212 protein-coding genes, 3 pseudogenes and 3 riboswitches (2 of these 218 running past the window's edge) are annotated in these 230,686 nt (G+C 37.8%); of the genes and pseudogenes, 43 read left to right on the top strand and 172 right to left on the bottom strand.

The window, feature by feature from the left end; all coding sequences use genetic code 11:
- Positions 1-333 carry the 5' end (the start) of a PAS domain-containing protein gene (locus tag ACAN52_RS08910; RefSeq protein WP_378954333.1) on the bottom strand. It extends 1,677 nt beyond the left edge of the window, so the window shows 333 of its 2,010 coding nt (coding positions 1-333); it begins with the start codon at positions 331-333; the stop codon falls past the left edge of the window.
- 313 nt (positions 334-646) lie between these two features.
- Positions 647-734, bottom strand: a riboswitch (cyclic di-GMP riboswitch).
- A gap of 321 nt (positions 735-1,055) precedes the next feature.
- Between ACAN52_RS08910 and ACAN52_RS08905 the strand changes: the two genes are divergently transcribed.
- Entirely contained in the window at positions 1,056-1,529 is a 474-nt protein-coding gene (locus ACAN52_RS08905) for a hypothetical protein (RefSeq protein ID WP_378954332.1), read from the top strand.
- 104 nt (positions 1,530-1,633) lie between these two features.
- On the opposite strand, the gene ACAN52_RS08900 is transcribed toward ACAN52_RS08905, so the two are convergent.
- The 5 genes from ACAN52_RS08900 to ACAN52_RS08880 all read right to left on the bottom strand — a co-directional run bounded on the left by ACAN52_RS08900 (position 1,634) and on the right by ACAN52_RS08880 (position 9,239).
- Positions 1,634-3,403 carry an ATP-binding protein gene (locus tag ACAN52_RS08900; protein WP_378954331.1) on the bottom strand — a complete coding sequence of 590 codons (1,770 nt, stop codon included), beginning with the start codon at positions 3,401-3,403 and terminating at the stop codon, positions 1,634-1,636.
- A 348-nt stretch (positions 3,404-3,751) separates the two neighbouring features.
- A complete protein-coding gene (locus ACAN52_RS08895) occupies positions 3,752-4,429 on the bottom strand; it encodes a Crp/Fnr family transcriptional regulator (RefSeq protein ID WP_378954330.1) in 678 nt (225 codons plus the stop codon).
- Between the two features lie 368 nt (positions 4,430-4,797).
- Positions 4,798-5,694, bottom strand: a complete 897-nt coding sequence (locus tag ACAN52_RS08890) for a dihydrodipicolinate synthase family protein (protein ID WP_378954329.1) — start codon at positions 5,692-5,694, stop codon at positions 4,798-4,800.
- A 90-nt stretch (positions 5,695-5,784) separates the two neighbouring features.
- Positions 5,785-7,134 (bottom strand): GntP family permease, encoded by a 1,350-nt coding sequence (locus tag ACAN52_RS08885; protein WP_378954328.1) that lies wholly within the window; start codon positions 7,132-7,134, stop codon positions 5,785-5,787.
- Between the two features lie 119 nt (positions 7,135-7,253).
- The gene (locus tag ACAN52_RS08880; protein WP_378954327.1) at positions 7,254-9,239 is read right to left on the bottom strand and encodes a YjhG/YagF family D-xylonate dehydratase; all 1,986 of its coding nucleotides are present in this window, start codon (positions 9,237-9,239) and stop codon (positions 7,254-7,256) included.
- A gap of 352 nt (positions 9,240-9,591) precedes the next feature.
- On the opposite strand from ACAN52_RS08880, the gene ACAN52_RS08875 reads away from it, so the two are divergent.
- On the top strand, positions 9,592-10,341 hold the full coding sequence (locus tag ACAN52_RS08875) for an IclR family transcriptional regulator (protein ID WP_378954326.1): 750 nt from the start codon (positions 9,592-9,594) through the stop codon (positions 10,339-10,341).
- Positions 10,342-10,688: 347 nt separating this feature from the next.
- On the opposite strand, the gene ACAN52_RS08870 is transcribed toward ACAN52_RS08875, so the two are convergent.
- Positions 10,689-11,162: an Hsp20/alpha crystallin family protein gene (locus tag ACAN52_RS08870; protein WP_378954325.1), complete on the bottom strand. Its 474-nt coding sequence runs from the start codon at positions 11,160-11,162 to the stop codon at positions 10,689-10,691.
- Between the two features lie 489 nt (positions 11,163-11,651).
- Complete coding sequence (locus ACAN52_RS08865) at positions 11,652-12,776, bottom strand: radical SAM protein (RefSeq protein ID WP_378954324.1); 1,125 nt, start codon at positions 12,774-12,776, stop codon at positions 11,652-11,654.
- A gap of 345 nt (positions 12,777-13,121) precedes the next feature.
- Between ACAN52_RS08865 and ACAN52_RS08860 the strand changes: the two genes are divergently transcribed.
- Both ACAN52_RS08860 and ACAN52_RS08855 read left to right on the top strand, forming a co-directional pair.
- The gene (locus ACAN52_RS08860) at positions 13,122-13,304 is read left to right on the top strand and encodes an AraC family transcriptional regulator (RefSeq protein WP_378954322.1); all 183 of its coding nucleotides are present in this window, start codon (positions 13,122-13,124) and stop codon (positions 13,302-13,304) included.
- A 120-nt stretch (positions 13,305-13,424) separates the two neighbouring features.
- Positions 13,425-13,820 carry a GyrI-like domain-containing protein gene (locus ACAN52_RS08855; RefSeq protein WP_378954321.1) on the top strand — a complete coding sequence of 132 codons (396 nt, stop codon included), beginning with the start codon at positions 13,425-13,427 and terminating at the stop codon, positions 13,818-13,820.
- 193 nt (positions 13,821-14,013) lie between these two features.
- Here the strand turns inward: ACAN52_RS08855 and ACAN52_RS08850 are convergent, their stop codons facing one another.
- The 7 genes from ACAN52_RS08850 to ACAN52_RS08820 form a co-directional block, all read right to left on the bottom strand.
- Positions 14,014-14,283, bottom strand: coding sequence for a thioredoxin family protein (locus ACAN52_RS08850; RefSeq protein WP_378954320.1), 270 nt, complete (start codon positions 14,281-14,283; stop codon positions 14,014-14,016).
- 266 nt (positions 14,284-14,549) lie between these two features.
- A complete protein-coding gene (locus ACAN52_RS08845; protein ID WP_378954319.1) occupies positions 14,550-15,413 on the bottom strand; it encodes an arginase family protein in 864 nt (287 codons plus the stop codon).
- Between the two features lie 184 nt (positions 15,414-15,597).
- Complete coding sequence (locus ACAN52_RS08840; protein WP_378954318.1) at positions 15,598-16,407, bottom strand: acetoacetate decarboxylase family protein; 810 nt, start codon at positions 16,405-16,407, stop codon at positions 15,598-15,600.
- Between the two features lie 44 nt (positions 16,408-16,451).
- The gene (locus tag ACAN52_RS08835; protein WP_378954317.1) at positions 16,452-16,862 is read right to left on the bottom strand and encodes a DUF2000 domain-containing protein; all 411 of its coding nucleotides are present in this window, start codon (positions 16,860-16,862) and stop codon (positions 16,452-16,454) included.
- Between the two features lie 140 nt (positions 16,863-17,002).
- Entirely contained in the window at positions 17,003-17,803 is an 801-nt protein-coding gene (locus ACAN52_RS08830; protein WP_378954316.1) for an AraC family transcriptional regulator, read from the bottom strand.
- A 542-nt stretch (positions 17,804-18,345) separates the two neighbouring features.
- Positions 18,346-18,981 carry a hypothetical protein gene (locus ACAN52_RS08825; RefSeq protein WP_378954315.1) on the bottom strand — a complete coding sequence of 212 codons (636 nt, stop codon included), beginning with the start codon at positions 18,979-18,981 and terminating at the stop codon, positions 18,346-18,348.
- Positions 18,982-19,177: 196 nt separating this feature from the next.
- On the bottom strand, positions 19,178-20,002 hold the full coding sequence (locus tag ACAN52_RS08820) for a TIM barrel protein (RefSeq protein ID WP_378954314.1): 825 nt from the start codon (positions 20,000-20,002) through the stop codon (positions 19,178-19,180).
- On the opposite strand from ACAN52_RS08820, the gene ACAN52_RS08815 reads away from it, so the two are divergent.
- Positions 19,992-20,147 carry a hypothetical protein gene (locus tag ACAN52_RS08815; RefSeq protein ID WP_378954312.1) on the top strand — a complete coding sequence of 52 codons (156 nt, stop codon included), beginning with the start codon at positions 19,992-19,994 and terminating at the stop codon, positions 20,145-20,147. The genes ACAN52_RS08820 and ACAN52_RS08815 overlap by 11 nt on opposite strands.
- Before the next feature lie 51 nt (positions 20,148-20,198).
- On the top strand, positions 20,199-20,378 hold the full coding sequence (locus ACAN52_RS08810; RefSeq protein WP_378954371.1) for a winged helix-turn-helix transcriptional regulator: 180 nt from the start codon (positions 20,199-20,201) through the stop codon (positions 20,376-20,378).
- Between the two features lie 17 nt (positions 20,379-20,395).
- Here the strand turns inward: ACAN52_RS08810 and ACAN52_RS08805 are convergent, their stop codons facing one another.
- The 6 genes from ACAN52_RS08805 to ACAN52_RS08780 form a co-directional block, all read right to left on the bottom strand.
- Positions 20,396-21,046 (bottom strand): hypothetical protein, encoded by a 651-nt coding sequence (locus tag ACAN52_RS08805; RefSeq protein WP_378954311.1) that lies wholly within the window; start codon positions 21,044-21,046, stop codon positions 20,396-20,398.
- A gap of 495 nt (positions 21,047-21,541) precedes the next feature.
- A complete protein-coding gene (locus ACAN52_RS08800; RefSeq protein WP_378954310.1) occupies positions 21,542-21,850 on the bottom strand; it encodes a hypothetical protein in 309 nt (102 codons plus the stop codon).
- A gap of 126 nt (positions 21,851-21,976) precedes the next feature.
- Positions 21,977-22,126 carry a hypothetical protein gene (locus ACAN52_RS08795; protein ID WP_378954309.1) on the bottom strand — a complete coding sequence of 50 codons (150 nt, stop codon included), beginning with the start codon at positions 22,124-22,126 and terminating at the stop codon, positions 21,977-21,979.
- Positions 22,127-22,613: 487 nt separating this feature from the next.
- Positions 22,614-23,489: a methionyl aminopeptidase gene (locus ACAN52_RS08790; protein ID WP_378954308.1), complete on the bottom strand. Its 876-nt coding sequence runs from the start codon at positions 23,487-23,489 to the stop codon at positions 22,614-22,616.
- 30 nt (positions 23,490-23,519) lie between these two features.
- Positions 23,520-23,903, bottom strand: coding sequence for a helix-turn-helix transcriptional regulator (locus ACAN52_RS08785; protein WP_378954307.1), 384 nt, complete (start codon positions 23,901-23,903; stop codon positions 23,520-23,522).
- A gap of 224 nt (positions 23,904-24,127) precedes the next feature.
- The gene (locus tag ACAN52_RS08780; protein WP_378954306.1) at positions 24,128-26,623 is read right to left on the bottom strand and encodes an ATP-binding protein; all 2,496 of its coding nucleotides are present in this window, start codon (positions 26,621-26,623) and stop codon (positions 24,128-24,130) included.
- A 612-nt stretch (positions 26,624-27,235) separates the two neighbouring features.
- Between ACAN52_RS08780 and ACAN52_RS08775 the strand changes: the two are divergent.
- Positions 27,236-27,313, top strand: a pseudogene (locus ACAN52_RS08775) (helix-turn-helix domain-containing protein); the annotation flags it as partial.
- Positions 27,314-27,504: 191 nt separating this feature from the next.
- Here the strand turns inward: ACAN52_RS08775 and ACAN52_RS08770 are convergent.
- Entirely contained in the window at positions 27,505-30,015 is a 2,511-nt protein-coding gene (locus ACAN52_RS08770; RefSeq protein ID WP_378954305.1) for an ATP-binding protein, read from the bottom strand.
- Between the two features lie 540 nt (positions 30,016-30,555).
- Between ACAN52_RS08770 and ACAN52_RS08765 the strand changes: the two genes are divergently transcribed.
- Complete coding sequence (locus ACAN52_RS08765; RefSeq protein WP_378954304.1) at positions 30,556-33,495, top strand: DUF3427 domain-containing protein; 2,940 nt, start codon at positions 30,556-30,558, stop codon at positions 33,493-33,495.
- Between the two features lie 60 nt (positions 33,496-33,555).
- On the opposite strand, the gene ACAN52_RS08760 is transcribed toward ACAN52_RS08765, so the two are convergent.
- Complete coding sequence (locus ACAN52_RS08760; protein ID WP_378954303.1) at positions 33,556-33,954, bottom strand: (deoxy)nucleoside triphosphate pyrophosphohydrolase; 399 nt, start codon at positions 33,952-33,954, stop codon at positions 33,556-33,558.
- Between the two features lie 502 nt (positions 33,955-34,456).
- On the opposite strand from ACAN52_RS08760, the gene ACAN52_RS08755 reads away from it, so the two are divergent.
- Positions 34,457-34,825 carry an AbrB/MazE/SpoVT family DNA-binding domain-containing protein gene (locus ACAN52_RS08755; protein WP_378954302.1) on the top strand — a complete coding sequence of 123 codons (369 nt, stop codon included), beginning with the start codon at positions 34,457-34,459 and terminating at the stop codon, positions 34,823-34,825.
- 2 nt (positions 34,826-34,827) lie between these two features.
- Positions 34,828-35,118: a type II toxin-antitoxin system RelE/ParE family toxin gene (locus tag ACAN52_RS08750; RefSeq protein ID WP_378954301.1), complete on the top strand. Its 291-nt coding sequence runs from the start codon at positions 34,828-34,830 to the stop codon at positions 35,116-35,118.
- A 404-nt stretch (positions 35,119-35,522) separates the two neighbouring features.
- Here ACAN52_RS08750 and ACAN52_RS08745 read toward each other — a convergent pair whose 3' ends face one another.
- The 11 genes from ACAN52_RS08745 to ACAN52_RS08695 all read right to left on the bottom strand — a co-directional run bounded on the left by ACAN52_RS08745 (position 35,523) and on the right by ACAN52_RS08695 (position 49,750).
- Positions 35,523-35,864: a hypothetical protein gene (locus tag ACAN52_RS08745; RefSeq protein ID WP_378954299.1), complete on the bottom strand. Its 342-nt coding sequence runs from the start codon at positions 35,862-35,864 to the stop codon at positions 35,523-35,525.
- A 400-nt stretch (positions 35,865-36,264) separates the two neighbouring features.
- Positions 36,265-37,983 carry a methyl-accepting chemotaxis protein gene (locus tag ACAN52_RS08740; RefSeq protein ID WP_378954298.1) on the bottom strand — a complete coding sequence of 573 codons (1,719 nt, stop codon included), beginning with the start codon at positions 37,981-37,983 and terminating at the stop codon, positions 36,265-36,267.
- A gap of 491 nt (positions 37,984-38,474) precedes the next feature.
- Positions 38,475-39,782: an amidohydrolase gene (locus tag ACAN52_RS08735; RefSeq protein ID WP_378954297.1), complete on the bottom strand. Its 1,308-nt coding sequence runs from the start codon at positions 39,780-39,782 to the stop codon at positions 38,475-38,477.
- Positions 39,752-41,248 (bottom strand): sodium:solute symporter, encoded by a 1,497-nt coding sequence (locus tag ACAN52_RS08730; protein WP_378954296.1) that lies wholly within the window; start codon positions 41,246-41,248, stop codon positions 39,752-39,754. Before ACAN52_RS08730 ends, ACAN52_RS08735 begins: the two co-directional genes overlap by 31 nt.
- Positions 41,241-41,420 (bottom strand): DUF3311 domain-containing protein, encoded by a 180-nt coding sequence (locus ACAN52_RS08725; protein WP_378954370.1) that lies wholly within the window; start codon positions 41,418-41,420, stop codon positions 41,241-41,243. Before ACAN52_RS08725 ends, ACAN52_RS08730 begins: the two co-directional genes overlap by 8 nt.
- Before the next feature lie 692 nt (positions 41,421-42,112).
- Entirely contained in the window at positions 42,113-43,924 is a 1,812-nt protein-coding gene (locus ACAN52_RS08720; protein ID WP_378954295.1) for an ABC transporter ATP-binding protein, read from the bottom strand.
- Entirely contained in the window at positions 43,921-45,642 is a 1,722-nt protein-coding gene (locus tag ACAN52_RS08715; protein ID WP_378954293.1) for an ABC transporter ATP-binding protein, read from the bottom strand. Before ACAN52_RS08715 ends, ACAN52_RS08720 begins: the two co-directional genes overlap by 4 nt.
- Before the next feature lie 39 nt (positions 45,643-45,681).
- Positions 45,682-48,231 carry a PEP/pyruvate-binding domain-containing protein gene (locus tag ACAN52_RS08710; RefSeq protein ID WP_378954292.1) on the bottom strand — a complete coding sequence of 850 codons (2,550 nt, stop codon included), beginning with the start codon at positions 48,229-48,231 and terminating at the stop codon, positions 45,682-45,684.
- A gap of 111 nt (positions 48,232-48,342) precedes the next feature.
- Positions 48,343-48,777, bottom strand: coding sequence for a MarR family winged helix-turn-helix transcriptional regulator (locus ACAN52_RS08705; protein WP_378954291.1), 435 nt, complete (start codon positions 48,775-48,777; stop codon positions 48,343-48,345).
- A gap of 179 nt (positions 48,778-48,956) precedes the next feature.
- Positions 48,957-49,220: a restriction endonuclease gene (locus tag ACAN52_RS08700; RefSeq protein ID WP_378954290.1), complete on the bottom strand. Its 264-nt coding sequence runs from the start codon at positions 49,218-49,220 to the stop codon at positions 48,957-48,959.
- 95 nt (positions 49,221-49,315) lie between these two features.
- Positions 49,316-49,750, bottom strand: coding sequence for a MerR family transcriptional regulator (locus ACAN52_RS08695; protein WP_378954289.1), 435 nt, complete (start codon positions 49,748-49,750; stop codon positions 49,316-49,318).
- 129 nt (positions 49,751-49,879) lie between these two features.
- On the opposite strand from ACAN52_RS08695, the gene ACAN52_RS08690 reads away from it, so the two are divergent.
- From ACAN52_RS08690 to ACAN52_RS08670, 5 genes are all read left to right on the top strand, one after another.
- Positions 49,880-50,911, top strand: a complete 1,032-nt coding sequence (locus ACAN52_RS08690) for an SDR family oxidoreductase (RefSeq protein WP_378954287.1) — start codon at positions 49,880-49,882, stop codon at positions 50,909-50,911.
- Between the two features lie 53 nt (positions 50,912-50,964).
- Positions 50,965-51,726: an SDR family oxidoreductase gene (locus ACAN52_RS08685; RefSeq protein WP_378954286.1), complete on the top strand. Its 762-nt coding sequence runs from the start codon at positions 50,965-50,967 to the stop codon at positions 51,724-51,726.
- Positions 51,727-51,747: 21 nt separating this feature from the next.
- Entirely contained in the window at positions 51,748-52,566 is an 819-nt protein-coding gene (locus tag ACAN52_RS08680) for a polysaccharide deacetylase family protein (RefSeq protein WP_378954285.1), read from the top strand.
- A gap of 150 nt (positions 52,567-52,716) precedes the next feature.
- Positions 52,717-53,190 (top strand): SDR family NAD(P)-dependent oxidoreductase, encoded by a 474-nt coding sequence (locus tag ACAN52_RS08675; protein WP_378954283.1) that lies wholly within the window; start codon positions 52,717-52,719, stop codon positions 53,188-53,190.
- Positions 53,191-53,316: 126 nt separating this feature from the next.
- Complete coding sequence (locus ACAN52_RS08670) at positions 53,317-53,676, top strand: hypothetical protein (RefSeq protein ID WP_378954282.1); 360 nt, start codon at positions 53,317-53,319, stop codon at positions 53,674-53,676.
- 258 nt (positions 53,677-53,934) lie between these two features.
- Here ACAN52_RS08670 and ACAN52_RS08665 read toward each other — a convergent pair whose 3' ends face one another.
- Together ACAN52_RS08665 and ACAN52_RS08660 are read right to left on the bottom strand one after the other, a co-directional pair.
- A complete protein-coding gene (locus ACAN52_RS08665; RefSeq protein WP_378954280.1) occupies positions 53,935-54,597 on the bottom strand; it encodes a GyrI-like domain-containing protein in 663 nt (220 codons plus the stop codon).
- Between the two features lie 11 nt (positions 54,598-54,608).
- Complete coding sequence (locus ACAN52_RS08660; RefSeq protein ID WP_378954279.1) at positions 54,609-55,403, bottom strand: GyrI-like domain-containing protein; 795 nt, start codon at positions 55,401-55,403, stop codon at positions 54,609-54,611.
- Between the two features lie 481 nt (positions 55,404-55,884).
- Here ACAN52_RS08660 and murI point away from each other — a divergent pair, with 481 nt between their 5' ends.
- Positions 55,885-56,658, top strand: a complete 774-nt coding sequence (gene murI, locus ACAN52_RS08655) for a glutamate racemase (RefSeq protein WP_378954277.1) — start codon at positions 55,885-55,887, stop codon at positions 56,656-56,658.
- Positions 56,659-57,218: 560 nt separating this feature from the next.
- On the opposite strand, the gene ACAN52_RS08650 is transcribed toward murI, so the two are convergent.
- Both ACAN52_RS08650 and ACAN52_RS08645 read right to left on the bottom strand, forming a co-directional pair.
- A complete protein-coding gene (locus tag ACAN52_RS08650) occupies positions 57,219-57,893 on the bottom strand; it encodes an HAD family hydrolase (RefSeq protein ID WP_378954276.1) in 675 nt (224 codons plus the stop codon).
- Positions 57,894-57,932: 39 nt separating this feature from the next.
- Positions 57,933-58,529 carry a YitT family protein gene (locus tag ACAN52_RS08645; RefSeq protein ID WP_378954274.1) on the bottom strand — a complete coding sequence of 199 codons (597 nt, stop codon included), beginning with the start codon at positions 58,527-58,529 and terminating at the stop codon, positions 57,933-57,935.
- Between the two features lie 195 nt (positions 58,530-58,724).
- Here ACAN52_RS08645 and ACAN52_RS08640 point away from each other — a divergent pair, with 195 nt between their 5' ends.
- Positions 58,725-59,642, top strand: a complete 918-nt coding sequence (locus ACAN52_RS08640) for a helix-turn-helix domain-containing protein (protein WP_378954273.1) — start codon at positions 58,725-58,727, stop codon at positions 59,640-59,642.
- Positions 59,643-59,861: 219 nt separating this feature from the next.
- Here the strand turns inward: ACAN52_RS08640 and ACAN52_RS08635 are convergent, their stop codons facing one another.
- The 6 genes from ACAN52_RS08635 to ACAN52_RS08610 all read right to left on the bottom strand — a co-directional run bounded on the left by ACAN52_RS08635 (position 59,862) and on the right by ACAN52_RS08610 (position 65,943).
- Entirely contained in the window at positions 59,862-60,533 is a 672-nt protein-coding gene (locus tag ACAN52_RS08635) for a flavodoxin family protein (RefSeq protein ID WP_378954271.1), read from the bottom strand.
- Positions 60,534-60,549: 16 nt separating this feature from the next.
- The gene (locus ACAN52_RS08630; RefSeq protein ID WP_378954270.1) at positions 60,550-61,134 is read right to left on the bottom strand and encodes a helix-turn-helix domain-containing protein; all 585 of its coding nucleotides are present in this window, start codon (positions 61,132-61,134) and stop codon (positions 60,550-60,552) included.
- Positions 61,135-61,297: 163 nt separating this feature from the next.
- On the bottom strand, positions 61,298-61,999 hold the full coding sequence (locus tag ACAN52_RS08625) for an IS6 family transposase (RefSeq protein ID WP_378954269.1): 702 nt from the start codon (positions 61,997-61,999) through the stop codon (positions 61,298-61,300).
- A 230-nt stretch (positions 62,000-62,229) separates the two neighbouring features.
- Positions 62,230-62,784, bottom strand: a complete 555-nt coding sequence (locus ACAN52_RS08620) for a flavodoxin family protein (RefSeq protein ID WP_378954268.1) — start codon at positions 62,782-62,784, stop codon at positions 62,230-62,232.
- A 75-nt stretch (positions 62,785-62,859) separates the two neighbouring features.
- Positions 62,860-63,909: an NADP-dependent oxidoreductase gene (locus ACAN52_RS08615; RefSeq protein ID WP_378954267.1), complete on the bottom strand. Its 1,050-nt coding sequence runs from the start codon at positions 63,907-63,909 to the stop codon at positions 62,860-62,862.
- Positions 63,910-64,773: 864 nt separating this feature from the next.
- Positions 64,774-65,943: a YbfB/YjiJ family MFS transporter gene (locus ACAN52_RS08610; RefSeq protein WP_378954265.1), complete on the bottom strand. Its 1,170-nt coding sequence runs from the start codon at positions 65,941-65,943 to the stop codon at positions 64,774-64,776.
- Between the two features lie 106 nt (positions 65,944-66,049).
- On the opposite strand from ACAN52_RS08610, the gene ACAN52_RS08605 reads away from it, so the two are divergent.
- Complete coding sequence (locus ACAN52_RS08605) at positions 66,050-66,910, top strand: LysR family transcriptional regulator (protein WP_378954264.1); 861 nt, start codon at positions 66,050-66,052, stop codon at positions 66,908-66,910.
- 226 nt (positions 66,911-67,136) lie between these two features.
- Here ACAN52_RS08605 and ACAN52_RS08600 read toward each other — a convergent pair whose 3' ends face one another.
- The 3 genes from ACAN52_RS08600 to ACAN52_RS08590 all read right to left on the bottom strand — a co-directional run bounded on the left by ACAN52_RS08600 (position 67,137) and on the right by ACAN52_RS08590 (position 70,627).
- Positions 67,137-68,825 carry a methyl-accepting chemotaxis protein gene (locus ACAN52_RS08600; protein WP_378954263.1) on the bottom strand — a complete coding sequence of 563 codons (1,689 nt, stop codon included), beginning with the start codon at positions 68,823-68,825 and terminating at the stop codon, positions 67,137-67,139.
- Between the two features lie 754 nt (positions 68,826-69,579).
- The gene (locus ACAN52_RS08595) at positions 69,580-70,359 is read right to left on the bottom strand and encodes a class I SAM-dependent methyltransferase (protein ID WP_378954261.1); all 780 of its coding nucleotides are present in this window, start codon (positions 70,357-70,359) and stop codon (positions 69,580-69,582) included.
- Between the two features lie 118 nt (positions 70,360-70,477).
- Positions 70,478-70,627, bottom strand: a complete 150-nt coding sequence (locus ACAN52_RS08590; protein WP_378954260.1) for a hypothetical protein — start codon at positions 70,625-70,627, stop codon at positions 70,478-70,480.
- Between the two features lie 350 nt (positions 70,628-70,977).
- On the opposite strand from ACAN52_RS08590, the gene ACAN52_RS08585 reads away from it, so the two are divergent.
- Positions 70,978-71,679: an IS6 family transposase gene (locus ACAN52_RS08585; RefSeq protein ID WP_378954258.1), complete on the top strand. Its 702-nt coding sequence runs from the start codon at positions 70,978-70,980 to the stop codon at positions 71,677-71,679.
- Here the strand turns inward: ACAN52_RS08585 and ACAN52_RS08580 are convergent.
- The 5 genes and pseudogenes from ACAN52_RS08580 to ACAN52_RS08560 form a co-directional block, all read right to left on the bottom strand.
- Positions 71,632-71,931 carry a Dabb family protein gene (locus ACAN52_RS08580; RefSeq protein ID WP_378954256.1) on the bottom strand — a complete coding sequence of 100 codons (300 nt, stop codon included), beginning with the start codon at positions 71,929-71,931 and terminating at the stop codon, positions 71,632-71,634. The genes ACAN52_RS08585 and ACAN52_RS08580 overlap by 48 nt on opposite strands.
- Before the next feature lie 50 nt (positions 71,932-71,981).
- Complete coding sequence (locus ACAN52_RS08575) at positions 71,982-72,323, bottom strand: nuclear transport factor 2 family protein (RefSeq protein WP_378954255.1); 342 nt, start codon at positions 72,321-72,323, stop codon at positions 71,982-71,984.
- 63 nt (positions 72,324-72,386) lie between these two features.
- On the bottom strand, positions 72,387-73,175 hold the full coding sequence (locus ACAN52_RS08570; RefSeq protein ID WP_378954254.1) for an SDR family oxidoreductase: 789 nt from the start codon (positions 73,173-73,175) through the stop codon (positions 72,387-72,389).
- A 144-nt stretch (positions 73,176-73,319) separates the two neighbouring features.
- Entirely contained in the window at positions 73,320-74,228 is a 909-nt protein-coding gene (locus ACAN52_RS08565) for a helix-turn-helix transcriptional regulator (RefSeq protein WP_378954253.1), read from the bottom strand.
- Between the two features lie 759 nt (positions 74,229-74,987).
- A pseudogene (locus ACAN52_RS08560) lies at positions 74,988-75,119 on the bottom strand (IS6 family transposase); the annotation flags it as partial.
- 169 nt (positions 75,120-75,288) lie between these two features.
- Between ACAN52_RS08560 and ACAN52_RS08555 the strand changes: the two are divergent.
- The 4 genes from ACAN52_RS08555 (at position 75,289) to ACAN52_RS08540 (ending at position 80,197) form a co-directional block, all read left to right on the top strand.
- Positions 75,289-76,395: a hypothetical protein gene (locus ACAN52_RS08555; RefSeq protein ID WP_378954252.1), complete on the top strand. Its 1,107-nt coding sequence runs from the start codon at positions 75,289-75,291 to the stop codon at positions 76,393-76,395.
- A gap of 648 nt (positions 76,396-77,043) precedes the next feature.
- A complete protein-coding gene (locus ACAN52_RS08550) occupies positions 77,044-77,619 on the top strand; it encodes a cupin domain-containing protein (protein WP_378954250.1) in 576 nt (191 codons plus the stop codon).
- A gap of 210 nt (positions 77,620-77,829) precedes the next feature.
- Positions 77,830-78,822 (top strand): hydrogenase small subunit, encoded by a 993-nt coding sequence (locus tag ACAN52_RS08545; protein ID WP_378954249.1) that lies wholly within the window; start codon positions 77,830-77,832, stop codon positions 78,820-78,822.
- Positions 78,797-80,197, top strand: a complete 1,401-nt coding sequence (locus tag ACAN52_RS08540; protein ID WP_378954248.1) for a nickel-dependent hydrogenase large subunit — start codon at positions 78,797-78,799, stop codon at positions 80,195-80,197. Before ACAN52_RS08545 ends, ACAN52_RS08540 begins: the two co-directional genes overlap by 26 nt.
- A 295-nt stretch (positions 80,198-80,492) precedes the next feature.
- Here ACAN52_RS08540 and ACAN52_RS08535 read toward each other — a convergent pair whose 3' ends face one another.
- From ACAN52_RS08535 to ACAN52_RS08470, 14 genes and pseudogenes are all read right to left on the bottom strand, one after another.
- Positions 80,493-81,041 (bottom strand): IS6 family transposase, encoded by a 549-nt coding sequence (locus ACAN52_RS08535; protein ID WP_378954246.1) that lies wholly within the window; start codon positions 81,039-81,041, stop codon positions 80,493-80,495.
- A gap of 1,103 nt (positions 81,042-82,144) precedes the next feature.
- On the bottom strand, positions 82,145-83,779 hold the full coding sequence (locus ACAN52_RS08530) for an ATP-binding protein (RefSeq protein ID WP_378954245.1): 1,635 nt from the start codon (positions 83,777-83,779) through the stop codon (positions 82,145-82,147).
- Positions 83,780-84,262: 483 nt separating this feature from the next.
- Positions 84,263-84,790 (bottom strand): recombinase zinc beta ribbon domain-containing protein, encoded by a 528-nt coding sequence (locus tag ACAN52_RS08525; RefSeq protein ID WP_378954369.1) that lies wholly within the window; start codon positions 84,788-84,790, stop codon positions 84,263-84,265.
- Positions 84,767-84,853 (bottom strand): annotated as a pseudogene (locus ACAN52_RS08520) (recombinase family protein); the annotation flags it as partial. The gene ACAN52_RS08525 and the pseudogene ACAN52_RS08520, both read right to left, overlap by 24 nt.
- Positions 84,854-84,974: 121 nt before the next feature.
- A complete protein-coding gene (ltrA, locus tag ACAN52_RS08515) occupies positions 84,975-86,789 on the bottom strand; it encodes a group II intron reverse transcriptase/maturase (RefSeq protein WP_378954244.1) in 1,815 nt (604 codons plus the stop codon).
- Positions 86,790-87,284: 495 nt separating this feature from the next.
- Entirely contained in the window at positions 87,285-88,091 is an 807-nt protein-coding gene (locus ACAN52_RS08510; RefSeq protein ID WP_378954242.1) for a recombinase family protein, read from the bottom strand.
- Complete coding sequence (locus ACAN52_RS08505; RefSeq protein ID WP_378954241.1) at positions 88,054-89,226, bottom strand: recombinase family protein; 1,173 nt, start codon at positions 89,224-89,226, stop codon at positions 88,054-88,056. The genes ACAN52_RS08510 and ACAN52_RS08505 overlap by 38 nt, the downstream gene beginning before the upstream one ends.
- A gap of 203 nt (positions 89,227-89,429) precedes the next feature.
- On the bottom strand, positions 89,430-90,431 hold the full coding sequence (locus tag ACAN52_RS08500; RefSeq protein WP_378954240.1) for a hypothetical protein: 1,002 nt from the start codon (positions 90,429-90,431) through the stop codon (positions 89,430-89,432).
- 64 nt (positions 90,432-90,495) lie between these two features.
- On the bottom strand, positions 90,496-90,885 hold the full coding sequence (locus ACAN52_RS08495) for a hypothetical protein (RefSeq protein ID WP_378954239.1): 390 nt from the start codon (positions 90,883-90,885) through the stop codon (positions 90,496-90,498).
- Between the two features lie 260 nt (positions 90,886-91,145).
- Positions 91,146-91,595, bottom strand: coding sequence for a gamma-glutamylcyclotransferase family protein (locus ACAN52_RS08490; protein ID WP_378954237.1), 450 nt, complete (start codon positions 91,593-91,595; stop codon positions 91,146-91,148).
- Positions 91,596-91,664: 69 nt separating this feature from the next.
- Positions 91,665-92,567: an amidoligase family protein gene (locus tag ACAN52_RS08485; protein ID WP_378954236.1), complete on the bottom strand. Its 903-nt coding sequence runs from the start codon at positions 92,565-92,567 to the stop codon at positions 91,665-91,667.
- Positions 92,568-93,315: 748 nt separating this feature from the next.
- Positions 93,316-93,708: a hypothetical protein gene (locus ACAN52_RS08480; RefSeq protein ID WP_378954234.1), complete on the bottom strand. Its 393-nt coding sequence runs from the start codon at positions 93,706-93,708 to the stop codon at positions 93,316-93,318.
- A gap of 362 nt (positions 93,709-94,070) precedes the next feature.
- A complete protein-coding gene (locus tag ACAN52_RS08475; RefSeq protein ID WP_378954232.1) occupies positions 94,071-96,731 on the bottom strand; it encodes a DUF927 domain-containing protein in 2,661 nt (886 codons plus the stop codon).
- 222 nt (positions 96,732-96,953) lie between these two features.
- Positions 96,954-97,142, bottom strand: a complete 189-nt coding sequence (locus tag ACAN52_RS08470; RefSeq protein WP_378954230.1) for a hypothetical protein — start codon at positions 97,140-97,142, stop codon at positions 96,954-96,956.
- A gap of 102 nt (positions 97,143-97,244) precedes the next feature.
- On the opposite strand from ACAN52_RS08470, the gene ACAN52_RS08465 reads away from it, so the two are divergent.
- Positions 97,245-98,201, top strand: coding sequence for a hypothetical protein (locus ACAN52_RS08465; protein ID WP_378954229.1), 957 nt, complete (start codon positions 97,245-97,247; stop codon positions 98,199-98,201).
- A gap of 400 nt (positions 98,202-98,601) precedes the next feature.
- Here ACAN52_RS08465 and ACAN52_RS08460 read toward each other — a convergent pair whose 3' ends face one another.
- The 28 genes from ACAN52_RS08460 to ACAN52_RS08325 form a co-directional block, all read right to left on the bottom strand.
- Positions 98,602-99,624, bottom strand: coding sequence for a DNA cytosine methyltransferase (locus ACAN52_RS08460; RefSeq protein WP_378954228.1), 1,023 nt, complete (start codon positions 99,622-99,624; stop codon positions 98,602-98,604).
- A gap of 27 nt (positions 99,625-99,651) precedes the next feature.
- Complete coding sequence (gene drmB, locus ACAN52_RS08455; protein ID WP_378954227.1) at positions 99,652-101,556, bottom strand: DrmB family protein; 1,905 nt, start codon at positions 101,554-101,556, stop codon at positions 99,652-99,654.
- On the bottom strand, positions 101,549-105,208 hold the full coding sequence (locus tag ACAN52_RS08450; protein WP_378954225.1) for a helicase-related protein: 3,660 nt from the start codon (positions 105,206-105,208) through the stop codon (positions 101,549-101,551). Before ACAN52_RS08450 ends, drmB begins: the two co-directional genes overlap by 8 nt.
- An 11-nt stretch (positions 105,209-105,219) precedes the next feature.
- Entirely contained in the window at positions 105,220-107,889 is a 2,670-nt protein-coding gene (locus ACAN52_RS08445) for a DrmE family protein (protein ID WP_378954223.1), read from the bottom strand.
- 471 nt (positions 107,890-108,360) lie between these two features.
- The gene (locus ACAN52_RS08440; protein WP_378954222.1) at positions 108,361-108,606 is read right to left on the bottom strand and encodes a hypothetical protein; all 246 of its coding nucleotides are present in this window, start codon (positions 108,604-108,606) and stop codon (positions 108,361-108,363) included.
- Between the two features lie 28 nt (positions 108,607-108,634).
- Entirely contained in the window at positions 108,635-109,021 is a 387-nt protein-coding gene (locus ACAN52_RS08435; RefSeq protein WP_378954220.1) for a secondary thiamine-phosphate synthase enzyme YjbQ, read from the bottom strand.
- Positions 109,022-109,220: 199 nt separating this feature from the next.
- On the bottom strand, positions 109,221-110,600 hold the full coding sequence (rlmD, locus tag ACAN52_RS08430) for a 23S rRNA (uracil(1939)-C(5))-methyltransferase RlmD (RefSeq protein ID WP_378954219.1): 1,380 nt from the start codon (positions 110,598-110,600) through the stop codon (positions 109,221-109,223).
- A gap of 125 nt (positions 110,601-110,725) precedes the next feature.
- Positions 110,726-113,152, bottom strand: a complete 2,427-nt coding sequence (locus ACAN52_RS08425) for a Lon protease family protein (RefSeq protein ID WP_378954218.1) — start codon at positions 113,150-113,152, stop codon at positions 110,726-110,728.
- 112 nt (positions 113,153-113,264) lie between these two features.
- Positions 113,265-113,942 (bottom strand): CPBP family intramembrane glutamic endopeptidase, encoded by a 678-nt coding sequence (locus ACAN52_RS08420; RefSeq protein WP_378954215.1) that lies wholly within the window; start codon positions 113,940-113,942, stop codon positions 113,265-113,267.
- Positions 113,943-114,171: 229 nt separating this feature from the next.
- The gene (gene gatB / locus ACAN52_RS08415) at positions 114,172-115,617 is read right to left on the bottom strand and encodes an Asp-tRNA(Asn)/Glu-tRNA(Gln) amidotransferase subunit GatB (RefSeq protein WP_378954214.1); all 1,446 of its coding nucleotides are present in this window, start codon (positions 115,615-115,617) and stop codon (positions 114,172-114,174) included.
- Positions 115,618-117,081 (bottom strand): Asp-tRNA(Asn)/Glu-tRNA(Gln) amidotransferase subunit GatA, encoded by a 1,464-nt coding sequence (gatA, locus tag ACAN52_RS08410; RefSeq protein WP_378954212.1) that lies wholly within the window; start codon positions 117,079-117,081, stop codon positions 115,618-115,620. It abuts the gene before it with no gap.
- Between the two features lie 11 nt (positions 117,082-117,092).
- Complete coding sequence (gatC, locus tag ACAN52_RS08405) at positions 117,093-117,383, bottom strand: Asp-tRNA(Asn)/Glu-tRNA(Gln) amidotransferase subunit GatC (protein WP_378954211.1); 291 nt, start codon at positions 117,381-117,383, stop codon at positions 117,093-117,095.
- A 227-nt stretch (positions 117,384-117,610) separates the two neighbouring features.
- Positions 117,611-118,996: an L-cystine transporter gene (locus ACAN52_RS08400; RefSeq protein WP_378954208.1), complete on the bottom strand. Its 1,386-nt coding sequence runs from the start codon at positions 118,994-118,996 to the stop codon at positions 117,611-117,613.
- Between the two features lie 166 nt (positions 118,997-119,162).
- Positions 119,163-119,696: an N-acetylmuramoyl-L-alanine amidase gene (locus ACAN52_RS08395; RefSeq protein ID WP_378954207.1), complete on the bottom strand. Its 534-nt coding sequence runs from the start codon at positions 119,694-119,696 to the stop codon at positions 119,163-119,165.
- Between the two features lie 26 nt (positions 119,697-119,722).
- Positions 119,723-119,863, bottom strand: a complete 141-nt coding sequence (locus ACAN52_RS08390) for a hypothetical protein (RefSeq protein WP_378954205.1) — start codon at positions 119,861-119,863, stop codon at positions 119,723-119,725.
- Positions 119,864-120,005: 142 nt separating this feature from the next.
- Entirely contained in the window at positions 120,006-120,122 is a 117-nt protein-coding gene (locus ACAN52_RS08385) for a hypothetical protein (RefSeq protein WP_378954204.1), read from the bottom strand.
- Positions 120,123-120,226: 104 nt separating this feature from the next.
- A complete protein-coding gene (locus tag ACAN52_RS08380) occupies positions 120,227-120,865 on the bottom strand; it encodes an RNA polymerase sigma factor (RefSeq protein WP_378954203.1) in 639 nt (212 codons plus the stop codon).
- A 197-nt stretch (positions 120,866-121,062) separates the two neighbouring features.
- Positions 121,063-121,713, bottom strand: a complete 651-nt coding sequence (locus tag ACAN52_RS08375) for an amino acid ABC transporter permease (protein WP_378954201.1) — start codon at positions 121,711-121,713, stop codon at positions 121,063-121,065.
- Positions 121,710-122,381 carry an amino acid ABC transporter permease gene (locus tag ACAN52_RS08370; RefSeq protein ID WP_378954200.1) on the bottom strand — a complete coding sequence of 224 codons (672 nt, stop codon included), beginning with the start codon at positions 122,379-122,381 and terminating at the stop codon, positions 121,710-121,712. Before ACAN52_RS08370 ends, ACAN52_RS08375 begins: the two co-directional genes overlap by 4 nt.
- A complete protein-coding gene (locus ACAN52_RS08365; protein WP_378954197.1) occupies positions 122,381-123,196 on the bottom strand; it encodes a transporter substrate-binding domain-containing protein in 816 nt (271 codons plus the stop codon). The genes ACAN52_RS08370 and ACAN52_RS08365 overlap by 1 nt, the downstream gene beginning before the upstream one ends.
- Positions 123,197-123,226: 30 nt before the next feature.
- Positions 123,227-123,952, bottom strand: coding sequence for an amino acid ABC transporter ATP-binding protein (locus tag ACAN52_RS08360; RefSeq protein ID WP_378954196.1), 726 nt, complete (start codon positions 123,950-123,952; stop codon positions 123,227-123,229).
- A 177-nt stretch (positions 123,953-124,129) separates the two neighbouring features.
- Positions 124,130-126,139, bottom strand: a complete 2,010-nt coding sequence (gene ligA / locus ACAN52_RS08355) for an NAD-dependent DNA ligase LigA (RefSeq protein WP_378954368.1) — start codon at positions 126,137-126,139, stop codon at positions 124,130-124,132.
- 197 nt (positions 126,140-126,336) lie between these two features.
- Entirely contained in the window at positions 126,337-128,562 is a 2,226-nt protein-coding gene (pcrA, locus tag ACAN52_RS08350) for a DNA helicase PcrA (RefSeq protein WP_378954195.1), read from the bottom strand.
- 135 nt (positions 128,563-128,697) lie between these two features.
- Positions 128,698-130,335 carry a putative manganese-dependent inorganic diphosphatase gene (locus ACAN52_RS08345; protein ID WP_378954193.1) on the bottom strand — a complete coding sequence of 546 codons (1,638 nt, stop codon included), beginning with the start codon at positions 130,333-130,335 and terminating at the stop codon, positions 128,698-128,700.
- A gap of 143 nt (positions 130,336-130,478) precedes the next feature.
- Positions 130,479-130,793: a PTS fructose transporter subunit IIB gene (locus tag ACAN52_RS08340; protein WP_378954192.1), complete on the bottom strand. Its 315-nt coding sequence runs from the start codon at positions 130,791-130,793 to the stop codon at positions 130,479-130,481.
- A 38-nt stretch (positions 130,794-130,831) separates the two neighbouring features.
- On the bottom strand, positions 130,832-131,881 hold the full coding sequence (locus tag ACAN52_RS08335; RefSeq protein ID WP_378954190.1) for a PTS fructose transporter subunit IIC: 1,050 nt from the start codon (positions 131,879-131,881) through the stop codon (positions 130,832-130,834).
- 27 nt (positions 131,882-131,908) lie between these two features.
- Entirely contained in the window at positions 131,909-133,909 is a 2,001-nt protein-coding gene (locus tag ACAN52_RS08330) for a BglG family transcription antiterminator (protein WP_378954189.1), read from the bottom strand.
- 190 nt (positions 133,910-134,099) lie between these two features.
- The gene (locus ACAN52_RS08325) at positions 134,100-135,020 is read right to left on the bottom strand and encodes a type I phosphomannose isomerase catalytic subunit (protein WP_378954188.1); all 921 of its coding nucleotides are present in this window, start codon (positions 135,018-135,020) and stop codon (positions 134,100-134,102) included.
- 277 nt (positions 135,021-135,297) lie between these two features.
- Here ACAN52_RS08325 and ACAN52_RS08320 point away from each other — a divergent pair, with 277 nt between their 5' ends.
- The gene (locus ACAN52_RS08320) at positions 135,298-136,089 is read left to right on the top strand and encodes a tRNA 2-thiocytidine biosynthesis TtcA family protein (protein WP_378954187.1); all 792 of its coding nucleotides are present in this window, start codon (positions 135,298-135,300) and stop codon (positions 136,087-136,089) included.
- 46 nt (positions 136,090-136,135) lie between these two features.
- On the opposite strand, the gene ACAN52_RS08315 is transcribed toward ACAN52_RS08320, so the two are convergent.
- The 10 genes from ACAN52_RS08315 to dcuS form a co-directional block, all read right to left on the bottom strand.
- Positions 136,136-136,792 carry a TVP38/TMEM64 family protein gene (locus ACAN52_RS08315; RefSeq protein WP_378954185.1) on the bottom strand — a complete coding sequence of 219 codons (657 nt, stop codon included), beginning with the start codon at positions 136,790-136,792 and terminating at the stop codon, positions 136,136-136,138.
- A gap of 229 nt (positions 136,793-137,021) precedes the next feature.
- A complete protein-coding gene (locus tag ACAN52_RS08310; protein WP_378954184.1) occupies positions 137,022-137,630 on the bottom strand; it encodes a DUF3793 family protein in 609 nt (202 codons plus the stop codon).
- A 41-nt stretch (positions 137,631-137,671) separates the two neighbouring features.
- On the bottom strand, positions 137,672-137,962 hold the full coding sequence (locus ACAN52_RS08305) for a DUF2325 domain-containing protein (RefSeq protein WP_378954183.1): 291 nt from the start codon (positions 137,960-137,962) through the stop codon (positions 137,672-137,674).
- 88 nt (positions 137,963-138,050) lie between these two features.
- Positions 138,051-138,194 (bottom strand): FeoB-associated Cys-rich membrane protein, encoded by a 144-nt coding sequence (locus ACAN52_RS08300; RefSeq protein ID WP_378954181.1) that lies wholly within the window; start codon positions 138,192-138,194, stop codon positions 138,051-138,053.
- 161 nt (positions 138,195-138,355) lie between these two features.
- The gene (feoB, locus tag ACAN52_RS08295) at positions 138,356-140,740 is read right to left on the bottom strand and encodes a ferrous iron transport protein B (RefSeq protein WP_378954180.1); all 2,385 of its coding nucleotides are present in this window, start codon (positions 140,738-140,740) and stop codon (positions 138,356-138,358) included.
- Between the two features lie 68 nt (positions 140,741-140,808).
- A complete protein-coding gene (locus ACAN52_RS08290) occupies positions 140,809-141,021 on the bottom strand; it encodes a ferrous iron transport protein A (protein ID WP_378954179.1) in 213 nt (70 codons plus the stop codon).
- Positions 141,022-141,039: 18 nt separating this feature from the next.
- A complete protein-coding gene (locus ACAN52_RS08285) occupies positions 141,040-141,270 on the bottom strand; it encodes a ferrous iron transport protein A (protein WP_378954178.1) in 231 nt (76 codons plus the stop codon).
- A gap of 659 nt (positions 141,271-141,929) precedes the next feature.
- Positions 141,930-143,138, bottom strand: coding sequence for a divergent polysaccharide deacetylase family protein (locus ACAN52_RS08280; protein WP_378954177.1), 1,209 nt, complete (start codon positions 143,136-143,138; stop codon positions 141,930-141,932).
- Positions 143,139-143,151: 13 nt separating this feature from the next.
- Positions 143,152-143,832, bottom strand: coding sequence for a response regulator (locus tag ACAN52_RS08275; protein WP_378954174.1), 681 nt, complete (start codon positions 143,830-143,832; stop codon positions 143,152-143,154).
- Positions 143,825-145,432 (bottom strand): DcuS/MalK family sensor histidine kinase, encoded by a 1,608-nt coding sequence (gene dcuS / locus ACAN52_RS08270; RefSeq protein ID WP_378954173.1) that lies wholly within the window; start codon positions 145,430-145,432, stop codon positions 143,825-143,827. The genes ACAN52_RS08275 and dcuS overlap by 8 nt, the downstream gene beginning before the upstream one ends.
- Before the next feature lie 402 nt (positions 145,433-145,834).
- Here dcuS and ACAN52_RS08265 point away from each other — a divergent pair, with 402 nt between their 5' ends.
- Both ACAN52_RS08265 and ACAN52_RS08260 read left to right on the top strand, forming a co-directional pair.
- The gene (locus ACAN52_RS08265; RefSeq protein WP_378954172.1) at positions 145,835-146,554 is read left to right on the top strand and encodes an AEC family transporter; all 720 of its coding nucleotides are present in this window, start codon (positions 145,835-145,837) and stop codon (positions 146,552-146,554) included.
- A 233-nt stretch (positions 146,555-146,787) separates the two neighbouring features.
- Entirely contained in the window at positions 146,788-147,885 is a 1,098-nt protein-coding gene (locus ACAN52_RS08260; RefSeq protein ID WP_378954170.1) for a glycerol dehydrogenase, read from the top strand.
- Between the two features lie 61 nt (positions 147,886-147,946).
- Here ACAN52_RS08260 and ACAN52_RS08255 read toward each other — a convergent pair whose 3' ends face one another.
- The 6 genes from ACAN52_RS08255 to ACAN52_RS08230 form a co-directional block, all read right to left on the bottom strand.
- On the bottom strand, positions 147,947-149,176 hold the full coding sequence (locus ACAN52_RS08255) for a (Fe-S)-binding protein (RefSeq protein WP_378954169.1): 1,230 nt from the start codon (positions 149,174-149,176) through the stop codon (positions 147,947-147,949).
- Between the two features lie 14 nt (positions 149,177-149,190).
- Positions 149,191-150,579 (bottom strand): FAD-binding oxidoreductase, encoded by a 1,389-nt coding sequence (locus tag ACAN52_RS08250; RefSeq protein WP_378954168.1) that lies wholly within the window; start codon positions 150,577-150,579, stop codon positions 149,191-149,193.
- Between the two features lie 261 nt (positions 150,580-150,840).
- A complete protein-coding gene (locus ACAN52_RS08245) occupies positions 150,841-151,755 on the bottom strand; it encodes a LysR family transcriptional regulator (protein WP_378954167.1) in 915 nt (304 codons plus the stop codon).
- A gap of 354 nt (positions 151,756-152,109) precedes the next feature.
- Positions 152,110-152,853, bottom strand: coding sequence for a TerC family protein (locus ACAN52_RS08240; protein ID WP_378954165.1), 744 nt, complete (start codon positions 152,851-152,853; stop codon positions 152,110-152,112).
- A 148-nt stretch (positions 152,854-153,001) separates the two neighbouring features.
- Positions 153,002-153,583 (bottom strand): TerD family protein, encoded by a 582-nt coding sequence (locus ACAN52_RS08235; protein WP_378954162.1) that lies wholly within the window; start codon positions 153,581-153,583, stop codon positions 153,002-153,004.
- A 34-nt stretch (positions 153,584-153,617) separates the two neighbouring features.
- The gene (locus tag ACAN52_RS08230; protein WP_378954161.1) at positions 153,618-154,229 is read right to left on the bottom strand and encodes a TerD family protein; all 612 of its coding nucleotides are present in this window, start codon (positions 154,227-154,229) and stop codon (positions 153,618-153,620) included.
- A 306-nt stretch (positions 154,230-154,535) separates the two neighbouring features.
- On the opposite strand from ACAN52_RS08230, the gene ACAN52_RS08225 reads away from it, so the two are divergent.
- The 6 genes from ACAN52_RS08225 (at position 154,536) to ACAN52_RS08200 (ending at position 160,010) form a co-directional block, all read left to right on the top strand.
- On the top strand, positions 154,536-155,150 hold the full coding sequence (locus ACAN52_RS08225) for a DUF1836 domain-containing protein (RefSeq protein WP_378954159.1): 615 nt from the start codon (positions 154,536-154,538) through the stop codon (positions 155,148-155,150).
- 117 nt (positions 155,151-155,267) lie between these two features.
- Complete coding sequence (locus ACAN52_RS08220; protein ID WP_378954158.1) at positions 155,268-156,275, top strand: zinc-dependent alcohol dehydrogenase family protein; 1,008 nt, start codon at positions 155,268-155,270, stop codon at positions 156,273-156,275.
- A 241-nt stretch (positions 156,276-156,516) separates the two neighbouring features.
- On the top strand, positions 156,517-157,686 hold the full coding sequence (locus ACAN52_RS08215) for a glycosyltransferase (protein ID WP_378954157.1): 1,170 nt from the start codon (positions 156,517-156,519) through the stop codon (positions 157,684-157,686).
- 43 nt (positions 157,687-157,729) lie between these two features.
- Positions 157,730-158,512 (top strand): zinc dependent phospholipase C family protein, encoded by a 783-nt coding sequence (locus tag ACAN52_RS08210; protein WP_378954155.1) that lies wholly within the window; start codon positions 157,730-157,732, stop codon positions 158,510-158,512.
- 152 nt (positions 158,513-158,664) lie between these two features.
- Complete coding sequence (locus tag ACAN52_RS08205) at positions 158,665-159,138, top strand: hypothetical protein (protein ID WP_378954154.1); 474 nt, start codon at positions 158,665-158,667, stop codon at positions 159,136-159,138.
- A 194-nt stretch (positions 159,139-159,332) separates the two neighbouring features.
- Positions 159,333-160,010, top strand: a complete 678-nt coding sequence (locus ACAN52_RS08200; protein WP_378954153.1) for a 3D domain-containing protein — start codon at positions 159,333-159,335, stop codon at positions 160,008-160,010.
- 140 nt (positions 160,011-160,150) lie between these two features.
- Here ACAN52_RS08200 and ACAN52_RS08195 read toward each other — a convergent pair whose 3' ends face one another.
- Positions 160,151-160,711 (bottom strand): hypothetical protein, encoded by a 561-nt coding sequence (locus ACAN52_RS08195; protein ID WP_378954151.1) that lies wholly within the window; start codon positions 160,709-160,711, stop codon positions 160,151-160,153.
- Positions 160,712-161,010: 299 nt separating this feature from the next.
- Between ACAN52_RS08195 and ACAN52_RS08190 the strand changes: the two genes are divergently transcribed.
- The gene (locus ACAN52_RS08190) at positions 161,011-162,075 is read left to right on the top strand and encodes an HD-GYP domain-containing protein (RefSeq protein WP_378954149.1); all 1,065 of its coding nucleotides are present in this window, start codon (positions 161,011-161,013) and stop codon (positions 162,073-162,075) included.
- A 141-nt stretch (positions 162,076-162,216) separates the two neighbouring features.
- On the opposite strand, the gene ACAN52_RS08185 is transcribed toward ACAN52_RS08190, so the two are convergent.
- From ACAN52_RS08185 to ACAN52_RS08155, 7 genes are all read right to left on the bottom strand, one after another.
- The gene (locus tag ACAN52_RS08185; RefSeq protein WP_378954147.1) at positions 162,217-164,328 is read right to left on the bottom strand and encodes a methyl-accepting chemotaxis protein; all 2,112 of its coding nucleotides are present in this window, start codon (positions 164,326-164,328) and stop codon (positions 162,217-162,219) included.
- Positions 164,329-164,588: 260 nt separating this feature from the next.
- Positions 164,589-165,629: a chemotaxis response regulator protein-glutamate methylesterase gene (locus ACAN52_RS08180; RefSeq protein WP_378954146.1), complete on the bottom strand. Its 1,041-nt coding sequence runs from the start codon at positions 165,627-165,629 to the stop codon at positions 164,589-164,591.
- 50 nt (positions 165,630-165,679) lie between these two features.
- Positions 165,680-167,401, bottom strand: coding sequence for a methyl-accepting chemotaxis protein (locus tag ACAN52_RS08175; protein WP_378954144.1), 1,722 nt, complete (start codon positions 167,399-167,401; stop codon positions 165,680-165,682).
- Between the two features lie 38 nt (positions 167,402-167,439).
- Complete coding sequence (locus tag ACAN52_RS08170) at positions 167,440-167,937, bottom strand: chemotaxis protein CheW (protein WP_378954143.1); 498 nt, start codon at positions 167,935-167,937, stop codon at positions 167,440-167,442.
- 50 nt (positions 167,938-167,987) lie between these two features.
- Positions 167,988-170,024 (bottom strand): chemotaxis protein CheA, encoded by a 2,037-nt coding sequence (locus tag ACAN52_RS08165; protein ID WP_378954142.1) that lies wholly within the window; start codon positions 170,022-170,024, stop codon positions 167,988-167,990.
- Between the two features lie 48 nt (positions 170,025-170,072).
- Positions 170,073-170,426: a response regulator gene (locus tag ACAN52_RS08160; RefSeq protein ID WP_378954140.1), complete on the bottom strand. Its 354-nt coding sequence runs from the start codon at positions 170,424-170,426 to the stop codon at positions 170,073-170,075.
- Between the two features lie 115 nt (positions 170,427-170,541).
- A riboswitch (cyclic di-GMP riboswitch) is annotated at positions 170,542-170,629 on the bottom strand.
- A gap of 94 nt (positions 170,630-170,723) precedes the next feature.
- A complete protein-coding gene (locus ACAN52_RS08155) occupies positions 170,724-172,451 on the bottom strand; it encodes an amidohydrolase (RefSeq protein ID WP_378954139.1) in 1,728 nt (575 codons plus the stop codon).
- Positions 172,452-172,677: 226 nt separating this feature from the next.
- Here ACAN52_RS08155 and ACAN52_RS08150 point away from each other — a divergent pair, with 226 nt between their 5' ends.
- Positions 172,678-173,352: a hypothetical protein gene (locus ACAN52_RS08150; RefSeq protein ID WP_378954137.1), complete on the top strand. Its 675-nt coding sequence runs from the start codon at positions 172,678-172,680 to the stop codon at positions 173,350-173,352.
- Positions 173,353-173,441: 89 nt separating this feature from the next.
- On the opposite strand, the gene ACAN52_RS08145 is transcribed toward ACAN52_RS08150, so the two are convergent.
- The 4 genes from ACAN52_RS08145 to ACAN52_RS08130 all read right to left on the bottom strand — a co-directional run bounded on the left by ACAN52_RS08145 (position 173,442) and on the right by ACAN52_RS08130 (position 176,665).
- A complete protein-coding gene (locus ACAN52_RS08145; RefSeq protein ID WP_378954136.1) occupies positions 173,442-174,698 on the bottom strand; it encodes a S41 family peptidase in 1,257 nt (418 codons plus the stop codon).
- The gene (mutT, locus tag ACAN52_RS08140; RefSeq protein WP_378954134.1) at positions 174,679-175,119 is read right to left on the bottom strand and encodes an 8-oxo-dGTP diphosphatase MutT; all 441 of its coding nucleotides are present in this window, start codon (positions 175,117-175,119) and stop codon (positions 174,679-174,681) included. The genes ACAN52_RS08145 and mutT overlap by 20 nt, the downstream gene beginning before the upstream one ends.
- A 209-nt stretch (positions 175,120-175,328) precedes the next feature.
- Entirely contained in the window at positions 175,329-175,718 is a 390-nt protein-coding gene (locus ACAN52_RS08135; RefSeq protein WP_378954133.1) for a hypothetical protein, read from the bottom strand.
- 650 nt (positions 175,719-176,368) lie between these two features.
- A complete protein-coding gene (locus ACAN52_RS08130; protein ID WP_378954131.1) occupies positions 176,369-176,665 on the bottom strand; it encodes a hypothetical protein in 297 nt (98 codons plus the stop codon).
- A 280-nt stretch (positions 176,666-176,945) separates the two neighbouring features.
- On the opposite strand from ACAN52_RS08130, the gene ACAN52_RS08125 reads away from it, so the two are divergent.
- Positions 176,946-177,542: a hypothetical protein gene (locus ACAN52_RS08125; protein ID WP_378954130.1), complete on the top strand. Its 597-nt coding sequence runs from the start codon at positions 176,946-176,948 to the stop codon at positions 177,540-177,542.
- A gap of 126 nt (positions 177,543-177,668) precedes the next feature.
- Here the strand turns inward: ACAN52_RS08125 and ACAN52_RS08120 are convergent, their stop codons facing one another.
- The 7 genes from ACAN52_RS08120 to ACAN52_RS08090 all read right to left on the bottom strand — a co-directional run bounded on the left by ACAN52_RS08120 (position 177,669) and on the right by ACAN52_RS08090 (position 181,553).
- Entirely contained in the window at positions 177,669-178,097 is a 429-nt protein-coding gene (locus tag ACAN52_RS08120; RefSeq protein ID WP_378954129.1) for a flavodoxin, read from the bottom strand.
- A gap of 272 nt (positions 178,098-178,369) precedes the next feature.
- The gene (locus ACAN52_RS08115; protein ID WP_378954127.1) at positions 178,370-178,576 is read right to left on the bottom strand and encodes a DUF1657 domain-containing protein; all 207 of its coding nucleotides are present in this window, start codon (positions 178,574-178,576) and stop codon (positions 178,370-178,372) included.
- A 28-nt stretch (positions 178,577-178,604) separates the two neighbouring features.
- Positions 178,605-178,958, bottom strand: a complete 354-nt coding sequence (spoVAE, locus tag ACAN52_RS08110; RefSeq protein ID WP_378954124.1) for a stage V sporulation protein AE — start codon at positions 178,956-178,958, stop codon at positions 178,605-178,607.
- Positions 178,959-178,975: 17 nt separating this feature from the next.
- Positions 178,976-179,977 carry a stage V sporulation protein AD gene (gene spoVAD, locus ACAN52_RS08105; RefSeq protein ID WP_378954122.1) on the bottom strand — a complete coding sequence of 334 codons (1,002 nt, stop codon included), beginning with the start codon at positions 179,975-179,977 and terminating at the stop codon, positions 178,976-178,978.
- Entirely contained in the window at positions 179,978-180,457 is a 480-nt protein-coding gene (gene spoVAC, locus ACAN52_RS08100; protein ID WP_378954121.1) for a stage V sporulation protein AC, read from the bottom strand.
- 13 nt (positions 180,458-180,470) lie between these two features.
- Complete coding sequence (locus tag ACAN52_RS08095) at positions 180,471-181,331, bottom strand: DUF421 domain-containing protein (protein ID WP_378954119.1); 861 nt, start codon at positions 181,329-181,331, stop codon at positions 180,471-180,473.
- Between the two features lie 15 nt (positions 181,332-181,346).
- Positions 181,347-181,553 carry a DUF1657 domain-containing protein gene (locus tag ACAN52_RS08090; RefSeq protein ID WP_378954117.1) on the bottom strand — a complete coding sequence of 69 codons (207 nt, stop codon included), beginning with the start codon at positions 181,551-181,553 and terminating at the stop codon, positions 181,347-181,349.
- 375 nt (positions 181,554-181,928) lie between these two features.
- On the opposite strand from ACAN52_RS08090, the gene ACAN52_RS08085 reads away from it, so the two are divergent.
- Positions 181,929-184,124, top strand: coding sequence for an EAL domain-containing protein (locus ACAN52_RS08085; protein ID WP_378954116.1), 2,196 nt, complete (start codon positions 181,929-181,931; stop codon positions 184,122-184,124).
- An 88-nt stretch (positions 184,125-184,212) separates the two neighbouring features.
- Here the strand turns inward: ACAN52_RS08085 and ACAN52_RS08080 are convergent, their stop codons facing one another.
- The 6 genes from ACAN52_RS08080 to ACAN52_RS08055 all read right to left on the bottom strand — a co-directional run bounded on the left by ACAN52_RS08080 (position 184,213) and on the right by ACAN52_RS08055 (position 191,465).
- Positions 184,213-184,554: a GIY-YIG nuclease family protein gene (locus ACAN52_RS08080; protein ID WP_378954114.1), complete on the bottom strand. Its 342-nt coding sequence runs from the start codon at positions 184,552-184,554 to the stop codon at positions 184,213-184,215.
- Between the two features lie 24 nt (positions 184,555-184,578).
- Positions 184,579-185,334, bottom strand: coding sequence for a DUF2087 domain-containing protein (locus tag ACAN52_RS08075; protein WP_378954113.1), 756 nt, complete (start codon positions 185,332-185,334; stop codon positions 184,579-184,581).
- A gap of 191 nt (positions 185,335-185,525) precedes the next feature.
- Positions 185,526-187,595, bottom strand: coding sequence for a substrate-binding domain-containing protein (locus tag ACAN52_RS08070; protein WP_378954111.1), 2,070 nt, complete (start codon positions 187,593-187,595; stop codon positions 185,526-185,528).
- Positions 187,596-187,726: 131 nt separating this feature from the next.
- Complete coding sequence (locus ACAN52_RS08065; RefSeq protein ID WP_378954109.1) at positions 187,727-189,568, bottom strand: TRAP transporter large permease subunit; 1,842 nt, start codon at positions 189,566-189,568, stop codon at positions 187,727-187,729.
- 75 nt (positions 189,569-189,643) lie between these two features.
- Entirely contained in the window at positions 189,644-190,666 is a 1,023-nt protein-coding gene (locus ACAN52_RS08060; protein WP_378954108.1) for a TRAP transporter substrate-binding protein, read from the bottom strand.
- Between the two features lie 319 nt (positions 190,667-190,985).
- Positions 190,986-191,465: a YhcH/YjgK/YiaL family protein gene (locus tag ACAN52_RS08055; RefSeq protein ID WP_378954107.1), complete on the bottom strand. Its 480-nt coding sequence runs from the start codon at positions 191,463-191,465 to the stop codon at positions 190,986-190,988.
- A gap of 339 nt (positions 191,466-191,804) precedes the next feature.
- Between ACAN52_RS08055 and ACAN52_RS08050 the strand changes: the two genes are divergently transcribed.
- On the top strand, positions 191,805-192,197 hold the full coding sequence (locus ACAN52_RS08050; protein WP_378954106.1) for a DUF6173 family protein: 393 nt from the start codon (positions 191,805-191,807) through the stop codon (positions 192,195-192,197).
- 11 nt (positions 192,198-192,208) lie between these two features.
- On the opposite strand, the gene ACAN52_RS08045 is transcribed toward ACAN52_RS08050, so the two are convergent.
- The 10 genes from ACAN52_RS08045 to hisG form a co-directional block, all read right to left on the bottom strand.
- Positions 192,209-192,526: a hypothetical protein gene (locus tag ACAN52_RS08045; RefSeq protein ID WP_378954105.1), complete on the bottom strand. Its 318-nt coding sequence runs from the start codon at positions 192,524-192,526 to the stop codon at positions 192,209-192,211.
- A 20-nt stretch (positions 192,527-192,546) separates the two neighbouring features.
- A complete protein-coding gene (locus ACAN52_RS08040) occupies positions 192,547-193,284 on the bottom strand; it encodes a SagB/ThcOx family dehydrogenase (RefSeq protein WP_378954104.1) in 738 nt (245 codons plus the stop codon).
- Between the two features lie 106 nt (positions 193,285-193,390).
- Positions 193,391-194,044 (bottom strand): bifunctional phosphoribosyl-AMP cyclohydrolase/phosphoribosyl-ATP diphosphatase HisIE, encoded by a 654-nt coding sequence (gene hisIE / locus ACAN52_RS08035; protein WP_378954102.1) that lies wholly within the window; start codon positions 194,042-194,044, stop codon positions 193,391-193,393.
- A complete protein-coding gene (gene hisF, locus ACAN52_RS08030; protein WP_378954101.1) occupies positions 194,044-194,802 on the bottom strand; it encodes an imidazole glycerol phosphate synthase subunit HisF in 759 nt (252 codons plus the stop codon). Before hisF ends, hisIE begins: the two co-directional genes overlap by 1 nt.
- Before the next feature lie 4 nt (positions 194,803-194,806).
- Positions 194,807-195,535: a 1-(5-phosphoribosyl)-5-[(5-phosphoribosylamino)methylideneamino]imidazole-4-carboxamide isomerase gene (gene hisA, locus ACAN52_RS08025; protein ID WP_378954099.1), complete on the bottom strand. Its 729-nt coding sequence runs from the start codon at positions 195,533-195,535 to the stop codon at positions 194,807-194,809.
- Positions 195,532-196,140, bottom strand: a complete 609-nt coding sequence (gene hisH / locus ACAN52_RS08020; protein ID WP_378954098.1) for an imidazole glycerol phosphate synthase subunit HisH — start codon at positions 196,138-196,140, stop codon at positions 195,532-195,534. Before hisH ends, hisA begins: the two co-directional genes overlap by 4 nt.
- A 15-nt stretch (positions 196,141-196,155) precedes the next feature.
- Entirely contained in the window at positions 196,156-196,743 is a 588-nt protein-coding gene (gene hisB / locus ACAN52_RS08015; protein WP_378954367.1) for an imidazoleglycerol-phosphate dehydratase HisB, read from the bottom strand.
- Positions 196,743-197,807 (bottom strand): histidinol-phosphate transaminase, encoded by a 1,065-nt coding sequence (gene hisC, locus ACAN52_RS08010; protein WP_378954097.1) that lies wholly within the window; start codon positions 197,805-197,807, stop codon positions 196,743-196,745. Before hisC ends, hisB begins: the two co-directional genes overlap by 1 nt.
- The gene (hisD, locus tag ACAN52_RS08005) at positions 197,807-199,147 is read right to left on the bottom strand and encodes a histidinol dehydrogenase (protein WP_378954096.1); all 1,341 of its coding nucleotides are present in this window, start codon (positions 199,145-199,147) and stop codon (positions 197,807-197,809) included. Before hisD ends, hisC begins: the two co-directional genes overlap by 1 nt.
- 2 nt (positions 199,148-199,149) lie before the next feature.
- Positions 199,150-199,809: an ATP phosphoribosyltransferase gene (gene hisG / locus ACAN52_RS08000; protein ID WP_378954095.1), complete on the bottom strand. Its 660-nt coding sequence runs from the start codon at positions 199,807-199,809 to the stop codon at positions 199,150-199,152.
- A gap of 265 nt (positions 199,810-200,074) precedes the next feature.
- On the opposite strand from hisG, the gene ACAN52_RS07995 reads away from it, so the two are divergent.
- Positions 200,075-201,025 (top strand): D-2-hydroxyacid dehydrogenase, encoded by a 951-nt coding sequence (locus ACAN52_RS07995; RefSeq protein WP_378954093.1) that lies wholly within the window; start codon positions 200,075-200,077, stop codon positions 201,023-201,025.
- A gap of 8 nt (positions 201,026-201,033) precedes the next feature.
- Here ACAN52_RS07995 and ACAN52_RS07990 read toward each other — a convergent pair whose 3' ends face one another.
- Genes ACAN52_RS07990 through ACAN52_RS07980 form a run of 3 tightly spaced genes read right to left on the bottom strand, consistent with a single transcriptional unit; the run spans position 201,034 to position 203,131 of the window.
- Complete coding sequence (locus ACAN52_RS07990) at positions 201,034-201,561, bottom strand: HD domain-containing protein (protein ID WP_378954092.1); 528 nt, start codon at positions 201,559-201,561, stop codon at positions 201,034-201,036.
- Between the two features lie 22 nt (positions 201,562-201,583).
- Positions 201,584-202,768, bottom strand: a complete 1,185-nt coding sequence (gene hisZ / locus ACAN52_RS07985) for an ATP phosphoribosyltransferase regulatory subunit (protein ID WP_378954091.1) — start codon at positions 202,766-202,768, stop codon at positions 201,584-201,586.
- A 15-nt stretch (positions 202,769-202,783) separates the two neighbouring features.
- Entirely contained in the window at positions 202,784-203,131 is a 348-nt protein-coding gene (locus tag ACAN52_RS07980) for a YerC/YecD family TrpR-related protein (RefSeq protein WP_378954090.1), read from the bottom strand.
- A gap of 157 nt (positions 203,132-203,288) precedes the next feature.
- Positions 203,289-203,395, top strand: a riboswitch (SAM riboswitch).
- Positions 203,396-203,476: 81 nt separating this feature from the next.
- Here ACAN52_RS07980 and ACAN52_RS07975 point away from each other — a divergent pair.
- Genes ACAN52_RS07975 through ACAN52_RS07965 form a run of 3 tightly spaced genes read left to right on the top strand, consistent with a single transcriptional unit; the run spans position 203,477 to position 206,005 of the window.
- Complete coding sequence (locus ACAN52_RS07975) at positions 203,477-204,535, top strand: methionine ABC transporter ATP-binding protein (protein WP_378954089.1); 1,059 nt, start codon at positions 203,477-203,479, stop codon at positions 204,533-204,535.
- The gene (locus ACAN52_RS07970) at positions 204,504-205,157 is read left to right on the top strand and encodes a methionine ABC transporter permease (protein ID WP_378954087.1); all 654 of its coding nucleotides are present in this window, start codon (positions 204,504-204,506) and stop codon (positions 205,155-205,157) included. The genes ACAN52_RS07975 and ACAN52_RS07970 overlap by 32 nt, the downstream gene beginning before the upstream one ends.
- A 20-nt stretch (positions 205,158-205,177) precedes the next feature.
- Positions 205,178-206,005 (top strand): MetQ/NlpA family ABC transporter substrate-binding protein, encoded by an 828-nt coding sequence (locus ACAN52_RS07965; RefSeq protein WP_378954086.1) that lies wholly within the window; start codon positions 205,178-205,180, stop codon positions 206,003-206,005.
- A 45-nt stretch (positions 206,006-206,050) separates the two neighbouring features.
- Here ACAN52_RS07965 and ACAN52_RS07960 read toward each other — a convergent pair whose 3' ends face one another.
- The 17 genes from ACAN52_RS07960 to ACAN52_RS07880 form a co-directional block, all read right to left on the bottom strand.
- The gene (locus ACAN52_RS07960; RefSeq protein WP_378954084.1) at positions 206,051-206,824 is read right to left on the bottom strand and encodes a histidinol phosphate phosphatase; all 774 of its coding nucleotides are present in this window, start codon (positions 206,822-206,824) and stop codon (positions 206,051-206,053) included.
- A 1,094-nt stretch (positions 206,825-207,918) separates the two neighbouring features.
- Entirely contained in the window at positions 207,919-209,481 is a 1,563-nt protein-coding gene (locus ACAN52_RS07955; protein ID WP_378954082.1) for a DHA2 family efflux MFS transporter permease subunit, read from the bottom strand.
- A gap of 11 nt (positions 209,482-209,492) precedes the next feature.
- Positions 209,493-210,566: an HlyD family secretion protein gene (locus ACAN52_RS07950; protein WP_378954081.1), complete on the bottom strand. Its 1,074-nt coding sequence runs from the start codon at positions 210,564-210,566 to the stop codon at positions 209,493-209,495.
- Between the two features lie 56 nt (positions 210,567-210,622).
- Positions 210,623-211,249: a TetR/AcrR family transcriptional regulator gene (locus tag ACAN52_RS07945; RefSeq protein ID WP_378954079.1), complete on the bottom strand. Its 627-nt coding sequence runs from the start codon at positions 211,247-211,249 to the stop codon at positions 210,623-210,625.
- Positions 211,250-211,299: 50 nt separating this feature from the next.
- Positions 211,300-212,238, bottom strand: a complete 939-nt coding sequence (locus ACAN52_RS07940; protein WP_378954078.1) for a dipeptidase — start codon at positions 212,236-212,238, stop codon at positions 211,300-211,302.
- Between the two features lie 152 nt (positions 212,239-212,390).
- Complete coding sequence (gene crcB / locus ACAN52_RS07935; RefSeq protein WP_378954076.1) at positions 212,391-212,765, bottom strand: fluoride efflux transporter CrcB; 375 nt, start codon at positions 212,763-212,765, stop codon at positions 212,391-212,393.
- Positions 212,766-212,822: 57 nt separating this feature from the next.
- On the bottom strand, positions 212,823-213,173 hold the full coding sequence (locus tag ACAN52_RS07930; RefSeq protein WP_378954075.1) for a DUF190 domain-containing protein: 351 nt from the start codon (positions 213,171-213,173) through the stop codon (positions 212,823-212,825).
- A gap of 138 nt (positions 213,174-213,311) precedes the next feature.
- A complete protein-coding gene (locus ACAN52_RS07925) occupies positions 213,312-213,524 on the bottom strand; it encodes a hypothetical protein (protein WP_378954074.1) in 213 nt (70 codons plus the stop codon).
- Positions 213,525-213,972: 448 nt separating this feature from the next.
- A complete protein-coding gene (locus ACAN52_RS07920; RefSeq protein ID WP_378954073.1) occupies positions 213,973-214,470 on the bottom strand; it encodes a DUF134 domain-containing protein in 498 nt (165 codons plus the stop codon).
- Positions 214,471-214,704: 234 nt separating this feature from the next.
- A complete protein-coding gene (gene cysK / locus ACAN52_RS07915) occupies positions 214,705-215,640 on the bottom strand; it encodes a cysteine synthase A (RefSeq protein ID WP_378954071.1) in 936 nt (311 codons plus the stop codon).
- 247 nt (positions 215,641-215,887) lie between these two features.
- Positions 215,888-216,343: a DVU_1555 family C-GCAxxG-C-C protein gene (locus ACAN52_RS07910; RefSeq protein WP_378954069.1), complete on the bottom strand. Its 456-nt coding sequence runs from the start codon at positions 216,341-216,343 to the stop codon at positions 215,888-215,890.
- A 36-nt stretch (positions 216,344-216,379) separates the two neighbouring features.
- A complete protein-coding gene (cobC, locus tag ACAN52_RS07905; RefSeq protein WP_378954067.1) occupies positions 216,380-216,982 on the bottom strand; it encodes an alpha-ribazole phosphatase in 603 nt (200 codons plus the stop codon).
- Positions 216,972-218,318 carry a DVU_1553 family AMP-dependent CoA ligase gene (locus ACAN52_RS07900; protein ID WP_378954366.1) on the bottom strand — a complete coding sequence of 449 codons (1,347 nt, stop codon included), beginning with the start codon at positions 218,316-218,318 and terminating at the stop codon, positions 216,972-216,974. The genes cobC and ACAN52_RS07900 overlap by 11 nt, the downstream gene beginning before the upstream one ends.
- A gap of 10 nt (positions 218,319-218,328) precedes the next feature.
- Positions 218,329-219,693: a radical SAM (seleno)protein TrsS gene (trsS, locus tag ACAN52_RS07895; RefSeq protein ID WP_378954066.1), complete on the bottom strand. Its 1,365-nt coding sequence runs from the start codon at positions 219,691-219,693 to the stop codon at positions 218,329-218,331.
- A 27-nt stretch (positions 219,694-219,720) separates the two neighbouring features.
- Positions 219,721-220,854: a DVU_1551 family NTP transferase gene (locus ACAN52_RS07890; protein WP_378954064.1), complete on the bottom strand. Its 1,134-nt coding sequence runs from the start codon at positions 220,852-220,854 to the stop codon at positions 219,721-219,723.
- Positions 220,855-220,885: 31 nt separating this feature from the next.
- Positions 220,886-221,197 (bottom strand): XdhC family protein, encoded by a 312-nt coding sequence (locus ACAN52_RS07885; protein WP_378954062.1) that lies wholly within the window; start codon positions 221,195-221,197, stop codon positions 220,886-220,888.
- The gene (locus ACAN52_RS07880) at positions 221,197-221,958 is read right to left on the bottom strand and encodes an XdhC family protein (RefSeq protein WP_378954060.1); all 762 of its coding nucleotides are present in this window, start codon (positions 221,956-221,958) and stop codon (positions 221,197-221,199) included. The genes ACAN52_RS07885 and ACAN52_RS07880 overlap by 1 nt, the downstream gene beginning before the upstream one ends.
- 185 nt (positions 221,959-222,143) lie before the next feature.
- Between ACAN52_RS07880 and ACAN52_RS07875 the strand changes: the two genes are divergently transcribed.
- Positions 222,144-222,410, top strand: a complete 267-nt coding sequence (locus ACAN52_RS07875; RefSeq protein WP_378954059.1) for a hypothetical protein — start codon at positions 222,144-222,146, stop codon at positions 222,408-222,410.
- Between the two features lie 38 nt (positions 222,411-222,448).
- Here ACAN52_RS07875 and ACAN52_RS07870 read toward each other — a convergent pair whose 3' ends face one another.
- The 7 genes from ACAN52_RS07870 to ACAN52_RS07840 all read right to left on the bottom strand — a co-directional run.
- Positions 222,449-222,625, bottom strand: coding sequence for a hypothetical protein (locus ACAN52_RS07870; protein ID WP_378954058.1), 177 nt, complete (start codon positions 222,623-222,625; stop codon positions 222,449-222,451).
- A gap of 15 nt (positions 222,626-222,640) precedes the next feature.
- On the bottom strand, positions 222,641-223,330 hold the full coding sequence (gene trsM, locus ACAN52_RS07865) for a DVU_1556 family methyltransferase (RefSeq protein WP_378954056.1): 690 nt from the start codon (positions 223,328-223,330) through the stop codon (positions 222,641-222,643).
- On the bottom strand, positions 223,327-223,536 hold the full coding sequence (locus tag ACAN52_RS07860) for a DVU_1557 family redox protein (protein WP_378954055.1): 210 nt from the start codon (positions 223,534-223,536) through the stop codon (positions 223,327-223,329). Before ACAN52_RS07860 ends, trsM begins: the two co-directional genes overlap by 4 nt.
- Before the next feature lie 4 nt (positions 223,537-223,540).
- Positions 223,541-225,871 carry a pyridine nucleotide-disulfide oxidoreductase/dicluster-binding protein gene (locus ACAN52_RS07855; protein WP_378954052.1) on the bottom strand — a complete coding sequence of 777 codons (2,331 nt, stop codon included), beginning with the start codon at positions 225,869-225,871 and terminating at the stop codon, positions 223,541-223,543.
- Positions 225,872-225,983: 112 nt separating this feature from the next.
- Positions 225,984-228,725 (bottom strand): molybdopterin-dependent aldehyde oxidoreductase, encoded by a 2,742-nt coding sequence (locus ACAN52_RS07850; RefSeq protein WP_378954051.1) that lies wholly within the window; start codon positions 228,723-228,725, stop codon positions 225,984-225,986.
- Positions 228,726-228,781: 56 nt separating this feature from the next.
- Complete coding sequence (locus ACAN52_RS07845) at positions 228,782-229,807, bottom strand: molybdopterin-binding protein (protein WP_378954049.1); 1,026 nt, start codon at positions 229,805-229,807, stop codon at positions 228,782-228,784.
- A 517-nt stretch (positions 229,808-230,324) separates the two neighbouring features.
- Positions 230,325-230,686, bottom strand: partial view of a sigma-54-dependent Fis family transcriptional regulator gene (locus tag ACAN52_RS07840; protein ID WP_378954047.1) — the end only. Its footprint extends 1,648 nt past the window's final position; only the last 362 of its 2,010 coding nucleotides appear in the window; its start codon lies beyond the right edge, outside the window — the gene reads right to left on this strand; its stop codon occupies positions 230,325-230,327.

Here is a 230,686-nt window from a genome sequence, read left to right as displayed (position 1 = left end):
CTCTTTGGTTATATCTCGCACTATAGTTAATACATTTTCTACTTGCTCTCTGCCGTTCCACTCTGGCAGATAAGAAATTTGATAATATCGGTTTCCAATATGAACTTGAAAAATTTCTTTTTTCAAGTTTACAAAGACCTTCTTTAAATGATCTTCACATTGTTTATAGATTGTTTGTTCTAAGCCAACGTTTTGGAGCTTCTTGCCGATTATTTTTTTCACCAATCTATCATTTTGTTCAGCATAGTATAAGACCTGTACGATAGTACTTTGATGATCAATTCGTATCACTAATAGCTCTTCAACGTTATCTATTGCACCTACACTTGACATTATACATCCCTCCAACTCAAACAACTTCTTATGCATTATTTATCCGATATCCACTATAAATCCACCTAAAACCTTTGGGATGATTATTCATTGTATATTCATCTCTCAATTACAACGATACTCCCATTCGTAGTTTTACTTTTCTACAAATAGGAGCATTTTTTATTGTAATTTTTATATGATCAGTTCACTTTTCATTACCTCATTTTTGGTAACAGAACCATAAATCCTACTTGTCCTGTAACAGTAATATCCCCATCCAAAATAAAAAAGTAGTACCTCATACGAAAGGTGCTACTTACAACTTATAATTGAAAGCAACCTGGCAATCGTAGGATATTATACCCCTTAGACCCATAGCTTTGCGTCCCTGACTTTCGACAGGTTTGCCAAAATTCACTAATATTTTACTTTATTTTACACCAGATTTTGTATATCGTCAATTAAAAATCGCGCCTTAAGTCCCATATTAATAAGCACAAAGTCCTAAATACTCATCTTTCTACAAAAGAAAGATGAGTCTATTATTGTCATACGCAAACCTACCAATCTGAGTAACATTCATTTCGCATAAAATTTCTACATACCTCGCGAACAACGTTTTTTTTGCTTTTGCGTGTCCCCCCAGCTACTGCAATCTGGTGCTATATACCAGTAGGCTGGCAACCAAAGTAATGCTAGAATGAAACTTGATACTGAGACATACTTTAGGGAGGATTAACATGAGGGTTTTTCTGTTACTTGTAATATTCATTTCTTTGAGCTGTGGCGTCGTTCAAGCTACGGATAATTCCATGTCGATTACTATACCTGTGTTTACAAGGCACTTTCCCCATTCAAATCTTGGTTTGAATGAACACAATCGTGGTTTTGGGTTGGAATACATATTACGAAAAGATGTTGCCCTAACGACTGGATTGTTTAATAACAGCTTACGAAATGATACCTTTTATGTAGGTGTTCAATATACGCCATTTCGTGTATTAGGGCTGCATGCGGGCGTTGTCGTAGGTCTTGATTTAAATGGTGGATATAATTCTGCCAATCCGTTCAAGCCTGTAATTGGAGCCTTGCATTTTGCTACTGGCAATGAGTCTCCGATTGGTTTCAATATCGATATTTTACCAAGCGGTGGCTACACGAATGGTGATGGCGTATATGGAGCCGCAGCCGTCTCCATGAAGTATTCGTTTTGATAATTGTCACAAGTCAGTATTGGATTTGCTAAATAGCAACATTCCTTACGAACAGAGCATAAATAAAAAAGAAGTCAAACGCTATAGTCGCGAAGACTCCTTTTCTAGTCTTTCGAAGCAGGAAGCCACAGATCAATCAGTGCACTTAATTGATTGATGTCAACTGGTTTCGAAAGATAGTCATCCATTCCAATCGCCAAACATTTTTCTTTATCTTCTTTAAGTGCATATGCAGTCAATGCAATAATAACTGTATGCCGATTCATAATTTTTTCTTTTTCTCTTATTAAGCGAACAGCTTCATACCCATCCATATACGGCATATTAATATCCATTATTATTAAATCAAATTTTTCTTTTTCAAATTTTTCAATTGATTCAATTCCATTCTGTGCTATTTCAATTTCTAATCCTTTTTTACGCAAAACAATACAGACAATATCCCTACTAATTTTATCATCCTCTACAATTAGTACTTTCTTCTTTTCTACCACTTTCAGCAACGCATCCGTCTTTTTATCACAGATCCTTACCACACTCTCATCTGGCACTTGAAATAATCCTGTAAAGTAGAATTTACTTCCTTGACCTTCTTTACTTTCAACCCATATTTTCCCGCCCATTAATTCCGTTAGCTTTTTACTAATTGCCAGACCGAGTCCAGTACCGCCAAACTGTCTCGTATTTGAACCATCGACCTGACTAAAACTCTCAAACAAGATGTGAAGCTTATCTTCCGCAATTCCAATCCCCGTATCGGATACTACAAAATTTAATCTTATTACACCAGCACGCAATGCTTTACAAGTAATGTCAACATCAATATTCCCTCTAGTTGTAAATTTTACTGCATTGCCGATTAAATTAGAAAGCACCTGCCTAAGCCTAAATGAATCACCAATTAGAATCGCAGGAATCTCTTCACTCACGCTAGTCCTAATTTTTATTCCACTTTGCTTGGCTGTTATCAGAAATAACGCAACAACATCTTCTAGTACCTCACTTAATATAAAAGGTATATATTCCAAGCTCAGTTTACCTGCTTCTATTTTCGAGTAATCCAATATATCATTTACAACTCGCAGCAGTGACTTTGTTGACATCTTTATAGTTTCAAGGTACATTCTTTGCTCATCAGCCAAATCCGTCATAAGTGTTAAATCTGTCATCCCTATAATACCATTCATAGGTGTCCTAATTTCATGACTCATATTGGCAAGAAATTGACCTTTAGATAAACTTGCTTTCTCAGCTTCTTCTTTGGCCTTTATCAATTCTAATTCATTTCTTTTTCTTTTTGAAATGTCTCGGAGTATGGCCAATGCGCATTCCTGTTTGCCGACCATTGCCATTTTGAGGTTTACTTCTGTCCAGCGATATGTACCATCTTTTTTCTTAACCAACCACTCAAAAATCTGCGGTTCTCCTGCCATTGCCAGCTTAATCCACTCTTTGGAGCCTTTATAATTATAAGGAGCCTCTCCATTTTTAATATTTTTTGCGTTTTCTATAATCAATTCTTCGCGAGAGCAACCGTAGAGGGCAGGCAATTTATCATTAAAATCAATAATACATCCATCTTCAGCATTATGGAGTACGATTGCATCATTTGCGACATTAAAAATGTCTTGATACCGTGCTTCTGACTCTTTCTGAGTTTGAAATATTTTTTCAAGCAAATTACTTATTAAACTATAAAGGATTCCCCCTGATAGCAAAATAAAGATCCATCCTTTAGCAATAGATAACATGGTAAGGATTTGTCTATCGGCCGCTAGAAGAGATACAAAATAATCTGAAAAAAGAATCCATAAACCTCCCACTAAAACATAAATGGCTGTTATTTTTAAGGCATCGAAATTTAATTTAATCATGAATCGAATCCCTCTATGCTACGAACCTCCATTAGAAACACTAATTATATAAACGCTAAGTCACCCGCTAAGTCACCACATCAATAATTTCCTATTATAAATAACTCAATCTTGCAATAATCCCATCATAGCACTACATATATTAGTCTGTATTTTTCTACAAATAAAGACTAATTCCTGCATATTTCCACAAAAACAATACCACCATTCCCTTTTTTATACCTAAAACACACTATTACACAAAATTCTCCCCATAAAAAAACGCTCAAACCGAAGTCTGAGCGAACGTATTTACGGTACCTTGTAAATTAGCACTTAGAGAGACCCCACCAAGCAACGAGTGTGATACTACTCATAATACCGACGTAATCCATTTACATCAAGGATAATAATCCTTCGTTCATCCTCTTCTAATATCTTTTCTTTTTTTATAACGCTTAATACCCGACTTACAGTTTCTCTGGTAGTTCCCGCTAAATTAGCAATATCCAATCTTGTAATCGCGGCATCAATTTCTAAGCCACGGCAAGTTTCCTTGCCATGACGACGAGATAAAAGTTCTATCGTCTGAGCTATTTTAGCATAGCTATCGGAAAATGCCAGTGAATTCACTTTTTGCTGAATAAATAGCAATTTTTTGCTCATAACTTGGATAATATTCATCGCAACATGTGGATGATTGATAATTATTTTCTCTAGTTCACTATTGCGTATAATGCCTACACAAGATTCTTTTAAAGCAACGGCTGTAGCCGGATAGGGCCCTTTATTAAACAGCAGGACTTCAGCAAAAACCTCACTTGGCCCCAAAATATTAATAATATGTTCCCGTCCGTCTGCTGATAATTTTATAATCTTAACCTTTCCTGTTTTAACATAATAAAATCCTACACCAGTTTCTCCCTCACTAAAGATAGTCTCATTCTTTTTATATTTGTACTCAGCCGTCACCTGACTGATAATCGTTAAATCTTCCTGTGGCAAATCTTCAAACACAGGGACGTTTCTCAAATATTCAAAATCCACTAAACCGCCCTCCTCTATCCTTTTATGGTAACAAATTGAATGAAAAACTTCTATTACCAAATGCGCGTGCTATTTGTCACTGCAGTTTACTTCTAATTATATTTCATAACGACTACTCCAGTAATAAAAAGACGGTATACAATTCGGGGAAGCACTTCAATGTATTCTTCCATACTTTTATATGAAACTCCTTCCATTTTCGTATATTTATATATGAATCCTGTTGAAGCTGAGGCACATGAAAATGGCGGGAATCTCCAAAGATTCCCGCCTAAGGTTCGAATAGTAAACGATCTCCTAGCATCTAATATAAAGCTATTCTCTTTACATTAAATTTCGCTTTATATAATTTAAAATACATTGATATCCTATTTATTACGCCATAACTGATCTGCAAAACTAGACAAAGAAACTTTTGTAGCTTCAGTCAACGCAGTCAATGGTGCTTTGCAGTTTTCCTGCATACCCGTGCCGAGCTCCGCCAGAGCCCACTTCATCACAGGATTAAATGGTGTATATACTTCGTAAAAGCGCATTCTTTCATCAATCAAGCGTTGCGCCTTTGTAATTCGGCTCAAATCTTCTGTGCGAAGAGATTCTATGACCTCAGAACATAGAGATGGATACACATTAGATAAGGCACCAATACAACCATCACCACCAGAAATAACCGTTGGAATGCAATTATTATCGTATCCAGTATAAACTATGAAATTTGGATACTTAGATTTTACGAGTTGAATATACTTTTGTGTATGCCGAAGTACAGCATGGGTATCTTTCATGCCCTCTAGATGATCATGTTTAGCTAATAGGCGTAAAAAGGTATCCACTGTTACATCATAACCAGTACGATCTTCGTAATTATAGATATAAAATGGTCCTTTTACCTCTGTTAAGAGATTATCATAATAGTTAAATACATCTTCCTGGTTGCAGGCACTATAATATGGACCTACTACAAGTACTGACGTTGCCCCTGCCTTCAAAGCCAAATTTGATAAATCTACAGTTTCTTGGTATACCATACGTCCAGTACCCGCCATTACGATTGCGCGATCACCAATATATGAAATGGCATCCAATATAAATTCTTTAATCTCTTCATAGGAAAAGGCATAGAACTCGCCAGAACTACCTCCAACCAAAATTCCATCAATTCCTGCATCGATCAATGTATCGTATAGCTTATGCATCGTTTCATAATCTACCGTACCATCTGCATTGATAGATGTTAAAATCGGACTAATATATTTACAATTCATTTTAAATACCCCCTATATTTTACACTTTAAAATTTACCTTGTTGGTTACAAAATAAAACCCTTAAAATACATTATTTATTCGACTAATCACTATTTAAGTATTGTATCAAGTAGCAAAATAAATATCAGCCCTACAACAGAAGTAATTGTCGATAACAATGTCCAGGTAGCAAAGGTTTCTTTCAGAGTCAAGCCAAAATATTCCTTAACCATCCAAAATCCAGCATCATTAACATGTGATGCAATAGCGCTGCCACAACCTGTTGCTAGAGTGACTAATGCCAAATTAACATTATATTGAGCCAACATAGGAATAACTAAACCAGCTGTGGATATTGCCGCAACAGTTGCTGACCCTAAAGAAATACGCAATATCGCTGCAACAATCCATGCTAAAAGAATTGGAGACATCGATGTTCCAGCAAATATAGTTGCTATATACTTGCCGACTCCACCGTTAATAAGCACTTGCTTAAAGGCTCCACCACCTCCAATAATCAATAACATCATACCGATAGAAGCTGCTGCCGACGAACAAGATCTAGTAATATCTTTTACAGGAATATTTCTATTAATTCCCATAGTATACACTGCAATCACTAAGGAAATTAACATTGCTATGGATGGATCTCCAACAAATGCAATCACTTGAAATACAATACTTGTATCAGCGCCAGTGTTACCGGCTAGCATTTTTACACCAGTAGCGATCAGCATCAGAATCACTGGAAACATGGCCGTTAACAAACTAATCGTAAAACTTGGCGTGTCATTGAGATTAAATTCTTTTTGTTCACCCAAAGAATCAATGCTTCCTCTTTTCTCAAATGCCGAAGGAACGATCCTTTTTGCCAGTCGAGTAAAGATAGGGCCCGCTAAAAAAACTGTGGGGATAGCTACAATAATACCATATAACAAGACTTTCCCGATATCAGCTCCATATTCCCCAGCAATTACCGTAGGACCTGGATGTGGCGGAAGAAAACTATGCGTAGCCAATAATGCCGCCAGCATTGGAATCCCCAAAGATAATAGTGATACCTTCATTTCTTTTGCAATCGAGAAAACAATAGGAATCAACAATACTAATCCCACTTCAAAAAACATTGCAATTCCAACAATAAATGAAGAGATTACAACAGCCCACTCTATTTTTGTCTCTCCAAATTTATTAATTAAAGTCATTGCAATTCGTTGAGCGCCACCAGCATCAGCCACTAGTCGACCTAACATGGCACCTAAACCAAATATGAGCGCAATATGTCCCAACGTTCCACCAATACCGGTTTCGATAGTGGAAACGACTTTCCCCATAGGAATCCCTAGTGTAAGTGCTACACAAAATGATACGATCAAGAGTGCAACAAATGTATTTAATTTTAGTTTAGAAATTAAAACAATTAATAGAATTACGCCTATTGCTACAATTAATAAGGGCATAGATTTACCTCCAACTGCTACCAGTTCTATTATTTACTTTTTTTATGGAATCAGAAAATATAACATTTTTTAATGCCAAGTAAGAATGACTACGACTTCTGCCGGCGTCTGAGGACTTGTCAGAAACCAAGCCCTTTCTTATCTGCTAAAACCTTTTTTCCAGCTTCAATCACTTCGATGATTTTATCCACATCATAGACACAGCCTCTCCATATTCCACCACTAATCGACTGAAGTTCTGCCCATAATCTAGTATCATCAGGTAAATCTGGATTGGGTTGCAATCCTAGATGTATCTCTCGTTGTTTCAATACTTCGGCGGCCTCATCATAGGAAAGTTGATTTTCTTCCGTTCCGATGAAATTGATTGAGCCTTCAAACTGATTTCCATCAACAATAATCTCTATTAAATCCCCATCGCGCAATTTACCCAGTGGTCCGCCAGCTAATGCTTCAGGTCCTACATGTCCAAAGCAAGCTCCTGTAGAAACACCAGAAAATCTAGCATCCGTAATCAAAGAAACATGTTTGCCAAAAGGTAGTTTTTTCAATGCTGAAGTCAACTGATAGGTTTCCTCCATACCCGTTCCCTTCGGACCGCCACCCATAACAATCATAATATCGCCAGATTGTATTTTTCTATCTTTTATTGCTTTAATTGCTGACTTTTCGGATGTAAATACTTTAGCCTTCCCAGTGTGCCTAAATACACCATCTTTATCAATGACCGTTGGATCAATGGCTGTAGATTTAACAACCGATCCCTCCGGCGCAATGTTTCCAACAGGAAATGTTACAGTAGACGTTAATCCTCTTTCTTTAGCTGTGGCAGGATTCATAATTACATCGTCAGGATTTACTCCATCTAATGCTTCTAAGCGCTCTCTACATTTTTTACGTCTTTCCGATTTTTCCCACCAATCTAGGTTAGCTCCTAAGGTATCACCTGTAACTGTCATAACATCTTCATGCAGCAAACCAAGTTCCCGTAAACGAAGCATAACCTCTGGAACTCCACCAGCTAAAAAAACGCTTACCGTTGGATAGTTAACCGGACCAATTGGCATAACACTGACCAAACGAGGAACTTTTTTATTAATAGCGGCCCAGTCATTTACTGTAGGTACTTTGCAATTTGCTGCAAAAGCAATCGCTGGCAAATGAAGAAGTAAATTTGTCGAACCGCCAAATGCCGCATGGAGAACCATTGCATTTTCAATTGCCTTATCAGTAATGATATGGCTTGTTGTAATACCTTTTTCCTTTAGTTCCATCACAGCTCTAGCAGACTGTCTTGCAATATCTTCCCAAATGGGCTGCCCCGAAGGCGCTAAAGCAGAATGTGTAATTGCAAGCCCTAGTGCTTCCGCGATTACTTGAGAAGTCCCTGCTGTTCCAAAAAATTGACACCCACCACCAGCAGATGCACAAGCTCTGCAACCTACTTCTGCCGCCTCATCAAAAGAAATTTCATCACTAGCAAATCGAACACCAATTGTCTGAACCGTTCCTGCATCTTCACCTTTTACTGGTTGAAGCGTTGCACCCCCTGGCACAAGAACCGTCGGAAAATCATGCATTGATGCCAACGCCATCATCATCGCCGGCAATCCCTTATCACAAGTAGCAATACCCATTACTGCTTTTCTTGTTGGAAGAGATCGCGCCAATCGTCTCAGCACGATTGCAGCATCATTACGGTAAGGTAATGAGTCAAACATACCAGTAGTTCCTTGGCTTCTCCCATCACAGGGATCCGTAACATATGCTGCATAAGGTAAAGCACCATGCTGTGCCAATTCCTCTGCGGCCGCACGCATCTGCAAGCCTAATTCGAAGTGACCTGTATGTAACCCCACAGCTATAGTGCTGCCGTCTTCACCACGAATTCCCCCTTGCGTACTTAAAATAAGCACATCATCATCATTAAGCCGCTGCGGATTCCACCCCATACCAGCGTTTAGAGTCATTCCAAAAAGATGCCCACTTGGGGATTCTCTTAAAAACTCTTCACTAAAAGGTAACTTTCCCTTTGGCCCCTCAGCATGAGTGTAGGTGTTATATAAAGATCCATCTTTTACATCATAAATTGATTCCATTGACATAAACAATTCCCTCCTTACAATTTTTATATTCAAAAAATATGACCTACATGATGGGATTTCTTATCTCTTAATCACTCCTTTTATACATAAATTTCAAATCGAATTACAACAATTATATGCACATAAATAATTCTTATATACGAACCTAATTCTTTTATAAGAATTATTAACTAGATAATAACACAACATTGCAACAATTTGCAATAATTTTTTAACTTTTCATCTTTTTTTCATTTATCGTCACCCTGATTATACTTAGGGAATAAATCACAATTTATATTTAAGTGGACATTTTTTTTAAAAATCAATACAATGGTAGAGATACACGAATTTATTTATATAAGGAGTATTTATGTCCCACAAACCTACAGAGCGAGTATTAAATATATTAAATCTTTTATCTGTTAATACAGATGGATTAACTCTTACAGAAATATCTAAAGCAATCTCCGTTCCCAAGAGCACGCTTTACCCTATCTTGCAAACAATGACTGATAGGAATTACATCCAACTCGGTAAGGATTCTTTTCGCTACAAACTAGGAATTTCCACTTTTTGTATTGGATCTTCTTATTCTCAAGATGAATACATGCTTGAATTTGTTAAGTCCCTCATGAAAGATATCGTTACTGAAATTAAAGAAATTTGCCAAATGGGGATTCTCGAAGGAAACAATGTTCTATACGTCTTAAAAGAAGAACCTGAAATAGGACTAGATATTCGCATTATCTCTCGTGTCGGAAAACGAATTCCCGCATATTGTACCGCATTAGGAAAAGCTTTATTAAGCAACTATGATATTGAAGAAGTCAAAAATTTATATCCAAAGGGCTTAATGCCTTATACAGAGAATACAATTACGGATTTTGATACTTTAAATCATCAATTATCAACAATTAGAGAAGAGCATATTGCCAAAGAATATGAAGAAATTTCCAAGGGTTTATGTTGCTATGCTGTGCCTTTGGAATCCAACGGCAATGTAATTGCCGCTCTAAGCGTTAGTATTCCTAAATTCCGAGCGACTAAAGAAAAGCTTGATTCAGTAACTGAATTGTTATTATATGCACGCAGACAATTCAATAATGTTAATTTCAAGTAAAAAAGAATCTGTGCAATGATTTAACAAAGCTAAAGGTTTTGCATTTACCTGAACATCAAACGAAAATCCCCATAAATTTATTAAAGAACCCAACCTCAAAGAGGGCAGACTGAATTTCTTCAACCTGCCCTTTTCTAAACAAATTTCTCCCTAGTTTTCTGTATTCGTGGCTCCCCTTAACGAAAAAAAACCTAAACTAACGTCTAGATGAATAGTACAGACATGCTTAACTTTCTAGCCAGATAATCAAAATAAAAGCACCCGCCAATTACCATTTGGGCAGGTGCTTAGTTGATTTTATCAACACACATCACAATATTTTCTTACATAATGTAAAACTTACAACCTTAATCACCTATGTTGATCTTAATAGATTCTGGCTGTTGAACTTCTGCCTTTGGAATGTTAATTTCTAAAATTCCATCTTTAAAACCTGCAACGATCTTATCAGGTACTAATTTTTCATTAAAAGCAATAGAACGGGAGAAAGTACCCATGCGTCGCTCTTGCAGTAGATATCGTTCACCTTTGTCTTCATTATTTTGAGAGTAGGAACCTTTTATTGTCAATACGTTTTCAGTTAATTGAATATCGATGTCCTTTTTATTAATGCCAGGCAGATTAGCTTTTACCACATACTCTTTTCCTTGGTCTATCACATCAATGGGCATAGATGATGACAAAAGGTTCATACTGTGGTTAGCAAAGTCGCTAATAGGTGACAATATACCGGTTCCTGAAAAGTGGTCAAACATGTCATTGATACTCTTGCGAAACAATGATGGTGTGTTGTAAGTATCCCTTCTCATAATATTTGACATAATAAATGCCTCCTCTTTTTTTATTAATTTATTTTTTTGTTAGCACTCTCGATTGATGAGTGCTAATTTATATTTATATAATAATCAAAGTTATAAATATAATCAACTTTTTCTAAATCTCAAATTTCATAATTATAGCTTTTAATAAGTAGTTGAATTAAAATACCTCCTTTAAACATTTTTTTTCTTTGATTTTCTAGCATTTGTACCTTTTCGCAAAATACCCCTTTAATTTCGTATAAAAGTATGAGTCTCGCGTATTTATTCACGATACCCCTATATAGAAAAATCGCGCAAACCGAAGTCTACGCGAACATAAAAATACTTATAAAATTAACAAAAACCTACGAGATCTTATATCTCTGTTTATCAATCATTTTATAACATCGATTAATTCCTTTGATAGTTATTCACGGTGTTTCTCGAAATGTCTCCGCCAACTACCTCAGTCTCAAGCAGCAATACAACACTCATAATTGACAAGACTCTCTAAAAAATCATCTCTCCTGGTTTATAACCGTCAGGCAATTCTTCTTCACTTAAAAATTTGAAACTTTCATCACGCAGTATTGGTAAAAATACTTCGTATGGCATCCTAGAAAACTCACCAGCATAATTACTGGCTCCGAACCACTTACCCTCTTTGCTGCTCAAATTTAAATCTCTAGCAAATTTTGTATCGTTTGAGCAATCGTGTACTACTAAATCCCACTTATCTTCATCGGCTATTTTCATGAATTTCAGAGTTAGTTCCCTACTCCAAATTGGAGATATATAGCCATGTCTGGAAATATACATATTTTCCCCATGATAATTGTCTATGTTATTCTCATTTAAATGTAATTCTGCACAATTGATAAAATCGGGTTTTGTCTCTAAGATTGCTTGCTTTTTCTTAAAAAAAGCTTCGAAAAACTCAGGAGTCATTGGAGTTTCAATACCTACATTTTTAATATATTTTTTTGCTATTCTAATGTTTTCAATCACTTTATCTGAACATTTGGCAGCACCCAAGTTGAAACGTATCTCGTCAAGACCGGCTTCACCTAATGCTTTCAATGTCTCTTCCGTAGCTAAAGTACCATTTGTATATAGATGTTGATAAATTTGAGCATCACTAAATTTCTTTATTATCGAATAGTATTTTTCAATTTCCATGAATGGCTCCAAATAAACGTAGGAAATGCCAGTAGGTTTCTGATGGATAGAAAGAAGTAAATCAATATCCTTCTCATAAAATTTTGTGCCTCCAATTTCCCACATACCTTCGCCAACCGGAGGAATATCTTCTAGTTCTCCATAATTATAACAGAACTTACACTCTATGTTACATTTGTTCGTTTTCCTAATTGCACTGAGTCCAGTGCCTAGCAGACAAGAACGACAGCCTTTTGAGAATTTACTTTCATTTCCTACAAAAAAAGTTCTCTTCTCCAAAGTTTTTAAACTTCTAATTTCCGACTTTAACGTATCATTTCTATGATCGATCGCTGCCTCAATTTGCGCAAAGGTGGCGTAAATGATTTCTTGTTGTTTGATCATAAGTTCCTCTTCTTCAGGCAACATTGAAAAAAATTCAAACCATATCAATGCATCTTTCTTTGAAATTTTCATAATGTATCCTCCTCTAATTAATCTGTTAGTATAATTTTTTTATACTGTTTTTTAGATTTTCTCTTTATATATCAAGGCTTGCAGAGCTTTTTATACAAAAAAAAATAATGATCCCTTTTTTAGTATAATTGAGTTCACTTACAACACAAAACTATCTAATCTAAAAGGAGAGTGTCATTGTGAAATCCAATTATATCATTTTTATTCTTATATAATCAATATTTATTGAAACAGATCTTCCACAGTTATATCTATATTGATCACTTACGCATTTTAAATGTGCACGATTTGACAAACCAGTATTTTAACTCTATTGATACATTATTCTTGATTGGTGGTGAGATTTTGCTGTTATATCATAAAGCGCTAGAACAAGCTGTGGAATACATTGAAAAACATTTAAAACAATCTATAAAAGTGGAAGATGTGGCAAATCACGTAAATATTTCTTACTTTCATTTCCACAGAATTTTTTTTGCTGCCACTGGTGAAGTATTAGGGGATTATATCATAGAATCTATCAAGTAAGCATTCAGCCTAAGATTGTTTATCTGGATAAACCTGTTCTTATTGGCGGAATACAAGGAAAGACTTCTATAAGAAATAATCAAATTCCAAAGCTGTGGTCGGAGTTGGCTAGCAAATTGAATGAAATTAAAAATCCTTACAATCCTAAAGTGTTTTATGGTGTTTTATGGTGTTTCAATCGTAGACGAGAGTGATAGACTATATGGTTTTACTGAAGATGCAGAATATATTGAGGTTGTGGGAACAGAGGTTAGGAATTGTGATGATGTATCTATAGGAATGGTAACCTATGAAATCCTCGCTGGGTACTACGCAGTTTTTGAACATAAGGGCAAGGCAGAAGACATGCTTGATACCTATAAATATATTATAGGAACTTGGGCGTACAATACCGATTATGAAATTAACGGAGGATATAGTTTTGAAAGGTATGGGGAAGATTATTATGGATCGGAGGATGCTATGTCTATAGCTAGAATATATATTCCCATCAAAAATCCAAAGACTGAGATATGATTTTATAGCAAACTCTATAATGGCAGTTGCTAATATACTGATAAAAAGCAGCAATCTCTGACTGTGCCAGAGATTGCTGCTTTTTATAAGTATATTATAGGAATTAAGGTAATATTCGATAACCAGACTGAAAAACTGGGCAAGAAATATCCACGTCCTATACCGAGTGCCATAACAATGAAAGTCCATAAAATTAACGATCTGTTTTACTGGCTTCTTCAAACACTTTATGTACAATGTCTTTAGTAGTGCCACCTTCAAACACTTTACGATTTCCTACATAGTAAGTTGGAACATAATAGTAATCGTATTGTTTTGCAATTGCAGGCGTCTTCTCTTCATCAATGATTTCTACTTTTATGTCTTTATATTTCGGATTCTCTTGCTTTACTTCATCAATCCAATTAATTGCTCTTTTACAATGAGGGCACCAATCTGTTATAAGCACAGTAATATCTTTCATAAGTCTACCACCTTTCTTATAATTACATTATTAATACTGTTGTCAATTATATTAGAGTCTGCACAAAATGAATGGAAGGGATACAGGAATAGGTTTACTGCCTTCAATTACTACATTGACACATTGCAATTATCTCATGGTTAATTTCGCCATCTTTTTGTTTTTTATTTCAAGACAATCCACTGTCCCCGTCTTTCAAGTGTCCGGCAAGTCTGGCCTAGGTCATATTTTGAAACAATGCACCTATCCCTTGTTTTTGTCCTACTTCATCTTATGCATCCTTGAGTATCAACCAGACTATGCTTATTAAAGACGAGTTTATTTAGAATCAACTGCAATTGACCCATTCCTAATTCATCACAGGGAAAAAATTCTACTAAACTTGCTCCAACTACTCTTAATTTCCTATTAATACCCTCTAGTATGCTTATCAATGTTTCTAGACTAATGCCTGTTTTACTGGGCCATGCGCTGAAATGAAATGCAGTCTCTGATAATACATCTGTATCTATATGAACATAGACATATTTAAAGCCTTTGGATGAAATATAATGAGCAATTGTCTCCGGGGATGAATCCAATGTTTCCGGCGGGATAATTTTTATTCCTGCCTTTTGGATATACTCTGATTCTGCCGCGTCTAGACTCCTAGTTCCCGCCAGAATAATCTGCTCTGGTTTTAGTGTAGAGGACAGCAAGCAGCCAATCTCAGCATCGCCTTCTCCCAGTAAATGACGAATGGGCATTCCCGTAAAATATTTACTTAAAGAACTTTCTGGTGTATTGATATCTCCATGTGCGTCAAGCCAAACTACCGCCAAATCGCCACTAAAACGCCGATTGAGGTAATCAATAGGAGCTATGCCTACACTACAATTTCCTCCCACGGTAAAAATTGAGTCAGGCTGGTACTTGTTAATCGTTTCGATAGCTTCCATCTGTTGACTAAGTATTGTCTTGTAGCCGATGATGTTGTTTTCCGTCACTAGTTTTTCATTCAAGTCTACAAAAATCTTCTGAAACAAGAGCCTTTTTTCGAGTGTTTCTACTAGTTGCTTTGCTCCATCATAAACCTGACGATAAGGTCCTCCCTGCCACTCAGGGAAGAATAAATTGAGTTGTTTGCACATCTAGCTCACTTCCTTTTATAATATTTAACTATTCCTGTTAAATATTATAAAATCCTTGTAAAAAAAAAATTTTATGCTTTTAATGGAATTATTTCCTTCTTATACGTATTAGATTACACGGAGAAACTTATTTTACGGCAAATAAGACCATTTAACGAACAAGTCACGCAATACCTTACATACCTTAATATGCTAAATCATTTGTACGTAAATCGCGAAGATGAGTCAAATCATCAACAGTAAGTGCAAAAGAAAAACGATATCCAGCACCAACTGATGTCGGCCGCAAATCTGGAAGTTCCATATATGGATGATCAAAAAATTCCATTGTAGCTTCCCCTTTCCAGATCGGAGCCACCACAACATCACGTGATTTAAGCTGAACGAGTTCGTGTACTGCCGGTTTCCCATGTTTGCCTGCAGCAAGCTCTGGAAAGTATCGTACATTAACGGCGCTTGCAAAATTAGGCGCAGGAAGAGAATCAGTTAATTCCCCTAGAGTGATTTGTGCTTCGATCAAACGACGGTCTTTAACGGATAAAGTAGCGCCAAACTTTCCACCTGCTCCTATAATAGGATTTGCTTTTGATGGCAAATCATAAGCACGCGTAATCCATGTTGATCCCATTTGTTTAGGCCACCCCTGCACAAGACCTCGCATTAAGGCAACATCTTGGTCAACCCATATAAACGGGCAGTAGGCTACGGGCATCCCCGCAAATTGAGCCGATAATAAAATAATCGTTTCACGATATTGACTACAAACAGGATCTAAAAAATCTTCTTTAGTCTCGCTAGAGTACTGCCATTCAATAAAATATGCAACGCAGCGGCTTGAAACTAAATCCAGACCATCAGGCAAAAATGTTGCGGCAACTACTTCATTTACCTCATACTCAACTGCAAGTGCATTACCCACGTAATGCCATGGCGGTTTCGGTGCAAGACTTGATGTTCCGCGTGGCGTTCTTGGAAGTGTATATCCTTTAAGCATTATGTCATTCTCCTCATTTCATATATTTATACTCTTTATGCTTGCTATCGTAATAAGCCCAAATTTCCTGTTAGTTTATTTACTTTTTTCTTCGGACCATACAAGCAAATACCTAAATAATAAAGATCCGAACTTTGCAAACTGGAAAGTAGTCTGATATAGTCTTGATAATCCAAACATTTTTGAGCAACCTCGCTGAAATCTATAACCGTTATTTCAGAATAAGTACTGCCAAACATCAAATCCCGCATATCTTTAATCTGTTCTCTACTACCACTTAAAATAGGAATTGTTTGAGCAGTAATTCCTATATGTACATTGCCATTAGCATCTTCTATATCGCATCCTACAATGTCCTGTTGAAATATGTTACTCAGACTGATTCCCAGCACTGCAGCCGTATTGGCTACTAGTCCAAGCGGAAGTTCTTTATTGATAACCATGACAATCTTCATTATATATTCGCCCTCCCTTGTTTTATTCATTTTAGCAAAGCAAATCAGCTATGTATTGTAAAAAATTGACGACACTAAACTAGTGTCGTCAATTGCTATTAGGCCTTAAGAAGCCACTCACCGCGTTGGTCAATACTAAATTACATAAATTTTTGATACTTATCAGGCGTTATTCCAGTATAGCCCTTAAATACTTTAATAAAATGACTTTGATCATAAAATCCAGCTTCATTAGCTACTTCTGCCATCTGTCGATGTTTACACAACTCTTTTTTAGCATAATTTACTCTTAGCAATGTCTGATAGGTATGAGGCGGTACCTTAAACGTTTCTTTAAATGATCGGATAATATGGAACTTGTTTAACCCTGAAGCTTGTTCTAACTGATCCAATGTAACTTTTTCTAAGAAATAGCTATGTAAATATTCCCTAATCATTTTTAACTTAGGATGCTCTTTCTTGTATTTGATGTCACCTATTCTTTTTTCACCACTCAAAGATTGTTCGAATACAGCTAATATACTTGCTTCCTTCTTTAATGGACTCACATTACTTTTTAGACTTTTCATCATGTTGTTTATCGTCTGAAAAGTTTTATATACCGAAACATCTTTAATTATTGGATTATTCAACGCAAAGCTACCCTTACTTTTCATAAAGCCTTGCACCCAATCCTGATTTATAAAAAGCATTTTATATTTCCAAAGGTCCTGATTTACTGGATTACAGGCATGTATTAAATCAGGCGGAAGGAACACCATGGTTTTAGGATATATCTCATCAACCTTCCCTTCGTACCAAAAATAACTTCTCCCTTGATCGACAATACCAATCGAATATTCCTCGTGAGCATGTTTTTTATAGGACATCTCACTTGTATTACAAATTTTCAGCTCAAAAAAGGGCAAATTTTTATCACGATAAAATTGTATTCCACTCATACTATTTCCCCTCCCCTTACTGCATAATTTATCAAGTATAAGAATTAAATATCTTTGCCTCATTGTACTATCTTTGCACTTAAAAAGTAAAGAAACAGCTATTTAAAAAAATCAAGAAATGTCTACCACATTGTTGAATTCTATTTATAACTACAGTGTATGTTTATGTATTTTGTGGACATAGAAGAACCTCCTGTTATAGTTGTTCTATAACAGGAGGTTCTTTTTTCCCAATGACCTATGGCGTTTAGTAAGGATGATGTCTATTTTAGCTATTAGCAATGGTAATTTTTTCATATCATGTTAAATTATATCTTTAAAACGCAGAACAAGTTCAGCAATGATAGTAGCAAATGTTAATTTTGTCCTTTTTTATTCCAAGATGCTCCACCATTCCCTGTCTCGTTCGTTAGCGCGACTGGATCGAGCTCGAAATTTGAAAAATCAAAGCATTTTTACCAAATTTTCCTCCTATTTCCAGTCCATTTATCCTCAAAATATCGCCTTTTCCCTAACACCTGGGACAATGATAAACTTGACTTTTAAAGCTTAATGCATGATCCATGACCAGTGGCTACAAACGCAGGGTTTAATTGAGATAAAGTTTGCTGCAGCTTTGCCCTTCGCTCGGGGTCTGATACCTGTTCTTGAGTTATTCCGTTTACTTCTGACTGCCAATTCCCCTCTATTACTGTGCCAGCGGTTTTTCCAAAGCGAAACACTAAGTCACTGCTAAAGAATATTCTTCGTTTGGTTTCTACAAGCAATAAACCTTCCCACAGATGCATCTCAGATGGGTAACTAATGAATTCAAGTTCATAGCCGCCTGTCGTCAGTTTCTCTCCTGTTTTTTTACTTATAACATCATCTGTAATTCCAAAGCCACTCAACTGTCGTGCAGTAATTTCAGAACAAATGGGCTTAGCCTCGGGAAAATTCTTCAATAACAGTGACAGGCCTCCGCATTCGTCCGATTCAAAATGTGAAATAAATATATATTTCAACTGCCTTCCATCGAGAACACTTTTCAGTTGTGGTATCAAGTTCTCCGCCTGCTTAATGCTTCCAGTATGAACCAATAGAGGTTCATCAGTTAATAATAGATACTGGTGAAATGTAAGATCAATAGGTGGAACATAAGAACTGAATTGATGTAAATCCTCATAAATATTTGACATTTGATCACCCCTTATACGTATAGAATTTGCATTAGAATTTATTTTATTTGGTACAAGTAATAAATATTTCGCATAAATCACTTGTGGCAATTTGTGATCTATTTTTCTGTATTCCGCCAAGTCAACTAATCCGCTTTTACTTACGCGCTAAACCATACCATTTCCAAATGGTATCTTCTCCACCTCCAACTCCGATCTATAAATTCTCATATACTCTTTTCAACAATAAAGCATCATTTTCAACTCTGGGTCCTTCGCATATGACGCAGCCTTTCACATCAAAATCCTTTAATGCTTTCAAACAGGCGTTAAAGTTAAAGTCGCTTTCCTCTAGTGGAAGGTGATTTTGCTCGCCTTTCTTGCTATACTTGACTCCACCCATATGAATATGAAGATCATCTAAAGCAACTTGACCTAATTCGTCTATTATATATTGCAGTATTTTCGCAAAGTCGTCATAATCTTTTAAGCTGCCGTTATTTCTTGCATGTATATGAGCAAAATCAACACATAGTTTACATGAACTGATTTCTTTACACAGAGACACCAATTCTTGAAGTGTTCCAAATTGAGTTCCCTTCCCGGTAGTCTCCAATCTATAATCAATTCCATTGTATGGCATCCTAGACAAGTTTTTTCTTATAGTATCATACGTCGTCTCTTTCGAATCTTTCAAATAATAACCAGGGTGAAAAATAAGACTTCGACCTTGGACTTTAGCTAGACCCTCTACCGCATCTAAGATTCTTCGAATCGATTCTTCTTGTTTCTCCAACTCATCAGCGTTTAGATTTATATAATGTGATCCATGGGCCGATAAATAAAAGTCATTTGCTAGTTTGTTTTTCAATATTGCATCTTTGTTCTTATCCGATACGTTGACAGACCTAACAAACAAAAGTTCCATAGCATCAAGCCCGAGTTCCTTCAGATAGTTTATTCCTGAAGCGTAGTTGAACTTCTGTCCATTACCAATGGGAAGCCCGGATATCCCAAATAGAAGTCGATTAATGGCACTCATCCTTTCTTTAAGGGCTGCAACACAAGTTCAAATTGATTTAATCTTATCCTTACTCAAGAAGCAACTTAATAACAGCGTACCAATCAGAGCAAGTACTAATTATAAAGATTTAGTACTTGAAGTTTTATTGCAACTTGAAATGTAACGTTACAAATATCATAATAAAGATTATTCAAACTTATCGCAAGTAGGCACTATAAAGTCATATACTTACCTTTCTGTAAGTAATGAGTATCTAAGGAGTGACACGATTGAAGTAACAGTTAATCTCTTAGGAGATAAGTGGAAGGCACTAATCATGAGAATTTTATTGTTAAAAGGTACCCAGAGATTTGGCGAACTCGGTCGAGGAATTAATGGCACAGCACTTGTTTAAATATTATTTACAATCTTTCAGTCAATCCCTATCAAATCCAACAGATGTATTCCTTTCACACCACCCAACTTTACCCCTTGAACACACGCTGTACAATAGCAGATTACCTTGTCAGTGGTAAATTGTGCGCAGTATTCTTTCATAAGTTTTTCTTGCTCATCTTTTGAGTGTGGAATAAACTTATCTTTTGCTTTTTCAATAAAACGATTCGGAGCAAATTCTCCATTTTGCGGCGGTAATACTTCCAATAAAGAAGTGCCGCAAAAATCTGTTTTTTTAAAGTTGTTCTCGATTTCTACTATCTCGATATTCATGCGTTTCAATATTTTACGAATTGCATCCTGCTGAGTTCGGTTATCATATACTCTCCAACAATCTTGTACTGTCATCTTTTCGCCATGATAATCTGTCCACGGAAATTCGTTATCTTCCGCTAAAAGTTCCCATACACTAATTGCTTTTGCTTGTAGCGCATCTTCTTGAATAAAGGCTGCACAAGTATTGCATATGTATACTGCTGTATCCTGCTCCGTTAACTTTTTATGATTTGGGCGACAGCACCCCGTAATATTGACTTCGTACTTTTTGCTCAAATACTGTTGAATTTTTTTGCTACTCTCAGATGAATAAGCTGTAAACTTACAGCTTGGAAAATAAATATATGACATTTTGTTCCTCCTTACAAGATACTCTAAAAGGATAATACTATATTGCAAGATTTTTTACTATCTCCTAGACTTAAATTAGATTGAGAATAAATTGCATTTTAAGAAATTTATTCTCAATTATATATTTTTTAAAGAAATTCGTGATTTGAATGGTGGAGACGATCCATGGCCTAGCACTAGCAAACCCACCTTTTTCCCTATGAAAGAATGAATACCCGCTATTCGCCGTTATATGTAATAGTAAGTCCGTTCCTTTTTTGATAACTCTATGCCAAAAAGGACTGTCCCCAACTAAACTGGACCAACAAAAACGGACATTGCAAAAGAACCCTCAATCATAGGATAATAAAACTACGATTGGGGGTTCTTTGGCAATGTCCGAGGAAAAAAGGAACCGAAATTTTGGATCAGCCATCATGATAGCGGTTGATTCCCTAAACCTTAGGCATTAACCACTTTTTAGAGTGGGGTTTTAATGAATTGTTAGCTTACGTTTCAGTATAAAGTTTGAAATCGATAGAGAGAATTTCTCAATTCAAAAATATTGTTTAGACTAGGTTCCTCGGTACGAGTAGCCCAAAAATTCTTGAATTCTGTAACTAATTCTATTGGCGGTTTTCCTGGCAGACACAGGTTTTCTGCAAACATGCCATTGTAAGTCTCGGATTTTTCACCGTGGGATAGGTCTTCAATCCAGGAAATGATATCAATCGTTGCATTGATATCCATAGCTGATTTTAGATAGAGATCCTTATATAGCTGGTTTAAATAATTATCTTCTACTGCATCAGTTTGTTCACTCATCCTAATCTCCTCCTTGGCTACTATTTTTGAGCTGGCCGTGGTTGACTTATTCCCCTTATTCCCCGTAGTATACAAGTCTCGGTCATTATCATAAGTCCTATTTATCGATTAAAATACAATATAGACTTAAATGAAATTCCCATTAATGGGAATTAGTCTACTATTCGGCATGAAAATTACAAATTCTTGAACATATAGTGGATCAACAAAATAACATCCCATAATCTCTGTCCACTTCATTTGGCCATTCCAATCATAGACCAAATAATTTGTCACAGATATCACCCCCCTCTTTTTTTTAAAATAGGTGAGGATAGGGACTAAGCCATTTTTAGTCAGCACGCTAATTTCAGTTTATTCCCTCCATGATGAAAACACAAACAAGTGATTGACAGGTATAACCGCAAATAAAACCCTGTCATCCCTTCACTCGTTAAATATGAAGCAACGCCTTAGAATTAAGACGCTTCAGAGGGAAATACTAGCAAATTCAGGAAACCGATAATAGGGCTATCGCATTAGCGATATAAATTTATCACTGGCGACAGTTCTGTTCTTTCTTTTACAAATTTCTAAATTCCGCATAATGTAATTAGAAATAAAAAGGGCCCACAAAAACAGAGGAATCTTTCCCTCAAAATTTTGTGTGCCCTTATACTGTTTTTATGCTATTTAAAACGGATGTAAATAAGATCTGCATCTGACTTCTTGTATTTTATTATACAGTCTATTCACAGGTTCCGGCGCAATCTAAACAATCAAGTCAATATGCCAATACTTCATGACCCTCATCTGTTACCAGCACCATAATCTCCCATTGCGCCGACGGCTTGCCGTCTTTGGTATAAGTAGTCCAACCATTTTGTTTATCTAATAATATTTCGTCTGTACCCATATTAACCATCGGCTCTATGGTAAATATCATGCCTGGCACCATCAACATTTCAGTTTTTTTCTTTGAAACAAAGCTTACCCATGGGTCTTCATGAAAATCCAAACCAATTCCATGCCCACCAATATTTTTTACAACAGAATATCCATTTTTTATAGCATGCTCATGCACTGCTTGCCCCATATCTCCAAGAAAACCCCAAGGTTTTACTTGTTTTAACCCATACTCGATGCATTCCTTAGCAACACGAACCAGTTTCTTCTTTCCTTCGCCTATATCTCCAATAGAGAACATTCTTGAAGAATCCGAGAAGTATCCCTTGTAAATCGTTGAAACATCCACATTGATAATATCCCCGTTACGTAATACCACATTTTCCGAGGGTATTCCATGACACACCTGTTCGTTAACAGAAGTGCATACACTTTTGGGAAATCCATTATATCCAAGCTGTGCCGGTATACCGCCTAATTCTATTGTTTTTTGATAAACAAGCTGATTTATATCCTCTGTTGTCAATCCTGCTCGAATATATTTTGCAATACAGTCTAAAACTACAATATTTATTTTTCCGCTTTCACGTATTCCTACTATTTGTTCCGGCATTTTAATAATATTTCTAGGCGGAACTGTATGCCCTTGCATTTTATAAAATTCGATTTTACCATCGAATTCTGCATGGCACTTTTTATATTTTATTTGACTACCACACCAACACAGATCATTTCTTCCCAATTTATTGAGCATCTTACTATCCCTCCATTGTTAAAGTATATTTTAGGGAGTGAAAGATTCATCCGGCACTGGGAGTATCTCAGGCTTCATATATAATTGAATCGTAGTTAACCGTTTTCGATATTGATAAGGAGTACATCCATATGCATCCACAAAAGCTCTCGTAAATGCTTCTTGAGATGAAAATCCATATTTTATTGCTATATCCAAAAACCTCATTTGCGTATTTTTAACTTCTATCGAAGCAAGACTTAATTTACGTTTTGATATATATTGTTTAAAAGTAATTCCAATATTTTCATGGAACTTAGTCGAACAATAGAATGGAGAATACCCAACATAATTGGACATTTCAGCAAGTGTTGGGTTAACAGTTATATTATCTTCAATCCACTTAATCATATTTTCTATCGTTTCTACTGACAATTATTATCCCTCCCTGCCTACATAAAATATTATATCATCCTCTATCATCAAAAACTTGATATAACTTGCAATATTAATCCTCATAACCTTTAATAAAATTAGTTCAATAGAATTTCTTCATAATCATCACCCTTACAAATCCCATAAGCATGATAAAATAAATCTATTATACATTGAATGTCAAATTGAACGGAGAATTTCATGGAACTAAAAGAAAAGATTATTTAACTATCCATTTTTTTCTGGTTAAAAATAAAATGAAATTCCGTCCCATCCGGACCGGTTTCCACTTCAATGGTCGCATCATGTCGCTGAGCAATTTGAAAACATACAGGCAAGCCTAACCCCGTGCCATGCTCCTTCGTCGTAAAAAATGGAGTCCACAAATTAGCTTTGACCTCAGGTGTCATTCCCTGGCCTTGATCTCTCACCGTCATTACAACCTGGTTTCCTATACGTGCGGTACTGATAGTCACCTGACCACCATCCGACATGGAGTCTAGTCCGTTTCCTACCAGATTCAGAATACATTGTCGCATCTCTTTTTCGTCCGCAAATATTTCAAGAGTGTCTTGTAGTTCTAGTTCAATATTGTTCCCCCGCCTAAAGGCATCGGCCTGCAATAAAGGAAAAACATTTAGGATTATCTTATTCAGATCGGTTAAGACCAGATCAACTTTCTTATCTTTAGCTAGCGACAAAAAATCGGTGATGATTGAATTTGCTCGGTCCAATTCGTCAATCATAATCGCAAAAGATTCTCGATATTCTACGAAAGCATCTTTTTGATTAAACCACTGCAAATACCCCCGCACCGTGGTCATGGGATTACGGACCTCGTGTCCGATGCTAGCTGCCATTTCTCCAATCAAATTGAGTCGATCAAAACGTGCCAACTCCGATTCTAACTGTTTCTTGTCAGTAATGTCTGTTATTATATGTAAATTGCACGGCCTATTATTTAACATGATGACTTCACTAGAAAGTAGCCCTGAACGCATTATATTATTATCACGATACTTAATTTCATAATTACTTATGCTACCGTGATTAAGCAACTCTTTTTCAACTGTTTTTCGTTCACTCGGGTCATCCCAAATATTTATGAGATCAACCGACTGACCAACAACTTCCTCTCGTGTGAGTCCAAAAGCTTTTAGAAAAGAATTATTAATATCGATGTAAGTATCATCCTGTAGCGATATGATCATCATAAGATGAGGATTTATATTGAATGCTTGCATAAAACGTTCTTGTGCTTGTTTTTGTTCTGTATTATCGCGAGAAATTCCCAAAACTGTTTTGACCTGACCTTTTTCATCTAATTCTGGGACCCAGATAATTCTAACATATTTAGTATTTGTTTTATCTTCTCCATACTCCATTTCCATGTCCAGTTTTTTACCTGTATTATAAACATAATTTATTGACGATTCCCATTCCTGCCAGACATTCTGCGGCAGGCCCCAGTCTCTTATATTCTTACCTACAAAGAAAGCCATTGGCCTCTCAATGCGTCTTTCTGATTCTGGATTCATATATAAAGACTCACAGTTTCTATTAAATCGAGTAATAGAGTCAGGACAGTTTTCTATTAACGTTTGATAGTCAGACATGCGTCTTTTTATTGCTTTTCCCTGCTCATTCAGCTTTATACCTGCCATCTGCAATTCATGCACTTTATCTTCCAAATTTTGATTCATTGCACGTTGCTTAGCCACCCGGTCAACTAGCAAACCAAAAATGACCAAGATAAATAAGCTGGTCAGTAAAGCTCCAAGAATGTATCCTTGCTTACGCTCTGAAAAATTGCCTAAGGCCATTTGGGTAGATACTCCTACCGTGACTATAAGGGGATAATCTTGCATGACGCGGTAACTGGCTAAACGAGCGCTCTTATCCAAGTAATTATTTCCTAATATTGTCCCATAGGGACTAGATACGGCGTATTTCCAAAGGTTACTCTCTCTTATATCCTGATTGAAACTTACTTCGCCGTTACTCTGACGGGCTCGAACGATTCCATCCTTGCCAATCAGTGAAATCGTACTGTCCGAGCCAAGGTCGATCATGTTGTAATAATCACCAAAATACTTTATTCGTAGCCCTAGGACAACAACGCCTCCAAAAGATCCATCCGGCTTGTTGATGCGACGACTCACGGGAATTGTATATCCCCCGAGATTCCTGCCAAACATCGGCTTGCCGATATATATTTCTTGGGTGTCAAGATCTTTGTGGACTTGGTAATATTCACGGTCCGCAACGTTCGACCCAATGCCTTTTTCAATGAAGGATATTACCGCGATTCCGTGTTCATTGATGACTGCAACTTGCTGATATCGTACTGGATCGGTTGCCGCATCCGCTACATATTCCGCAAGAAGAGGACTAGCGATCCCGTATCGTTCATAAGTCTTTTTGATACTGAGCAAATCTTTATCCGCTTCTACAACAATTCGACGTACGTATTCCTCGAAAGCTTTGGTTAAATTCATTGTATCTCGTGAAGCTTTTTCAATTGACCTAGTGTACTCATTATTGATCTGATACCAAACAAAAAACCAGAGGCCGCTAATTAGGCAGACCACAAGTAAAACAATAGGCCACCAATGAGATATAGGTGGCACCAGTGCAAATCTGCTATTCCCTGTTGACTGTTGCTCTGCAGATAAATCTGCTGCAATGTTTTTTCTAAAAATTCCACGTAAGATTTCCATATCGTTTCCTCCAAATGACCTTCATTGGCCCGCAGCGCGACAACAAGATACTATTTCTCATCAAAATGACAGTCTGGTATATCACGAATATCCATATTCAATTTATGGCCTTTATGAAATGCGTCAGCTTGGAGCAGCGGAAACAGATAAGCGACGACTTTATTTAAATTGCCCGGTTTCATTTCTACAGTCTTTTCTTTGGCAAGGGACAGGAATTCCGTAATAATGGAAGAAAAAGCAGGATTAGCGAGACCGTCACGTTCATAGGAATTTTTTAAGTTTAGTAAATCCTCATCTGCCTCGATTTCAATGTTCTATCTTTATTCTGGCGAAAAAAATAGTATACATAAGTGTTCTCTATTCTCTTTATACATTGGAAATCCTTTCAATAATTGACAGCATCTACACAACATTTACCTGCAATAAGAATCAGCAATCGACAAACCGCCCTTCAGAATACAAAAAAGGAGGGCTCAATCTCACATTCTGCAAGGATCGATCCTATTTTTTTGAATGTTGCAGGGACATCTCGCTATAAAGACGATAACAATGCTTGAAAACGCGGTTCAACGCTACTTGAAGTGACCCAAAAATGTTAGACAATATAATGAAGCTGCAAAACTACTTGGCATAAGTCGTTCTACTCTTTGGCGCAAGCTCAAACGTTTAGGTCTGAAAAAGACTGTGTGACACCACCAATGAAAAATCGCTCAAACCGAAGGGGCTGTTGACAAAAGGGTAGCCGAGATCTTTCTCGACTACCCTTTTGTCAACAGCCCCCGAAGTCTGAGCGAACATATTGTGCGTCACGTTCCTAAGTGAAAAGCTTAGGCAATGGCAGTAATGCCAAGAGAACAATACCAAAATGATGCTATACTGATCTACTTTATTATCCATTTATTAATTAATTGAATAAGATTCTCTAGCTCAATTGGTTTTGAAATATAATCATCCATACCTGCAGTTAAACATTTTTCTTTGTCACCCTTTAATGCGTATGCAGTCATTGCTAAAATTGGCGTGCGGAAATCTCTATTTTTCTCTTTTTCCCTGATAATAGCCGTCGTAGAGTAACCATCCCAATAAGGCATGTTAATATCCATTAATATCATATCAAATCTTTGTTTTTCAAAGGCAGCAATCACGTCTTTACCATTCTCTACGGCAATAACCTGAAAACCATTCTTCTCTAAAATGATTTCCACCATATTCCTACTTACAACATCATCTTCAGCAAGTAACACTGTCTTATTTCGCGAATTTTCATACTGGACAAGTTCACGATGAGCACTCTTGTTCTCACTTTTTTTCATATTATTGCAAAGTCCAAATTCAGCTGTAAAAAAGAAACGACTTCCTACCCCTTCTTTACTTTCTACGCCAATTTCTCCATTCATGAGTTCAATTAGTTTTTGGGAAATCGCAAGTCCAAGTCCCGTTCCACCGAATTGTTTCGTATAAGAATCATCGATTTGACTGAATCTTTTAAATAACCTATCAAGATTATCATTCGCAATTCCAATTCCAGTATCTGTTACCACAAACTTTAATCTCACTTTATCATTATAGCTTTTCTCAAAGTCAATACCAATCACGATTTCGCCGTGGGATGTAAATTTAACTCCGTTACCTACTAAATTAGAAAGTACTTGACGTAATCGAACGGAATCACCAATGATACGATGTGGTATTTCCTTGCTAATGCTTAATTTAATACATAAGCCCTTTTGTTTGGCTGCAATATTAAATAACTCTACAACCTCACTCGTTGTTTCCCAGACATCAAACATCGCTTGTTCCAACTCAACTTTACCCGCTTCAATTTTTGAGTAGTCTAGAATGTCATTTAACACGCGTAGTAGCGCCATGGTTGATGATTTTACAACATTCAGGTATTCTCGTTGTTTTTCTTGCAAATCGGTCATTAATGTTATGTCTGTCATCCCAATAATTCCATTCATAGGTGTCCTGATCTCATGTGACATATTAGCAAGAAAATTGCTTTTTGCAACAGTAGCCCGTTCAGCCTCTTCTTTAGCTTTTAGTAGAGATTGCTCCGCCAACTGCCTCTCCATAACTTCCTCTTCTAGTGCCGCATTCATATCCGTCAGTTCGCAATTCAAGTTGCTAAGTGTCTCTTGGGACGCATGCCGTTCCATGATCTCCTCTTCTAAGGTTGCATTGAGTTCTTCCTGCTGGCATAAGCTGATGGACAGCTCGGAGTTAAGATGGAGTATTTCCTTTTCCGCTTTCCGGCGTCTGCGTCGATTAACGAGGAGCTGAAGAATGAAGATACCCTGTAATACAATCAGCACAATACCACCGATGATCTGCCATCGGTGAGTTTCCCAAATACCCGCCAACCTGTATTCAATCCTGCTATTAACTGGCAGGCTCGCTTCGTCAATCCCCCACCGCTTTACTTCTCGCCAGTCAAAGATGTAATTTGTTGCCTGAAAATGCTCCACTTTAGGATGGATAGTAAGATTCCCGCCTAGAATATCAATTCCCGTTTCGGCCGTTTTTTTTCCCAACTCTTTCGAGCTTGACATATAACCTCCTACCGTTCCGCGGCCCATATAGGTCGAAAGAGCCCCATAAACAGGAACACGGGCCGCCTGGCACACCTGCTGGATGACTTCGGCTGGTATAAACGTTTTTCCATCAACATCTTGGAAAAACGTGATGAAAAAAACTACTGAATCCTTATCGATATTTCTGATACTCTCTAGCATCTGAGCATATGGCAACTTATTTAAATAGATAAACTCAATCCGATTAGAGAAAGGTTTTGACGCTTCAACGAACAATTCAGTTTCATACCGATCGACGAAAAAATCACCTGTCACAACATAGATTTTCTTACTATTCGTTCTTGTCTGCAGGATGGTATCAATTGCCTTTCCCATGTCATAGGTACCCACCATTGCAAAATAATTCTCAGGTAAATCGCCTACTGTCCCTCCTTCGGAAGCATCCATGGCTAATACTGCGGGAACACTGGGGAAGACCTGATTTTTGTGGTTCAGTAAAAATTTGATCGCTGGATTGCTGTGGGCCAATATCAAATCCGGCTGGTTACCCTGGTATTTTTCCTTCAACCACTTTGCTAGCTCATCGGTATATTGTATCTTGGTAGCATACTTGGCCATTTCCATATATTCATACGAATACTCAATTTTGTAGCCTGCATGCTCCACCATTGCTTCTTCTAATCCTTGCATAAACAAATCTTGTGTTGGATAGTTTTGACCCTGGGAATACAAGATAAGCACCTTTTTTGTCGGCACTGGTTCCGCCGCATATGTGTACGAAAACCATGCCGTGGTCAGCAGCACTGCCGCAATAATCAGCCTCGCTATTCTCTTCGCCAAGCATCTTAGTAAATCCATAGTGCAACTCACCATCCCACGATTATATTAATACGACTAATTGATTGAAGGGCTTTTTATAATAGACAGCATCAAACATAACTTTCAGATAATTTTGCAAATTGAACATGCTGAATCATTCTTTAATGATATATTCTACGCCACTTCTATACAGCAACAAAAAGACTATTCTATTTTAATATTCCTTAAACTAATTCTGCCAGAACTAAATAATCCCTTCTTGTTTACTTAATTTGTCCAAATTACTTCGTTAATGTAAAATCTTATTCAAATTATTAGAAGCCACCTAAATTGGCATTACTATTTACCTTTCCGCATAATCAGAAAAACTTACAGCTAATCTTTTGAAATATACTACCTGTTCCCTTTTTTTACATCAATAGAACTACTCCCTTAGTCTCGCTTAAGGACAAAAATTCCTAAAATACCTGATAAAGTACCACGCTTTGATAAAATAGTGATATTTATGAAGGAATCTTTCTTATAATAGCCAATTTAAGGTATATATTCTAAAATCACCAATACTAAGGAGGACTTTCTTTGCACGGTGCTGGGTTCAAAACCGATTTATTTTACGCCGAACTACCACAAAGCTTGATAACGGGCTTTGTTGACAGCTTACATCCCTCCAAACAAGAATATATACCTCAACTACTAGTAAATGATAAGAAAAATGGAAAAACCATTTTGACAACCATAGATAAAGAATTAAGAAGCTGTGATGAGTTTTGGTTTTCCGTTGCCTTTGTAACCAAAAGTGGTGTTGCTGTATTCATCAACTTATTAAAAGAATTACAAACTAAAAACATAAAAGGTAAAATATTAGTCTCACAATATCAAAATTTCACTCAGCCAGAAGCCCTCAGAGCTTTATTGAAATTTGAAAATATTGAATTACGAATAGTAACAAAAGAAAACTTTCACGCCAAAGGTTATTTATTTAAAAAAGGCCCAGGTTATGATCTCATAATTGGAAGTAGTAATCTTACCGCCAATGCTTTATGTATCAATAAAGAATGGAATCTCCTGGTATCATCTACGAATAAAGGAACATTAATTAATAACACACTAAAGGAGTTTCATCACGAATTCCAACAAGCCTATCCAGTGACACCTTTTTTTATAGCGCAGTATGAAAAAGTCTATACAGCACAACTTAGTTATGCCTATAAAAAAAGCCAATTCGAAGATGCTCTTGCAATATTAGAACCTAATAAAATGCAAGTCGAAGCATTAAAAAATTTAAAAAGATTGCGTTTTGAAGGCAAAAATAAAGCTTTATTAATTTCTGCTACTGGTACGGGTAAGACCTATTTATCTGCTTTTGATGTACAAAAAGTAAATCCACAAAAATTTTTGTTTATTGTTCACCGAGAGACCATAGCAAAAGCAGCCCTAAAAAGCTACCGCAGAGTATTTGGAAACAATAAAACGATGGGCCTTTATACTGGAAATACAAAAGAAATGAATGCTGATTTTCTATTTTGCACTATACAAACCCTATCTCTTGATTATAATCTTCACCAGTTTAATGAACATCATTTTGATTATATTGTCATTGATGAAACACATCGTGCTGGAGCGGCTACCTATCAAAAAATATTAAATTATTTTAAACCTACTTTTTTATTAGGCATGACTGCTACACCGGAGCGTATGGATGACTTTGATATTTTTAAAGAATTTGACTATAATATTGCCTATGAAATTCGCTTGCATAGAGCGTTAGAAGAACAAATGCTGTGCAACTTTCACTATTTTGGCGTAACAGACATAACAGTTGACGGAAAATTATTAGATGACCAAACCTCATTTCAATCATTGGTGTCTTATGAACGGATAGATAATATCATTGAAAAGGCTAGATTCTACGGTTGCGATAACGGTCAAGTTCGCGGGCTAGTTTTTTGTAGTTCTGTCGAAGAAAGCAATGCACTCGCTACAGCCTTTACTCATAGAGGCTATAAAGCTGTCTCTCTTTGCAGTAAAAGCAGCGAAACCGAACGAGCAGATGCTTTTGCCCGTTTAGAAAGCAATCATATAGAGAGTAAATTAGATTATATTTTTTCCGTTAATATTTTAAACGAAGGTATCGATATGCCTAAAGTGAATCAAATCATCATGCTGAGACCAACCCAATCAGCAATTGTTTTTGTTCAGCAACTAGGGCGAGGCCTACGTAAAGCAGATTATAAAGAATATGTAACTGTCATTGATTTTATTGGCAATTATAACAATAACTATCTTATTCCCGTCGCATTATATGGTAATCATTCTTATAATAAAGATACCTTGCGAAAACTTTTAGTAAGCGGTAGTCACTTAATTCCTGGTGCTTCGACAATAAACTTTGACGAAATTGCCCAAGAGAGAATTTTTAAAGCCATTGACAGCGCAAACATGCAATTAAAGAAAGATCTAGTCAGAGATTATGATTTACTAAAATGTAAGCTTGGAAAAATTCCCATGATGATGGATTTTTTGACCCATGGCTCACGCGATCCACAGCTTTATTCTAATTATGCTAAGTCTTACTTTAATTTTGTAGCGGATCAAGAAACTAGCTTGCAAAATTGCCTCTCTATAAAAGCAATCAAATTACTAGAGCTATTGTCAAACGACATCGCCAATACCAAACGAGTAGAAGAAATCCTTATCCTGCGTGAATTGATAAAGCATACCCAATTGACCAAAGTCGCTTGCACAACTATGGTGCGCGAAAAATATGACACTCATGTTTCAGAAGAGACCATACAGTCCTGTATCCGTAATATCAACTTTGAATTTATTACTCAAACGGAAAATAAGAAACTGATTAGTGTAAAAGAGAAATATAACTTGGACATACTTTCTTATGAAAATGATACCTTTTCCTTATCAAAGGATGTCAAAAACCTCTTAAAAAGCGAGATTTTTACCCATTTTTTAACGGATATGCTTCAATATGCAGAAACCATGTATGACAGTTTTTTTAACCGAGAGCAATATATACAAGGTTTTATATTATACCAAAAGTATTCTCGCAAAGACGTATTCAGAATCTTAAACTGGAAACAAAATCCTGTTGCTCAAAATGTCGGAGGCTATATTATAAGCAGTGATAAAACAAACTGTCCTATTTTTGTTAACTATCACAAAGATGATACTATATCAGAAACGACAAAATACCATGACGGCTTCATTGATCGATATGAGTTTGAATGGATGTCAAAATCTAAGCGAACCTTAAATAGCCCTGATGTTATGGCGATTCGTAATTATAAAGAGGGGCTAAGACTACCATTATTTATTAAAAAGAGTAATGGGGAAAGTAATGATTTTTATTATATGGGAGATGTAACCCCTATTGACGAAAGTTTTGAACAAACTGCACTGCCTGATGGCAATGGCAAAACCGTTTCTGTCGTTAAAATTAGATTACGAATGAATCAGCCTGTAGAAGATTCCATCTATGAATATCTAACCACTCGCAACCTGTAGTCCATACTGGAACCAAAATCCATATAAAAAGAAAAGTATAGTCATCTCATTGAGAGAAAACTATACTTTTTCGTTTATAAGCTGTTCTACTGCAGGTATATCAGCAGGTGCCCATTGTAATGATCTTAAATTTTCTTTGCTAAGCCAAATTAATTTTGCATGTTCTGTTGCTATAGGGGTACCAGCAATAAGCTTGCACTTTATAGTAATCAGGTTTACCTTTATATTTTCATATTCATGGGTATGATCATGAAATACCTCATTAGCTTGAATTGTACATTTCAATTCTTCATCGATCTCACGTACGATGGCAGTTGCTAACTCTTCATTCTCTTCTACTTTCCCCCCTGGAAACTCCCATAAATTAGGCAGCAACATCTGGGAAGATCGAAGTGCACAGAGAATTTCATTATTTTCATTTTCAATGATTGCACCCACTACTTTTATTAACTTCTTCATAAAAACCACCTCTAAGCTAGCATAGCACATTCCAAATTAGATGTCACGGGGACGGGACTTTTTGAGCACTTGAAAAGCGATAATTTCATCCCCATGACATATTATATCAATATAACCTTCATCGTTTTCATAGCAATAGAGAAATAACCAACAATTTTTAATTTTCCTGTTTCCTGAAGTTATTCTTCATCAAAATATATGTAAGTACGGCATTTATCTCTTTTTTCATATTCAACAGCCTTACTTCTAATAAAATCAGTCATGTCATCATCTTGGCTATTTGGGCTGAAGACGATCCACCGCCCCCTGTCATTCCCTCATCTTTGGATTTAGCCGATAAATATAGTATATCATTCTTTATAGAAACAAGGAAACTGTAAGGAAGAAAGACGGAATATTACCCTCAACTATAAACCATTTGAGTTTTCTTTGTTTCTTTGTTATAATTATTTCAAGGATATTTCGTTCTTTATTTGCATATATTACAAAGGAGATGCTTATTATGCTCGCTAAAATTATGGAGCGTGGTCATATGGATAGAAAAATTATTAGTGTTTCTCAAAAACGTCAAATTACTATCCCACTTAAGTTTTTTAAGCAACTTGGTCTTGAAACAGAAGTCGAATGCTTTGTTAAGGATAATACCATCGTTATTCGCCCATTTCATAATACTTATGATGATTTCTCTGTCGAAATTCTAAAAGATCTTGTCGCCAAGGGAGTCTCTGGCGATGAGCTTGTACGTCAGTTTGAGGCCGAGACCAAGAACATACGAACTGCCATCGGTAACATGACTGCAGAAGCTGAGCGTATTGCTGCTGGTGAAAGTCCAGCCGCCACTTTTGATGATGTATTTGGCGAGGATCAATAAAAATGTATGAAATCTTATTCAGCCCCGCTAGTGAACGTTATTTAAAAAAACTTAAAAATAAGCAATTACGCTTAAAATTCAAGGATGCTATCCTCTCTATACAGATTGATCCATATATTGGTCAGGCCAAACGTGGTGACCTCTCTGGTATTTATGGCTATGATATTTACTACAATAAAACCAATTATGAAATTGCCTATTCCATTTTCGAGATTGACGGTAAAAAAGTCGTGGTTTTACTTGCTGGTACTCGCGAGAATTTTTATGAAGAATTGAAACGACTAATAAAATAAAGACTGTCAACGTCATGAACCTGCTTTTGTGGTTATTACCACAAAGGCAGGTTTTTAATTATTGTTCCTAGTACATTATCAGCATTAAAGAAACGACAGAATACTAATCCATCAGCCCGCCCAACATATATCTTACAAGGGACGGGGTTGCTGACACACAAGAATGTCAATATCCCCGTCCCCTTGTAAGATATATACGGTTATTCGTAAAGTAGGCACCTTTTTATTATATAGTAACCTTTTAGTAACTATTTAACAATTCCTCTATTGGTGTACTATGACACCAATTACAGAAAACACATTTCGGAGCTTTTAAGCATATAGTATTGCTCAATTAGGAAAATAAAAATCGCCCGATATACGGACGATTTTTCTAATATTCACTTATGAGCAAAAAATACACATCAAAGTTCGGTATCGAGTTTGTCCATGAATGATGTGAATTCCTCCGTGATGTTGATGCCGAGGCGGTCAGATAGTACCAGTAACCACCATTGACACTCCGCAATCTTACTCCCAAGTTCGGCATGAACATCTCCTCCGTGTACCCATCGGCCTTCAGAAGCCATGACAAGACGGGCGAGGATGCCAACATCGGAAACGAAAGCGAGCATGTCTTCTTCGGTAGTCCATATAGTCTTGTGATTCTTTACTTCGAGTTGTTGGTAAAGTCTACGCACACGCATAGCACGTTTGGTGGCTGTGTTGAAATCAGCATCAGTAGATTGTGGCAGTTTTGGATTCATGTTATCCATCCTTTATATCAAATTTATGCCAAGAACATATGTACGTCTATTATATTATACTATTATGCCTATGAAAATAGGGATCAATACATCATGCGAACACAGCCTAATGAAAAGAGTATGTCATTGCTTCATTTTTTGCACCAGAATCTCGATATAAGCTGGCCAAGAAGAAGTAAGGTTCTACTCGACTTTCGGGGTAGACATGGGACGATGGATCGTCTTGATTATTTTAGCTGAAGACGCTCCACCGTCCCATGTCATTTTCTACAGCGCAGTTCGCGATCTCCCCTAACTGCTTTTTTTCACATATTGCTTATTTTCAATATACAAAAATACAGGGCAATGAGTTTACCTTCATTGCCCTGCAAGGTGAAGCCTGTAGCATTGCTGCTAAATATTAAACTTTAAAAAATTCCACTGCATCCTGTAGCTCTTTTGCTGTGCCAGCCAATGACTGGCTAGCGGCAAGAATTTCTTGGATTGATGCCGAATGTTCTTCCGTAGCCGCAGAAACCGTTTGCGTCTTTCCTGCCGCTCGCCTACCGACTTGATCGATATTTTTAACCGCAGTTGAAATTTGCTCACTGGTTGCTGACATTTCTTCGATAGCAGTTGAAATTTCCATACTCTGAGATGAAACATTATTTACCAAAGAAGTAATTTCTTTAAAATTATCACCCGCACTTGCTACCACTTGCGCACCTAATTTCACTTCCTGGCTTCCCTTATTCATTGCTGCCACTGCTTTGCTCGTTTCAGACTGTACATCGCTGATCATTTCCCCGATCTGCGCGGCAGCCTCCTTCGATTGTTCTGCCAATTTACGAACTTCTTCAGCTACGACGGCAAATCCTCTGCCATTTTCACCAGCCCGTGCTGCTTCAATCGCTGCATTTAGTGCTAGCAGATTAGTCTGGCTGGCAATACCAGAAATAGTATCAATAATTTGTCCAATTTCTTGGGAGCGATCTCCTAGTTTTTTAACAGCTTGTGCCGATGATTCCACAGTCTCTTGGATACTGTTCATCTGCACTGTTACAGACTCTGCCGATTTGGCACCTGTTATCGCAGCATCAACAGTCTTAGAAACAGCTGCCGATACGGTACTTGAATTATCAGCAATATGCGTAATGGCCGCAACCATATGCTGTACACTACCTACCGTTTCATCAATAACCAACGACTGACTTTGTGCTCCTTGTGCCACCTCTTCAATGGCCATTGTCACCTGCTCAGTAACCTTAGCTGCCTCTTCAGCGCTGACATTCAGTTCCTCAGAGGACAGCGCCAATTGCTTTGAGGCATCTGAAATATTCTTCACCAACTTATGTAAACGATTAGCCATGTCATCAAATTCTTGGGTCAATTGCCCCACTTCATCTTTATAATAAAATTCATGTATTTTTCTATTTTTTAAATCACCAGCTGCCAAACGATGAACCTCAGTAAGTAACTCTGACAGCGGCGTCACAATCAGTCTTGAGATCATCCATCCTAGCGCACTGGCCAGAATCACTGCAATGGCCGTTACACCCATACTAATCCGATCATTATATAGAGCAATCTCGTCACTTTTCCGTTTTTCTTGCTCGGCAATTTTCTTATTGTATTCCGCCAACTCATCCAATAATTTATTGATAGTCTCTAAATGATTAGCTGCATTTTGGTAAAAATAAGCATGCCCCTCTAGTTGCTTGCCTGACATCGCTAAATTTAATGACTTTTGCCATTCATCGCGATATATTTTAGTCTCGATCATAATTTTTTCTAATGTTTGCTGCTCAAATGAGTCTAAATGAGTTTTCTGATATTTTTCTAATAAATCAATATAAACCTTTTTATGCTCCTCAATCTTCTTTAGATTTTTTTGTTGTTCCGCTGGGTCCTGACTAAGAAAAATCGCTAACGTCAAGGCTTCATTACCCCGACTTTCTGCCCGACCAGCATTCAGCCACTGAATGGACTGTAAGCGATTATTATACATGTCATCCATTTTTTCAGCCAAAGTTCCCGCTGCATAATGACCAACATACCCAACCGCAAGAAGAAAAACAGCCATAAATAAAACGAGTATCATAATTTTTGAAGAAGTTCTTATATTACGTAATTGTACCATATGTGATTCCTCCATTCTAAAAATTATTGTCAATGTAAACTCCGCAATTTGAGCAATAGATTTTTGTCCGCTAAAATTTATTATAATACTCTTTGGGAATTAAGACAATGCTCTTATGGAAATCGATTCTCTTTTATTAATGATAATTAATTTCATTGCAAATATCTGGCTTTCCTAATCACTGAATATCTCTATCGAACATCACTTTAGTCTTTGCCCTAGTAGTTTGCTATCCATTAATTGAATAGTAAACCTCAAGACGCTTACTGCGAAGATTATCACTAGGCAAAAAATAAAGTAATGTTATATCAAGTTCAGAACGGACACATTGAATTTCTCCAACCTGTTCCTTTCTAATCATATGTATTGTTTCGATTCTCAAAATTTGGTAGACAAGGGACGGTGGAGCGTCTTGGCTATTTTAGCTGAAGATGATCCACCGTCCCCTGTCATTTCTTTTGCACCATAACCAATACAACCCGCTACCGTAATTATCTGGCTACTAACTCTTGAACTGCCACCAGAAATTTAACGGCATTACCAATTACCGATTCGTCTACATCAAAAGCTGCATTATGGTGGCCACCGCCCACGGGGGTACCAAATAAGGCAAACATCGCCTTACCGCCTTGGCTTTGCACCCGCCGCATCATCAGAGAAATGTCCTCCGAAGCGTTAAGACCAGCGGATGGTATTATCTCTTTCACCGAAGGCAATTGTCGAGCCAAATCGGTTCCCATGACGATAAGTTCTGGCGTATTCACGCCGCCGGGAGCCGCTGCCCCTAGTTCGATCTCCATTTCAAGACCATACATGGTAGCAGCACCTTTCAGTACTTCATTTGCCTTTTCGATCATGTACTGATTGATTTCCGTGCTGATGCCCCGGGTCTCAAGGCGAAAACGGGCCTGATCAGGAATAACGTTCCAGGCCGTACCGGCCTCCAAAGTACCCACGTTGATTCGAGAAGCCCCATCACCATGGCGAGCGATAGCGTAAAGATTTGTCACAGCGGAGCAAGCGCCCAACAGAGCATTCTTGCCTTCGTCAGGACATAGAGCGGCATGGGAAGGTCGGCCACGGTAAGTAACTTTAAAGCGAGACATCGCATAAAAGTCGGTGACGTTTAGCGCAATTTGTCCAATTTCCTGTAAGGTGATGCCCACATGTCCGGAAAACAGATAGTCGAGATCATCGACTATACCAGTCGGAACCATGGCGGCAGCTCCGGCAAGTCCCTCCTCGCTGGGCTGGAATATGAATTTCAACGTACCATTTAGATAACTACGGTTTTCAGAAAAATAACGGGCCAGAAGCAAACCGATAGAAGTATGTACATCGTGGCCACACATATGGGCATAGCCCCGTTGCTCAGACATAAACCCTTCTCGGGCAGGTCGATGATCCTTATCGTTGGCCTCGATTACCTCGTTACAATCAATGTCGAAACGAAATCCCACCGTAGGGCCTGGTTGGTTTCCCTTTAGTACAGCCACTACGCCAGTGAGTCCGTTTTTAGCAGGAGCAATAAACTCTTCCTTGATACCCGCTGCGAGCGCCCATTGATACTGTTCCTCCAGTTTCTCCGAGGAAGGCGGCATAAGAATGTTATCTGCATCCACCACATCTTTACCCAATGAAACCGTATAACCCCACTCGGTGAGCTTTTCGGCTATCAGCCCTGTGGCATAAAACTCTAACCAAGACGGTTGGGCATTCCGATGCAATTGCCGCCGCCAATTCACCGCTTCAGGGAATAGCCGATCAATTATTGCTGCTTGCTCCTCATAGTTGGCCAAGTTGTCACACTTCCTTCTTTAATAGAATTATCATCAAACCCATTGGTCTGCCCTACTGTTATTAAACTGATGATTACGGTAATGACCGTATTTACGCATAGAGCAAAGAAACCCGCATTAATACCCATAACTGGATCAAGTTTATTAAGTACAAGATACGCCACAATTGAGATACCGGTGACAATACCAGCTAACACCCCGGTCATATTTGCCCTTGGCCAGTAGAGGCCAAACACCATACCAGGAAAGAACTGCGTGATGCCCGCGTATCCTAATAATAAGAGCGACACCAGCGTACTGGAACTAAAGATGGCAAAATAGAGAGAAATTAAAGTAATAACAATTACCATTTTTTTTGCTAAACTGGCTACCTGATCATCACTCATGTCAGGTTTAATCATTGGTCGGTAAAAGTTCTTAGCAAAGAGAGTAGCGGATGCCAAAATCAAGATAGCGGCAGGTACCATCGCCGTAAGAGCACCGGCTGCGCCAATCAGACCGAGCATCCAGGCTGGATAAGATTTCTGGACGATGGTAAGAAGTGCTAGATCACCGTTTTGCAAACCGGGGATTACCAAAATCGCCGTAAAGCCGACAAAGAAAATCAGGGGCATGGTAATGGTATAAATCGGCATAATCACCGCGTTACGTCGTAAAGTATCAGCACTTTTCGCCGTGAAGGAGGCACCTACGATGTGCGGCCACATATAAAAACCCAGTGAAGTAAGGAGAACTGTAGAAATATACCAGGAATGCCCCATCACCTTGGTAGATCCCGGCATAATGAGATGTTCTGGTTTGGCCTGGACCACAGCGGTGAACATTTCACCCAAACCGCCGAAATACATATATGGTAGGCCAATGCCAAGGAACACCGCGGCAAATAACATTAAGATGTCTTTAATAACGCTGATCGATGCAACGGCGCGGATGCCGCTAGTGTAAACGAATCCAGCCACCAGGGCAAAAGAGATAAGCATGGCTATCGTACGGCTAATACCACCAAAACTAGCAACTTCCATAATAATTCCCAGACCAGTAAGTTGAAGCTGCAGATAAGGGATGATGAAAATTACTCCGATTAGAGAGACAATGGCGGCTAAACGCTTGCTGCCATAACGTTTCTCAAAAAAGTCGGACTGGGTCTGCATGCCATATTTTCTTCCGACTTCCCAAAGTTGCGGCAAAATATAAAATGAGACTACGTAGGCCAGAACCATATAGCCAATTATATATAACGTCGGTCCTCCTCGCGAATAAGCCCAGCCACTGGCACCTAAAAAGGCAAAAGTCGTATAGATCTCTCCAGCCATCAACAGCCACATCAGAATAACGCCGAAATTACGGTTTCCTACCGTCCATTGCTCCAAACTCATCTTTTGCTTGGAGCCGGAGTAAAAGCCGAAAAATGAACTGACTAGAACAATTGAAAATATGACAGTGAGTGCAATTGCGCTATTACTCATGCTTCATTCCCTCCTGTGCCTTATTCTCTGCCAACTTTGCCATCTCAAGCTTGTACGCCCCCCACATGATCAATGGGGTCAGGAGCACCCATCCTATCAGCCAAAACATGTTGAATGGCATACCGAAAACGAATGGATAAATTTGATCCCACAGCGAAACTGAAAAACACATTCCAATAAATGGAACCAGTCCGCATAGAATCGCTCCTCGTGACGGTTTGTGCATAAATTCCCCTCCTTTTTTCTGTGTGCTTTTTTGTGCACGGTCTAGATGTTGTTACTTTTTTTACAATAAGATATTAGTAATACTTTATTTATTAGATAGATAATAAATACCTTTAATTTTTACATAATTTGTAAAAATATTTATCATTAGCAATCATAATTTTAGTACCTCTTAAAATCAACGTAAAAAAGATGTCCAGAATTTATTTTAATGGAAATATTCCGATTCTGAGATTTAATATTATGCATTCAGTCTAGCAGTTGGTCCCAGCTTAATTCACTAGAGCGAGTCTTTTCCCCATACCTTTACACGAAACCTCTTTCTTCCGCGACACCCCTACATGAAAAAAACGCGCAGACCGAAGTCTACGCGAACATAGTTATGCACCTATAGAACCACCAATAAAGCCACGAACCCAGTGAAATCAGGCTATTTCTTTGCAATCAGCGCGACACACTCCACATGTGTTGTGGTAGTTTTATGATACTGATACGCAGAATAGGCGTTTTACGTAGAGGTTTTCGACAGCCCTAAATAGGGGGGTGTCGGTTTTGATTATGGGACTGAACTTTTTCGCAATAATTACTGATAAAATTTTCACACCAGAACCACAGTGAGGACGATACCTGATGCTGCCTTTATGCGATATTTCGTGCAAATTGGCTATTATAAATATCCGCGTAGGTTCCGTTCTTACTCAGTAGTTCCTTGTGATTCCCACTTTCCACAATGTCACCTTTATCCATGACTAAAATACGGTCAGCATCGTAAATAGTTGACAACCGGTGAGCAACCACAAAACTCGTGCGTCCTTCGAGCAGCCGCTTCATTGCATTCTGGATAACCAATTCTGTGCGGCTATCCACATTGGACGTAGCTTCATCTAAAATCAATATTTCCGGATTGCTGACAAAGGCCCTCGCTATCGTGATAAGCTGACGTTGCCCCTGCGAAATATTGCTAGCCTCTTCATTCAAAACGGTGTTGTAACCATCAGGCAACTTTTGAATAAAATCATCGGCGTAGGCTGCTTTCGCTGCAACGTATATTTGTTCTTTGGTTGCATTCTCATTCCCATACTTAATGTTATCGTAGAGCGTGCCAGAAAAGAGCCATGTATCCTGCAATACCATACCAATTCTTTGCCGCACCATCTGCCTTGCTGTATTGCGAATATCCACACCATCAATGCGAATGCATCCACCCTGAATTTCATAGAAGCGCTCCAACAGGTTGATCAGTGTAGTCTTTCCTGCACCTGTGTGTCCGACGATCGCTACCATCTGCCCTTCTTGAACATCCATGCAGAAATCTTTCATCAGCAGTTCATCCGTATAACCAAACTTTACATGATCAAAAACGATCTTTGCGGTTTCGTGACAGTTGTTCGGAAACTCCTCCTTATACTCAATCGTTTCTTCCGCATCCAACATTTCAAACACACGTTCAGCGGACGCAATTGCGGATAGGATACTGCCCCAAATCTGTGAGAGTTTCACCAGTGGCATTGAAAACTGCGTGGAATACTGCAAAAATGCTTGCATATCCCCAATTGTGATAGAGCCACCCACTACCTTAACTGCACCTATTACGGTGATGAGGACATAAATAATATTTTGCACAAGGTTCATACTTGGCATCATGCTGCCGCCAAAGAATCTCGCCCTCCATCCTGATTGAATCATTCCTTCATTTACAACGTCAAATTTCTTAAGCATATCCTTTTCGCTGCCAAAACTCTTAACCACCGCAAACCCCTGATATGTTTCTTCTATTTGCCCGTTTAGCTCGCCTTGCAATTTCAAATATTGCCTGTTATTTTTTTGCGTGTTAGGCGTTAAGGTTTTCATAATTATAAGAGTACCAGGAAGCATGACACAAGCAAGTAATGTAAGTAACGGGCTAATGTAAATCATAATCACTAAAACACCCACCGCAAGAATTATACTGGAGATAAGTTCTGTCAAACTCTGCTGTAAACTTGTTACTATATTGTCAATATCGTTCGTTGCCACCGACATCAGGATACCATTTGAATTTTTGTCAAAATAAGAAATAGGAACTTTATTCATTTTTGACTTTAGCTCATTGCGTAAGGAATAGGCCGTCTTCTGAGCAACAATGACCATAATCCTCTGCTGTAAAAAGGTTGCTATGAATACTCCGCCATACATAGCGGCAACCGTTAACAGTATGCCCCGAAGCCCTCTAAAGTCTATTCCACTACCCTGTTTTATACCTTCAGAAATGACTGTTGTTGCATTTCCCAGCATTTTAGGGCTAATGACCTGCATTACGGTACCTACAATCGCAATGATAACTGTCAAGGCAATTAATAGATTGTTTCCTTTCATGCACCCCATGAACCTCTTAATTGTATTCCACGTATTTTGTGGCTTCTTGCCAGTGATGGCGCCGTCTCTTCCCCTCATACCACCGTTCATGTTCATGCCACTACCTCCTTGTAAAATTGAGACTCGACAATTTCCCGATAAACAGCATTTGATGTGCTTAATTGTTTATGAGTACCAAGCCCTGCGAGCTTGCCATTGTCAAGGACCGCAATCAAGTCGGCGTCGATAATGGTGCTGACTCTTTGTGCAACAACGATAGTAACGGCGCTCGTTAGTTTTTCTTTCATTGCCATGCGCACTGCAGCATCTGTTTTGAAATCAAGCGCCGAGAAAGAGTCATCAAATATATAGATGCTCGCGTCCTTTAAGAGTGCCCGTGCAATGCAAAGCCGTTGCTTTTGTCCGCCTGAGAAATTGCCGCCGCTTTTGTCCACGACACTGTCTAAGCCTTTAGGAAGTATGCTGACAAACTCCGTAGCCTTTGCCATCTCCAGCGCCGCCCATATTTCATTATCCGTAGCATCCGACTTGCCCATCAACATATTGGAGCGTATTGTTCCCCAAAATAATGCGGATTTTTGCGGTGAAAGGCTAACTAGGTCATGAAGCGTTTCTTGCTCCATATCACGAATATCGGTATCGTTAATGCGAACAGAGCCTTTTTCTACATCGTATAGCCTTGATATTAGGTTTACAAGCGATGTCTTGCCACCACCTGTATTGCCAATAACAGCAAGCGTTTGGCCTTGTTTTACTGTTAAGTTTATGCTTTCTAATGTTTTTTTCTCGGCACCATGATAACGAAAATCAACATTTTCAAAATTAAGCGTCGTTTTCATGTTTCCCACATTGATTGCATGTTTAGGATCGTTAATGGTCATGGGCATATTGAGCACCTCATGAATTCGAGCTGCTGAGATTTGTCCGCGGGGGACAGCTAAAATTACACTAGTAAGCATTCCAAACCCCATCACAATTTGCACTGAATAGCTAATGGCACCCATAATAGTGCCGATTTCCATTGCTCCCACCTCCACAGAATTGCCACCAATCCATACAATGAGTATTGTAGAAAGGCTTATAATCATTGTGATTATGGGACTGAAGACACCCATTATGGTAGCGGCTGTGATCGATGTTCTGGTATATTCTTGATTAGCACTCTTATACTTCTCATACTCTTTCTGCTCTTTGCTGAAGGCGCGTATAACCTTTACACCAGTAAGACCTTCTCTAAAAAAGAGGTTGAGACTATCTAACTTTTTTTGCATCTTTGCGTATAGGGGGCTTGCAAAATAGTAAATAACAAGAGCCGCGACAACCAGAAATGGGACGGTGCCTAAAAAGACCAATGAAAGTTTAGGACTCAGTAAATAGGTCATTGCAATGCCGCCAAATAGTAACAATGGTGAAAGAATCAGGAATTTCATAGCCATTTCCACTAAATTCTGTACCTGCATTACATCATTGGTATTGCGCGTCATAAGGGACGAAGCCCCGAATTTGTCAAACTCATGCTTGGAAAAACTCATTGCCTTTCGATAAATATCGCCCCGAAGTTGGCCCCCCAGCTTATAGGATACATTGGAAAAGATAAGAGTGTTGAGCAGAGCGCCCACCAAGCCGCAAACAGATAACGCAATCATCAGAAAGCCCTTTGCCCAGATGTGCGAAATATCGCCTGTCATCAAGCCTTTGTTAACAATATCCGCCGTCACATATGGCAGGTATAACAAACAAGCTACCTGCACAAGCAAAAAAACGATTGCTGCGGACACTGCAACAGGAGATAGTCGTTTGATCATTTTAAGCATATAAATGGCCTCCATCACAAATTTCTTTAAACAACTAAATTATGCTAACAAAGTTATTATGCCATTTGTTCCATCTACACGTATTATCTGTCCATCTTTTAATATATTTGTGATGTTAGGCATATCTACTACACACGGTATACCATATTCCCTTGAGACAATTGCAGCATGGGAACCCGCACTTCCTATTTCGGTTACTACTCCGGATGCTATTCTAAAAAGTGGAGTCCAAACGGGGGCAGTATATGGTGATACCAGTATATCTCCTTTTTTTAGCTTACTGAATTCAGAAGGTCCTCTCACAATGCATACCGGACCTTCGTACACTCCACGGCTTGCGGAAATTCCCTTAATTGTGTTTGGGTCATCCATATTTTTATCTTGCTTTTGTTTTTTATTTGTTTTAAATACAGGAAATGATCCTGTAGATATCATCCAATGAATGCCTTTTTCATGGGCGGCATAAACTTTTTTATAAGCGTCTTTCCGTTTTTCGATCCGTTCTTTCCTATCTAATTGTCCAGCCGCAACTGGACCAAGTTCTTCCAAAAAAATAAAGAATATATCAGATGCCTCATTTATGATATTTTTTTCTGCAAGTATAGTTCCAAGCTTTAAAATTAATCTGCGTACACATGCTGTAATCTTTTCTACATAAAACAGGCCTTCCTCCCTAATGATTACTCCTTCTCTGGCTTTATCAAGTATTTTAAGGAAGTTTTCATATTTGCCTGCCTTTAGATTTTTCCTAATTTGATTCTTTGCCTCTTCAAGGTCAAGTTCTTGTTTTTTGAAGCTTGCCTCGGAGTCAAGCAAGGTGTCATCACGGAGTAATGAATTAATCAGTGTATAAATTACCTCCGGTTTTTCTCTCCATGTATAGGCCCCTAGGGTAGGGGCCATACTTGCTGAAGGTCTGTCGCCGTATTCTGCTAAAAATGTATCAAATTCATTTTTAAATTCATTACTGTCTTTTCCATATACAACTGCCGTCTGTGCAACTTTTATTAATGCCTTATTTTGCAAAGCGGTTCTAAATGGTAATGCTCGGAGAAGTCTTTCTTTAATCTCTTCTTGATGATCCTTTCCTACCGCTTTTTTGATTAAATAGTTAAATTTTAGATCAATAACTATACTAGGTACGAAATCCGACATCCTTTTTTGAAAAAGGACTCCATGTTCGGCTATTGCCTGTTCAATCAGCGCTGCAAATTGTATTTCATCCTTTGTATTCGCTCCTGCTTTATCCATTCTACTAATCCATGAATCCATTTCTTTAGATAAGGATTGCCAAAATTCATGGAGATCCATAGCGTATTCCTTAATTAATAATTTTGGTACTTTCCATAGCATCATAGGGGCGAAGCCCGCCTGTTTTAAGTCAATGGCTACACAACCGTTTTCTCTTTCTACTGGTCGGGTCGGCTCTTTTGGTAAACTGAATCCAACCTCATTGTGTAAATAACGATCTAGTCCTTGATAACAGGCACAAACATACGCAAAATCCAAGGGAGTCAGAGGCTCTGAACAATGTTCCATAGCACTTTGCAATCCCTGAGGCGCTTTTTTACCCTGAAAAATTATTTCATCATCAGATCCCAGAATATCCAGATCTTCGATTTCAGATAGCTCAGTCGTGATAGGTCTAGCCTGAAGCATATATATTTTCCCCTGTGAAAGAGCCCACTCTGTGTCCATCGGACATCCATAATGCTTTTCAACAACTGTTGCAAGGTCTGTCAATTGTTTAAGTTCATTTTTCCCCAGACAGCAGGTTTTCCGCTTTGCCATTGGAACGTCTTCTGTAACAGTGCCGTTTTTGCTTAACATAATCTTTTTTTCTTTAGAACCTAAAATTTGTTCTCTAACAGTTCCTGTTTTTGACAAAATAAATGTATCTGGAGTTATAAGCCCGCTGACAACAGCTTCGCCAAGTCCATATCCGGCACTAATTAGTAATTCATCGCGTCTGCCATTTACAGGATTTGCAGTAAACATTACTCCAGCAGCTTCAGCATTTATCATAGCCTGGACAACAACAGCCAAGTCTACCTTAAGATGTTCAAAACCCATGCTGATTCGGTAGGAGATTGCTTGAGAAGACCAAAGACTGGCCCAGCATTTTTTTACATGTCTAAGTATTTCATCTATCCCGTAAACCCCAAGATAGGTTTCATGCTGTCCAGCAAAAGATGCTGATGGCAAATCTTCTGCGGTAGCACTTGAACGGACGGCAACAGATAAATTTGGGTTATTGCCCATATCCTTAGAGAAATTTTCAAAAGCCTTTTTCACTTCTTCCTGTACCTGAAAAGGCATGGGAGACTCTTCAATCCATGACACGATACATTCACTGGCCTCTGATATCGCAGCAATATCATTGTCAGCAATATTTTTAAGTTTATCCTTTATAAGTTCCTTTAGATTTGCAGCTTCTAAGTGTGCACGGTAGCCATCCACTGTCACTACGAATCCAGGAGGAACGGGCATTCCCGCATTAATTAATACACCCAGATTAGCCCCTTTGCCTCCTGCTATAGATAAAGAATCTTTATGCAACTCGTTTAGCTTATTTGTAAATTTTGACATACAATTCACTCCTTCTTATACTTTTACTATTTTTTCTACCATCATTTAGGGGTAGTCATCAAAACATATATATCTAACAATTAGAACTCTAAGTATTAAACTAAAAATTATTCACTCAAAATTTTTATTAATTTTCGTTAATAGTTGAAGTAATGTTTGAATTTCATCATCAGTGAGACATTTTGTAAGATCATCTTCAATTTTCTGAAATTCTTTATCAAAGCTTTGAACCAATTCTTTTCCCTTCGGTAAAATATATACTCTTTTTTCTCTTTCATTATTTTCAGGGATTCTTCTTTCAATAAAACCTTTTTTTTCAAGACCTTGAAGCATGCTTGTTATACTCGCTTCCCGTTTGTTAAAAAAAGTTGCTAAATCTTTTTGCATAATTCCTTCATTTGAACTAATATAACCAATAGTATGCCCTTGTTGAGAATTCAAACTAAACTCTGAAAGACGTTTGTCTGCTTTATTTTTCATTTTAATGCCTATAGATCTAATTAGATAAGAAAAAGGCTGATCAATCCAAGAATTCTTTTTTGTCATTTTTATCTCCCTTTCAAACGCAGGATAAACTGAATAAGCTTATGACATTACAATATCACTTAGAATTCTAATTGTCAACAATCTAATTATTATTTTACAGGCAACTTACGTACTTCTAAACCTACCCTATCACGGTCCCAGAGTCAACTTCAGTAGCCGTTGCAAGTTCTTAGGCTGCTTTAGTAAAATATCGTGGTAATAGCCATCGCCTTTTGGCACCTGTAGTATGCCTTTGAAGCCACGACCTCTTGAATAGCGCTATTCCCCACTGAGCCACTATATTTCTTCGCTTGAATGGCAGTCCTAATTCCATCTTTCTCAATAATGACATCACCACCCTGCCTGGTCATCAGTTTGACAGAAAATATAATAGATATGAATGCATACATTGCTTTGGAATTCGTAAGAAATCGAAACGGATCTCGGTATCTTCTGCGACTCATAACACTACCTCCTGTCCGTGTCCTAAAAGTAACTGTAATTTTATATAGCTCTTTACTGTTATCTGTGGCTCAATGGCGCAGGGTAGAAAAATCGCTCAAACTGTAGTCTGAAGTAAGTTATTCTCACGTCTTTCATCATAAGCTTTTCTTCTTTGTGCATTAATAATTTCTACTGCGTTTGGAGATTCATACATTTCAATCTTAAAATCAATAACATCAAGCATTTCAGTGAGCTGATCTATTTGTTTTACAACTTCTTCTCGATGCTCAACAAGTAATTTCTGTCGTGAATCTATAGTTCCAGTACCTTCTATACATAAATCAATGTATTTTTTAATATCTTTAATTTGCATTCCCGAATGCTTTAGGCAACAAATTACCTTAAAAAAATTTAAATCTGATTCAGTAAACTCTCTATTTCCTGATTTATTTCTTGAGATAAATGGTAACAGTCCTTCCTTGTCATAAAAACGAATTGTATATATGGAAAGCCCCAATATTTTCGCTACATCTTTTATAGTATAAGTCAAATTTAAAATCTCCTTTAAAAAATTTTTAAAAAAATATTGACCTCGACATAACTCTAGGTATTAACATGAGAATAAACCAGAAGTGATTAATTTTCAAGTGGTTAATAATATTTAGAGGCGGTATAAGATATGTCAGATACTGTTTTAGTAACAGGAGGCACAGGTTTTGTTGGTGTGCAAATAATTCTTCAATTATTACAAAAAGGGTACAACGTAAAAACCACACTTCGCTCGGTAAGCAGTAAAAACAAAGTAATCGATACACTAAAATCTAACGGTATCACGACCTTTGACAATCTTGCATTTGTTGAAGCAGATTTATCAAAAGATGATAATTGGGAGGTCGCCATGAGAGGTTGTGACTACGTATTAAGTGTAGCATCACCTGTCTTTTTTACGATGCCAAAAGATGAAAATGAAGTGATGCGCCCTGCTGTGGACGGCATAGTTCGTGTACTAAAAGCTGCTCGAAATGCAAGTATAAAACGTGTTGTAATGACTTCCAATTTTGGTGCAGTTGGATTTAGTAATAAAAACCAAAATACTGCTACAACAGAGGCAGATTGGACGGACCTAAATGAAAAAGGTTTATCGCCTTATGAAAAATCAAAATTATTGGCAGAACGCGCCGCTTGGGATTTCATTAAGAAAGAAGGTGGTAATTTAGAATTTGCTACCATCAATCCTGTTGCTATTTTAGGGCCCTCTTTAAGTGCCCACATTTCAGGTAGTTTTAGAATTCTAGAACATTTATTAGACGGCTCGATGAAAGCTATTCCCAATATTCCTTTAAATATTGTTGATGTTCGGGACGTGGCTGATTTGCATATTCGTGCAATGACAAATCCTAACGCAAATGGACAACGTTTTATAGCATCAGCAGACGGTCAAATATCTATGCCCGAAATTGCCGCATTGTTAAAAAATAAAACCCCCAACGTTGCGAAAAGAGTTTCTACAAAAACATTACCTAATTGGGTTATTTATTTAGCAGCCTTATTTAATAAGCAAGCAAAAGAGGGCGCTTTACTTTTAAGGATGAGTCGCAATGTGAGTAATACAAAGGCCAAGAAAATTTTGGGTTGGAAGCCGATTTCAACTAATGAAGAAGCTATTCTTGCTTCTATAAATAGCATGATTAAATTTGAGATTATAAAATAAGAGCAATCAACTAGTTAGTATTTTATCTGATTAAAATGAAAGGTGGAAGTTATATGAATCTTTCGGGAAACACAATACTCATTACTGGAGGAGGTTCAGGAATCGGGCTAGCTTTTACAGAACGCTTTATAAAGAATAGGAATCAAGTAATTATTTGCGGACGACGTGAACACGTACTTCAAAAAGCCAAAGAAAATTTTCCAGGCATCATTACCCGAATATGCGATTTGTCGATAGAATCCGAGCGTATAGCATTATTTGATTGGGTAATCACGAATTATCCGGAGATAAATGTATTGGTCAACAATGCAGGAATTCAACAGCGTTTCAATGTCTTAAAAGCAGATGTGAGACACAATTGGAACTACTTCAATAGAGAAATTATATCAAATCTTGAAACGCCTGCCCATCTATCCATGCTGTTCGCGCCATTTTTTACAAAAAAAAGAGAGGCGACTATTATTAACGTGACGTCTGGGCTGGCTTTTACACCACTTGCGATTGCCCCGATTTATTCCGCCTCAAAATCGGCACTTCATTCTTTTACTATGAGCCTACGACACCAGCTTTCAGCTACATCCATAGAAGTGATTGAAGTAGCTCCACCAGCAGTAAATACGGATTTAGGCGGAACAGGGCTACATACACATGGAGAACCGTTAAATGCTTTTGCAGACGGTATTTTCAAAGGATTGGAAGAAGGTAAAACAGAAATTGGATACGGCACTTCCGTTGACCGCTTGCGTATGTCCCGAGATGAAATTGACAAGTATACGGAAAAGATGTACAACGCAATGAAAGATTCAATTGAATAAAAATCAAGGAGGCATTTCTCTGTGAAAAAACATCTGGGAGTAAGGGTCGGTATCCTGCTGTTGTTGTCTCTCATTCTGCTAATTCTTTGCGCATGTGCAAAAACGCCAGAAACCTTGATCGAGCCGGCCAATGAATCTTCTAAAACAAACCTTCAAAGAGAGTTACAGCAGAACCAGAAGCCGGTAAAAAGCATCTCACCGGGAACAGCGGAGGCTGGCCATGTTAAATCTAATAAGATAAAAATAGCACTTACCTTTGATGATGGGCCAGTTGAAAATACAAACCGTTTGCTGGATTGTTTCGAAAAATATAATGTTAAAACTACCTTTTTTGTTCTCGGCTCAAAAGCGGAAAAGAATCCCGATACCATCAAGCGTATGGACGCATTAGGAATGGAAGTCGCAAATCATACTTATAACCACACCTCTCTCAATTTCTATAATTATCAGGAGTTTATGTCAGAAGCCAAAAGAGCAGGTGATTTACTTGAAAAACTTACAGGCAAGCGAACAACGATCCTCCGATTTCCCGGAGGAGCCCTGAACTATCGTCAAGATGTCATTGCCCGAATTCCATATTCAATTATTAACTGGACAATCAATACCGAAGACTGGAAGGCCAGTAGTAAACAGGTCATTATTGACAGAATCCGTAATAGTAAAGATGGTGCAATACTTTTCTTGCATGATTCCCCCGTTTTGACAGCGGAGGCATTGGAAGAGTGCCTTCCGCAGCTATTGGAGGAAGGCTACGAATTCTTAACTATTTCAGAGCTGGCCAAAGCAAATGGCATTATGCTGCTTCCAGGTACAATTTATGACAGGCTGGAAAGTAACTGATAAGGGATTAAGGCCCAGGCGTTTTTCCGCCAACAGGGTATTAAAGTCCTATGCAGCGGTGCTCCGTATGGAGCAGTATTAAAGATTAGGGGATATTTTATTATGAAAAACAATTCCGAAAAATAGTTGCTAATAGGTAAAAATAGCAGCTTGGGTTGGAGTACTTCAAATATTCCCCCACAATATGGCCGTTCCTATGTCGTGTCCGGCACCGGCGGGCTAGGCTATCAAGACGCTTTGGCTTTGGCTCGCGCTGGAGCAGAAGTTATCATTGCAGGCAGAAATCCAGTCAAGGGCGATGAAGCTGTCGGTAAAATCCAACAGGCTGTTCCTGCAGCCAATGTCTGTTTTGAGTTGCTGGATCTCGCCGATCTTGCTTCTGTCGAGTCATTCGGCAAGAGGCTTCAGGCCAAGCGTCAAAGCCTTGACGTTCTTATCAACAATGCCGCCGTGATGGCACTGCCAGAACGCAAGGTTACTGCTGATGGCTTTGAGATGCAATTCGGCACGAATTTCCTTGGGCCTTTTGCATTGACAGCGAGGTTGCAGGCGCATTACCGACGCTGTTCGCGGCGACTTCGCCGGACGCTAAGGGCGGAGCCTATTATGGGCCGAATAAGATGAATGAGCTGCGCGGTTTCCCTGCCGTTGCGAAAGTCCACCTCAGGCAGAAGATATAGAAGTTGCAACACAACTATGGGACATAGCCACGCAATTAACAGGTGTAACTTTTAAATAGGAGGTATTATCATGCACAAAATTCTTATTTACGCAGCCTATAGTTGGCTGGCTTTCATCGGCACGATGCATATAATCGTTGATGTTGTGTCGCAATATTTACGCGGCACCCGCCTACCTAGTCCCGAAACAACACTCTATTGGGGGCTGAATATCGCTTACGGATTGGGACAGATTGTATTTGGATTACTTGCACTTTTGGTTGCTCGGCATGCTTTCGAAGTCCTAGACCGGTGGCCCGCAATTGCACTCAGTTTTGCCGCTGCGGTGACTTGGTTGGTATTTGGATTTACCTTCATTGAGTATAGCGAACCCAAAATCGTTATCCTAATATTTATTGCACTTCTTATTGCGGCTGTCATGACAAAGTAATCCGTGGCAAAGGCCGATTCTTATTACGGCTCGGACAAGATGAACGAAACACGTGACTTTCCGGCTTTGTCAAAGGTTCCGCCGCAGGCCGCAGATACCGACGTGGTCTCGCGCCTTTGAGATTTATCTGAAAAACCGACCAAATACGCAAAATTATATACAAATACACGAAATTCGTGTAAAAGTGTGCCCCCCTACAAACGTTCGCCCCCAAAAACAACGTCTACACTACCTGTCCCCTTGACAATGTTCGCTTCATCAATCTATCTTAGCAACAGGATGTCTTAAGACAGTTTTCAACCTTTGTGGAGCTGTTTTTCTTGGATCTGATAAATAAATCTCATGATGTCTACGTATTCTTCCATCAGGTTCAATTGATGAAATTGCATTTTTTAAGTTATTCTCACTTATATAAGTTTCAATCAATTTAACTGTTTCCGGTTCATCATCAAATGGTCCAATGTGCATGCTTTGCACACATAGGCCTTCTGTAAATGTTTCAAGATATGCCTTTGTAGTATCGATTTGTGGTTTTTTTCTTTTAAGTTCATTACAGGACCATTGGAATACTTCTTTCGTCACAAATTCAGGTTGTCGAATCATTGAAGTCCAACAAAATTTGTTCTTTTGCGTGAAATCCATATTGTCTTCTTCTAACCACCATAATCCTTCTAGCGGTGGTACAACATAATCAAAATAGTCTTCTGGCTGGTAACCATTCTTATTGCTCATTTTTATTGTATAAGACAATCCATATAGCAATTCTATTGCCTGCTGATATTCTCCACCTTCAATATTGGGATTGCCACTTCCATTTACCATAATAAATGTCATAGTAGGTACATTTACCACAGTTGGCTTTTGCTTTGGTAGATATAGATCCTTATATTCTTTTTTATAATCTATTTTTTCGGTAGTCATGTGTTAACCTCCTACTCAATTGGAATAATAACTTCCGTAATATAGTTATTGGGATTTCCTCTAAATATCATGCCAGGTGCTTTTATATATATTTCTCTAGATGGCGTTAAGCAGTTAACTCTTTTTTCCTGAGTATAGTCAAAAATAGCTTTATATGCCATATTAATGCTCTCATAAGTTCCAGTATGTATTGTAGAAATTGCTCTAATTGGTGGTAGTTCTTTTGTCGTTACGGCCGAGTCACAAACCTGTTTTAATGTAGGAACACACGATTCAATATCTGCATCTTCCTTATAGTCATCATCATAATAACAATTAAGCGGTGCGCCAGTTGCATCGCCTTTTATTACTTTATAGATTCTGTCGAAATACTTACCACAATCACTGTATTTACCGCTGTATCGGATCGATGCTACTTTAACAGCTGGAATATCCTTGAATGCTATTTTGTAATTGATATTATTATCCTCCATTAATTTTGGTTTAATATATAACTTGATTTTTTTCAGCAATGATTTTTCCTCGATAATTTTCTTCTTAACCATATCTTTCTTTTCTTCTAAAATATAGGATAAGTCAGCTTGACCTTCATAGATCTTCATAACATCTTTAATTTCAGAAATCGAAAAATTAAGTTCTCGTAAGAGAATAATTAGCTCCGCCTTCTTGAAATCATTATCGTCGTAAAACCTATAAAAATTTTCTTCATTTCGAAAAGAAGGTTTAAGAATATTCTCTTCATCATAGTATCGTAAAGCCTTCACACTTAAATTTGTTATTTTTGAAAAATCTCCTATTTTATACAATGTATCACCTCTATATTGATAGTATAAACTGTCCTGTGCACAGGATAGTCAAGCACTAATTTAGGTTCTGGTGCAAAAATTAAAGTAACGTTATAATCTTACCATAAACTTGAAAAGCAAGTTAAAAAAATCTCACAAAATTTATTTAACTGGAAAAATTTCCAATCTGAAATTATATTGTTATGCGTTCGCTCTAGGATTTGATCCCAACTTAATTCACTAGGGAGTGCCATATTCCTTATCCAACCATACAAATACACGAATCTCATCAACTCCGCAACACCCTTAACGAAAAAAAGACACAAAAAAAGACCATAGCATATGCTATAGTCAAGTTAGAATTTCCAACTTCCATACAAAATTCCTACTGCCGCTAGTGTGTGGTATAATGTAAGTAGTGCTTTTTAATTGGAGTTCTCTATTTTGGCGGAATTATTCATGATAATATTAATACAATAATTGAAACTAGGAAGGGATGAGTATGAAGATCGGCTTTTTTGACTCTGGTATTGGCGGCTTAACGGTTCTGGGGCACGCTTTAAAAATGTTACCATTTGCTAATTACATTTACTATGCTGATATTGAGCATGTGCCTTATGGTGAAAAGACAATAAGCGAAGTAAGACAATACGTCAAAACCGCTATGGATTATATGGCTGAGATCAAAGTAGATGCTGTGGTGATTGCGTGTAATACGGCAACGAGTGCTGCTGACGCGAAATTGCGGAGGAATTACAGTTTCCCAATCATTGGAATGGAGCCTGCTGTAAAACCAGCAATTGCTTATTGTCAAGCAAGAGGCAAAAAAACATTGGTGTTGGCAACTAGTCTTACTTTACGAGAGGAAAAATTCCAGCAATTAATTCATAAGCTTAATGCGACAACAATGGTTGATACGCTGGCGTTAGGCGGCTTGGTGAAATTTGCCGAAAAGTTTGAGTTTAACACTTTAGACGTAGATCAGTATTTGAAAAATGAATTTGCATCATTAGAGCTATCTGATTATGGTGCTGTTGTTCTAGGCTGTACTCATTTCCCACTATTCAGTAAGGTTTTGCAAGGATCGTTTGCAGAGGAAACTGTCTTTTTCGACGGAAGTGTTGGAGCCATCAATCATTTGGCAAATATATTAGAGCAAAAAGGTATCGCTCCTAGCCTGGATGATAAAATTAAAATTGTCATTACAAATGGTAAACTCCCGCCAAGTGACATAGATTATAAAAAACTATTACAAGCCTATGTGCACAGCATATAAAACACTGAAATCATAACGCTGGGGGCTAGTTGAGATTAACTCATCAATGGTTCTATCGTCCCCGCCCTCGGCTGTTTATGCTAATAATTTTCATAGTATAATATAGCAAAAACACCTTCCACAGATCTGGAAGGTGTTTTTCGCTATGAATAGCCCATATTGGCATAGATATGAACCGATCCTTCCAAATAGTTGGGATCGTTGTTCCACGATCCAAGGAGGTCCATAATTCTTTACTAAGTTTAGGTCTTGCCCACGTTCCGACTTTCCATGTAAAAAGAAAATTAAAGGCCACTGATTTGCAGTTTGAGAGTAGCCAACAGAGAAAATAAGCATATATTGCAATTCCTTATCGTGATATGAGAACGTATTTCTCTTTTCGCTAAAAGTATCATTCGCCTCTATTTATTTTGGTTCCTTTGACTCAAACCTGCCCCTAAATCCCCTTGCATATCTGCGTATTACTTGACTAGCAAAATTTTCAGGGCAATAAGGACTTTCCTGTTTTTGAGATTTTACCTTTGGTGTTACAGCAGACGAGGACAGATACAGGGACACCCTCAAAAATTAATCAAGTTTTTTACGTCTTTGTAATCTTCTATTACGACAGAGATATCAGGTATTTGCTGAAGCTGTTTCTTGGACAACGTTGAAGCAACTCCTATAATTTTATTTACTCCTGCCTGGCGGGCAGACTCAATACCTGACCTAGCATCTTCAAATACAATGCACTGTTGGGGCAAAACACCGATATTTTGGGCTGCCTTGTTGTAAATTGTCGGATCAGGCTTACTTGGGATAAGGCCGTTATCATAAACGACTTGTTCTCTTTTAAACCAATTGCCCAATTCTAAATATTGAAAAAAGAAATTAAGGTTATTTAGACCAGAGGCCGTTGCGATCGTAAACGGTATCTTTGTCGTTTGCAAATAATCCAAGAACTCCACTAAACCATCAGCCAATCGATAGTGCTGGCGATCTGCAAGACATAATTGCCGATAAATACGTTCTTTTTCTTCGATTAGCTGGTCAACTTCTTCTCGGCTTAGTTGCTTTTTTAAGAAATAAGTAAATGAAACCTCGGCATGGCAGCCATGCACATAGTTTTGAAATTCTTCATCGGCTATTTCCCTGCCAATTTTTTCACATAAAAATATCTTCCACGATTCTTCTTGTATTTTGCCGTCATAGAACATCGTCCCATTAAAATCAAAAATAATCCCTTGTTTTTTCATATAATCCCCCTATACTCTTTCATCTATTTATTCATATGGTTATTTTTCACCGTGGCCCTTTCCATAGAGAAAAGGTTTTGCTAACCGTTTATTAAAGAAGTCAATTGCCGGACCAAGAAAAAAGGCCGTGATGATCGTTCCAATGCCAATGGTGGCATTAAAAGTAAAACCTAATATTACGCAGGTAACATCCGAAATAATTCTGCATACACGAAAGGGAAGCGGTGATTTATCTGCTGCGATCAACGATGTTGCATCGTATGCCGAAACTCCCATACCTGCAGTAAAATAGAGAGAAGATGCCACGCTAATGAGCAGTAATCCGAATACCAATGTGATGATTCGAAGAAACATATCTGCACTAGGGAAAAGTATATTTAGCAGTACTAACGTATACTGAACCACATATCCGACTAAGAACAGGCCGAGAATCGTTGCAATACCGATGTAGTTTTTATCAAAAATCAATGTAAAAATCAGAAATACCGCCGTCACTAAGATAAATACCATTCCATACTGTATACCGCTCAGATTTGCGATTCCAGTTACCATCGCATTAAAAGGATCAATTCCTAAGTCTGCGAATTTTAATAATCCACATCCGATAGCCGTCCCGATCGTCCCCCATATAGTCATACTTAATCTTTTCCGAAAAATTTCTTTTTGCACGGTGATATAATCCTTTCTTCTTGTCGTTTAGCGCGATCATTCATTATACCGATCGTTAGCACTAATTTATTATGTTATAATTATATCGCCAATTATTGTTGGATTATATCACATTACAGACGATTTCTTGCAAATTTAAGACCAAAAAAGGGGGGTAACGTTGTGCAACGAGATTTTATTCCCATTAACGAAAAAGGTATGGAAGTATTAGAATATGTTACCGAAGATTTCCCGTGTGCGATTTTCTTTGCTGACATCGCCAAATATGCGCTAGGATATGTGCCGTGGCATTGGCATGAAGAAATCGAAATTTTTGTGGTGACCAAAGGTTGTCTGCGAATGCTGTTAGGAAGTCAGGAATATATCATTCGTGAAAATGAGGGCGCTTTTATTAATTCGAATATTTTACACTCTATGGTGGTGACCGAGGGGGAAGGCTGCGAATTAATCACAATCCTTTTTTCACCGTCTATTTTCACTGGCGGAAAAGGCACCTTTATTTATCGTCAAATGATTACACCTATTTTTGACAATGCAGGATTAGCAACCTATATCTTTTCAAATAATTCCACATGGAAAAATGAGATCATTTTATCCATTAAAGAGGTGTATTCTGCTTTTGCTAAAGAAGTTTTTTGTAAGGAACTCATTATCTGTGAAAATCTATCACGTATTTGGCGATTGATTCTAAATGATATCGTGCAGAAAAACGTAAAAGGTGTACTTATTAATCCCTTACAAGAAAGTCGTACTCAGTGCATGATGCAGTTCATTCATGATAATTATTCAGAGCCATTATCTATCAAAGACATCGCCGATTTCGCTGGTATTAGTACGAGAGAATGCTCTCGATGTTTTCAAAATGTTATTCATATACCGCCTGTACAATATCTCATGAAATATCGTATATCAGCTAGCCTTTCATTACTGCTAACAACAAACTTTTCCATGACGCAAATCGCTGAGATGGTTGGTTTCAACAGCTCTAGTTATTTTTCTAAGGTATTTGATGAACATATGAATATGTCCCCAACTGATTATAGGAAGTTTCATCTATTAAAAAAAGGTAGTAATTCTTAACAAAAAATTTGTATGTATAAAAATAAATCCGTTATAAGAAAACAACATCATAAAAAAACCGCTAATTACCTTACAAATCAAGGTAATTAGCGGTTTCACAGACTTTTATGATACTGATTCGCGAATTGGAGTTTTGCGTAAAGGTTCTACCTTCTAAAATGCAGGGGGGTGATATTGTCTGAGCGGCTTCGCAATGGTAATAGGTTTATCAATCCTATGCTACATTCCGATGTATTTCACATAATCAGGTATCGACATGAGCTGCATTTCAAGTTTTGGTTTTGTTTCTTCCGATACGTAATTTTGCGTTGCCATCTCATATCCTGCCTGCTCGACAACTTGCAAATATTCATTTACGGTTGCTTTGATTTTCTCGTCCTTGCTTTTTAAGAGTTTTCCGCAATTGCGATAAATCTCAAGAACAGGATTGCAGGAAGCAAACACCATTTTCATGGTTTCAAAATTGTTGTTGCCCGGAAAGCCACAGTTTGAAATCACCACAAATTGCTGCGTTTTAGGTTTGGAATCCGCAAGGTCAAAATTTTCGCCCGAATTTACAATTCGAGGGCTTTTCAGCGGTACGAGCCTATCGGCAAAGTTCTTGAGAGCTGCTGTCATATTCCATGTGTAAACAGGCGAAGCAAAGCACACCACATCAGCAGCATTATATTTATCCAAAAGCTCTGTCATGTCATCCTGCATCACGCATTTTCCTGGTGTTTTAAACCAGCAGGCAAAGCATCCTTTGCAGTGTCCAATGTTCTTATCAATTAAAAACACATTTTCTGTATCAGCATCGGCTCTTTTTGCGCCATCCAAAAACGCTTCTACAATCACATTTGTGTTGCTGTTTGCCCCAGCAGGGCTTCCGTTAAATACTATAAACTTCATTTTATATTATCTCCTTTTACAATAACTGATAGAATAAGCCGTGTTCTATACAGTACCAGATCATCATTCCGTGTCCTCTTTTGGGGATACGCACACCCAAATCCCACTCCGGATACTGCTTGATAAAATGGATACGATCGCCCATCGCAAAAGCCACAAATGAAATGTAATGCGTCTTTGTCATGGGGTGAACACTCGTAATATACCAATTGTCTTCTATGACTTGGACAGAAAGTTTTTCACTTTCTTCCGCTTTCTTCATTGCCTGAGCCATTAGCTTTTTGCCGCAGCATGAAACCTCTGCTTCACCAGTGCAAAGTGAAATATTATTGCATATTGAGCAGACATAATATCTTGTGTTTTTCATATTGCCTCCCACAAAATCATTCGGAGTCATATCGCCGACTAGCAATTTTTGTGTATCAACTCCGAGAATATCTGAAAGCTCTGGAATAAGCGAAATATCCGGACACCCCAAACCACGCTCCCACTTGGAAACGGTTTTGTCACTGATATTCATTTTGTCCGCAAGCTGTTTTTGCGTCATATTGCATTCCTGGCGCAAGGTGCGGATTATGTTTCCGACTTTAGTGTTTTGCATTTTACTGTACCTCCATGTAATAAATTGTACCAAGTCTACATCTGCTATACAATAAACTCTCCGTAGAGTTGTCTGTTTTAAAGTAAAAATGTCAAGCATCGATAAAAAGGTTCTGGTGCAAAAATTTTATAAAGTCAAAAATATCCTAGATTTCACTCCAGTGTTAAGCTACGATACCCATGATGTTGTTTAGAAACTCAACCTCAGAAAGGACAGACTGAATTTCTTCAATCTGTCCTTTCCTGATCATATGCATGGTCTCAATTCCGCAAAGTGTTTTCTCAGCAGTTTCAAAACTATCAAATCCAAGCATTGGCTTGACCTTTCGTTTTATAAAGCGATGGTCCTGCTCAATAATATTGTTCATGTATTTTACTTTTCGAAGCGACGTGCTAACAGAAAGGATTCCATTATAAATCATTTCATAGATAGCAACCTCGGTTGCAGCGTACTTGTCAGTTGTTATGACTCTTGGTTGCTGATTATGTATAGCCTTTAAAGCTTTGCTAAAGAACTTCTTGGTGGCATCTTTATCACGATGTTCAGATACAAAAAAGTCGATAGTTTTCCCTTCAGAATCTACGGCTCTATATAAATACGCATTTGTACCCTTGATTTTCAGATAGGTTTCATCCATCCGCCACGAATCATTCGTTGGTTTAATATGTTTTCTGAGTTTCTCGCAAATAACTGGAGAATATTGATGAACCCATCTCATAATTGTTGTATGAGTTAGGTTTAATCCTCTTTCTTGCATCATCTCTACAAGCATTCGATAGCTAAGTGGATATTTCAAGTACCAGCGAACACACAACATTATAATATCCGATCTGAAATGCTTCCATTTGAATAAATTCTGTGACATGCTCTTTACCTCAATTTTAAAGTTTAGGGTAATGATTATATCATGGATTTATTTTTTTGCACCAGAATCACTAATCCTTTCTACCTTATGAAATTACTTTCCTTCTCAATAATAAAATAGGGCTGTAATGATTAATCCCTGTTCACTTCAGCCAAAAGAAATAGCCTAAACCCTTATGTAAAAGGGCCTAGGCTGTTTTCGTCATTATAACTGCTATGGTTACATCCCGCTTACAGTTCGCGTCCAGTTTTCTCTGCTAATTGCAGAATTTCCGGCTGCTTGTTTATATCATCGACAGCTTGCAAAGTTCCCGCCACAATATTCTTTACTAGTTTCATTTGAAAAAAATCACCTAACCAATAATTAAAATAATCGGTTAATGATTGAAAAGCCTCCGCTGGTCCGCCGCTGGAAGTAACGGTAATATATTTCTCCCCTGGAAAATGACGCAATTGATGATTTTCATCCAAGAAAGCATACCAGCGATCAAAGAAATTCTTCATTTTCCCGGTCATTTGTCCCACATATACCGGCGTACCAACCACCAAACAGTCTGCCGTCACAATTTTCGGATATAGTTTTTGCATATCATCATTTAAAACACAGTACTCGATTTTACCAGTTTTACAGGCATTGCAGCCCACGCAGTCGTGAATAGTTAAATCATTTACGTTAATAATCTCTACTTCATGTCCTACCGCAACCGCTCCTCGGCAGACGGCGTTGACGATAGCAGCTGTATTACCGTTTTTTCTCGGACTTCCAATAATCGCCAATACATTCATCACAATTCCCCCTATAATCAATAATTACTTTATCTCCTAAGAATATTTTCTCCCCTTGGATGGTAAATTTCGCCCTCACGCGACAGTGAGCACGATCTTGCCTTGAATGTGCCCACGAGCGGCTCGTTCGTGGGCCTTGCGAGCATCGGCAAGCGGATAGGTACTGTCCAGGACAACACGGATCGTCCCATCATCGAGTAAGCGCCCGACTTCCGTCAACTGAGCCCCGCTCGAACGGACTTGGGTTGTCGAGACCGTGACGCCCAGCTTCTCAGCATCATTGGCACCGGAGAAACCTAAGGGGAACACTGGGAACAATGCACCGCCGCGCTTCAGCGTGCGCAGAAAACGACCGGTGGTCGGACCGCCGAGGGCGTCGATGACAAGGTCAATATCATGTGCAATATCCTCGGGATAATTTTTGGTGTAATCGATGAATTCGTCGGCACCGAGTTCCCGCAAAAGTAACTCATGTTTGCCCGATGCCACGGCAATGACGTGCGCACCTTTCAGTTTCGCTATTTGCACCGCGAAGTGCCCCACGCCGCCTGCGGCTCCGTTCACCAGAACTGTCTTGCCCTCAAGCGGCACTGGCTCATGCATGTTTGGCTGAAGGGGATTGGGTTCATTGTGCCCCAGTTCGATCATGAACTGCCACGCGGTGAGTAGCGACATCGGTGCTCCGGCAGCATGCACATGATCAATGCCGGTCGGCTTGAGTGCAACTTCCGCTGCTGGCACGCTGACGTACTCGGCATAGGCCTTGCTGTCCCCGAACATGCCGCTTGGAAAGCGAACCATCGAATACACTTCGTCTCCAATGGAGAAGTCCTTTACATCATCGGCGACCGCCTCGATAACGCCCGAAATATCTGTTCCCAAAATAGCGGGGAAAGCCACCTGCGGCTGCCATTCGAGCGGAAGCGCCTTATAGCCATCGCGTAGGTACCAGTCGGGGGGATTGATGCCAATCGCGTGAACGCGAACGAGCACCTCACCCAGATTCAGCTCGGGAGTAGACGCCTCCTCGTAACGTAGCACCTCAGGACCACCGAACTCATGGAGCTGAATGGCTTTCATAGTGTTTTTCGACATTTCTTTTTTCTTTTGACTTGTCGTAATCATCACATTTCCCCCTGTTTTTTTAGTTATTGCAATAACACAGCCCTATTTTCCCTAAGTGTTTGGAAGTTCTCTATCCCCTCTAAAAAAAATTCTTTAAAACACCATCTGCATTGTGGGTAATAAATAAAATTAGAACGCTGGATCTGGTATTTTTTAGGTAGACTCCAAAGACCAAATAAATTATTTTTCGTTAAAGCCGTATCTGCTATAGTAATAATAATCAATAAGGAACATAATAGCAAGTACGCACTATTTTGTAGTATAGTATCTTTTTATATACCAATAAAGAATCAAATGGTCTCGTTATACTTAAATGACAAACCAAGACACGAAATAGTCAAAGAATTATGGCTTCTACGCTTATTTCGCAGACAGTGAAGGCAACCGAATCATGTTATACACGATGTAGTAATCCTACTACTAAGGAAAGTCTAAGTGAGGATGACATCCCTTCGATATCTGGGAAAGGTATCCGGTCTTGCTCTAAGTGTGGTACAACGCTACGAATGGTTTGATGGGCTTTGACAGTCCCCTCGCCTAGTGTTAATGGCGTTAGAAAATCAATACCTTCACGGCGGCCAACATTTCAATGGCTAATACATTACAAACGTTATCTAAAATCTCTCTCCCTTGGCGAGCCGCAATCATCCCCGAATAAACCCCTGTCTTACCGGGAAACCATCCCACATCATATGAAAAGATTCTATTATCTTTTCATCAACCATTTTACATCCTCCTTCTATACATGAAGTACAAAATATTTTTCATTAAATACTACTTTACACATTATTTTTAGGGCTGTGGTTGGGATAGCAATAATTATCAGGGTACTCACTTGATTAGTTAAGCATTATTTATTTGCTTTCAGTCTTTCAATTTAATATCCTCCACTCTCAGTGCCATCAATGCGAATAAGGCCACTATTAAAACCGCTACAGCAAAAAAGCTGGGAGCTACTATGTTAAAGTTTTTTTGCAGATATGCTGCAACAATGGGACCAATGATCTGACCTAATGCATATACCGTCGTTAATTCTCCAATAGCTTGCATTTGATTTTCGGGTTTCATCTGGGATGCCAAGGTAATCGTTAAACTGGTTATTCCCATGAAGGTTCCGCCAAATAAAACACCTCCAATCAAGATACTTCCTTTATTTGGTATTATAACTGTTAATATAATTCCTAAAGCCTGTACTGCAAAAGCCAGAATTAGGCTCTTTTTTATATTTGTCATTTTCGCGATGTGTGCCCACAGAAATGTAGAGGGCACTGCCGCCAAGCCAATTAATATCCAACTTGGGTTCGCAATATGGCTGAGTTCATGCATCCCTTTTATCATTTGTACAATAAATGTAGCTGTGATGATATAGCCAATCCCCTCAAGTCCATAGCTAATGAGAAGCACATACCACCTATAATCTCTCACAAAATTATTTGTGTTTCGTATTTCTCCCGGTTCCCCAGTTTCTGAACGCACTGCCTGCGATAGAGTATACCACGCCACGATTCCAAAAAGACTTCCGCCGATTGCTAATCCTTGCCATGATGCTTTCCAACCACCTATGCTATCAAAGATTGGTACAAATATGCCGGTAAGAGCAATGCCAATACCAACTCCACTATATAGATATCCAGCCCAATCCCTTCGTCCTTGCCCTAAAGTAATATTTGAGGTAACAACAAATAAAATTGCACTTAGAAATCCAGAAAGTAATCTTAGTACAATCCAAACTCCTTCATTTACCGTGAGTGATATAGCTACCATCGTAATTATACTGACAACCATGCCGACTCCTAACCATACTAGCAAATTGTCCTTAATCCTTTGTTTTCCTGAAATATACGCCCCAATCAGATAACCTACATAGTTGGCAGAAGCCAGCACTGCTATATCCAATTCAGATATACCAAGATCTCTTTGCATCAGAGGAATAATTGGAGTAAAGCCAAATCGTGAAAACCCCATCGCCAAGCTCAGGGCACAAATCCCACCTACAAGAGTAGAAATATTACGTTGCTTATTCGATTTATTCATCTCCTTGTCAAATGATATAATTTTATGTTACTATAAAATCATTATTCACAGAAGCGATTAATTTCTATTATAGCAATCGTTTTTACCTATTGGAGTGAGATTTAAAATGGATTTAGATGATATAACCGTATTTCGTGAAGTCGCATTACATGGTTCCATGACTAAGGCTGCTGAAACTCTTGGTTACGCACAATCTAGCGTTACTGCACGCATACGAAAACTAGAAACAAATCTGAATGTGAGCTTATTTTATCGAAATGCTAAGGGAGTGCAACTCACTCCTGCCGGTAAGATTTTCTTAGAACAAGGGGTAAAAATCACCCAGTTGCTCGATGAATTATATTTCCGCTTACATCCCGATGAATCGGCTGGCGGTTTACTGCGAATTGGCTCTATGGAAACAACAGCCGCAATTCATCTTCCTGTTTTGCTTAAAAAATATCACTCCTTATATGATAAGGTTGAATTATCACTGCAGACTGGAACTACGGAATACTTAATTAATCAAGTTCTGAACTATAATCTGGACTTCGCATTTGTTGCAGCACCTATTAATCACCCTGACATCATTGAAATTGCTGCATTTAGAGAGGAAATGGTCTTGGTTGCTGAAGGCCGACGATCTCCAAAAGATATTGAGGAAATCTTAAGAAATAGAGTCTTATTAGTTTTCCCCACTGGCTGTTCTTACCGATCACTACTTGAACGATATCTGTTGGAGAACAAATCGATTTCCTTAAAACGTTTTGAATTTGGCTCATTAGAAGCTATTATTGGTGGAGTAGCTTCTGGTATCGGAATATCCCTATTACCTAAATCCGCTATAGCTGACAAAATTCAATCAGGTACGTTAACCTCTTATGAATTGCCATCTCATCTACGAAATTGCACAACAATGTTAATACAACGAAAAGATATAACACAAACGATAGCCATGGCTAATTTTATTGATATAATGAATACCTAACACTACTTTTCATTGTGTTAATAAAATATATAATTCCAGTTTTAGCTGATATCGCTACTCAAGATTTTTCAAAAGTACTTAAAGCAAAAAAGCCACGGCGGGAAGATAGGGGACGTTAGTTTGTCTTATAAACAAGACAAACCAACGTCCCCTATCTTCCTAGCATGTAGCGTAGCAGAATGATTTTTACTATTCCTTATTTACTCTTTCTTATTTGATGACGTCTTTAAATACGAAATATCCGAACTGAGGTGTTAAGTTCTTCAGCTAAATGTGCTAAGGCTTGGCTAGCTGCCGCAATTTCTTCCATCGAAGCTGATTGCTCTTCGGTTGCTGCCGATACTGTTTCTGTTTCACTGGCAGTATTTTTACTAATCTGGTCAATCTCATTAACAGAGTCAACCACTTGCTGGCTACCAACACCTAAGTCATGAATCGCTGTAGAAATTTCAACAATTTGTGTGGAGACCTCACTAACTGCTAACACAATATCAGCAAAAGCCTGACCAGTACTTGTCACTAATTCTGCTCCTAATTGCACTTCACGGCTACCAGTGACCATAGCACTTACTGTATTGTTGGTTTGTCCCTGAATTTGGGAGATAATAACGGAAATCTGCTTAGTCGCCTCTTGAGACTGCTCAGCCAGTTTGCGTACTTCTTCCGCGACCACAGCAAATCCTCTACCTTGCTCACCAGCCCTGGCCGCCTCAATTGCTGCATTAAGGGCTAGTAAATTAGTTTGCCCGGCAATTCCAGAAATAGTATCTACAATTTGACCTATTTCCTGTGAATGTTGACCAAGTACAGTAACTAGTTGGGTTGAGGAATTGACAGTCTGTTCAATTTTCCGTATTTGCTTAACCGTCTTTTCGATAGAAATCGTGCCTGCCTCTGCAGTAGCAGTAGCGCGCGTTGAACTGTTCCCAACCTCCCTAGCAGTAGCTGCAATCTGTTGGACACTAGTTGACATATTTTTAGCAACTAGCGTGGTTTGGTTAACCGTGTCTAACTGTTGCTGCGAGCCCTGAGCAATGTCAGTAATGGAAATGGCTACTTGATTAGATGCCTGGGCCGATTGCTCAGCACTGGCTGTCAGTTGTTGAGATGAAGAAGCTATATGTTCCGCAGAGACAGATATTTTACCGATCAGTTGTTTCAATTGTGCAGTCATCTGATTAAATGACTGCGCGAGCTGTCCAACTTCATCTCCAGAGTCAATTTTTAGCGGGGGTTGAGTAAGATCCCCATCGGCAATTTTTGCAGCAGCAGTTGCTACTGCATTAACCGGTTTGGCAATCTTACGGCTAATCCATAGTCCAATACTGATACCAGCAAAAGCAATAAGGATATTTACGCCAATTATAATTTTGTGTGTCTGTTCTTTTTCTGTCTCTAGACGTTGTTCCTCATTTTTTACAAATTCTTGAATAGCTTTCACTAAATCAACAGTGGCTCCATTGGCGAGCTTAAAGGGTTGCCCAGCCTGTTGCATGTATAAAGCTACCTGTTCGATCTTATTCTCACGTTTTGCTTGGATAGATTTTTCGGCAATAACTTCATAAGCAGTTTTTTCTGTTTTGATCTTTTGGATTATTTTTTTTGCATCTTCGTTGACAAACAATTGCTCAGATCTAGCCACTTTGTCATTCATTGCCTGTTTGTATTGGTTGTAAATCAAGATATCACTTTCATCACCTGTGAAATTAAAACGCCGCACTACCACAGCCAAATTCGCTAAATCATTTGCAGTGCCTAAGGTTAATTGCATTTTTTCCATATTTTCATTAGTACTTTTTTTCGCTACGGTATCCAGTTTGTTAAATTCGTATATAGTAAAGACACTCATACATACGACTAGGAACGTAACAAATAGAAAAGCTCCTGTGATTTTTTTACCAATTGATAAATTCATAATTATTTTTTCCCTATTTTTCAAATTTCTTTTTATATATAAAACTTAGCTTTAACAAAGATTCAGCCAAGATAGAAGTTTTAGTTTCTCTTATTTTGAATCAGAAGGTGTTCTACTTTTTAATCCTTTAGAAATAAATGAACAATCTTTTAGTTATCTTTATAGTCCCTCTTAAATACTATATTTTTACCAATTATTCTCTTTATATCATTTATTCGACATTTTACCACATATCCCTTTGATATTTTTTTATAATAAAGTGTCGTATTATGGTTAACGCTAAAATAAGCAGCCAAGGTGACAGATGATGAGTAAAAGAAGTTATGTCGCCAATTTAGCTAGTAACGGTCAAATTACTCTGAGAAATCAGTATCCTCTCAAAACAATTGGCAAAGGAGGTATTTATACATTTTATTGTATAAATACCTCCTTTGCCGCTTTCCAATCTTATTTGTATTTTTTTGAGTTTCTTTTATGCATCTAACTACTAACACTACTCTCTCTTACTTCCAGCTATTTATTTACTATCAATGCCACTGACTCCACATGTGTTGTGATAGGGAGTTGATACCAATACACTGAATTTTTGAAGGTTCGGCACCCCTATGACACCCTGCGACACCCCTATTTTCAGAAATTGGAGTTACTAAATATAAACATATAGTATAATACTTCTTCTTTTCTGAAATATCATACCTGTCCCCGCATTTCTTTTATTCAATTTGCTGAGTTAGATTTTTGGGCAAGAATAACATCAAATCTTTTGTGAGTAAATTAGCAATTGCATTTCCCTGTGCGATGATGGTATCGATTTATCAAACTTCCCAAATGTATTTTTAACAATCATTTCTCTCGATTTGAAGATGTCTTCTATTTCATTTACTGAGTATAGTCGAATGCTTGAATGCGCTGACAATTCATCAATTTTTGGTTTTTCAGCTACCTCTCCAAATTTCAGCCCCCATCCTCCATATAACATCCGTCGATTTTCTTTATCCCAATGGAATTCGGGAAGAGAAAGCTCTTTTTCTCCAATATCCCAATACCTTCTTGGAAAATGCATTTCAGCATGCTCCGCATTGCAAATATTCATAAAATGTTTTCCACCTTTTTTTAGAGAAGATGTAATCAAATCAAATATTTTCAAATTTTCATTATCATTTTCCAGATATCCAACCGCACCATCTGCCATATTTAAAACAACATCAAATTCATTTTTAAAAGTCATATCCCTTATATCTGCACAGATAAATTCTGCATTTAATTTATCAAAAGAAGAAATTCTCATAGCCTCGTTTATATAATCACTTGTAATGTCTACGCCAACTACTGGAAAACCTCTTCTTGAAAGCTCTAGTGCATGTCTACCAAAACCACATGCTAAATCCAAAATTCTTTCTGTCCCTGATAAATCCATAATATCAATGATAAAGTTGACTTCATCGTTAGTATGTTCAACCCAAGACATATCTTGAATATCAAGTGACCATATTTCTTTATACCATTCTGGGCTGGGTTTATTTAAAATATTCATTTACAAACCTCTTCAAGCCTATACATTATCCTAATTACTTGTCCTATACTACAATAAGCGGCGGGGTTCTGGTGCAGAAAAGTATGAAATCGAAATTTTCCTGAATTTCGCCACAGTGTTAAGCTACGATCCCCATAATCTTATTTATAAATTCAACCTCAGAACGGACACATTGAATTTCTTCAACCTGCCCCTTCCTGCTCATATGCATCGTTTCAATTCCACAAATTATTTTCTCAGCAGTTTCAAAGCTATCAAATCCAAGCATTAGTTTGATCTTTCGTTTAATAAATCGATTGTTGTATGAGTTAGTTTCAAACCTCTCTCTTGCATCATCTCAACGATCATTTGATGTCTCCACACGCATGTTCGAATATTATAGGATATCCTAGTTTTGATTCATTTTTCTGAAAAATGCCTTTTCATCTTCAGTGAATTCCTCAAAACTATTAAGTCTAATATATTTATTTACATAATTTTTCTGAATTTCTTCTTTCCAGTTTGGACCTCGGGATTCTTCTGATATTACATATTGTTTAACTGTTTCCTTTTCGGTTCTGGTGCAAAAAATAAATCGATGCTATAATCTTACCACAAACTTGAGAATTGAGGTAAAAAATGTCACATAATTTATTTAAGTGGAAACATTTCGATTCGGAAATTATAATGTTATGCGTCCGTTGGTATCTAAAGTATCCACTCAGTTATAGAATGCTTGTGGAAATGATGCAAGAAAGAGGATTAAACCTCACCCACACAATAATTATGAGATGGGTTCATCAATATTCTCCAATTATTAGCAAGAAGCTCAGAAAACATATTACACCAACGAACGATTCGTGGCGAATGGATGAAACCTATCTGAAAATCAAGGGTACAAATGCCTATTTATATAGAGCAGTTGATTCTCAAGGGAACACTATAGACTTCCTCGTATCTGAACATCGCGATAAAGATGCTGCGAAGAATTTCTTTAGAAAAGCTCTAAAAGCCAAACATAGTCAGCAACCAAGGGTAATAACAACTGACAAGTATGCCGCGACCGAGATTGCTATCTATGAAATGATATATAGCGGAATCCTCTCTGTCAGCACGTCGCTTCGAAAAGTAAAATATCTGAACAATATTATTGAACAAGACCATCGATTTATTAAGCGAAAGGTCAAGCCAATGCTTGGATTTGGCAGTTTTAAAACTGCTGAGAAAACAATTTGTGGAATTGAAATTATGCATATGATTAGAAAAGGGCAGATTGTAGAAATTCAATCTGCCCTATCTGAGGTTCAATTTATAAACAAAATCATGAGTATCGCAGTTTGATATTTGGATAAATCTTTGGCAACTTCTAACTTTATAGAATCTTTGCACCAGAGCCTCAAAATCTTCCATAGAAGCAAATTTGGTAATTAATATAACGTCATAAGACGACGTTCCATGACGTATATCTACTTCTACTTTCAAATCATGGAGAAACTCAATTTTCCCCTGCATACTTAGCAACATATCCCTTGTCTTTGCAATGTTTTCATCGTTCCTATCCTTAAGTTTTAAAAGCAGATTGTTTGTGATCATTCTAGAACATCCTATCTACTATTGTTTCTGATAATCATTACGTCTAACAATCAATCACCAGTTAATCGAGTGCTCAACATGGTAATCTTACCGTCATTGATGGTAAAGTGGAAGTCAAGTGGAATCGGACTTCCATCAAAGGTTCCGGAAACTTGAGCTGTGAGTACAGTCTCGTTGCCTTGCTCTACTAGGTTGATAGGATCTAGGGTGTCTTGATATTTCTCAATGCTAGCATCAATCCATTTCTTGATAGCAGCAATACCGCAAATCTCCTGTCCTTCGTCATGAACAATGGCATCACCTGCGAAACAAGCAATCACTGCATCACTATTTTGATCATTCTTTGCCTGAACAAAAGTAGCAATAAGCTGTGGTAGTTTTATCGACATCATGATCCTCTCCTTACTTATTTTATCATTGATTTTACTGTTTACTGTATGTTCCTCCTTGTTCCGTTAGATTGTCCGAATAGTCCCCCCATCGATGATATGTTCACTACCGATGATATACGAAGCCCGATCAGATGCCAGGAAGGCAACCAGTTCGGCTACTTCTTCAGGACGGCCCGGACGTCCAAGGGGAATACCCCCCAGGTTATTCATTATTTCCTGCCGCGCACTGTCATAGTCGGTATCCGAACCATTAGCCAACAGTTTAATAAATCCCTTTGTGGCCGTCGTTTCAATGAAACCAGGCGCAACGGTATTAACCCGTACGCCGTGAGGCGCGACCTGGTTGGCAAGTCCTTTGCTGTAGTTTGCCAAAGCTGCCTTCGCCGCAGAATACGCCATCGTTTCAGTTGCTGGGAAGAGCCGCCGGATGGATGTAATATGAATGATAACGCCGGAGCCCTGTTCCAGCATCGAAGGAAGTAGTGCTCGATCTAGGCGAACAGCTGGGAAGAAATTTGTGTTAAAGATCTGCTGCCAATTATCATCACTCATTACTAGAGCGCCCCCAACTGGAACAGACGACCCGCCTACATTATTAATCAAAATATCTACACCACCAAAACGCTCAAGCACCGTTTTAGTAATTACTGCCACGCCTTCTGCAGTACTGACGTCAGCTTGAATAAATAATTCCGACCCATGGGTATCATCAGGAATGGATCGAGCAGTGGTTATAATTATTCCTCCAGCACTCTTCAGGCGCTTGACGATGGCTTCACCAATACCTTGTGTTCCACCTGTGACTAGAATTCGCTTACCTTTAAATTCATCTACATTAAATAAGTTATCCATTATTATCTCCCTTCTTTCGTTATATTTTGCTGTCCTCTCGTTTCTATTTGACAACCACATTATCTATAGATCGTTTTATAACTCTTGATCTATTTTTTAATTATACACGAGATAATAAGACAACAGTATGTCATATTAAAATCATTATTCATAAAGTTTTAATGCTTGTCGTATTCGATTTGCAATTATTTTACGTACGTTCTCTGGTGCTATGACCTTCACAAAACTGCCAAAAGATAAAATATAACTGTAAAGCCATTCTCCTTCCGGAAGTGCGGTCTCTAAAGTAAAGCTTCCGTCACCGTTCTGGATAATAAATGAATCATCAAAATAGTCGTATAAGCGATTTAAGACCTGCGCCTGAAAGCAAAGTTTCAAGGCAATTAACGACTGTTGACCAGCGTTCTGTTCTTCCGGTTTCGCTTCTGGCGGCACCTTTACATCAAATGTATCCGCCTGAATTTCTAGTTTTTTTAGCCTGGATATCCTAAAGGTCCTGTGTTCCTGACGTTGCCGACAGAAGGCTAGTAGATACCATGCATTATTTTTAAAAATAAGTTTTTCCGGTTCCGCCAATCGTATGCTCCTGTGGCCTTCCCCGTTCACATAGTCAAATCGAATGACATTTCGCCCCAGCATAGCCCGTTTTATATCGTTAAACTTGTTTTGTTCATTGGGTGAACTTCCCCAAGGAGAAAAATCAACTTCTACCCAGTCATGATCTAAAGCATTCTTAAATATTGCCCCCATCTTTTCAAGGGCAATATCCAATTCCGGATATTGAGTTGCCCGCAGAGTATTGAATGCCAGCAGCAGGTTTTCGCTTTCATGCTCTGAAATAAGCATCCTGTTTAATGTATAATTTTCAAGCAGATGTATGCCGCCGCCATTGCCTTTATTCATATACACAGGTACACCTGCTGATGAAAGCACATCAATATCCCGGTAAATTGTCCTTGTTGAAACACCAAAACGGTCAGCAAGTTCTCTGGCGGTAATCGTTCCCTTATTAAGCAATATGGTTGTAATCTCAAATAATCGATTTCTTTTCATTTTTTATCACCCAAATTAATTATAGCATTAAATACGACATACACCTGTCATATTTAATGCTACAAATTCCTAAATTCATCAAACAGTATATAACTATTATTTTATAAACGCCATAAACTACCCCAACACTTAAATGTCTATTACAAACATGCCATCCGTAAAATATAATGGCCTGTAGTAAAACCGCCCGTCAATCCAGCCCCACATACCCCCTTGCTGTAACTGCCTTCATCAACTTCATCCCCCACTCCAACCATACAAATACACGAAACCCTCTACATTTCGTGTAAAAGTATTCATTTTCGTGTATTTGTTTAAACTTTTACACGAAACCTCTCGACTCCGCGACACCCCCCAATGAAAAAATCGCTCAAACCGAAGTATGAGCGAACATAATTACACACTTGTAAAATTAACCAAAACCCACGAGCCCCCGCGAATACAGGCTATTTACGCTCTATCAACGCCACACACTCAACATGTGTTTTGATAGATAAATAATACTGATACGCGTAATTGGAATTTTGCGTAAAAGTGCGACACCCCTAAGGGTCATTGATTTATTAAACAAAAAGTCATGCTAATACTTGGATTTGACAGTTTTCAAACTGCAGAGAAAACCATTTGTGAAATTGAAGCAATGCATATGAACAAGAAAGGGCAGATTGAATAAATGAAACAGCGGGGCAGGTTGCATGATTCACACTATAAAATATATGTTCATAGTGATTTGAATCAATTCACCTGTCCCGCTGATTCAAGGTTTAATCCTCGTTCCTGCATCATCTCCACAATCATGCGGTAACTGAGTGAATATTTCAGGTACCAGCGAACACATAATATTATAATTTCGGACTGGAAATGTTTCCATTTAAACAAATGCTGTGACATTCTTTTTACCTCAACTTTTAAGTTTAGGGTAATGATTATATCACGGCGTTATTTTTTGCACTAGAACCCTGTTTTCTTCCATATCATTTTGTTTACGGTACCCCGAAAAATAGTATCGCATATTATATAATATGCGATACTATTTTTCGATAAAGAAGGGATGAATTTTATGTCTTCTTGTGATAAAACTAGAACTGATAAGCACGTCAGCTTATACGACTATAGCAAAAATATAATTCAGGGAAACAACCTGAAGAATACAGAAACTGATGACCGTGCTAATACCATTACATCCAATTTTGGAGCCTTAGGCAGCTGCGGATGCACACCTATATGTCCACTATGTCCTACTGGAGCAACTGGTGCGTCGATCCCATTTTCAGCAAACCGGATTTACGTTACAAATCGGGCAGATAACACCGTATCGGTCATTGATGGGAATACCAATACCATCATAGCCACCGTTACGGTAGGTTCGAATCCATCCGGTGTAGGTGTTAATTCATCAACAAACCGGATTTACATTGCAAATGAGGGAGATAACACCATATCGATCATTAGTGGAAATACCAACACCGTTATAGGCACCGTTACGGTAGCTTCAAGACCAAGCGGTATAGGTGCGAATCCATCAACAAACAAAATTTACGTCGCAAATTGGGGAAGGAGCAGCGTATCGGTTATTGATGGGAATACCAATACCATCATAGCCACCGTTCCTGTACATCGACATCCATTCGCTGTAGGTGTGAATCTATCAACAAACCAAATTTACATTGTAAATCAAGAATCGGTTCTCTCATATTGCACCATATCGGTCATTGATGGGATTACCAATGGTATCATAACCACCGTTCAGGTAGGTCGGTATGCAACTGGTGTAGGTGTTAATTCATCAACAAACCGAATTTACATTGCAAATGCGAACTCTAGCATCCTATCGGTCATTGACGGGAATACCAATACCGTCATAGCCGACATTTTAGTACATTCTGGTTTATTCGCTGTAGGTGTTAATTCATTAACAAACCTGATTTACGTTACAAATCCGCCAGATAACACCGTATCGGTCATTGATGGGGATACCAATACCGTCATAGACACCGTTACGGTGGGTCGGAATCCATCCATTGTAGGTGTTAATCCATCAACAAACCTGATTTACATTGCACATCAGGAAGATAACACCGTATCAATCATTAGTGGAAATACCAATACCGTTATAGGTACCGTTGAGGTAGGCTCGATGCCAAGGGGTATAGGTTTTAATCCTTAATGACTCCTACGAAATGGCATGATTTTCTTCCGAGAAAAAAACAGTTTGCGTCTTTGCGCGAGCTAGCCTTTTCTCTTTTTTCATATTGGGTAAGTTTTACTGAAACAGCGGGACAGGTCTCATGATTCACGCTACAAATTATATGTTCATAGTGATTTGAATCACTTCAACTGTCCCGCTGATTCATCAATGCCACTAAGTTCCGTTTGTACACCCCGCCGCACTTTTGACAAAATCCCCAATTTTTTCGTGTAGTAATTTGCATTTCGGATATTTGTGCACCCCCCTAAACAAAAAAACGCTCAAACCGAAGTATGAGCGAACATAAATAACACACTTGTAAAATTTATAAAAAGCTGCGAACACTCGCCATTACTAGGCTACCTCCGCTTTATCAACGCTACCGACTCCACATGTGTTGTGATAAAAAGATGATACTAATACACGGATAAATTATAATTTCGGCACCCCCAAAAGTGTCACGACACCCCTACTTTTGAATCCTTTCAAGGGTTCACTTTTTCGTTTTTATATATTGACACTCACTGACGTTCCCGGTATTATCCTCCGGGATTACAGGGAACTAATCACTCGCTTTTTACATAAAACATATAATAATATTGAAGTATTGAGAGAGGAGTGTTTAATTTGGTTTATAACAGAAATCCATATCCATGGCAGATTAACATGTCAATGTACGACCAGGATAATCTGTATTCCGATTATAAAATGTGTCACTGCCCTTACTGTGAATATATTTACAGCACTTGTAATCAATTCCCTTGCCATTATACTCCTGCCAGCCCTCCTATTAAACTAAAGGATTATGGGGCTAGCCCATTTGTTATTAACATTGAAGAAGCCACAAAGCAAAACAATAATTTTCGTACCACTTTATGGACAGGTAAATATTTTCAACTTACCCTAATGAGTATCGACGTGGGGGAAGATATAGGTTTAGAAATTCACCCATACCTTGACCAATTCATACGCATTGAAGAAGGTCAAGGACTTGTCAAAATGGGAGATAGAAAAGACAGGTTGAAATTTCAAGCAAATATCCGGGAAGATTATGCCTTCATTATACCTGCTGGTAAATGGCATAATCTAATTAACACAGGCGATAAACCAATTAAATTATATTCTATTTATGCACCGCCTCAGCATCCATATAGTACAGTTCATAAAACTAAAGAAGATGCCGAAGAGCACCACCGTCGCTAATTTAAAAAAGGCTCAGGATCAGATTTCTATGATTGAAGAATCTGAAAAGCTGTATCTATTTGAAAAGAAAAAATATAGAAAATAACCCATAATACTATCCACAAAAAATTCAGCCTATCTTTAAACAGTAGGCTATTTTCTTTTCTACAGGGTACTTTTAAAAGATTAATCTTCATAAATTAATCTTACAATGAGAAGTAAGGAGGTACTATGGAAAAAAGCGATTTCTTACAATTCTGCCGAAAATACCATTCCATCGATGACTATGCTTTATCGGCGAGAATCCTCCCCACCATCCGGGAATATATAAAACAGCCTAACACTAGTAAAATGCCCGTAATTTGGCTAGAGACCAGTGATAGCGGCGACAATAATATCGCTTTCATGAATACAACCTATCCCTATTTAAATCAAGTTTTTTCAGACATGATTAATCTATTCTATAGCAATACATTCATGGCGGCGCAAGGAAGAGACGCTCTTGCACTTCTTGAAGAGATAGCTACAGTTTACGATGGAGAATTTACGCTAGTAGTTGAGGGTGCTATACCGACTAAAGATAACGGAATATATAATATAATTGCCCGCACTAAACATTATAAATTAACAGCCTTAGATGCAGTAACCTGGCTTGGAACAGCTGCTAAGTACGTTGTTGCTATTGGAACTTGTGCCAGTTTTGGAGGCGTCTCAGCTGCTGCTCCGAATATTACCCAATCGGTAGGCGTTGGGAAAGTACTGAAACGGGAAGTTATCAATGTCAGCGGATGCCCTGTAAACCCCGATTGGTTTGTCGGCACCTTAGCCCATTTAATTATGTATGGCAGACCAGATCTTGATGAGTTGGGAAGGCCTAAACTTTTCTATGGTTCTACTGTCCACCAGCACTGTCAGCGCCGATCCTACTTTGACAAAAAAGATTTTGCTGAAAGGCTAGGAGAAATCGAGTGTATGTTTTCCCAAGGATGTATGGGGCCACGTACTGGCTCTGACTGCCCTTACCGCCAATGGATCAATCATGTAAACTGGCCAGTGAAGGCAAATACCCCTTGTATCGGATGTACTAATGAGAATTTCCCTGACGGTTCAGCCCCCTTCTTTACACCTTTGCCACAAAAAAACCAGAGTAAGCAAGTTAACAACGAACAACTGTCAACTACAGGGAAAGGAGAATCCTATGAGCCTACAGAAAATTCTGTTTAGCCCTGTTACACGCTTGAGTGGGCTGCTATCGGTTGAACTCGGTATCGATGATAGTTGTATTGTCTCGGCTGACGTCAGCAGTACTATGTTCCGTGGTTTCGAATACATTATGCGCGGACGCAATGTGGCAGATGCTGTATACATGACACAACGTATTTGTGGAATTTGCTCAACAGCACATGGAGCTGTAGCAAGTTATCTCCTAGACGATTTGTATGATAATGATATCGAGGAAAACGCCCAGTATTTGCGAAATATTATGTTCGCGGCAGACTTTCTACAAAACCACATCCGGCATTTCTATTTTTTTGGACTACCTGATTTTGTTATAATGCCTGATAACCCCCTCTTTCAGAATCAAAACTGTTTTGACTGCCGACTTGATGATTCCGATAATCGGCGCCTGTCAAGCCATTATATCGAAGCTGTAAAAGCTGCCCAAAAAAGTCATCAGCTCTTAGCCCTATTGGGTGGCAAAGCGCCACACCAACACAGTTTTGTCCATGGGGGCGTGACTGTAGCACCTACAGCAGATTTAATTAATCAGGCGCAGTTCCTTATGAAAGATATTCAAGAGTTTGTTAAACGCTATATGCTTCCAGATACAGAACTACTTTCCCATTGCTATGATGATTATTTTCATATTGGTGAAACTCCAGGTTGTTTTTTATCCTTCGGACTCTTTCACTTCGGAAAGAAGAATGAGCAAGTGCTCTGGAAAGGAGGCGTCCTTGATAGAGGTTCATTAACACAGCCAAGACTGGATTTAATACAAAAAGATATATCGAAATCTTGGTTTGAACGCGATAAAGAGACAGGAGATGTTTCTCCTGCTCCCTATAAGCCCGAGGCCTATACCTGGGTAAAAGCCGTACTCTATAATGGCAAACATTATGAAGGTGGACCTCTAGCTCGTATGATTATGAACGGTTACTATAAGGGGGGCACTTCAACTATGGATCGTATCGTGTCCCGTTCATTGGAAACACTCCTAATTACTGAGCTAGTAAAGGACTGGTTGAATTGCCTAGAACCTGGAGCAGCACCACTAAAACAAAAAGAGCAAATTGTGAAAAACCAGGCTATTTCCGTAACCGACGCCATGCGTGGCCCCTTGCTTCATAGCGCCTCTATCAAAGATGATCAAGTGAGAAAATATGACATTATTACCCCCACAGGCTGGAACTTTTCACCGAAAGATCTTTCTGGTTATCGGGGGCCTGCGGAAACGGCTCTTATTGGTACGGAAATACCATCACCCGAACTTAAGTATGTAATCCCGGGTCGCATTATACGTTCCTTTGACCCTTGTCTTTCATGTGCTACACATCTGCTGGACTATGACACAAACAATGTAGAACATATAATATATTGAACAGATGGTTCTGGTACAAAATTTTCATTTTTTTATGCTTTGATCAATTTTTGAAGAATATCGGTGAGCCCACCTCATAATCCTCCTCTGTGTCTTCTCGTAATAATTGAAAATCATGTATTTTCACCTTTCTCACAACGCACTCGGTGTTGCAAAAAAGACGACAGTTATCTTTCAGTAGTTTCATTCAGCCCCCACGTGGGGCTTTTTTACTATAGCGGAAAGTATCGCGTCCAGGGTTCTCGCCCTTTAATTGTACTTTTTTTCTTACTGCTACATATATTTTGAAAAAGCGTTATATGTAGGAGGAGACAAGGTGGCAATTATAAAGATCCGAAGAACTCAGATATTTTATTCTCCGAAGCGTTGTTTTAACTGAAAGAGTTCCACTATAAATCATTTCATAAATAGCAATTTCGGTTGCAGCGTACTTATCAGTTGTGATAACTCTTGGTTGCTGATTATATGTAGCTTTTAATGCTCTTCTAAAGAACTTTTTCGCCGCATCTTTATCACGATGTTCAGATACAAAAAAGTCTATCGTCTTCCCTTCGGAATCTACTGCGCGATATAAATATGCATTTTTACCCTTGATTTTAAGATAGGTTTCATCCATCCGCCACGAATCATTTGTTAGTTTAAGATGTCTTTTGAGTTTTTCGCAAATAATTGGAGAATATTGATGAACCCATCTCATAATTGTTGTATGAGTTATATTCAAACCTCTCTCTTGCATCATCTCAACAAGCATTCTGTAACTCAATGGATATTTAAGATACCAACGAACGCACAACACTATAAATTCAGCCTCAAAATGCTTCCATTTAAATAATTGCGATGACATACTTTTTACCTCAATTTTCAAGTTTACGGTACGAGTATATCATGGCTTTATTTTTTGCACCAGAACCCAGTTTTTCTGTCTGCATAATAATTGGTACTATGAACACTTCTGACTACCTCTTTGCAGATGTGCAATTTCACTTTCGTTTATATGCAATCTCGCTACATCATTTAATTGATGTGAAAAGTAGGTTCTCTCCAGTTTCTTTAGATACTGTTTTGGCGTGTCGCTACCCATACACCGCAGGGTTCTTAGGTATTGCATTTAGGGTTCTTCATACCTTCTTCTGCCTTCGCCATTGATAGCGTAGCTCGGCTCCCTGTTGTCCCTTTCAGGAAGTCAATGTCGATGCGGCAGTATTCACTTTATGTTACAACCCGCCAAATTGCCCAGTTTGTTACCCAAACTACATAACGCCTCAAAGCACAAATTACTTCATACCTCGGTTGCTGACTACGGGACTGCCCTACCTTTATCCCGACAGGACTTGCACCTGCAAGCATCTAAAAGCTTATCTGGACACGACTATCACCGCGACCGACTCCACATGTGTTGTGATAGGGAGTTGATACTAATACACGAATAGATTTGGAGTTCGACACCCGTATGACACCTTGCGACACTGAACTGAACCAAGTTTAACGGACACTAAAAAAGTCATCCTATCTGGAAATGGTATGATAAACTGGACACTAAAATAAGAGAAAAAGGTGGACCGAAACCCCAAAAACGGGCATCATAAGTAAATACCCCCTCCTGTAAAATTTCAATTATGAAATAAACAACAGAGGGTATTTTTTTTAAGCATCACGCAGTGGTTATTATAATTGTACTAAACGAATGAATTAGTTTGATAAATTCATTCTTCAACCTTCCAGTTGTAACACAGAGTTATTTTATAATCTCTGGTGGCACATGAAGTATTTTTGCTAGCTTCTCCAATAGTTCATTAGGCACATTAGTTATAATATCAGTGTCGATTCGTGAAAAGTATGAATAAGAAACATCGTCAAATGCCTCTATAAATGCATTCCTTTCTTGAAATCCGCGAAATTCTTCTTACCGTAGCACTCTACCGCCACCATAATTTTCTATGTCGGGCTTTATTTATCTATTTTAAATTTAACGTAGAATGTCGTACCATCCGGGGAAGTGTCAACATCAATCTTGGCTCCATGCCGTTTGGCAATTTGATAGCACACCGCCAGTCCTAGCCCCGTTCCGTTATCCTTTGTCGTCAAAAAAGGCGTTCCTAGCTTATCCATCATTGACTGAGGTATCCCTTTGCCGGTATCACTGACAGCCAATATTATCGCGTCCCATTGGACGTAAGATTTAATCGCTAGCGTCCCACTCGACTGCATAGCATCAAATCCGTTGCGTACCAAATTCAACACCAGTTGCCGCAATTCGTTGCCATCCATGTAGATATCTGGAAGGTTATTTTTTTCGATTTGCAAATCATGCCCAGAGTTATACGCTTCTGCCTGCAGTAGCGGTAATAGCGCATCAATAACATCGTTTATATTATCCAGCTTCATTTTTATAGATCTGTCTTTAGCCAGCGATAAGAATTCCGTAATAATCCCATTGGCACGGTCTAACTCCTCGATCATCGTGGTAAACTGTGGCCGAAGCTCGGTATAGTTATCCTTTTGAAGATACCACTGCAGATAGCCCCGCACTGTCGTCAACGGATTTCTAATTTCATGACCGATGCCTGCTGCCATTTCGCCCACAAGGTTTAGCCGATCCAGTCGTGATAGTTCCACATTTATCCTTTGCTGTTTCACATACCGATTAATCAGTAAACCACAAAGCGTCAATATGAATAAACTGGCCACTAAAGTTCCGAGGATATAGCCTCGTTTGCGCTCTTCATAAGCGGTCAGGGCTACTTGGGTAGATTTTCCCACCGCGACTATAAGAGGATACTCTGGTAAAACGCGATAACTCGTTATACGAGTAACTCCATCCAGAATATTAGTTGCCACATACGATGCATCAAGGTGGCCTCTTTGAATATTCTCCCAAAATTGGCTACCTCGGTTGTCCTGACCAGTCTCCAAATTGTCGCCAACCCGACGGGCCCGATTGAAACCATCCGTGCCACTCAGGGATATCAATTGATTTTGGCCAAGGTCTATCTTATTATAAAACTCAAGAAAATAGTCCCCTTTTAAACTGACGTAGATAATTCCACCAAAGGATCCGTCTGGCTTATTGATGCGGCGAGTCAGAGGGATGATGCTATATCCTTCAATCCTGCCAATGATCGGCTTTCCTATATATAGATTCTGACTAGCAGCGTCTCGATGAACCTGGAAGTATTCTCGATCCGAGTAATTTACTTCAAGGGCATTCGGATTAGATGATTGAATTATAGTTCCATTCTCGTTGTAGAACGCTACCAACCTTCGACTTGGATCTTTCTTTGCGTTCTCCTTTAAAGAGATAAACGCCGGATTGGATATTCCGTCACGTTCATAGGTCTGTTGCAGGTTGAGCATCTGCTCATCAGCATTTGCGACGACTCGTCGCACATGTTCTTCAAAGGCTTTGGCTAGATTCATGGTTTCCAGGGAACTTTCTTTAATCGTCCTGTCGTAATCATATTTGATTTGATATTGGATAAAAACCCAGAGACTGGCGATTAAAAGTACTGCTAGTAAAAAAATGAGCCACGGATAGCTCGTCAAATACCTTCTCTTGATTATCTGGACCATACTGGTAATCATTTTCTAGGATACACCCCCTATTGCTATAAACGACGAAGTGCCATGAAAAAGTGAGCTCGCCCAATATCTGTAGGAGATTTGAATATAGATGTAATTCGTTCACAAAAGGTTGTATGCAATCAAGCACTATCACAATGCTCTTATTTTACAAAAGTTGTTAAAATCCTCTATTATATGAGAAATTTTTACTATAACAAATTTACAATGCAATACAAAATTATCTTACTTAATAACTGATTCATTTGTTCTTACTAATACTTCATGTATGATTTTCCCAATAAGAAAGGGCTTTGTTCTTTTTACATAAATAATCAATCATAAATCATCATCCTCCTATGGCCGAGGAGCGTTGAACTAAAACAGCGATCCCAAGATCTAAAAACTTCTATTTTACCCCAGCCATCAGGGTACTGTTTAACGGTGCCACTTAAAAAGCAGAAGAAACCAGTCAAGGCATCACCCCAACTGGCTAATTTTCCACCTCTATTCAATTTCACACTCAACCGAAGTCCCATCAAGTAAACTTACAATCAGTCTACCGCCATCAAAAACCGTAATCTTCTCAACCAGTGCAAAATATAACTCTACATCATATTCAGTTATCGGCTCTGCCGCCGTTATTATCTGGATAAACTGCTTCGCCTTATATCGCTTCAATAAATTATCATTCTCCAGGCTTTCATGCCACTTTTCTATAAAATAAGCCTTGTTATCAACCATGACATTGAAAGCACCCACGAATGCCTGGTACAAAACTCCATCGTCAATATGCTTACTTACACACCCCTTTTCACCTTTAACCACATACTTATCATTGCACCGCCAGATAATCCTCCTGCGTCTGTCATCATTTGAATTCCAAACCTTTCTGCCAAAAATATGACTGCAATTACCACATATCACTCGCCCTGCAAATGGGTTATTGATAGTCGCACACTCAAATTTTTGAATACCATACTCTAAACAATAGTCTCGTCTACGCTCCAACTCAAGCTGAACTGCTTCCCACATATCTTTCTCAATTATTGCAGGATGGCTTTCTTCGACGTAGTATTGTGGTACTTGCCCTGCATTGTCCGCTCGCTTTTTGCTAAGGTAGGGTAGTAACTACAGCGCCTTACCGTTAGGCAGGTTTCTGAGTACCCCCTCAGAACCGGACTTACGCCTTTCAACGTATCCGGCTCGCCAGTTGCTTCTAAGAGTTTTTCTCTGCTCTATGGATTTCTTTATGGCAATTTTCGCACACTACCAATGTTTTCCTTTGCATCCCCTTCATGATCAAAACCCACATGGGAGAAGTAAATCCCGGTCTATTATATTTCTCAAGTAAATCCTTGAGCTTTCTAACATGATGCACAACGAAGTCTTTTCTATTCTTGCTTCTAATACCACATAATTCACAGGTTCCAGCATTTAATCTATTTACGATTTCATGCCATCTCCCAGATATAACTTCGTCTACCTTTGTTTTGGGTTTACTTACCTTTTTTAGTGATTCATTGAAATAAGTCAGCGTTTTAGCTAGACCTTTCCTTGTCTTATATCTTATTCCAATTATTTTCACTGTTCCGGTTCCCTGTTTTCTTGGCACATCAATTCCGTACTTTGTTATTGTCGCCCGAACTGATGCACGTTCTTTTTTTGCTATAGTTTTGACCATGCTGTAATAGTGGTAGTATTTGTACTTTGCCAGTTTTGTGCTTATATCTGTTGCAAGGCAGTAGTAGTTGTATAATCCCCGGATTTCTTCATTATATTTTGCTATTATCTCTCCGATTTTCAGGCTCACCCTGTCATTTTTTTGCACTGGTTTATGATTGTGCCTAAATTCTTTGAGCTTCTTATTTATTACTTCTCCGGGTACGAGCAGTTGAATTTTACCATTAACTGCCCTAATTTTTCTTCCTCTTGAGTCTACAACTATTTTAGTATCTACCTTTGCTTTGTTAATTTCATACCCCAGGAACTTTGCTCTTTCCTTGGCAGCGTGTGTTATTAATGTTTTTTCTAGGTTGAGTTCAAGCTCTAAGATTTGAGAGAGGAAGTTTTTTATTCTTTCTCTGATTTCTTCTGCGAACTTTTTACTTCCATGAATACCAACTATAAAATCATCACAATATCTGACATATCTAACTCTTTTGTAGTCTTTGTCAAATGGGTCTCTTGAAGGCATACTTCTTAGTTTTTTTGTTAATTCTTTAACTTTTTCATAATCGCCATTCCTTCGAAAGAAATCTCTTTCCTTCCAGACCCTATAGTGTGCTAAATTTTGTTTTTTCTGAGGTTTTATATTGATTTCTCTTTCCATTTTTTCCATAACCTTATCCAGTTCATGTAAGTATATATTGGATAGTATAGGACTTATAATCCCACCTTGCGGTGCTCCTGAAAGAGAGTCATGTACCTGATGGAACTCAAAATACCCTGCTTCCAAAAATCTTCTAATAATTTCGATAATCCTTCCGTCTTTAATTTTCTTCTTCAATAGTCCAAGTAGTATATTCTGGCTCATGTTATCAAAGAAACCTTTTATATCTCCTTCGATAAACCAGTTTATCCCCTTGAAATTTTGTTTTATTTGGTACAGTGCTGTATGGCAGCTTCTTTTTGCTCTGAAGCCATGAGATGAATCTAAAAATAGTGGTTCATATATGGATTCAAGCATTAACTTTAAAATTTCCTGTACTATTTTATCTTGGAAGGATGGTATTCCCAGCGGACGCATTCTGCCATCTTTTTTGGGGATGTAGGTTCGTCTTACTGGATGAGGGTAATAACTTTCATTTTTAAGTTTGCCAATCAGTTCCTCAATTAGTTGATATCCAAACCCGTCAATCGTATTTCCGTCCGTTCCTGGTGTCATGTTGCCTTCTTTTGCGTAAATTTCATTGTAAGCACGCAAGAAAAAATCCTGATTAAACAGATTTCTATAAAGCCTGTCGAAAACAAAATTTTCGTTTTCGGTAGACTTATCCCTTAGTATTGATAATATTACCTCAGCTTTTTGCATTCCGCATACCTCCGCAAATTATCAGTCAAACAACCTGCTTCCCTTCGCCATGTAACAGTCATTATCTGTCTCGGACTACTACGGAAGCTCCGTAACCATATTGGTATTATCCAACTTAGGCTATCCCCGTTTAGATTTGAAAGTATATCAGTGTAACTTAGGCTCCTTTTCGCTTCTTTAACGTATCGCCGATACGCCTGAGAAATCAGGAGATTATAGAAGTTGACTTTCTTAACTTCTATATGATCTCTCGTATACGTCTCAATTGATTTTCGTATACCCAACCGTTTATGGAGAAGAAACTAGGTTTCAAGCAGTGTAGCCTTAGCCGTATTACACTTGGTTTCGCACATCACCCTGTCAACCAATTTATTCAGGGTATGTGCTTTCATGGCATGCTGTGTTCCCCCTATGCGTTTCCACTCAGGGTAAGCCAAGTAACAATTTGGGCATTTCTCCAGCCCAAAACCCCTTTGGGGCGATACTTACAAACCCTTACGGGCGCACAAAATCAACGGTGTAGGTCTTTTGCAGTAGAGCATCGCCTTTATATTTTTCGTTACTAAGCATTTTTCTTATGCTGCCCTCATACCACTTAAAAGTACCATCCCACTTTGGTACTTTTTCTTTTTGTAAATCCCTAGCCATTTGATTCGTACTCTTACCGTCCAGAAACTCCCGGTATATCCGTCTCACCGTCTTTGCCTGCTTTGTATTAATAACTAAATTGCCATTAGCATCCTTATCATAGCCTAAAAACTTAGTGTGGTTGATATGCAACTTGCCTTGTTCAAATCTCCTTCTGATACCCCAGGTAGAATTCTCAGAAATAGACCGGCTCTCATCCTGTGCAAGCGAGCTTAATATGGAGAGCAAAACTTCGCCTTTACTATCAAGAGAGTTAATATTTTCTTTCTCGAAAATAACCCCAATCCCTAAGTCCTTAAGTAGTCTGGCAAAAGTTAAGCAGTCGAGGGTATTTCGCGCGAATCTAGAGATAGACTTGGTTATGATCATATCGATCTTCCCAGCCTTGCAGTTCGCAATCATCATATTAAACTGGTCACGTTTCTTGGTACTCGTACCGCTGATCCCCCCATCTGCAAAAACGCCAGCGAACTCGTAATCTGCATGATCATTTATATAATTTGTGTAGTAATTTACCTGTGCTTCATAACTTGATGCCTGCTCCACTAAGTCAGTAGAAACTCTGCAATAAGCTGCCATTCTCTTTTTCGTTACCACTATACTCTCAGCAAGATTATTACCCCTTGCAGGTATAACTGTAATGTTTCTGGCCATTTCTCATAGTCTCCTTTATTACTGTCTTATTCTGTATATTCATCCTAGCAATGACCTCATCCTCAATCGCAGTCCCCAAGCAAGAATTTTTTCCTTCATTAATATAGGTGCTACACTGCCATACAATTTTCTTGCAGTCATGCTTGCTATTCCAAGTTCTCCGCCGTAGCGTATTTCCACATTTACTGCAGAAGAGCATACCTGTTAGTGGATAGCGGTTTTGGTATTCCATCTTGTCAACATTACCTCTAATCCTTGAACCAATCTGGCTTTGTGCCTCATCCCATACTTCTCTCGTAACAATGGGTGAGTGGTTATCTTCTATATAATAAGAATCTACTTCGCCACGGTTGATACACTTCTTTTTGCTAAGGTGATCCTTGCTGTAAGTTTTCTGCAGTTTAACATCACCTTTGTATTTTTCATTTCTAAGTATATTGAGAATAGTGCTGCTATGCCACTTGCTCCCCGTAATCGTTGGCACACCTTCATTCTGTAGTTCCTGGGCAATTACAAAGGCACCTTTGCCGTTTACGCAGTCGTTAAAGATACGCTCGACTATTTCTGCCTGAGTCCTATTTATCACCAGGTCGCCGTACTGATCCTTATCGTAGCCTAAAAACCGAGTGGTATTAATGGCAACTTGCCCTTGTTCAAAATTTCGTTTATATCGCCATTTTATGTTATCACTGATATTCTTGCTTTCCTCCTGGGCAAAAGAAGAGAGGACAGTCAGCAGTAGCTCACCGTCCCCATCAAAGCTTGAAATATTCTCTTTTTCAAATATAATTTCTACACCTAGTGATTTTAGTTCCCTGACCACTTCTAGGACAATCATTGTGTTCCTCGCAAATCTGGATATAGACTTGGTTAGGATGCGATCAATTTTATGTTCTCTTGCCAATGCTAGCATCTTCTGAAACTCTGGTCGCTGCTCTTTGGTGCCAGTTGTGGCACGATCGGCGAAGATACCAATAAATTCATATTCTGGATTTGATTCAAACAGTTGTTTATAATAGGCAGTTTGGTTCTCTAAGGAATCGCCTTGCGCCTCACTTTCCGAGGATACTCTGGCATATGCGCAGACACGTTTGCGTGTTATGGTCTTGATGGGCTCGATAATTCTGACCCTCATATTGAAAATGCTCCTTTGCTGTTTGTATCAAGTCACTGTACCATTAATCACTCTTTTGAGGCTTGAAGTCAAGTATGATAGAAGATATTTGATAGCGCTGACATGCTTGACTTTGCCATTAGTATTGACAATAAAATTAACGGCCTAGGAAGCCCATCTCCCAAGCCGTTATATCAGTTTTTCAGTTAAATCTCATTATACTACTAGGTCAATTCGAATATATCTATTTGGTCATTTAAATATATTGCATCTGTAATTAAAGTGGCTAACCGTTCTTTAAATTGTCCGACATTTTCAAGTAGTGCCCTTTTAATTTTAATTGTTGCAATAGCATTTTCTAAGACAATAATACTATACCCTTTTATTTTCAACAATTCTAGCACCTTAGCTTCAAGCTGCTGTATAAAATCTTCGTCTTCTTCATTGCTAATTCTTTGGATATAAAAATCAAAATAGACATATTCTTCGGAATAACATAAGCTTTCATTAAAGTATTCATAAATACCGCAAAGATAATCTTCTTTATAGGAGATAGGAAAACTTATAAACGGAAATGTGAGTCCCTCTATCCATGAGTCTTTATTAGATGTTTCATAAACCTTCTTGATAGTTGTAATCTGATCATTATCATATTCACGCACAACATCTTTTATCATTTTATATATTTCTCTCACCCATTCATCCCGGTCTTCCAAAGTTCTATTTCCAGACTTTATAAATTCATTCCACTTATTTAATTTTTGACTTATTTCACTTATTTCGTTAAAGTCCACAGAAATCTTTTCCTCACCCACTAATGTTCGAATTTCGATTCCTGCCAAATTTGCACTTATCCTAACTTCTTCTGACGCATTCGTTCCAATAAGAATAAGTTTTGGACAATAGTAGTTTCTGCCAAATTCATCTAGCCACTCAAGTTTAGCTTCATCATTAAGTGAAATTACTAAAGCCCTATATTCTAAAATTTGTGCAATGTTCTCTCGAACAAGATCACCTTTTTTTATTTCAATGATAACTGGTCGATTATCCCTAGTATCTCTAAATAACAAATCAATGTATCTATTTACACCATTATTTCCTACGTTTACTTGTCGGCCAGGCATCCTGTTTGCTTTGCTTCTAATATTAGGAATATCAAAACGTTCATCTAATAACCACGGTGACGCATATATGATATCTTCAATATCCTTTTCTAATAATTCCATCGAAATGCCTCCCTCAATCTTTTTGTAATCATTATCCATTTCACAATAATAACCTGTATATCTTTCAGTTTTCAATGAGCGAATATGACCCAGTCCTAATCCTAGTAGCTAGACCTATAAGCACAAAAATGCCACCAATAGTAGTAAAATTACAGTCGCCTTCGTTACGGCATCTTTCCATTATAGTATCTGTATTAAACCATTCCCTAGTTATCTCTTGAGAAGTAATCAACTGATTATAAGCAGTTTGCCACTCGGTTACCGTAATCCCTTTTTCGTTATTTTTCACAGGTGCTGTCTTCTTTTTCGGTATAGAATATATCAATGCATCTTCACCATTACGTTCTCCCCATCGAAGGATACGATGATTATTAGCACGCGGCTTAGGGATAATTGTTCCTGGTAACAAATTCCCAATTCTCGCAATCACTTCTTCAAGTATTGGAACAGCCATACAAATACCTCCCAATATAAACAATATACACTACACTTTCTATGATAATTTACAAAAACCTTCCAAAAACATTCAACTTTTTATAATATTATTGCATTCTGCCAAGCTAAATATCTAACATCATCTAAAGCACATATGCTTGTGGTCTTATGATGGTAAGCGATGCACTCCTAAAATACTATCTCTATTGAAAGGAAGTTAATTTAGTAGCAATCAAAAAAAGAACCTACCATTTAGTAAGCTCCTTGAATATCATTCACTTACTGATTTACAATCTCATCCCGCGTAAATTTCAACGCCTCCATCAGTGACTCTGTGTTTATCTCATGATCTTGGTAACCTTGCCGGATAATCTCAAAATAATTCTCACTTGGCATAACAGTCGTAGCTGCATATCGCTTGGTCATAATATACAGCATAGCTGTTTGCTCACCATCAGTAGTCATGATTTTTACTAATTCTTTTGTATATAGTCTTGGGTAACCCTCATAGCGATCAAGTGCCCTTTCGCACTCTTTAGTTATTGACCATAATACAATAGGTACACTCCCACAATCACTAACCTCAATATTGGCGTACCCAGTACCTTTTCCTCTAAAAGTTAGCTTGTAACCTAGTAGTTCGCCTTTACCAATCACCTGTGCTTTGGGGCAACGTTTCTTCATTTGCGCTAAATTCATATTGCTACCGTATGCAGCATAAATTTGCATTTTTGTAATCTCCTTTGCCGATATAATAAAGGGGGCAATGCCTGTCCCTAACTGTCTCTATACTTCATTTCAAGATGCATGCCTCCAAGCTGAATTACCATCAAGCATTTCCAGGAAATGATGTCTACAAGTTTTAAATTCGTCCCCGATCAGCCCAAGCCGTAGCATCCAGCAGCGGAAGGTGTACTTTTCATTATCCGTTGTTGTTCGTTTGGCACTTGCTGACTTCTGACTGAGTGCTTGATGGCTGAGGGCTAAACAAAATTGTATGTAAGCTTTAATTTTTCCCGCATGCAGGGTGCCGTTGAAAAGTCTAAATTCTACCGTACCTTTGTTGAAGGTGCTATGTAAATTCAATCCATGGTAGCGACTGTTATGATAGTGTCTTGTTCGATCTTCATTACCGTAACCTGCATACCAAATATCCGCTAAGGTTTCTATCGTCTTTGGCTTTTTCTTGTTGATGGTAGCAATAAGATCATCATTTACCTTTTTGCAATACCGAAGCCTTTCCATATCAATATTCAAGCTTTTGTAAAGTAACTCCTCCTTGCTCGCCATGAGATTGACTAGGTTCTTCAAGGTATTCGGAGTGTGTGGTTTCGCATCAATGTGAATATGTATGCCAGAACTATATTGGCTGTCGCTGACTGCCCCTGCCGCTCGAAGTTCTCTAACCAGTTCTTGCAAAGGTTCAATATCTTGATATGTTAGTATCGGGCTTACCAGTTCCACCTTGTAATCTCTGCTAAAAGCCTCCACAAGTTTGCCCTGTTCTTTTTTCATTGGGACTATACTTGCATCGCTGACAATCTTCCAATTTCTTGCCTTCGTATCAAATACATGGTACTCATCGTATGCTCCTCCAACTTGGTGAGTTAGGCCGCCAAAATAATTTGCAACCACATCGGCGGCTTCTTTCCTCGTTATCCCCGTCATTTCAATCTCAATACCAAATCTCTGCGTTCTCACTTTGCCCTGCCCCTTTCAAGTGTGCCTCTTGGCTTAGTATACATATTAGCTCTAAAGGGGACTAGTTATCCAGTTAATTGCATCGGATTTGCGAGTATACACGATCAGCTTTACTGGTCTTTTTTTATATTTGAAAGGTTGATTTTGTTGCTATTTATCCGACAAAACTTGCTTTCACCCTATGGTATTCTTCCTGAATTTCAATATGATCGCCAACTTTCAAAACTTCTCGCAAACTGTCTAAAAAAAAGTGAAAAATTCGGTTTGCGTGCCAAAAGGGTAAGCGCCCGGTTAGTTGCAAGACCGAGATTTCCCTCTGGGTGGGGGGATCATGTTCACAATACGATCACCCTCCAACGCAGTTTCTTGCGGATAACTATTTATAAACCTCACCCTTTTTATAGTAGCAGATATGACTGGTAAACCATCAGGCAATACAAATAGCATGCCATGTCCTCAGTCAATATCTCGTAACAAATATCTAACTACGAGCGCTTAATTACCTTGCCTTTTTTAAGGCAGTAGATATGAGAGATAAAGATCAGCTATCCGCAGATCAATGTCATACTTTGCCCTTCCACTTTTCGCAAAGCGCGTCCAATATTACCTTTAATTCAATCAGATTACCAATTTTTTCAACTTGATCTACTATCCTGACTCCACCCCGCCCCATATTCCACACATATACATGAATAGAATTTTTACGCCTACTAACAATTCATGATACCTCAATATCAATACCTGATCTTTATTTCTTAGCAAGTGGCCTTTTATTACGATATTCAGGAATGATATCGTAATCTTCAAGCTTCTCAATCAAGTTGCTGTATTCTTCCTGCATCAGTGTCAAAGTATTGGCCGTTATCATCATACTACAATATTTAATAAACTCTATGTAATCAATAAATGAATCAAGATACACTAGGAAACATTGATCAGATATAGATAACGTTGCAATCCATCTATCCTCATCCCCATTAAATTTTGTACACTCGATGCCGAGCGTAGTATCTTCTATTGAATAGCCACCAAGATTTTGGCACTCAATACGTTTTAAGTAATCGTCAAATTCCTCATTATCTTCCATTACTGGGAATCCTGCATACTTTTGTAATCTACCATCTTTAAATTGATACGTCATTTATATAACCTCACTTTTATTAGTCCCATAAATCACATAATTAGAGCAAAAAATCAAATTTCATCCTGCACTTTGTTATGCTTGTACAACCTATTACTACACAGTACAAGCACAACAATCCAGCATTTACAAGCCTTAGAATGGTTTTTAAAAATGATTGTATACTTTCTGAGAATACATATATATTTTTTTCTTAATATAAAAAATGTAGCTCGTATATATTTTAAAATTCCCCATATATATATTCACGAAAAGTGTACAATCAGTACAATCAATCTATTAAAATGTATATATAATAAGCGTTTGTGTTGATTGTACAGGTGATTATCTTTTGATTGTACTGCTTGTACACCCTGCCAATTCTAAGGTAGTGCAGGATTGGGAGCGCCTCCTGGAATGAAATAGCATTGCGCCCCTCGACCATTCATTTGCCAAACAAACATCGTTACTAATCTCTCTCCTTTTTTGATTTGCTTTGTCAAAATGAACCCAATCTCAGCTAATTCTTTCCGCAACTTTTTGGGAGAGAATCCATTATCTAGTAACGCTTTATCCAGTACCTCAGCCAAGACAATAGCAGTATTCGCATCAAACCTTCCGTAAGTATCGCCCGAAGAAGATGCGTAAAATTTATTCTGGTGTTGCGCTAACCATGATAATATCCACTCCTTCGCCCTCTCAGCATCATTATTTTCTTCACGAGTTGCTAAATCTCGTGCAATAGCCCGAATCACATCCATGGTACAGCCATCATTGCCAAATACGAATTGCCCCGCCAAATCATCTGCCGTAGCCTGTACCGCCAATGCATCAATGTAGGGCAGTGGAATATCAGGGAATTCAACTTTTATGCTATAAACATAGTACTGGTGCAGTTCCTTAATATACTGCCCACCAACTTGTAGCACTCCCTCGATAAAATTCCTTCCAGCATGTCCATTATGTTCCTTCGTCCAAGCATATACAGCCTTGGCAGTATTTTCATTATCGAAGGGAGCTCCTTCTATTTCTAAAAGTCTATTTCTAACACCAGCCTTATCATTCATGGTGGTAATGGGTTCTTCTCCTGTAGAATAAATGACTGTATTCCATTTCCTTTGTGCCTTTAGGCTACCATCAATATTACAACGCCCTTTTTCTTCGCCATTTGTTAAGTCCATTATGAGCTTCGAGATCGATTGTTGCGGAATTTCCGATTGTTGTTTGTCATCGATAACGAATAAAGTGTGATTGTTCTTGGCCAGTTTACCCATTATATTGTTTGCCGTAGCATTAAATGAATGTTTCAATTTGTCAGGATCGCCCCATATCGATAATGCCACATAACCCGCTGCCGTCTTGCCTGAACCGGACTTTTTCCAAATGTACACAGTATAGGTTCGGCAATTCAAAAACTTTAGCAATGGAGCCGCAAAACTAGAATCAATGACAAACCGTAGATATGTATTTCCCCTAACCTCTTGTGTGAACCGTAGCCACTCACCATACGCACCTACTGACTCATTCTGAGTGATTAATGAGTAAACATTTCCATGCCACCCCAGCGCCGAATGTTCCGTCACGATCTCAAAATTGCCATCATTGACTTTAAGCAGTGCATCAAACCACTGAATGTATTTTCTTGCGTTCCCAGAGCTTACAGGGAAACCACGCCCAACATTGACCAATTTGGCTGCGTTCATTATAGTAGTTCTTGATTCTTTCAGTTTGTGCCAATAACCACCCGACTTCCAACTAATTTCAAAACTTTGATCCGTAGTGGAACTATCTTGAAAAATTTTACTGATTACAATAGGAAAAGGACAAAGAGCAGATGGTTTGTCCTCAACCAAAACGCTTATCCCTTCCTCTTGGAAGGAGTAACCACTGGGAATAAATAAGTCAACGGGACAATCAGGTAAGCTCTCCTGAAGCGTCGGACGTTCACCATCTTGAACCATACGAAATGAATTGTCTTTTTTAGGAATGTATGATTTTAGTGTTTTATCAAATTCGCGAAGTTGAACTTTCCCACGCAGATTATTGCGGAAACTTTGAAATGTCGCCGGCTCGTATTGATATAAAATCCCACACGCCGTCATTGTCTCGTCGCTAAATACTGCCTCGGGCGTTATTGATACTATATTTTGAATAACGACTAGTGCATCCTGCACCTTGAATACTTTGCCCTTGCTGGCATCAAGCGACCATCCTGCTGGATTCTTTACCCCACAATCACCAGTAGGACAACCTTCAAATCCTAGCACCTTTTGAATATACTGACATGATGTCGGGTTCATAAGCTCCAGTGCCTGATATAATTTCTTATTAGTTTCTGCAATTGAGTACTTTCCATATGGCTCTGACAGTTCATGAGCAACCTCCACCCCATCACTAGCTCGTCCAATATTGGTTAGCATTGTTAGCCATTTCGAGTATGAAAGTATTGAGGCATTATCTCGACAGTGTTGTATGAATTTGCAGTTATCAATGATACATTTTGCTGGTCGATCTGTTGGTCTGCGTTCAAAGGCTGTCACAGTCCCACTGATCTGTGTAATAGTTGGTTCTGCTGCATACTGTTCAAGATCTTCGAAGGAATATCTATATTTTGAGCACTCTATAACTTGTACTGGTAAATTATATTTTAAATTGGTTGTACCAACTGCCCGAAGTACCCTCGATAAATCATGAGTAGCATCAATGTCATATTGCAGATTCTTCTGCTTGAACATAGTTTGAATTCCTAGTACTAACCAAGCGGCGTCTGCCTTTTCTTCTGGTGTATTAAGTTCAAATGGCTCTTTGAATAAATAATATACATGTAGTCCTCCACCACTCGCAACCAATATGGAAGGCGATAGCGGTAGACTGTTGACGATTGCCATTGCTTCGTTGATGTTCGCAGGAAGTCTCTCGCTTTTATGTCCAACTCCTGCTATGTCAATATCGATCCACACGCCTGGTATTGCTGTTACTTCAGTAGCTATCAGTCTTTCTGTAGATCTCTTTCTCTTATCACCTACGCCAAGCCCAAAGTACACTGATTTACCCTCATTGTTCAATTTTACAGCTTGATCTCCCATCGCTTGAATGTTATTCGAAGGAAACCAGTATGTGATTTTGTCAGGTAGCGTCCATAGATATAAATATTTATTTTCTATCCGATCAAATAATATTTCTAAGAATTCTTTCGTGCTTATGATGTAGTTAATTTGTTATCACCTCATTTCTACGACCAAATTTGCTATGTGGTCTCTTTTTATTTAATTTTCCTTAATCCTCTCACTAGTTAGACTCTCGATAGCAGATAATATCTGATCTCTTTTTTCTGCTGGTAGCTCTCTACGTAGATATTTACTGAAAGTGCAATCATTTACGCCTATAAGATAAGCAACCTGATATTTATACAACCCTGTTCTTTTTATGGCATCACGTATTTCTTTATTTGCCATTGCTTAGCCTCCTTTTTATTCTTGTATTTGTTATATTTTTATGATATCATCATTTAGAAACACTTTTCAATGTTTCAAAACCGTTACAAGAGGAGTTTTTTTATGTATGATGAAGTCGAAATGCCAGTAGATTATACAAATTTTACTTGGAGATATGCCGATAAAGGCTACTACTGGGATAATAAAATAAAAGTGGACGATCTTTTTCATGAAGGAAATTATTCTTCACCCTTTCTTATCCCTAAACCTGAGACAACATCATATATTGCAACCATCCCCTTTAAAGGTTCACCTGAGTTATTTACTCTTTTTGCTGAACTACCTGTAGGTGATGATGATGAATCTTTAAAGGCAATCGTAAATTTTACAAATCAATACGGTTTAATTACCGCTGGTTTACTAATGGACACTGGTCATATTAATGATGGTATTAGCAATTACTTAAATACTTTTCAAGGTCTTTCACTTGATTTTTATTTAACACAAATATGGCAAATGAAAAATACTTTTCGCATTTGGAATTGGATACAAGAAAAAAATTCGTCCATGCTATCAAAAGTGATAACTTGGACGAATGATAATATAAATTATTCATTTGGCGAACCAGAAGATTTAGATATTTTTAATAGTACTGGAATTAAATACGATTATAATAGTAATTGTTTGACTGATTTAAAAGGCTATATTGCTCCTCGAACTCAGCAATTATTCGACATGCCAAACCATAAGGTTTTTACCGACCTAGTAAAAGATGATTATTTTTTTATAGCACAGCTTATAGTACAACAAACAATTAACAAAAAGTTAGATGATTTCCCTGTAAAACATCGCTTGTTGCTGGATAAAAACAAGAAACTAAAACAGTTTTTTGTTCCTTCAGACCTTCTATCTTGTATGTGGTTCCAATTTCTTCAAGTAGTCACTGGTGAACGCCAACTTCGTCAATGTGCTTATTGTCATAAATGGGAGAATGTTACGGATAAATACGCTTCTTGGAAATATCACTCTCGTTGTGGTAATAATGCTCGTGTAAAGAAACACCGGGCGCAATCAAAGTAAAATCAATAAAATGATTGATCTTAGTGCATTTAACTAATCCATATAATTTATCAGCATTGCAGAGTGTTAATATCTTAAAGCTGATTTGACTTCCCGCCCTCCTTGGACAAATTCTTCACACACAAAAACTGTGACCGATGTGGCAGCGAATTAGTCGGTGGCAGAATCATGAGCATGTTCAACACCGATTGTATTTGTTTGAAAAATATTCATTTATAGTAAAATCTGAAACCGTGCTAGAAATTGATATTTTCTTAATGCCATCCCTGATTAATAATTGCGATTGGACTATTTTCAATCGCAATTATGCAGATACTGAATTGATATTTAAAAGTCATCTTATTAACATATACAGTTTTCTATAATCTATAGGAAACTAAATTGACAAACTATCAAGATATCACTTACAGTACTTCTCTAAATGCTTATAAATATTCGTTCCCTGAATCCTACTAAATTCAGGTGGTAATGCGTTCCCGATCAACAAAGCCAATTCCGTTTTGGGAATATCAATAGGAAATATATAATTTCTAGGAAAAGATTGCAGTAATGCCGCTTCACGAGCAGTTATACAACGATTTTCCTCTGGATGCAAAAATCTACCTTTTGAAGGATTAAGGCATCCCCCAGTAATTGTGGAGGAAACATTATCCCATCTAAGACGACCATATACATCATTAAATCCTACTCCTTGCTTTTTATGACATTCAAGCAAATATTCAGGAGGCAAACTTTTTCTACTACCACCGTTCTTAGGTATTAGAGAAATCATCTTTTGAATTCTCGGTATATGTTTTGGATAAACCTTATGAATAACATCGGTTGTTATATTAACGTTCTCTAATCCAAATATTACATCTCTTACGGTAACCATATGATCGTTACCTTTCGCTATATCTAGATTACCAATTAAGGAACCGACCATAATGAATCGTTTGCGCCTCTGAGCAACACCGTAATTTGCCACATTAACAATATGACATTTAGGGTTATATCCCATTTTATCCAATTCAGATAATACTTCTTTAAAGAGAGAGTATTCACCAAGAGCAGGCACATTTTCCATCATTATCGTTAATGGTTTTAGTTCACGAACAAACCTTAAATATTCTAGGACTAGATCATTACGTCCATCATTAACTTCTTGTTTCCTATTAAGACGACGCATCGATGAAAATCCTTGGCACGGAGGACATCCTGAAAGCAAATGCAGTGGTTGCTCTTTTAGTACTTTTCTAATTTTCTCTGCATCAAGCTTCCTTATATCTTCATTAAACATTTTACATTCTTTGTGATTAGCAGAATATGCTCTAGAAGCATTCCGGTTTAACTCAATTGCTGCAATTACATTAAAACCCGCTTGATGCAAACCTTCACTTACTCCACCACAACCTGCAAATAAATCAATTGCATTATATCTCAAAACAGCACCTCCTTTCGGTAAAAAACTCTACTTTCGACTCAACCAACCAGAGTAAAAACCTAAAGCTTGATCTTTTAATGTCCCGACTACTAAACCTCTATCTAAAAATACATTAAATTCTTCACAACTAGTCTCTGGTAGTAATAAGCAAGAATGACAGGCTGCTAAATTCAATGCTTCTCTTCCTTGCCCTGCACTTTCAATACACACAGGATCATTAGAACATAATTGTGCCCCTAGAAGGGCTTTTCTCAAAATTTGTGGCAAACAGTCAGGGTAACCTTGCCTGACCAAACCTCCTAATGTCCCTTCTGAATCTCCACTTGCAGTATATATAAAGATCCCATTCATTTTTATATCTTCCTCACCAGTATCGCAGTATATCCGTTCTCGCAAAGAAGCCGTCGTATAACCACATTCAAAACTTAATTGCCTGATAAGTAAATGTGCCATGGTATGCAAGAAGATGAATTTAGGCGTTATTTTTCTTGGAGTATGTTTACTCATAAGCGTCATTGAGTAATTCTGATTAAGTTTAAATGTACGGTTTACTACCTTTATATTTTTCGCAATCCATTCTTCAATCTCTTTATCACTAAAATTGATAAATATTCCCTCACCTCTAACCTCATAGCCTGGATACCATCTATTTTCCGATTCTTTTGTAGACATTAATCCGAATGCACTTTCAGATGAATTAATATTAAATGCGTCTGGAGGATTTAATCGAGAAAAACCAATTAATGCCCGAACTTCTCTAACTTTGTGTATTAAAACGACTTGATTAATACCAGGCATACTATAGCGATCACTGTCCATCTTCTCACGAATAAAATCATGTTCATCCATCCCATATTGTGGAATATCCCCTGTCAATGCTGCATATTCTTCAATACGATACTTAACATTTGTAGTAACGTCACATGTTTCTTCGTTTCGATTAGATAGTAACCGTCTTCTTAAAATGTTTTTTACAAGTTGTGAATCAATTTGTATTTCATTTGCTATTGTTAAAGTCCATTTTTCAAGTTTGCTTTCAATAAAAATTTCCTTTTCATCGCCGTCATAATCTTCAATCCTATCTAAGCATTTGTTATATTCTTGTGAGTTTTCTATTAGTGAATTTGCTCTATCAGAGTACGGTGGAATAACAAGTGAACTTGCATTTTTGGGGAAATAAACTTTAGAAGCTCCTCTTTGTACTACTTGAGGAATGGCATGACAAGCTTCTCTTTGGTTTTTCCATGGCATAAAGCCCGTGCATGAATAAAATTTCTGCAATGCATCTTTATTAAAGGCTCCTTCAAGTGTTGTCATTGCTCCACAATTACACTTAACAACCAAGCCCTCCAACCCTGACGAAGAAGTTGCCCCTGTTGAAAACTTAATTTCAGGATTTCCACAAATATCTCGGCGACCTCCAAAACTTTTTTCATGTGTCCATAATATCCATGGAAAATCATCAATATGTCCACTTTCGCATGCAATAACGATACGTGCTGGGACTAGTTCAGCTTTACATTCGATGCACTTAGGTCTTTTCATATCAGCGTCTTTCTCTTTGTTTCTCGCTACCTTCCTATGCTCAGTTATCCATTTATTCAAGGGTTGAAATCGTCTGCATTTAGGACAAAAATACCATTGAGGAAAACGAACATATGCAATTCCCGATCTATATTCATCTTTATCTTTTGGCATACCAAAATAGTCAACATTCAATATTTTTCCTAAGCGCTCATCATGAATATGTATTACTGGATCAACGGAGTAATCAATATCTTTCCAGTACTCGGGAGCAGCGGTCATTAAGGTTTGATCAGCAAAATCTACCATTGCACCAACACCATATTGTAATACAGTTTGGGCTGCCCTCACTGAATGAGTAACAGTATTAAGTCTTACAGATCTTTTCGTTGGCGCTTTTTCAATCATTTTTATCACCCCATACCAAAAGTCTTACAGCTACATTTTTATCAACGTTACGCATCGAGGTAAGAGTTTCACGCGCTTTATCCTGAGAGGTAGTTCCGAATATCTTTATTAGTCGTTTTGCATCGCCATCTGGCCTCTTAACCATATATTTATCACCATAACAAAAATCTTTATCGGTTAAAGGAGAGTTAACGCTCCCTGTTAATGCAATCCGTTCTTCCCATTCATTCCAAAATTCTTTAAGTTCATTTTCAATTACATCATTTTCATCCGCTAAAATTAATGTACTATTTTTTCTTATTGAATCAATTCTTTCAAGAATAAAGGTTTCAATTTCTTTTAAATATACGGCTTCCTTATCAAAATAGCGTGCATCAATATCTCTCGATAAACCAGCTAAATGTCGCATAAGTGAAACCTGAACGGAATGTAAAGCACGCTCCCTCGCTGGTTTTGAAAATGGAGTTACGCTCGTCGGCTCAACGTATCTATAAAAAGACTCATGATATGGTTTGAATTGCTCATAATGTGAGCGATCTCTGCTTTTTGAAGCGTCATAGAGTATAAAGGCAGCGCCTGGATAGCTTCTGCCTATTCGACTAGATGCTTGTATATATTCACTCGTCAGTTTGGGTTGTCCTATAATTACCATCACATTTAGCCTTGCAACATCAACGCCTACTGAAATCATATTTGTTGCCAACAGTACGCTTATTGGGTATTTCTTTGCTTTCTGATTTGCTTCCGAATATATTGTGTTCTCAAGTTTCTCTAGAGTTTCATTAAGTTGAGTTGTAGATATTCGACTCGTTAGTTCTTCGGCTGATCCAATAATTCTTGTATCTTTTCTCGTACCAAGTCTCAATGCTATTCTGCGGATAAAGTCCTTGACGTCATCATCAACTCTTGTAGAACAACCACCCAAATCTCTTAGACTATTGAAATAAGTCGCTATTGTCCAAAATTTATCTTTAGTTTCATAATCATAGTTCATCATATTTATTCGTTGAAGAATAGACGAAATTACTCTTACTTCCATCATTGCTTTGGTTTTTCCAGAAGGCATGATTCCAAAGTATAATCTTCCAGGCTTTTTATCATCATCTGCTTCCCTTGCAAAAAAAGAATCCTCTGCATTTATGCCTGGAGAAGGAAACTGACTGACTTCTCTATTGTACAAGTTTCTACATTGCTCTTTCGCACGCCTAATTGTAGCTGTTGAGGCAATTATTTTAGGTTTCACCCCTTTATGGCAACACAATGCATCAATTGCAGTTTCATATAATCCTACAATTGTCCCAAGAGGGCCAGAAATCAAATGAAGTTCATCTTGAATAATAAGTTCGGGGCATCTATTGTCACTACCTACCGCAAAAAAGCTACCAGATTCGCTTTTCCAAGTTATCATTGCAAATTTATCTACTGTACCAAAGAGCAACGTTGGAGGATTAGAATAAAGTTCTTCATCAACAATCTGAATTGGTAGTTTGGACTGAAATTTGCAATCTTCTTGAGGACATGCTAGAAAAAAATGTTTTCCGTCCCTTATTTTATAACCCCAATCACCTATAACATTACCCTTCTCGTCACTATCTTTCACCATTTTCGTACCACACCACGGGCACTTAAGAACCTGGAATTTATTATATCTATCTTTATTGTATTTTAAATTGTTTTGATCGGCTTTATATAACTCATCAAGATATTCTTTTGCCCCTTTATGATCATCAGATCCTTTATTCTTATTAGGAGTATGATCTCCACCGATCCAAAGGCCAATTGTAATCGCTTCTTCGCCAAGATTATATTTAGGATACTTCGATATTCTTGCCCGACAATCCTTTCGAATAGCTTCGCATGCACAAATTAGGATACTGGCTCTAACAAATTGTTGAGCCGCTAACAGCCTTAAAGTATAGCGCATTATTACATTAGTACCACCTGCATTTACTGGGTAGGTCAATTTTCTATAAAAAATTGTTAAAGCAGTTAATCCTAAATAAGCCTCTGTTTTTCCTCCGCCAGTTGGAAACCAAATCAAATCCACTAAATCTCTTTCCTTATATTCAGGTTCTACAATAGAACGTAAACTCATTAATAAGAATGCCAATTGAAAAGGTCTCCACTGATATTGATCTATTTCATTATAGTAATTTAGTTTCCGCAAAATCGCCTGCAGATTATCATCATTGGGATAACAGTCTTTCTTCTGCATTTCACCATGTATTCGTTGCATATACATGGCTCTATTCGCAAGTTGAAAGGCTTTAGCAAGATTCTCATTTGTTTTTAATAGATTAATTCCATAAATCATTCTCTCCAGCGACTCTTTGCATCCCTCTATATGTTCAAAGGCCTTTTCTTTCAACAATATATCCAAGGTATCTGATTCTCTCTCAATATCGTCACCAATCGTATTAATCCAGTTTTTATATGCCATTAATACCTGCATCATAAGCTGAGCCTTTATCTCAATACTATCATCATTTAAATCAGATAAATATTTCATCGATAAGGCTTGTCTCTCAACATCTTTGCCGTCTAGATCAAAATCCATTTGTCTTACTATCCCGACCGGCAAAAATTCTGTTTTAATATTTCCATTACCACTAAGGTCTATATCCCAATCTGCTGATACTCCATGACCAGTAGCAAATACTTTTTTATGTCGATATAATAGGGCTAAAGATTTTTCCTCTTCATCTTTGGAATCAGTCACATCTATGTTATCATATCTTTCAAATATAAAATTATTTTCTAGAGAGGATACAGATATTTCAGGCTGGAAAATAGAATTTTTGCCGTTATATGCACCACATGCTGTATTAACCAGGAGTGCCGTAATGGCGTAAATATCATCCTTAAAAACTCTCCGCATAACAACTAACTTTATACTTCTACCAGCTAAATTTTCGTTTAAATCATTATAATCACCATCATCAAATGATGCATAAACAGATAGTTTATGTGCTTCTCTAACATAAGCTTTCTTTCCACATTGGTTTGCAAGCTTATATAAGGCATCAATAAGATTCCTATCTGTAATATTGTCTTTTTCTTCTATACTTTTAACAGTTTTACGATTAATTGCCGTTTTTAGTTTTAAAAGTTCATTTTCGTACATAGCATAAGAATCAAGATAATTTACCTCACCGCAAAGATTTTTATATGGCACCACACAATCGGAAACTTTTGCAACCCTGTAAGTAGCGAAGGAAAGATTGAATTTAATTGATTTTATGTTTCCTTTCACAAAAAAAGTAACCCCCATGGAGGAAGGTTTAGCTTGTGTAGATAGTCCGACAGCATCGTCTAGCGAAAAATTTCCTGAATCATCAGATACAAATTCAGGTGTTTTTTTTAACGATATTTCATCAACAACTGGCGCGAAAGCTTCCGCTGCTTCTGTTTCATCAACTTCTTTTGACGGATCATCAGGATCAAGAACGTCATCATTTCCGACATTAAGTGTATTGCCCTGGGGATACAATACTCCTACAGAGTATCGTGCTTCTGGTAGATCGGTGATAATTTCATGTTCTATATCCATTTCATTATAAAGACATTCCGAACCTGGTCCTAATAATTCTTGGCGAAGTTCCTTAATTAGCTGACCTCTAAGTGCAAGCATTTGTTCTTTATTTCCAAGCAAATTAATCACTCCTAATCAATTGAATGAGGCTTATTAACTAAAGATGCGGGTATAGTGGCACTTATATCTTCTATTTTTTCTATTTGAAGCAATGTGGTCATTTTTTTTATATCCCCTGCAATCGAAGCAAGCATTTTTTCAAAATCATCAATGTACTCACCTGATACTGAATGTATAATTGCTTTACCAATATATTTTAGAATTCTTATCCTAGTTGCACGAACTTCGTTACACGCCTTACAAAAACCATCTGGATCATTTAACATTTCGTTGTCGTTTGTAAGTAATGCTATTGAATAGAAGGAGTCTGAATCACGGGGGCCAACAATTCTACTATCTTCATTTAACCAACTCCTAATTGTAACCTCATGTTTCTTTCTTCCAAGTTGCTCTAAATTGCGAGATATAGAATTATATGAATAATCATTGGAGCTAATATGTTCCTTTAAAGCACGTTTCCAATGCCTTGATTTTCTGTAAAACTCTTTTTGTTGCATACTCAATTGATTTAAATCTATAAGTCTTAATAAAATTTTATCTACTATATCTCTATTTCCATCCTCAATGTTGGAAAAGATCAATATGTCTCCTGCTTCAATTGTGTTAATGTCTTTTTCTTCTACAGCTTTAATAATAGAATTATAGACATAGGGAGAATAATTTTTTGTAAAAAAGGCGTGTTCACCTGTTTGAAATGAAATAAATTTACTCACCTTAGTAGTCGATCCACTCATTTGAAGCGCTTTATTCAATACTTCAGAAGACATTCTTACAGTTTTTTCTTCAATAAATGATTCTAACTCATCTTCGATTTTGCCAACATCATAGCAAACTTTCTTCCACGACTCGTCATTAGCTAAATAATTATATTTTATATTGTTTTTCTTATCATAATAATCCATCATGTCAGCTGTTTTCGCTCTTAGTAAATCAAGTCTCCATCTTTCAAAACTATAGCATATAAACTCAATATTTTCAGCATTAGATAACGTATATGCATTAAACCTTAAATTTTCAGGCAGGCTTAAAATGAAAACCTTTTTATATAATTTATTTTCATTAAATTTTTTCGCTGTACTGAAATCACATTCTGATAATATCAATTTCTCCGAGTTAGTAAAACTTTCAACAAACGCTCTACAATAATTATATTTTGGCATTACAATCGCAATTGGGGTAATATTTTCCTTTTGCAATTGTAATAGTTGTCGCTTAAGATATTCCATCTTTGGGTTATTATCTTGAATAGAGACTTGCATTAAGAATAAAGCGTCTAAGGCAATTCTCATATCACTGGCATAATTACTACCTTGATTTGAAAAAGCTTGTACAATACTTTCTAATTTAGCGAAAACATTATTGGGCGAAATGGCATTGATATAGGAATCATTAATTAACTCTTCCATTATTGAAAGAGGAAAACAAGCTTGTTCAAATAATTTTAATAAGCCAAAGCCATAGGTAATAAAATATTCTTTATCACAACTTTCAGGTAGGTTATTTTTGAGTTTATGTAAAACAAATCTACATATAGATGAATTTTCCTTGTCATAAGGAGTCTCTCGTATCTCACAACTTACATCATTTTCACATAAATTATCTATTTTTTTATAAAGTTTAGCGACCTCATTAACTAGCGAGTTATCTTTATTAATACTATTTAGGTCTTCAATAGTGGAAAGTAAAGCTTCATTTGTCCATGCAAAAAGTTTTATATCCTCGTACTGACATAACATCTGAGTATAATCTCCATATGTTATTGGGGCAAGCATAGTAACATTATTCAACGATTTTCTGACCAACAAATCATTGAGTTCCGATACTCCTGACAGAAAATATTCTGTTCCACAGATAAGAACACCATCTATTTTTTTATCCTCATCTTCCAAAATCAATTCCCTAGCAATAGATAGTTTATTCGTAAATTTAATGACAGGATCAGCACTTGCAGAGTTACCCGCATAATTGGTCGAATCTGATAAAGATGTATAATACGCTGTAGGAAACAACTCGCCAAGCCTAATAGATTCCTTTCCTTCTAGCTTGAGTGCTGTTGATTCCATAATAAAATCAGCTTCTTGTTTTGAGCATACGACGACGAAAGAGCTAGTAATTACATTTGGAATTACTTCTTTATCTATACCAAATACGGAAGAAAGGAATTCTTTCTCAGAAATTGCCTTTTTTCGAATTCCTCGTCCATCAAGCGATGTTGCTTTTGTATAAGATCGTTTATATTTATTAGCAGTTACAGCATTTATCTTTAACTCAGTTTTTACTTGGGATATACGCCCCTTGGCATCGTTTGGAGTTGTCTCCCGACTATGACTAATTAAGCGAATATATCCTTTTTCCTTATTCACTTCCACCACTTCACATCTTCGATTATCACTTATACGGATAACTATGTCTTTTGGAAGTAAAGACAATAACCAATTTTCATCATTAGCTTCTTCTTTAATAACTAAATAAAAAGCAAAACAAATAAGTGCTTGAATAAAGAGAAGATTAGAGCCTGGATGCAAAACTAAGTTCCTTTGATTTTTGTCATCAAACAAGCTGCTTGTAATAATATTTCTATTTTTATCTAAAAAATCTACCATTGATATTGGTTTTTCGCAATAAACTAAAGTTATCTTATTCATTGCCTCAGTAAAACTATGGCAAGTATGATATTGCATCCTATCATACACTTCCCTTCATTTATAACCCTTAAGCTATACTTCCAATCTATAATCGATATCGTCTATCATTATTTTGAGACATTCACTAACACTCGATTCGGATCTTTCTTAAATTGAATATTTCAGTTTGGCAAACTCACCAGTGCACTTTATATTTTATTGCTTCTTTCGTACATATTATTAATACAACCATTAAGGTGTCTTTTTTACCTAATATTCCATACTTTTACACGAAACCCTCCCTAATTCCATGTATTTGTTTATTTTCTAATAAAAATCCGACACATCCCAACACAAAAAACGCCCCAACCGAAGGCCAGACGCAAAAAAAACGCAACCAAAACCATAATCAATCCCTCCAGATTAATAGTTTCAGTCACGTTTATCATAATCAGTAACCTAATGTTATAGCTGGCGAACTTCATCCATTGTAAAACCAGTCATCGAGCATCAGTATATATTACAAGTTCAACTGCCCTGCACCACTTGCAACAACACTTTAGGCTTATCCAACTCATATATTTGCGGCTCGATCCGTCTTACTTCTTCTAATATCCATCCACGTTCCTTGGCTAGTACATCCAAAGCTTCATCCAATGTTGCTGCGACCACAACAGCAATCGCATCCGTATATAAATCTTGATGCACGTTAGGTTCATCAATCATACTCCAACTATGAAATTTCCGATTATGCCGCCATACAAATACTTTCATCCTACGCCGCCTTTCAACTTTAGCAACCCTAGATAATGTTAATAATAACCCTTCTCCGTCTAGGACCATCAAATTCACAGAGATAAATCCCCTGCCAAGTTCCTAGACACAAGCTTTTACCTGAAATAGGAACGCTAACTGATGATCCAACCATAGACGTTTTTACATGAGCACGCGAATTCCCCTCGGCATGTTTATAAGCAAGTTCTGGCACCATATGATCTAGTGCTATCAACATATCCTCTACCACGTCTGGGTCAGCATTTTCATTAATCGTTATGCCTGCCGTCGTATGAGGTATAAATACGTGACATAAGCTGTGATTCCCTTGGCTCTGACCCAATATCTCCGACACGTGACCAGTAATGTTGATAAAGCCTTCATGAGGAGTATTGATAGTAAGTTCTTTTTGCATAGTCAGCCCCCATTGTATTTTTTTTACGATACCATACAAATACACGAAACTAAAAGGTGTTTCGTGTATTTGTTAAACTTTTACACGAAACACCCATAATAAAACGACACCCAACAAGCGTTCGCCCCCTAAAATTGAAGTCTACGAAAACATATCAACACACTTTAATTTTTCACCAAAACCAGCGACACCTTTGATATCAAGCCTTCCCGCGCTCTATCAACGCTACGCACTCAACATGAAACGTATGCGAAAACATATCAACAGGTTGTATCTCCTTCGCCACATACCCTAGATCTGCTAGCACAGCCAAATCCCTCGCTAGAGAAGCTGGATTACAAGAAACATACACAATACGCTCTGGTTTCATGGCTGCAAAGGTTTCTAGCACTTTGGGTTCACAGCCTGCTCTTGGAGGATCGACTACGATGACTTCTGGGCATATGCCTTGTTTGAACATTTTGGGCATGACATGAGTTGCATCACCTACGGTAAATTCTACGTTAGTAACCTGATTGAGCTCTGCATTGCGCCATGCATCTTGGATGGCAGGTTCAACGATTTCGATTCCATAGACTTTTTTTGCGTGGCGAGCTAAGAATAAGGTAATGGTTCCTGTGCCACAATAGGCATCAATAACCGTTTCCTCACCAGATAACCCAGCATACTCCACAGCTTTATTGTAGAGGAGTTCTGCTTGGGTGGTATTGACTTGGAAAAAAGATCGAGCTGAAATATGAAACGTAAATTCACCTAATTGGTCGGTAATCGTGTCTTGACCCCATAATGTCTTTGTTGTATTTCCGAAAATTACATTGGTTTTATTGCTATTGATATTTTGTACAATACTGACGACATTGGGTATTCTTTTACGTAATTCGCCTATGATCTTGTCTTTTTGAGGTAGTTCTATCGTTGACGTAACCAATACGACCATGACTTCACCGGTTTTGGTACCGACCCGCCCGACCACATGCCGCATAATACCTTGTCCAGTATGCTCATCATATGTGGAAATACCAAGTTCACTGACGACTTGTTGCACGGTTTGCGCTATAAGATTGTTATCTTGATGTTGGATCAAACAATGCTCTGTATTAATAATCTGATGCGTACCTTGCGCAAAACATCCGACAACAACGTCCCCCTTCTCTGTGCCTACAGGAAATTGCATTTTATTACGATAATACCAAGGCTCTTGAGCACCGATTGTTTGGTGTATGATCACATCATTTATTTTCCCAATTCTCGTCACCGCATCAACTACAGTTTGGCGTTTTAAAATGAGTTGTTCTTGATAATCTACATGCTGTAGCTGACAACCACCACACTGGTCATAAATAGAACAAGCGGGATTACACCGTGCTGAGGATGCCACCTTTATCGCTTTTAAGTTTGCTTTTGCATAGTTTTTTTTCACTTCAATGATCTGGACATCCACAGTTTCTCCTGGCAGGGCATGAGGAACAAAGACGGTAAAGCCTTCATATCGACCAACACCTTCACCACTATGTCCAAGACTGGCAATTTCTAAGGTATATGTATGATTTTTAATCACAGGTTGTACTTGTTTTTTCACTTTTTGTTCACCTTTCTAGTAAGAATTAAGAAAATACTTAGGATGTTTTACGGCAAGGAATCGAGAAAATGTTATATTTTCTAATTCTGCAATAACAAAGGGTGCCCTAAGGCACCCTTTTTGTATTAAGAGTTTGTTTTAGGTTCTTCCGCTGATTTGCTTAATTTAATAAAACGATCCGTATATTCTCGCAATTGCCGACTCACTAAATCATGTATAGTGCCAGCAGGATAAGTACCATTTTCATCACAAATACCTGCTGGAACGTCCGTCAAAATTTCAATACCTTGATCAATGGTATGCACTGCATAAATATGAAACTTGCCTTGCGCTACAGCTTCAACGACTTCATCATTCAGTGCTAATTCATCAACATTTTGGTAAGGAATCATGACTCCTTGTTCGCCGGTTATGCCTTTGATTTTACAGATATTAAAGAATCCTTCAATTTTTTCTGTCACGCCACCAATAGGCTGTATCTCACCTTTTTGATTGACCGATCCAGTCATGGCGATACTTTGTTTAATGGGTACACCAGATAAACTGGATAATAGGGCATAGAGTTCTGTACTTGATGCACTATCCCCATCAACACCGCCATATAGTTGCTCAAAGGTTAAACTCGCTGTCAAGGCTAGTGGTGTTTTTTGTGCATATTTTTGCCCAATGTATCCGCTTAAAATGAGTACGCCTTTTGAATGACTGGTACCACTCATTTTAGTTTCTCGTTCAATGTTTAGAATTCCACCCTTACCCATATAGGTATTAGCAGTAATCTTAGATGGTTTGCCAAACATATATTCACCAACAGACATAACGGCGAGTCCATTGACCTGACCTACTTTTCTACCTTCAGTATCAATCATGAGTTTACCATCCGCAAACATTTCCTGCAAGTGTTCTTCGTATTTATTGGAACGATAATTTTTTTCAAGAATAGCTTGCTGTACATGTTTGCCAGAGACGATATCGCTCTCATCCATGGTTGCCCAAATATCAGCTTCACATAATATTTTAACAACCTCACTAAAACGAGTCGTCAATTTCTTTTGACTGCCAGCTAAACGACAAGAATATTCGACCATTTTGGTAACAGCTGAACGATCAAAATGCTTCAATTTTTTGCTTGTCACAGTAGAGCTAATAAAACCAGCCATTTTTTGTATATTATCGGCATTACTTTCCATCTGTGTATCAAAATCAGCATGAATTTTAAATAACTTTCCAAATTCCTCATCATGATTATACATGAGATAATATAAATATGGATTACCAATTAAAATTACTTTTACATCAATGGGTACAGGTTTTGGCTTCAAAGAAGCAATAGCTGTCATGCCATATTGTTCACTTAGATTTTCGACAAATAGTTTTTGTGTTTTCAAAATGCGTTTAAGAGCTTCCCATGCCCCCATATTGGTCAAAACATCACGGGCATTCAAAATAAGATAACCACCATTGGCTCTATGTAGAGCTCCTGACTTAATCATGGTAAAATCCGTACTCATCATTCCCATACGAGTTTCGTATTCCACTCTGCCCACTAAATTATAATAAGTCGGGTTGGATTCTACAATGACAGGCGCTCCTTGAAGTTCACGATTGTCAACGAGTAAATTCACTTTGTATTTATCACGAATGGTCTCTTGCGTGTTTTTTTTCAAAAAAGCAAAGGGATTACTATGGTCTTCTTCACCACTATGATCTTTAAAATCATTAATGTTTTTTACAGCATCTTGTTTGATCGCTTCAAGATAATCTACGACCTCATCATTTTCTTGGTATTTTTCTATCACTTCATCAATCAAATTACCAGCGGCGAATAACCCCACCTTACCATCAAGTTTACGTATTTCCTCGCGCATTTCTCGTTCTAATTCTTGCATACGTCTGATGACTTCCATGGCTTTTTCATGAACCATTAGGATTTTCTTTTCGATTTTTTCTCGTTCTTCTTTATCTAATTGTTGAAACTCCTCAGCAGGTATTGCTTTACCATCATGCATAGGCACACCAATAAAACCCGTCGTCGACCACTGAGGCATAATACCATATTCTTCAGCTTTATCATTAAATGAATCAATGAGTACAGAACGTCGCTCTTGATATTTTTTAATAATGTCATTTTTTGATTGTTCATAGTCGTCACTGCTAAAAATTTTACCAACTTCTGTTTTAATATCTTCAATCAGTTCTTCCATGTCTTTGCAAAATAGATATCCTTTACCTGGTGGCAAACGCAATGCAATCGGTTGACTACTATTTTTAAAATTATTGACATAACACCAATCACCAGGAATCTGCTGTTTCACCGCCACTTTATTGACAGCTGCTTTTGCATATGTTATTTTCCCAGTACCAACAAGGCCTGATATGAAAATGTTATATCCTTGGTTTTTAGCAAATAAACCAAACTCCACTGCTTTGACGGCTCGTTTTTGACCAAGCATGACGTCAAGAGGTGGTATACTCGCTGTTGTTTCAAAATTAAAAAGATTTTCATCACACATAAAACGTAGCTTATCAACAGATAATTCAGGATAGTTAGTCATAACTCTGCTCCCCTTTTCTATTCTGCGTTTTACTTCTCTTCTTCGACTCTTTTCACCAAAATCCCTTTTACTTTTTGTAACTTGTACCAATATTAGGTATAATTGATCCTTATCATAATGTCACATTAAAAAATAACATGAGTATTTTTAAAGTATTAATGACCGAATGAGCAATCATTCCACTGATGAGAGAACCTGTCCAGTGATAAATAAAAGCCAGCCCCATCCCAACGATGATCATTTCACCCAGCCAATAGAGATTAAAATGCATAAGGGCGAATACCAAGGAACTGGCAAAAGCTCCCCCAAGAACCCCCCAATGTTCTTGCATTGGTAAAAATGTGAATAAACGATACAATAACTCTTCACTTACAGGCGCCAAAAATCCAGCTAAAAATAAGGGAATGATTAATTGCTGCCAAGTTGTTGCATTCTCAACCTGCAGGACAAGAGGATGCTGAGTTGGCGCTGCAAACAGCATCGTTGCTGCTATTCTTTCACTAAACATACTAACCGCTAACAAAACAAGACCAGCCGCTAAGCCTTTTAGAATATTATTTCTTAACTGATCTAAAGATAAGCCCAGTCTTTTAAAATCCTTCCTACACTTACCAATCCCTAACCAAACTAGGCCTATGATGACCATTCGATCTGTGACTTCAATGATAAAGGGTGTCGGCTGAAAGAATAGGGGATATAAAAATCGTACTAATAATAAACCAACTGCCAATCGTAAAATATGAATCGAAAACACTGCTGTCAGATTCCAAGAAGGATGGCCTGATACCATGTTTTTTTACCTCGCTATATGAAAGATGCATATCAATATCATTATGCACGACCAGCTTATCTTTCATTCTTGGAAAAATTTAAGTAACTCAGACAACACTAACCTATCTTTTGTATAATAATATGATTGTTGATTCCATATTATTATAAAGGGCAGTCAAGTAATATGGTCAAAAGTTACTGATATAAAAATAAAGAGTGAGACCAGCTCACTCTTTATGATCAAAACATTATTGATTTTGTAATCTTTCACGTAACAAAGTATTTACCATATCTGGATTAGCTCGTCCTTTACTTTGTTTCATCGTCTGCCCCACTAAGAATCCAATGGCTTTTTCTTTACCAGCATTAAAATCAGCGACTGATTGAGGATTCGCTGCAATCACAGCGTCCACAATTCCAATAATTTCACTGCTATCGGAAATTTGCACAAGGCCTTTTTCTTTAACAATCACTTCTGCATCTTTACGACTCGTCCACATTTCTTCAAATACAGATTTCGCTATTTTGTTAGAAATAGTACCTTTTTCAATTAAAGCAATGAGATCTGCTAACTGTTTAGGTGCTACTGGGCACGCCAAAATGCTAATGTTTTCATTATTTAAATGCTTGGATACTTCACCCATGAGCCAATTGGCTACGAGTTTGGCATCAGCTTTGCATTGTACACTTTCATCTAAATAATCAGCCATTGCTTTGCTTGTAGTAATCACTGCAGCATCATACTCAGAGAAACCATAACTGTCCATGAGCCGTTGTTTGCGAGCATCAGGAAGTTCTGGCAAATTAGCACGAATTTCTTCCACTTTAGCAGGATCAACCACAATTGGCACTAGGTCTGGTTCAGGTAAATAGCGATAATCATTGGCTTGCTCTTTACTGCGCATGGAAAGACTAATGCCTTTATTTTCATCCCATGTACGAGTCTCTTGAATGACACGTCCGCCTTCTTCGAGCAATTCTTCTTGACGAGCCGCTTCATATTCGATACCTCGTTGTACAGAACGGAAAGAGTTCAGATTTTTCATCTCAGCTTTCGTACCTAGAGTGGTTGTACCACGAGGACGAAGAGAAATATTGGCATCACAGCGCAAACTGCCTTCTTCCATCTTACAATCAGATACATCAAGGTATTCTAAAATAGCTTTTACTTTTTCCAAATAAGCTCTCGCTTCTTCAGCAGAACTCATATCTGGTTCAGAAACAATCTCAAGAAGTGGTACGCCAGTACGATTATAATCTACGAGTGCAGAGTCAGAACTATCAATCGTATTACCTGAATGGACTAATTTCCCTGCATCTTCTTCCATATGTACACGAGTCACACCAATGCGTTTCGTTATACCATTGACTTCAATATCAAGATGGCCATTGATGGCAATTGGTAAATCATATTGGCTTGTTTGAAAATTCTTCGGCAGATCAGGATAATAATAGTTTTTACGGTCAAATTTACTAAACGGCAGAATTTCGCAATTGAGCGCAAGACCAACTCGTACAGCAAATTCAACGACTTTCTCATTAATAACAGGAAGTACACCAGGCAGTCCTAAACAAACTGGGCATACATTAGTGTTTTGTGGAGAACCAAATTTGGTACTGCAACCACAAAAGATTTTTGAGTGAGTTTTAAGTTCTGTATGAACTTCAAGTCCAATTACAATTTCATAATCCATTTATTTTACCTCCAGGGGCGCAAAGCCTTTGTGGTAGTTATTATTTTGTTCAAAAGTATAAGCAGTGCGAATTAATGTTTCTTCTGCAAGAGGTTTGGCAATGATCTGCAATCCGATTGGCATACCACCAGCAAAACCGCAAGGAATGGAAACAGCAGGCACACCTGCTAAGTTGACAGGAATAGTACATACATCTTGTAAATACATGGCCAGTGGATTATTAGATTTTTCACCGATTTTAAAAGCCGTTGTTGGCGCTGTTGGTGTAATGATAACATCTACATTGTCAAAAGCTTTATCAAAATCTTGTTTTACCAAGGTACGAACTTTTAACGCCTTGAGGTAATAAGCATCATGATAACCTGCACTTAGGGCATATGTACCAAGCATAATCCGACGTTTAACTTCAGCACCTAAAAATGCACTTCGCGTTTTCTTGTACATATCAACAATATCAGTGCCTTCTACCCTCTGACCAAAACTTACCCCATCATAACGGGCCAAATTGGAACTAGCTTCAGCAGGAGCGATCATATAATAGGCAGACAAAGCATATTCCGTATGAGGCATGGATATTTCTTTATATTCAGCGCCTAAAGAGACTAATTGCTCAATGGCTTTATTAATGGCTCTTTCCACTTCTGGGTCCATTCCTGAAGCAAAATATTCCCGTGGCAGTCCAATTTTTAGCCCTTTTACATTGTTCACTAAGGATTTAGTATAATCAGGTACACCCGCATTAATGGATGTAGAGTCTTTAGCGTCATGTCCACAAATAATATTCAGTACATGAGCACAATCCGTCACATCACGAGTGATCGGTCCAATTTGATCTAAGGATGAAGCATAAGCCACAAGACCATAACGAGATACACGTCCATAGGTAGGTTTCATCCCCACTAAGCCGCAGTAAGCTGCTGGTTGACGGATTGAACCACCAGTATCAGAGCCAAGAGACCAAATCGCTTCACCAGCGGCAACGGCTGCTGCTGATCCTCCGCTAGAACCACCAGGCACTTTCTCTAAATCCCAAGGATTAGATGTTGGGAAGAAACCAGAGTTTTCCGTAGATCCTCCCATAGCAAACTCATCCATGTTGGCTTTACCAATTACCACAGTATCATTTTCGATTAATTTTTCTACAACAGTGGCATTGTAAGGAGGAACAAACCCCTTGAGGATTTGAGAAGCGCAGGTTGTTGTAACTCCATTGGTACACATATTATCTTTTAGAGCACCAGGAATACCTGCTAGGGTTGAGATGGCTTGTCCTTGACTAATTTTGTCATCAACGATTTGAGCTTGAGCAAGTGCTCCCTCACGAGTTTGGGTAATATAGGCGTGTACATCTTTTTCAACGGCATCGACCCGATCTAATACAGACTGGGTCAATTCAACTGCGGATATTTCTTTGCTAACCAGTTTTTCATGTAACTGATGAGCAGTATATTTAAATAGCTCCATGCTTACTCTCCTTATCCTTCCATAATTTTAGGGACTTTAAAATAGCCATCTTCTTGCTCTGGAGCATTGGACAAGGCTAATTCCCTAGGCAACGAGATCTTTGTTTCATCAGCACGCATCACATTTTTAAGTGGCAAAACGTGAGCTGTAGGTTCTACATCATCAACATTTAGTTTATTTAACACTTCAGCATATTCCAAAATAGCATCCATCTGTCCAGTAAAGGTCTCAAGTTCACTTTCCGAGAACTCCAACCTCGACAATAACGCAACATCTGCGACATCTTTACAAGTAATCTTCACAATCTCACCATCCAAATTTAATAATGACTAGGAAATTTCATAATAACTTATATTATACCATGATTGGCAAGATTTTAACACGCGATATCTGCTACAATTTACAAGTTCACGATAATCGACTTTCTAAAAAACAGGCAACCAGCGGAGTTTATGCTCCACTCGGTTGCCTGTTTTGTCTTTGATCTGATTTTTAGTCATGACCTTACAAGAATCGTTTCTTATCAATTCTAAATTTCTTTATTACTATCCTGAATATAAATGTTTCGATCGATCTCGTTCATCAATCGACTGGTCGCAACACCAGCGATCATGGCACCACTGACATTGAGCGCTGTTCTACCCATATCAATTAATGGCTCAATCGCAATTAATAAACCAACAATACCGACTGGCAATCCCATTGTGGAAAGCACGATCAAAGCGGCAAAAGTTGCGCCGCCGCCAACACCGGCAATACCGAAAGAACCAATGGCAACAACGATCACCAATTTAATTAAAAAACCAAGCTCAAGAGGATTAATCCCTACAGTCGGAGCAACCATGATGGCCAACATAGCAGGATAAATTCCTGCGCAACCATTTTGTCCAATGCTCACACCGAAAGAAGCTGATAAATTTGCATAACCCGAAGGCACACCTAGTTTATTGATCATTGTATCAATGGTCAAAGGCATTGTCCCTGCACTTGTGCGAGAGGTAAAAGCAAAAAGCAAAGCTGGTATCACTTTTTTGACATAGGTAAGAGGGTTAAAGCCCATCACGAAGAGTATGAATAAATGAACGATAAACATAATAATCAACGCGACATAAGAAGCAATGACAAATTGAATCAATTTATAAATTTCAGCATAATTACTGGTTGATATAAATTTAGTCATTAAAGCCAATACACCATATGGTGTCAATAATAACACAAAATCCACAAGCTTCATCACAATATCGTTTGCCGTATTAACGGCCTTCACAAAAAATTCCGCTGATTCTGGTTTAGCTTTCTTAATACCTAATACGGCAAGACCCACAAGGGTTGAGAAGAAAACAACAGACAGGGTATCCGCACTGCCTTGACCTGTGAATGCATAAAAGGGATTCGTCGGAATAATTTCTATGAGCTGCTGTTGTACAGGTTTGGCCTGAAAATCAGTCAGTTTACCTTCTACTTTTTTCGTCGCACCTAGCTCAGCCTCACCGACTTGTAGTGTATCAGCTGTCAAATGGAATGCCAAAGAAGATCCAACGCCGACAACGGCTGCTATAGCGGTGGTAAATAACAAGATCCCAATGATAAGACCTCCCACTCGACCAAGAATTTTTCCATCCTTTAGATTGGTAATGGCTGCCGTGATCGATACGATGATCAAAGGCATTACAATCATCTTAAGCAACCTAACATATCCTGTGCCGATTACATCAAACCAACTATTAGACTGTTTGATAATCGGTGATGACCCACCAAAAATACTCTGCAGTGCAGCACCAAAAAAAATACCTAGTACAAGCCCGACCATAACTCTTGTTCCAAATGTTACATGCTTTCGCTGCATATAATATAAAATATATACTAGCCCAAGCATTGCGATGATATTGATGAGTAATGTTAAAGAATGATTCATAATTTTCCCTACCCTTTACAAAAAATGTGAAATGACGACTGCTAGTGTAATTAAAAAAAGCTAAGGAAACCGCCAAAAGCGTGTTTCCCTAGCCTTCAGTTTTCCGATCAGCTAATCGTTTCGGTTTTGATTCTACCACAGTCTTCTCACCCGTGTCAATATTTTTTCACTCAGCTAATTGACTCAAATAATCAGTAATTCCCCGAGCAATAGCTGCTGAAAACTGATCTCGAATCTTTTCATCAGCTAATAACTTCTCGTCATCCTCATTGCTAATAAAAGCTGTTTCAACAAGGACGGCTGGACAATCCGTAAGGCGTAGGACGTAGAGATTTCCTGTCTTTACGCCGCGGTCCACGGTACTCAAACTAGTGACGATTTGTTTTTGTATGCAAGTCGCAAGTTTTTCGCTATCACCACCAGTGGCATAACAAAATGTTTCCGTACCTCTTGCATCCCCATTGACCGCTGCATTGCAATGAATCGACACAAATAAATCCGCTTCAAATCGATTGGATGCCTCTACGATGTGGCTCAGTACATTTTCTTGTACTTCTAATACTTCGCAAAATACGGCACGCAGATAACCTGCAACGCGCGACATCATATCACAGGTGACACTGGCCTCTTGCAATCCTGTATGACCAACAGCACCACTGTCACGCCCAGGGTAGTGGCCACCATTAATGGTTATTTTCATCTTTTGACACACCTTTCTATAATGTCTTATCCCCGTAACATCATTCCAATTACAACTAATAAACCACCAAGCAATACCAAACTAACATTTTCTACTTTACTTTTCGACGAACATCGTTTTGCTGACCGTACCATCCGTGGACGATTTTCATCTAGTTTTCCCATCATTACGCCCCTCTTGAAATACATTTTTTACCATATTAATCATATTACTATAGATGGCAATGATTTGTAAATAAAAAAGTTATCATATATAAACAAAAGGCAAGTAGAATTTTTTTCTACTTGCCTTTTGCTTATTTCACTCTGTTTATTTCTTTTTCATTGCTTGACCACAGCAATGCACTTCTGGGTTACCACCTGCTTTAGTCACGGTTACTTCATTTCCACAAAGTTCACAAACAAATACTTCTCCTAATGCAGCCATTAATAAAACCTCCTCTTTTTTTAGTTGTATCTTTAAGGTGCTTTGCTTTTAGACTCAGCTCCTAATAAAGAACCTAGTATTTATATTCATTGAACCAATCGTCTTTACAATAATCGTCCTGTAGGATCAATGGAAATCATCCCGACACCTTCCATTCCTTTGACCTCAAATCCCTTACTAATAATTTTACGCAATGCCTCCCTAGCACGATGAAGTCGTGATTTGGCTACATTAACAGTAATATTCAAAATACCGGCACTTTCAGGAACCGACAGCCCCTCAATATCATGTAAAACGATAATCATACGCTGGGTTTCTGGTAATTTTAAAATTCCTTGCTGAACTAAAAACTGTTTATACTTGGATTCGCACATTTTATCTGGGTCTTCATTTGGCCTTTCAACAGGCAACATGACAGATTGCAGCAGGCTTTCATCAAATTCAATTTGCTGACTCCTGCGACTTCTTTTGGTCCTAAAATTCAAGCATACATTAGAACTCAAACGATAAACCCAGGTATATAAGCTAGACTGCCCTTTAAATGTTGGCAATGAGCGATACACCTGAATCAAGATTTCTTGCAAAGCATCCATGGCATCATCATGATTTCCCAGCATCTGGTATGCAATTGAATACAATCTAGTTTGATACTCATCGATAAATACCTTTAGAGCCCTCTCAGTATCACCTTCTTGGTATAGACGAAGAATCTCTAAATCATTAGAAATTTTTTTCTCACTCATATTCTTTATCCTTTCCGTTAATCAATCACGTCATATTATTTATAATGCCTTCAGTATTCTTCATCCATTCCATGATAACCTTTTCTTCTACATTCTTAGTCAAGCTTAATTCATAAAAAGATACGGCATCCTTAAAGATGATTAAAATAAAAATCAGGCAAGCAGGGATTGATCCTTGCTGTGCCTGATTTTAGCCATTAATAACTTCGATATAATAATCTTCGTTGTTGATGACGAGCAAAAATGGATAGAGCATAATTGATCACAAAGTAAGTTAAGGCGATCATTGAAAAAATCGCAAAGACTTGAGCCGTTGTTCCATATTGGCCCATAATGATCATACCTTTTCCTGTGAGTTCCTCAATACCGACTGCCCAGACAAAAGAAGTATCTTTTATGATTGTCGTAAACTGAGAAACCAATGGCGGTATGGTATTGCGCAATGCTTGAGGCAAAATAATATGGATCAACGTTTGGCTATAAGTAAAACCTTGAGATCTAGCTGCTTCCCACTGACCTTTACCAACAGAATTTAGCCCGCCCCGCACAATTTCAGCAATGATTGCAGTAGAAAAAATAGTCATTGCCGTAATCCCAGCATAAATTGGCGGAAGATTTGTCATAAAACGAATTCCTAGAATAAATAAGAGTAAGGGCGTATTGCGTACTGTTTCAATATAAACTGTAGCAATATGACTCAAAGGAGCATGCCCAGAATAACGAGCAATCCCCAAAATAACACCAAAAAACATACTGAGAAGAATTGAACTTACAGCAATATGCAATGTTGTCAATAATCCTTGCCCAATAAAACGAAATAATTCATATTGGAACAGTTCGTGAATCATGACGACACCTCCAAATTCCGTTCCAACTTTCTCGCATACACGGCAAGAGGAAAGCAGAGTGAAAGATACAAGAGTCCAGTTACAATATAAGCAGGACCATAATAAAGAGTATTACTCGACCAAGAGTCAGCATGATACATGAGCTCTCCACCTGCCACCATAGCAAGTACTGACGTATTCTTAATCAAACTAACAGCTTGATTTGTTAAAGGCGGATAAGAAATTTTCTTGGCTTGTGGCAATACAATATGAATCATAGCACCCCAGTAAGAAAACCCTTGTGAATACGCAGCCTCTCGTTGACCTCTTGGTATGGATTCCACGCCGCCTCTTACGATTTCTGCGATATAGGCTCCATGGTAACCACCAACGCCTAGTACTCCAACAACAAAAACAGGTAACATAATCCCCACATGAGGCAATACATGATATAAAAAGAAGATTTGAATAACCAGTGGTGTATTCTGGATGAACTCAACATAGATGCGATTTATTACTCGTAATATTTTTACATCAGATGTTCCAAGCAGACCAAAAAATATACCCAGCAGCAAGGATAGGGTTAACGCAAGTACTGACAAAAGAATGGTTTGCATAAAACCTTCGGCAAAAATGGACCAGTCACTAAATAAAGCTAACCACTTAAATCCTGCAAAAGGACCTGGCACTATTTAAGCCCCCACTTCTGAATCATTTTATCCAGTTCACCTGATTTTTTCATGTCATTAATTGTGTCATTGACCATTTTTGCCAATCCTTCATTGCTTTTCTTACTAGCAGCACCATATTGTTGCGGAGTATAACGATCATTTAAAATCACTGTAGAGTCATCTAAATAACCAAATAAAATAGCTCCATCTACACTAAAGCAATCAATACGTCCAGCATCAAGAGCTGTTTTGATTTCTGGGTAAGTACCAAACTCTAAGAAAGAAACTTTGATTCCTAATTTATCAGCGGCTTCTTGAATGGCTTTTTTACTTGTAGCACTTTGTGCAACACCAATTTTCTTACCATCAAGTCCTTTTAAATCTTTAATGCCAGAATCCTTTTTGACCATTAAAGCAACACCATCAGTGAAGTAAGGATCAGAGAAATTATAACTCATTTTACGTTCTTCAGTAACAGTGAATGTGGCAATAACTAAGTCTACTTCACCATTATCAAGTAAAGGACCACGTGTCTTGGCAGTAACAGCCTGTACTGAAATCTTTTTTTCATCGCCCAAAATTTTCTTTGCTAATGCTTTTGTCAGATCAATTTCAAAGCCTTCAATTTCGTTGGTTTTAGGATCTTTAAAACCAAATTTAGGAACATCGACTTTAACTCCGACTTTAAGTACTCCACGGTCTTGAATTGCTTTTACATCAGCACTTACACCACTCGTTGTAGCAGTTGGTTTTGAATCACTAGAACCACAACCAGTCACTAAGAGGGCCATCATCATTACTAAGCTCGCTAGTAAAACATAGATTTTTTTCATTATCATTACCTCCGTGTTCATTTTTTATAATTAGCGAATAATACGGCTTAAAAACAACTTGGTTCGATCATGTTCTGGATTAACAAAGAAGTGTTCTGGTGAACCCTTTTCGAGAATCTGACCTTGATCCATAAAGATAACTTGATCGGCGACTTGACGCGCAAAGCCCATTTCATGGGTAACAACGACCATTGTAATTCCTTCCTTCGCAAGATCCACCATAACATCCAATACTTCTTGTATCATTTCAGGATCTAATGCGGAAGTCGGTTCATCAAATAACATAATATTAGGTTTCATATTAAGAGCACGGGCAATAGCCACCCGTTGTTGTTGACCACCAGAAAGCTGGGATGGGTAAACATCAGCCTTATCTTTAAGACCAACCCGTTCCAAAAATGCTAGACCGGACTCGCTGGCCTCATCACGAGATACTTTTTTAATCAAAATAGGCGCCAGAGTCAAATTTTCCAGTACTGTTTTATGCGGATACAAATTAAATTGTTGAAAAACCATAGCTACGGATTGTCGCACCTGGGTAATTGGTGCCTTCGGAGCCGTAATATCAACATTATCAATAATAATTTGCCCCGAACTTGGTGTCTCAAGTAAGTTCATGCAACGAATTAACGTGCTTTTACCTGATCCGCTTGGACCAATCACAACAATCTTTTCGCCACTGCCTACTGTGAGATTAATGTCTTTTAAAACATGTACGGAACCAAAATATTTATTAAGTCCTTGTACTTTTATCATAAAATTCCCCCTTCCACAAACACTACACAAGAACCGTTGACTAAAATAAAATAGACGCCATGCATCCTAGTCAGACTAGGATCGCATGGCGTCATTGCCAACGACTTATATTGTTTTTTTTAAAGTATAGCATGAAAACAATCACTTGTCATTACTTAAATTTGATTGTTATTTACTTTATTCTGCAATCAGCTGTTTGAACTGCTGCTCATCGAGAATTTCCACACCTAACTTCTGGGCTTTATCCAATTTGCTACCTGCTTCATCACCTGCCAGGACATAACTGGTTTTTTTACTCACTGATCCAGATACCTTGCCACCTAATCTTTCAATGATTTCTGCCGCTTGATTACGACTCATGGTTTCAAGCGTACCAGTGAGTACAAAAGTTTTTCCTGCAAATAATTGATTTTCATCTTTTTCTTGCTGTTCTTCTGTCATCTTTACACCGGCTGCTTCTAGGTCTGCACTTAACTGTAGATTTTCAGGAACTGCAAAATAGGCTACAATGCTTTCAGCAATTTTTATACCAATTTCATCAAGAGCTACAAGTTCCGGAGCGGTGGCCTGCTGTACAGCCATAATCTCTCCAAAATGACGTGCCACAATATGAGCAGCTTTAACACCTACATGACGAATACCCAAACCAAAGAGCACTCGCCCTAAGCCTGCTTGTTTGCTATTTTCAATAGCAGATAGTAAATTTTGTGCAGATTTTTCCCCCATACGCGGAACAGTCAATACTTCTTCCATTGTGAGCTTATACAAGTCAGCTACATTCTTGACTAATCCGGCTTCAACTAAGGATATGAGCACTGCAGGTCCTAAGCCATCAATGTTCATGGCATCCCGAGACACAAAGTGAATCAAGCCTTCCCGAAAAAGAGCTGGACAGTGTGGATTCGTACATTTATGAGCAGCTTGCCCTTCAAGGCGCAGAACTTTTCCATCACATTCAGGACAATGTTCTGGCATAACAAAGATTTTTTCCTCACCAGTACGCTTTTCCACCAACACTGAAACCACTTCTGGAATAACTTCCCCTGCTTTGTGAATGACAACGGTATCGCCAATCCGAATATCCTTCTCATCAATAAAATCTTGATTATGCAGCGTAGCCCGACTAATGATCGAACCTGCCACTGGCACAGGACGCAAGATGGCTGTAGGAGTTAAGACCCCTGTCCGACCAAGGCCAACAAAGATATCCTCTACCACTGTAATCGCTTTCTCTGCAGGAAATTTATAGGCAATAGCCCAGCGTGGATCTTTGGCTGTATAACCTAAGATTTGCTGACTAGCTAAATCATTGACTTTAATGACCATACCATCAATATCATAAGGTAGATCATGGCGTTTTTCAACAAATCCTCTGCAATATTCAATGACATCATTGATCTGGTTAAATACTCGATACTGGGAATTGATTTTAAAACCTAGTTTTTTTAGATATTCTAGCATTTGCCCATGGGTCGTCAATTCAATCCCTGTATAAACACCAATACCATAGAGAAAGATATCCAATGATCGTTGAGATGTGACTTTAGGATCAAGCTGGCGCAGTGAACCTGCAGCAGCATTACGTGGATTTGCCAATAATGCCTCACCAGCTTCTTCTCGCTCTCGATTTAGTCGTTGAAATTCGCCTTTTGGCATATAAACCTCACCACGCACTTCAAGCAATGGAGGTACCTCTACGCCATCAGGTCGCAGCACAAGGGGTACGGATTTAATGGTTCGAATATTAGAGGTTACATCTTCCCCTTGAGTACCATCACCTCGCGTCACACCACTGATGAGACGATTATTTTCATAAGTAAGATTGATTGCCAATCCATCAATTTTTAGTTCGACGATATATTCAAGCTGCCCATCGACGGCAAGGCCACTGCGAACTTTTTGATCAAAAGCCAATAAATCCTCAGCGGAAAAAGCATTGCCTAAACTACGCATGGCTGTCAAATGAGTCACACGTTCAAAACCACCCGCAACCATACCTCCGACACGCTGAGTTGGCGAGTCAGCTGTAATGAGGGATGGGTATAAGGCTTCCAGTTCAATCAAACGCGCCATCAATTGATCAAACTGAGCATCATCAATTAATGGTTGGTCAAGAACATAATAATGATAGTTATGTGTATCAAGCTGCTTACGTAGCTCAACAATTTCACTAGTGACTAAATTCATATCTTGGGGGCTATTGCTTATCACGATAACACTCCTTCATTAAAATAAAAAACACGTCAGCGTGTCTTTGGTATATGCGCATAAGATCATCTATATCATGAAATGAATGAGTCAAAGAACCATTCATTGACTCATTCATTAAAACCATCACACATCTTTAACAGCGTTCTATTTTTTTATAATATTAATTTTCATTACTATACTTTGGTAATGGGCGCCATACTCGCCACTACAACCTTAATCCCTTGCCCTGGAAAAGCAATCTTGAGTTCCTGACTATTACCAGCACCACGCACTTCGACAACAGTGCCCACACCCCATTTGGAATGTTGAGCCCGATCAGCGACCTTCCAAGCATTACTTTCTTGTTGTTTAGGTTCAATTGCCTTAGGTGCTGGTGCACGAAGAGGACTTTGCACAACAGTGGATGCCGATGGAGGCGCAACGATCGTTGATTTACTGCCATTGCTAGCAAATCCATAGTGATTTTGTCGCCCAGTATATTTTTCCACCATCTGTACAGGTATTTCTTCTAGAAAGCGAGACAATGGGAACATTTGTGTCCGACCATAAATCGTTCGCATACGCGCATTGGTCACATAGAGTTTGCGACGTGCCCGCGTAATACCCACATAACAAATTCGTCGTTCTTCTTCTACTTCACTTTCATTCATGAGTGTACGAGAGTGAGGGAACAAACCTTCTTCCATACCACTCATAAAAACAACAGGAAATTCTAACCCTTTAGCAGAATGCAGCGTCATCAGCGTCACACGCGCTTCTGTCAAATCTGCATTATCAATATCAGCTACCAAGGCAACTTGCCCTAAAAAGTTTTCTAAGGTTTCTTCAAGTTCACCTGTCGCAAAATCTTTCGCTACACTCAAGAATTCCTTTAAATTATCCAATCTATTTTCATCTTGCAGGTCAGTACTTTTTTGTAATTCTTCCACATAACCAGAATCATGCATGACTTTATTCAGCAATTCAACTACGGATAAAGAATCAACTTGCGCCATCAAATTAAAAATTAATTCTGCCAAAAATTCAAGAGGACGTTTGGATCTGGCTGTAAGACCTGGCACCAAATCAGGATTGCTCACTACTTCAAATAATGTCATATTATTTTGCAAAGCATATTGAACAAGCTTAGTAATCGTGGCATCACCGAGTCCCCGCCGCGGTACATTAATGATCCTCATCAAACTGACGCTATCGGATGGATTAAAAATAACCCGCAGATAAGACAAAATATCTTTGATTTCCTTACGATCATAAAACTTTAGCCCGCCCACAATCACATAAGGAATACCACATTTCATGAAAGATTCTTCAATCACTCGCGACTGTGTATTGGTGCGATATAAGACTGCAATATCTCCATATGATGTGCGATATACTGTGTTGAGTTTCGTAATGGTATCTGCAATAAATTGTGCCTCATCCCGTTCATGATGAGCTAAATAATGGGTGATTAGTTCACCTTGAGGATTCTGTGTCCATAAATCTTTAGGACGCCGATCAGTATTATTTTGAATCACAGCATTCGCTGCATCCAAAATGACTTGAGTTGAGCGATAATTTTGCGCTAAGGTTATGATTTGCGTTTCCGGATAATCTTTCTCAAAATCTAAAATATTACGAATGTCAGCTCCCCGCCACCCATAAATACTCTGATCTGCATCCCCAACCACGCAAAGATTGCGATGTTTATCTGCTAGCATACGTGCTAATAAATATTGAGCCCGGTTGGTGTCCTGATACTCATCAATCATAATATATTTAAATTTATTTTGATATTTCTCCAATACTTGCTCATTATTTTGCAATAGACGCACTGATAACATCAATAAATCATCAAAGTCAAGAGCATTATTGGTACGCAATTTTTGTTGATAGAGCTGATAGACTTCAGCTACTTTTTGCTCATGAAAATTACCAGCGTGTTGAGCAAACTCTCGGTCATCTTGCAGTGCATTTTTGGCTGTAGAAATAGCGCCTAAAACGCTGCTAGGCTGAAATTGTTTGTCATCAAGATTTAATTGTTTCAGACATGTTTTAATAAGAGCCTGGGTATCTGACGTATCATAAATAACAAAATTTCGTTTATATCCAGCCATACCTTCAATTTCAAATCGCAGTAACTTAGCACAAAAGGCATGAAATGTGCTGAGCCAAATGTCTTTGCTTTGTGGTCCTACAAGTAAGCGAACTCGCTCTTTCATTTCTGCTGCCGCTTTATTAGTAAAGGTAATAGCCAAAATTTGATAAGGAGCCACTCCCTGATTCAGCAGATAAGCAACACGGCAAGTCAATACCTTAGTCTTACCTGAACCTGCACCAGCCATGATCAATAAGGGTCCCTTTGTATGCATGACGGCTTCTCTTTGCGCAGGATTAAGCCCATCTAATATCGTATCCATATAAACCTCCGTACTAGCACTCACTTTTTATTATTATAACCATATAATATTCTTCAAAAACTCTGCATTTCCTGTATTATTTAATAATAAAATAAGAAAAGACTTGGCTTGTGCCAAGTCCTCAAATTTTACTCTTTACACTTTTACAGCTTCTGACAATGGAGGAATGATTTGTTTTTTGCGAGACATGACTCCTGGCAAATAAAGTACACCATTTTGGCTGCTGCAACCAAAGGCTTGCTGCAATAATTCAACAGGTTGTCCTGTATGAATTAAATGAGTCCCTTCAGTAATGATATTCGTCACCATGAGTAATACCATATCATAACTTTCTTTTTGACGCATATTTTCCATTTCTTGCGTTATTTCTTTTTGAATTTCGAGCATTTCTTCAGAATCCATCACTGACATTTGACCAATCGCCATACGATAATTCCCAATCTGGAATTCTTTGATATCATTGCCAATAATATCAGTTGCTGACATGCCTTTAATACTAGCTCCTGCCTTTAATACACTCATACCAAATTCCTGTATATCAAGACCAGCAAGTTTCGCCAAAAATTCAGCCGTATTCACGTCTTTTGACGTACATGTTGGGGATTTAAAAAGTACAGTATCAGATAAGATGGCGGCAAGCAAGACGCCTGCAATTTGGGGTGGAATCTCAATGTTACGATGCAAATGCATATTTGCTACAATTGTTGCTGTACAACCAACAGGTTCATGTCTAATAAAAATTGGTTCACTGGTTTGTAAACCACCTAAACGATGATGGTCAATAATTTCCAGAATTTGAGCTTCTTCAATTCCTTCAACAGCTTGCCCCTGTTCATTGTGATCAACCAAAATAACTTTTGTCCGTTCTTGTAAAATTAATCGATCCCGCTGAATAGATCCGATCACTCTTTCATTTTCTACGACTGGATATAAACGGTAGTTTGTGCTTGCAATCGTTTTCTTTATATCACTGACCAAATCAGTCGGCTTAAAAGAATGTACTTTCTTTTGCATAATCATTTCAACTGGAATGCTTTGGTTAATCAAACGTGCACAGGTATAGGTATCGTAGGCCGCTTTGATCACAATGACTCCTTGCTTGACAGCCAATTCTTGTACTTCTTTTGAAATGTCCGAGTTACTTGTGATCACAAGACAAGCAATACCACATTGTAAAGCTGCTAATTGAGCTTTAGGACGATCACCTGCCAGAACGATATCATTGGATTTAATTAATTTACCAATGATCGTGTTACTGCTTGCAGCAATATGTAAGCGACCAACAACTTTACGCTCCAACTTTTCACCAAAGATCAATTCTCCGTCAAGCACTCTGAGAATGCCTGCAAAATCAACGCCTGTTTGGCTTAAATCTTGCATCTCTAATTCATCAAAATATAATTTTGAGAAATCGCCTACCGAAACAACACCGACGAGCATCTGCTTGTCATTGACTACAGAAACAGATTTAACATTATTATCTTTCATCATGCGACCCAAATCTCGCAAGGTATCATTGGTACGCGCATTGACTACATCACTGTTCATAATATCTTTAACGCGAGGATATAAATCCATAATCAGTTTAGGTTTTTCAAACCCTAACTTTTCTAGTACAAACTTAGTTTCTCCATTGATTTTTCCTGTCCGAGCTGGGATAGCATTTTCTCCCATCGCTTGTTTCATATGAGCATAACCAATTGCCGAACATATGGAATCGGTATCAGGATTGCGATGACCGATTACATAAATAGGTTTAGAACTTTCTTTCATGAATATTCCCTCCACTGTGTCTTATAAGATTGAAAAGATGACATTTCTATATTCTACCCTATTAATGAAAGATTGAATAGCAAAAAAAAAACAAGAGAGTATACATCATACATACTCCCTTGTTTTTATGCGTTTACTAATGATTATTGCTCATTAAATCTTGCTAATGCTTCTTCTAGCAAACCTTTAGGATTTTTTAGTGCCTTTTGCGACTCAGTTCGATATATGAACTTATTTTTAAATCGTTGTTCTTCTTTCACAGCCACATCGACGGCAAATATCACAAAATCAGCAGTTTCAGCCTCCTTAGGTCCAATTTTATTCTCAATACCAATTGCCCCTTGTGTCTCGACTTTTATTTTATGTCCAAGACTGGCGGCGGTTTTTTGTAAGGCGGCTGCAGCCATATACGTATGAGCAATTCCTGTCGGGCAGGCAGTTACAGCAACAATGTTCATTTTTTCTACCTCATTTGCATTTTTTTGACTTTATCTCTTTATGCACTGATTCCTGATTCTTCAGAATCAAGTTCTTCACTAATCGGTTTTTTTAGAGTATTTACTGTAAGTGCTGTAATGGCAACACCAACAAGAATCGCGACAATAAACATCAATGGATTATCAACAACAGGCAAAACGATAGGACCACCGTGAGGAGCATGATCACCAACAGCGAACATAGCTGCTACAGCAGCACCGATGGCTGAACCAAAAACAATCGACGGAATCACTCGTACAGGATCACTTGCAGCAAAAGGAATAGCCCCTTCCGTAATACCAATCATCCCCATAGCTAATGCACCATACCCAGCTTCTCTTTCCATTTCACTATATTTCTTGGGTGCCAATAAGGTAGCAAGGCCCATACCAAGGGGTGGAATACAAATAGCCACTGCCACAGGTCCCATGACTGTATAGATACCTTCACCAATCATGGCTGCACCAAATAAAAATGCTACCTTATTCACAGGCCCTCCCATATCAAAAGCAATCATGGCTCCCATCACTAATGCTAACACTACAGCATTTCCTTGCCCCATAGCTTTTAATCCTGCGGTCATTGTTTCCATAAGTCCGGCAATCGGTGTACCGATCACATAAATCATCAAACCACCAACGATAAGAGCTGATAATAAAGGAATAACAAAAATAGGCATAATCGGCTTCATACTGATAGGAACATCCCAACTTTTTATCCATTTGGCTACATAACCTGCAATGAAACCGGCTAAAATACCACCTAAGAAACCAGCTTTTAAATTGGCTGCCAATACACCTCCTACAAGACCTGGTGCAATACCTGGCCGATCTGCAATACCATAAGCAATAAAGCCAGCTAATACAGGAACCATCATAGAAAATGCTGCAACACCAATGTCTAACATATTTTTAAAAATCGGATTGGTAACAACTGCACCTTTTCCAGCCTCAACACCACTTAAGGCAATTGCCAACGCAATGAGCACACCACCAATGACAACAATTGGAATCATATAGGACACACCAGTCATTAAATATTGTCTTATATTTTTAAGTTCTTGGTTCATTATACTTCCCTCCTATTTTTAACCAAATCACCCATCCACTTGAATCACATTTAATGTAGTAAGTATTGCCTGTATCGTTGTTGCCTGATTTAAACTCTCTACAAAATCCTCTTCCATTAGTTTTCTTGATAATTGAGATAAGATTGCTAAATGAACATTATCCACATTTTCCATTGGTACACCGAGTAAAAAAATCATAGTAACCGGACTACCATCATAAGAATCCCACTCAATACCTTTCCTTACTTTACCAAATGCGATCATCACCTCCTTTACATCTTTTGATTTTCCATGTGGTATAGCAATTCCATTACCAACCCCTGTTGAAAAAGTTTTTTCTCTCTCCAAAACACTCTGAGTAAATTCCTCAAGAGAGCTGAGTTTCCCAGCGTTCTGTGCTGCTAAGGCTAAGCATCGAATGGCATCTTCTTTAGTCGTAACATCCATATCGAGTAATACAAGATTCTCATTGATCAACATCATAATCCCTCCACTAAACTCTCTTTTTTTCCCAGACAATTGTTCGATAAAACCCTCAAGGCGTTTAATATCATTTTGTAATAATAAGGGACTGATTTGTATAACAGGTTTTTTCACTTCACGACTCGATATTGGTATTGTTGAAATAATAAAATCCACATCATCAGTGATATACTCTTCAATCAGAGTCACTGATAATACATCTTTCACTTCAATTTCTTTAAAACATCTTCCTAAACGTGCAGCAAGGAGTTGAGATGTACCAATTCCACTCGTACATACGACTAATGCCCTAAATGGTTTTTGCGCCCGCTCAACTGCGGCTCCGATGTGCAATGCAATATAACCAATCTCTTCTTCATTCGCTCTGCAACCTACATATTTTTCAAATACAATACTTGTCATCCAAGCTACACCATATACTTCAGGATAGTTTTCTTGTATTTCATGCAAGATAGGATTCCTAAGGGTCAAGCCATATTTTAAGCGATTGATTGTTGGTCTTAGATGTAAGATTAAACCATTTAAAAGTTGCTTGTCGTGACTTAAATCGTAAGATAAGACATTCTGTGCAATCATGATGATCTCTTTCGCCATCACAATCGCCAGATTATTTTCTTCATCTAATTCCATATGAACATCACCAGTTTGACTTTGTTGGGTCTTCGCACCTAAAATATGTAATAAAATATAACCGATTTCAGATTCTGGCAATTGAACATTAAAGCAATCACCAATATCCTGCCCAATCTCTTTCGCTACTTGATATTCTTCTTTTTCTTTTAATTTCAGCAGAGTTGCTTCTGCCAAACAAATATCTTTTTTATTCCCTAATCTTTTAATCGCAATGGCAATATGAATAATAAGGCTAATGTATGCTTCATCCGAAAAAGCAAACTTTAATTTTAGTTCAGCCATTGTAACAATTTTTTCTAACTGTCCGTAGTCAATCTGAATTAATTCTTTTAATTTTCGCAGAGTCTTATAATCAATCCGCCCTCCATAATGTTCATATAACATTTCTTTGAGTTCATCTTCTTCCTTATCATGGGCAATTAAGCTGATCACGGCATTACGCCAATTTTCTTCTTTGCCTACCACTTCAATACCATGATTGGTTTTACTGACAAGTTGTAATTCAAATTTTTTCAACCATACTTCGACTTCAGTTAAATCTTTGTGGATTGTCACCCGACTGACATAAAGTTCATCTGCAATACTTTGCATGGTGATATATTTTTCAGCCATTAACAAACGTTTGATAATATAATATTTTCTATTCTTAGGACAATAAGGTTCAATAACTCCTTTGTCATTTCTTATTTCCCGGGCAATATTTAACTTTTCTTCTTCTAATCCTTCAACCATTACACCCATACCTGTTTTTTTGATCAGTTGTATTTTTTTAGTGCTCAGATATTCCTCAACTTTACCTAAGTCATTGCGAATTGTTTTATTGGATACTTTCAATCTCTCAGCAATTTTATCAACAGTAAGAGGTTGATTGGCGCTGATCAAAATAGTAAGTACCTCTAAATAGCGTTCCATAAATCAATCACCTCACTACCACATTAAATACGGTACTCTATTTACTAATTAATATTTATTGATTTTTCCGACAATTAAATAGTATCATAAATATAAGGCTTTTCAAGGGTTTGAAAAGTAACTCTTTCTACCTTAATATTACGGTAAAAGTTTATTAACTACGGTTAACTTTACTATCTAATCAAGTTTTTTATGTAATTTTTAGCAAGGTTAATTCACCTTTTACGATTACTTTTTCTAAGGAAGCTGGTATCAGAATCGTATCACCTGGATATAAAGGTTCCATTGCTTGTTTATATTGAATGGCTCCTGAACCAGTAATAATACAATAAATCATAAATGCATTGTTAGTTTTTTCTTCTTTCTCACCACTAACAACTAATTTTTCCATAGAAAAATATTGACATTTAATTTTTTCATCTGGAAAAACACAACTTGGCTGACGCCCAAAGTGAATGGTATTTAAAGCTTTCTCAATCTGCAGTTCTCGCCCTTTTCCCACAGCATCCAGCCGATCATAATCATAAATTCGATAAGTTGTATCAGAATTTTGCTGCACTTCATAAACCATTACACCATCGAGTAGAGCATGGATTGTGCCCGCAGGAACAAAAATCATATCTCCAACTTTTACATGAACCTTTTTCAAGGTCTTAGCAATGGCATTATTTTTTATAGCTCTGACAAAATCTTCTTTGGTAATATCATCTTGGAGGCCATATATAATTTGTGCATTCTCTTTGGCATATACCACATACCATGCTTCTGTTTTTCCAAACTCTCCACCCCTGTAAGCATCTTGATCCTCAGGATGAACTTGAATGGATAAATTATCATTTGCATCAATGATTTTAATTAATAATGGAAATATTTTCATATTTTTATGCTGGCTGCCCATCAATTCATCTTTATATTTTGTCATTAATTCATCTAAACTCAGACCTGCCAAATCTCCATTTGCAACAATACTCATACCATGATGATGACTTGACAAATCCCAGCTTTCTCCAATCTGGCAACTTGGAATCTCTCGACCAAATATTCTTTTTAGGTGATCTCCACCCCAAATTTTTTCTTTATAAATGGGTTTAAATTTTAATGGATACATCATGATTCTTCCCTCTACCCTTTTACCACATCCCATGTGGTATTTATTTTACAAATTACCTTTTTTTTACTTTTATTCAATCATATCATGAAAAATTTGACTTTCAAGACTTTTAAATGTCATTCTTTCTACCAAAACATTGTGGTAAAAGTTTATAAATAGCAATAATGCTTAGATACAGCAAAAAAGTCATCTTAAAACACTAGACTAGATAAAGAAAATCAATTATCATAAACCCTAGTGAATTATTTTGATAAAATTAACCATAACGAGGTGTTGAATGAATAATAACTTACCCCAAGATTACTTTGGCCGACTCTGCCGAGCCATCATTGAATTTGATATGATTGCAAAAGATGATAAAATACTCATTGGCCTATCGGGCGGCAAGGACAGCCTCTTTCTGACCTATGCCCTCTCCATCCTTCGCAAACGTTCAGCAACACCATTTGAAATAGCCGTCTTAACCATTGATCCTCTTTTTACCGATGATTTTGATCCCACTCCCCTTGCTGAATTTTGCGCTAATCTTGATATACCTTTTTATACAAAAAAAGTTGATATCGCTGGTATTATTGAAAAAAATGATGGTAACGATCCTTGTTTTACTTGTGCTTTTTTTAGACGAGGTGCCATTAATAAATTTGCAGTAGAAAATGGCTTTAATAAAATCGCCTATGCTCACCATCATGATGATGCTGTTGAAACCTTTTTGATGAGTATACTATACTCTGGGCAGATCAATACATTCCTGCCTACGACGTATTTAGATCAAAGTAACCTCACTGTCATTCGTCCACTGGTTTACTTCCGAGAGTTCGAACTGAAAGAAACACCAGCTTTACACGGCTTCACACCCATTCCAAGCCCATGTCCACTCAATGGTCATACCAAACGCCAGGAAGCCAAAGATTTAATTAAGGACTTAGAGAAAAATAACAGTACATTATATGCTCACCTAGGGGCTGCTATGCGCCACAGCCCGAAAACTAAACTATGGCCTACTGAGCTCACTCGCAAAGAACTTCAGATTAAACATCTTGAATTTTGGAATAAAAAGATCAATAAATAGATAAAAGTAAAGAGACTTAACTTTCGCTAAGTCTCTTTACTTTTATCTATTTATGTTTTACGAAATGATATACAAGTGGTGTAAACATGACAACGATCACAAGTACAAGTGCCATCAAAAAAGTCGGGGATAACATATCAGTCAAAGAATATCCGAGAACATTATATGCAAAAGCTCCAGGTATCATACCAATGCCAGTAGCAAGCGCATAATCACGAAAACGGATATTGGATAAACCTGCCAAATAACTAACTGGATCATAAGGAAAAATAGGCACAACACGCATGATTAACATGGTTCGAAAACCATGTTCCACAATCTGATCATCAAAGGCCTGTATCTGAGGAAATTGACCCAAATATTTTTTCATTTTTTCCTGACCTAAAAAGCGAGCAATGACAAAACACAGACATGCACCGAGTAGCCCACCAATCACCACATATAAGGTTCCCCACCAAGGTCCAAAGGCTAACCCACCTGCTAAGGTTAGAATAATCGCTGGAAATAGCAGTAAGGGTCTAATAGTGTAAATAAAAATGTAGGCTGCAGGTCCCCACCAACCAAAGGATAAAATCAACTTCCGGATCGCTTCTGGCGTTAGACGACTTACACCAACAAAATGCACTAATAACAAAACTGCCAAGACAATCACTACTAGAAAACCAGCTTTAACAGCTGATTTCTTTCCACCCATTATTATCATTATTAATAATTAAACCTCATTCATTATCAAAATCGTAGTTTTATCTACCGGACTCACTATTTTCAATCAGCTTTCTAACAGATCGACAACATAAAATATCATTTTCTAATAATGTATTCTATGTATTATTTTGCTGACAAAATCCATTATAACTGTGTTCCTTTGATAATGTAAAGAAAAAAATGGTATCAATAAAATAATCATTTATTGATACCATCTTTTATGCCATTTATAAACATGCTCCACACAAAACATCGGTCACCGCATATCCTTCCGTCATCCAATTCACAACTTGATTTTTAGTAGCTTCCATACGTTTCATAATACCTAATGAAGATACAGGATCACCATAAATCTGCCACATCCCCTCACAGGTACGACACTCTTCACTCATCCCCATAAAGCCCAAAACATCTTTAAGAGGAATTCCTAAAAAGACACCCATTTCGTGAGGACAGGTATAGTGAAAACGTTCTTTAAAATAAAGTAGCTTTTCTTCTAAGTTCATCGCTGATTGATAACCAAATCCTGCTAAAAACTCACTGATTATTGGATCATTTACATGTTCGCTTAATAAATCCACACGATAAAAGAAAATCTTCATGCTTTTTAATTCATCTTTTACTACAATCCATTTAATATTACTTTTTTCTAATAAACTAGGCCCATACTCAAGCCATAATGTTTTCATCGGTAATTTAGATGTATTCATCAAATTAAGAATAGTACCTGGTTTTTCACCATAAATTGTTGGTGCTAGTTCCACGGCCAGCCATCTAAAGAAGAAATCTCCTTCATTCTTAGTTTCTTGTTTTTGTAAATTTTTCTTCCAACACACAATCATTTCCCCCTATATAACCCATTGATTGTTATTATGAATTAGTTCATCACGCCTGCAGACATTATTTTTTCTTCTACAGATCCCCATGAACGTTTTGAAAAAACCAAAGGTATATCTTTTGTTTTTGCAATTGCTTTAATCATTTTAGCTGTATTGTGATTCACATAATCTGTTAAAACTAATACGAAATCTGTTTTTTGAGGTATATTAATTTTATTTTGATTCTGTACTTTTCTCCCATCAATATGGGTTAATTCCGTCACACCTAATGAATATAAATTTTTCTCAATGATCCCCAAATAATCCGCACCAATTACTACAATTGACATATAAATACCTCCTTTTTTATTTGCTATTGATTATCATTCTCAATAAATTGTTAAAAAAATAAGTTTGAGGTTACTCCACCTCATTTACTTATTTACATTTTCCTGTGGAACCACAGCTACCACAACCATCTGACCCACAGCATGATCCTTGACCTTTGATTTTTTTCCAAATCGTTATGGCAAAATAACCGACTGCCACTGCTCCTATTATGTATACGATTGCTGTTTGCATATAAACTTCCCCTCTCTACTTTTATTCATTAGTATATTATAAGGATTGAAATGTCATACTAATATAAGATTCTCTAAGTAGTTAATACCTTAATTTAAATTCATCAGGGACGAGATATAGGAATTCCCTATATCTCTCTCCCGTCAGACTAACAATTTTAATTAACCACCAAATCCTAGCAATCTACCACCTTGATAAACAATGAATGTTACAATCCATGCTAAGGTTGTTGAGTAAACCATACTCACTGCAGGCCATTTCCATGAATTGGTCTCACGTCTCATGACAGCCAAAGCCGCCAAGCAAGGTGAATAAATCAAGACAAAGACCATTAATGAATAAGCAACTAAAGGATTCATGTTTTCATCTTTTTGCAGAGCTTTAGTCATACTCTTCGCATTTTCACCATCACTACCAAGACTATAAATAGTTCCCATTGTACTAATGACTACTTCTTTGGCAGTTACACCAGATACAAGACTAATACCAACGCGCCAATCGAAACCAAGAGGTCTTATTGCAGGCTCAATGGCTTTACCAAATTGCCCAGCATAACTTTTTTCCAATTGTTCACTGGATTTGTCATTTTCGATCTCACCCTTTTTTTCATTTAATTGTTGAGTAAGCTCTACATATTTTGAAGCATAAGGGTAAAGTTCACTATTTTCCGTTTCAATCTGTAGATTTTTCGCTGTTTTTTCTTCTTCTAATTTAGCATACTCACTACTATCTTCATCGAGTTCTTTGGTATCTTCTGCAAATTGTTCTTCATTTTTCTGAATTTCATCAACTAAAGCTGCTAATTGTTCATTTTGCTCTAGTTCTTCAATATTGAATTGCGTAAATACTTCTTCATTCACTTGTTGGGTATATGCTTCTTCTGCTTGACCTACCAAAGCATCATAATCCTTAGAGTATTCAATATCTTTAGGATAAGTTGTCAAGAACCACATTAAGATGGAAGCAGCAAGAATAATTGTCCCAGCTTTTTTCAAATACAAAGTGCTACGTTCCCACATATGAATAATCACGCTTTTAGCGGTTGGTATACGGTAAGGTGGCAATTCCATAACAAAAGGTTCGCTTTCACCTTGGAAAAACGTACTACGGAAAAGCCAAGCCATTAACATTGATAAAATAATTCCTAAAAAATAAATAGAAAACAATACATTACCAGCAATTTTCTCATCAAAAAAAGCTGCAATCAAAATGGTATAAACAGGTAATTTCGCACTACAACTCATGAGCGGTGTCACAAGCATCGTAATAACCCGGTCACGAGGATTTTCTAATGTCCGAGTTCCCATCATTGCAGTCGCACTGCAACCAAAACCTAATAATAAAGGAATAAAGGATTTTCCATGAAGACCAAATCTTCTCATAACCCTATCCATGATAAAGGCAGCCCTTGCCATATATCCAGTATCTTCCAATATTGCAATTGCTAAAAATAACAATAAGATATTTGGTACAAAAACAAGAACACTACCAACCCCACCGACAACACCATCAACAAGTAAGGATTTAAGAGGTCCATCACTGATTATACCATCCAGAAACTTACCCAATAGACCAAATTGAGCATCAATCCAATCAGCAGGAATATTACCTAATGTAAATACTAAATTAAATACAATCCACATCAAGGCAAAAAATATGGGTAAACCAAACATTCGATTCGTTAAAACTCGGTCAATTTTATCAGAAACTGTTTCTTTATTCACCAATCGATTATCAACAGCATGCTGATATACTTTGCCAACAAACTGATAGCGTTGTCCAGCGATAAAAACTTCTACATCTTCACCAAGTTTATGAAGAAGTTCAGCCCGTAGTTTGTCACTTAGATCGACAATATTTTTACCATCAGTTAATCCTTTAATCACATCAATAATATTCGAATCATTTTCCAATAATTTCAACGCTAACCATCGAACAGGAAATTGAATATTCTTATAGAGTGGTGCCAACAAAGGCTCGAGCTGTTGGATTGCTTCTTCAATGTCAGTCCCATAATTAAGCTTAAACTGAGTTTTGGATTTATTGCCACTTGCGACTGGGATTTGGTTTAAAAGTTCTTCCATTCCCTTATTATTTACACCATTAGTACGTACTACTGGGATGCCACCTAAACGTTCTGAGAATTTTTGATCATTGATTTTTAGACCTGAAGCATCTGCTACGTCGATCATATTTAAAGCCAAAACCACTGGGCGCTCCAACTCTAAAAGTTGTACTGTTAAATATAAATTTCGCTCTAAATTTGATGTATCTAAGATATCAATAACCATATCAGGTTTATCATTTACAATAAAATTTCGTGTCACAACTTCTTCCAAAGAATAAGCTGTCAAACTATAAGTACCAGGTAAATCCACAATCAAAAAGTCATTATCTTTAAATTTTCGATAACCTTCTTTTTTCTCTACAGTAACTCCTGGATAATTTCCAACATGTTGACGACCACCTGTCAAATTGTTAAAAATTGTGGTTTTTCCTGAATTCGGATTACCGACTAATGCTACCGTTATATTCTTATCTCCCATTACCATTCCCCTTTCAGAATCTAGCACTATTTTCGACATTGATTATCATTATCATCTATAATATTTTTCTAAATAACCTGTATTTGGGTAGCCAAGCAACAGTCTAACATTAACCGTGACTGTCCTACTCTGACTAGTAAGGTTCCATTCACACGACTCATCACTTCAACTAAGGAACCTGGAATAAATCCCATATTTACCATGCGCATACGTACCTCGCAAGAGCAGGCAAAACCTTTAACTATACACTTTTGTCCAATTCCAACAAGCGCAAGCGGCATAGCAATCCCTCCTATACTTTAGGCGATTTCTAATTCAATCATCTCAGCTTCATTTTTACGTAGGGATAAATTAAAACCTTTTACTTTCACTTCCATAGGATCTCCTAGAGGTGCAAACTTCTGGACTTCAATAACAGCTCCAGCTACAACACCCATATCAATAATACGGCGTTTAATCATACTGTTACCAATTACTTTTTTTACGATTCCGGTTTCGCCTGGCAGTAAATCACTCAGAAACTTACTCATTCTATATTCCTCCTAAATGGGTTGATATCAATTCTCATTATCGTATATAATATATAATAAATGAAAGATGTGCTAGTGTCAAGAGTTGTTCTGATATTTATCGACAGTATACTTTAAACAGTGGCAAAAATGAAAGAGAGAAGGATTATCCTTCTCTCAAAAAAAGCAGCCATCCCTACCCTTGTCTTACTTGAGACAATACTCAACCTCAACCTTTCAGGACGAAAATTATTTAGTTGTTAACTCTTAACCAAAAAACTGGACACCTTCTTAACTTTCAAAACGGAAATGACCATCGTTACGGGGAATGATACATGCATATTACTGGTTTACCAAGGCGAATCCACGAGAAAGAACACTCTACCTCATAACCGACTAACTGGTTGCATCGACTAGAACATTAGCCCTAAACCTCTTTGCAGTGCTTTAAGTCATTTGTAAGGATGGTGCTTGAGTAAATAATATCATGGAAAAATCAAAATTGCAATACTTATTTGAATATTTTTTCTTTTTATTTTTTCAATGCCATAAACGCAGTAAAATCGCTGCAGGAATACTGATGAATAAGATTAACAAAGTTAAGTAATTACGTTATAAATAGTACAAAACAGCTGTTTATGATTTCAATCATCATAAACAGCTGTTTCATTCTTGTTACTTTATTTTACAACTTGCGAAACAAAAATCAATTGTATCCCATTGGCTTCGAGCTCAGGCACCATCTCACTCACAGCTTTAGCTGTATTCATACGGGCATGACCAATGACAGTTACAATACCATGCTGAATTGCCATATCTTGCGCCGTCCGCAATTTTGCTTTCACAGCATTGACGTCATCCGTATTATCAATAAATAATTCATTCACTCCAGTCCTAACCCCCATCTGCCGCGCAGTTTCAGCACCGATGGATTGGCTATTGGTACGACTATCAAGAAAGAATAAATTATTTTCTTTTATTTCTCCAAGTGCAGCTTTCATGACCCTCCGATCAGCCGTTGCTCTTGAACCTTGATGATTATTAACCCCAATCAATCCTGGTATGGATTGAATGGCTTTTTTAGCTATATCATGAATTTCTTCATCACTTAAATTGATCGTAATGGTTATTTTCTCAGATTGTTCCCCCTGAGCTAAGGGTTCCATGGGTAAATGTAACATAACTTGGTGCCCTGAACTCATTCCCCTAGCAGCAGCTTCATTACTAAAAGGACGGTATGGCAAAACAGCAAAGGTCAATGGACGGCCAATAGCCGCAAAAGCAGCAATCGGTTCTTTACTATATCCAAAATCATCAATTACAATCGCCATTTGTCCACGTCCTTTGACTTCAGGCGGCTTCTTGACAATGGATGCTGTTTTTTCTTTTGTAAGGTAGATTTGATCACTGATAACAGTAATATCCTCCCCTGCTACATGATCTTTCAACCCGATATCCAAACGTACAACTGATAATCCTTGATAATTGTCTGGCTGAGAAGATATAACTTGACCACTAACACCTTTTATACCTGCCTGTAAGGTTTGTTGCAATGTTTCAGCTGACATGTCTACAGGTACATTGACTAATAGTTGCCGTGTATGCCAGCGAATTACACCCTCAACTTTTTGCCGTGGAACTTCTTTCACAGCTTCCTTTATATTACTTACTGACAAACCATTTTTTTTCAATGCCTCATCAACAGCAGTATGGATTTTATTCCCTTGCCCTGTAAAATCAATAACAGTACCAGCTCCAGTCTTTTCCAGATCATGAAGTGGAGCGTGCGGTTCTGTGGACGGACCAGATGCTTTTAAATACAATACTCCCATAACAATCAATGCTAACACAATCATCCAAGCATTTTTCCGGCTTGTTTTTCGCGCCATGACAATCCCCCTTCTACTCTTGTTCGCGGGTACAACGATATTTATATACAGGTCGTCCAACTGCACCATAGCTAATTTCAGTACTCAATAAATCGTTGTTTTGAAAATGTTTAAGATATTTTCGAATGGATACAGGTGAAAGTCCTACAGAAGTTGCCATTGTTTCAGCCGTAAACTCTCCCTTCACTTCTAAAATTTGATCCCATACTCTTTTAATTGTGTTGCGATCCAATCCTTTTGGCAATTCTACATTTTCATTTGAAATTCCAGAGAAGATCTGTTGATCTAATTCACTCTGAGATAGGTTAGTATTTTTTTTAATTAGCTTCAGTCTCTTTTTAAAAGACACTAAGGCACTTTGTAAGCGCTCAAACTCAAAAGGTTTGATCAAGTAGTCAACAGCACCATTTCTAAGTACCGTCTGAATCGTTTTATTATCCCGTGCTGCTGACACGACAATCACATCAACACTATAATTTAGCTCACGAATTTTTGAGAGCAACTCTAGACCATTCATACTTGGCATAAAAATATCTAACAACACCAAATCAATTTGAGTCTTCTTGAGAATATCAAGTGCTTCATCACCATTTGAAGCGATACTACAAAATAAAAAGCCTGGTATCCTTTCAATATAACGGCGGTTTAACTCTGCTACCATGGGATCATCTTCTACAATCATAACCTTAATCATCTTGTTCCTCCTTTATTTCATAAGGAATTCGTACTGTAAATACAGTTCCTTCACCTGGTCGTGTCTCAAACTCAATCTCGCCCTCTAACTCTTCCAAACTACGCCGAACAAGATACAAACCAAACCCTCGTTGATCACCCTTGCTAGAAATACCTTTTTCAAAAAGATGATCACTTAATTCTGGTAAAATACCTTCTCCAGTATCGCTTACATGTATACATAAGGTATCTTCATCACAATACATATGCAATTCAACTTCCCGATGATCTGAATTTTTAACTGCATCAAAAGCATTTTCAACTAAATTTCCAATAACAGTTACCAATTCATAGATGATTTTTTCCTGCTTGGGTTGGGGAACATAACTTTCTTCGGCCAAATGCATAATGATGTCGTTCTCTCTCGCCAAACTTAACTTACTTAAGATAAATCCAGCAATCACTGGTTCACGAATCCGCTTCGCAACAAAACTTAACTCAGCTTCATGCTCTGAAACAATTCGATTAATATAAGTTGCCAATTGTTTATAGCTTTCCAAATTGACTAATCCTAAAATAACATGTAATTGATTCATAAATTCATGAGCTTGAGCCCTAAGCGCATCAACATAATCTCGCACCCCTGTTAATTGTTCGGCAAGCATCTTCACTTCTGTCTTATCACGAAAAGTAGAAATAGCACCAATTATTTTGCCATCAACGACCATAGGTAAACGATTCGTCAGAACTGATAAACCATAAAAATCCTGTTCTTGATCCAATTCTGCCTTTCCAGATTGAATCACCTCAATTAACCTTGTATTAGGTACATAATTTCCAACAGGTTTATTAATAGGATTGCCATATACCCCTGCCATTGTGAGCATCCTCAATGCTTCATCGTTGACTAAAGTGATCATACCTTGCTTATCAACAGCAATAATTCCTTCACGCACTGAGTACAGCATGGCATTGCGTTCCTCAAGTCGCTTAGCGATCGCCTCGGGTTCGAGCCCAAATAAGGTTTTCTTAATATTATATGACAACATAAAAGCCCCAATAATACCTACAGACATACCAATTGCTGTAGCTACTAATAGTACATTACTGACTTGTTTAACTAAAATTTTTATATCATCCATAAGTATGCCAACAACGACCACACCAACTTGCTGCCCACCTTCATCAATTACTGGTACAAAGGCCCGCAAAGAATCACCTAAGGTTCCTCGTGCAATTGAAGTATATTCTTGCCCTAGCAGCGCCTCTGCTTCATCCCCCCCTACAAAACGTTCACCAATTTTTCTCCGATCTGGATGAGCCTCCCGCACTCCCTGCATGTTTAAAATAACAACATATTCAACATCAGCCGCCGTAGCACTTTCACTAGTATAGTTTTTCATCTCCTCAATATTTCGTCCTTTGGACAGCCCCTCAATTACAATTGGAGAGCGAGCGACAAGATGTGCGATACTCATGGCCTGACGACCAATACCATCTGTAATTTCCAGTTCAGTACTACGAGAAATTAAGACATTCGTAGTCAATAAAGCAACAACAACAACAGCAAAGACTAATAGCATAATTTTAGTCTGCAATTTACATTTAAATTTAAAATTCAAAAAATAACACCTGCTCTTTCACAACCGCAAATCATTACTATCATATTACACTTGAAAAGTAAGATTGTCTAATAGGTGCAAATATAGTTTGACTTATGATGTAAATACTGGGAAAATACATAGATATAGAAATTTAATTATAAATAGAAAGGATCTTATATGTCTATTTTTTTCCATATACTCAATCATAATATTACACCTATATTTATATTAATCGGTTTAGGTTTTATTCTAAGTAGAAAATTTACTTTAGATATACCAAGCCTTAGCAAATTGCTTTTTTATTTATTTGTGCCTTGTTTCATATTCGTTAACCTTTATGAAACAACTTTAAAATTTGATATGCTTAAATTCTTTTTTTGTGGAGTATTATTACTAATTGCAAACGACCTTTTGGGACGGATGATTGCAAAAATTCGCAACTATGATGTAGGACTCACAAATGCTTTTAAAAATTCAATTATGTTTAATAATTCGGGCAATATCGGCTTATCCCTCATCATACTCATTTTTTCTAGTGCGCCTTTTGTTGTCGATGGAAAAACACCTTATCTTGACGAAGCAATTACCGTACAAATCATGATACTCGTATTACAAAACCTCTCAAGCAATACCATCGGATTTTTTAACGCGGGACGAGCTAGAATGACAGGTAAAGACTCACTTTTAAAAGTTTTTACCATGCCTTCTATCTATGCACTGCCTCTTGTATTTTTATTGAAGAATTTTGAAATTGATATGACTCAGGCCACTCTCTGGCCTGCTCTCGTATACCTTAAAAACGGACTCGTCCCAATCTCCTTATTAACACTCGGAGCACAACTTGCCAAAACTGAATTTGATTTGCGTAGTGTCGATGTTCATCTCTCCGCATTTACAAGGCTTATCATTGGACCAATGCTCGCAGTGCTATTTATCCATCTTATGGATTTTCATGGCGTTGTAGCCCAAACCATATTGATTGCATATTCTGTTCCAACAGCAGTTAATACAGCATTAATCGCTGTCGAATGCGATAGTTACCAAGATTTTGCCTCACAAGCTGTCATGGTCTCTACTATTTTTAGCACTGTCACACTAACATTAGCCATTTATCTCGCTAGGATCATCTTCCCCATTTAAAATTTAAAAAATAAATAATCAACTCATAAAAAGTAGGCACAGAATTGATTGCCTACTTTTTTCAATTTCACTGATGGTGATACTGAGTGATGTTATCATAAGTACTTTTACACATCCCATTTTTTAGCAAAATTATACTACAACTAAACAATGATCTATAGGAGTAGAAGATATTTTCCATTATATAATCTGATTATTGCGACATATATAAATAAAATACGAGGAGGAACGATATGAGTAAAATTTTGATTTCACCCAACCGTTATGTCCAAGGTGCAGGAGCCATTCATGAAATTGGTGAACAGGTAAAAATTTTTGGCGATAAGGGATTGGTACTTGGTGGAAAGAGGGGACTAGGAACAGTCCGTTCTGCTATTGAACAAAGTTTTTCTACGAGTCATATTGGTTTACGGATCGAAGAATTTACTGGAGAATGTTCAAAACAAGAAATCGATCGAATTTTATCTATCGTAAAACAAGAAAATTTAAATGTTATTATCGGCATTGGAGGAGGAAAAGCCTTAGATACAGCTAAAGCCGTCGCTCATTATGCAAAATTACCTGTTGTGATTGTTCCAACAATAGCAGCAACTGATGCCCCTTGCAGTGCTTTATCTGTCATTTATACTCCTGATGGCATTTTTGAATCCTATCTTTTATTGCCAAAAAATCCAGATCTAATACTGGTGGATACTGGGATAATTGCTAAGGCTCCAGTTCGTCTTCTTGTTTCAGGAATGGGAGATGCACTCGCTACCTGGTTCGAAGCTGACGCTTGTGCAAAATCTTTTGCATCGAATTTGCCCGGTGGTCATTCAACCTCTGCTGCCCTTTGTCTTGCTCGTTTGTCTTATGACATTCTTATTAAATATGGTTTACAAGCTAAACTTGCAGTAGAAAATAAGGTCGTTACCGAAGCTGTAGAGAAAGTTGTTGAAGCAAATACGCTGCTAAGTGGCATTGGATTTGAAAGTTCAGGATTAGCGGCTGCTCACTCAATACATAATGGTTTTACTGTATTAGAAGAAACTCACCAGTATTATCATGGTGAAAAGGTAGCTTTTGGAACACTCGTACAAATGGTCATGGAAAATCGTTCGCGAGAAGAATTGGCAGAAGTCATTCAATTCTGCCGCGAAGTTGGTCTTCCTGTTACCTTATCAGACATTGGTGTGACTGAGATTACTGAAGAAAAAATAATGAATGTAGCTATCGTTGCCTGCGCTACTGGTGAAACGATTCATAATGAACCCTTTATCGTTACACCTGAAAGTGTATGCGCTGCTATTTTAGCTGCCAATGCCTTAGGTACTTCATTAACTACTTTATAATATAAGGAATGAAAAATGCTAACTAACGCTTCGTAAAAAAGTGTTGGTTAGCATTTTTCATTCATAATACTTGGCTAATATGCATGACTTTAAACTTACCACAACTTTGTGTTGCGGCTTTATTGAGTTGGACAAGGCAGGTTGGGCATTCAGAAACAACAATTTGCGCACCGCTATTTTCAATATTCATTCGTTTTTTATCTAAGATTGATGTAGCGATGTCAGGATAGTCAATATGAAATGAACCTGCGCCACCGCAGCATGTGTTAGCCCCTGCCATTTCAACATAATTGCCAGCAGCTTTTAATAATTGTCTAGGTTGAGTTTTAATGCCTTGCCCCCTTCCAAGATGGCATGGCTCATGGAAAGTCAGTTTAGCTGCAACGTGATTTCGTGGAGTGTAGCCTGCATGGACAAGATATTCACTTAACCCCATCACTTTTTGACTGAAAGCCATTGCTCGCTCCTGCCATAAGGGATCATCAATAAAATAAGCAGCTATATGTTTTAATGTACCGCTGCAGCTGGCACAATCACTCACAATAATCTCTGCCTTTTCAAATAAGGCAATGTTTTCCTTGGCCATTTCTAAAAATTCAGGACGTAATCCATGAGCAAGGTGTGGCAAACCGCAGCACATATTATTGACGAGTAGTGGATCTACCAAAGACTGTAGTATTTTTATTGTTTCTTCGACCGCATCAGGAAACATCATACTCATACCGCACCCTTTAAAATAAGCAACTTTTGTATTGCTAGACATTTGAATAGAGGACTTTACTACAGAACTACCGAGAATAGCAGGACCTCTAAATGATGCCAGATAATTCTGCCGAGTAAATTCACTGGGAACAATACCACGGGGAATTAAATGATTCACACCAATCTTGCGCAACACTTTAAGAGTACCAGCAGATATCTTTATAAGTGTCCGATTCTTCATTAAAGCCCCCAATGCCTTATATTTTGCACCTGGGCTACCTGCCTTATTAGAAAAATATTGGCGTATTCCAATCATCGCATCATCAGTTTTGATCTTATTGGGGCAGCTATCTACACAAGTTCGGCACAACAAACAAAAGTTTACCTTATCCAGCACCTGAGTTTCATCTTTAAGTACCCCTTGGATCATACCGCGAATGATATTATTCTTACCGCGAGCACTTGAAGATTCCACATCTTTGACTTCAAATAAGGGACAGACTGTTAAACAGGTACCACAACGATCACATTGATTCACAATCTCCTTAACATCTTGCAGCAATTGCTCTTGTGCATCTTTTTTTCCCATAACAAGTTTCTCCTTCACCAAATTTTCCCTGGATTAAGAATGCCCTTAGGATCAAGAGCTTGTTTAATCATTTTTAGAGTATTGACCCCTTCATCCCCTAATGCTTTGGCAATATAGGATCGTTTAGTAATACCAATGCCATGTTCTCCTGATAACGTTCCGCCAAGGGCAAGAGCCACATCAAATATTTCATCGATCGCCTGATGAACTTTTTTATCTTCTTCAGGCTGAGATAAATCACAAAGCACTGAAGGATGAATATTTCCATCGCCTGCATGTCCATATACGGCAATTGTTAAATCGTATTTTTTTGAAATTTCTTGGATATGGCGAACAGCTTTAGGAAAAGCATCGCGTGGGACTGAAATGTCCTCACCAAATCTGTTAGGTGCCATAGCACCAATTGCCGAACTCAATCCTCGGCGTATTGACCAAATTTCGTCTACTTCCTGCTGTGAAGCAGCGATCCGAACTTCTGATACCTGAAGTTCATGGGCAATAATTTGAATTTGCTTTGCCTGCTTCTCTAGATCAACATTGCTCTCACCGTCAATTTCTAATATGATGCAAGCTTCAATGGCAGAATGAATATCAAGGTTCCGGTGTCTAGCTACGGCTTGAATGCTGATTTTATCCATTAATTCTGCGGCCGCTGGTACGACTCCAGCGATCAGCATTCTATGAATGGTATTACAGGCAGCATCTAATGAAGGAAACATAAGTTGCATGGTATTTCGTGCCTTGGGCATAGGAATTAACCGGAGAAGAACTTTTGTGATGATCCCTAGAGTACCTTCCGAACCAGTGAATAACTGAGTGAGATTATAGCCTGTGACATTTTTTATGGCTTTACCACCCGTATGAATAACACTGCCATCAGCTTTTACAACTTCGAGTCCCATAACATAATTACTCGTTACACCATATTTAACGGCACGCATTCCGCCAGCATTTTCTCCTACATTTCCGCCAATTGTTGAGTATTTCCAACTGGCTGGATCAGGAGGATAAAATAGGCCTTTTTCTGCACAGAAATTATAAACATCAAAAGTTCGTACACCAGCTTCGACCGTAATCATCATATTTCCTTCGTCCAATTCCACGATACTCTTCATACGTTCTAAAGAAAGAGAAATACCACTTTTAACAGGAATACTCCCTCCTGTACGTCCGCTGGCCGTTCCGCGAGGTGTTACGGGAATACCATACTCATTCGCAATGGTCATCACGTTCGCTACTTCCTCTGTAGTACCTGGCCGTACTACAAGTTCTGGAATATTTTCTTGGGACATGGAAACAAAGGATGAGTCATACGAATAACCAAAACACTCGACGACAGAGTCGATTGCATGGGATGGACCAACAATTTTACGGATTTTTTCTTTAATTTCATCGGTTATCATTACTAATTCCCTCCCTAACATGCGAATCAAAAATCTAATACTTTATCTATACAGTATCATGTACGGTCATAAAAATATAATAGTATAAACCAATGAGATAATAAGGTACGCCTATGATCGATATAACCGTAATAAGACTTGAGCTACACATAAGAAGAGTTTCGTAAGAGACATAACAACACCCGCGAGATGCAGTCGCGGGTGTTACGTATCATTATCAAATATAAACTTTGTATCTAGAATTATAGGTAATTGTGCCACTTATCTTTCTACGAATGAGGATTCGTTAAACTTCCTAGTAACCTTATACCTCTCTTCAAGAAATTTTATAAAACCCATGGATGCATTGGATAAATATTTATCTTTTTTCCAGGCCAAGCCAATATCAAATTTAATTGGTTTATCCAACGGAGTGACGGCAATCTGCGGATCGTCTTTAACGACCATTTCCATCAGAAGGGAAATACCTGAACCGTTGGCAATTAAGCTTTTTATTGTTTTAATTTGATTTGAAGAAAATATCGTATTAGGCATGAAATCATGATGTAAACATCGATTAATGACCATTTGATGCTGATAGGATCCCGCTTTAAGCAAGATAAACTTTTCATCTTTTAGTTGGTCAAAACTGATGAATTGCTTCTTACATAGGGGATGCTCAGGATGCATGCACAGGACAAGTTGCTCTTCTGTGATCGTCAAAGTATCCAGAGTTGTTGAATGCTCAGGTAAAATAATGATGGCTAAATCAAGCTCATCTGTTTCCAATTTAGCAGCGGCCTCTAAAGACGATGTTTCTTCAGAAGGGAGAAGTTGTAAACCTGGATATGAATTTTTAAAACAGGAAAATATATCAGGAAACAGATACGATACAATCATTGGTGGAATGCCTACTTTTATAGTACCTTTTTGCAAGTTTCTAAAGTCTTTTAGTTCATCAACAGCTTGCTCAAATTCATGAAGAACCTTTTCCATTCGAATTACAAAAGCTTGTCCCTCAGAAGTAAGAACAGATTTTTTTTTACTTCTGTCAAAAAGCTGAACGTCGAGTTCTTGCTCCAATTTACGAATAGCTTGGGTTATAGAAGGTTGGGAAATATGCAACTTTTCTGCAGCTTTAGTAAAACTGTTTAATTTACTTACCATACAAAAATATTTAATTTGCCGTAATTCCATAATCAAAGACCCTCCACCAGTAATCAATTTAGCAATAATTGGGTGAATAAACTACATTTCGTGAAACTCGTTTATATCTCCTTCTATAAGTTCCGCTTTTCTCTTTTCTCTTTTCTCAAATCGTTCGATCGCATCAATCTATCAGTATGATTTTCCGATCACATACAATGGAGGATGGGGAAAATGAGGTAATTCTAACGATTTTAAAAGAACTAACTAGTGATCATGGTCAAGGTTATCATCTTGGAAAACCAGCTCTTCTTGAGTAAAGATTAAGCAGATTCAAATACCTAAAGAGGCTCACCAAACAGTAAAAGCACTGTGTGGTGAGCCTTTATATATCCTCAACTTTACTTAACGCGGTGTTGAACCATCTCCTGATTCACGTCCAGTTAAATGATGGACTACAAACGTTCCCATAAAGATAACGATCAAAGTAGAAAAGAATACAACTTGACTCACATGATAGTCAAAAACCGATGCCATCATTTTTGCACCAATAATACCGATAATAATGTACGCCGTCATTTCTAAACCTGGATAACGCTCAATCAAAGTCAAGAAAATTTGCGCTACCCCTCGCATCATCATAACACCAAAAATACCACCTAGGTATAATACCCAGATTTGATCACTAACACCAAAAGCGGCGAGTACACTGTCAATACTAAAAGCAATATCCATGATTTCAACAGCAAGTACCGTACGCCAAAAGCCATGGGGTACTTTAGGAACCTCATTTTCTTCTTCTGCTTTTTTCTTAAGAAAGAATTGCACTGCCATCCACAATAAATACAAAGCACCAGCGGCTTTTACCCACCAGATTGTAATTAAGTAGGTTCCGAGACCAATGGCAACAAAACGGAACAAATAAGCCCCTAAGATACCATAAAACAAGGCTTTTTTCTGCTGTGCTTTCGGTAAATGTTTTACCATAATCGCTAATACTAAGGCATTATCAGCTGATAAAAGACCTTCTAATACAATCAAGCTGCCAATAATTGCCCAATTCATCGGATTATAAACAACGGATAATAACTCCGCTACATTAAAAAAATGAGAATAATTTCCTAGAATTCCTGTTATAAAGTCACTCATTTCTTAGTACCTCCTTTGGTTATAACTTACTATGATTTTCTTAGTTTATATGATCAAGATGTTTTTATTCGTATCCTTTGACAGATACGAATAAAAACATCGCATATTTATTAAAAACTTTACTTATATTTTTTCATTTCTTACATGACTAGGCGATACTTAAGCCAAAATTGGTGCATAAGGCAGCTAAACCACCTTGAAATCCGCTCCCAATAGCATTAAACTTCCATTCAGAGCCATTACGATATACTTCTGCTACAACAATCGCTGTTTCAATAGAAAAATCTTCACCTAAATCATAACGAATAAGCTCTTTACCAGTTTCTTCATTCAGAATACGAACATATGCATTAGCAACTTGTCCAAAATTTTGTTTACGGACCTCTGCATCATGAATCGTAATGGTGAAAGCAAGTTTTTGTACATCTGCAGGGATTTGAGATATCTCAATTTTAATTTGTTCATCATCCCCATCACCTGCACCAGTACGATTATCTCCAATGTGTACGACTGCCCCTTGGGCACCTGTTGGATTATTATAAAATACAAAATCCTTCTCATCTTTTACTTTTCCTGTATCACCAAGAACAAAAGCTGAGGCATCCAAGTCAAAATCATGACCACCATCATACTTATTTGTATCCCAACCCAAACCTACAATGATTTTCTTTAAACCAGGATTTGTTTTTGTTAAATCTACCTTTTGACCTTTACTTAAGCTAACTGCCATGTCATGACCCCCTATTTTTTATTTTATATATTTTTTACTTCGTGTATCGCCCAACTACAGCACTAATCGAAAGGTCTTGTGTACTTTCACCTAGAGCAGCAAATTTCCATTCTCCTTGATAACGATAAACTTCACCTACAATTAATGCTGTTTTACCAGCATAATTTTCCGTCAAATTAAATCTGGTTATTTCTTGCATATTTGATTTATTAATGACTCTAATAAATGCATTTTTAATCATACCAAAATCTTGTTTACGTTTCTGACAATCGTAAATATTCACTACAAAAACTATTTTATGCACATCTGCAGCTACTTTATGTAACTGAATTAATATTTGTTCATCATCACCATCACCACCACCTGTACGATTGTCCCCTAAATGAACAATGCTACCACAAGGGCTTTTTAAATTATTGAAGAAAACCAGATGTTCCTTACGAGTAAAAGCTCCATTAGCATCTAACAAGAGAACAGAGGCATCACAATCAATTTCCGTTTTTTTGTCACCAAATAAATTGTTAAGAAAACCACTCCCTCCAGATTGCTCCACTGGATCCCAGCCGAGACCAACAATTAAGTCCGAGAGTCCAGCATTCCCTTTTGTTAAATCAATTTTTTGACCTTTTTGTAAACTAATTGCCATGATATATCCCCTTTACACCATATTTTTATATTCTTTTCTTAGAACACGAATGAATTCGAAATAGCTTGTCTCTTTTTATACAATCAACTATTAATCATCAATATTCAAAACAGATATTAAGTTTTATTTAATTATTTGTTATAGTTTTTATTATTTTCTTTTCCGATGTCAACATTGTATCACATAGTTTTTAAAACTACAATATCTTTTTTACTTAAATCTAGTTATTTTATTTAGCAAATCTAATCATAATAATTTTGACAGCTAGCATTTAAAAATAATATAATGTCATGAGAGGTGTTTACTATGGAAATTACAAAATCTATTTTAGAAAAATTTGCAATCAAACTGCTTGATAATGAATTAAAAGCAGAAGAGATTCCTTCGATTAAACAATATGCAGACCAAGTAACAGAATTATTAAATAGCAAACTCCACCATCGGCGCAAAGGCGATGAAACCAGTATTGCAATCAGTAAATCAATGATTAACAATTATACAAAAAATGGATTACTCAACCCATCAGATAAAAAGAAATATGACAAAAACCACATCATTCTATTAAGCTTAATCTTTCATCTTAAACAAGTTTTATCCCTAGATGATATCAAAACTATTTTTAATCCTATATTAAAAAATTTAGAAACATCGGATGTAAAAGAGTCAATACTCCCTCTTGATGATATCTATAAAGCTTTCTTAGAGTTCCAAAAAGAAGAATACTTTGATACTTGTAACGACTTTGAAGATCGCTTTAATCGAGTCTGCCAAAAAATTAATAATCCTTTTGAAAATCATGGTAGTAAAGATATGATTGAAAAATTCTTAACTGTATTATTGTTAGTCGCTGAAGCGACTGCCGCTAAACAGCTTGCTGAAGAAATGATTGATACTTATTTTAAAACACCAGAACCAGAATAAATGGACAACAAATAACCTCAACCTTACTTTTTGCTAAGGTTGAGGTTATTTGTTGTCCATTTTATGTCGCGCAGATTATAATAAACCTAGAAGAAAGCAAAAAGGAGGAATATCAACATGAAAGCAATGGTAATCCGTAATTATGGTGGACCTGAAGTCTTCGAAATAGCCGATATGAATAAACCAGATGTAAAACCAGGTTATGCTTTGGTAAAAGTTGCTGCTAGTAGTATCAACCCCATTGAAACAAAAATTCGCTCAGGATTAGTCCCTGGAATTACTCCTGCCTTCCCTGCTATCTTAAATGCTGATTTTTCTGGTGAAATAGTGGCTTTAGGCGACAATATCTCACAATGGAATATAGGGGATGAAGTTTTTGGATGTGCTGGAGGTGTTGGTTCACTTCAGGGAGCACTGGCTGATTACATGCTCGTTGATGTTAATTTAATTGGGAAAAAACCTACAACTATAGATCATGCTACAGCGGCTTTATTCCCTCTTGTCAGTATAACAGCTTGGGAAGCACTCAGAGAAAAAGTACATGTTAATGCAGGAGATAAAGTACTAATACATGGTATTGCTGGTGGTGTAGGACATATTGGGTTACAATTGGCAAAACACCAAGGAGCCGTGGTATATGGAACAGTACGAAGTGAAAAACAAGCTGTGATTGCCAAGGATTTAGGAGTTGACGTTGTTATATTTTCCAATGAAGAATCAGTTGAGGAGTATGTAGAAAAGCATACGGACGGTAAAGGTTTTGATATAGTCCTCGATCCTGTGGGTGGTGATAATTTAATTAACAGCTTCAAAGCAGTAAAGCATAATGGTTCCGTTTGTACTACGAATGCAAGAGTGACTCTCGATCTTGGTATAATGCATGCAAAAGCTATCAGTCTACATGCTGTCTTCATGTTGATACCACTAGTACACAATCTTGACCGAAAACGTCATCGTATCATATTACACGAGATCAGTAATATGATCGAAAAAGGGCAATTACGCATCAATCGAGATGAAAGACAATTTTCTTTTCATGAAATAGGCGAAGCCCATCGCTACATGGAATCTGGGAAAGCCTTTGGAAAGGTATCTCTTATTAATTCTTTTACTACCCAGGACTAAGTTGCAAGAAATCTAAAAAGCCATAAAGCCTATATCAAAATAGGGGTAACTTTTATATAAAAAGTTACCCCTATTTTGATATAGAAGAATTAACAAATTTAAGTGAATTTTTTTATTTACAATTATTTAACATAGGCATAACCCACAATTTTTTCATTCCTATAAAATAGAGTTAAATGGACCTTTTAATTCAAAATCGATCACATATTACAAACAAACTTGATTGAGGGGTGTATATAGGATGAATAACCCAAAAAAAATTATGTTTGCAATATCAGATACAGGTGGTGGGCATCGCAGTGCCGCTGCCGCAATAATTGCCGCAATGAATCCAAAGCAGAATGTCCAGTGTACAATTGTTGATCTTTTACGCGCAACAGCTTTTCCAGGATTAAAACAGGCACCTGAAATCTACGATTATTGTTCCATAAACCATCTCTGGCTAAACAACTTATTCTTTCGAAAAACAAATAGTATTAAACGAATCAACGCATTAACGCGGATAATATACTTCCAATGTCGTCAACATCTTGAACGACAATTAGCAACCATCCAACCAGATATTGTGGTTGCCGTTCATCCACTCGTCATTGGTTTGTTACATCTAATTAGAAAAATGTCCAACGCGACTTGGCCAATCATAACAGTCGTAACAGACTTAGTTACCATTCACGCTTCATGGGCGACCCCAGGCGCAGATTTGTATTTAGTACCCACACAAGAAGCCTTTCACTCTTTGATAAAATACGGAGTTCCCCTTAATCATATTATGTATACTGGTTTTCCCATACACCCCAAATTTACACATCATAAATTAACACAAAATCAAGCACGTAAACAATTAGGTATTGAATTAGATCGATTCACAGTTTTGCTCACAGGAGGTGGTGTTGGTGCAGGAAATATGAATGAATGGGTCAGTACTTTAGAACAAGAATGTAAAGACAAACAAATTTTAGTCATAACAGGAAATAATAAACAATTATATAGTGAACTCATTAACAGGAAAAACACCTCTAATCGCATTCATGTATATGGCTTTGTCAACAATATGGAGACAATGATGTCTGCAAGTGATGTCATTGTTTCGAAAGCTGGACCAGGTACAATTATGGAAAGTATTACGATGAAACGCCCACTCATTATTACAGAAGCGGTTGGGATTCAAGAAACCGGCAATATTGACTATGTGACTAAAAATCGACTGGGATATTACTGCCCTTCCCCTAAAGTAGCATGTAAAGAAATTAATGAAATCGCTAAAAAAAATTGCGACGCTCATACCTTATATGACCACCTTGTTACAAATGGCTCTATGCGTATAACGAACATCATACATCAGCAATTTGAAGAACGCTCCACACCTAATCCGATTACAGAAAGAAATCATACGATTATACGAGGGGCATAATTGCTTAACGGTATAACATCCATACTATAAAGAAGGTGCTGGCATGTATTTACCAAACCTGGCGAATTCTCTGGCAGTTGCCGGAGCAAAACTAGTTCTGACAGCCATTAGCCCCTTTCAGAAATTGTTTGATCCTCCAGGAATCACTCATGAATTTTGCAATTATCAAGCAATCGCTATTTTACAAAATGATGGATTTGAACTTTATGCACAAATTCTTACTCGATATATCACTGAGCTCAATGCAGGAGTGTATTGGGCCGATAAAGGCTGGCGAAATGTCAGTCACTATTTTGAACCATTAAGCGGCAAAGGATTATGGCAGTTCACGACTGCAACCGAAGCTTTTAATGGTTATTACCAGCAGGCAATCAATAACATGCACCGTGGAAACTATCATCAAGCAATCTTTTTACTTGGGGTTTCAGCCCATCTGCTGCAAGATTTATGTGTACCTCATCACGCACGGGCAAAAGTCTTTTCTGGACACAAAGAATATGAAAGTTGGGTGCAGCAACACTATACGAATTATGCCATAGCTGACAAAGGCATATATAACGATGATTCAGATCTAAAGACACAATTAATGAACAATGCACTCGTAGCAGCTGATTTATTTGACTGGATTAATCTTGACAAAGGCAAGATGGATTATCATGAAGCAACCTCTATTCTTCTCCCACTAGCGCAACGTTCTACAGCTGGTTTATTTCTGAATTTTTTTATAGCACTTGGCGATATCATCCATCCTCCACTAACAAAAACCCTTTCTAATAATGTTGGCCAAAGAAAGAAATGGAAAATAGCCTTTCACTGTAGCGACTAAAGATTGGAGCAAATTTATACTTGCGCAATTCTTGATAATATATCAAAATCATTGCATATTTTACTAGTAAAAGATCACTCTATATCTTAACAGATATAAAAATCATTGCATTATATTTTCCAAATCTATTGCAATGACAAGGAGAGGTTTTTATGAAAATCACACAAAACCCCAAATGGGTCAGTATTTCTCTAGGGTTAGCATTGTCATTGATGATACTACTAGGCGGATGTACAAACATTACACCCCTTGACCCCGCTCCAACGCCTACGCCTTCTACTTCTCCTTCTCCGACTCTTCCTGCTCAGCCAATACCGGATATCACTGATGTTAGAATCACCTATAGCTATGGTACTACAGACAAAGTCCAGCTCTCTGCCAATAATGTTCCATTAAAAGTAGGGCAAAAACTAATCCTGGAACCTGCGCCTGGTCTTAGTGTAAATACCCGTTTTACTTCCTCGGGTGAGAATTTTTTTGGTGCTGTTATGAAGCAAGAGACAGGTGGATCAGATAACACCAAGGCTACCTTTATTGCAATAGCTCCTGGAAAAGGTAAGCTAACGATCATCCCAAATACGAATGATACCGCTAGATCCACTGATCTTTGGGTAACGGTCCAATAAACAAAGACTAAGCCGCTCTTAACTCCTGCTTGAAAAAGATAGGAGTTAAGAGCGGCTTCATCATGTAAATTTATACTGTACTAAACTACAAGATAATTTTCAGATTGGTCTTAAAAATACTAAGAAATACTAAGGATTTCAAACACTATTTAGTAGACACTATAAATAAGAATCGAAAAAGGAGGACAATCAAAATGAGCCATACAAATAAATACAAGCGCCATCGTACAATTGCCCGTATCTACAAAAAATTTAAAAATCTTGCCGCCATGGTGGCTGCTGCTACCATATTATCTGCGGGTATGATTCCAGGAATTCCAACAGCCACAGTTCATGCTGCAGCCGATCCCAATGCTGGACAAACTCCAGTTACCACCTCTGAGCATATTAACACTCCAAATCAAATTGGCAGTCAAGCAGATCTTAAGGGCGATAATCCTTCTGTTACCTTATCGAACCCAATGGAAAAATCAAATCAGGCTGACAAGCCAGCTCAACATCAGTCCCAAGGTAAGGATCACCAAACTGCCACATCCTCTGATAAAGTTCCAGATAATTTTAAGAAAGTATTAGATATTAAGGCAACTGCTTATGCACCCGGTGCCCATGACAACGATCAATGGGGTGATAAAACTTTTATGGGTACCCAGATCCGTCCTGGTATCATTGCCGTGGATCCAAGCATTATTCCTTTAGGATCAAAAGTATATATCCAATATCCTGATGGACACGGAGAATACGCCGTAGCCGAGGATACAGGCGGTGCCATTAAAGGGAATCGTATTGACATTGCAAAAACATCCGTGGATAAAGCTCAAGACTTTGGTATCAAAAACGTAAAAGTATTCGTTCTAGACAAAGCAAAAGCCTAATGCACTTGATTCAGCAAATCGTTAAAATGATTCGTTTTTAAAAATAACTGCCAGAGTTTTGTTGCCGACTTGTTTTAGATTCTACCTCATATTAGGTGTAATCAAAAAAGAAGCTGGTCATTAGACCAACTTCTTCTATATCATTTTTTATGTCCATGATCTTTTTCTTTTTGATACTTATCCTCACGCTTATTATCTTTCTTATGATCATTCTTGTCATCACGGTCTCGCTCATCATGATCATCAATTTCTATGTACGTGACATCAATCCCCCGCTCCCGGGCAGCATTCACAACATCATCATTACCTTTTTTGAGATCTTTCACTTTGACACCATACAACTTGGCTATCTCACCCCAGCCCATATTTTCATGACGATAGTGACTAATTTCATCTACAGACCGACCCGAATAGACGGCTGTAGCATAGATCAGTGATATATCACCAAGCCCGAAATCAAAATCAGCTCTTAGCCGAATTAACTCAGTTGGGGAAACTGTGCGATTATAGCTGGATGATAAAACTTGCGCAAATCGGATGTTATCGCCAGACAACCTAGTTTCTGAAGATGATATACTAACATTGCCCACCGAAGCAGTAAGAGTTGAGGTAGTAAATGAGGCGGCATCAACGCCCGCCGGGCTAATAAATGCTAGCGCCGTTGATAGGACTACGGCCGCAGTATAACGTCGTAATGTCATATAAATTCCTCCCTACGTTTAATCACTTTCATTCTATCATTATGACTCGCGAGTCAGCCAGGGCCAAAAGTCCTATTTTTACACGATTGGAATTAATTACCACATTAAATTACTCTCTTTATTGTGATAATCGATTCACTTAGGAATAAAAAAATACTGCCATTCACAAACTCAACTTCGCTGACCCCTAATTTGCTGATTTTCATTATCTTTTTATGTCGTTTTTATAAAAATTAAAGGAAATTTAAATGAATTTATTGAAGATAATAATCTACGAAATAGAATATGGGGTGTAGCAAATGAGTAGTATTAAATCTCAAAAAATTATTGAGCAAAGAATTGAGTTTTTAGTACCAGGTATGGAATTAGCACGTGACGTTTACACGAGTGATGGAAAGATATTAGCAAGTGTAGGTACTATCATTAATAAGACCCTTATTAAAAAACTTCATAATTGGGATATTGATAAAGTATCTATTATTACTGAAATAGAAGCTAATCCTATAACAGATCCTAAAATTCAGCAATTTATCAACAGTTATAACCAATCAGTGACCGTTGTACAAAAAGCCTTTGACGATATTCGTCAAACTCAGCAAGTCCCTCTAGAAACATTTACCCGCACTGCTGATGATATCGTTGATAATGTCTCTACAACAGGCAATGCAATTGACCAATTATATAACTTACCCCAATGTGACGACTATACTTTCCGTCATAGCGTGAATGTAAGCGCAATTTCAGCCCTTATTGCTACATGGCTCAAATTTCCACCCGAAAGCGTTAGTGCCATTGCTCTAGCTGGTTTACTGCATGATGTAGGTAAATCCCAACTACCTCCAGAGATATTAAACCAATCTCATCGCCTTGCCCCTAAGGACTACGAATTATATAAAACACATACGACTCTTGGGTATGATTTAGTTAAGAAAACACCTGGTATTGCAGAAAGTGTACTTTCCGGTATATTAGATCATCATGAAAGAGAAGATGGTAATGGATATCCGAATAAATTGACCTCTGAAGATATTCACCCTTATGCTAAAGTTATAGCTGTTGCAGATTTATTTGATGAATCTCTGACAATCAATTGTGACACTCCTGGTGCCTTAAGCCCTTATTCAAGTTTGGATAAATTACGTCAAGAAATTTATTCTATTGATGCTAAAACTTGTATGACTTTTACTGAAAATATGATGAACTTCCTCTCTGGCAACTTAGTAACTCTCACAAACGGCCAGCAAGGACGAGTCGTTTTTGTCAATAAAGACAAACCATCAAATTCAATCGTGTTACAAGAAGATGGTACTGTTATTGATTTATCAGAAATAGATGGTCTATATATTCATTATATGGTTAGATAGCGAAAAGCATCTATAATGGTTCCCTGCCATCTTCCCATCGGCTTCAAATGTGATTAAGTAAAATAGAATATCTAAATTATATGAAACCGCTAATTATCTACCTTCTCGGAAGTAATTAGCGGTTTCATTATTGTCTATAAATTACTCAACCATAAAATGATCGGAAGCATCTTTCGTTTTTTCTGCTAACTGCGCTAACGTTTGACTGACAGATGACATCTCTAACATCGATGCCGCTTGCTCTTGGGCTGCCGCTGAGATTGATTCCGCTTTCTCTGCAATTTCTCTCCCAAGCTCATCGGATTGTTTTACTGCCCCGACAACATGTTGACAATCTTGTAAAATTTGCTCCATTGGTGCAGATATTTCATTGACCTTCTGTGACACCTGGGCAAACTGCTCGATAATTTCCGTAAAAGCATTTCCTGCAGAATGAACTATTTTTACTCCATCACCAACTTCTTGATTACCATTTTTCATGGAATCAACAACAGATCGAGTATTTTGTTGTATTTCACCAATAATATCAGTAATTTGCTTGGCAGATGTTTGAGATTGCTCCGCTAATTTGCGTACTTCATCAGCAACTACGGCAAAACCTCGCCCTTGTTCTCCTGCGCGAGCAGCTTCAATCGCTGCATTGAGTGCCAATAAATTAGTTTGTCCAGCAATCTCTGAAATGGCTTCTACAATTTTTCCGATTTTTTGTGAACGATGATCCAGTTGCTCCACCATAAGGGTAGAATGACTTACTGTTTCTTGAATATGTGACATTTTTTCAATCGCTTGTTGAATCACCTCTCCACCAGTTCGGGCAGTTATAACCGTTTTTTCCGTTGTCTCGGCTACTTCAATTGTTTTGTCTGACATTTTTTTCATACTCAGTGTAATTTGCCCTACAAGAGCTCCACTGTTTAAAATATATTCGACTTGCTTTTGAGTTCCTTGTGCGATATCCGTGATATTAGTGGCGATATGTTCAGTCGCCTGAGCCGACTGATCGGCACTGACAGTCATTTCCCGAGACGTACTCGCCAAAGCTTCAATATTCTCATGCATCATACTCACCAATCCACAAAGAGCTTTCGTCATTTTATTAAAACTTTTAGCAATCCGCCCCATCTCATCTTTGGCAGCAATCTCTGCTGTAAAGCATAAATTACCTTCTGAAACATTCATTGCAAGTTGTTCTAAATTCTTCATATTTTGCAAAACTGCAATTTGAATAGCAAAAAAAACATAGACAATGAGAATCAAGGCAATCACTAATATGAATGTAAAAATATTACGTATCTCTTTTTGTTCGTTAATTCGTTTTTCTAAAACTTGGTCAAGTACATCAATACCAGCATCATAAAAAGCATAACCTGAATTAATTGTTTGAGTCGTTGTATTGAAATAGATTGTTGGTTCGACCGTAATAGGTCTAGTCTGAAGCAACTCTTTATCGATCGTTTGTATTAACAGCTCCATCCGATTTGAAATTTCCGCACTGACTGTGGAAAATTGTTTTTCAAAAGTAGAGTTTTGTTGATATACAACATCTAATCCATTAATTAAGTCATTTAAGTTGGTTTTTATATTTTCCGATAATACAGACATTATAATTTTTTCATTATCAGATAAAGTTTTTCTTGCTGCAATACCAGCCCCTCTTCCACGCGCCTGGGCCATTAATTCAATACTTGGCAATAATTTATCATTTAGCATCGTCACTAAATTATTCGTATCTAAATGAGAGTCGATGGTAAGATTGGTCTGAGTCGATATATATATATTAAAAGCAAGTAGCTGATAGATTAAACGTGTATATTTCTTAAAACTATCCGCCGGTGTTAAAGTTAAGCTTGTATTTTTTAGTTCATCCCATTGTTTTTGAGTTTCCCCAAACTGCTTATTAGCTTGCACCGAAAAATTAGATTTTTTGCTCAGAGTCTCTAACACTTGAAATTTTTCATTGATCTGTGCTGTTTTTACAAGAATCTTTTCCTTAAAGGTGATATCTCCATTTAAGAAAGCATTGGTCATACCTCTAGTTTGCTGAATATCATCAACGACACTTCGAACTAAACGATTATACTCGAGTCCAACCCTCTCTTTTTCAATAAATGAAATTTCTTCATTTACTTGTTGCAATAGAAATAAGCTGGCACCAGCCAATGGTAAAAAACAAATTAATCCAATTAATGCAAATTTTTTGGCAAAATTTAACCGATTAATTATTCTTATTGCCGGATAAAAGATGCTGTGCATACCTTTCCCTCCCTCATTAGCTAAACAGTGTCCAAATTTACTCACTATTTTTATGGAGATTACTAGGAAACTCGTAATTCTAAAAAGTTTGATTTTTGCAATAATATTTGTTCTTAGATAAGCTCTTCGCTAATCAAATATCAATCCCCTGCTATAATTTGTCGGAATAATTTAATTTTTTACAATTTTTTATCTTTTTTTCAAAAAGCAACCTCTCAAAATGTCAATTACATCTTGAGAGGTTGCTTACATATTTTATATTATCGCCTACGATCTACCAAAGTATATAGTTTGCGCGCAATAAGATCCAGAGAAACCTGTTCTTGAACAGCCCCCATCGCAAAGGCTGCCTTAGGCATTCCGTAGACAACAGAAGAAGCTTCATCTTGACCTAATGTATTCGCTCCAGATTTGCGAAGAGCAAGCAAACCACTAGCACCATCATTCCCCATACCTGTCAAAATAACTCCGATGGCATTATTACCAGCGTGCTCAGCTACAGAGTGAAAAAGAACATCGACCGATGGACAATGTCCATTAACTTTTTCCCCTTTAAAACATTCCACCATGTAATGCTGATTAACTTTTTTAACACGCATATGATAATCACCAGGGGCAATTAAAACTCGACCAGGCAGCACCAAATCTCCTGTTTTTGCTTCTTTTACTTCAACTGCGCAAGAACTATTCAATCGCGCAGCAAACAATGTCGTAAAGATCGGTGGCATATGCTGTACAATAACTGTGCCTGGCATATTACTAGGAAATCCTTTAAGTATTCGATCAATCGCTTCAGTCCCACCTGTAGAAGCTCCGATCGCAATCATGCAATTTTGTTTCACCCCAGTAGCCCCCTGAGCACTATCTGCCGTGATCGTATTTCTTTTTTGCGTCTTCACTTTAGCGGTAGATGCAATTTTGATTTTAACAATCAACTCATTGATAAATGCATCAACTCCCCGCCCACTTGAGAGATCTGGTTTTGTGACAAAATCAACTGCACCGGCATTTAAAGCATCAAATACACTTTGACTTACCGCACTGACCACAACAACAGGTATGGGATACTGAGGTATTAGCTTTTTCAAAAACTCGATTCCACTCATACGAGGCATCTCTACATCGAGGGTCATCACATCTGGCTCAAACTCCAAAATTTTATCCCTAGCCATATATGGATCGGATGCTTTTGCCACAACCTCAATCAAAGGATCTTGTGCAATTTGCCGGGCTAAGGTTTCGCGAAAAACGATAGAATCATCGACCACTAGAACCCGAATCTTCCGTTTATTGTTATTCATAAATTCCATACCTTTCTGTAAACAGCAAGTGCCACAAGATGAAACTTCGATTAGTATTTCCCAAACTCCTGGTCATCAAGGTCAATTTTTCCTCGTGATGATAATGCTCGTTCATATTTATCATCACGTCTGTCTTGCTTATATTTCTTTCGTTCTATCATGTCTTCAATCGCACGCAAAACATCTGGGCTTACCCCTTCTCCAACTGTGAATCCTTGGTTGTTCTGTTTTAGTTTAAATTTAGATACATTATCTCTCATGACCTCAGCTTGGCTCGATAACTCTTCGCTTGCAGAAGCACTTTCCTGTGCGGTTGCTGAATTCGTTTGTACTACCTGCGACACTTGATTGATTGCTTGGTTAATTTGAGAAATCGCTGAAGCTTGTTCGTTAGAAGCCTCCGCAATATGACCGACAAGTTCTGCAGCCTTAGCAACACCTTGGACAATACCATCTAGTGCTTCTGCAGTATCATTGGCAATTTTTGTCCCCATATGTACCTTTTTGATTGACTCTTCAATCATTGCTGTTGTCTCTTTTGCTGCATCAGCGCTTCGAGCAGCTAAATTTCTGACTTCTTCTGCCACGACAGCAAATCCTTTACCGTGTTGTCCCGCTCTGGCTGCTTCAACTGCTGCATTGAGAGCTAGAATATTGGTTTGGAATGCAATCTCATCAATAACCTTAATAATCTTCGATATATTAGCTGATGATTCGTTAATTTCAGTCATGGATTCAATCATTTCCTGCATTTGTGCATTGCCTTCTATAGCGTGCTCTTTAGAAGATATGGCTAACGCATTCGCCTGATTGGCATTAACTGCATTTTGTTTTGTCTGTACAGCTACTTGTGTCATAGAAGCCGTGATCTCTTCAATAGCACTAGCCTGTTCCGTAGAGCCTTGAGATAATACTTCTCCAGAAGAAGCAATCTGCTGCGCACCTGCAGCTACTTGTTCTGCCGCTTCACTGATGCTACTCATAGATCGATTGATATTGTCTGTCATCATATTGAAGGTCTGAGCCAACTTTCCAATTTCATCTCTTGTCGTGACATTCACTTCAACATTCAAATCACCACTGGCAATCTTGCTTGCAACATCAACCATTTCTTTAACTGGCTGAGAAATCTTCCGAGCAATATAGATGCCAAGGACAGTAGCGATAACAATACTCACTACAACGAGAAGAATCATAAAGAGAATCGCTTTATTTGCATCGGCCTTATTAGCCATTGCTTTCTGTTTTGCTAATTCGATCTTCATGTCACCTAATTTGTCGAGCGTATCTTCCATCGTATCTGCAATTCGAACACCCTCAGTTTGTATCAATTGATTGACTTGCGCACTCTGACCTGACTGAATCATGGGAAATAAATTCTTTGAATAAGATTCATATTGAACAATCGTATCTTCAAGTGTCTTATGCAATTTACGACCATCATCACTCACCAAAGTTTTACCGATCTCATTACTTCCCACCTTCATTTTATTGATGGAATCATTAAAATTTTTCATCTTTTGCGTTTGAACATTTATATCTTTTGTCAAAAGGACATCTCTAAAATTTACGCGACCTTTTTGATAGGCTTCGCTAATATCTCCCATTTGTCCCATGGGTATCGTATAATTCTCATATAAATCAACATCTGCCTTGGACAAGCTAGAAAGATTAAATATACCGACTACACCAATTAACCCTGCAATCACAGCGATACAAAGGAACCCCACGATAAGTTTGTTAGCAATTTTAAGATTCTGAAACCATTTCATTATTTTTTCCGCCTTCCCTTACTATTTTTCGCTACTGCTTAACAAACTTGTTCCAAACTGTTCATTTCCTGATCGCTTAATAACCTCTCACTGTCTAGGATTAACTTTACACTCTTACCCACTTTACCAATTCCTTTAATAAATCGCTGTTGATAATTGCCATGATCAAACTGAGGAGGCAAAACGATCTCTTGTTCCACAATCGTCAGCACTTCTTCCACAGAATCTACGATGAGTCCTAAGGTAACATTCTTTATATCCACTACTACAATGCAGGTACGATCATTGTACTCTCGATACAATTTATTAAACCGCAGCCTTACATCAATGACTGGAATGATTTTTCCTCGAAGGTTAATAATACCTTTTACATATTGGGGAAGATCGGGTATTTTAGTTACAGACTGGATACCGATAATCTCTGTAACAAACTTAATTTCGATACCATAGACCTCAGATCCTAAGGCAAAAGTTAAAAACTTGTCTTTTTGAGTATCTTCTTCATTTTCCAACTTGTTTTTAGCAATTTCCGGCATGGCAAATCTCCTTTGTTTGTTTATTTAATTCATTTCACTTTTATCATTTATTAAAAATTTAGGTTAGCTACGTCTAGTATTAAACTAATACCACCGTCCCCCAACAAAGTGCACCCCGCTATCCCCTTTGTCTTTTTAATATATGGTGGCAAAGCCTTAACCACGACCTGCTGCTGCCCAAGTAAAGAATCAGCAAATAAGCAACGGCTTTTTCCATCAGCCTCAACCATGATCATGATTCCTTCTTTTAAAGCCTTTACTTCGGTCTGAACTTGAAACCTTTCATAGAGACGCAAAACAGGGTGACATTCTCCCCGTATCATGATCATTTCATTATCATCTGTGTCATTGATCATATTTTGGTCTTTCAAACGAAAAGACTCTTTTATTGCAATAAGTGGTATCGTATAGATGGCATCTCCAACCTTTACATTCATTCCATCAATGATCGCAAGGGTAAGAGGAATTCTGATAGACATTGTTGTTCCTTGTCCTTCGATGCTATCAACACTGATCGTTCCACCAACTTTTTCAATGTTCTTGACTACAACGTCCATACCAACTCCCCGCCCCGAAAACTCGGTCACGGTCTCATTCGTAGAAAAACCAGGTTGCAAAATAAAGGAATAGATCTGGCTATCACTTAAAGAGATCTCTTCCGTTTCAATTAGACCTCGTTCGAAAGCTTTTCTTAAGATTTTTTCTTTATTTAGACCTCCACCATCATCTTGTATGATAATCAAAACATCGCCACCAGCATTTTTTGCCGATAAGCGAATTTTCCCGACTTCTGATTTTCCCTTAGTAATTCGTTCTTGAACAGACTCAATTCCATGATCCACTGCATTACGAATTAAATGCATTAATGGATCTGATATACTTTCAATGATATTTTTATCTACCTCTGTTTGTTCCCCTATAATCTCTAATTCTGCTTGTTTATCGAGTTTTCTTACCATATCTCTAACGATTCGATTCATTTTATGGAAGGTTGCAGATAAAGGGATCATACGAATAGACATGACCGTATCCTGAAGTTCATTCGTAATTTTTCTTAATTGCCGTACGGACTTGTAGAATTTATCCAGTTTTAACCCTTTTAGTTGTGGATTTTGAGTTACCATAGCCTCTGCAATCACAAGCTCGCCGACTAAATCCATGAGTAAGTCCATTTTCGCTACATTGACACTAATAAAACTCTGCGTTCCTTCTGCCTGTCGCTCCACTTCTTTAACAACAGGATTGGCGGATTCATCGAGAATTAAATCATCTAAAATAATTGTTCTTTTTTCTTTTACTTCTTTGTGTCTTGTATCCTCAGCTATATTTATACTGAAGTCTTTTAAGAACATTGTCTTATTAAAAATTTCTTCCACTATTTCCAAATCATTTTGACTTGTAAATGCGATTTTGAAACCTTCTTTTTGAATGGTTTCTGATGTATCATCATTTTCAAAAACATCACTTGGTGAGTGCACAATATTCTCAGCAAACTCACTGAGTTCATGAACCAAAGTAAATGCTCTTATATTTTCCATTCCGCAGTCTTCATCAAAATAGACGATGGCTTCATACTTGATTTGCCCTTCATACTCAGCTTGCTCCAGCGCATCAATCGAAAGTTGAAGCTCACCTTCAGTACTAGCCATTTGAGAAGAGGTATCATTCACATTCAAGTCATTTTCTTTTAAAGATGATAAAAATTCTTTATTTTTTCTACTGACATTAGCAGAATTACCTGTTGGCTCGCCTCCATTTTCTATTTTTATCACTTCATCTTTGATAAAATCCACGGCATTCAAAACTAGGTCAGTCAACTCTGAATAATCCACCTTCAGAGGCTTTTCTTCACGAAGATAATAAAAAACATCTTCCAAAGAATGAGCTAAGGAAGAAATATCATTGAACATCATCATCGCTGCCGAGCCTTTTATTGTATGCATAATTCTAAATACTTCATTGATAGCGACTTCTATACCCCCAGATTTTTCACTATCTAAAATAAGGCGCTCGAGTTGTTCTAGCATCTGATTGGTTTCAAATACAAAAAGGTCAAGCATCGGGGCTTTGCTGTCACCATTGATCAATTCAATCACCCTCACATAAAAAATACTACAATGCTAGAAGTACTGTACTTAGTTAAACTTGCTAAGTCCTCGAATGACTTGCTCTTCAACAAATGGCTTTACGATAAATCCATTGGCACCAGAGATAATTGCTTCTTTCACCGTAGATTCTTGACCTAAAGCCGATATCATAACCACTTTTGCATTAGGGTCCATCCGTTTTATCGCTTTTAAAGCCGTTATGCCATCCATCTGTGGCATTGTTATATCCATTGTAACCAAATTAGGCTTAAGTTCATTATATTTGAGAATTGCTTCCGAACCATTTGCAGCTTCCCCCACGACTTGATAACCATTATTCTCCAACATGTTTTTTAGCGTTAATCGAATAAAGAGAGCATCATCAACAATAAGTACTTTCATATTTCCATCCTTTCATAAACAAGTGTAATAAACTTGCAATGGATCAGTAGAATCATAGAAAAACGCAAAAAAAGGTCAGGATTTGCCTGACCTCGAACATGGTAGTATAAGCTAGCATGGCGGCCTGGCAGTCTTGGTCGCCCAGCGACTGTAGACCCATAGCTTTGCGTCCCTATTTTTCAATAGGTTTGCCAATTCTGTTAATTTTTGTCGATCTATGTATTATTTGATATTATTATATTATTTTCCCATACATACGTCAATATTTTTCAGGACTTAAGTTATAATGATCGGGACTTAAGTCTCATACACAAGTTTACCATCAAAAAAGGTCATCACAACCTTTACCTTATCAATATCAACGGGATTAATCGTGAATAAATTTTGATCAAGCACTACAAGATCAGCTAATTTACCAATTTCAATCGATCCTATCTCATTTTCCATAAACATCATAAATGCACCATTTATGGTAAAACTCTTAATCATTTGTGAGACACTAGCACGTTCTTGCTTATTTAAAAGATAACGTTCATCATCCATATGACTAATATCCTCAACCCCATGAAGTACTCCATTATCAATATTACGTGTCACGCCAACATCAATCGCCAAAAGAGGATTGGGGACAGCAGTTGCAGGATAATCTGAGGAAGATGCTACGGTTATGCCATTTGCAAAGAAAGTCCCTAAAGGAAATTCTTTTTCTGCACGTTCACCCAAAAATTTGGAATCTACAGTATGCCACCATTGAGGGCCTTTGAATTGCCAATAAGGTTGAACACTAGCAATTACATTCAACTCTTTAAAACGCAGTATATCTTTTTCATCAACAAGTTGCAAGTGGGTAATGGTATTACGATGATCATCGGTCAAACCTTTGCGATGAACAGCTTCTAAGGCATTCAATACATGTTGAGTCGATGCATCTCCTGTCGAATGTACATGAATTGAAAGGCCGCACTCATTCACGCGGCAAAAGGCTTGTTTTAACTCTTCCATATCCCATAAAAACTCACCGTAATAATTAGCTCCTCTGCCAGTTGCAATCGTATAGGGTTCCAATAAACAACTTGTCCCCCCTTCAATCACACCATCTGTAAAAAATTTGGCTGATATGACTTTCAAATATGAACTATGATATCGGGATCGCATTTGATTAATCATCTCAAGTTGAGTCTCAAAATCATCCTTTGTATGAATCGTCATAGCTCCGCGAATCCGAAGAGCTAACTGCTGCTCTTTTTCCATCTCACTACAAGCTTTCATTATTTTTTCAAAAGGTAAACTTGCCATACAAAGAATACTGGTAATACCAAAGCTATGCATTTTCTTTTGAAAGGCATCCATAGCAGTCATATATTGATCTAAACTATATTCCGGTAAAGCAATTAACCACATAGCCCATTCCTTTAACGTCCCCCACAATTCGCCGGTTTCCAGATTTTTTTCAATAATTCCACCTTGGGGAACCTGCGTCTCTGAAGTTATACCATTGACTTCGAGAGCTTTAGAGTTAACCCATAGCGTATGACCATCATTAGCGCGTAAGACGATAGGAATATCCTTTGACACGGCATCAAGGTGCTCTTTTCTCGGACCTTTATTTAGTTCATCCCCTGTCAATATCCCCCATGACCACCCACGACCATATACAGCTTTCATATCTGGGTGTTGAAGGATAAAATCTTTTACAGCCTCAACATACCCTTCGACACTATTCATATTAAATAATTGAACTTCATGAAGAGTGAGTAAAGATAATCCTGGTGGATGGATATGGCTATCGATCATACCTGGTATAACCATCTTTCCAAACAAATCAATCTCTTTAGTATCTTTGCCTATATATTGTTGTACCTCACGATTGCTACCAACAAATATAATTTTATTTTCCTTAATCGCTAGTGCTTCGCAGATCTGATCATTTTCATCTGCAGTATACACGATGCCATTTGTGAGCACTCGATCAGCAAATTCATGAATCTGATTGCCACTCTGAAATGGTCTAGATAATATACTCAATATGATTCCTCCAAAAAAAAGTTCCATTATATACTGTAGTATTTAGCAGATAATGAAAAAATCCTGCAATTTTTTTTAGACGACTGAATAGTCTCTATTTACAATAGCATTTCTTATGATAAAATATCTCTTGCATAGGAAATAGTTATTTTGAGCCCCTGTAAAAAATATGTACAAAAAATACAACCGTGGCATCTCACAAAAGGGACCACCACAAGGAGGATTCATGCGCAAACTAATCGCTGTAATGACAATGGGACTCATGATGACAGCAACGACCTCATTTGCATCTCCCACAGCAAACTTTGAAAAAGGTGCCGTTAATCTGGAAATCGGCAGCACTCTCAATTCTAAAGTGAATGGTAAAGGGACAGCAGCTGCTGATGTTGATGGAAAATCTGGATTCAAAGCCGTTTTAACCACTGGTCTTAGTGACCACTTCGCTCTACAGTATAAACAAGGAATGTTCACCTCTGAAGATTCAACTATGACATCAGGTGGCCTGCCATTGACTACGTATGCAGAAGCTAATCTCCGCGATTTAAATTTACTCTACAAAGTTAATCCTAACCTTACCTTTCTGGTTGGTTATGAAGATGACAAAATTTCCTTTGGTAAATATGTAACCTCTGCCTCTCATTCAGCTCTACACTTCGGTTTGACCGGAACTCATAAGCTTAATGATAAGTCCACTTTATTCGCAACAGTCGTGCAAGGAAAAAATGTATCTCTGCGAGAAATTGGTGTCAGTTATCAAATGTCTCAAAGTACAGCCTTCAACGTATCCTACGCCGACCGTAGAATCAAAAACATGGACTTAAAGGTCCCCCTTGCTGGTATTAACGGCAAAGAAGATTATAAGATGACAGGTATTACATGCCTGTTTGACTTTAAGTTATAATACACTAAGGTCAGCTAAGATTAGGCTTGCGCAAAATCTTAGCTGACCTTATTTTGAATCATTTTTTAAATATCCTTGGACTTTTCATATTATTTTTCAGAAAGAACTTCAATCCCTTTTTCCAACTGCAAATCATGACCATCTTCTTTTAACTCTGACATCTCCACCACAATATCAGGCTCAATTCCCACACCGTGTATGGAACGCCCACTAGGTGTTAGATATTTTGCAATGGTCAATTTTACAGCCGAAGAATCGTCTAGACTGAGCACAGTCTGTACTGATCCTTTTCCAAAAGTCTTGGTGCCGATCAGGGTTCCTGCGCCAGTGTCTTGCACTGCACCTGCTACAATTTCAGATGCACTGGCACTGCCCCCATTCACCAATATAACTAAAGGATATTTAATCTCTTCTAATGTAGAAAAACTAGTTTTTTTAGTTCCATCCTTGCCTTCAACTGAAACAATGGGACCTTGGGGAACAAAATAGTTAGCCACTTTAATACTTTCTCCCAGTAGACCACCCGGATTATTCCTAAGATCCAAAATAATTTTTTTCATCCCTTGTCCTTCTAATTCTTTCAGTTTATTAGAAAGATCATCTCCTGTATGTTCATTAAACATAGAAAGACGAATATATCCTATATTATTTTCCAACATTTTTCCGCTAACCGTTTTGATTTGAATATTCGATCGAACAAGATGATACTCCTTATTTTCTTGCCCAATTCGTCCAATCGTCAGCAATACTGAACTTCCTTCAGCACCACGAATGAGGTTCACAGCCTCATCGATAGCAAGACCATTTGCATCTTTGCCATCGATTTTGATAATCTGATCTCCACTTAAAATTCCCGCTTGAGCGCTTGGTGTCCCCTCAATCGGTGCCACAACTGTCAATACATTATCTTTACTGCCCAATATAATTCCAACTCCGCCAAATGATCCTTTGGTCTCAATCATTAATGCTTTATACATCTTTGGATCCATATATACAGAATAGGGATCACCCAAACTACTCACGGTCCCCTTAATAGCACCCGACATAAGGTTCTCCATTGATACGTCGCCTACATATCCACCTTTTACGATTTGAGCTACCCGAAATAGTTTTAAAGTTGCAGCAAGCTCCTTCTCATCCATCTGCGATAAGTACCAGTTCATTTCATCAATAGAATTAATCTTAATCGCTTCTGCCTTACCGACCATAGGAACTGGTAAAGAGGAGACTTCGTTTATTTCATCATTCTGAATGGAATTTGCCCTTAGAGTTGAACTGCTCAATGCAATACTCACTGCTAAAAAACCAATTATAATTTTTACTTTGCTATTCCTCAACCACTGCATTCATTTTTCCTCCATCATTCAATGAGAAAATACTTTTTCCCTTGATTTCCAACTGCAATTTGTCTGCTAATAAAATATCGGCAGGAGTGAAATCATATTGACTCAATTCTTCAACTGTTACCCACTGATAAGCGCTGTGTTCTGTTAAAGTAATATTCCCACTATGCCAAGTACAAAAGTAAGCTAAGACTATATTTTCTCCCTCTGGGTACTTATGGATACACTTTCCGAAGAAAGCATCAACTTCAATTCTTATTTGTAACTCTTCAAATAACTCTCGTACGATACATTCTTCAGGAGTTTCACCAGCATCAATTTTCCCCCCAGGAAATTCCCACTTCTTTGCAAATCGTCCTTGTAAGCCTTTTTGAGTGATGAGTATTTTATTGTCCTTGATAATAATTGCAGATGTTACTCTCATTTGTATCAAAACCTCCTCATATCGAATCCTTAATTATCTTATATCAATCATTTTTTTGAACTTAACTATAAAATTCGCTTTAATTAACTAGTTTCCTGTTTTAAAGTAAATTTTTTTAAAATTAGCCTTTTTTTTCAATTCTTTGTTTAAAAAAAAACTCCTATAACTCTAAGAGTCATGGAGTTTTTCCCATTATTAAACAATCTAACTTAACCTTGAGATCCTTTCCACCAATATTTACCATCGTTAGGATTATAATAGATTGTAATTGTGCTAAATTTAGCTAGGTCAATATTTCGCCAAATGTAATCTTTACCATCGCGGTCTCTGACCGCAATGCTCCACTTTGAAGATTTATAAGAACCATCAGCATCTCTAAAGTAAATGAATTGTGAGTGTCCGCTTTCTAGAGTCTGTCCTTTGAGTAATTCCTCACCCCAGCTCTTATTATTTCCTTCCGATGAGGCAACCCACAAATCAATCATATCAAAATCCGTTTTATTAACAATTGTAAAATCAAGTTGACTTGCAAAAGCTATAGAAGAAAATCCCATCACCAAACATAATGTTAGTACAAAGATTATTAATTTTTTCATCATAAATCCTCCCTTTTTATGGAATGAGAAAATATGCCTCTTTCTTAATTTTTTAAAACCTACGTCATAAATTGAAAAGGATTCACCTCCTCTTCTAAGATCAGATCGGACTCATGTATCTATAATTGATGGATACTTTCGCTTTCTGTCTTACTAATTCCTGCTAAAAATCGACAGTATTATCTTTATTTTTTATTATTTTCTAATGTTTTCTAATGTTTTTTGAACATTTCAGTATTTTTAAGCAATAAGTAGCCATTTTCATCTCATGCCTTTTAATAAACCTTATTGGCTTGAGAAACTCTCTAACAAGAATTGCGTAATACTATTAATTATTCTACAATGAAAAAGCCTTATATACGTGAATTTTTTATCTAACTTTCTCTCAGATAATCCTTTTGAATCCATTATTGACTGCCCAATCGGTAATTTGGAAACAGCTAAAAAAAGGAGTGATATTATGGTTCTTAAACTTGGCGCTAGCGCTATGGCTTTTATCGCCGCCAGCTTTGTCGTATTGGAAGTAGCTCACTTAAGTCATCTTATTTAATCTGACCCTAACAGGACAAAAAAAATAGCGTAACCATATGAGGCTATGAAAAACCCAAACCGTTTTATTACGGTTTGGGTTTTTCTAATTTATCTGCCAGTTCTTATTTTATCGTGCTATCATAACCTAATAAACAGGTAGGATCATTTAAGATAGCTGCCATAATTTGTTTCTTTTTATCAATGTGCTGTCCACTTGATACATCAATTGATGTACTTCCATTGATTTTAAAATGAAAATCCACATAAAAAAACAACCCATCAGCTTCTATTTCGACTCTATGTCGTTGTCCACCTTTATGAATCAGCTCTGAAACTGTACATTCATTATAGTATGTTGAACAGATTTTTTTTACCGTAGGAACAAGGATTTCTCGATTTAACATTTTTTCTCTACTCACCGTATAGCTCTCCCTCATTTATGGATTTAACTCTCTTATACTACTAAAGATAATTTTAGACCTTGATAATAGTGTATTTACCGTATAAATAAAAAAATCCTGCAACTCTTTTATCTTCTACAAGTTTTTTCTTCAATGATTTTGCCTAGAACGATGCTTCTTTATACATAAAGAACAATCTATTTAAAGAAATATTAAAGGTATTTGATTTTTTTTGGCGAAAATAAAAAAAATATTCGCACTAAAAAGCTGGGTTCTAGAGCTAAGCAGGAGGAAATCTATGACAACAATAAATTCAATACTCATTGAAGTGGGCAAAAAGCCTGCTGTGTATAAACTATCAGCATACATTGATAAACAAATTGAAGAAATATCGGCTCTCTTAGGTGGAAATTTTACGAGTTCACGCTTATTCGAGGTCGGTGAGGGTCTTTCTTTACACATATTTATTAATGATATGGCAATACCGTTACAACTACCACCCAATCGTCGTTTCCCCGCACCTGACCAACATGAGATCATCTTTGGCAACGCACTTTTCCTAGTATTAGATGATGAAAAAGGAGATGTTGAGGGTCCATTAGATATACCAGATACCATCTGCAATTTTTTCATCGAAAAACTGACAGAAAATTTCAAGCCTTGTCGCGGTGATGAAAAACCAGATCCTGAATCTGAAATATTTGTAGAAAACCGCGGAACAGAAGAAGAACGACATTTTAAATGGGAAGAAGTTGAACGTCCCGAAAAAGATTTGAAATTTATTGGTAAAGGGTATGTACGAATTGTCGATGATGGAGTATGTGATACGTTTGAAATTAAAGGCCGATACTTCAAACAAATTGACCTGCCACAACAGGATAAGCCATTGCAATAATAAGACTAGGATTTAGCTAGAGTTAAAACTCCATCTAAATCCTAGTCTTATTATCCAGAGAAACAATATCCTATTTAAGTTGGAAGAAAATTTTTTCTTCCAACTTAAAATATAATTCGTTGAAATTTACACTTCGCTTAATTCTATCCCCAAAGTTTTACACTCTTCTAGATCTGGATCACTAGGCGCTCCCATAATAATAAGACCTTCTCCTATCACTTTGGCTTTACATCCATTCATTCTCTCGACCCAATCTTGCATCCACTCACCATTGCCCCAGCCATATGAACCAAATAAAGCCACAGGTTTACCAGAAAGTTCTCCTTCAATTGATTCTATAAATGGCTCCATTTCTGATTCTTCTAACACTTCAGCCCCCATTGATGGGCATCCGAAGGCAATAGAGTCTGCGTTAATCACATCATCCATAGAAGCTTGGTCTACACTAAGTAAGGAAACTTCAGTATTTGCATTTTGGGCTCCTTCTGCAATCGCTTTTGCCATTGCTTCAGTATTTCCTGTCCCGCTCCAGTAAATAACAGCTATCTTTTTCATATACACATTTCCCCTTATTTTATATTTTTATAACCACTACCCGCTTAAAGATTAGATTTTTTTTTGATTATCATTATTGATAATGATAATCATTACCTTTAAAATATTACACTGTATTCTCTAATCTGTCAAGTCTATTTAGTATTTATTCACTCTAAAGCATTCGTTCTAGTTACATGCAGTAAAGATAACTATTTGCTGTTATTATTTATAAAAATAAAAGCTGAAAATTTATTTTCAGCTTTTATTAGAGATATACTTCATTCTTAAATCTATTGCTGTTTATATTGTGGTTCCTGATTTTCAACGTATTTTTGTCTACTCTTTAATGTATCAACTGCATTATCAAGAGTCGTTGCTAATTGTTCAAATGTTTGTTTTGCCTGCTGATCTTGAGTCTCTAATGAAAATGTTTTCATACTTGATGCCGCAGATTGAATCGTTGCAATCGCTTGAGTCATTTGAGTACCGACTGTCACGTCTTTCACCTCCTTTACCAAACTATTTTTATCCCTTTGGTTTACATAGTAACGCTGACAAAAAACCAAAGATAATTGCTGACGAAATTCCTGCACTAGTAATTTTAAAAATACCTGTCAATATCCCGATCATACCTGTCCGTTGTGCCTCTTGGAGAGCACCTTTTACCAATTGATTGCCAAAACTACTAATTGGAACGGAAGCTCCAGCACCTGCAAACTTAATCAAATCGTCATACACACCAAGTCCTCCTAAAATAGCTCCTGACACTACGAGCGTAACCATGGTATGGGCAGGAGTTAATTTCAAACCATCCATAAGGAGTTGCCCAATTACGCATATAATTCCACCAACGATAAACGCCAAAACAAACTTCTCCAACTATAAGCCTCCTTCTTTTATATTTCCATCGATACTGCATAAGCAATACAAGGTATCGTTTCTTTTTGTTGATAAGACATGGGCGAGAGTAAAGCACCTGTGGCTACCACTAAAATTCGTTTCAATTCTCCTGTTCGCATGCGATTTAGGAGATGTCCGAAGGTGGTTGTAGCAACACAAGCACAACCACTGCCGCCTGCAAAAACTGGTTGGTCTTCCTTATACATCAAAATACCACAATCGGTCAACTTTTCTACAGGGATGTTAAGTCCATGCTGCGTAAGCAAATCTCCAGCAATTCGATGACCAATCTTACCTAGGTCTCCCGTTGCAATCAAATCATAGTGTGATGGAGATATGTCCAAATCTCTAAAATGAGCTTCTATCGTGGAAACTGCAGCCGGAGCCATAGCTGCTCCCATATTAAAAGGGTCGGAAAGCCCCATATCTATGACTCGTCCAATCGTAGAGGCCACAACACGTGGTCCTTCACCTTGCTGCGCAACAACTGCAGCACCAGCCCCCGTTACAGTCCATTGGGCTGTGGGAGGTTTTTGTGCGCCATATTCAGTAGGATATCGATATTGTTTTTCACATGCTGCATTATGGCTCGATGTACCAACAAGTGCATTCTTTGCAAAACCACTATCAATAAGCAAGGAAGCTAAAGACAGGCCTTCCATAGAGCTAGAGCACGCTCCATAAATTCCTAAATAAGGAATAGAAAGTGTACGTGCAGTAAAGCTGCTAGGCATAATCTGATTAATTAGATCACCACTAAGAAAAAATTGAATATCCTCTTTTTTAAGTCCTGATTTTTTAATTGCGGTCTCACAAGCTTGTTCTAAAAATTTCTTTTCAGCTTGCTCATAGCTGTCTTGTCCAAGCCATATATCACCATGAAGTAAATCAAAATCCTTCGCTAAGTTACCTTGAGCCTCAAAAGGTCCGCCTATAGCAGCAGAGCCGATAATGACTGGTTTAGATTCAAAAAACCATGTTTGATGACCTTGTAGCATTTACATTCCACCTAATGATGTAATCGTTACACTGATAATAGCAACAATGAAAGCCGAAAAAACGCCAAATACAATGACTGGTCCCGCAATTTTAAACATATTTCCTCCAACACCTAATACAAAACCTTCACTTTTATGATCAAGGGCGGCTGATGTGATAGTATTTGCAAAACCTGTAACGGGAACTGCACTTCCAGCACCAGCCCATTGAGCGATATGATCATAAATTCCAAAACTTGTAAGCAATACTGAAATCATGATGAGAACAGCAACCGTAGGATCTCCAGCCGTCTTTTCATCAAAATTAAAATAATTTATAAAAAGCCATTGGATCCCCTGACCTATTGTACAGATCATACCTCCGCCAACAAAAGCTCGTATACAATTTTTAACGATGGGGCGTTGTGGTTCTCTTGCACGCGCAAAGTCCTGATACTGTTGCTGCACCGGAGTGAGATTCTTTCGTTTAATACTTGACAATACAATTCACCTTCTATCGCAATAAATAGGGCTTGAGTTTTTTCATCAGTTGTTCTAATTTCTTAGCATGCTCCAAATACATTGCCTTCGCGGTCTCATTAGTTGTCTCTAAGGCAAAACTCATAAGATCAGCTTGACTACTTTCAAAATTTGCATACAGCATTTCTTTCACTTGGGGCTGTGGCAATTGCATAGAGTCATCAAATAGATCCAGGTATAAATCTCCTGATGAATCGACTTGCCCAATGAAAACATTATCAACAGAAACCCCTATCGTTTCCAACTTGATCTCTAGCCACTCTCTATTAAAGCCTAATGAAAATAATGATTCATTTAAAATATTTCCATCGAGTATGACTGTTTGTGGCTCCGCCAATGGTGCTACTTTGATCCCTAACTCATAAGAAGATATGGGCTTTTTGTTGGATTTCATCAAGATATTAATATCACCCGTATCTTCCATCACAGCAAATTCTACATCTGCTACATTAAAAGCATTTTTAGAACGCAAATCTCGCAAAAGTTCTTCTGCTGTTAATCTTGTTTGCAAAAGATTCTCTTCCATAATTTTTCCATGTTTTATTAAAATGGTTTCTTTGCCGTTAATTATGTCATGAATCCACTTACTTTTTAGAGACAAATAGTCTAATCCAATGGGCAATAATACCCAAACACCAAGAGCAATCAATCCGAAAGCACGATCTGTAATCAAATTTAATGACATGATTGCTATAATAACTGCAATTACCATATAGTTTACAAATTTAAAAGCCGTCATGTGGACAATATTTCTTTTTCCCATTAACCTAATTAAAACAAGCAGCAAAAAAAACAACGCTATTGAACTAAATAATATTTGCATCCATGTTTGCATTTTTTATTCTCCTGATTAGTTCCCTTTATATTGGGGTTCTTGATTTTCTAAAATTTGTACCCTTTTTTGCAGGTCGCTTATGATTGTCCCTGTACACTCCAATGCCTCATTGTAAGCCATCTTAGTTTCTTCATCTCTTGCCTGCAAGGCATATAATCGTAATGTCCCCTGATTGCCTTTTAGAGTGGCGAGTGTCTTTTTAACTTGCGAAGCAACTGTCATTTGTATTACCTCCATTCACCTTATTATGACTTCTATTGGCTAATTTAATTCAGTAAAAATCTCTATTTTTATAGGATTTTTTTACACGTCAATCATTCTTTTTTATTAATATGATTTTTATTATATTTTCTCTTTTCTCGCTTTTTAATCAATAAATATAAAATATGAACGAATCTCTTGTAAAAAAAAAGTAATTTTTGCAAGGGATTCGTTCATATCATGTAGAAATCTAAAATTGTAGAAATTTGTTTTTTGTGGTAAATATAGTATCTATCTTATTATAAATGTGAATTAATCTAAGCAAAGAAAAACTAAGAATACTTCCTTATAAATCGAGCTGAATACCATTTTTCCAACTTAAAGAGAGGTTATGGAATGGAAACTGTCAATAAAACTAATACGAAATTACCAAGAAATCAGGATCCAACCTATCACTATCTACAAAAACTAGTAGTATTATCGGAAAAAGTTGCTAAACAAAGGCATATTAGTGCCATAAGACGTGGCTTACTACTTAACATGCCCTTCATAGTCATTGGCTCCTTTGCAATTATGCTGATGAATTTTCCGTTGCCAGCCTATCAACAGTCTATGATTACTATCTTAGGACCTGAGTGGCAAACTATTTTTAGTTCTATCTATAATGCGACATTTGGCATGATGTCAATCCTAATCGTATTAGCAATTAGTTACTTCTTAGCTGAATCTAGTCAATTCACTCAGAATGGGACCATCCATCCAGCAATGGCATCTATCGTATCTTTGACTTGTTTGATTGCAATCATGCATCCAATAAGTAGTCAAGGACTACTTGGCCTCCCCCTTGATTGGTTAGGTATTCTCGGACTATTCCCTGCGATCTTGACAGCCATGATTACTTCTGAAATTTTCTTTTATTTGATTTCAATAAAAAAAATGTGTATCGGAATCTTTTTAGATGAACCAGATCCAATTGTTTCACAAGCCGTGAATGCTATCCTACCAGCTGCTATTACATTGTTCCTATTTGCCTTCATGAAATACATGGCAACTCTTATTGGTATTCAAGATTTTCATCATTTTTTTTATGATCTCATTAAATTACCTTTTATTCAGATGCAGAATACTCTTGTCATGGGGATTATATTTCAAATTATGGTCCAATTTTTATGGTTCATTGGAGTACATGGACAAAATCTTCTCAGTGCAATTTTCCAAGGTGTTTATTCGTCTGTCGCTGATCATAATATGGTTATTTATCTTGCTGGAGAAGCCCCAACTGAGATTTTAACTTCTACGTTTATCAGTACTTATGTTACGATCGGCGGTACTGGTTCAACTTTATCTCTTATTATTGCAATATTAATGGTATCAAGAAAAGATAATCGAGCCTGGTTAGCTAAATTGTCAATTATACCGGGTATTTTTAATATTAATGAATTATTAATCTTTGGTTTACCAATTGTTCTCAATCCCATCTATCTTATACCTTTTTTAATGGTGCCGATCATGAGTACTTTAATATCATACGCTGCAACAGTCATGGGGTTTGTACCTGTTACCAGTGATGTATTCACATGGACAATGCCTGTTTTACTAAATGGTTATATGTCAAGTCACTCTTGGACTGGGGTAGTTCTACAACTTATTAATATTATAGTTGGTGTCGCACTCTATCTCCCTTTCGTCCTTCTAGCTGACAAACAAAAGCATCTAGAAATGAGACATGCAATCGATCATCTTTTTGAACTTGCAATCTCACAACAAGCATACGTACCTCAAGGAATATTCACGCGGCGTGATAGTATTGGAAATTTGGCTCGAGTTCTAGCCTATGATTTAAAAGTTGCCCTCGATAAACAAGAACTCCTTCTTGAATATCAACCTCAAATTGGCCAGGACGAACGCGTCACAGGTGTTGAGGCTCTTTTGCGCTGGCCTCATCAAAGATTCGGACGCATACCACCACCCTTAATTATTATGATTGCCGAAGAGTCAGGGCTGATTCATACTCTGGGCAAATGGGTTATTGATACTGCGTGTCAGCAGCATAAAATTTGGAACGATGCTGGGATTAACGTACTCATGTCTGTTAATGTATCATCTACCCAATTTTATCAAGGGAGGATCTTAGAAGATATCTCCCAAGCCCTTTTTAAAAATAATATCCCCCCTCAGGAACTAGAAATCGAAATCACAGAAAACATTGCAATGAACAACGATCTCCAAACACACAATATATTAACGAATCTCCATGAAATGGGAATTCGTATTGCTATCGATGATTTTGGTATGGGACATAGTTCACTAACCTACATTAAAGATTTCCCAATCGATACATTGAAAATCGATCGTTCATTAAGTATCGACATGACAAGGGACAAAAATTGTCAGGAAATTGTCGCATCAATTATAACCCTTTGTTCATCCCTTGACATTAAAACAATTGTAGAATATGTCGAGACCGAGGAACAGCGGGATAAATTGCGCCAGCTAGGTTGTGTGCATTATCAAGGTTATCTATATAGCCCTGCCCTACCAGCAAAAAAAGCTTACGAATATATCAGCAAGCGGAATTTGGAAATAGTATAAAATTTTAATCGTTTACGGATCTACAGGAAAAATGCATGGGCTCAATATACAGAATTACACTGTGTATTGAGCCCATGGTCTTTTTCCCTTAATGATAACCTCTATCTCCAAATGGCTGAAGCTGATTCAGCCATTTTTCTTCAAGTTTTTTCAACTCTTCTTTTTCATTAAAAAATTCTTCATTTTGATTTTTCACCACTTCTAATACTTCAAAAACAAATGAATCCTTACCAAATTGATTCCATTCTTTTTGGAGTTGCTTATTGGGATGACTGCCATGTTCTAATTGGAATTTCTGACCATTCATTGTTTTTAAATTTTTACTGATTTTAATAAACACTTTTTCATTTTTTATATTTTTAATTTGAAATATACCAGGTTCTATTTTTATTTCTTTATATAAGCGTTTTAAGTCTTTTTTATGATCCATTTTTTATTTTCCTACTTTCTATTATTATTTCTTTAACCAATATTGACTTCCATCAACTGTTCTATCCAAAAAACCATATTCAATTAAATATCTTCGCACTGTGACATAATCTTCATAAATAGGTTTTAAAATTAGATTCACCTCTTTTTCATTATAAATTCGCTCACCTTCAAACCGTTTCGCAATTTCTTGAAGAACAACTAACTTGTGTTTTTCCTTTAGGGAAAAACTTTTTAATGAACCTTCAACTCCTTGAGGAAATTGTTTTTTCAGAATTTCTTCCTTTTCCTCGCAAGTAATGTTATACCGATCATCCATCATCGTAGCAGTGTTATGAAAATTTAAAAAAGTTGGTGCATGATCGTCTTTCTCTTTTAAAAGTTCCATCATCGTTAAAAAAACTTTAGCTTGACGTTCTTTCTCTTTTAAAATGAAACGATGATTACGAATGGTAGAAGCACTACCAATCTCCATTTCTTTTTGTACTTCTATATCACTTTTTCCTTGATAAAAAAGCCTCAGGAGGCTATTTTGATGATCCGTAAGCCCTGTAATTTTTTTATCTAATTGGATCAAATATTCAAATACGGATCCATGAATATTTTCGATATGAATACACATGGTTTTTTCTGCTTCATAGAAAATCCCACCCTCAGGATAAATAATTCCTTTTTCAATTTTTTTACCACACAACAAGCATATATAATATTTTTTTTCCTCAATGTATCCCTTTGTCAGTTCCTCTAATGACGCATTCCAAAATAAATCTAAAATATCCATGTTTTAAACACATCCTATATTCGTTTGTTATTATATAGACATTATATAGTTGTGTTTATTAAAAATCAATTGTTTTTTAATAAGCACAACTATATTTACGATCATCATCTTCATACATATAAAAAGCTCTACCATAGTAATTTATTACCATGATAGAGCTTTTTATATTATTTTGTACTTATGATATTTGATTAATGCTTGATACTCATTTTATTGATCTCATAAGTATCAATATGTTCTATTGTATTTACACGATGATTCATACGGTGTTCATAAATACATTTAATTGCTACTTGAGCAAAAATATCTTGGCGTTGGGCAAGCAGTGCATCAAGAGTATTATCTTTCAAAGCACGTATGTTATCAGATACATTATCAAAACCAATGATTTTTTTCCCAGTTAAAATTCCCTTTGATTTAACCTTGTCAATAACCTGTGTAAATGAGGTATTGATTCCCGCAATGAGATCAACTTGAGGATATTCTTTCATGATTCGTTCTAAATCCTTACTGCGATCATCTATATTTACATGTCCTGTCTGATGACCTATTATTTTGATTTGAGGGAAATCAATAAGGTAATCTGTTATTCCTCGAATTCTTTGCTGCATATTCGGCCAAGTATTATTAGGTGAACTTATGATCACATTACCTTTAGCAAGGTTTTTTGCAATTAGCTTGCCTACATTTCGTCCTGCAGAATAATTATCAGTGCCGATATAACAAATTCGTTTACTCCCCGGGACATCACTGTCAATACAAACGGTTTGAATTCCTCGCTGGCTCATATCATTGATGATTGGAGTCATTTTTTCTGCTGATGCAGCCACAATGATCAGATAATTGATTCCTTTGTCGCACAGTTCTTTTATCACTTTAACCTGTTCTTCATGAGTCGGATGCTGAGGCCATTTTACGAACAACTCATAATCATATTTATCGGCTGTCTTTTTAGCATTTTCTACCATTGTGTTATTAAATGCACTATTACCCGGATTCACTGTAACTAAGGCTAATTTTACTTTTTCTTCCTGTTCTTCTTGGACATCATATTTATCAACATAGGTCACTACATCTGCAACAGTCACTTTTAATTTTTCAGCTAAATCGTACAACACTTCATCCGATTCTTTTAACTGCATATTCATTGATGTTGCTTCTTCTGCGGTAGCAGTTGATTCTTGAGCAATCATAGCTACATTTGTAATCGCATCTGCAAGTTCATTTTTCATAATTAGTAATTCACTCATATTATCTTTGACTACCGTTTGTTGAACAACAACCTCTCTGACATTTTCATCGATCTTCTTAAAAGTAGTACTTACTTCATTGACCGATTCTGTTTGAGCTTCAATCTTTTCAGCAGTACTACTAATAAAAATTACAGTATTTTCAATCTGATTTTGAATTGAAGAAATAATCTCTGAAATTTGTCTTGAAGATTTAAAGCTTTGTTCTGCTAATTTTCTTATCTCACCTGCAACAACAGAAAATCCTTTACCAAACTCACCTGCCCTCGCCGCCTCAATTGATGCATTCAAAGATAGTAAATTTGTCTGATTTGAAATTTCAGTCATCGCTCCTACAATCTGATTAATATTATTTGCACTATCTTTTAATTTTACCACTGTATTCATTACATGCAGAAAAGTATCCTTTGCTTCCTCACTTTTCAATCGTGCATTTGACATATTTTCATTACCAAGTGTATTTAATTGGTCTAAATTATGTATTTTATCTTCCGTAATACTGATCGCATGAGAAACATGATCAAACTTATCCGAAAGCGCTGAAATCGTTTGTAAACATTTTTCCGTATCTTGCGCTTGCTGCTCTGCACCACTCGAAACGGCATTGTTAGCTGTTAGCATCGATTTAGAGATCTCAGTTGAATCTTTAGTTGTATCAATCACTACATTTGAAAGTTTTAAGATTTGCTTCACAGAACCACGAAATTTCTTGATTACCAAAGTAAACTCTTGAACAATAAATAACAGATCTGGATTCATTTTTTTATCTTGTACAGCATTTTCCCAACCTTCAAGTTTACCTAATTTTATCAAGTTAGAAACTTCACTCAATGGTCTAGAATCTAGATGACTTCCATGCAAACACTTATAAATGATTGCTATAAATGCTACATTAGCGATTATAACAACTAAACAACCAAACAAGATTTCAGAGGTTCCCATTAGCCAAAGTCCTAAAAAAGAAAACAATAAAGAAAATAACGAGTTACTTATTATTTGTGTTTTTCTCATGTCTTTCTCCTATACACAAAATATATTTATGTCCTTTCCTATTACAAATTTTACAAAAGGAAACCGTTGCTGATTTCAACCATTTCCTTTTGCAAAATAAAGAGCTAACCAAACTGATCGTTCCATTTATTTTACTTTAATATCCCCATCATATTGGGTATTATCTGTACAATCCATGGGCAAGCCGTGACAATGGACAATACAATCAAATTCGCCAATGCAAATGGCCATACCGCTTTGGTAACAGCCTCTAAGCTAATATTCGTGATTGCTGTTGAGACGAACAGGCAAATACCGATTGGTGGTAAAATCATACCCAAGGCTGAATTAATCGCCACAATTATACCAAAATGAATAGGATCAACCCCTGCAGCCAACATTGCTGGTAAAAGTATAGGAATAACTACCAAAATACATGTTCCCGTCTCTAATACGGTATGAATCAGAATTAAAAAGATATTAACAATCACTAAAATCCAGAAAGGGTCATTCGTAATACTAAACAGCATCCCTGCAATTTCTTGAGGTATTTGCTGGGATGCTAAGTACCAAGCCAATAGCATTCCTGCTGAGGCGATGGACATAACCCGCGCCGTGTTGACAGCACCCGTCGTTACGACTTCTGGAATTTTACTAAGTGGCAACTCTTTGTAAAAAACAGTACTTACGAGTAAAGCATAGATAACCGTTACTGCACCTGCTTCTGTTGCAGTAAATAATCCACCCAAAATGCCGCCCAAAATTAGAACCGGTGTAAATAAAGCCCATATTGAGTGAATAAATGCCTTACCTAGATTCTTAAATCCGACCCACTCCTCCGCAGGATAATTACGTTTACGAGCTATGATGAGGCCCGTGATGATAAAAGACAGGGCGACTAAGAAACCAGGTATAAAGGAAGCCATAAATAAATGGGTAATTGAAACATTCGCAACAAAAGCATACAATAACATACCTGAACTAGGAGGAAATTGAACACCTAATGATCCAGCAGCAGCTTGCAATGCTGTAACAAAATTCCGCTCATATCCTCGCTTAATCATACCTGGCATCATGACATTACCAATTGCAGCCGTATCAGATGCTGCTGAACCGGACATATCAGCAAAAATGACACTGGCAATCACATTGGCCGGAATTAACCCTCCCCGTATCCAACCGATCAAAGAACTAGCAAAATTGATCAGCCTAAGGGCAATGCCACCTTCATGCATAATGGCACCAGCTAACATAAAAAATGGTACAGCCATTAATGTAAATGAATCTAAGCCAACAAACATGCGTTGAGGGACAATCGTCAAAGGAATATCACCCGTGGCAGTAAATGCTATAATTGTTACCATTGCTAATGAAACAAAAATTGGCACACTCATGGCAAAAAATAGTAATAATAAGACAATCAGTAACATATTGATTTGTTCAAAGGGTTGACTTGTAACTAAAGAAAAAACTGCAGCAACGACCAACATAATACCTACACCTAGAAAGGAATTTCCCAATTTTTCCTGTGATTCTTCAGCGACTAGATACAAAGTATGAATCAACATGAAAAGACCGCCTAGGGGCAATGCAGCATAAGCCCAAGATATTGTAAAATCTAATGCTGGTGTTTTATCTGGAATAACTGCGATTGCAAGTTTAGTTCCTTCAACAATAAAATGGTAGAAAAAAAGTACAGCAATGCCACGTGTAAACAGAAATAAATAAGGCCGTAATTTAACAGGAAGCAGTTTTATACCAATTGTAATGTTGGGTAGAGAATTATAACGTAATGCCACCGATGCACCGAGAAAAGTCGTCCACATGAATGCGTAACGCGCTAGTTCTTCAGACCAGGATAAAGGCATTTTAAATACATAACGAAAGATAATTTGTAAAAATACTGCTGTTACCATGGTACAAGCTGCTGCGAGCAGTAACCCTTTCGCCAAACTGTTGACCCGATCGCTGATGAAACGTAAAAAATTGATCATAGTTTTATTTTCCTCCATCAACTGGTCATTATAGTGGTTAGAAACTCACTCTAACCACTATAATAGCCTTACATATTATTTACTGCGCAAATTCTCAATTTCATCAAAAGTTTGCTTGCCAACTACATCTTCTAAGGATTTCCAAAGAGGTTTAGCTCTTTCAAAGAAAGGTTGACTATTGACTTCATTAAATTTCATTCCAGCTGCTTTAAGTTTTTCAACAACATCTTTTTCAGTCTTTTGGAATATCTCACTTTCGTCTTTTTGTGACTCAACAGAAACTTCCATTAATACCTTTTGTGCCTCTGGAGAGAGTTTTGCCCAACTCTTTTGACCAATCAACAAGATATTTGGAGCAGCAAAATGATTGGTATAGGAGAAGTAGGGACATACTTCATTCATCTTAAAAGACAATACAGTCGCAGGATTGTTTTCCCAGCCATCAAGTATACCCGATTGTAAAGCATTATAGACAGCACCTTGGTCCATAGGAGTGGCAATCCCACCCATGGCATTAATACCATCAACCATAGTTTTGGCAGGCATGGTACGGATTTTTAATCCTTTTAAATCTTCAGGTACATTCACAGGTCCTTTTTTAGTTGTTATGCTGCGGAAACCACTCCATTGATAAGCTAAACCTTTTAAACCACTTGGCTCAAGTTCCTTGAATAGCTGTTGTCCAATAGGTCCATTTACAACCTTATACATATGCTCTTCTGATTGGAAAAGATAAGGTAAGCTAAAGACCTGCCACCGAGGTGCAAAGCTAGTCATGAGGGCACTATTCACATTTGCCATATCAACCGTACCAAGCTTCATTCCTTCCACTAAATCTCGTTCCTGACCTAATGTTCCGTTATTAAATACAGTAATTTCAATTTCTCCATTACTTCTCTCTTTTACTTTCTTAGCATATAAAATAGCAGCTGCCGCTATCGGATGGCTATCAGGTAACTGAGTGGCTAATTTAATCTTATACTTAGGTGCATTTGCTTGTTGTTGAGCTGCAGGTTTTTGCCCACCGCATCCTGATAGAATGGTTCCCATTAAAAATACGGCCGCCATAAGGAACATTAAAATCTTAGACTTTTTCATGTTCTTACTCTCCTTTTATTTTCAATATATACAACTTTTTTGAATATTAAGTCATTTTTTGTCGTAATTATACTTAATATTTAAAATATTCTAGTTATTTTTTTTGCACTTTTCCTTTAGTATTCGATCTAGTCAACAGCTTTCCTCATAAACTCCTGATGATTCTTCAGCTTCGATGTGGTTATAACACCTCTATATTTTTTCCATGCTATAACCACATATCAACCATATACGACTGGCTAATTATTTTGCTAGTCCATTATAAAAAATCCTTAATTACCGACTATAAAAACTTGATTTAACGATAACCGAAAGTTGCTTACTTCTCGTCTAAAGCACTGGTTTTGATTTTTAGTACAACCTTGTGTACGATCACATCTGGTTGACTTGTACAACCTGGGCGATGAATATCCCATGGGAAACATAACGCATACATGCCTGCTGATACCTTACTATAGTTCTCATTTTCTACACTGTTATAGAAAGTCGCATCTTTCTCTTCAGAATATTCTTCAGAGATCTCCGCTTTGTCTGACAGTCGACTAAATCCGATTAACTCTTCCCCAGAATGAATATATTGTATATCAATGTATTTGATATGAGTTTCGGTTTTACGATTTTCTTTTGCATCCGGTGTATATTTTGAAACAATAGCAAACATATTTTCGCCATCAATTTCGTACTTCCCATCAGCCATTGCAGAAAAATCTGTGTTTTTTATGTATGCTAAACCTTTCCGTAAAACCTCTGGATAAAAAATATTTTCATCATCTAGATTATCAATATGACCTAAAATCATGTCACCACTCCTTTTTTCAAACTACAATAATAAACGATCTGCCAACCGCCCTATCACCATTAAACCACCCTTTCTACAGTCCACAATGTGGATTAAAATTCTATCTTATGATATATATACGCTTTTAGAATTTAAAATCCTTCTCATTTCTTTGAAATAATTATTTTTTTCCAAGATATACAATCTTTTTTACAAAAAACTAATGACTATATAAAAAAAGATGCTACTCATAGGCATGGCCTGAGCAGCATCTTCTTTTTTCCCATACAAGCACTTTTTTCGTTGAATTGAATAGATCAATATAAGGAATCAAAAATCCTTTTTGCGAGGTGTACCAGTATGATTATGAATCCATTAGAAGGCATCACAGCAAATATCCCCATGTCGAGAGCTAAATCCTTCGTCGAACAGATGACAGAGATCAATCAGCCGTATACGGCAAAAAATATCTTTAATGAATTGATTCAACGAATACAGAAATTTGAGTTTGAATTGAATGAAGAACATGAAGTCGGTATGCAACTTGTCAGTTTTGGAGAATCTACACAATTCAGCGTCTTACGTCTCGGTTATACAGACCCTAGCATTATCTGGTTTGAAGGTGTGCTACCTGACGGCTCTCATGTTGAACTGATACAACATGTCACTCAAATTAGTTTTTTGATGGTTGCTTTAAAACGCCAAGACCCAGAAAAGCCCAAAGCTCCGATTGGTTTTTTTCTCCCTAGTTAATATAATATATCTTAAAGTACATTTTTGTTATTACACGAATATTGTACTAACTGGGGAAAGCCCTTCGCTTCAAATTTAAAAATAATTTGCCCTTTATTAAATTTCTCCCGCTCAGAATCAACTTTTGAAACAAAATACTCCAAACCATATTGGGAAAAAACAGTCCATAAACTGCAAGGTAATTCATCTAACTCTTTATATGTAATTAAAAAAGGTTCATCATAGGCCCCTTCAAAAAGCCTTTTTCTCCATAGGCTGTCTTGACTAATTTCCTCTACAGTATCTTCTAGATATTTTTCATGAGATTTCTCAGCTATTGCAAATTGCATGATTATACTTACCTACTTTCTTACCTTTTCCCTACAGTCCCCACATACACTACAAAGTTTTCTTCACCATCAATCCCCACAACTTGATTCAGTACCTCATCATCAAAAGCTGCGATAGCACATGCTCCGCAACCAATAACTTGGGCTGATAGATATAGGTTCTGGCAAACATGTCCTGCATCTAAATGAATATAGCGATAACCTCGTTCGCCATAACGCCAGGTCATGCGAGCTATATCTGCAGCCCAAATGAAGGTGACAGCACTGGTTCTTACAAATTTTTGACCTAAACAAGCTTCTGTTATTTCCTCGGCAATACGATCTGTCATGTTGACCTCAGCAAGCTTATGTTCAAGGGCTAGGAAGCGATACAAGCCAGGTTTTAACCCTTCTACATGATTAATGAGCAGATAAGTTTCAAAGGCATGACGGGCCCCTGCTGATGGCACAGTACGTAAAGTCGCTTTATCCCCTAACACTTGTTTCACACCTTGCGTGCACCAGAGTAAAAAAGATAGTTCAAGCAAGCTAATTGGCATGTGCTGATAATCCCGGACACTGGTTCTGAGTTCAACAGCAGCCATAAAATCAATATTAATTGCTGGAATATCTTCTGGCATAGGTAAGTCAATGATTCTTTCCGTACCAGAATAGAAGGCTTCTAAGGGTGGCTGAGGCAGTTGTTGTTTTTGACCTGATGGTTCTAAATTTCCATAATGAGTTTTCACCATAAACTCTTGACCAATTGTTTTTGACATGTTAGCACCTCTTTCTATCTCTATCATTTGAATTAAAACTTATAATATCCTTAATACAGCATCTATATTGTAATAAAAACTTGGCAAAAATGCCAAGTTTTTATTGCTATTTTCTTCTTTTTTGTAATTCTGCCATCAGCTCACTCGGAGTCACATCATGATTGGCAAGCAGTACCAAGCAGTGATACCATAAATCCGACATTTCCGATATCAGTTCATTTTTATCATTATTTTTAGAAGCAATAATGGTTTCAGCCGCTTCTTCGCCCACTTTTTTCAAGATTTTATCTTGACCTTTTTCAAATAGGTATGTGGTATAAGAACCTTCTTTAGGGTTTAATTTACGATCATTGATAATATGATAAAGATCATGTAAAACACCTGATAAGGATTGCCCATAGATTTTACTCGTATCGGCAATGAGTTCACCCTCAATTTCAGTTTCTCCGAGTTTACGGCTAAAGCAGGATAATGTACCTTCATGGCAAGCAGCACCTATTTGCTCTACTTCAATGAGTAAGGTATCAGCGTCACAGTCATAGTGGATATCTTGGACTTTTTGTACATGACCTGAAGTTTCCCCTTTTTGCCATAGACTGTGGCGGCTACGGCTATAAAACCAAGTGACACCCGTTTCCACAGTTTTAGTAAGTGATTCTTTATTCATATAGGCAAGCATCAGTACAATACCCGTTTCAGCCTGCTGAATGATCGCTGGAACTAAGCCTTTTTCATCAAATTTAATGTTATCTATATTCATTATCTTCTTACCTCGATCCCTCTTGATTTTAGATATTCTTTGACCTCACCCACGGTAAATTCGCCAAAGTGAAATACTGAAGCAGCCAACACGGCATCGGCTTTACCTAAAGTTAATACATCATAAAAATGTTCTAGAGCACCTGCACCACCAGAGGCAATAACAGGTACATTGACTGCTTCTGATACAGCTCTGGTCAGAGGAATATCATAACCATCTTTCACACCATCTTGGTCCATACTGGTCAATAGTATTTCTCCTGCCCCAAGACCAGTAGCTGTTTTCACCCAATCAATCACATCAAGTCCAGTAGGGGTACGTCCTCCATTAATATAGACTTCCCATTTATTCTCTCCTGTTTGTCTGGCATCGACAGCAAGAACAATACATTGACTGCCAAAGCGTTTGGCTCCTTCGGCAATCAGCTCAGGATTCTTAATGGCTGCTGTATTAAGAGAAACTTTATCAGCCCCCGCTTTTAGCATTTTTCGTATATCCTCAACCGTACGAATACCACCGCCTACTGTGAAGGGAATAAAAACTTGAGATGCAGTTCGTTCGACCATCTCCACCATGGTATTACGTTCGTCTGAGGATGCAGTAATGTCTAAAAATATAAGTTCATCAGCGAGTTCCCGGTCATAAATAGAAGCGAGTTCTACGGGGTCACCAGCATCCCTTAAACCAACAAAATTAGTTCCTTTGACCACCCGTCCATCTTTCACATCTAGACAGGGAATAATACGTTTCGTGTGCATATTGTCACTCTCCCCGTGCTAGCGTAAGGGCATCAGTCAGATTTAAACTACCCATATAGATGGCTTTGCCAACAATGACCCCTTCAATGCCTGCCTTCTCTGCTGCTTTAATCGCCTTCATATCGTCTATATCCCGTACTCCACCAGAGGCAATAACTGGAATACCTGCCGCCTGAGCTAGGGAAGCAGTAGCCTCTACGTTGACGCCTGATAACATGCCATCCCGGGAAATATCCGTATAAATAATGCGTGCAACTCCCACCTGAGCCATACGTTTAGCCAGTTCTTCTGCACTAATTCCACCTGTCACACCCCAGCCTTCTACCGCGGCTTGACCATCACGGGCATCGATCCCTACCACAATTCGATCACCATACAATTTGCAAGCTGCCGCAACGAGTTCTGGTTCCCGCACTGCAATAGAACCTAAAATCACTCGATCTACGCCAGTTTCTAAACACTCTCGAATATTGTCTAAGGTACGAATACCTCCACCTAATTGAACAGGAATTTTCACTGCTTCTATAATTTCTCGGATAGCTGCCATATTGACAGGTTTGCCTGCAAGAGCTCCATCTAAATCAACTAAATGCAGATACTGAGCTCCTTCATTTGCCCAACGCACTGCCATATCAACAGGTTTGTCAGCAAAAATCGTTTCTTGGTCAAAGCGCCCTTCCGTCAGTCGTACACATTTGCCGCCTCTAATATCAATCGCTGGAAAAATAATCATCGTTTCATCTCCTTAAAATTCGCCAGCATCGCCAGACCTAAGGTACTTGATTTTTCTGGATGAAATTGTACGGCTTGCACATTCCCTCGTCCTACTGCAGCTGTTACTGGACCGCCATAGTCAACAACAGCCGTAATGATCCCTGAATCTTCAGGTACTGCGTGATAGCTATGGACAAAATAAACATAAGGCTCAGCCGGCATATTCAAAAACAAAGGGCTATCAGCAGCAAATTCTAAAGAGTTCCAACCCATTTGAGGAATTTTAAGCTCAGGAGCTACAATTTTACGCACGATCCCTGGAAAAACTCCGAGACCTTTTACGCCGGGGTCTTCTTCACTGCCTTCAAACAAAACTTGCATACCAAGACAAATCCCAATAAAAGGTGTACCTCGCTCTATAACAGTATGAATGACATCAATCATTCCACATTCTGTCAAATTATTCATGCAATCACCAAAAGCGCCTACACCTGGTAATACAACCTTCTCAGCACTTAAGATCACTTCTGGATCACTGGTAACGACGACCTCTGCCCCTAGTTTAACAAAGGCTTTTTCTACACTAAATAAATTGCCCATACCATAATCAATAATCGCAATCATGATGATACCCCCTCTCTATAGCATGCCTTTCGTCGACATCACACCAACAATGCGCTCATCTTTCCTCGTTGCTTCATCAAGTGCTCGTCCTAGGGCTTTAAATACACCCTCTACAATATGGTGAGCATTTTTCCCCGCAAGCATTTTTACATGGAGAGTCAGTCCAGCATGCACAGCAAGAGCCCGTAAAAATTCTTCCGTAAGTTCACTATCGAAATTTCCAATACGCTCAGTTGGAATTTCTACATCAAATGCTAAAAAAGGGCGACCGCTAATATCAAGAGATACCATGATCAAAGCTTCATCCATGGGTACAAAAGCTGTACCATAACGCTTGATACCACTTTTATCCCCAAGAGCTTTAGTCAAAGCTTGACCTAATACAATTCCTGTATCTTCTACAGTATGATGCCCATCAACATATAAATCACCATCAACAGTAAGATTTAGATCAAGAAAACCATGTTTCGTAAACAAAATCAACATATGATCAAAAAAACCAATACCAGTTGCAATGTCACTTTTTCCTGTACCATCAATCGAAAGGGCTGCTGTAATATCGGTCTCTGCCGTCTGACGTTTTATCTCTGCCGTACGCATCATCATATGCCTTCTTTCATAAAAGTGACAATGGATTTTAATAGACCATCATTCTCTAGAGGTGTGCCGACGGTAAACCGAATGCAATTGATGAGACCTGGTGCAGCACTAAAATCTCGAATACCAATATTTTTTTCTGATAAATAAGCAGCAAGTTCTTTTGATTTTGCTGTTTTGATCAAGATAAAATTAGCTTCTGATGGGTAAACTTTAATACCAGAAATGCTTTCTAAAGCCATCGCCAACCGTTTGCGTTCAGCAATAATTTGCTCAAGACCTGGCATAAATTCATCACGCATTTGATATAAAATTTCAGCTGTAACCAAAGACAAGGAATTAATATGATAAGGCTTAATGACACGCCCGAGCATGGAAATCACATCCGCATGAGCCAGCACATAACCGACACGAGCAGCTGCAAGACCATAAGCCTTCGAAAAAGTCCGCGCAATGATAAGATTGTCGTATTTTTCCATTAGTCCAACTGCGGACTCACCATAAAATTCAAAGTATGCTTCATCAACGAGTACTGGGCATGTAGCTCGACTCACGATGTATTCAATATCTTCCGTTGGCATGACAGTACCCGTTGGATTATTAGGATTGCATAAAATAATAAGCTTAGCATTTGATTTTTCTGCTGCTTCAAGAAATTTTTCCCGTGGTACTGAATAATCTTCATTTAGTGTTACAGCAACAGGCTCACTATCGGAAGACTGAGCATACACACTATACATAGAGAAAGATGGTGTAGGAAAAACAATACTTCGTCCTGGTCCGCCAAACAGCTGACATAAGTTCATAATAATTTCGCTGGAACCATTGCCAAGTTGCACATTTTGAATGTTCATGTTAAAACTTTCTGCAATGAGAGTTCGCAGCTCACGTGTTCCTATATCGGGGTAACGATTAAATGCCATATATTCAAATTGATTCATGACTCGTTCACGCACCAAAGGCGGTAAATTATGCGGACTTTCATTGGCATCCAATTTAATATCCCATTCTTTTTCTTCGATTGAATAAGGCTTTATTTTATCTAAACCTGGTCGATAATCAAAATTCATTATTTTCCCCTCACTCTAATTGCATTGGCATGAGCCGCAAGTCCTTCTGAGTCAGCAAGCGTGATCACATGGTGGGACACTGCCGTCAGAGCTTCTTTTGTATAAGCAATAATACTGGTTTTTTTCATAAAAGTTTCTACATTCAATACGGAATAAAACCTGGCCGTCCCACCCGTGGGTAATACATGATTAGGCCCTGCTAAGTAATCCCCTAATGGCTCTGGAGAATAAGGTCCTAAGAAAACAGCTCCTGCATTACGTACATAAGGCAACATAGCAAACGGTTGCTCCGTTAATATTTCTAAATGTTCAGGTGCGGACAGATTGGCCAGTTCCATTGCCTTTATCATATCTTCCACAATCAAAATTAATCCATTGCGTTCTAAAGCTGCTTTGGCAATCTCCATACGTGGTAGCTGCGCCAATTGTTGTTCAACTTCAAATTGGACTTTATCTGCTAATTCTTGAGAATTTGTAATTAAAATACTAGATGCCAATACGTCATGCTCCGCTTGGCTGAGCATATCAGCGGCAATATAAGAAGGATCAGCAGTCTGATCGGCTACAATCAAAATCTCACTTGGACCGGCAAGCATATCAATTCCACAATGACCATATACGGCTTTTTTGGCTAATGTTACAAAAATATTACCTGGTCCTGTGATTTTATCAACTTGAGGAATAAGCTCTGTACCAAAGGCTAATGCCGCAACTGCCTGCGCCCCGCCCACTTTGAAAATACGACTTACACCGGCTTCCCGAGCAGCAGTCAGCACATAGGGATTAACACTGCCATCTTTTGCTGGGGGTACGACCATAATGATCTCTTTTACTCCAGCTACAGAAGCCGGAACAGCGTTCATAATGACCGAAGATGGATAGGTTGCCGTCCCACCTGGTACATAAATGCCAACCCTTTCTAAAGGGATACAACTTTGCCCAAGCATAGAACCATGTTCCCGATAAGTGAGCCATGATTTAGGAAGTTGTTCTACATGAAAAGATCTCACATTGGCAATCGCTTGGCGTATAGCCGCTAAAACCTCACCATCTACTTGGGCTGCCGCTTGATCAAATTCTTCCTTGGTAACTTCTAACGTCTCAGCATTTAAAGTAACACCATCAATGTCACTCGTATAACGAAAAACAGCTTCATCGCCTTGACTGCGCACATCGTTTACAATTTTTTCCACAACCTCTACAGCTGTCAGTTCACTACCAAATACCTTAGCAATGCGAGCTTTTGCTCCTTCACCTAAAACCACTTGATCAAAAGGTGGTTTTTTCAGTAGTGCCGCCACATCCTTAATTAACATTTCTTTTGTATTGATGATTCTCATTGTTATGCCTCGCTTTCCAGCAATGCTTTTAATTGTTCTGTTAGTTTATTAATCCGATCAAATTTCATTTTAAAACTAACACGATTGGCAATCAGACGCGCAGTCGCCACTTGAATATTGGCTACTTCTACCAAATTATTTGCTCTGAGAGTGCTGCCTGTTTCCACAATATCGACAATAATTTCTGCTAAACCTACCATAGGTGCCAATTCAATAGAGCCATTTAATTTGATAAATTCCATCTGCATCCCCATACTATGAAAAAAACGTTCCGCAACCTGAGGATATTTAGTTGCCACTCGCATATGAGCATAATCACTTAACTTTTCTTGTTTCAGTGCTTCAGGTACAGCAACCATAATACGGCACAACGAAAATTTCAAATCCAATAATTCATAGACATCTTTACAGTCTTCCATTAACACATCTTTGCCTATAATACCAATATCAGCTGCTCCATACTCCACATAAGTCGGTAAATCAGCTGTTTTCGTAATAATAAAACGTATCTTTTCTTTTTCATTTGTAATAATTAATTTCCGAGAATTCTCCGTCAAATCCTCGGCTGTATATCCAATTTTCCCTAACATTTCAACTGATTTTCCAAAAACTTTGCCTTTAGGCAAGGCTATTGTAAGATAATCCATATCACTTGAAGTCATGAAGTCCTCCTGTTCCTTTAGTTATTTAAAGCGTTAACATATAGCTATATTAACATTAGTTAAAATATTCGTCAATATAAATGTAGGATTTTAGAGTGTATATGTAGAATTAATTGGCAGAATAATAAAAGTTATTTAGATTTTTATCCGACAGCCAAGTCGCTGAATGCAAAAGACTAAGATTTAGATGGAGTTAAAACTCCACTTGAATCAAGTCTTCTTTATCTCTTATTGATAAACTATAAAAAAAGGGGTGTCCTATATAATGGCTCCATTAAATATTCTTGTAACGAATAGCTTAGCTGACCGCCACCATAAGGCAATTACAACGGTTTCACCTGATAGTACCATTATTTCATGCGATTTAGAACAAGCCAATGAATACATCGCAGATGCAGATATTTTAGTTACGTGGGGTGGAATGGATATTCGTCCTCTGCACCAAAACGCTCCAAAGCTTAAATGGGTTCATGCCCTCAGTGCAGGAGTTGAAAGTTTACTCTACCCAGAAATGCAGGCAAGTCATACTCTACTAACTAATTCACGAGGCATTCATGGTATTCCTATTTCTGAACATGTTCTCGCCATGATGCTTGCCTTCACCCGCGGACTGAATGTATTTATCCGTCAGCAGCCAAACAAACAGTGGAAACGAACCCCTGTTGAAGAAATTCATGATAAAACCATTGGAATTGTTGGTCTTGGCAGTATCGGCCGTGAAATTGCAAAAAAAGCTAAAGGTATGGGCATGCATGTCGTAGCTAGTAAACGAACGATGACAACTGAGATATTTGTGGATAAAATCTATGCCCCAAATCAACTCAATGAATTGCTTGCAATTTCTGATTTTGTAGTAGTCGCCCTTCCTTTAGTAGAAGAAACTAAAAATTTATTTACCATCAAAGAATTTTCTGCCATGAAGTCTTCAGCTTATTTTATTAATATTGCCCGTGGTGCTGTTGTAAATGAAGATGATTTAATTAAAGCCCTTGAAGAAAAGCTCATCAAAGGCGCTGGTTTAGATGTTTTTGTCAACGAACCCTTATCCGATACCTCTCCTTTATGGGACATGAAAAATGTCATTATCACGCCCCATCTGGCGGCTTTATCCCCTAATTATCTCGATAGAGCCATTAAATTATTTGCCGATAATTTATCAAGATTTATACAGCATAAAGAAATGTTAAATGTCATTGATAAAACCAAGGGTTATTAATCGGTCTGCTAATGCAGATCATCAGACTTACGCAATAACATCAGCTCCAGTGGATCATGTTCTGCTGGAGTTTCATGATGTTTGGCAACAAGTTCAATCACCTTGGGAGAGGCTCCAATTGCTTTAAGCATCGTCGAACTACGATGAGCATGATAAAAATAAATATAAAAAGCGTGCCGAATATTCATAAGCCGATTCCCGCGCCCTAGACGTCCCCACTTTTTAGACCACCGTGGTGCAAAGCGATGACCGATAACAGTTATAATCTTATCCATCGTGCTTACGTCACCCTTGATTTTACCCACATCATGAAGCAAGGCACATCTGACTAAAAGATTTATGTCAATGTTTTTATGTGCTTTTGCCAAACGCAGGGCTGTGTAAGCAACATTCAAAACATGACGTTGATCTGGTAAATTCATTCCCCAGAATAAGATCTGTTCAGACGACGTCAAATAACGATTTACAAATAATCGATCATCGTGAGTAATTTTAGCGGTTAATGCAGCAATTACTTGTTTTACTCGTTTAACCATATGTTTAGCCACCTATTTTGAGTTACTCCATATATAATAATTGGCCATACCCCTTACTTTTTTGACTGACTTCAGCCTCAGCTTGAGTTTGAGCAACAAGACCAATCTCAACTCGTTGACCTGCTGTACGAAGTTTTTCTCCTTGACCAATGGCAGCAAAGAGTTTATCAGTCCCCCAACCAATATAAACATCTTTCGCGCCTGGCATACTGACAATTCCTTGACGTTCTAAGGCCAGCAAAATACGTTCAATACCTAAAGCAAAGCCGGTTGCACAGCAATCCATCCCAAAGGAACTGAGCATGGTATCATATCGACCCCCACCGCATATAGGAAAACCGAGACCAGGTGTATATCCTTCAAATACCATTCCTGTATAATAATCAAAATCACGAATGATACCTAAATCAAAATCCACATATTGAGCCACTCCATAAATTTCGAGCAAACGATAGATTTCGGCTAAATTATCCAATGCTTTGTGACTCATCTCATTCGCCACCATACCATAGGCTTGTTTAAGCATATCCTGTTTACCATGTAACAACGGAATTTGTTTTAAAACTTTTTGTTCTTCTTTAGATAAACTGCTACTAACAAGAATTTCATCAACTCCAACTAAATTTCTTGTCAGCATAGCATTTTTAACCTGATATTGTTGTTCTTGTGAAAGACCGCTTTGCGCCATCACACCATTAATAAAATCAACTTGCCCTAAGCCAATTTGAAATTGTTTGAGTCCAGACTTTAGCATACTTTCAACAGCCAGTGCAATGACCTCAGCATCAGCTGTTGGTCCTGCTGCTCCCATCAACTCAACCCCAGCCTGATAAAATTCACATTGTCGCCCAGTCTGCGCTTGTTCGTAACGAAAGACATTGGTCAAATAGAATAATTTTATGGGCGCTAAACTTTCTTTAAGACGTGTAGCTGCCACCCGTGCCATTGGAGTTGTCATATCTGGACGCAAAGCCAAAATACGATTATTTTTATCAAAAAATTTGAACATATGCTGGTCTAAATCGTTGCCTGCTCCCACTGCCAAAGTCTCCAAATATTCCATGGTCGGCGTAACGACTTCATCATAACCCCAACTATCAAACAAATGAGCCAAAGCCCCTTCGACTGCACGCTTGCGACTGGCTTCTTTCGGCAAAAAATCTCGTGTCCCATAAGGAATTTGTGGAACAAATTCATGTTGACCCATAACTTTCACACTCCATTATTCATATTTTTTATCAGAATCAACTTTAGTAGTCGATTGGGTTTGAGCATTTTGAATTTCAACTCGTTCCAAAATAAGCTTGTATCCATCAGCACCATAATTTAAACAGCGTTTCACGCGACTAATGGTTGCTGTGCTTGCTCCTGTCTTTGCTACAATTTCATCATAAGTATGACCGCTCTTAAGCATGAAAGCTACTTCTAACCGTTGGGCTAGAGATTTCAGTTCACTAATGGTACAAATATCTTCAAAAAACTGATAACACTCTTCTTGATTCTCCAATAACAAAATTCCCTGAAATAATCGATCAGCCAATTCACCCTTTAACTTAGGATTTGTAGCCATAATATTATGATTCCCCTTTTTACTTTATCACTTTCAATCTTTACTTTGCTAAATTATAACATTATCTATAATAAAAAGTAAAGTAAACTCACCGCTCATTTTCCCATTGACACCGATCAAAGAGTATGTTATTATTCTACATGTTAAGTTAATATTCTTTTCATCAAGAGCAGTCGAGGGAATGGCCCTATGAAACTGCGGCAACCATTCACTTTTTGTGAAAACGGTGCCAACTCCACAGGAGTATATCCTGGCAGATGAAGCGCAACTAGATTAACGGTGCTGCTTCATGTTGTGAAGCAGCTTTTTATTTTACCAATCTACGGCAAGAAGGAGGTCATTACAGTGATTACATTACAAAACATTGAAAAAACTTACGAAAGTACGAATGGAATTGTACACGCCTTAAAAGGTGTAAACTTGACTGTAGCCCAAGGAGAGATTTTTGGAATTATCGGCACGAGTGGCGCTGGGAAAAGTACACTCATCCGTTGCATTAATATGTTAGAACGTCCAACGAAAGGGATCGTGACTGTTGATGGCCAAGAATTCACAAGTCTTACTGAGCTAGAATTACGGGAGCAACGTAAAAAAATCGGTATGATTTTCCAGCATTTCAATCTCTTATCATCACGTACAGTCTACCAAAATATCGCCTTTCCTCTTGAACTAGCAAAATGCAGTAAGGAAACTATCCATACTGAAGTTATGCATTTGCTTGATCTTGTTGGGCTAGCTGATAAAAAAGATCAATATCCTGCTCAGCTCAGCGGTGGACAAAAACAGCGTGTTGGCATTGCGAGAGCACTCGCTAATCATCCTAAAGTTTTATTATGTGATGAAGCAACCTCAGCTCTTGATCCACAAACAACAAAATCAATTTTAGAATTACTTAAAAATATTAATCGAGAATTTGGACTTACCATTGTTCTCATCACCCACGAGATGCAGGTCATCAAAGAAATTTGTAATCAAGTCGCCGTTATTGAAGGTGGTCTCATTATTGAACAAGGTCAAGTTTTGGATGTTTTCACTCAACCGAAAGAAAATACCACGAAAGAATTTATCAGTTCCATCATTAATCATAATTTACCTGATTTTTTTGCTGATCTTGTCTTATCGCCAACCCCAATTGATGACAGCAATCTAATTGTACGTTTGTCCTTTATTGGTCACTCCACTGAAGAACCTGTAATCTCTAGTATGGTTCGTCATTTCAATATTGATGCCAGCATTCTTTATGGCAATATTGATCATATTCAAAATACACTGTTTGGTACACTGCTTGTTGAACTCTCTGGAAATTCAAACGATCTTGAACAAGCACTACAGTATTTACACACACGAGAACTTGGAATTGAGGTGATTGGTTATGTCCCAAGACATGCTCGCACTACTGTTTAAATCCCTATGGGAAACGACCTACATGGTAGCAGTATCAGGAATTATTTCAGCCTTTTTCGGTATTCCCCTTGGTATTATTTTAGTGACCACTGATAAAGGGCATATTCTAGAGAATACTCCTCTTAATAAGATACTTGGTGTGATTGTCAACGCAACGCGCTCCACTCCATTTATTATCTTAATGGTAGCCATTATTCCTTTAACTCGTCTTATTGTTGGTACATCCATTGGTACTAATGCGGCTATTGTTCCCCTTTGCATTGCAGCCATCCCCTTTGTAGCTCGCATCGTCGAATCAGCTCTCAAAGAAGTGGATTATGGCGTAATCGAAGCAGCGCAAGCCATGGGCGCATCACCAATGGAAATTATCAGGAAAGTTCTTATACCAGAGGCGCTGCCCGCAATTATCTTAGGTCTTACATTAACAATTATCAGTTTAATTGGTTATTCAGCAATGGCTGGTGCTATTGGTGGCGGTGGCCTTGGTGATCTTGCTATACGTTATGGTTACCAACGTTTCCGGGCAGATATTATGCTGATTACTGTTCTTATCTTAATTGGGCAAGTACAAATTGTACAATCAACCGGCGACTATCTAGCGCGCCGCCTAAATAAAAAATAATTTTTTGGAGGGTTTAATTCATGAAAAAATTTATTCTTGCAATCATCGGAGTCCTCACTTTGGGCCTACTCATTACTGGATGCGGTCAACAAAGCGCAGCTCCTGCAGCTCCTGCCAAACAAGCAACTAATACAGTTTTAAAAGTTGGAGCTACCGCTGTACCTCATGCTGAAATTTTAAATGTCGTAAAACCATTACTTGCTAAAGAAGGCATTGACCTACAAATCATTGAAATGACTGATTATGTTAAACCAAATATTGCTGTTGCTGAGAAAGAACTAGATGCTAATTTCTTTCAGCATATTCCTTATCTGACTAAGTTTTCTACAGAACGAAATTTAGCACTAACCTATACAGCTGCCGTGCATATTGAACCAATGGGTATTTATTCAAAGAAAATCAAAAACTTGACTGAACTTCCTGCAGGTGCTAAAGTTGCCATTCCTAACGATCCTACCAATGGCGGTCGCGCTCTTGCTCTACTTGAAAAAGCTGGTATCATTAAATTGAAAGATGGTGTTGGTATCAATGCAACAGTAAATGACATTGCTACAAATGCTAAAAACATTCAAATTAGCGAACTAGAAGCTCCTCAACTTCCTCGTGTTCTTGAAGATGTGTCCATCGCTGTCATTAACACCAACTATGCATTAGAAGCAAAATTAGTTCCTACGAAAGATGCTCTATTTATCGAACAAAAAGATTCTCCTTATGTAAATATTTTGACTGTTCGCAAAGGCGATGAAACTCGCCCTGAAATTCAAAAATTAACAAAAGCTCTCACTTCTGATGAAGTACGAAAATTTATTAACGAAAAATATCAAGGTGCTGTCGTACCAGCATTCTAACTACAAAACAAAAATTACCCCGACTCAATGAGTCGGGGTAATTTTTTATACTTTTACATAATGAGGTTTTCCATCTTTGAAATATACAACTTTAAGTTGAGAACGATCAGCGATCTCCTGCCCCACTTCTAGACCTCTGCCAACCTCTGTCATACGATGAGCATCAGAGCCAACGGTTACCATTCGTCCCCCCAATTCATAAAATCGTTGATAAATGGGTAGGAGAATTTCTATCGATTCTTTACGATCTAGACGCCTCGTATTAATTTCTAATGCTTTACCTTTGTTTGCTAGCACAATTAATACTTCATCAATTTGTTCCTTAAATTCATGATAATAGACTTCCGGATCAGCAAAACGTGCATATCGTGCAATATAATCAATATGTCCCAAGCTATGAATACCATCATAACATTTTATACATTCCAACATCGTTGCAAAATAATGCCGATATACATCTTGTTTACTTTTACCTTGATAAAATTCAGCAGCATAAATATCAATATTATCGAGAATATGCACTGAACCAATTACATAATCAAAAGGATACTTTTCAACGATCCGACAATTTTCTTCAATACAATCAGCTCGCATACCAATCTCTATTCCTAAAAGTACACTTTCACTGCGATATTGATTATACGCTGCAAAATATTGATCTACATCAAAAACAAAAGATAATGGCTCTGGGTAAAAAATATCCATATGCTCGGTAATGGTAATTCCAATTCCTAACTCTTTTCCTTTCATTACCGCCTCATCAATTTTCATTTTCGAATCAGTCGAAAAACATGTGTGCATGTGAGTGTCAAATAACATCGTTTTACCTCCTATTCACTTTCACCTAATCTTATAATAACATCATTTTGATTTTTTTACACATAGATATAAGAAAAGTCTTAATCGTTCTTACTTGCAACCCTAGAAAGTGTTATACTTTTCGATTACATAATAAATTCTACCACTAAATATATACACTTTTTTCTATTTTTATTATAAAAATAACATTTATTGAAACCATCGCCCTTTCCATGAAAACAAAAATATTTTTAATGTATACAAAGAAAGATCTTGTATCTTGTCATAGTTAGTATTATAATGAAATCAACAACAAGGAAACAACAAATATCGACTTCATTAAGAAAGAAAATAAGGATATGGGGTGATTCCAGTGAACACGTTAGAAGATCCACCAAATCAGAATAAAGAAGGATTGATTCCAGTGAATAACACAGTGGAACCCGCAATCCTATATATCTAATTGATATATTTTAGATACACTCCAATAATGATTTAATGAAATGAGGTGATTCCATTGAACAATTTAGATACTCCACCTGACTACCATAACAAGGGGTTGATTCCATTGAAAAGTCTAATGGAAGTCACAAGTAACTATATAAAATAAAACATGGAAATTACAAAGCAGTCACTATTTCATTACAATATCTTCAAGCTATGGAGGTGATTCCATTGAACAATTTAGATACTCCGCCTGACTACTATAAGGAAAAGTTGATTTCATTAAAAAGTTTAATGGAATTCACAGATGAATATATAAAATCAAAAATGTAAGTTTAAAAGTACCCACTATTTCAGTACAGTGTTTTCAAGGAACGGGGGTGATTCCATTGTACAATTTAGACAGTCCGACAAAGCATTGTAGTGAGGGGTTGATTTTACTGACTAAAGTAATGGAACTCACAACTTCATATGGCTAATATTCAAAAGTGTGTAAATCCACACTTTACAGTACAATCATAATTGTACGCAAAAAAAATTACTTAATAACTGAAAAAGTATCAGTAGTATTATTTCCACTCTTTTCATTGGTACTTTCGATAAAGAGATCAGAAAATGACATAAAGAAAAAGGCTTGGCAAATTGCCAAGTCTTTTTTTGTTATATCATCCCTATTCAATCATAACAGCTACACCATCTTTTCTAGGTTTAGTTGCTTTAAGCATCAAAGCTGGTATAACCCCCAGAAGACAAATTAATGATAATACATAAAAACTATCATCAAAGGAAAATATAGAAGATTGTTGTATCGATAACTGACTGAGCACTGCCAAAGATTTAACATGAGCCTTCCAAGGCACATCACCATGATACATAAATAACTTTTGCCCTGACATTACCATATTTTGAACAATAGGAGATGCAATCGTCATATCTTCTGCAATATGCTGTAAATGAAGAATTTGTCTATTCTGCAACACTGTTGTCAAAATAGCAATTCCCATAGAACCGCTAATTTGACGCAGAGCATTATTAATCGAAGAGGCTCGGCTTACTTTATCTAGAGGAATATTAGTCATCCCCATTACTGTCACAGGCATCATAAATAGTCCCAGTCCCAATCCGCGTACAACCATAACCCCCATTACATATTCATAACTTGTATCCATATCCATATACATGAGCGGCATAGTGCCAGCTCCGAGTAGAAAAATACCTGCCACAACGACTGGTTTAGCACCAAAACGATCAGCCAACTTAGCCGCAATCGGCATCAATAATCCTGCAGTTGCTGCTGATGGAAAAAGCAATACCCCTGTTTGCATTGCCGTATATCCACGCAAATTTTCCATAAATAAAGGTACCATAAAAATAGCACCATATAAACCCATGGTTCCAACAAAAGTTGTAATCATACTAAAAGTAAAATTCCAGTCTCTAAAGATGCGTAAATCTAAAATAGGATTTTCATGTTGCAGTTCAATGAATACAAATAAAGTTAAACTAGCAATCGAAGTATAAAATAAGGCAATAATATAAGCTGAAGTCCACCCTTCTTCAGTTCCTTTGCTTAAAGCCAGTAATAAACAAAATAAGCCCAAGGCTGAGGTTATGAAACCAGCGATATCAAACTTTTCATGCCGAGAAAAAGGCATTTCCCGCAATACTAAAGCCGCCGCTCCATAGCCGATGACACCAATCGGAATATTAATCGTAAAAATAAGTCGCCAATCCCAATATTCCACTAAATACCCACTCAACGTTGGGCCAACAGCAGGAGCTACCATGGCAGAAATTCCCCAAATTCCCATGGCTATATTACGTTGTTCAATAGGAAATACCTTATAAACAATAGTCATGGTAACAGGAATAATCAGTCCACCACCAATAGCCTGCAGAATTCGAAATACAATCATACTATCATTATTCCAAGCAACACCACAAAAAAAAGATCCCATGGTAAATACCATTAGACTTAATAAATACATGCGCCGAGTACCAAAGGCTTCACACAGATAACCAGTCGCTGGCTGAATGACTCCCATGGTCAGCATATAAGCCGTCAGTATCCATTGGGCATCATCAGTACCTACAGAAAAAACTGCCATCATCTTAGGTATGGCAATATTAACAATACTTGTATCAAGAATACTCATGAAACTGCCAATTACAGTAACACCTAATGCCCACCAACGATAATGTTCTTCTTTTATTGATAAATTAGAGATGAACATGCAGCCACCTCCTACTCTAAATGAATTTTAACGATAGCAGACATACCTGGACGAAATACTAAATCACCCTCGTTCGGCAATGTAATCTTAACACCAATACGTTGAGTCACTTTGGTAAAATTACTTGAAGCGTTTTCCGTTGGTATCAAAGCAAAAACAGAATTAGCTGCAGTGCCGACCTCATATACTGTACCTTCAAAATTACGTCCAGGATACCCATCAATGGTATACTCTACTTTTTGTCCTACTTTAATTTTAGCAAGTTTTGTCTCTTCAATTCTTGTATTCAACCATACATCACTTAAATCAACAATAGAAAATAAAGGTTGTGCAGCTGCAACGACTTCTCCAGGATTAACGGATTTCAGAGCAACTGTTCCCGTAACTGGTGAAACAATTGTTGTATAATCACCAAGAACGACCACTGCATCCAAAGCAGCTTCAGCTTGCTTAAGCTGAGCCTCAGCCCCCCGAATGGTTTCTTCTCTTGTTCCACTGACTGATAAATCTAGCTTTTGACCAGCTACATTAACCCCTTCTTGAGCTGCGCGCAAAACCTCTTTAGCTACATGATAAGCAGTCTGCGCATTATCAATCTGACTTGAACTAATCGCCCCTTGTTGATAGAGCGCTTGCATACGTTCATAATTTTTAGCAGCATTATCTAAATTTGCCCGAGCTTGATCTACCCCTGCCTGAGCTTGGTCCGCCCCAAAACGTGCCTGACCGATTTCTTGCGGGCGTGATCCTGCAATCAATTCTTCATACTTAGCTTTTGCCACTGCTACTGCCGCTTTTGCTTGAGCTTGCTGCGCAGCGACTTCTCTAGCATCAATCCGCGCGACGACCTGACCTGCCTTTACTTGTTCCCCTTCTTTAACAAGAACTTCAATGATTCGCCCTGGAATTTTGGCACTCACACTTACAATTGTCCCACCAATCCGCGCATCATCAGTACTTACATATTTAGTGGACTGATACCACCACCAGCCACCACCTGCTATACCGATCAATAAAAAAAATATTAATAATCCAACAATGATTTTGGATTTACCACCATTCTGATCTTGTGCCTTATCTTCCACTCAAAAACCTCCGTCTTGTTCCTTTGACTCTATAGTCATTTATTTGAAAAAAAAAATTATTTTTTAGCTACACCATATAAAAGGAATTCTGTAATATTATATGCGGTTTCACCAATATCCTCACTGACGAAATTTCGAAATACAGAGGTTACAATCACACTAAATAGACTATGAGCCACTCGGTTAGCATCACATTTTTCCACAATCGCCCCTTGTTCTTTTCCTTCGATCAACACTTTTTCAATCATCCCGATGCTTCGACAGAACCAAGCTTGATATTTATCACGCTGCTCAAGAGTAAAATTACTATAACCTTCGACCCCAATTCCACGCACTTCATACATGACAACTCGCCATAACTCAGCATTTACCTGATAGAATTCTAAGAATGCTTTGACAATCGTTTGAACTTTTTGCAATGGTTCTTCAGAAGAAGTCACAATATTCTCTAAAATCCCTTCAAAGGGAGTACTCCTCTCTTTGATGAGAGTATAAAATAATTGTTCTTTATTAGTAAAATAGTTATAAACCGTCCCCTTACCTGTATCTGCCAACGCAATAATTTCATCAACTGTCGCTCGGTGATAACCTTTGCGAGAGAAGACAATATATGCCGCATCAAGTATCTGCTGACGTTTATTTTGAGAATCATGGGTACATATACACGATCGATTATATTTCATTTCCTACCTCCACATCATAATACGAAACAAAAGGCATATGCCCTTACTGCTTATAAACACTCTTTTATGACTCGCAATGTATTTTTATAAGCAATTTTTTCAATTTGAGTTGTTGTAAAACCATTTTTACTGAGCGCTTCAATGAGTTTGAACAGCTCACCACTATTTCCAATTTCTAGTGTATAATTAATACCATCAAAATCAGTTCCAATACTGAGCACATCAAGACCACCTACATGATAAATGTGTTTAATATGTACTATCATATCATCAATTTTACTGATCTTTGACCCACCTAGAAAATTCCCAGAAAAATTAATACCCATAACCCCACCCTTTTGCGCCAAGCAACGAATCATCTCATCCGATAAATTACGTCCATGATCGCGTACAGCCCGCCCGTTAGAATGGGAAGCAACAAAGGGTTTACTCGATAAGTGAGCTACATCATAAAATCCTTGGTCTGAAAGATGGGACACATCAATGATCATACCAAGTTGATTCATTTCATGCACCACTTGCTGACCAAAATCAGTTAATCCTTTTGTGCTGTATTGAGATTCACAGTTTGGATAGCCAATTTCATTTGGATAATTCCATGTGAGTGTTAGTAAGCGCACACCTAATCGATAAAAATTTCGCAAATTTTCTAAATGTCCTTGCAATGCACCACCTTCTTCAATCGTCAAAAATGCAGAGATCTTTCCCGCTTGCTGATTGGAAGATAATTCTTGTATATTGCGTGCCAAAGCAATTTCCCTAGAATTCACATCGATTTCTTGATAAAACCGATCCAGCATACTTAAACAACGTTGCAAGGCATTGGGATATTGCGCTAAATCAATATATAATGCAAAAAACTGAGCCAATACATTGCCTGACTTTAGTTTTTCTATATCCACACTTAAATTGTTCTTCTTCAAATTCAATTGCCCTTGATCAATTAAATGCATCATTGTATCACAATGTAAGTCAATAATCTGCATCATGCACCACCCTTTTAGCCGATTATGACTATACAGTCATCCTACTACACAAACAAAATCCCACGTTGAGATAACTCAAATTACATCATTCATTACACTTCATTATATCATTCAATGATATACGTGACAATGACTGGAATCTCTTATCTACTTTTTTAAAGAAGTCTTATTACATTAATTCCTAGCCATGTTGCAAAGAATCCTAATACAAAATTCCCCATTACATTATACAATGCGAAGGTGATACTACTATCTTCCATCAGTTTAAATGTTTCATAGCTAAATGAGGAAAAAGTAGTCAATCCCCCTACAAACCCAACAGTGACAATCAGACGCCAATAAGGACTTACAATAAATCGCTCCGTCGTTGCCGTCATAAAAGCACCAATAATAAAACAGCCCACTACATTAACAATTAAAGTACCATAAGGAAAACCTATACCAAATCGTCCAGCTGCCCACGTAGATACTAAATATCGAGCCGTTGCACCAATACTTCCTCCAACAGCTACTGCTAATACTTTCAACATACCTATCACCTCATTTTTCACATGGAATTGTCCTTATTAGGAATGAGCATAAGAAAATTATCTTCTGCTCAACAATTTATCTCCATATCGAATCACTTCAACATCATCAATGGTCACTAGCCCTTCCTGCATCATTTCATCCAGTAAGGGAAGTAATTTGCCGATGTATTCTTCACTATCAACGATCTCTACCAATATTGGCAAGTCACTGGATAAATCAAGAATTTGCGCCGTATGAATTCGGCTATGAGCACCATATCCCATTAACCCCCGGTACACTGTGGCACCAGCAAGATCTAATTCTTTTGCTTTTTCCACAATGACCTGATAAAGTGGACGTTTCTGCCAACGATCCGTTTCCCCAATATAGATACGCAACCGTTTGGCCTTACTCGTAATTTTAGGCATTCCATAAGCCCCCTCTCTATGATCACATCTTCTTACTATTATAATATACTATCCTTATGGGTAACACCCCAATCCTAAATAGAATTATACTAAATAAATACAGTGCTGACCAACTTATAAAGTCAGTCAGCACTGCATTTAATCATGACAATTAATTTTTTTACATTTTGCTGCAAAATCATAATAATATTGCAAAGTATCAATTAATTCACAACTTTCTTCAAATGTAATCGTTGTAAAATCAGGATCATCAATCACTTCTCTCATAATATCCCTAAGCTGCGTTATATGATAACCAGAATCTAATACTTTTTGCCTTAATTCTTCAATAATGGCTAACTGTTTTTCCAACACATTATTCTCCTTTAACTATTCATTTTATTAGATTTCTTTTTATGGTTATTATATGCAGATATAACTAGTTGTAGTATTGATAGTAAAGAATTTTTCCTATATTTTACTATTACATTTTGTATTTATTTTAACATCATAATTTATTGTTTTTCTAACATAGTTATAGATAATAATATAAAAATGACTGCAGCAATACCAATCCCTTGTATTGATAAACTTACGTCCAATGGCTCACCCCCTTAACCGATATAGAATTTTTTATTTTTATTCTTCATTTAAATTAATAATTTCAAATTATTAACATTACATATTTTAACATTAATGAAATTAATTTGCAAATTACGATTCATGGTTAAATTATATCTTTTTAAAACAAAAAAGAAGAGATTAGAGGCTTTGCGCATCCATCTCTTCTTTTTATGAGCTATTTCTTTTTTTCTATAGTTTAATGGCCGCCACAGCAACCACCACCATGTTTATGGTCATGACCATGATCATGACCACCGCCACAAGCGTGTTTGACACCATCTTCAACAATTTTATTTTTTTTCATGCTGCCACATTGTGGACACGCAATCTCATAACCATGCTTGCCCCCTTCGGAACATGGTTCTACTTCCCATTTATGAGCGCAATCCTGGCATTCAAACACACGATTCTTTATCATATAATTTCCCCCTTTAATGATGATACTCCGCCCTTCTACGAGTGCCATTGCAACTTTGGTCCTAGCTGACTGTAAAATACGTTGAAAGGTGGCCCTTGATAAACCCATAGCCGCCGCACAGTCATTTTGATCCATCCTACCTAGATCTTTCAAACGCACTGCTTCAAGTTCTTCAATTCTGAGTTCAATATCCTGAGATTTTTTTTGACCCTCTGGTATAAATCGCTGATAATCTGGTTCACGTTCAATGAAACCACAGCACCGTTTTCTAGGCATAATACCACTCTCCAAATGAGCATATGCTCATTATTATTATAATCCATTATTACTAAAATATACAACTATTATTTACTAAAACTTTATAATAAAGAAAACTAAGACTTTGGTCAAACCTCAGCACAGACCAAAGCCTTAGTTGCCCTTACTTGTAATCGAGAAAGTAGTATGCTTTCTGATTACGTAAAAAAAATGGACAAAATCTAATGAAGATTTTGTCCATCCTAAGTTTTATTAATCTACTTGAAATAAAGATGTTGATAAATAACGTTCCCCAGTATCTGGCAATAGAACGACAATCTTTTTCCCTGCATTTTCTGGTCGAGCAGCAATTTGAGTTGCTGCAAATACAGCAGCACCACTGGATATACCGACCAATAAACCTTCAGAAGATGCAAGCTGTCTTACGGTTACAAAGGCATCTTCATTGTCAACTTTAAAAATCTCATCAATCGCTTCTCTATTGAAAATCGCTGGAACAAATCCTGCACCAATTCCTTGAATTTTATGCGGACCAGGATTTCCGCCTGATAAAACAGGAGAATCGGCAGGTTCGACAGCAATAATTTTCACAGCTGGATTTTTAGCTTTTAATACTTCACCAACTCCAGTCACAGTACCACCTGTACCTACACCTGCAATAAAGATATCAACGTTTCCATCTGTATCTCTCCATATTTCTTCAGCCGTTGTTTTACGGTGTACTTCTGGATTAGATGGATTTTGAAATTGTTGCGGAATAAAGGAATGAGGAGTTTCTTGCGCCAATTCTTCAGCTTTGCGAATCGCACCTTTCATACCTTCTGCACCCGGGGTAAGAACTAAGTGAGCGCCAAGAGCCTTGAGCAAATTTCTTCTTTCGATACTCATCGTCTCAGGCATGGTCAAAATTAATTTGTAACCTTTAGCAGCTGCCACAAAAGCCAGGCCAATCCCTGTATTTCCACTTGTTGGCTCAATAATCGTTGAACCAGCAGTAATTAAACCTTTATCTTCTGCATCTTTAATCATGGCATAACCAATTCTATCTTTTACGCTGCCTAATGGATTAAAATATTCCAATTTAGCAATAATTGTTGCTTTAAGTTCGTTCTTCTTGCCGTAGTTAGATAGTTCCAATAATGGTGTATTACCAATTAAATCTGTTAAACTCTTTGCAATTTTTGACATGTCATTTCCCCCTTAATTTTTCCAACTACCAAACCTTAACGGTTGACCATTATGGTGAGTATATAAAAATAAAAAGCTAAAGAAACTGTTCTTAGAACAATTCTTTAGCCTTCAGTTCTCTGATCAGCCGTTCATTATTTACTTGAGTACATCATACCATAGATGCTTATCTGCGTCAATCTCCAACTATCATTTTTATTCAACGATTGTTCACAAAACCCTTATTATCGACTGCCTGTAATTTCTTTTAGTAAGTATCAATATCTAACTCACTTGAAAGAAACCCATGATCTTCAAGAATCTCCTTCACTTTAAAATAGGTCTTAACGACCACGTCGGGGCAACGAGTCAAACGATTCCATGGATCATTATTCATGATATGCTGACAATCAATTCCCCCATACTCTTTCCCAAAGGTTTCTTCAAACCAGTCCACCAATTCTTGAATCATCTCGTTCAAGTGACTATTCTCTCGCTCTTCTAATTCTCCCCGCCCCCCATACAAGGATAATAAGCAAACCCCTCCCGTTAAAGTCCCACAGTTTTTACCAGCGAACCCTAAGCCACCAGCTAATCCATTCATCCCTCGTACCAAGTCAGGATTGTTTTTTTTCTGCATTTCAAGCCCCATGATCATGATAATCTGACTACAGTGAAACCCCTGCATATGCAGCTGGGTTATCCGAGTTATTTCCTCTGACATCGAAACTCCTCCCCTAGTAAAACATCCTTCTGATCTCTAGGATCTAAAATTGACTAACTTTACTTGATAACTAGAAGCTGTACATACGATGACATTCAAACATCCATAATCCTGTTGTATTTTAAAAAGATTGGCTAAAGGCATTCCAAGTATATAACACAGTAGTAAACGATTGACTCCAGCATGACCAATAAACAGAATATGACCTGTGGAAGAAGTCATACTTTCATGAAAAGCAGTTATCACACGTTTATAACAATCAGCAAAACTTTCTCCCCCAGGTACTCGGTAATAAGCAATATCAGCACCTCGAGCCTTAAACGCATCAGGAAATCGTCTAGTAATATCAGCAAATGTGCATCCTTCCCATTCTCCCATATTAATTTCTCGCAACTCTTTTCGCACAATTGTTGTAATGCTTTTATTCCCTGTAATGATTCCTGCTGTTTCCTGACAACGCGAAAGATCGCTACTAAATACTGAACCGATATTCATCGGTTCCAATATTTTTTGCAAACGTTGAGCTTGATGTACTCCTTCTTCGCTTAATGGCAAATCAAGTTGTCCAATATATCGCCTTTGATTATCTTCTACTTTTATTTTTCCATGCCTGATTAAATAGATCGCCCTATTTTCCATCAGCTTCCTTCAACTCCATAATCCTTCGTTTAACGGGACTTGGTAAAAGAGCATCCCTACAATAACTTATTGCTACACTTATCCTCACCTGCCCTATCTGCTCTGCCCCCTTTATGGCAACCACCTTACTCAGCCCTTCATAAATTGCCAATTTAGTATCTCCTCTGGGTTCACTAAGCACTAAAACAGAAATATTTACTTGTGTCACACATTTCAAATTGTCAACAGTCACTGTATAATCCAATACTCCAGGCACCAAAAATATCTTTTCATCCAAATCAGCCATGGTAAAGAAATGATCCTCATTTAAAAAGACCAGATCACCCTTTCGCTTGGTGATTCGTTCTAATCGTTTGAGCATTGTACCACATGAACACGGCTTAGCAAGAAACCGGGAAATATCACCTGTACGATAACGGATCAAGGGCATTCCTTGCCTAGTTAACGTTGTAAAAACAACCTCACCTTCCTGACCATCAGGCACAACTTGACCTTTTTCATCAATAATTTCAAAATATAAATCAGCCTCTCGCAAATGATAACCAGCATGGGATTCACAGTCCAGACCTCCACCGAGTCCCATTTCCGTCATGCCATAATGTTCAAATACTTGACATCCCCATATACGTCGCAGCTCCTGTATAATGCTATCAGGTACATGGTCCGTACTCAATAATACACTTTTTAAGGAAATTTTCTTGCCCAAATATTCCGTATACCGCGCCAGTGCCAATAATTGCACTGGAATTCCAACGATAGAATCAATTCCTTCCTGCTCTATGATTTCTAGAGTTTCCATAATATTTGCCACAACACCATGTAGAACGGGCTCCGCTCCCGCTCGTTTAAGTCCCCTTACTAATAACTCTCCAACACTGCCACTACGCTCACCAGGTAATAAAATGAGCACTCTATCCCTTGGTTTGATCATCGTAGACATGCCTTGCTGAAAGAAATCGACGGTTAATTCTTGGTCTGAAGCCGTAAAATAGATACGTTTAGCCTGACCTGTTGTACCCGAGCTATCCAACGTCACAATCCGACAGATATCACCTTGGGATACACAAAGAAATTGTAACCCTTGTTCTCTGATGTGAGCAGCTGTTGTAAAAGGAAAACGCTGCAAATCTGTCAGACTGCTCATTTCCATATCAATAAAATTCTTCAATAAATTACGATAAAAAGGGCTGTTTGCAGACGCTCGGCCAATCGTCTCCTTTATTTTTTGCAGTTGATATTCACCTAGTTGCTGACGAGTTAAGATATCTGGTTTGCTTCCAATCTTTTTTCTGATCCAAGTTTCTAGCAAATTTTTTTTTAATATGAATGGGCTCATCACATCACGCTCATCCCTTCACTTCACGATAAAGAGGCTTACCCTGTTTGTCTGTCAAATTATAAGCACAAAAAGGTATAATGCGACGATCGGGGCTTACTACGTGGATAAAACACTCTCGTAAACGCTCTAGGTCTAAATTCCAGACATCTTGAAAAGCCATACCAGATATACAAAATGAATAATTTTCTACACGATCTAAAAAATCATCAAGACTATCAAGGTTTATATGACTTTGTACTTTATCCTTCCCACCTTCACTCTGTGGTGCTGCCCAACGCTTGGCAACAAAAGTCTGAGCTTTCTTAGCCCCCACCGCTGCTACTTGTGGCTGGCAACACCCCTTTGCATCAGCCTTTGTCCATGATTTTAACTCTCCATCTTTCATTAATACGAAATTACCATGAAATGAACAATAGGCATTTTCCCCCATAGGGGGCTTAAAATCTGTTATGTTAACTCTTCCCCTAGTTTGTCTGACCATCTCATTGATAACTTCTGGAATGGTAATACGTTCTTGATCTGAAGGCGCTTTTGGGTATCTGCCAAAATAACTAATCGGTTGAAAATGGATGCCGCGCACTGCTGGTATGTTTTCAATCGCGTACTTAATCATCATGCCAATATTTTGTGTATTGACTTCGGGTACTAATGTAGGTACAAGAACCACTCCCAATTGTTCTTTCGCACAATGAGCAATTGCTGCCTGCTTTTCGGCAAACAGTTTAGTATCTCTTAGCTTTTCATAGATAACATCATTCGTTCCATCAAACTGTAAAAATACACAAGATAAGCCTGCTTCTTTGAGTCTTTTTACATAATCTAGATCTCTTGCCAATCGTATGCCATTGGTGTTTAATTGTATAAAACTAAACCCTAATTTTCGGCCCAAGGCTACGATTTCCGGTAAGTCATCCCGCATGGTCGGTTCACCACCAGATAATTGGATATTATAGGGTCCACCACTATCTAATAACAATCGATACCAATTTTCAATCGTCTTTATATCTGGATCATGATCTTTAGCGCCTGCTTCAGCAAAGCAAACTGGGCAACTCAAATTACAACCTTTAGTAATTTCAAGCAAAACGCAGCACGTATGCTGACGATGTTCAGGACATAAACCACAATCAAAAGGACAACCTTGATTCACCTCAGTAGCGCATACAGGTGGTCGAGACGGTAATTTGGCAACAGACCAAGATTGGTAAGACGGTTCTCCTCGCCAAATGATTGTTTTAAAATTTCCATGTTCCAGACATGTTTTCTTTAAGTAAACCTGATCACTGATCTGGATACGTTGTGCTGGAATCCGTTTTAAACATATGGGACAAACACTGTCTGTCAGCCCCAGTATATTTTCTTGATTTTCCATATGAATTGGCCGCCTTTCACTCTTCAGCTACGCATAAGGTGAGTCTGTAATGATCTGCACTAAACTGACTCCGAGTAGCTGCTCCATACTTTTTTCGATCTTCTGAGCATTTAAGTGACGATTAATAATGGCGGCTATAGCGTCCGCATTACCTGTATATTTACTCATAGCACCGGAAAAACGCTCATTAATTGATACAATACAATCACCTTTTACCAATTTATCTGCCAGATAAACGACTGCCGCTTCATCTGGTAAGAAATGATCAGCAAAATTAAGATCGGTATGGTTAGCGATGATTTCAGCGACTTTATAATATCCACATTTTTTTATCATCCTTGCACCAATTCTAGCATGATCGGGTTGCCCTTTCGCTAAATCATGCAGTTTACCTGCTGCGATAACAGTATTGACATCAATCTTCAGTCCAACTTGATTCAAACAAGTGGCTAGCTTACGCGATACATCAGCTACAACCCTGCCGTGCTTCACAATTGGATCAGGTACATTCATCTGAGCTAAAATAGCGTCACATTCAGCCTGAGTTGGAATATCTCGCCGATAATATTCGGCATTGACTTTCTGATAGTCCTCACGCGTATCAAGATCTAGCAATATTCCTTCATCAAGAACCTCCACATTATATGCTTTTTCCTCACGTCCCTGTAGGATCTGACGCAAACCACCTATTCCTTCTCCTGATTGAATCTCAGAAAAGCAACTAGCCGCAATCAAAGGAGGATGTCCTCGCCTTTTTTGGAAAACAGGATAAATAACATCGGCTTCTACTTTATTGAAGGCTCTGCTCAATAATCGGATAGTATGACTTTTTACCAAAGGCATATCCCCTGGCAATAGAAAAAAAGCTTTAGTTTCTGGTTGAAGAGATTCTACTCCTTTAACAATGGAAGAAAACATTCCTGCGTCATAATTTTCATTAAAAACATATCTTACCTTCAAATCATCTAGCACTGGTATCAATTCATTGGCACGGTACCCAATCACAACCACTATTTCTGTAATACCAGCCTTTCGAAAAGTATTAATTGCTCTTTCAATGACTTTAATCCCACCTAAGGTTAACAGTGACTTAAAATCTACCATCCGTGATGAATAACCGGCAGCTAACACGAGTGCTGCGATTTTATTCGCCTTCCCCATTATGTATTCACCTGCACCTTACTTCATTTCTTTAGACAATTTGGATAAAGACTTCCATAATCCCTCCGCACACCATTCCTTCATCCGCAGCCACTTCATTCAACATAGTCACTGTATAGAGTTTTGAGCGATTTTCATCAAGTGCCGTTAAGGCTTGTTGTCTAACTTCCCCTTCTCCACAGCCACCACCAATTGTACCGAAAGATTTACCATTAGGTAAAATCAGCATTTTACTACCTGTCTTACGAGGCGTCGATCCTCTTGTTGCAACGATGGTCACAAGAGCTACTTTTTCTCCATTATTTTGCCATTCACAAATTTTCCTGAGCATTTCCCGGTCCATCAAAGCACCTCCCTACGTCTACTTAACGAAGCACCATCCCCACCACCACGAAATACACTAACGACTTCAGCAACAATACTGACTGCTATTTCTGCAGGTGTTTCTCCTTTAATATCAAGACCAATAGGGGCTTTAAGCCGTTTTTGTAGCTCTTCGGGCGCTCCTTCTTCTTGGAGAAGATTGAGCACTTCTCTTACACGCTTTTTACTGCCAATCATCCCTAGGTAGCGCGCCTTACTCACCATCATTGCACGCAAGCACTCCATGTCGTATTTATGCCCCCGCGTTACGATAATAACAGCTGTATCCTCGCCAATGTCCAGTTGTGTAAAAGCCTGATGAAAACTTTCGCAAATCACTTTATGCGCACCAGGAAACCTAAATTGATTGGCAAATTCAGGACGATCATCCACAACTGTCACAATAAAATCTAATAACAAAAGCATTTGCACCAAAGGCTGACTGATGTGTCCTCCACCAAATACAACAGCATTAAACCGACTTGAAATTCGATCCCATAAAATCCGAATTTTTCTGCCTGATTGATCTTCCATGAAAAGAGTCACTGGTTTAATCCATGATAACTCTTTTATTCTATCAACAATCTGCCGAGTAACGACTTCATCCCATTCTCCCTCTACTCTTCCATCAGCATGAATCATCAGCATTTTTCCAATCAGTTTATCAGAATTAGCTTCAATTACAGTCACAATATCTACTCTTTTATCATGATCAATTGCAGACAAGATCTTATGAAACATTATATAAAGCCCTCCTCTTGAAGAAAGTTAAAACTTATCATTCACAAGACTATCCAACTTACACTCAATATGGTCAATGGCAATCTTTAAGAATGGGACCTAAAAATAAATTGAATTTTTTCCATAATCAGATTACTATAGATATACACTATACTACTTAATTATTTTATACGGAGGTTACTAACATGAGTAAAAAAATTGAGGAAACTAATCTTCTTGATAAAATCGAATCCGATACAGTGGTCGTAGAAGTGATCGACAAGCATACAGGAAAACGATTCAGACGTAATCTACCCATAAAATACGTTGAAACAGATAATGGCATACGATTATTCGGCGAAACATTAGAAGGTAACCCTTCACAAATAGCCTTCTACTCTGATACAGCGATCACCAAAATAAATAATCTACTGGGCCACGGCCCTGACGCCCCTCTTTGCAACCATAAATAATCATCTCATTGCAATAAACATCCTTCACCCAGGGATGTTTATTTTATTTTATCGGGTGAAATGATCATGCGCTGCGACATTCGGCATTGGGGACAAAACCTTCCTTCACTGGTATCTCCACACGCTCTACAATATACACTAAAACATCGTACGCATTTATATAAAGGAATATCAATAAGCTCAGTTGTACAACGAGGACATGTATTCTTATTCAAAGTCTGCCTCCTTTCTTAGGAACATTTCTTTGCAATCAGCAAATAATAGCCTACTTTATTTATTTTTTTATCAGTCTTTTCCATTCCCACGCAGTGCCAAAGTTCATCAGTTGAACCATACTCCATAATGAAACCTGCAATAAATTCTTTGAGAAGCTTAGACTGATCTTCAAAGACCATGATTTCAAAACCATGATCGAGTAGCACCTGGACAATTTCATTGTAATTCAACACGCCAGATGGATGACATGTTGAATTACAACAACTCTCATCAAGAGCGTAAAGATCAGTGATCCCTAGCTTTCCACCAGGAATTAGTATGCGATTTATCTCTGCGAGAACCTTACTAACACTCCTCATAACCGATAAACTACACTCAGCGAGAACGCCATCAACAGAATGATCGACAAATGGCAAATCCTCTCCCGGTGACTGGACGACTGGCAAATCCATCCTACGCTCTTTGCCTCGCTCTAATAGTACTGCTGATAAATCAACTCCAGATGCATCTAAATTCCACACATCCCGAAGATACTGCACCGTACTTCCAGTACCACATCCAACATCAACAACCTTTGCTCCATTTTGAAAATTACAGCAATCAACAAGGCGCTCTGTTAGCATCAATCCACCAGGGCGAATTCCTTCTGGCATAGTAGCAAAAATATTCTTTTCAAATAAATTTGAACGATCCTGCCCCATCATTTATCCTCCAACGCCTTTTCCACTTGATCCATTTTACCTTTTGCCAACTCTTCAGGAATGAATACCAACCCACATTGAGAGCATTTATAAAGTTCAACAGGAAAATCGCTCCCGAGATAAGACAAGGTTACTTTTCCTAGCGTAAGAGGAATCTGGCACTTGTTACAAATCATAAGATCCTGAACTTGCTTATCGATCTGAACCACCTCATCATCCCTTTATTTCTAATCTATGACTATAAGCATTATGTACGACAAACCCATTTTCCTGTAAGGAATACTCTACCCAATAGGTTACACTAACGGGTTTGAAATAAGCAGTATACGTGTTTTTTTCTATATTTTTCAATTTATTTCCTGTACTTTCAGCATATTTGATCACTTGGGCAACATCACTTTTTAGAATCATTCCTTCCTCCATAAGCTGTTTTACATGCTCAGAAATCATCAGCATCATATCGTCTTCTTTATTCATTGATTCCCCCCATAGTTCTTTCAGCAATGTTGCTTTAAGTCTTGCCCGATTTTCTTGCCGATCAGAATAACCAGGACCTTTTTGACCAGCGAGGTCTTGCCCCTCTATGTTAAAAATTAACTCTAATAAGTGATATGTTCGTTTACCTTGATTGGTAAAATTATCGCGGCACATGGCGCAATAAGTAAGATAATCATGATCACTTTCATGAATGCGTTTCTGGATCATCTTGTGGGCAATGTCTTTATTAGCAAAAAGCATTAATCCCCCATAGCCACAGCATTCTGTCATTTCATGACTATTTTTTAACTCTTCAACATGATGACCGAGTTGATGCAAGATAGTTCGTATACTCTGCTGCAGCTCCGTTTCATGCCTTGTCGTACAAGTATCATGTACAGCGAGTGTCAATGGAGGCAGCTTTTCATGTGTTTCACTTGGTAACCCAATCTTCTCCAAGAGTGTCCACATCGATTCGACAACCATCTCAGGAAAAAAGCGTTTAAAAATACTATAACATGTCGGGCACCCTGTAATGACCTTAGGAGTACCGAGCATACGCCAATGATCTTTTATATTTTCCAGAGTTTCTTGAAATAACTGTTCTTTCCCTGCCCAGTCGGCTGGAACACCGCAACACCCCAGCATCAATCCCACACCACCAGTTATTTTTTCGCACAGAAATTGATACATTTTTTTCACGTGTTGTGGCGAAGATGCGCTGAGCTGACATCCTGGAAAAAATACAGTACAACTCGAAGAAAAACCAGGCTGATGTTTAGCAAGCACAGATTCCTCACTTGTACTAAACTGCATATCCCTCAAAGCAAAATCATGAACCGATGGTGGCATTTTCCCTTTTTCAACCATGACATGTCTTGCTTCTCGGCATATCTCACCCATATTTAATTTCCCTGGACAAACCTCTTCACATAAACCGCATAAATTACATGCATTAATCATCTTATTTGCATGACGGACTCCCATTACAATGGATAAATTATTGTACACTTCTCGCACATAACGTTTAGGATAAGCATGAAAATGCGCAAGGTACTCACATACTTTTACACACTCCAAACATTCACATAGCAAACAGCGATTGGCTTCTTGCAAAATTTCTTCTGTCGTATATTCTGCATCGGGGCTCACACTGAATATTCCTTTTTGCGGCTCGATACCATCGATATTTGTATATAACAAACTTTTAAAGGATCCTTCATTTTCTCGTCTAGCTGTCAATGATGCATTTTGTAATAATCGATCAATTGAATTGGCAGCTAGTTTCCCATGAGAAATTGAGGTAATTGGCGACTTATGATTAGGCCCTAATGTAAGACTACCACCAGCAAAGACCTTGGGATTGCTCGTTATTTTTGTTATGGGATCAATTTCAATATTTCCTTTTCCATCAAGTTCCAAATCTAAATTTAAAACAGTCAGATCAGTGGAGCCAATTGCTAAATAAACAGCATCAAAGGATTCAATGATGTTAGCAAAAGATCGATTAGAATCCCTTTGATTCCCTACGATTGTCTTAACATTAATTTCAATTGGTAATTTTGTCAGAAGTGAAAAATCATCAATAATATTCTGGCGTGGCAGCTTACCTTCCGAAAAAACCCAAATACCCCCTCCCAAACGATCTGTTCCTTCAAAAACTACGATCTGATATCCTTTCTTGCCAAGTTCAACGGCAGCTGTTAAACCGCTCAAGCCACCGCCAACAATAGCAACCTTTTGACTCTTTAGTTGTATCGGTATCAGTTTAAGAGCGAGTTCAGGACTCTTGTCTACACAAATCTTTTCTAAACAATTCATGAAAATAGATTCATCAATCTCTTTCCTCGTGCATTGCTGCTGGCAAAGTTGATCGCAAATTTGGCTGATAATTCTAGGGAATGGTATCATTTTATAGAATAATTGAGCTCCTGACTTATAGTCCTCTTTCCTAATTGCAGCAACGATTCCCCGGGCATCAACGTGAACCGGACAAGCAGCGGTACATCCTGGAGGTTGCTCTTGAACACATCGGTTCTCCCTTTCGCGCAAGACTTTTTGTTCCATAGGCTCCTCCCATTCTACATTTATCAAATTGAATATTTTCCTATGATAGAAAACCTAAAACGAACTAAAAGATAAAATCTTTCAATTCGTTTTAGGTTATATTTTATAAGAACTATGACTGATCTTTTGCAGCTATGGCTGTAAGACCAGCTTTAATTTTTTCTGGTAATGCAGGAATTGAATAAATACGCACACCGCATGCATTATAGATCGCATTGAGGATCGCTGGATGGGGAGCCGTTAGCGGACCTTCGCCAGCACCTGCAGCACCGTGGGGCCCATGTTCCCGTGGACTTATGTTATAGATAATCTGTATATCATCAGGAACATCATAAATAAAGGGTAAACCACAATTCACTAAATTGGTATGTTTCTTAAGATCATCAAAATCCTCTGTCAGAGCAAGGCCAATCCCCTGAGCCAAACCACCATAGATTTGACCATCACACGTCGTCTTATTCGTAATGGTTCCAACATCAGCAACGGTGGTAAACTTAACCACTTTGGCTTTACCTGTTTTCATATCAACTTCAACTTCAGGCATGAATAGTTCATACATATAAATTGGGAAAGGCTTACCTTGACCAGTCACAGGGTCACAGTCAGTACACATGGATGCTGTCCATTTGCCATTATAACGAAGGGGAAGATTTTCTGCTACCATTTCGTCATATGTACGATATGTGCCATCAGGTTTACGCATGGCATTCATCAGCATTTCACAAGAAACGCGAATGGCATTACCTGTCATGACATTGGAACGACTACCACCCGACGGACCACTGACCGGCGTAAATGCCGTATCATTCATGAGAAGTTTAATTTGCTCAACCTTGATACCAAGAGGACGCAGAGTTTCATGGGCATGACTTAACGTACCGATATCGGCTCCTTGCCCATGATCTTGCCAAGAGTCAGCTACAGTCACACCCGTTTGAGTTAGTTCAACCCATGCTTCTGAACTATCTGGTCCATCAAGACCACAACCGTAAATGCCAAGTGATAACCCAATGCCTCTTGTTTTTTCCGGCGTTGAAAGTTCTTTACAACGTTTTTTGCCTTCTTGCCACAAAGGACGAAGAGTATTAAGCATTTCTTCCAAGCAAAATACTTCTGGCACCTGTCCCGTAGGAGTTGTTGCACCTGGCCGATAGATGTTCTTGAAACGCAATTCTAATGGATCCATACCAAGTTTTTCGGCTAATTCATCCATAGCAATTTCCGAAGCTAAGAAAGCTTGTGGTGAGCCATACCCACGAAAAGCTGATCCCCAAGCATGATTGGTACACACAGTACGACCTTTACCGCGAATACGTGGAATATCGTAACCAGCACCAGTAAACTGGGCTTGACGCAAGGTTAACAAGTCTCCAAATTCAGAGTAAGGACCATGATCAATAAACCAGTCCGTTTCCATGGCAAGAAGTTTACCAGCTTCATCAGCAGCAAGTTTACATTTTACAAATCCAGGAGAACGTTTCCCCGTATAGGTAATATTTTGGTACATGGTAAAATTCAAAGAAACAGGCTTACCTGTTGCAAGACAAGCAACACCAAGCAAAGCTTCAATTGTCGGGCTAAATTTATAACCAAAAGTTCCGCCTGTAGGATTTTGAACAATGCGACATTTTTCAGGTTCAATACCAATTCCGGCTACAATCATTGCATGATGTAAGTGAATCCCAATACTCTTCGAATGAATGGTCAAACGACCTTCCTCGTCAAAATAGGCACATCCACAGTCAGGTTCTAGAGGTAAGTGAGGTTGACGACTGGAAACCGTATCAACTTCTACTGTGACAATATCCGATTGCTTCATAATCGGCTCAGTATCTTCCCCTTTTATAATGCCTTGTTCAAAATAAACATTGGGTACACCAGCATGAATTTCAATTGCATCTGGAGCCATGGCAGCTGGAGCGCTCATATAAGACGGTAAAATTTCCAAATCGACCTTTACTTTTGCAGCGGCAGCTTTAGCATGTTCTTCCGTGTCTGCACAAACAATGGCAATGGCATCACCAAACTGAAATACTTTTTCATCACAAAGAATCGGTCGGTCCCAACCATCCCCTTTATTCGTTGGAAAAGTAATCAGACCAGTAATACGATTTTTACCTTTGACTTCCTTATGAGTAATAACCTTATAAACACCAGGCATCTTTTCAGCGGCGCTCGTATCAATTCCTATAATATTAGCATGAGATACTTCAGCTTGCACCAAAGCCATACGTAACGTCCCAGGGGGCATTTGCAAGGCAACATCAGCACCAAAATCCCAAGTACCAGTTACTTTTCGAAGAGCTGAAGGACGATGATAAGTAGTCCCATAGATTTTATTACCCACAGGTTTATAAAGTAATTCCTCTTTATGCATCTCACCGCGAAGAACTTTAGCAGCTGCCATTACAGCATCCACTAAAGGCTTGTAACCCGTACAACGACAAGCATTGCGGTTGACTTGGAACCAATCACGAATTTGTTCTCTTGTAGGACTTGGATTGTTATCAAGCAATACTTTTGCTGACAGGATAAATCCAGGGCTGCAAAAACCGCACTGGGCGCAACCATATGCCATCCAGGCAACTTGCAGGGGATGGAGATTTTCAGGTGTAGCAAGGCCTTCAATTGTGGTAATATAAGCGTCTTCCGGTACTCTCTTCATCTTGACAATGCACGAACGGACTAACTTCCCATCCATGATAATTGTACAAGTACCACACTGCCCCTGATTACAGCCAACCTTACAGCCAGTCAATAACAGTTGTTCTCGAAGTACACTTGCTAAACTGGTTTCTGGGTCAACAATCAAAGTCCTAGGTAGTCCATTAATTTTCAATACCTTCTTTTGCATTTCACACTCTCCTTTTATTTTTATTTGTATTTCAAAGGTAGCAACCTCTAAAACCCTTAATTTCCTTTGCCAAACCCACAATGTGGGTACTGACAGGGATCACAATTTGTACAGAGCCCTCCATGAGCCAAACGTGTAATATCTTTGCGACTTATTTTTTCTCCTGCTAAAATTCGGGGGACAACCAGATCAAAAATGGTTGTCTTATGATACATGACACACCCCGGTAAACCCAATACAGGAATCTTTCCAATATAAGCTAACATAAACATTGAACCAGGAAGTACTGGCGCGCCATAAACAACGACCTCTCCACCAGCTGCTCGAATGCCTGCTGGCGTTACATCATCGGGGTCAACTGACATCCCACCCGTTGTTACAATCATCTCAGCCCCTTCTTGTATCAGTGTTTCTATCCCATCTTTGATCATGTCAATGTTATCATCAACTATGATCTGCCTTAGAACCGTACTGCCTAATTGGCTTATCTTCTTTTGTAAAACAGGTCCAAATTGGTCTTTTATACGACCATGGTAAACCTCACTGCCTGTTGTAACAATGCCGACTTTTAGTGAGCTTAGAGGTTTGATCTCCACAATTGGAAAGTCTAAATGACCGATTTTTTCTACATCACATATTTTATCAACGTCAATGACCAAAGGGACAACCCGACAACCAGCAACGACTTTTCCAACACTGACTAATTGGTTTGAATGTATAGAAGCTAGTACAACCTCTTCAATTTCATTAATTTCTTCCAATGCCCGGATATTGATTTTTAACAATCCGGCGATCTCTGCTTTAAGCTCAACCTTACCTTCAACAGGTTCTGTTAAAACTAGCCCTGCACCAGCAACTGCTTTAGCAATTCGCATTGCCGCATCTGTTTCATGCAAAACCTTATGATTGACTTCCCAGACATAAAGATGCTCTTTTCCCAACTTCAATAGTCTGGGTATATCTTCTTTTTTTACAATGTGTCCTTTTTTAAACTCTCGACTTTTTACCTTTCCTGGAATAATTTCTGTAATGTCATGGCATAATACTGTACCTTCTGCCTCCCATACGGGTATCACTTTCATTGATTCACGTCCTTATACAAATAATAAACATAAGAAAAGACTTAACTTGTGCCAAATCCTCAGACGTAGGTATAAATCTTAGTCGTTCTTATTTGTAATCAAGAAAGCGTTATACTTTCTGATTACGCAGCAAAGCAAAGCGCAAAAAAGAACACAGCGCTTTGCTTTGTTTACCGCTCGGGTAGAGCACTGTATTTCTTTTTCTTCCGTATGGCTTACCAACGAACCATACACAACTAAAACCTTAATACATAAATCAGAATATGCTTTTGCTCAACAGTTGTCATTTACATTTATTGCAACTATCATGCCATATAAATTTATTTTTGAAAATTCAGTTTTTAAAAATCCTTACTTTGTGCTAAACCCCTTACCTGTACCCAATTTTATCAGGTAAAATTTTTATTTCTAAATCAAAAAAATGCCATTCCGTATCATTAAGGAACAGCATTTCAATAAAAACTGTCACATATCTGTCACACATCTGCAACATTAACATGACATATATGGCCTATTTTTAATTCTCTATTTCGTATAAACGCATTTTACGATAGAGAGTATTACGCGAAACTCCCAACTCTCGGGCTACTATGCTCACATTACCTCCCCATTTTGATAGGAGGACTAAAATCTGTTGACGTTCTGCTGCATCCAATAATTTCCGTCGTTGTTCACGTCCAAAACTTTCTTGTATAACAGGAAGAGATAAGGGTTGTGATTGAAACTGCACTGATTTTTGTGGTGCATAAACTTCTATCGGCAGGTGCGCTACAGTAATGACCTCTGCTTCGGTTAGGCTAATCGCTCGTTCAACTACATTTTGCAATTCTCGGACATTACCTGGCCAGTTAAATCGCTCTAAACATTCTATCACTGCTG

The organism is Pelosinus sp. sgz500959 (assembly GCF_042610375.1).
Classification (GTDB): domain Bacteria; phylum Bacillota; class Negativicutes; order DSM-13327; family DSM-13327; genus CTSoil-075.
This window is presented reverse-complemented; position numbering and strand designations above follow the sequence as displayed.

Bases quoted from the DNA above. Each gene is read 5' to 3' on its own strand.
- spoVAD (WP_378954122.1), bottom strand. From the start codon at position 179,977: ATGCTACAAGGTCATCAAACATGGTTTTTTGAATCTAAACCAGTCATT.
- ACAN52_RS08720 (WP_378954295.1), bottom strand. From the start codon at position 43,924: ATGAACATGAACGGTGGTATGAGGGGAAGAGACGGCGCCATCACTGGC.
- ACAN52_RS08380 (WP_378954203.1), bottom strand. From the start codon at position 120,865: ATGAGTGAGAAAAAAATTTCTAATGATTTAGAGATTCTTCGTCTATAC.
- ACAN52_RS08820 (WP_378954314.1), bottom strand. From the start codon at position 20,002: ATGAGTGCCATTAATCGACTTCTATTTGGGATATCCGGGCTTCCCATT.
- ACAN52_RS08420 (WP_378954215.1), bottom strand. From the start codon at position 113,942: ATGGTATCAGGCCATCCTTCTTGGAATCTGACAGCAGTGTTTTCGATT.
- ACAN52_RS08830 (WP_378954316.1), bottom strand. From the start codon at position 17,803: ATGAGTGGAATACAATTTTATCGTGATAAAAATTTGCCCTTTTTTGAG.
- ACAN52_RS08050 (WP_378954106.1), top strand. From the start codon at position 191,805: ATGATTATGAATCCATTAGAAGGCATCACAGCAAATATCCCCATGTCG.
- ACAN52_RS08070 (WP_378954111.1), bottom strand. From the start codon at position 187,595: ATGAGAAAAACACAAATAATAAGTAACTCGTTATTTTCTTTATTGTTT.
- ACAN52_RS08315 (WP_378954185.1), bottom strand. From the start codon at position 136,792: ATGATAATAATGGGTGGAAAGAAATCAGCTGTTAAAGCTGGTTTTCTA.
- ACAN52_RS08835 (WP_378954317.1), bottom strand. From the start codon at position 16,862: ATGAAGATTGTCATGGTTATCAATAAAGAACTTCCGCTTGGACTAGTA.
- ACAN52_RS08170 (WP_378954143.1), bottom strand. From the start codon at position 167,937: ATGCCGGAAATTGCTAAAAACAAGTTGGAAAATGAAGAAGATACTCAA.
- ACAN52_RS08510 (WP_378954242.1), bottom strand. From the start codon at position 88,091: ATGGCCAGAAACATTACAGTTATACCTGCAAGGGGTAATAATCTTGCT.
- ACAN52_RS08185 (WP_378954147.1), bottom strand. From the start codon at position 164,328: ATGCACAGCATCTTTTATCCGGCAATAAGAATAATTAATCGGTTAAAT.
- ACAN52_RS08690 (WP_378954287.1), top strand. From the start codon at position 49,880: ATGTCAGATACTGTTTTAGTAACAGGAGGCACAGGTTTTGTTGGTGTG.
- ACAN52_RS08320 (WP_378954187.1), top strand. From the start codon at position 135,298: ATGAATAATAACTTACCCCAAGATTACTTTGGCCGACTCTGCCGAGCC.
- ACAN52_RS08120 (WP_378954129.1), bottom strand. From the start codon at position 178,097: ATGAAAAAGATAGCTGTTATTTACTGGAGCGGGACAGGAAATACTGAA.
- hisA (WP_378954099.1), bottom strand. From the start codon at position 195,535: ATGATTATTTTTCCAGCGATTGATATTAGAGGCGGCAAATGTGTACGA.
- hisC (WP_378954097.1), bottom strand. From the start codon at position 197,807: ATGAATTTTGATTATCGACCAGGTTTAGATAAAATAAAGCCTTATTCA.
- ACAN52_RS08685 (WP_378954286.1), top strand. From the start codon at position 50,965: ATGAATCTTTCGGGAAACACAATACTCATTACTGGAGGAGGTTCAGGA.
- hisZ (WP_378954091.1), bottom strand. From the start codon at position 202,768: ATGGGTCAACATGAATTTGTTCCACAAATTCCTTATGGGACACGAGAT.
- ACAN52_RS08375 (WP_378954201.1), bottom strand. From the start codon at position 121,713: ATGATTCACGAACTGTTCCAATATGAATTATTTCGTTTTATTGGGCAA.
- ACAN52_RS08600 (WP_378954263.1), bottom strand. From the start codon at position 68,825: ATGAATTTATCAATTGGTAAAAAAATCACAGGAGCTTTTCTATTTGTT.
- ACAN52_RS08345 (WP_378954193.1), bottom strand. From the start codon at position 130,335: ATGAAAGAAAGTTCTAAACCTATTTATGTAATCGGTCATCGCAATCCT.
- ACAN52_RS08160 (WP_378954140.1), bottom strand. From the start codon at position 170,426: ATGAAAGTACTTATTGTTGATGATGCTCTCTTTATTCGATTAACGCTA.
- ACAN52_RS08085 (WP_378954116.1), top strand. From the start codon at position 181,929: ATGGAAACTGTCAATAAAACTAATACGAAATTACCAAGAAATCAGGAT.
- ligA (WP_378954368.1), bottom strand. From the start codon at position 126,139: ATGAATTTAGTCACTAGTGAAATTGTTGAGCTACGTAAGCAGCTTGAT.
- ACAN52_RS08525 (WP_378954369.1), bottom strand. From the start codon at position 84,790: ATGTGGGAAGCAGTTCAGCTTGAGTTGGAGCGTAGACGAGACTATTGT.
- ACAN52_RS08340 (WP_378954192.1), bottom strand. From the start codon at position 130,793: ATGAACATTGTTGCTGTAACTGCCTGCCCGACAGGAATTGCTCATACG.
- ACAN52_RS07885 (WP_378954062.1), bottom strand. From the start codon at position 221,197: ATGGACCGGGAAATGCTCAGGAAAATTTGTGAATGGCAAAATAATGGA.
- ACAN52_RS07930 (WP_378954075.1), bottom strand. From the start codon at position 213,173: ATGCCTAAAATTACGAGTAAGGCCAAACGGTTGCGTATCTATATTGGG.
- ACAN52_RS07970 (WP_378954087.1), top strand. From the start codon at position 204,504: ATGTCCCAAGACATGCTCGCACTACTGTTTAAATCCCTATGGGAAACG.
- ACAN52_RS08080 (WP_378954114.1), bottom strand. From the start codon at position 184,554: ATGGATCATAAAAAAGACTTAAAACGCTTATATAAAGAAATAAAAATA.
- ACAN52_RS08065 (WP_378954109.1), bottom strand. From the start codon at position 189,568: ATGATCAATTTTTTACGTTTCATCAGCGATCGGGTCAACAGTTTGGCG.
- ACAN52_RS08490 (WP_378954237.1), bottom strand. From the start codon at position 91,595: ATGCAAATTTATGCTGCATACGGTAGCAATATGAATTTAGCGCAAATG.
- ACAN52_RS08625 (WP_378954269.1), bottom strand. From the start codon at position 61,999: ATGTCACAGAATTTATTCAAATGGAAGCATTTCAGATCGGATATTATA.
- ACAN52_RS08825 (WP_378954315.1), bottom strand. From the start codon at position 18,981: ATGTCAAATATTTATGAGGATTTACATCAATTCAGTTCTTATGTTCCA.
- ACAN52_RS08330 (WP_378954189.1), bottom strand. From the start codon at position 133,909: ATGGAACGCTATTTAGAGGTACTTACTATTTTGATCAGCGCCAATCAA.
- ACAN52_RS08610 (WP_378954265.1), bottom strand. From the start codon at position 65,943: ATGAATAAATCGAATAAGCAACGTAATATTTCTACTCTTGTAGGTGGG.
- ACAN52_RS08190 (WP_378954149.1), top strand. From the start codon at position 161,011: ATGAGTAGTATTAAATCTCAAAAAATTATTGAGCAAAGAATTGAGTTT.
- ACAN52_RS08590 (WP_378954260.1), bottom strand. From the start codon at position 70,627: ATGCTTGGATTTGATAGCTTTGAAACTGCTGAGAAAATAATTTGTGGA.
- ACAN52_RS08290 (WP_378954179.1), bottom strand. From the start codon at position 141,021: ATGCCGCTTGCGCTTGTTGGAATTGGACAAAAGTGTATAGTTAAAGGT.
- ACAN52_RS08275 (WP_378954174.1), bottom strand. From the start codon at position 143,832: ATGATTAAGGTTATGATTGTAGAAGATGATCCCATGGTAGCAGAGTTA.
- ACAN52_RS08615 (WP_378954267.1), bottom strand. From the start codon at position 63,909: ATGATTACGACAAGTCAAAAGAAAAAAGAAATGTCGAAAAACACTATG.
- ACAN52_RS08225 (WP_378954159.1), top strand. From the start codon at position 154,536: ATGGAAATTACAAAATCTATTTTAGAAAAATTTGCAATCAAACTGCTT.
- ACAN52_RS07980 (WP_378954090.1), bottom strand. From the start codon at position 203,131: ATGGCTACAAATCCTAAGTTAAAGGGTGAATTGGCTGATCGATTATTT.
- ACAN52_RS08500 (WP_378954240.1), bottom strand. From the start codon at position 90,431: ATGGAATTATTAGAAAAGGATATTGAAGATATCATATATGCGTCACCG.
- ACAN52_RS07845 (WP_378954049.1), bottom strand. From the start codon at position 229,807: ATGAAAGTGATACCCGTATGGGAGGCAGAAGGTACAGTATTATGCCAT.
- ACAN52_RS08715 (WP_378954293.1), bottom strand. From the start codon at position 45,642: ATGCTTAAAATGATCAAACGACTATCTCCTGTTGCAGTGTCCGCAGCA.
- ACAN52_RS08855 (WP_378954321.1), top strand. From the start codon at position 13,425: ATGAAATTAAAAATCCTTACAATCCTAAAGTGTTTTATGGTGTTTTAT.
- trsS (WP_378954066.1), bottom strand. From the start codon at position 219,693: ATGGAAAATCAAGAAAATATACTGGGGCTGACAGACAGTGTTTGTCCC.
- ACAN52_RS08780 (WP_378954306.1), bottom strand. From the start codon at position 26,623: ATGGAAATCTTACGTGGAATTTTTAGAAAAAACATTGCAGCAGATTTA.
- ACAN52_RS07900 (WP_378954366.1), bottom strand. From the start codon at position 218,318: ATGAGCCCATTCATATTAAAAAAAAATTTGCTAGAAACTTGGATCAGA.
- ACAN52_RS08200 (WP_378954153.1), top strand. From the start codon at position 159,333: ATGAGCCATACAAATAAATACAAGCGCCATCGTACAATTGCCCGTATC.
- ACAN52_RS08060 (WP_378954108.1), bottom strand. From the start codon at position 190,666: ATGAAAAAGTCTAAGATTTTAATGTTCCTTATGGCGGCCGTATTTTTA.
- ACAN52_RS08470 (WP_378954230.1), bottom strand. From the start codon at position 97,142: ATGGCAAATAAAGAAATACGTGATGCCATAAAAAGAACAGGGTTGTAT.
- ACAN52_RS08425 (WP_378954218.1), bottom strand. From the start codon at position 113,152: ATGACTAACTATCCTGAATTATCTGTTGATAAGCTACGTTTTATGTGT.
- ACAN52_RS08435 (WP_378954220.1), bottom strand. From the start codon at position 109,021: ATGCAAAAAGAACTTACTATCAATACTCCTCATGAAGGCTTTATCAAC.
- ACAN52_RS08255 (WP_378954169.1), bottom strand. From the start codon at position 149,176: ATGGGAAAAAAAGATGCACAAGAGCAATTGCTGCAAGATGTTAAGGAG.
- hisIE (WP_378954102.1), bottom strand. From the start codon at position 194,044: ATGAATATAGATAACATTAAATTTGATGAAAAAGGCTTAGTTCCAGCG.
- ACAN52_RS08630 (WP_378954270.1), bottom strand. From the start codon at position 61,134: ATGCAAAACACTAAAGTCGGAAACATAATCCGCACCTTGCGCCAGGAA.
- ACAN52_RS08700 (WP_378954290.1), bottom strand. From the start codon at position 49,220: ATGAGTCGCAGAAGATACCGAGATCCGTTTCGATTTCTTACGAATTCC.
- ACAN52_RS08840 (WP_378954318.1), bottom strand. From the start codon at position 16,407: ATGCTTAAAGGATATACACTTCCAAGAACGCCACGCGGAACATCAAGT.
- ACAN52_RS08040 (WP_378954104.1), bottom strand. From the start codon at position 193,284: ATGTCAAAAACAATTGGTCAAGAGTTTATGGTGAAAACTCATTATGGA.
- ACAN52_RS08180 (WP_378954146.1), bottom strand. From the start codon at position 165,629: ATGAATAACAATAAACGGAAGATTCGGGTTCTAGTGGTCGATGATTCT.
- ACAN52_RS08390 (WP_378954205.1), bottom strand. From the start codon at position 119,863: ATGATGGGAAAACTAGATGAAAATCGTCCACGGATGGTACGGTCAGCA.
- ACAN52_RS08770 (WP_378954305.1), bottom strand. From the start codon at position 30,015: ATGGATTTACTAAGATGCTTGGCGAAGAGAATAGCGAGGCTGATTATT.
- ACAN52_RS08865 (WP_378954324.1), bottom strand. From the start codon at position 12,776: ATGAAAATTTCAAAGAAAGATGCATTGATATGGTTTGAATTTTTTTCA.
- ACAN52_RS08335 (WP_378954190.1), bottom strand. From the start codon at position 131,881: ATGAACCAAGAACTTAAAAATATAAGACAATATTTAATGACTGGTGTG.
- feoB (WP_378954180.1), bottom strand. From the start codon at position 140,740: ATGGGAGATAAGAATATAACGGTAGCATTAGTCGGTAATCCGAATTCA.
- hisG (WP_378954095.1), bottom strand. From the start codon at position 199,809: ATGACTTCAAGTGATATGGATTATCTTACAATAGCCTTGCCTAAAGGC.
- ACAN52_RS08710 (WP_378954292.1), bottom strand. From the start codon at position 48,231: ATGTCAAAATTTACAAATAAGCTAAACGAGTTGCATAAAGATTCTTTA.
- ACAN52_RS08745 (WP_378954299.1), bottom strand. From the start codon at position 35,864: ATGAATCCAAAACTGCCACAATCTACTGATGCTGATTTCAACACAGCC.
- ACAN52_RS07910 (WP_378954069.1), bottom strand. From the start codon at position 216,343: ATGTCAGAGGAAATAACTCGGATAACCCAGCTGCATATGCAGGGGTTT.
- ACAN52_RS08305 (WP_378954183.1), bottom strand. From the start codon at position 137,962: ATGTCAATTGTAGTAATTGGTGCGGATTATTTGGGGATCATTGAGAAA.
- ACAN52_RS08750 (WP_378954301.1), top strand. From the start codon at position 34,828: ATGTATGAAATCTTATTCAGCCCCGCTAGTGAACGTTATTTAAAAAAA.
- ACAN52_RS08325 (WP_378954188.1), bottom strand. From the start codon at position 135,020: ATGATGTATCCATTAAAATTTAAACCCATTTATAAAGAAAAAATTTGG.
- ACAN52_RS08135 (WP_378954133.1), bottom strand. From the start codon at position 175,718: ATGATGAAAAAATTAATAATCTTTGTACTAACATTATGTTTGGTGATG.
- ACAN52_RS08250 (WP_378954168.1), bottom strand. From the start codon at position 150,579: ATGATAACCGATGAAATTAAAGAAAAAATCCGTAAAATTGTTGGTCCA.
- ACAN52_RS08205 (WP_378954154.1), top strand. From the start codon at position 158,665: ATGAAAATCACACAAAACCCCAAATGGGTCAGTATTTCTCTAGGGTTA.
- trsM (WP_378954056.1), bottom strand. From the start codon at position 223,330: ATGATGGGGCAGGATCGTTCAAATTTATTTGAAAAGAATATTTTTGCT.
- pcrA (WP_378954195.1), bottom strand. From the start codon at position 128,562: ATGGATACGATATTAGATGGGCTTAATCCTGCGCAAAGAGAAGCCGTC.
- ACAN52_RS08145 (WP_378954136.1), bottom strand. From the start codon at position 174,698: ATGCAGTGGTTGAGGAATAGCAAAGTAAAAATTATAATTGGTTTTTTA.
- ACAN52_RS08605 (WP_378954264.1), top strand. From the start codon at position 66,050: ATGGATTTAGATGATATAACCGTATTTCGTGAAGTCGCATTACATGGT.
- ACAN52_RS08790 (WP_378954308.1), bottom strand. From the start codon at position 23,489: ATGCTCAATAAATTGGGAAGAAATGATCTGTGTTGGTGTGGTAGTCAA.
- ACAN52_RS08905 (WP_378954332.1), top strand. From the start codon at position 1,056: ATGAGGGTTTTTCTGTTACTTGTAATATTCATTTCTTTGAGCTGTGGC.
- hisF (WP_378954101.1), bottom strand. From the start codon at position 194,802: ATGCACACGAAACGTATTATTCCCTGTCTAGATGTGAAAGATGGACGG.
- ACAN52_RS08400 (WP_378954208.1), bottom strand. From the start codon at position 118,996: ATGAATCATTCTTTAACATTACTCATCAATATCATCGCAATGCTTGGG.
- ACAN52_RS08760 (WP_378954303.1), bottom strand. From the start codon at position 33,954: ATGAAGAAGTTAATAAAAGTAGTGGGTGCAATCATTGAAAATGAAAAT.
- ACAN52_RS08245 (WP_378954167.1), bottom strand. From the start codon at position 151,755: ATGGAATTACGGCAAATTAAATATTTTTGTATGGTAAGTAAATTAAAC.
- ACAN52_RS08875 (WP_378954326.1), top strand. From the start codon at position 9,592: ATGTCCCACAAACCTACAGAGCGAGTATTAAATATATTAAATCTTTTA.
- ACAN52_RS08850 (WP_378954320.1), bottom strand. From the start codon at position 14,283: ATGAAAGATATTACTGTGCTTATAACAGATTGGTGCCCTCATTGTAAA.
- ACAN52_RS08555 (WP_378954252.1), top strand. From the start codon at position 75,289: ATGTCTTCTTGTGATAAAACTAGAACTGATAAGCACGTCAGCTTATAC.
- ACAN52_RS08235 (WP_378954162.1), bottom strand. From the start codon at position 153,583: ATGGCAGTTAGCTTAAGTAAAGGTCAAAAGGTAGATTTAACAAAAACA.
- ACAN52_RS08545 (WP_378954249.1), top strand. From the start codon at position 77,830: ATGGAAAAAAGCGATTTCTTACAATTCTGCCGAAAATACCATTCCATC.
- ACAN52_RS08800 (WP_378954310.1), bottom strand. From the start codon at position 21,850: ATGAGTGAACAAACTGATGCAGTAGAAGATAATTATTTAAACCAGCTA.
- ACAN52_RS08095 (WP_378954119.1), bottom strand. From the start codon at position 181,331: ATGCAAACATGGATGCAAATATTATTTAGTTCAATAGCGTTGTTTTTT.
- ACAN52_RS08620 (WP_378954268.1), bottom strand. From the start codon at position 62,784: ATGAATGTATTGGCGATTATTGGAAGTCCGAGAAAAAACGGTAATACA.
- ACAN52_RS08725 (WP_378954370.1), bottom strand. From the start codon at position 41,420: ATGTGTTTTTCAGTTTCGCTGTGGGATCAAATTTATCCATTCGTTTTC.
- ACAN52_RS07960 (WP_378954084.1), bottom strand. From the start codon at position 206,824: ATGTTATTTGACACTCACATGCACACATGTTTTTCGACTGATTCGAAA.
- ACAN52_RS08665 (WP_378954280.1), bottom strand. From the start codon at position 54,597: ATGACTACCGAAAAAATAGATTATAAAAAAGAATATAAGGATCTATAT.
- ACAN52_RS08360 (WP_378954196.1), bottom strand. From the start codon at position 123,952: ATGATAAAAGTACAAGGACTTAATAAATATTTTGGTTCCGTACATGTT.
- ACAN52_RS07880 (WP_378954060.1), bottom strand. From the start codon at position 221,958: ATGTTTCATAAGATCTTGTCTGCAATTGATCATGATAAAAGAGTAGAT.
- ACAN52_RS08670 (WP_378954282.1), top strand. From the start codon at position 53,317: ATGCACAAAATTCTTATTTACGCAGCCTATAGTTGGCTGGCTTTCATC.
- ACAN52_RS08650 (WP_378954276.1), bottom strand. From the start codon at position 57,893: ATGAAAAAACAAGGGATTATTTTTGATTTTAATGGGACGATGTTCTAT.
- ACAN52_RS08870 (WP_378954325.1), bottom strand. From the start codon at position 11,162: ATGTCAAATATTATGAGAAGGGATACTTACAACACACCATCATTGTTT.
- ACAN52_RS08580 (WP_378954256.1), bottom strand. From the start codon at position 71,931: ATGATCACAAACAATCTGCTTTTAAAACTTAAGGATAGGAACGATGAA.
- ACAN52_RS08150 (WP_378954137.1), top strand. From the start codon at position 172,678: ATGCGCAAACTAATCGCTGTAATGACAATGGGACTCATGATGACAGCA.
- ACAN52_RS07850 (WP_378954051.1), bottom strand. From the start codon at position 228,725: ATGCAAAAGAAGGTATTGAAAATTAATGGACTACCTAGGACTTTGATT.
- ACAN52_RS08635 (WP_378954271.1), bottom strand. From the start codon at position 60,533: ATGAAGTTTATAGTATTTAACGGAAGCCCTGCTGGGGCAAACAGCAAC.
- ACAN52_RS07955 (WP_378954082.1), bottom strand. From the start codon at position 209,481: ATGTTCATCTCTAATTTATCAATAAAAGAAGAACATTATCGTTGGTGG.
- ACAN52_RS07890 (WP_378954064.1), bottom strand. From the start codon at position 220,854: ATGGGGAAGGCGAATAAAATCGCAGCACTCGTGTTAGCTGCCGGTTAT.
- ACAN52_RS07940 (WP_378954078.1), bottom strand. From the start codon at position 212,238: ATGATGCAGATTATTGACTTACATTGTGATACAATGATGCATTTAATT.
- ACAN52_RS08395 (WP_378954207.1), bottom strand. From the start codon at position 119,696: ATGAAAATAACCATTAATGGTGGCCACTACCCTGGGCGTGACAGTGGT.
- ACAN52_RS08705 (WP_378954291.1), bottom strand. From the start codon at position 48,777: ATGACAAAAAAGAATTCTTGGATTGATCAGCCTTTTTCTTATCTAATT.
- ACAN52_RS07990 (WP_378954092.1), bottom strand. From the start codon at position 201,561: ATGGTTAAACGAGTAAAACAAGTAATTGCTGCATTAACCGCTAAAATT.
- ACAN52_RS07995 (WP_378954093.1), top strand. From the start codon at position 200,075: ATGGCTCCATTAAATATTCTTGTAACGAATAGCTTAGCTGACCGCCAC.
- ACAN52_RS08730 (WP_378954296.1), bottom strand. From the start codon at position 41,248: ATGAGTAATAGCGCAATTGCACTCACTGTCATATTTTCAATTGTTCTA.
- ACAN52_RS08805 (WP_378954311.1), bottom strand. From the start codon at position 21,046: ATGTCATATATTTATTTTCCAAGCTGTAAGTTTACAGCTTATTCATCT.
- ACAN52_RS08175 (WP_378954144.1), bottom strand. From the start codon at position 167,401: ATGAAATGGTTTCAGAATCTTAAAATTGCTAACAAACTTATCGTGGGG.
- ACAN52_RS08575 (WP_378954255.1), bottom strand. From the start codon at position 72,323: ATGATGTCGATAAAACTACCACAGCTTATTGCTACTTTTGTTCAGGCA.
- ACAN52_RS08740 (WP_378954298.1), bottom strand. From the start codon at position 37,983: ATGGTACAATTACGTAATATAAGAACTTCTTCAAAAATTATGATACTC.
- ACAN52_RS08535 (WP_378954246.1), bottom strand. From the start codon at position 81,041: ATGTCATCGCAATTATTTAAATGGAAGCATTTTGAGGCTGAATTTATA.
- ACAN52_RS08210 (WP_378954155.1), top strand. From the start codon at position 157,730: ATGTATTTACCAAACCTGGCGAATTCTCTGGCAGTTGCCGGAGCAAAA.
- hisB (WP_378954367.1), bottom strand. From the start codon at position 196,743: ATGATGCGTACGGCAGAGATAAAACGTCAGACGGCAGAGACCGATATT.
- ACAN52_RS08365 (WP_378954197.1), bottom strand. From the start codon at position 123,196: ATGAAAAAAATCTATGTTTTACTAGCGAGCTTAGTAATGATGATGGCC.
- ACAN52_RS08195 (WP_378954151.1), bottom strand. From the start codon at position 160,711: ATGACATTACGACGTTATACTGCGGCCGTAGTCCTATCAACGGCGCTA.
- ACAN52_RS08285 (WP_378954178.1), bottom strand. From the start codon at position 141,270: ATGAGTAAGTTTCTGAGTGATTTACTGCCAGGCGAAACCGGAATCGTA.
- ACAN52_RS08565 (WP_378954253.1), bottom strand. From the start codon at position 74,228: ATGAAAAGAAATCGATTATTTGAGATTACAACCATATTGCTTAATAAG.
- ACAN52_RS08385 (WP_378954204.1), bottom strand. From the start codon at position 120,122: ATGGCTGCATTAGGAGAAGTATTTGTTTGTGAACTTTGTGGAAATGAA.
- ACAN52_RS08645 (WP_378954274.1), bottom strand. From the start codon at position 58,529: ATGACTATATGGGGGACGATCGGGACGGCTATCGGATGTGGATTATTA.
- ACAN52_RS08815 (WP_378954312.1), top strand. From the start codon at position 19,992: ATGGCACTCATCCTTTCTTTAAGGGCTGCAACACAAGTTCAAATTGAT.
- hisD (WP_378954096.1), bottom strand. From the start codon at position 199,147: ATGAGAATCATCAATACAAAAGAAATGTTAATTAAGGATGTGGCGGCA.
- ACAN52_RS07965 (WP_378954086.1), top strand. From the start codon at position 205,178: ATGAAAAAATTTATTCTTGCAATCATCGGAGTCCTCACTTTGGGCCTA.
- ACAN52_RS08215 (WP_378954157.1), top strand. From the start codon at position 156,517: ATGAATAACCCAAAAAAAATTATGTTTGCAATATCAGATACAGGTGGT.
- ACAN52_RS08755 (WP_378954302.1), top strand. From the start codon at position 34,457: ATGCTCGCTAAAATTATGGAGCGTGGTCATATGGATAGAAAAATTATT.
- ACAN52_RS08440 (WP_378954222.1), bottom strand. From the start codon at position 108,606: ATGAAAGTATTTGTATGGCGGCATAATCGGAAATTTCATAGTTGGAGT.
- ACAN52_RS08845 (WP_378954319.1), bottom strand. From the start codon at position 15,413: ATGTGCAAACAACTCAATTTATTCTTCCCTGAGTGGCAGGGAGGACCT.
- ACAN52_RS08885 (WP_378954328.1), bottom strand. From the start codon at position 7,134: ATGCCCTTATTAATTGTAGCAATAGGCGTAATTCTATTAATTGTTTTA.
- ACAN52_RS08445 (WP_378954223.1), bottom strand. From the start codon at position 107,889: ATGCAATATCATACTTGCCATAGTTTTACTGAGGCAATGAATAAGATA.
- cobC (WP_378954067.1), bottom strand. From the start codon at position 216,982: ATGGAAAATAGGGCGATCTATTTAATCAGGCATGGAAAAATAAAAGTA.
- ACAN52_RS08260 (WP_378954170.1), top strand. From the start codon at position 146,788: ATGAGTAAAATTTTGATTTCACCCAACCGTTATGTCCAAGGTGCAGGA.
- ACAN52_RS07875 (WP_378954059.1), top strand. From the start codon at position 222,144: ATGAGTAAAAAAATTGAGGAAACTAATCTTCTTGATAAAATCGAATCC.
- ACAN52_RS08300 (WP_378954181.1), bottom strand. From the start codon at position 138,194: ATGCAAACAGCAATCGTATACATAATAGGAGCAGTGGCAGTCGGTTAT.
- ACAN52_RS08505 (WP_378954241.1), bottom strand. From the start codon at position 89,226: ATGAGGGTCAGAATTATCGAGCCCATCAAGACCATAACACGCAAACGT.
- ACAN52_RS07920 (WP_378954073.1), bottom strand. From the start codon at position 214,470: ATGCCTAGAAAACGGTGCTGTGGTTTCATTGAACGTGAACCAGATTAT.
- ACAN52_RS08890 (WP_378954329.1), bottom strand. From the start codon at position 5,694: ATGAATTGTAAATATATTAGTCCGATTTTAACATCTATCAATGCAGAT.
- cysK (WP_378954071.1), bottom strand. From the start codon at position 215,640: ATGTCAAAAATTGCAAAGAGTTTAACAGATTTAATTGGTAATACACCA.
- ACAN52_RS08265 (WP_378954172.1), top strand. From the start codon at position 145,835: ATGATTGCAAAAATTCGCAACTATGATGTAGGACTCACAAATGCTTTT.
- ACAN52_RS08090 (WP_378954117.1), bottom strand. From the start codon at position 181,553: ATGACAGTTGCTTCGCAAGTTAAAAAGACACTCGCCACTCTAAAAGGC.
- ACAN52_RS07855 (WP_378954052.1), bottom strand. From the start codon at position 225,871: ATGGAACAAAAAGTCTTGCGCGAAAGGGAGAACCGATGTGTTCAAGAG.
- ACAN52_RS08480 (WP_378954234.1), bottom strand. From the start codon at position 93,708: ATGACGTATCAATTTAAAGATGGTAGATTACAAAAGTATGCAGGATTC.
- ACAN52_RS08125 (WP_378954130.1), top strand. From the start codon at position 176,946: ATGACAACAATAAATTCAATACTCATTGAAGTGGGCAAAAAGCCTGCT.
- gatA (WP_378954212.1), bottom strand. From the start codon at position 117,081: ATGGAGCTATTTAAATATACTGCTCATCAGTTACATGAAAAACTGGTT.
- ACAN52_RS08055 (WP_378954107.1), bottom strand. From the start codon at position 191,465: ATGATTTTAGGTCATATTGATAATCTAGATGATGAAAATATTTTTTAT.
- ACAN52_RS08220 (WP_378954158.1), top strand. From the start codon at position 155,268: ATGAAAGCAATGGTAATCCGTAATTATGGTGGACCTGAAGTCTTCGAA.
- ACAN52_RS08595 (WP_378954261.1), bottom strand. From the start codon at position 70,359: ATGAATATTTTAAATAAACCCAGCCCAGAATGGTATAAAGAAATATGG.
- gatB (WP_378954214.1), bottom strand. From the start codon at position 115,617: ATGGATTATGAAATTGTAATTGGACTTGAAGTTCATACAGAACTTAAA.
- ACAN52_RS08230 (WP_378954161.1), bottom strand. From the start codon at position 154,229: ATGGCAATTAGTTTACAAAAAGGTCAAAAAATTGATTTAACAAAAGGG.
- ACAN52_RS08880 (WP_378954327.1), bottom strand. From the start codon at position 9,239: ATGTCAATGGAATCAATTTATGATGTAAAAGATGGATCTTTATATAAC.
- ACAN52_RS08045 (WP_378954105.1), bottom strand. From the start codon at position 192,526: ATGCAATTTGCAATAGCTGAGAAATCTCATGAAAAATATCTAGAAGAT.
- murI (WP_378954277.1), top strand. From the start codon at position 55,885: ATGAAGATCGGCTTTTTTGACTCTGGTATTGGCGGCTTAACGGTTCTG.
- ACAN52_RS08495 (WP_378954239.1), bottom strand. From the start codon at position 90,885: ATGGCTGTTCCAATACTTGAAGAAGTGATTGCGAGAATTGGGAATTTG.
- ltrA (WP_378954244.1), bottom strand. From the start codon at position 86,789: ATGCAAAAAGCTGAGGTAATATTATCAATACTAAGGGATAAGTCTACC.
- ACAN52_RS08530 (WP_378954245.1), bottom strand. From the start codon at position 83,779: ATGATTACCAGTATGGTCCAGATAATCAAGAGAAGGTATTTGACGAGC.
- ACAN52_RS08585 (WP_378954258.1), top strand. From the start codon at position 70,978: ATGTCACATAATTTATTTAAGTGGAAACATTTCGATTCGGAAATTATA.
- ACAN52_RS08465 (WP_378954229.1), top strand. From the start codon at position 97,245: ATGTATGATGAAGTCGAAATGCCAGTAGATTATACAAATTTTACTTGG.
- hisH (WP_378954098.1), bottom strand. From the start codon at position 196,140: ATGATTGCGATTATTGATTATGGTATGGGCAATTTATTTAGTGTAGAA.
- ACAN52_RS08280 (WP_378954177.1), bottom strand. From the start codon at position 143,138: ATGGCGCGAAAAACAAGCCGGAAAAATGCTTGGATGATTGTGTTAGCA.
- ACAN52_RS08570 (WP_378954254.1), bottom strand. From the start codon at position 73,175: ATGGATAACTTATTTAATGTAGATGAATTTAAAGGTAAGCGAATTCTA.
- ACAN52_RS08900 (WP_378954331.1), bottom strand. From the start codon at position 3,403: ATGATTAAATTAAATTTCGATGCCTTAAAAATAACAGCCATTTATGTT.
- mutT (WP_378954134.1), bottom strand. From the start codon at position 175,119: ATGAGAGTAACATCTGCAATTATTATCAAGGACAATAAAATACTCATC.
- crcB (WP_378954076.1), bottom strand. From the start codon at position 212,765: ATGTTGAAAGTATTAGCAGTAGCTGTTGGAGGAAGTATTGGTGCAACG.
- drmB (WP_378954227.1), bottom strand. From the start codon at position 101,556: ATGATTGAAAAAGCGCCAACGAAAAGATCTGTAAGACTTAATACTGTT.
- ACAN52_RS08540 (WP_378954248.1), top strand. From the start codon at position 78,797: ATGAGCCTACAGAAAATTCTGTTTAGCCCTGTTACACGCTTGAGTGGG.
- ACAN52_RS07945 (WP_378954079.1), bottom strand. From the start codon at position 211,249: ATGAAATATAATCGATCGTGTATATGTACCCATGATTCTCAAAATAAA.
- ACAN52_RS08075 (WP_378954113.1), bottom strand. From the start codon at position 185,334: ATGGATATTTTAGATTTATTTTGGAATGCGTCATTAGAGGAACTGACA.
- ACAN52_RS08240 (WP_378954165.1), bottom strand. From the start codon at position 152,853: ATGAGTGACTTTATAACAGGAATTCTAGGAAATTATTCTCATTTTTTT.